This is a genomic window from Novosphingobium sp. NFX11 (assembly GCF_057376415.1).
The window spans coordinates 963786-1192938 of the sequence record NZ_CP080384.1; the positions used below are offsets into that span (position 1 = coordinate 963786).

General features: G+C 65.4%; 184 protein-coding genes, 5 tRNA genes and 30 pseudogenes (2 of these 219 only partly in view). 119 read left to right on the forward strand and 100 right to left on the reverse strand.

The features are described from left to right. The 3 genes and pseudogenes from KZO24_RS04955 to trxA form a co-directional block, all read left to right on the forward strand. Positions 1–736, forward strand: a pseudogene (locus tag KZO24_RS04955) (PD-(D/E)XK nuclease family protein) (it extends 2238 nt beyond the left edge of the window). Continuing rightward, entirely contained in the window at positions 733–4239 is a 3507-nt protein-coding gene (gene addA, locus KZO24_RS04960) for a double-strand break repair helicase AddA (RefSeq protein WP_271181055.1), read from the forward strand. The pseudogene KZO24_RS04955 and the gene addA overlap by 4 nt, the downstream one beginning before the upstream one ends. 79 nt (positions 4240–4318) lie before the next feature. Next, positions 4319–4639, forward strand: coding sequence for a thioredoxin (gene trxA, locus KZO24_RS04965; protein ID WP_069707606.1), 321 nt, complete (start codon positions 4319–4321; stop codon positions 4637–4639). 208 nt (positions 4640–4847) lie between these two features. On the opposite strand, the gene KZO24_RS04970 is transcribed toward trxA, so the two are convergent. The 5 genes and pseudogenes from KZO24_RS04970 to KZO24_RS04990 all read right to left on the reverse strand — a co-directional run bounded on the left by KZO24_RS04970 (position 4848) and on the right by KZO24_RS04990 (position 9400). Next, entirely contained in the window at positions 4848–5657 is an 810-nt protein-coding gene (locus KZO24_RS04970) for an inositol monophosphatase family protein (protein WP_271181054.1), read from the reverse strand. Continuing rightward, positions 5654–6292, reverse strand: a complete 639-nt coding sequence (locus tag KZO24_RS04975; protein WP_271181053.1) for a glutathione S-transferase family protein — start codon at positions 6290–6292, stop codon at positions 5654–5656. Before KZO24_RS04975 ends, KZO24_RS04970 begins: the two co-directional genes overlap by 4 nt. Before the next feature lie 2 nt (positions 6293–6294). Beyond that, positions 6295–7522, reverse strand: a pseudogene (gene argJ, locus KZO24_RS04980) (bifunctional glutamate N-acetyltransferase/amino-acid acetyltransferase ArgJ). Between the two features lie 246 nt (positions 7523–7768). Further along, on the reverse strand, positions 7769–8293 hold the full coding sequence (locus KZO24_RS04985) for a hypothetical protein (RefSeq protein WP_271181051.1): 525 nt from the start codon (positions 8291–8293) through the stop codon (positions 7769–7771). A gap of 135 nt (positions 8294–8428) precedes the next feature. Then, positions 8429–9400, reverse strand: a complete 972-nt coding sequence (locus tag KZO24_RS04990; RefSeq protein WP_271181050.1) for a phosphatase PAP2 family protein — start codon at positions 9398–9400, stop codon at positions 8429–8431. 188 nt (positions 9401–9588) lie between these two features. Here KZO24_RS04990 and KZO24_RS04995 point away from each other — a divergent pair, with 188 nt between their 5' ends. The 5 genes from KZO24_RS04995 (at position 9589) to KZO24_RS05015 (ending at position 17814) form a co-directional block, all read left to right on the forward strand. Next, positions 9589–9864: a hypothetical protein gene (locus KZO24_RS04995; RefSeq protein ID WP_486486934.1), complete on the forward strand. Its 276-nt coding sequence runs from the start codon at positions 9589–9591 to the stop codon at positions 9862–9864. 129 nt (positions 9865–9993) lie between these two features. Further along, positions 9994–12744 carry a preprotein translocase subunit SecA gene (gene secA / locus KZO24_RS05000; protein ID WP_271181048.1) on the forward strand — a complete coding sequence of 917 codons (2751 nt, stop codon included), beginning with the start codon at positions 9994–9996 and terminating at the stop codon, positions 12742–12744. Between the two features lie 233 nt (positions 12745–12977). Further along, positions 12978–15710: an autotransporter family protein gene (locus KZO24_RS05005; RefSeq protein ID WP_271181047.1), complete on the forward strand. Its 2733-nt coding sequence runs from the start codon at positions 12978–12980 to the stop codon at positions 15708–15710. A 587-nt stretch (positions 15711–16297) separates the two neighbouring features. After that, the gene (locus KZO24_RS05010) at positions 16298–16474 is read left to right on the forward strand and encodes a hypothetical protein (protein WP_486486935.1); all 177 of its coding nucleotides are present in this window, start codon (positions 16298–16300) and stop codon (positions 16472–16474) included. Next, positions 16471–17814 (forward strand): PepSY-associated TM helix domain-containing protein, encoded by a 1344-nt coding sequence (locus KZO24_RS05015; protein ID WP_271181045.1) that lies wholly within the window; start codon positions 16471–16473, stop codon positions 17812–17814. The genes KZO24_RS05010 and KZO24_RS05015 overlap by 4 nt, the downstream gene beginning before the upstream one ends. A 4-nt stretch (positions 17815–17818) precedes the next feature. Here KZO24_RS05015 and KZO24_RS05020 read toward each other — a convergent pair whose 3' ends face one another. After that, the gene (locus KZO24_RS05020) at positions 17819–18937 is read right to left on the reverse strand and encodes a GGDEF domain-containing protein (protein ID WP_271181044.1); all 1119 of its coding nucleotides are present in this window, start codon (positions 18935–18937) and stop codon (positions 17819–17821) included. A 90-nt stretch (positions 18938–19027) separates the two neighbouring features. Beyond that, positions 19028–20346 (reverse strand): annotated as a pseudogene (locus tag KZO24_RS05025) (M20/M25/M40 family metallo-hydrolase). 101 nt (positions 20347–20447) lie between these two features. Here KZO24_RS05025 and KZO24_RS05030 point away from each other — a divergent pair. After that, positions 20448–21459: pseudogene (locus KZO24_RS05030) on the forward strand (2-hydroxyacid dehydrogenase). Positions 21460–21544: 85 nt separating this feature from the next. Here KZO24_RS05030 and KZO24_RS05035 read toward each other — a convergent pair. Both KZO24_RS05035 and KZO24_RS05040 read right to left on the reverse strand, forming a co-directional pair. After that, positions 21545–21619 (reverse strand) — tRNA-Asn (locus KZO24_RS05035). Positions 21620–21729: 110 nt separating this feature from the next. Next, positions 21730–22535, reverse strand: a pseudogene (locus KZO24_RS05040) (NAD kinase). An 89-nt stretch (positions 22536–22624) separates the two neighbouring features. Here KZO24_RS05040 and KZO24_RS05045 point away from each other — a divergent pair. Then, complete coding sequence (locus tag KZO24_RS05045) at positions 22625–23053, forward strand: diguanylate cyclase domain-containing protein (RefSeq protein WP_486486936.1); 429 nt, start codon at positions 22625–22627, stop codon at positions 23051–23053. 32 nt (positions 23054–23085) lie between these two features. Further along, on the forward strand, positions 23086–23964 hold the full coding sequence (locus KZO24_RS05050) for an EAL domain-containing protein (RefSeq protein WP_486486937.1): 879 nt from the start codon (positions 23086–23088) through the stop codon (positions 23962–23964). A 353-nt stretch (positions 23965–24317) separates the two neighbouring features. Here the strand turns inward: KZO24_RS05050 and KZO24_RS05055 are convergent, their stop codons facing one another. The 3 genes and pseudogenes from KZO24_RS05055 to mfd form a co-directional block, all read right to left on the reverse strand. Then, entirely contained in the window at positions 24318–24692 is a 375-nt protein-coding gene (locus KZO24_RS05055) for a type II toxin-antitoxin system HicB family antitoxin (RefSeq protein ID WP_271181039.1), read from the reverse strand. A gap of 13 nt (positions 24693–24705) precedes the next feature. Continuing rightward, entirely contained in the window at positions 24706–24888 is a 183-nt protein-coding gene (locus tag KZO24_RS05060; RefSeq protein WP_271181038.1) for a type II toxin-antitoxin system HicA family toxin, read from the reverse strand. Positions 24889–24928: 40 nt separating this feature from the next. Then, positions 24929–28421, reverse strand: a pseudogene (mfd, locus tag KZO24_RS05065) (transcription-repair coupling factor). Between the two features lie 198 nt (positions 28422–28619). Between mfd and KZO24_RS05070 the strand changes: the two are divergent. Continuing rightward, positions 28620–29354 (forward strand): SDR family oxidoreductase, encoded by a 735-nt coding sequence (locus tag KZO24_RS05070; protein ID WP_271181036.1) that lies wholly within the window; start codon positions 28620–28622, stop codon positions 29352–29354. A 58-nt stretch (positions 29355–29412) separates the two neighbouring features. Here KZO24_RS05070 and KZO24_RS05075 read toward each other — a convergent pair whose 3' ends face one another. Continuing rightward, complete coding sequence (locus KZO24_RS05075; protein WP_271181035.1) at positions 29413–29685, reverse strand: FAD assembly factor SdhE; 273 nt, start codon at positions 29683–29685, stop codon at positions 29413–29415. A gap of 45 nt (positions 29686–29730) precedes the next feature. Continuing rightward, positions 29731–30153, reverse strand: a complete 423-nt coding sequence (locus tag KZO24_RS05080; RefSeq protein WP_008832325.1) for a baeRF12 domain-containing protein — start codon at positions 30151–30153, stop codon at positions 29731–29733. A gap of 103 nt (positions 30154–30256) precedes the next feature. Between KZO24_RS05080 and recG the strand changes: the two are divergent. Both recG and KZO24_RS05090 read left to right on the forward strand, forming a co-directional pair. Then, positions 30257–32316: pseudogene (gene recG, locus KZO24_RS05085) on the forward strand (ATP-dependent DNA helicase RecG). 120 nt (positions 32317–32436) lie between these two features. Next, the gene (locus tag KZO24_RS05090) at positions 32437–33192 is read left to right on the forward strand and encodes a FadR/GntR family transcriptional regulator (protein WP_486486938.1); all 756 of its coding nucleotides are present in this window, start codon (positions 32437–32439) and stop codon (positions 33190–33192) included. Positions 33193–33259: 67 nt separating this feature from the next. Here KZO24_RS05090 and KZO24_RS05095 read toward each other — a convergent pair. Beyond that, a tRNA-Pro gene (locus KZO24_RS05095) sits at positions 33260–33336 on the reverse strand. Between the two features lie 179 nt (positions 33337–33515). On the opposite strand from KZO24_RS05095, the pseudogene thyA reads away from it, so the two are divergent. The 5 genes and pseudogenes from thyA (at position 33516) to KZO24_RS05120 (ending at position 38885) form a co-directional block, all read left to right on the forward strand. Further along, positions 33516–34471: pseudogene (gene thyA / locus KZO24_RS05100) on the forward strand (thymidylate synthase). Positions 34472–34575: 104 nt separating this feature from the next. Continuing rightward, the gene (locus tag KZO24_RS05105) at positions 34576–35886 is read left to right on the forward strand and encodes a 3-methyl-2-oxobutanoate dehydrogenase (2-methylpropanoyl-transferring) subunit alpha (RefSeq protein WP_008832329.1); all 1311 of its coding nucleotides are present in this window, start codon (positions 34576–34578) and stop codon (positions 35884–35886) included. Then, the gene (locus tag KZO24_RS05110; protein WP_271181031.1) at positions 35883–36935 is read left to right on the forward strand and encodes an alpha-ketoacid dehydrogenase subunit beta; all 1053 of its coding nucleotides are present in this window, start codon (positions 35883–35885) and stop codon (positions 36933–36935) included. The genes KZO24_RS05105 and KZO24_RS05110 overlap by 4 nt, the downstream gene beginning before the upstream one ends. 5 nt (positions 36936–36940) lie before the next feature. Next, a complete protein-coding gene (locus KZO24_RS05115) occupies positions 36941–38296 on the forward strand; it encodes a dihydrolipoamide acetyltransferase family protein (protein ID WP_271181030.1) in 1356 nt (451 codons plus the stop codon). 10 nt (positions 38297–38306) lie between these two features. Beyond that, the gene (locus KZO24_RS05120; RefSeq protein WP_271181029.1) at positions 38307–38885 is read left to right on the forward strand and encodes a YdeI/OmpD-associated family protein; all 579 of its coding nucleotides are present in this window, start codon (positions 38307–38309) and stop codon (positions 38883–38885) included. 128 nt (positions 38886–39013) lie between these two features. On the opposite strand, the gene KZO24_RS05125 is transcribed toward KZO24_RS05120, so the two are convergent. Then, on the reverse strand, positions 39014–39475 hold the full coding sequence (locus KZO24_RS05125) for a hypothetical protein (protein WP_069707639.1): 462 nt from the start codon (positions 39473–39475) through the stop codon (positions 39014–39016). Positions 39476–39652: 177 nt separating this feature from the next. Between KZO24_RS05125 and KZO24_RS05130 the strand changes: the two genes are divergently transcribed. Both KZO24_RS05130 and KZO24_RS05135 read left to right on the forward strand, forming a co-directional pair. Next, a tRNA-Asp gene (locus tag KZO24_RS05130) sits at positions 39653–39729 on the forward strand. Between the two features lie 64 nt (positions 39730–39793). Beyond that, positions 39794–39870 (forward strand) — tRNA-Asp (locus KZO24_RS05135). 183 nt (positions 39871–40053) lie between these two features. Here the strand turns inward: KZO24_RS05135 and KZO24_RS05140 are convergent. The 5 genes and pseudogenes from KZO24_RS05140 to KZO24_RS05160 form a co-directional block, all read right to left on the reverse strand. Continuing rightward, positions 40054–40293 carry a DUF2842 domain-containing protein gene (locus tag KZO24_RS05140; protein WP_271181028.1) on the reverse strand — a complete coding sequence of 80 codons (240 nt, stop codon included), beginning with the start codon at positions 40291–40293 and terminating at the stop codon, positions 40054–40056. A gap of 12 nt (positions 40294–40305) precedes the next feature. Further along, positions 40306–40752: a 5-formyltetrahydrofolate cyclo-ligase gene (locus tag KZO24_RS05145; RefSeq protein ID WP_486486939.1), complete on the reverse strand. Its 447-nt coding sequence runs from the start codon at positions 40750–40752 to the stop codon at positions 40306–40308. A gap of 305 nt (positions 40753–41057) precedes the next feature. Beyond that, positions 41058–41246 carry a hypothetical protein gene (locus KZO24_RS05150; RefSeq protein WP_486486940.1) on the reverse strand — a complete coding sequence of 63 codons (189 nt, stop codon included), beginning with the start codon at positions 41244–41246 and terminating at the stop codon, positions 41058–41060. A gap of 82 nt (positions 41247–41328) precedes the next feature. After that, positions 41329–41391: pseudogene (locus tag KZO24_RS05155) on the reverse strand (cell division protein ZapA); the annotation flags it as partial. Further along, a complete protein-coding gene (locus KZO24_RS05160; protein WP_486486941.1) occupies positions 41391–41855 on the reverse strand; it encodes a hypothetical protein in 465 nt (154 codons plus the stop codon). The pseudogene KZO24_RS05155 and the gene KZO24_RS05160, both read right to left, overlap by 1 nt. A 25-nt stretch (positions 41856–41880) precedes the next feature. Between KZO24_RS05160 and tkt the strand changes: the two genes are divergently transcribed. From tkt to KZO24_RS05190, 6 genes and pseudogenes are all read left to right on the forward strand, one after another. Next, entirely contained in the window at positions 41881–43869 is a 1989-nt protein-coding gene (gene tkt / locus KZO24_RS05165) for a transketolase (RefSeq protein ID WP_271181024.1), read from the forward strand. 28 nt (positions 43870–43897) lie between these two features. Continuing rightward, positions 43898–44905 carry a type I glyceraldehyde-3-phosphate dehydrogenase gene (gene gap / locus KZO24_RS05170; protein WP_008829032.1) on the forward strand — a complete coding sequence of 336 codons (1008 nt, stop codon included), beginning with the start codon at positions 43898–43900 and terminating at the stop codon, positions 44903–44905. Between the two features lie 61 nt (positions 44906–44966). Next, entirely contained in the window at positions 44967–45398 is a 432-nt protein-coding gene (locus KZO24_RS05175) for an MOSC domain-containing protein (protein ID WP_271181023.1), read from the forward strand. After that, a complete protein-coding gene (locus KZO24_RS05180; RefSeq protein WP_486486942.1) occupies positions 45395–46594 on the forward strand; it encodes a phosphoglycerate kinase in 1200 nt (399 codons plus the stop codon). The genes KZO24_RS05175 and KZO24_RS05180 overlap by 4 nt, the downstream gene beginning before the upstream one ends. A 142-nt stretch (positions 46595–46736) precedes the next feature. Further along, a complete protein-coding gene (locus tag KZO24_RS05185; RefSeq protein ID WP_271181021.1) occupies positions 46737–47819 on the forward strand; it encodes an acyltransferase family protein in 1083 nt (360 codons plus the stop codon). An 89-nt stretch (positions 47820–47908) separates the two neighbouring features. After that, positions 47909–48819: pseudogene (locus tag KZO24_RS05190) on the forward strand (fructose bisphosphate aldolase). Positions 48820–48878: 59 nt separating this feature from the next. Here the strand turns inward: KZO24_RS05190 and KZO24_RS05195 are convergent. Continuing rightward, positions 48879–49448 carry a hypothetical protein gene (locus KZO24_RS05195; RefSeq protein ID WP_036522773.1) on the reverse strand — a complete coding sequence of 190 codons (570 nt, stop codon included), beginning with the start codon at positions 49446–49448 and terminating at the stop codon, positions 48879–48881. 95 nt (positions 49449–49543) lie between these two features. Between KZO24_RS05195 and thiE the strand changes: the two genes are divergently transcribed. Continuing rightward, a complete protein-coding gene (gene thiE / locus KZO24_RS05200; RefSeq protein ID WP_486486943.1) occupies positions 49544–50191 on the forward strand; it encodes a thiamine phosphate synthase in 648 nt (215 codons plus the stop codon). A 105-nt stretch (positions 50192–50296) separates the two neighbouring features. Here the strand turns inward: thiE and KZO24_RS05205 are convergent, their stop codons facing one another. The 4 genes from KZO24_RS05205 to npdG all read right to left on the reverse strand — a co-directional run bounded on the left by KZO24_RS05205 (position 50297) and on the right by npdG (position 53458). Continuing rightward, a complete protein-coding gene (locus KZO24_RS05205; protein ID WP_271181018.1) occupies positions 50297–51217 on the reverse strand; it encodes a TIGR03619 family F420-dependent LLM class oxidoreductase in 921 nt (306 codons plus the stop codon). 119 nt (positions 51218–51336) lie between these two features. After that, a complete protein-coding gene (locus tag KZO24_RS05210; RefSeq protein WP_069707648.1) occupies positions 51337–52194 on the reverse strand; it encodes an SDR family NAD(P)-dependent oxidoreductase in 858 nt (285 codons plus the stop codon). Positions 52195–52232: 38 nt separating this feature from the next. Then, positions 52233–52811: a 2-phospho-L-lactate guanylyltransferase gene (cofC, locus tag KZO24_RS05215; RefSeq protein WP_271181017.1), complete on the reverse strand. Its 579-nt coding sequence runs from the start codon at positions 52809–52811 to the stop codon at positions 52233–52235. Continuing rightward, positions 52808–53458 (reverse strand): NADPH-dependent F420 reductase, encoded by a 651-nt coding sequence (npdG, locus tag KZO24_RS05220; RefSeq protein WP_271181016.1) that lies wholly within the window; start codon positions 53456–53458, stop codon positions 52808–52810. Before npdG ends, cofC begins: the two co-directional genes overlap by 4 nt. A gap of 130 nt (positions 53459–53588) precedes the next feature. Between npdG and cofE the strand changes: the two genes are divergently transcribed. The 4 genes from cofE to cofH are packed head-to-tail and all read left to right on the forward strand — an operon-like array spanning position 53589 to position 57604. Next, positions 53589–54323 (forward strand): coenzyme F420-0:L-glutamate ligase, encoded by a 735-nt coding sequence (cofE, locus tag KZO24_RS05225; protein WP_379525525.1) that lies wholly within the window; start codon positions 53589–53591, stop codon positions 54321–54323. Further along, on the forward strand, positions 54320–55258 hold the full coding sequence (cofD, locus tag KZO24_RS05230; protein ID WP_486486944.1) for a 2-phospho-L-lactate transferase: 939 nt from the start codon (positions 54320–54322) through the stop codon (positions 55256–55258). Before cofE ends, cofD begins: the two co-directional genes overlap by 4 nt. A 28-nt stretch (positions 55259–55286) precedes the next feature. Further along, the gene (gene cofG / locus KZO24_RS05235) at positions 55287–56216 is read left to right on the forward strand and encodes a 7,8-didemethyl-8-hydroxy-5-deazariboflavin synthase CofG (protein ID WP_486486945.1); all 930 of its coding nucleotides are present in this window, start codon (positions 55287–55289) and stop codon (positions 56214–56216) included. Further along, positions 56213–57604, forward strand: coding sequence for a 5-amino-6-(D-ribitylamino)uracil--L-tyrosine 4-hydroxyphenyl transferase CofH (cofH, locus tag KZO24_RS05240; protein WP_486486946.1), 1392 nt, complete (start codon positions 56213–56215; stop codon positions 57602–57604). Before cofG ends, cofH begins: the two co-directional genes overlap by 4 nt. Before the next feature lie 99 nt (positions 57605–57703). Here the strand turns inward: cofH and KZO24_RS05245 are convergent, their stop codons facing one another. Together KZO24_RS05245 and KZO24_RS05250 are read right to left on the reverse strand one after the other, a co-directional pair. Continuing rightward, positions 57704–58180 carry a VOC family protein gene (locus KZO24_RS05245; protein WP_271181012.1) on the reverse strand — a complete coding sequence of 159 codons (477 nt, stop codon included), beginning with the start codon at positions 58178–58180 and terminating at the stop codon, positions 57704–57706. 1 nt (position 58181) lies between these two features. Further along, entirely contained in the window at positions 58182–58979 is a 798-nt protein-coding gene (locus KZO24_RS05250; protein ID WP_486486947.1) for a sulfotransferase family protein, read from the reverse strand. 184 nt (positions 58980–59163) lie between these two features. Here KZO24_RS05250 and KZO24_RS05255 point away from each other — a divergent pair, with 184 nt between their 5' ends. Further along, on the forward strand, positions 59164–59514 hold the full coding sequence (locus KZO24_RS05255; protein ID WP_486486948.1) for a hypothetical protein: 351 nt from the start codon (positions 59164–59166) through the stop codon (positions 59512–59514). On the opposite strand, the gene KZO24_RS05260 is transcribed toward KZO24_RS05255, so the two are convergent. Beyond that, positions 59492–60145: a helix-turn-helix transcriptional regulator gene (locus KZO24_RS05260; RefSeq protein WP_486486949.1), complete on the reverse strand. Its 654-nt coding sequence runs from the start codon at positions 60143–60145 to the stop codon at positions 59492–59494. The genes KZO24_RS05255 and KZO24_RS05260 overlap by 23 nt on opposite strands. Then, positions 60085–60384 carry a hypothetical protein gene (locus KZO24_RS05265; protein WP_486486950.1) on the reverse strand — a complete coding sequence of 100 codons (300 nt, stop codon included), beginning with the start codon at positions 60382–60384 and terminating at the stop codon, positions 60085–60087. The genes KZO24_RS05260 and KZO24_RS05265 overlap by 61 nt, the downstream gene beginning before the upstream one ends. A gap of 160 nt (positions 60385–60544) precedes the next feature. Here KZO24_RS05265 and KZO24_RS05270 point away from each other — a divergent pair, with 160 nt between their 5' ends. From KZO24_RS05270 to KZO24_RS05280, 3 genes are read left to right on the forward strand one after another with little or no spacing between them, the layout of a single operon-like run. Continuing rightward, positions 60545–61336: an SDR family NAD(P)-dependent oxidoreductase gene (locus tag KZO24_RS05270; protein ID WP_486486951.1), complete on the forward strand. Its 792-nt coding sequence runs from the start codon at positions 60545–60547 to the stop codon at positions 61334–61336. 29 nt (positions 61337–61365) lie between these two features. After that, positions 61366–62376 (forward strand): zinc-dependent alcohol dehydrogenase, encoded by a 1011-nt coding sequence (locus KZO24_RS05275; RefSeq protein ID WP_271181009.1) that lies wholly within the window; start codon positions 61366–61368, stop codon positions 62374–62376. Position 62377: 1 nt separating this feature from the next. Continuing rightward, positions 62378–63619 (forward strand): MBL fold metallo-hydrolase, encoded by a 1242-nt coding sequence (locus KZO24_RS05280; RefSeq protein ID WP_271181008.1) that lies wholly within the window; start codon positions 62378–62380, stop codon positions 63617–63619. Positions 63620–63748: 129 nt separating this feature from the next. Here KZO24_RS05280 and KZO24_RS05285 read toward each other — a convergent pair whose 3' ends face one another. Beyond that, positions 63749–64534 carry an SDR family NAD(P)-dependent oxidoreductase gene (locus tag KZO24_RS05285; RefSeq protein WP_271181007.1) on the reverse strand — a complete coding sequence of 262 codons (786 nt, stop codon included), beginning with the start codon at positions 64532–64534 and terminating at the stop codon, positions 63749–63751. Positions 64535–64755: 221 nt separating this feature from the next. On the opposite strand from KZO24_RS05285, the gene KZO24_RS05290 reads away from it, so the two are divergent. Next, the gene (locus KZO24_RS05290) at positions 64756–65559 is read left to right on the forward strand and encodes an SDR family NAD(P)-dependent oxidoreductase (protein WP_271181006.1); all 804 of its coding nucleotides are present in this window, start codon (positions 64756–64758) and stop codon (positions 65557–65559) included. 39 nt (positions 65560–65598) lie between these two features. On the opposite strand, the gene glmS is transcribed toward KZO24_RS05290, so the two are convergent. From glmS to KZO24_RS05310, 4 genes and pseudogenes are all read right to left on the reverse strand, one after another. Continuing rightward, positions 65599–67422 (reverse strand): glutamine--fructose-6-phosphate transaminase (isomerizing), encoded by a 1824-nt coding sequence (glmS, locus tag KZO24_RS05295; RefSeq protein WP_036522793.1) that lies wholly within the window; start codon positions 67420–67422, stop codon positions 65599–65601. An 18-nt stretch (positions 67423–67440) separates the two neighbouring features. Next, positions 67441–67809, reverse strand: a complete 369-nt coding sequence (locus KZO24_RS05300; RefSeq protein ID WP_069707660.1) for a type II toxin-antitoxin system VapC family toxin — start codon at positions 67807–67809, stop codon at positions 67441–67443. Next, positions 67806–68165, reverse strand: a complete 360-nt coding sequence (locus KZO24_RS05305; RefSeq protein WP_271181005.1) for a ribbon-helix-helix domain-containing protein — start codon at positions 68163–68165, stop codon at positions 67806–67808. The genes KZO24_RS05300 and KZO24_RS05305 overlap by 4 nt, the downstream gene beginning before the upstream one ends. A gap of 116 nt (positions 68166–68281) precedes the next feature. Then, a pseudogene (locus tag KZO24_RS05310) lies at positions 68282–69111 on the reverse strand (TIGR00266 family protein). 197 nt (positions 69112–69308) lie between these two features. Between KZO24_RS05310 and KZO24_RS05315 the strand changes: the two are divergent. Beyond that, the gene (locus KZO24_RS05315) at positions 69309–70022 is read left to right on the forward strand and encodes a tetratricopeptide repeat protein (protein WP_370424822.1); all 714 of its coding nucleotides are present in this window, start codon (positions 69309–69311) and stop codon (positions 70020–70022) included. A gap of 133 nt (positions 70023–70155) precedes the next feature. Here KZO24_RS05315 and glmU read toward each other — a convergent pair. Further along, positions 70156–71524, reverse strand: a pseudogene (gene glmU / locus KZO24_RS05320) (bifunctional UDP-N-acetylglucosamine diphosphorylase/glucosamine-1-phosphate N-acetyltransferase GlmU). A gap of 61 nt (positions 71525–71585) precedes the next feature. On the opposite strand from glmU, the gene KZO24_RS05325 reads away from it, so the two are divergent. Further along, the gene (locus tag KZO24_RS05325; RefSeq protein ID WP_271181001.1) at positions 71586–72284 is read left to right on the forward strand and encodes an HAD-IA family hydrolase; all 699 of its coding nucleotides are present in this window, start codon (positions 71586–71588) and stop codon (positions 72282–72284) included. Positions 72285–72344: 60 nt separating this feature from the next. Beyond that, positions 72345–73223 carry an isocitrate lyase/PEP mutase family protein gene (locus tag KZO24_RS05330; protein ID WP_271181000.1) on the forward strand — a complete coding sequence of 293 codons (879 nt, stop codon included), beginning with the start codon at positions 72345–72347 and terminating at the stop codon, positions 73221–73223. 101 nt (positions 73224–73324) lie between these two features. On the opposite strand, the gene KZO24_RS05335 is transcribed toward KZO24_RS05330, so the two are convergent. Continuing rightward, on the reverse strand, positions 73325–75883 hold the full coding sequence (locus KZO24_RS05335) for a M16 family metallopeptidase (RefSeq protein ID WP_486486952.1): 2559 nt from the start codon (positions 75881–75883) through the stop codon (positions 73325–73327). 512 nt (positions 75884–76395) lie between these two features. After that, positions 76396–77178 (reverse strand): phosphoribosylaminoimidazolesuccinocarboxamide synthase, encoded by a 783-nt coding sequence (gene purC / locus KZO24_RS05340; protein WP_008832179.1) that lies wholly within the window; start codon positions 77176–77178, stop codon positions 76396–76398. A gap of 154 nt (positions 77179–77332) precedes the next feature. On the opposite strand from purC, the pseudogene KZO24_RS05345 reads away from it, so the two are divergent. Beyond that, positions 77333–77922 (forward strand): annotated as a pseudogene (locus KZO24_RS05345) (GNAT family N-acetyltransferase). A gap of 119 nt (positions 77923–78041) precedes the next feature. Here the strand turns inward: KZO24_RS05345 and KZO24_RS05350 are convergent. The 4 genes and pseudogenes from KZO24_RS05350 to KZO24_RS05365 all read right to left on the reverse strand — a co-directional run bounded on the left by KZO24_RS05350 (position 78042) and on the right by KZO24_RS05365 (position 84337). Further along, positions 78042–78513, reverse strand: a pseudogene (locus KZO24_RS05350) (low molecular weight protein-tyrosine-phosphatase). 32 nt (positions 78514–78545) lie between these two features. Continuing rightward, positions 78546–80375 (reverse strand): response regulator, encoded by a 1830-nt coding sequence (locus KZO24_RS05355; RefSeq protein ID WP_271180996.1) that lies wholly within the window; start codon positions 80373–80375, stop codon positions 78546–78548. Further along, complete coding sequence (locus tag KZO24_RS05360; RefSeq protein WP_008832175.1) at positions 80365–81231, reverse strand: CheR family methyltransferase; 867 nt, start codon at positions 81229–81231, stop codon at positions 80365–80367. The genes KZO24_RS05355 and KZO24_RS05360 overlap by 11 nt, the downstream gene beginning before the upstream one ends. Positions 81232–81244: 13 nt before the next feature. After that, on the reverse strand, positions 81245–84337 hold the full coding sequence (locus KZO24_RS05365; RefSeq protein WP_271180995.1) for a response regulator: 3093 nt from the start codon (positions 84335–84337) through the stop codon (positions 81245–81247). Positions 84338–84571: 234 nt separating this feature from the next. Between KZO24_RS05365 and KZO24_RS05370 the strand changes: the two genes are divergently transcribed. The 4 genes from KZO24_RS05370 to KZO24_RS05385 are packed head-to-tail and all read left to right on the forward strand — an operon-like array spanning position 84572 to position 87588. Continuing rightward, positions 84572–85981: a pilus assembly protein TadG-related protein gene (locus tag KZO24_RS05370; RefSeq protein WP_486486953.1), complete on the forward strand. Its 1410-nt coding sequence runs from the start codon at positions 84572–84574 to the stop codon at positions 85979–85981. Continuing rightward, a complete protein-coding gene (locus KZO24_RS05375; RefSeq protein ID WP_486486954.1) occupies positions 85941–86336 on the forward strand; it encodes a hypothetical protein in 396 nt (131 codons plus the stop codon). The genes KZO24_RS05370 and KZO24_RS05375 overlap by 41 nt, the downstream gene beginning before the upstream one ends. Continuing rightward, positions 86333–86926, forward strand: coding sequence for a TadE/TadG family type IV pilus assembly protein (locus tag KZO24_RS05380; protein WP_271180993.1), 594 nt, complete (start codon positions 86333–86335; stop codon positions 86924–86926). Before KZO24_RS05375 ends, KZO24_RS05380 begins: the two co-directional genes overlap by 4 nt. Further along, the gene (locus KZO24_RS05385) at positions 86917–87588 is read left to right on the forward strand and encodes a TadE/TadG family type IV pilus assembly protein (RefSeq protein ID WP_285021336.1); all 672 of its coding nucleotides are present in this window, start codon (positions 86917–86919) and stop codon (positions 87586–87588) included. The genes KZO24_RS05380 and KZO24_RS05385 overlap by 10 nt, the downstream gene beginning before the upstream one ends. A 190-nt stretch (positions 87589–87778) precedes the next feature. Here the strand turns inward: KZO24_RS05385 and KZO24_RS05390 are convergent, their stop codons facing one another. From KZO24_RS05390 to KZO24_RS05405, 4 genes are all read right to left on the reverse strand, one after another. Next, positions 87779–89830, reverse strand: coding sequence for a glycoside hydrolase family 97 protein (locus KZO24_RS05390; protein WP_271180991.1), 2052 nt, complete (start codon positions 89828–89830; stop codon positions 87779–87781). Continuing rightward, a complete protein-coding gene (locus tag KZO24_RS05395; RefSeq protein ID WP_486486955.1) occupies positions 89827–91446 on the reverse strand; it encodes an alpha-amylase family glycosyl hydrolase in 1620 nt (539 codons plus the stop codon). The genes KZO24_RS05390 and KZO24_RS05395 overlap by 4 nt, the downstream gene beginning before the upstream one ends. A 49-nt stretch (positions 91447–91495) precedes the next feature. Then, positions 91496–93319: an alpha-amylase family glycosyl hydrolase gene (locus tag KZO24_RS05400; RefSeq protein ID WP_271180989.1), complete on the reverse strand. Its 1824-nt coding sequence runs from the start codon at positions 93317–93319 to the stop codon at positions 91496–91498. Positions 93320–93483: 164 nt separating this feature from the next. Next, positions 93484–96273, reverse strand: a complete 2790-nt coding sequence (locus KZO24_RS05405; protein ID WP_486486956.1) for a TonB-dependent receptor — start codon at positions 96271–96273, stop codon at positions 93484–93486. A gap of 275 nt (positions 96274–96548) precedes the next feature. Between KZO24_RS05405 and KZO24_RS05410 the strand changes: the two are divergent. The 3 genes and pseudogenes from KZO24_RS05410 (at position 96549) to KZO24_RS05420 (ending at position 100646) form a co-directional block, all read left to right on the forward strand. Then, a pseudogene (locus tag KZO24_RS05410) lies at positions 96549–97582 on the forward strand (LacI family DNA-binding transcriptional regulator). Between the two features lie 301 nt (positions 97583–97883). Continuing rightward, the gene (locus KZO24_RS05415) at positions 97884–99395 is read left to right on the forward strand and encodes an MFS transporter (protein ID WP_486486957.1); all 1512 of its coding nucleotides are present in this window, start codon (positions 97884–97886) and stop codon (positions 99393–99395) included. Between the two features lie 93 nt (positions 99396–99488). Continuing rightward, positions 99489–100646 carry an isovaleryl-CoA dehydrogenase gene (locus KZO24_RS05420; protein WP_271180986.1) on the forward strand — a complete coding sequence of 386 codons (1158 nt, stop codon included), beginning with the start codon at positions 99489–99491 and terminating at the stop codon, positions 100644–100646. A gap of 95 nt (positions 100647–100741) precedes the next feature. Here KZO24_RS05420 and KZO24_RS05425 read toward each other — a convergent pair whose 3' ends face one another. The 4 genes and pseudogenes from KZO24_RS05425 to KZO24_RS05440 form a co-directional block, all read right to left on the reverse strand. Next, positions 100742–101365 (reverse strand): ATP-binding cassette domain-containing protein, encoded by a 624-nt coding sequence (locus KZO24_RS05425; RefSeq protein WP_271180985.1) that lies wholly within the window; start codon positions 101363–101365, stop codon positions 100742–100744. Then, a complete protein-coding gene (modB, locus tag KZO24_RS05430; protein WP_486487142.1) occupies positions 101355–101990 on the reverse strand; it encodes a molybdate ABC transporter permease subunit in 636 nt (211 codons plus the stop codon). The genes KZO24_RS05425 and modB overlap by 11 nt, the downstream gene beginning before the upstream one ends. 74 nt (positions 101991–102064) lie before the next feature. Beyond that, a pseudogene (modA, locus tag KZO24_RS05435) lies at positions 102065–102776 on the reverse strand (molybdate ABC transporter substrate-binding protein). A 150-nt stretch (positions 102777–102926) separates the two neighbouring features. Next, positions 102927–103307, reverse strand: coding sequence for a winged helix-turn-helix domain-containing protein (locus tag KZO24_RS05440; RefSeq protein WP_271180982.1), 381 nt, complete (start codon positions 103305–103307; stop codon positions 102927–102929). 548 nt (positions 103308–103855) lie between these two features. Between KZO24_RS05440 and KZO24_RS05445 the strand changes: the two genes are divergently transcribed. Together KZO24_RS05445 and KZO24_RS05450 are read left to right on the forward strand one after the other, a co-directional pair. After that, positions 103856–104059 (forward strand): hypothetical protein, encoded by a 204-nt coding sequence (locus KZO24_RS05445; RefSeq protein WP_271183187.1) that lies wholly within the window; start codon positions 103856–103858, stop codon positions 104057–104059. A gap of 163 nt (positions 104060–104222) precedes the next feature. Next, positions 104223–104918, forward strand: a pseudogene (locus KZO24_RS05450) (tyrosine-protein phosphatase); the annotation flags it as partial. Between the two features lie 87 nt (positions 104919–105005). Here the strand turns inward: KZO24_RS05450 and KZO24_RS05455 are convergent. Next, a complete protein-coding gene (locus tag KZO24_RS05455) occupies positions 105006–105881 on the reverse strand; it encodes an alpha/beta fold hydrolase (RefSeq protein WP_271183189.1) in 876 nt (291 codons plus the stop codon). A gap of 146 nt (positions 105882–106027) precedes the next feature. Between KZO24_RS05455 and trxB the strand changes: the two are divergent. Beyond that, positions 106028–107003, forward strand: a pseudogene (trxB, locus tag KZO24_RS05460) (thioredoxin-disulfide reductase). Positions 107004–107132: 129 nt separating this feature from the next. Here trxB and KZO24_RS05465 read toward each other — a convergent pair. Then, positions 107133–107678 carry a SixA phosphatase family protein gene (locus tag KZO24_RS05465; protein ID WP_271183190.1) on the reverse strand — a complete coding sequence of 182 codons (546 nt, stop codon included), beginning with the start codon at positions 107676–107678 and terminating at the stop codon, positions 107133–107135. A 23-nt stretch (positions 107679–107701) separates the two neighbouring features. Then, positions 107702–110431 (reverse strand): ATP-dependent DNA helicase, encoded by a 2730-nt coding sequence (locus KZO24_RS05470; RefSeq protein ID WP_271183191.1) that lies wholly within the window; start codon positions 110429–110431, stop codon positions 107702–107704. A 221-nt stretch (positions 110432–110652) separates the two neighbouring features. Between KZO24_RS05470 and KZO24_RS05475 the strand changes: the two genes are divergently transcribed. The 4 genes from KZO24_RS05475 to KZO24_RS05490 all read left to right on the forward strand — a co-directional run bounded on the left by KZO24_RS05475 (position 110653) and on the right by KZO24_RS05490 (position 113966). Beyond that, positions 110653–111318 (forward strand): PadR family transcriptional regulator, encoded by a 666-nt coding sequence (locus KZO24_RS05475; protein WP_008832214.1) that lies wholly within the window; start codon positions 110653–110655, stop codon positions 111316–111318. Beyond that, positions 111315–111605: a DUF2218 domain-containing protein gene (locus tag KZO24_RS05480; RefSeq protein WP_008832215.1), complete on the forward strand. Its 291-nt coding sequence runs from the start codon at positions 111315–111317 to the stop codon at positions 111603–111605. Before KZO24_RS05475 ends, KZO24_RS05480 begins: the two co-directional genes overlap by 4 nt. A gap of 231 nt (positions 111606–111836) precedes the next feature. Then, positions 111837–113432 carry a lysine--tRNA ligase gene (locus KZO24_RS05485; protein WP_271183193.1) on the forward strand — a complete coding sequence of 532 codons (1596 nt, stop codon included), beginning with the start codon at positions 111837–111839 and terminating at the stop codon, positions 113430–113432. Positions 113433–113447: 15 nt separating this feature from the next. Then, the gene (locus tag KZO24_RS05490) at positions 113448–113966 is read left to right on the forward strand and encodes a DUF1003 domain-containing protein (RefSeq protein WP_271183194.1); all 519 of its coding nucleotides are present in this window, start codon (positions 113448–113450) and stop codon (positions 113964–113966) included. Positions 113967–114559: 593 nt separating this feature from the next. On the opposite strand, the gene KZO24_RS05495 is transcribed toward KZO24_RS05490, so the two are convergent. From KZO24_RS05495 to KZO24_RS05510, 4 genes are all read right to left on the reverse strand, one after another. Beyond that, positions 114560–115225, reverse strand: a complete 666-nt coding sequence (locus KZO24_RS05495) for a 2OG-Fe(II) oxygenase (RefSeq protein WP_271183195.1) — start codon at positions 115223–115225, stop codon at positions 114560–114562. A gap of 134 nt (positions 115226–115359) precedes the next feature. Further along, a complete protein-coding gene (locus tag KZO24_RS05500) occupies positions 115360–116313 on the reverse strand; it encodes an RcnB family protein (RefSeq protein WP_271183196.1) in 954 nt (317 codons plus the stop codon). 185 nt (positions 116314–116498) lie between these two features. Then, positions 116499–118178 carry an energy-dependent translational throttle protein EttA gene (ettA, locus tag KZO24_RS05505; protein WP_008830987.1) on the reverse strand — a complete coding sequence of 560 codons (1680 nt, stop codon included), beginning with the start codon at positions 118176–118178 and terminating at the stop codon, positions 116499–116501. 178 nt (positions 118179–118356) lie between these two features. Further along, positions 118357–119427, reverse strand: coding sequence for a hypothetical protein (locus KZO24_RS05510; protein ID WP_486486958.1), 1071 nt, complete (start codon positions 119425–119427; stop codon positions 118357–118359). A 245-nt stretch (positions 119428–119672) separates the two neighbouring features. Between KZO24_RS05510 and KZO24_RS05515 the strand changes: the two genes are divergently transcribed. Then, a complete protein-coding gene (locus KZO24_RS05515) occupies positions 119673–121052 on the forward strand; it encodes a M28 family peptidase (protein WP_271183198.1) in 1380 nt (459 codons plus the stop codon). Positions 121053–121212: 160 nt separating this feature from the next. Here the strand turns inward: KZO24_RS05515 and KZO24_RS05520 are convergent, their stop codons facing one another. The 3 genes from KZO24_RS05520 to KZO24_RS05530 all read right to left on the reverse strand — a co-directional run bounded on the left by KZO24_RS05520 (position 121213) and on the right by KZO24_RS05530 (position 123955). Further along, on the reverse strand, positions 121213–122085 hold the full coding sequence (locus KZO24_RS05520) for an HpcH/HpaI aldolase/citrate lyase family protein (RefSeq protein ID WP_271183199.1): 873 nt from the start codon (positions 122083–122085) through the stop codon (positions 121213–121215). 306 nt (positions 122086–122391) lie between these two features. Then, positions 122392–123255 (reverse strand): SDR family NAD(P)-dependent oxidoreductase, encoded by an 864-nt coding sequence (locus tag KZO24_RS05525; protein WP_271183200.1) that lies wholly within the window; start codon positions 123253–123255, stop codon positions 122392–122394. Further along, on the reverse strand, positions 123245–123955 hold the full coding sequence (locus tag KZO24_RS05530) for a TetR/AcrR family transcriptional regulator (RefSeq protein WP_486486959.1): 711 nt from the start codon (positions 123953–123955) through the stop codon (positions 123245–123247). The genes KZO24_RS05525 and KZO24_RS05530 overlap by 11 nt, the downstream gene beginning before the upstream one ends. A gap of 132 nt (positions 123956–124087) precedes the next feature. Here KZO24_RS05530 and KZO24_RS05535 point away from each other — a divergent pair, with 132 nt between their 5' ends. From KZO24_RS05535 to KZO24_RS05545, 3 genes are read left to right on the forward strand one after another with little or no spacing between them, the layout of a single operon-like run. After that, positions 124088–125107, forward strand: coding sequence for a hypothetical protein (locus KZO24_RS05535; RefSeq protein ID WP_486486960.1), 1020 nt, complete (start codon positions 124088–124090; stop codon positions 125105–125107). Further along, the gene (locus KZO24_RS05540; protein ID WP_486486961.1) at positions 125044–125436 is read left to right on the forward strand and encodes a hypothetical protein; all 393 of its coding nucleotides are present in this window, start codon (positions 125044–125046) and stop codon (positions 125434–125436) included. Before KZO24_RS05535 ends, KZO24_RS05540 begins: the two co-directional genes overlap by 64 nt. Then, entirely contained in the window at positions 125433–126854 is a 1422-nt protein-coding gene (locus KZO24_RS05545; protein ID WP_486486962.1) for an acyl-CoA reductase, read from the forward strand. The genes KZO24_RS05540 and KZO24_RS05545 overlap by 4 nt, the downstream gene beginning before the upstream one ends. Before the next feature lie 8 nt (positions 126855–126862). Here KZO24_RS05545 and KZO24_RS05550 read toward each other — a convergent pair whose 3' ends face one another. Both KZO24_RS05550 and KZO24_RS05555 read right to left on the reverse strand, forming a co-directional pair. Beyond that, positions 126863–127153, reverse strand: coding sequence for a type II toxin-antitoxin system RelE/ParE family toxin (locus KZO24_RS05550; RefSeq protein WP_271183204.1), 291 nt, complete (start codon positions 127151–127153; stop codon positions 126863–126865). Next, entirely contained in the window at positions 127146–127391 is a 246-nt protein-coding gene (locus KZO24_RS05555) for a type II toxin-antitoxin system ParD family antitoxin (protein WP_271183205.1), read from the reverse strand. The genes KZO24_RS05550 and KZO24_RS05555 overlap by 8 nt, the downstream gene beginning before the upstream one ends. Before the next feature lie 221 nt (positions 127392–127612). On the opposite strand from KZO24_RS05555, the pseudogene KZO24_RS05560 reads away from it, so the two are divergent. The 5 genes and pseudogenes from KZO24_RS05560 to KZO24_RS05580 form a co-directional block, all read left to right on the forward strand. After that, a pseudogene (locus KZO24_RS05560) lies at positions 127613–127666 on the forward strand (dihydrolipoamide acyltransferase); the annotation flags it as partial. 178 nt (positions 127667–127844) lie between these two features. Further along, positions 127845–128396, forward strand: a complete 552-nt coding sequence (locus KZO24_RS05565; RefSeq protein WP_008830978.1) for a peroxiredoxin — start codon at positions 127845–127847, stop codon at positions 128394–128396. Positions 128397–128515: 119 nt separating this feature from the next. Continuing rightward, complete coding sequence (gene prfB, locus KZO24_RS05570; RefSeq protein ID WP_036522883.1) at positions 128516–129643, forward strand: peptide chain release factor 2; 1128 nt, start codon at positions 128516–128518, stop codon at positions 129641–129643. Between the two features lie 110 nt (positions 129644–129753). Continuing rightward, complete coding sequence (locus KZO24_RS05575) at positions 129754–130485, forward strand: class I SAM-dependent methyltransferase (RefSeq protein ID WP_486486963.1); 732 nt, start codon at positions 129754–129756, stop codon at positions 130483–130485. Between the two features lie 63 nt (positions 130486–130548). After that, positions 130549–131955 (forward strand): NAD(P)H-dependent flavin oxidoreductase, encoded by a 1407-nt coding sequence (locus KZO24_RS05580; protein ID WP_008830975.1) that lies wholly within the window; start codon positions 130549–130551, stop codon positions 131953–131955. A 21-nt stretch (positions 131956–131976) separates the two neighbouring features. On the opposite strand, the gene KZO24_RS05585 is transcribed toward KZO24_RS05580, so the two are convergent. The 3 genes and pseudogenes from KZO24_RS05585 to KZO24_RS05595 all read right to left on the reverse strand — a co-directional run bounded on the left by KZO24_RS05585 (position 131977) and on the right by KZO24_RS05595 (position 134964). Then, complete coding sequence (locus KZO24_RS05585; RefSeq protein WP_271183207.1) at positions 131977–132453, reverse strand: DUF805 domain-containing protein; 477 nt, start codon at positions 132451–132453, stop codon at positions 131977–131979. Between the two features lie 31 nt (positions 132454–132484). Next, positions 132485–133830, reverse strand: a pseudogene (locus KZO24_RS05590) (ammonium transporter). 135 nt (positions 133831–133965) lie between these two features. Next, complete coding sequence (locus KZO24_RS05595; RefSeq protein ID WP_271183209.1) at positions 133966–134964, reverse strand: 2-hydroxyacid dehydrogenase; 999 nt, start codon at positions 134962–134964, stop codon at positions 133966–133968. Between the two features lie 129 nt (positions 134965–135093). Here KZO24_RS05595 and KZO24_RS05600 point away from each other — a divergent pair, with 129 nt between their 5' ends. After that, positions 135094–135537 carry an SH3 domain-containing protein gene (locus tag KZO24_RS05600; RefSeq protein ID WP_486486964.1) on the forward strand — a complete coding sequence of 148 codons (444 nt, stop codon included), beginning with the start codon at positions 135094–135096 and terminating at the stop codon, positions 135535–135537. Positions 135538–135541: 4 nt separating this feature from the next. Here KZO24_RS05600 and KZO24_RS05605 read toward each other — a convergent pair whose 3' ends face one another. Together KZO24_RS05605 and KZO24_RS05610 are read right to left on the reverse strand one after the other, a co-directional pair. Beyond that, positions 135542–138337 (reverse strand): bifunctional diguanylate cyclase/phosphodiesterase, encoded by a 2796-nt coding sequence (locus KZO24_RS05605; RefSeq protein ID WP_486486965.1) that lies wholly within the window; start codon positions 138335–138337, stop codon positions 135542–135544. A 277-nt stretch (positions 138338–138614) separates the two neighbouring features. After that, the gene (locus tag KZO24_RS05610) at positions 138615–139808 is read right to left on the reverse strand and encodes an acetyl-CoA C-acyltransferase (protein ID WP_486486966.1); all 1194 of its coding nucleotides are present in this window, start codon (positions 139806–139808) and stop codon (positions 138615–138617) included. Between the two features lie 419 nt (positions 139809–140227). On the opposite strand from KZO24_RS05610, the gene KZO24_RS05615 reads away from it, so the two are divergent. The 20 genes and pseudogenes from KZO24_RS05615 (at position 140228) to trhO (ending at position 159755) form a co-directional block, all read left to right on the forward strand. After that, positions 140228–140602, forward strand: a complete 375-nt coding sequence (locus tag KZO24_RS05615) for an NADH-quinone oxidoreductase subunit A (protein WP_008833064.1) — start codon at positions 140228–140230, stop codon at positions 140600–140602. Positions 140603–140640: 38 nt separating this feature from the next. Continuing rightward, on the forward strand, positions 140641–141168 hold the full coding sequence (locus KZO24_RS05620; RefSeq protein WP_197524448.1) for a NuoB/complex I 20 kDa subunit family protein: 528 nt from the start codon (positions 140641–140643) through the stop codon (positions 141166–141168). A gap of 6 nt (positions 141169–141174) precedes the next feature. After that, on the forward strand, positions 141175–141984 hold the full coding sequence (locus tag KZO24_RS05625) for an NADH-quinone oxidoreductase subunit C (protein WP_271183213.1): 810 nt from the start codon (positions 141175–141177) through the stop codon (positions 141982–141984). A 2-nt stretch (positions 141985–141986) separates the two neighbouring features. Further along, complete coding sequence (locus KZO24_RS05630; protein WP_486487143.1) at positions 141987–143192, forward strand: NADH-quinone oxidoreductase subunit D; 1206 nt, start codon at positions 141987–141989, stop codon at positions 143190–143192. Then, on the forward strand, positions 143189–143539 hold the full coding sequence (locus tag KZO24_RS05635) for a nuclear transport factor 2 family protein (RefSeq protein WP_271183214.1): 351 nt from the start codon (positions 143189–143191) through the stop codon (positions 143537–143539). The genes KZO24_RS05630 and KZO24_RS05635 overlap by 4 nt, the downstream gene beginning before the upstream one ends. A 217-nt stretch (positions 143540–143756) precedes the next feature. After that, positions 143757–144425 (forward strand): complex I 24 kDa subunit family protein, encoded by a 669-nt coding sequence (locus tag KZO24_RS05640; protein ID WP_271183215.1) that lies wholly within the window; start codon positions 143757–143759, stop codon positions 144423–144425. Further along, positions 144425–145735, forward strand: a complete 1311-nt coding sequence (nuoF, locus tag KZO24_RS05645; protein ID WP_036522913.1) for an NADH-quinone oxidoreductase subunit NuoF — start codon at positions 144425–144427, stop codon at positions 145733–145735. Before KZO24_RS05640 ends, nuoF begins: the two co-directional genes overlap by 1 nt. Beyond that, positions 145735–147753, forward strand: a complete 2019-nt coding sequence (gene nuoG / locus KZO24_RS05650; protein ID WP_271183216.1) for an NADH-quinone oxidoreductase subunit NuoG — start codon at positions 145735–145737, stop codon at positions 147751–147753. Before nuoF ends, nuoG begins: the two co-directional genes overlap by 1 nt. Then, a complete protein-coding gene (gene nuoH, locus KZO24_RS05655) occupies positions 147750–148796 on the forward strand; it encodes an NADH-quinone oxidoreductase subunit NuoH (RefSeq protein WP_036522919.1) in 1047 nt (348 codons plus the stop codon). The genes nuoG and nuoH overlap by 4 nt, the downstream gene beginning before the upstream one ends. Further along, on the forward strand, positions 148793–149278 hold the full coding sequence (nuoI, locus tag KZO24_RS05660; RefSeq protein WP_008833054.1) for an NADH-quinone oxidoreductase subunit NuoI: 486 nt from the start codon (positions 148793–148795) through the stop codon (positions 149276–149278). Before nuoH ends, nuoI begins: the two co-directional genes overlap by 4 nt. Positions 149279–149306: 28 nt before the next feature. After that, a pseudogene (locus tag KZO24_RS05665) lies at positions 149307–149912 on the forward strand (NADH-quinone oxidoreductase subunit J); the annotation flags it as partial. 7 nt (positions 149913–149919) lie between these two features. Then, complete coding sequence (gene nuoK, locus KZO24_RS05670; protein ID WP_008833052.1) at positions 149920–150225, forward strand: NADH-quinone oxidoreductase subunit NuoK; 306 nt, start codon at positions 149920–149922, stop codon at positions 150223–150225. Positions 150226–150229: 4 nt separating this feature from the next. Then, on the forward strand, positions 150230–152347 hold the full coding sequence (gene nuoL, locus KZO24_RS05675) for an NADH-quinone oxidoreductase subunit L (RefSeq protein ID WP_271183217.1): 2118 nt from the start codon (positions 150230–150232) through the stop codon (positions 152345–152347). A gap of 4 nt (positions 152348–152351) precedes the next feature. Continuing rightward, positions 152352–153977, forward strand: coding sequence for an NADH-quinone oxidoreductase subunit M (locus KZO24_RS05680; protein ID WP_486487144.1), 1626 nt, complete (start codon positions 152352–152354; stop codon positions 153975–153977). After that, on the forward strand, positions 153883–155346 hold the full coding sequence (nuoN, locus tag KZO24_RS05685; protein WP_271183218.1) for an NADH-quinone oxidoreductase subunit NuoN: 1464 nt from the start codon (positions 153883–153885) through the stop codon (positions 155344–155346). The genes KZO24_RS05680 and nuoN overlap by 95 nt, the downstream gene beginning before the upstream one ends. Then, positions 155343–156041, forward strand: coding sequence for a biotin--[acetyl-CoA-carboxylase] ligase (locus KZO24_RS05690; RefSeq protein WP_271183219.1), 699 nt, complete (start codon positions 155343–155345; stop codon positions 156039–156041). Before nuoN ends, KZO24_RS05690 begins: the two co-directional genes overlap by 4 nt. 14 nt (positions 156042–156055) lie before the next feature. Next, the gene (locus KZO24_RS05695; protein WP_271183220.1) at positions 156056–156835 is read left to right on the forward strand and encodes a type III pantothenate kinase; all 780 of its coding nucleotides are present in this window, start codon (positions 156056–156058) and stop codon (positions 156833–156835) included. Then, positions 156832–158456 (forward strand): annotated as a pseudogene (locus tag KZO24_RS05700) (ribonuclease J). Before KZO24_RS05695 ends, KZO24_RS05700 begins: the two are co-directional and overlap by 4 nt. A gap of 10 nt (positions 158457–158466) precedes the next feature. Next, positions 158467–158757, forward strand: coding sequence for a DUF1467 family protein (locus KZO24_RS05705; RefSeq protein ID WP_271183222.1), 291 nt, complete (start codon positions 158467–158469; stop codon positions 158755–158757). 38 nt (positions 158758–158795) lie between these two features. After that, positions 158796–159755 carry an oxygen-dependent tRNA uridine(34) hydroxylase TrhO gene (gene trhO, locus KZO24_RS05710; protein ID WP_271183223.1) on the forward strand — a complete coding sequence of 320 codons (960 nt, stop codon included), beginning with the start codon at positions 158796–158798 and terminating at the stop codon, positions 159753–159755. A gap of 57 nt (positions 159756–159812) precedes the next feature. Here the strand turns inward: trhO and KZO24_RS05715 are convergent, their stop codons facing one another. Continuing rightward, entirely contained in the window at positions 159813–162455 is a 2643-nt protein-coding gene (locus KZO24_RS05715; protein ID WP_271183224.1) for a coiled-coil domain-containing protein, read from the reverse strand. A gap of 69 nt (positions 162456–162524) precedes the next feature. On the opposite strand from KZO24_RS05715, the gene KZO24_RS05720 reads away from it, so the two are divergent. The 4 genes from KZO24_RS05720 to KZO24_RS05735 all read left to right on the forward strand — a co-directional run bounded on the left by KZO24_RS05720 (position 162525) and on the right by KZO24_RS05735 (position 166439). Next, the gene (locus KZO24_RS05720) at positions 162525–162827 is read left to right on the forward strand and encodes an Hpt domain-containing protein (protein WP_271183225.1); all 303 of its coding nucleotides are present in this window, start codon (positions 162525–162527) and stop codon (positions 162825–162827) included. 89 nt (positions 162828–162916) lie between these two features. Beyond that, entirely contained in the window at positions 162917–164098 is a 1182-nt protein-coding gene (locus KZO24_RS05725) for a hypothetical protein (protein WP_486486967.1), read from the forward strand. 101 nt (positions 164099–164199) lie between these two features. After that, a complete protein-coding gene (locus tag KZO24_RS05730) occupies positions 164200–165069 on the forward strand; it encodes a hypothetical protein (protein ID WP_486486968.1) in 870 nt (289 codons plus the stop codon). Beyond that, positions 165024–166439 carry a sensor histidine kinase gene (locus tag KZO24_RS05735; RefSeq protein WP_271183228.1) on the forward strand — a complete coding sequence of 472 codons (1416 nt, stop codon included), beginning with the start codon at positions 165024–165026 and terminating at the stop codon, positions 166437–166439. Before KZO24_RS05730 ends, KZO24_RS05735 begins: the two co-directional genes overlap by 46 nt. 368 nt (positions 166440–166807) lie before the next feature. Here KZO24_RS05735 and KZO24_RS05740 read toward each other — a convergent pair whose 3' ends face one another. Continuing rightward, a complete protein-coding gene (locus KZO24_RS05740; protein WP_486486969.1) occupies positions 166808–168091 on the reverse strand; it encodes a citrate synthase in 1284 nt (427 codons plus the stop codon). A gap of 11 nt (positions 168092–168102) precedes the next feature. Beyond that, positions 168103–169553: pseudogene (gene gltX / locus KZO24_RS05745) on the reverse strand (glutamate--tRNA ligase). A gap of 135 nt (positions 169554–169688) precedes the next feature. On the opposite strand from gltX, the gene KZO24_RS05750 reads away from it, so the two are divergent. Next, the gene (locus KZO24_RS05750; protein ID WP_486486970.1) at positions 169689–170042 is read left to right on the forward strand and encodes a hypothetical protein; all 354 of its coding nucleotides are present in this window, start codon (positions 169689–169691) and stop codon (positions 170040–170042) included. A 132-nt stretch (positions 170043–170174) separates the two neighbouring features. After that, a complete protein-coding gene (locus KZO24_RS05755) occupies positions 170175–171803 on the forward strand; it encodes a ComEC/Rec2 family competence protein (RefSeq protein WP_486486971.1) in 1629 nt (542 codons plus the stop codon). Between the two features lie 194 nt (positions 171804–171997). Here the strand turns inward: KZO24_RS05755 and lexA are convergent, their stop codons facing one another. The 10 genes and pseudogenes from lexA to KZO24_RS05805 form a co-directional block, all read right to left on the reverse strand. Continuing rightward, positions 171998–172690 carry a transcriptional repressor LexA gene (gene lexA, locus KZO24_RS05760; RefSeq protein WP_271183231.1) on the reverse strand — a complete coding sequence of 231 codons (693 nt, stop codon included), beginning with the start codon at positions 172688–172690 and terminating at the stop codon, positions 171998–172000. 119 nt (positions 172691–172809) lie between these two features. Further along, positions 172810–174012 (reverse strand): molybdopterin molybdotransferase MoeA, encoded by a 1203-nt coding sequence (locus KZO24_RS05765; protein ID WP_271183232.1) that lies wholly within the window; start codon positions 174010–174012, stop codon positions 172810–172812. Further along, positions 174009–174494 (reverse strand): cyclic pyranopterin monophosphate synthase MoaC, encoded by a 486-nt coding sequence (gene moaC, locus KZO24_RS05770; RefSeq protein ID WP_271183233.1) that lies wholly within the window; start codon positions 174492–174494, stop codon positions 174009–174011. The genes KZO24_RS05765 and moaC overlap by 4 nt, the downstream gene beginning before the upstream one ends. Positions 174495–174510: 16 nt before the next feature. Beyond that, the gene (gene trpC, locus KZO24_RS05775) at positions 174511–175302 is read right to left on the reverse strand and encodes an indole-3-glycerol phosphate synthase TrpC (protein ID WP_486486972.1); all 792 of its coding nucleotides are present in this window, start codon (positions 175300–175302) and stop codon (positions 174511–174513) included. A gap of 10 nt (positions 175303–175312) precedes the next feature. Next, a pseudogene (gene trpD / locus KZO24_RS05780) lies at positions 175313–176304 on the reverse strand (anthranilate phosphoribosyltransferase). After that, a complete protein-coding gene (locus tag KZO24_RS05785; RefSeq protein ID WP_008833029.1) occupies positions 176301–176897 on the reverse strand; it encodes an anthranilate synthase component II in 597 nt (198 codons plus the stop codon). The pseudogene trpD and the gene KZO24_RS05785 overlap by 4 nt, the downstream one beginning before the upstream one ends. Beyond that, positions 176894–177685 (reverse strand): phosphodiester glycosidase family protein, encoded by a 792-nt coding sequence (locus tag KZO24_RS05790; protein ID WP_271183236.1) that lies wholly within the window; start codon positions 177683–177685, stop codon positions 176894–176896. The genes KZO24_RS05785 and KZO24_RS05790 overlap by 4 nt, the downstream gene beginning before the upstream one ends. Then, positions 177679–178233 carry a YcxB family protein gene (locus tag KZO24_RS05795; protein WP_271183237.1) on the reverse strand — a complete coding sequence of 185 codons (555 nt, stop codon included), beginning with the start codon at positions 178231–178233 and terminating at the stop codon, positions 177679–177681. Before KZO24_RS05795 ends, KZO24_RS05790 begins: the two co-directional genes overlap by 7 nt. After that, positions 178230–179742 (reverse strand): annotated as a pseudogene (locus KZO24_RS05800) (anthranilate synthase component I family protein). The gene KZO24_RS05795 and the pseudogene KZO24_RS05800 overlap by 4 nt, the downstream one beginning before the upstream one ends. A 22-nt stretch (positions 179743–179764) precedes the next feature. Next, positions 179765–181714: a peptidylprolyl isomerase gene (locus tag KZO24_RS05805; RefSeq protein WP_486486973.1), complete on the reverse strand. Its 1950-nt coding sequence runs from the start codon at positions 181712–181714 to the stop codon at positions 179765–179767. 328 nt (positions 181715–182042) lie between these two features. Between KZO24_RS05805 and tpiA the strand changes: the two genes are divergently transcribed. From tpiA to pyrG, 3 genes are all read left to right on the forward strand, one after another. Next, complete coding sequence (gene tpiA / locus KZO24_RS05810; RefSeq protein ID WP_486486974.1) at positions 182043–182798, forward strand: triose-phosphate isomerase; 756 nt, start codon at positions 182043–182045, stop codon at positions 182796–182798. A 128-nt stretch (positions 182799–182926) separates the two neighbouring features. Next, positions 182927–183334 carry a preprotein translocase subunit SecG gene (gene secG / locus KZO24_RS05815; protein WP_271183241.1) on the forward strand — a complete coding sequence of 136 codons (408 nt, stop codon included), beginning with the start codon at positions 182927–182929 and terminating at the stop codon, positions 183332–183334. Positions 183335–183476: 142 nt separating this feature from the next. After that, positions 183477–185111, forward strand: a complete 1635-nt coding sequence (gene pyrG, locus KZO24_RS05820) for a CTP synthase (RefSeq protein WP_486486975.1) — start codon at positions 183477–183479, stop codon at positions 185109–185111. 147 nt (positions 185112–185258) lie between these two features. Here pyrG and KZO24_RS05825 read toward each other — a convergent pair whose 3' ends face one another. Beyond that, on the reverse strand, positions 185259–186194 hold the full coding sequence (locus tag KZO24_RS05825; protein WP_271183243.1) for an AEC family transporter: 936 nt from the start codon (positions 186192–186194) through the stop codon (positions 185259–185261). A 196-nt stretch (positions 186195–186390) separates the two neighbouring features. Next, entirely contained in the window at positions 186391–186858 is a 468-nt protein-coding gene (locus KZO24_RS05830) for an Hsp20 family protein (RefSeq protein WP_271183244.1), read from the reverse strand. A 150-nt stretch (positions 186859–187008) separates the two neighbouring features. Between KZO24_RS05830 and grxC the strand changes: the two genes are divergently transcribed. From grxC to KZO24_RS05850, 4 genes are all read left to right on the forward strand, one after another. Continuing rightward, a complete protein-coding gene (grxC, locus tag KZO24_RS05835) occupies positions 187009–187272 on the forward strand; it encodes a glutaredoxin 3 (protein ID WP_271183245.1) in 264 nt (87 codons plus the stop codon). Positions 187273–187276: 4 nt separating this feature from the next. Continuing rightward, a complete protein-coding gene (locus KZO24_RS05840) occupies positions 187277–188116 on the forward strand; it encodes a carbon-nitrogen hydrolase family protein (RefSeq protein ID WP_271183246.1) in 840 nt (279 codons plus the stop codon). Then, positions 188113–188610 carry a DUF1178 family protein gene (locus KZO24_RS05845; RefSeq protein ID WP_271183247.1) on the forward strand — a complete coding sequence of 166 codons (498 nt, stop codon included), beginning with the start codon at positions 188113–188115 and terminating at the stop codon, positions 188608–188610. The genes KZO24_RS05840 and KZO24_RS05845 overlap by 4 nt, the downstream gene beginning before the upstream one ends. Before the next feature lie 39 nt (positions 188611–188649). Then, positions 188650–188726 (forward strand) — tRNA-Arg (locus tag KZO24_RS05850). Positions 188727–188911: 185 nt separating this feature from the next. Here the strand turns inward: KZO24_RS05850 and KZO24_RS05855 are convergent. Continuing rightward, positions 188912–189967, reverse strand: a complete 1056-nt coding sequence (locus KZO24_RS05855; RefSeq protein WP_271183248.1) for an NAD(P)-dependent alcohol dehydrogenase — start codon at positions 189965–189967, stop codon at positions 188912–188914. 349 nt (positions 189968–190316) lie between these two features. Here KZO24_RS05855 and KZO24_RS05860 point away from each other — a divergent pair. The 3 genes and pseudogenes from KZO24_RS05860 to KZO24_RS05870 form a co-directional block, all read left to right on the forward strand. Further along, a pseudogene (locus KZO24_RS05860) lies at positions 190317–191360 on the forward strand (M20/M25/M40 family metallo-hydrolase); the annotation flags it as partial. A gap of 396 nt (positions 191361–191756) precedes the next feature. Continuing rightward, positions 191757–193001 (forward strand): Xaa-Pro dipeptidase, encoded by a 1245-nt coding sequence (locus KZO24_RS05865; RefSeq protein ID WP_486487145.1) that lies wholly within the window; start codon positions 191757–191759, stop codon positions 192999–193001. Positions 193002–193077: 76 nt separating this feature from the next. Further along, positions 193078–194001, forward strand: a complete 924-nt coding sequence (locus tag KZO24_RS05870) for a calcium-binding protein (RefSeq protein WP_271183250.1) — start codon at positions 193078–193080, stop codon at positions 193999–194001. Between the two features lie 3 nt (positions 194002–194004). Here KZO24_RS05870 and KZO24_RS05875 read toward each other — a convergent pair whose 3' ends face one another. Beyond that, complete coding sequence (locus tag KZO24_RS05875; protein WP_271183251.1) at positions 194005–195630, reverse strand: phytoene desaturase family protein; 1626 nt, start codon at positions 195628–195630, stop codon at positions 194005–194007. Then, positions 195627–196796: an aromatic ring-hydroxylating oxygenase subunit alpha gene (locus tag KZO24_RS05880; RefSeq protein WP_271183252.1), complete on the reverse strand. Its 1170-nt coding sequence runs from the start codon at positions 196794–196796 to the stop codon at positions 195627–195629. The genes KZO24_RS05875 and KZO24_RS05880 overlap by 4 nt, the downstream gene beginning before the upstream one ends. A 36-nt stretch (positions 196797–196832) precedes the next feature. Here KZO24_RS05880 and KZO24_RS05885 point away from each other — a divergent pair, with 36 nt between their 5' ends. Next, positions 196833–197426: a TetR family transcriptional regulator C-terminal domain-containing protein gene (locus tag KZO24_RS05885; RefSeq protein ID WP_271183253.1), complete on the forward strand. Its 594-nt coding sequence runs from the start codon at positions 196833–196835 to the stop codon at positions 197424–197426. Here the strand turns inward: KZO24_RS05885 and KZO24_RS05890 are convergent. From KZO24_RS05890 to KZO24_RS05905, 4 genes are all read right to left on the reverse strand, one after another. Then, positions 197423–198649, reverse strand: a complete 1227-nt coding sequence (locus tag KZO24_RS05890; protein WP_486486976.1) for an APC family permease — start codon at positions 198647–198649, stop codon at positions 197423–197425. The genes KZO24_RS05885 and KZO24_RS05890 overlap by 4 nt on opposite strands. A gap of 100 nt (positions 198650–198749) precedes the next feature. Continuing rightward, positions 198750–198986: a hypothetical protein gene (locus tag KZO24_RS05895; protein ID WP_486487219.1), complete on the reverse strand. Its 237-nt coding sequence runs from the start codon at positions 198984–198986 to the stop codon at positions 198750–198752. Continuing rightward, positions 198940–200970 (reverse strand): TonB-dependent receptor, encoded by a 2031-nt coding sequence (locus tag KZO24_RS05900; protein ID WP_486486977.1) that lies wholly within the window; start codon positions 200968–200970, stop codon positions 198940–198942. The genes KZO24_RS05895 and KZO24_RS05900 overlap by 47 nt, the downstream gene beginning before the upstream one ends. A gap of 295 nt (positions 200971–201265) precedes the next feature. After that, positions 201266–203017 carry a sulfotransferase family protein gene (locus KZO24_RS05905; RefSeq protein ID WP_486487146.1) on the reverse strand — a complete coding sequence of 584 codons (1752 nt, stop codon included), beginning with the start codon at positions 203015–203017 and terminating at the stop codon, positions 201266–201268. A 211-nt stretch (positions 203018–203228) separates the two neighbouring features. On the opposite strand from KZO24_RS05905, the gene KZO24_RS05910 reads away from it, so the two are divergent. Both KZO24_RS05910 and KZO24_RS05915 read left to right on the forward strand, forming a co-directional pair. Continuing rightward, complete coding sequence (locus KZO24_RS05910) at positions 203229–203444, forward strand: hypothetical protein (RefSeq protein WP_486486978.1); 216 nt, start codon at positions 203229–203231, stop codon at positions 203442–203444. A gap of 163 nt (positions 203445–203607) precedes the next feature. After that, a complete protein-coding gene (locus KZO24_RS05915) occupies positions 203608–205413 on the forward strand; it encodes a DEAD/DEAH box helicase (RefSeq protein WP_486486979.1) in 1806 nt (601 codons plus the stop codon). Between the two features lie 224 nt (positions 205414–205637). Here KZO24_RS05915 and purL read toward each other — a convergent pair whose 3' ends face one another. After that, a complete protein-coding gene (purL, locus tag KZO24_RS05920) occupies positions 205638–207797 on the reverse strand; it encodes a phosphoribosylformylglycinamidine synthase subunit PurL (RefSeq protein WP_486486980.1) in 2160 nt (719 codons plus the stop codon). Between the two features lie 170 nt (positions 207798–207967). On the opposite strand from purL, the gene KZO24_RS05925 reads away from it, so the two are divergent. From KZO24_RS05925 to KZO24_RS05975, 11 genes are all read left to right on the forward strand, one after another. Further along, positions 207968–208213, forward strand: coding sequence for an exodeoxyribonuclease VII small subunit (locus KZO24_RS05925; RefSeq protein ID WP_008830306.1), 246 nt, complete (start codon positions 207968–207970; stop codon positions 208211–208213). After that, on the forward strand, positions 208210–209118 hold the full coding sequence (locus tag KZO24_RS05930; RefSeq protein WP_051586684.1) for a polyprenyl synthetase family protein: 909 nt from the start codon (positions 208210–208212) through the stop codon (positions 209116–209118). The genes KZO24_RS05925 and KZO24_RS05930 overlap by 4 nt, the downstream gene beginning before the upstream one ends. Continuing rightward, positions 209118–209636, forward strand: a complete 519-nt coding sequence (gene coaD / locus KZO24_RS05935; RefSeq protein ID WP_008830308.1) for a pantetheine-phosphate adenylyltransferase — start codon at positions 209118–209120, stop codon at positions 209634–209636. The genes KZO24_RS05930 and coaD overlap by 1 nt, the downstream gene beginning before the upstream one ends. 112 nt (positions 209637–209748) lie before the next feature. Continuing rightward, on the forward strand, positions 209749–210450 hold the full coding sequence (locus KZO24_RS05940) for a peptidylprolyl isomerase (protein ID WP_008830309.1): 702 nt from the start codon (positions 209749–209751) through the stop codon (positions 210448–210450). 214 nt (positions 210451–210664) lie between these two features. After that, complete coding sequence (gene queA / locus KZO24_RS05945; RefSeq protein ID WP_271183259.1) at positions 210665–211693, forward strand: tRNA preQ1(34) S-adenosylmethionine ribosyltransferase-isomerase QueA; 1029 nt, start codon at positions 210665–210667, stop codon at positions 211691–211693. A 109-nt stretch (positions 211694–211802) separates the two neighbouring features. Then, positions 211803–212468: a thermonuclease family protein gene (locus tag KZO24_RS05950; protein WP_430098336.1), complete on the forward strand. Its 666-nt coding sequence runs from the start codon at positions 211803–211805 to the stop codon at positions 212466–212468. A 78-nt stretch (positions 212469–212546) separates the two neighbouring features. Next, positions 212547–213521, forward strand: a complete 975-nt coding sequence (locus KZO24_RS05955; protein WP_271183261.1) for an ABC transporter ATP-binding protein — start codon at positions 212547–212549, stop codon at positions 213519–213521. Beyond that, positions 213518–214291: an ABC transporter permease gene (locus KZO24_RS05960; protein WP_008830313.1), complete on the forward strand. Its 774-nt coding sequence runs from the start codon at positions 213518–213520 to the stop codon at positions 214289–214291. The genes KZO24_RS05955 and KZO24_RS05960 overlap by 4 nt, the downstream gene beginning before the upstream one ends. 18 nt (positions 214292–214309) lie before the next feature. Continuing rightward, positions 214310–215344, forward strand: coding sequence for a DUF481 domain-containing protein (locus KZO24_RS05965; protein ID WP_430098333.1), 1035 nt, complete (start codon positions 214310–214312; stop codon positions 215342–215344). Positions 215345–215512: 168 nt separating this feature from the next. Next, positions 215513–216643, forward strand: a complete 1131-nt coding sequence (tgt, locus tag KZO24_RS05970; protein ID WP_271183263.1) for a tRNA guanosine(34) transglycosylase Tgt — start codon at positions 215513–215515, stop codon at positions 216641–216643. Positions 216644–216659: 16 nt separating this feature from the next. Continuing rightward, positions 216660–217343 (forward strand): pentapeptide repeat-containing protein, encoded by a 684-nt coding sequence (locus tag KZO24_RS05975; RefSeq protein ID WP_486486981.1) that lies wholly within the window; start codon positions 216660–216662, stop codon positions 217341–217343. Between the two features lie 12 nt (positions 217344–217355). Here the strand turns inward: KZO24_RS05975 and KZO24_RS05980 are convergent, their stop codons facing one another. The 7 genes and pseudogenes from KZO24_RS05980 to rpiB form a co-directional block, all read right to left on the reverse strand. Then, a complete protein-coding gene (locus KZO24_RS05980) occupies positions 217356–217550 on the reverse strand; it encodes a hypothetical protein (RefSeq protein ID WP_271183265.1) in 195 nt (64 codons plus the stop codon). 152 nt (positions 217551–217702) lie between these two features. Then, positions 217703–218317 (reverse strand): 30S ribosomal protein S4, encoded by a 615-nt coding sequence (rpsD, locus tag KZO24_RS05985; RefSeq protein ID WP_271183266.1) that lies wholly within the window; start codon positions 218315–218317, stop codon positions 217703–217705. Positions 218318–218534: 217 nt separating this feature from the next. Further along, positions 218535–219295, reverse strand: a pseudogene (locus tag KZO24_RS05990) (RNA methyltransferase). Further along, positions 219279–219755, reverse strand: coding sequence for a transcriptional regulator NrdR (gene nrdR / locus KZO24_RS05995; protein ID WP_271183268.1), 477 nt, complete (start codon positions 219753–219755; stop codon positions 219279–219281). Before nrdR ends, KZO24_RS05990 begins: the two are co-directional and overlap by 17 nt. A gap of 14 nt (positions 219756–219769) precedes the next feature. Beyond that, complete coding sequence (locus KZO24_RS06000; protein WP_008831227.1) at positions 219770–219997, reverse strand: hypothetical protein; 228 nt, start codon at positions 219995–219997, stop codon at positions 219770–219772. A 4-nt stretch (positions 219998–220001) separates the two neighbouring features. After that, positions 220002–221299: pseudogene (gene glyA / locus KZO24_RS06005) on the reverse strand (serine hydroxymethyltransferase). Positions 221300–221313: 14 nt separating this feature from the next. Next, positions 221314–221751 (reverse strand): ribose 5-phosphate isomerase B, encoded by a 438-nt coding sequence (rpiB, locus tag KZO24_RS06010; RefSeq protein WP_271183270.1) that lies wholly within the window; start codon positions 221749–221751, stop codon positions 221314–221316. Between the two features lie 246 nt (positions 221752–221997). Here rpiB and KZO24_RS06015 point away from each other — a divergent pair, with 246 nt between their 5' ends. Next, positions 221998–222240, forward strand: coding sequence for a hypothetical protein (locus tag KZO24_RS06015; RefSeq protein ID WP_271183271.1), 243 nt, complete (start codon positions 221998–222000; stop codon positions 222238–222240). 159 nt (positions 222241–222399) lie between these two features. Here KZO24_RS06015 and rpoD read toward each other — a convergent pair whose 3' ends face one another. The 3 genes and pseudogenes from rpoD to KZO24_RS06030 all read right to left on the reverse strand — a co-directional run bounded on the left by rpoD (position 222400) and on the right by KZO24_RS06030 (position 226864). After that, complete coding sequence (gene rpoD / locus KZO24_RS06020; protein ID WP_211149989.1) at positions 222400–224430, reverse strand: RNA polymerase sigma factor RpoD; 2031 nt, start codon at positions 224428–224430, stop codon at positions 222400–222402. Positions 224431–224501: 71 nt separating this feature from the next. Beyond that, a pseudogene (gene dnaG, locus KZO24_RS06025) lies at positions 224502–226387 on the reverse strand (DNA primase). Between the two features lie 23 nt (positions 226388–226410). Next, positions 226411–226864 (reverse strand): annotated as a pseudogene (locus KZO24_RS06030) (GatB/YqeY domain-containing protein). Positions 226865–227047: 183 nt separating this feature from the next. On the opposite strand from KZO24_RS06030, the gene carA reads away from it, so the two are divergent. The 3 genes from carA to carB form a co-directional block, all read left to right on the forward strand. Beyond that, the gene (gene carA / locus KZO24_RS06035; protein WP_271183274.1) at positions 227048–228214 is read left to right on the forward strand and encodes a glutamine-hydrolyzing carbamoyl-phosphate synthase small subunit; all 1167 of its coding nucleotides are present in this window, start codon (positions 227048–227050) and stop codon (positions 228212–228214) included. 146 nt (positions 228215–228360) lie between these two features. After that, complete coding sequence (locus tag KZO24_RS06040; RefSeq protein WP_271183275.1) at positions 228361–228747, forward strand: hypothetical protein; 387 nt, start codon at positions 228361–228363, stop codon at positions 228745–228747. A 46-nt stretch (positions 228748–228793) separates the two neighbouring features. Beyond that, positions 228794–229153, forward strand: partial view of a carbamoyl-phosphate synthase large subunit gene (gene carB / locus KZO24_RS06045; RefSeq protein ID WP_271183276.1) — the 5' end (the start) only. The gene runs 2964 nt beyond the window's last position; only the first 360 of its 3324 coding nucleotides appear in the window; its start codon is at positions 228794–228796; its stop codon lies beyond the right edge, outside the window.

Here is a 229153-nt window from a genome sequence, read left to right on the forward strand (position 1 = left end):
CGACGCCGAGCCGAGCGCGGCATGGAAGGGTGAAGTCGCACACCTCATCATGCAGCGCTGGCACGAGGCCGGCGAGCCCGAGGGTGGCCTCCACGCCATCGCGCAGGGCGTGCTTACCGAGCAGAACGCGCACCCGCTGATGCGCGTGTTGTGGTGGCCGCGTCTTTCCGCCGCGCTGGAAACGTTCGAGAGCATGATCCTTGAGGCAAAGGCAGGTGGTCGCAAAGTCGTCGCGGTTGAGAAGTGGGGCGACATGCGCCGCCGCGACGTGCGGATCCACGGCCGCGCCGACCGCATCGACCGGCGCGAGGACGGGAGCCTCGCCGTGGTCGACTACAAGACGGGCCAGCCGCCGACCGGCAGCCGCGTGCAGGAGGGCTTCGCGCTCCAGCTCGGCCTCATCGCGCTGATTGCGAAAGACGGCGGTTTCGATGGTGTCGAGGGCGTGGCCGATTCGTTCGAATACTGGTCGATGGCCAAGGCCAAGGACGGGACCATGGGCTACATGTTCGAGCCGGTTCTGGAAGGCCGCAAGAAGTCCGGCATCCCGCGCGAGGACTTCCTGCCCGAGACGCTGCGCTACCTCGACGACGCGCTCGACCGCTGGATTCTGGGCGATCAACCCTTCACCGCGCGCCTTAACCCGGAACTGGGCAGCTACGCCGATTACGACCAGTTGATGCGGCTGGACGAATGGATCACGTCGCTTGGCAACAGATCGGAGGGTGCAGCATGAGCGGTCCTGCTGCCGTCCATCCGCTTCACGGGAACCAGATGCGTGCGGTCGATCCGCAGGAGACGGTGTGGCTTTCCGCGTCGGCCGGGACCGGCAAGACGCAAGTGCTGTCCTCGCGCGTGCTGCGGCTTTTGCTGCAGCCGAACGTGGACCCCTCGCAGATCCTGTGCCTGACTTTTACGAAGGCCGGCGCCACCGAAATGGCGGCGCGCATCAACGGTACGCTGGCCGAATGGGTACGCCTTGGCGAGTTCGACCTGCGGGCGCGCCTTGCCGCGATCGGCGCGCAGGCGAGCGACGAGAACCTCGCTCGGGCGCGTACGCTGTTCGCCTCGGTGCTAGACAGTCCGGGCGGTGGGCTGCGGATCGACACGATCCATGCCTTTTCGCAGTGGCTGCTGGCGACTTTCCCGCTGGAAGCCGATCTTATTCCCGGCAGCCGGCCGATGGAGGATCGTGAGCGCGACCTCCTGGCACGGCAAGTGCTGGCCGACCTGCTTGTGGATGCCGAGAACGGTCCCTTCGGCGATCCTGCCCTGCTGCAGGCTGTGGAGCAATTGTCGCTGCGGCATGGCCCTGATGCGGTGATGGCCTTCCTGCTGCGCTGCGCCTCGGCGCGCGAGGCGTGGTTCGGTCCCGGCAGCTGGCAGGCGGGGGACATGCGGCTCAACGTGCTGCGCCTGCTCGGCCTGCCGTCTGACGCGGATCGCGAATGGCTCTGCGCGCGATGCGAGGATGCGGCGTTCGACGTGCGCTCGCTCCGGCACTGCATGGCGGTAAACAATGAGTGGGGCACCAAGACCGGGCTCGGCGCCGTCGATGTTATCAGCGAGTGGCTGCTGGGCAACGGGGCGCAGCGCCTGGACAGCCTCGACGCGCTGGCCAAGGAGTTCCTGACTCAGAAGGGTGAGCCCAAGGCCAGCAAGTCGCAGGATAAGCTTGACCCCGGCTACGCGGATTCCGCCGCGCGAGTGGTCGATTGCATCCTTGAGATCAGAGCGATGCGGTCACTGCTGGCGCTGGCGGATCGGCTGGTTCCGGCGCTGCGGCTGGGGCGGGTTTTCGCGATGGCCTGGGATGCCGCCAAGCAGCGCGAGGGGCTGATCGACTTCGACGACCAGATCCGCCGTGCCGCCGATCTCCTTGCCAATCAGGCGCAGGCGGATTGGATTCGCTACAAGCTCGACCGCCGTTTCGACCACATTCTCGTCGACGAGGCGCAGGATACCAACGCCGCGCAGTGGGACATCATCTTCGCGATGGCCGGCGAGTTCTGGGCCGGCTTGGGTCAGCACGAGGACCTGATGCGTACCCTGTTCGTGGTCGGCGACTACAAGCAGGCGATCTTCCGGTTCCAGGGCACCAGCCCGGAGAACTTCCGCCGCGCCGCCGATCGCGTGCGGCGCGAGATGGGCGAGGCGGCGCAGAATGCGGCGATGCTGCGCGACCGGTTCGATCCGCCGGAGTTTCGCGAGTATGGGCTCGACCGCTCGTTCCGCACCGCACAGACGGTCTTGGACTTCGTGGACCGGGCCATCGCCGGGATCGGGCACGAGAATTTCGGCCTCGACCGCCCCGCCGAACGGCATCAGGGGCAGGAGCGTCCGGGCTACGTCGCGCTGTGGCGACCGGTGAGCGATCTTGCCGACGACGAGGATGACGACTCTTCGGGCGACGAGGAGGGCACTGCGCCGGACTGGCTCTCGCGCCCCGACCGCCAGATGGCCGAGCGCATCGCACTGCAGGTGCGCGACTGGCTGGACGATCAAGGGCCGGGCTTCACGCTCGTCAAGGGCGCGCCGCGCCGGGCGCGGGCGGGCGACATCATGGTGCTGGTTCGCCAGCGCAAGGAACTGGCCGGGCTCATCGTCGCGCGGCTTCATGCAGCCGGTGTGCCGGTGGCGGGGGTCGATCGCCTGCGCCTGGGTGCGCCGCTGGCGGTCAAGGATCTCGTCGCCGCGCTGCGCTTCGCGGTGCAGCCGCTGGATGACCTCAACCTTGCCGCGCTGCTGGTCTCGCCGCTGGTCGGGTGGAGCCAGGAACAGCTTCTCGCGCATGGCTATCGGGAAAAGCACACGCGGCTGTGGGATCACTTGCGTCGCTCGCGCGAGCCCGAGGTGGCGGCGGTGATGGAGCAACTGGGCGAGGCGCTGCGGCTGGCGGATTACGAACCGCCGCAGGACTTGCTGCAGTGGCTGCTGGTAGGCCCCTGGCAAGGGCGGCGGCGACTGGTGGCGCGGCTGGGCTCGGAGGCGAACGATCCGATCGACGAGCTGATCAATGCCGCCAAGGCCTATGCCGTCACCGACACGCCGAGTCTTGCGGGCTTCCTCGCATGGTTCGATGCGGGCGATGGCGAACTGAAGCGCGAGGCAGACAATGCGGCAGGCCTCGTCCGGGTGATGACGGTGCATGGCTCCAAGGGCCTGCAGGCGCCGATCGTTATCCTCGCCGATGCGACCAGCAATCCCGACAACGCGCGCGAGCGGGGCATCGACTTGCCCGATCCCGCCAACGAAGCGCGCACGATCCCGCTGCCGCCGCTCTCGAAGGACGAGAAGCAGGGCCGCATCGCCGACCGTCTGGAGGAGGGCAAGCGCGGCGACGAACAGGAGCATTGGCGCCTGCTGTACGTCGCCATGACCCGGGCGGAGGAAGCCTTGTTCGTCGGCGGGGCGCTGAGCAATCGAGACAAGGGCGAGCCTAGTCCCAAGAGCTGGTATGCCCGGCTGCGCGCCCTTTTCCCGGTCGAGGCGGAACTGGGCGATCCCATTTGGGGTGCGCGCTGCGAACATGGCGAGCCGGCCGCTCCGGTGCCGGTTCGCGCGGCGAAGGGCGCGGGCGGGCCGATGCTCGACTTGCGCGAGCCGCTGCCGCGCTGGCTCGAGCGTGCGTCGCCAGCCGAGCCGCGTCCGCCGCGTCCGCTGGCGCCGTCATCGCTGGGTGAGGAAGACGCTCCCGATCCCCCGTTCCCGCCGGGCGCGGGGCGCGATGCGGCGCGGCGTGGTACGCTGGTCCACAAGCTGCTGGAGCGATTGCCGGATGTGGCGGCAGCCGCACGCGAGGGTGCCGGACGGGGCTGGCTGGAGCGCCACGCCGCCGACCTTCCGGCGCAGGATCGCGATGCACTGCTGGGGAGCGCGCTGGCGGTGCTCGGCAATCCCGACTGGGCAGACCTCTTCGGCCCCGACAGTCTCGCCGAAGTGCCCGTCGCGGCAGTTGTCGGCGGTCAGGTCGTGGCGGGCACGATCGACCGGTTGGTGATAGAACCGGGCCGCGTGCGTCTGGTCGACTACAAGAGCGCGCGGCGTCCTCCCGACCGGATCGACGCGGTGCCGCGTGGTGTGCTGCGCCAGATGGGCGCCTATGCCGCCGCTCTGGAAGCGACTTTCCCGGGGCGCGCGGTGGAAGTGGCGCTGCTCTATACCGCCGTACCGCGCCTGATCGCCGTTCCCGTCGAGGTTCTCGCAGCCCACAAGCCGGACTTGGCGCCGCGCGAGTAAAGCTTTCACCGTTCCGGCGTTGCGTCGCCGGGTTTCATCCCTAAGTTGTCGCCCAATTCTAAAGTTCAGGAGTCAATCGATGTCCACCATTGCCGTCACCGATGCCAGCTTCGAGGCCGACGTCCTCAAGTCCGACAAGCCCGTCCTCGTCGATTTCTGGGCGGATTGGTGCGGCCCGTGCAAGATGATCGCCCCCGCCCTCGAGGAAATCGCCGAGGAACTGGGCGAACAGGTCACCATCGCCAAGATGGACATCATGGCCAACACCGAGACGCCCTCGGCCATCGGTGTGCAGTCGATCCCGCTGCTGGTGCTGTTCAAGGATGGCCAGCCGGTGGCCAAGAAGCTCGGCGCCGCTCCCAAGAGCGCGCTGAAGGGCTGGATCGAAAGCGAACTCTGATCGCTTGAGATTTGAGGTTGTAGAGGCCCCTGCCGTGGGAACGGCGGGGTTTTCTTTTGCGTCGCGCGCGCTGGGGCTTCGACAAGCTCAGCCTGAGCGGTTTGAGAGCAGGTCCTTAACCCCGCTCAGGCTGAGCTTGTCGAAGCCCCCGCCGAAAGCACCACCTAAAGACAGCCACCGGTCCCGGAGCAAGTCCGGGGACGACGATTTACGCCAGCCTTGCCACCACTTCCGCAAACGCATCCCAGAGCGCCGGGCTGGAGGCGCCGATCAGGTCGCGGCGCTCGTATTCGTCCACTCGGTAGGCGCTGCCGTCCGGCCTTGCCGCCTTGCCGCCCGCCTCGTTGAGGAACAGGACGCCCGCCGCGTGGTCCCACGGCAGGGTGCGGTTGAACACCGAGATGTCATTCGTGCCGTCCACGAGGCGGGGATACTGCTCGGCCGCGCAGCGCGGAATGTCGACGAGGGTGTAGTGCGGCGCGATGTGCGTCAGTACCTTCTCGCGCGCGCCGTCATCGAGGAAGATCGTCGAGATCGCGGCGACCGGCGGCTCGGCCCCGGTGGTGCGCGCGGTGATCCGTTCCCCGTCGATCCAGGCGCCGCCGCCGAGGTCGGTGCGGCAGAAGCGGCCGGTCAGGCAGTCGAGGATCCAGCCGCCGATCGTCTCGCCCTTGTCCGCCAGAGCGACGAGGACGCCGAAGGGCGGCTTGCCGGCGGCGAAGTTGTTAGTGCCGTCGAGCGGATCGACGATCCAGCACAGGCGGTCCTTGAGGCGCTCCATCACCGAGGCATCGGCGAAGACCGCTTCCTCGCCCACCACGTCGGCTTCCGGCAGCAGCATGGAGAGCCGCTCGGTCAGCAGCGCTTCGGCCTGCTTGTCGGCCACGGTGACGACGTCGTCCGGGGCCTTGGCGTCGATCTGGCTGGCGGCGAGCTTCTGGTAGTGCGGGAGGATCGCGTGCTCGCTCGCCTCGCGCATGATCGTCTCGACGGCGGCGTGGAGGGCGGGCGTCATCATGTCAGGGGGATCATCACCTGCTCGGCGAAGCCGGGGCGCTTGACGATGCGCGCGTACCAGTCGGCAATGGCAGGGAACTCCGGCTGCTCGATCCCGAAGGCGTCGAACTTCAGGTTGAACCAGGTGTAGGCGTAGACCCCCATGGGAATGTCGCCGATGCCGAACTGCGCGCCCGAGAGCCAGGGCTTGCCGGTGAGGTACGTGTCCATGATCGCCAACTGCTTCGCGCAGTCGGCGATGCCCTTGGCGATGGCGGCATGGTTCCATTGATCCGGCGACTGGCGCGCCGTGGCGAGGAATGGCGCGCGCTGCGCGTCGGCATAGGTGAACTGCCAGTCCATCCAGCGGTCGGCGAGGGCGCGGTCGATGGGATCGGCGGCGAACCACGCAGCCCCGCCGTATTCGGCCGCCATGTAGCGCAGGATCGCGTTCGATTCCCACAGCACCACCTTGCCGTCCTCGATCGTGGGGATCAGGCGGTTGGGGTTCTTGGCGAGGTATTCATCGGTGAAGCCGAACTTTCCGCCGATGTCATGGCGCTGGTACTTGAGGCCGAGTTCCTCGGCGAACCAGGCCACCTTCTTGACGTTGTGCGAGTTCAGGCGGCCCCAGATCGTGAAGAACGGCGTGCTCATGCTCAGCTCCGGTAGTCCGCGTTGATCGAGATGTAGCCGTGCGTCAGGTCGCAGGTCCACACCGTCGCGGTGCCTTCGCCGAGGCCGAGGTCGACCTCGATCGAGATGTCCTGACCCTTGAGATGCGCGGAGACGGGCGCCTCGTCGTAGTCCGCCAGCGGCAGGCCCTGCTGCGCGGCCCAGGTGCCACCGAAGCCGATCGAGAGCTTGTCGCGGTCGGCGGGCTCGCCCGCCTTGCCCACGGCCATGACGACGCGGCCCCAGTTGGCGTCCTCGCCGGCGATGGCGGTCTTGACCAGCGGGGAGTTGGCGATCGCCATGCCGACCTTGCGGGCGCTCTCGTCCGACACCGCACCGCTGACCGAGACGGCGATGAACTTCTGCGCGCCTTCACCGTCACGCACGACGAGGTGGGCGAGCTGGCGGCAGACGTCATGGATCGCGGCGGCGAAGGCGTGGGCGCCGGGGCTGTCGAAGCCGGTGATCGGTGCATTGCCCGCCTTGCCGGTGGCGAAGGCGAGGACGGTGTCGCTGGTCGAGGTGTCCGAGATCGACGGTGATGCACGAGAATGTGCGCAAGTTCGCGGCCGAGAGGCAGGCCTGCAGGAAGCCCGGCTCCACGGCGGCGTCGGTGAACAGGTAGCCCAGCATCGTCGCCATGTCGGGCGCGATCATGCCAGAGCCCTTGATGATGGCGCTGATCGTCACCCTGGTGTCGCCGACCATGGCGGTGGCGGTGGCGCCCTTCGCGAAAGTGTCGGTGGTGGCGATGGTGTTCGCCGCGTCTTCCCAATTGCAGGGCTCGGCGGTGAGCGCCTTGTCGACGCCCTCGCGCGCCTTGTCCTTGGGCAGCGGCACGCCGATCACGCCGGTGGAGGAGACGAAGACCTGCTCCTTCGGGCAGCCGATGTGCGCGGCGACCTGCTCCATGATCTGCTCCACCGCCTCGCGGCCGCGATAGCCGGTGAAGGCGTTGGAATTGCCCGCATTCACCACCAGCGCGCGGGCACGGCCGAGCTTCACGTTCTCGCGGCCGAGATCGACCTCGGACGAGCAGCACACGTTCTTGGTGAAAACGCCCGCGACAGCGGTGCCTTCTTCCAGCGTGACGTACGTGAGGTCGCACCGCCCCCAGTCCTTGTAGCCGGCGCGCACGACATGCGGGGTGACGCCCGCGATCTCGGGCAGGGCGGGGAAGGGCGAGGCGAGCGGGGAAACGGGGTAGGCCATGGCGGGTTGCCTAGCGCGTGGGTGTTGCAGGTCAAGGGCGGTTCGGCGGCCGCGCAAGGTGACGCAGGTTTACACGGTTGACACGGTCCAGAGGGAAAAGGCGTCACCTTAGGCCCGGAAGTGTCACCTTGGCCGCATAAGGTGACACATTTTGCACGCGATGTGTCACCTTGCGAGGGGAGGTGTCACCTTGTGACGTAACCTTGTGCGGCCCGGGGCGATCGAAAATGGCATGGCTGCAATCACCTAGCGGCGGCGCAGGCGAATGATCAGACCGCCGTCACCCTTGACGATCCGCTCCTGACCTCGCTCGAGGAAAAGGTTTTCCGTGATCCCCGCCGTTCGGGCATTCGCCCCCTGGCAGGTGTCGCCTTCTCCCGGACGCTCCCACGTAACGCGCATCTGCACGCCGCCTTCATCCCGCCCGGCGCGATACCTGTTCAGGTTTATCGAGAGTGATGACCGTTCTCCCTGCCCATACGAGGTCTGCCCGCGGGCGCATGATGATGTGGAAGCATTCGACTGCTGCCGGGTAAAACTCGCACCCTGACGCCCGGAAACACGCATTTCACCGGCCCACAACAATTCGTTTCCGCTTCTCGCATCGACGTCGAAGATCGCGGTTTCCTGGCTGTTGTCGAAACTGTCGGGATTTTCAGTGATGCTAACAGGCGGTGCGGCGGCCGCTCTCGGTACGGTCTGTATGACGGGTGGTTGAGCCGGAGCAGCCGATACGGTCTGTGCGGCAGCAAGCATGATCATCGACAGCATTGGAGCGCCCCCAGCGGTATTATGACCTTCGAATACCCGCCATTTCATGGGGCACCAAGAGTATTCAAAATTTTAACGAGGGGTCGCCGCATGGCTGGCATCCTATCGGACTGCGCAAAGTGTAGGAAAGCGGCGCTATGCAGGCAGGGCTTCTCCCACGCCTGCCAGAATGCGCGCATCGGTGAGCGAGGCCCTATCGCGGCGACAGGTCAGTTCCGCCAGAGCCATCGCCATGGCCCAGATCACCGTGCCGCCTAGGACATCGGTGACGTAGTGCGAGCCCATCGGGATCGTCGCCACGATCGTCGCCACGCCGAAGATCGCGCCTGCCAGATGGAAGCGGGTGCCGCGCAGCCCGGTGGCGATCACCAGTCCCATGATCGTGTGGAACGAGGGAAAGACGCCGACGCCGGAGATATGCCTGTTGCCCGCAATCTGCGCCGTGCCGTGATAGTAATAGTGAAAGGCGTCGAGGTGATAGGTGCCCGCGCCGTAAGGCAGGCCGTGACCCTGAAGGTCGAAGAGTTGCGAGTACGCGATGTTGCCCATGGCAGGCGTGACGACGGAAATGATCGCGGCCGCCAGCAGTCCTCCGGAATAAGCTACGAACGGCCGCCAGTCCGGGTCCGGCAACAGGCACCGGCCCAGCACGACCGCGATGGCGGCCCAGTTCGATTGCGTATAAGCGATGCCTAGCCATTCCGTGATGCGCGGGTTTTGGGCAAAGGCGCGTACCAGCAGGGCGGGATCGAAGCCGAGCAGGTGATCGAAGGCGACCAGTCCTTCGTCGATCAGCGGCATGTGCAGGCGAAGGCCGACATTCATCGACAGGGTGTTGCAGACCGTCGCGCCCGACATCACCGCGACGACCAGCAGGAGATTGGCGACGCGCGGCGTCCCTCCGGCCAGTTTCATGGCTATCCCGGCGACCAGCGCCGCGACGCTGAAGGCGATGCAGATACCCAGCCCGGACCAGTCCAGCGTCATGCCTGAGGTCAGGATGATCGTCGCCAGCAGGGCGAAGCTGGCCAGCAGGAGAAAGGCGGAGATCGCGCACGGCGCGTCCAGTCGGCGCAAGCGCCGTTGCAGTCGATCAGTCGCAGTCATGTCGTCCTTCCGCCAAAGGCCGATCACTTCATGCCCTGAAATGGTTAACGACCCGCTGTGTGATTTGGCGGGAAGGCCGGGAAATCGAAGATCGCCAGACAGGGCAGGGTACGTTTCCGGGGCGCAATACCCTTTCGCCGCAAACGCATGTGGACACATCCCGTCATCGACCCTATCTGACGTTTCCTATGGCCCATCGCCTGATCCTGACCCTGCTTGCCCTGCTTACGGGGCTCGCCGCACAAGTCGGCCCGGCCGAGGCCTGTGTGTCGCAGGTGTCGGCGGTGCAGGTTCTGGCCGCCCATGAGGTCGCCGCCAAGGCGCCGCGTGCGCCGGTCGCCCTTGCACGGCTGCCCGAACCGGGCCTGCGCAATACGCGGCTTCATGCGCCGCAGCAGCCGGTCGCCTTCGCGCCGGTCGCCGTGCCGGCCGTGCTCACCGGAATAGACCGCGCGCGTCAATAAGCGCGCCGCCCGGCAACTTTCGCATCCTCGCGAGCTTATTCACGCGCCCGGCCGTTCGGCCGCCTCCTTGTGAGCTTGGGCCGCGTACACCGACCATATGTAATTCACGAAAAACAGGGGTTCACCGCCATGCTCGGCGCACTCGTCAAGTCCATCTTCGGCTCGTCCAACGAGCGTTACGTCAAGTCGCTCGACAAGATCGTCGCCCAGATCAACGCCTTCGAGCCTGCCATGGAGGCCATGAGCGACGAGGAACTCGCCGCCCAGACCCCCAAGTTTCGCGAGATGCTGGCCAGCGGCTCCACGCTCGACGACATTCTCCCCGAAGCCTACGCCACGGTGCGCGAAGCCTCCAAGCGCGTGTACGGCATGCGCCACTTCGACGTGCAGATGATCGGCGGCATGGTGCTCCACCGCGGCGAGATCGCGGAAATGCGCACGGGTGAGGGCAAGACCCTCGTGGCGACCGCGCCGACCTACCTGAACGCGCTGGAAGGCAAGGGCGTCCACGTCGTCACCGTCAACGACTACCTCGCCCGCCGCGACGCCGAGCAGATGGAGAAGCTGCACGGCTTCCTCGGCCTGACCGTCGGCGTGATCGTGCCTAACCTCAACGAGTGGGAACGCCGCGAGGCCTACGGCGCCGACATCACGTACGGCACCAACAACGAATTCGGCTTCGACTACTTGCGCGACAACATGAAGCACGAGCGCAGCCAGATGGTGCAGCGCCCCTTCAACTTTGCGATCGTCGACGAAGTCGACTCGATCCTGATCGACGAGGCGCGCACGCCGCTGATCATCTCCGGCCCGACCGACGACAAGAGCGAGCTTTACGTCCAGGTCGACGCGATCGTGAAGCAGCTGCTTGCCGAAGACTACGAGGCGGACGAGAAGACCAAGAACATCAGCCTCACCGAGGACGGCGTCGAGAAGGCCGAGCGCATGCTCGAGGCCGCCGGACTGCTCGAAGGCTCGAACCTCTACGATGTCGAGAACACGCAGGTCGTCCACCATCTCGACCAGGCCCTCAAGGCCGTGATGATGTTCAAGCGCGACACCGACTACATCGTCAAGGACGAGAAGGTCGTCATCATCGACGAGTTCACCGGCCGCATGATGGACGGCCGCCGCTGGTCGAATGGTCTGCACCAGGCGGTCGAGGCCAAGGAAGGCGTCAAGATCGAGCCGGAGAACCAGACGCTCGCCTCGATCACCTTCCAGAACTACTTCCGCATGTATCCCAAGCTCTCGGGCATGACCGGCACCGCCGCGACCGAAGCGCCGGAATTCTACGACATCTACAAGATGAACGTCGTCACCATCCCGACCAACGTGCCGGTGCAGCGCGTGGACGAGGAGGACGAGTTCTACAAGAACACGCTCGACAAGTTCGCCGCCATCGCCAAGCTGATCCGCGAGAAGTACGAGACCGGTCAGCCGGTCCTCGTCGGCACCGTGTCGATCGAGAAGTCGGAGCTGCTCTCGGACTTCCTCAACAAGGAAGGCGTCAAGCACTCGGTCCTGAACGCGCGTTTCCACGAGATGGAAGCGCACATCGTCGCGCAGGCGGGTTCGCTGGGCGCGGTCACCATCGCCACCAACATGGCGGGCCGCGGCACCGACATCCAGCTCGGCGGCAACGTCGAGTTCCGCGTCGAGGACGAACTGCGCGACATGCCCGAGGGGCCTGAGCGCGACGCCGCGATCGCGAAGATCAAGGCCGAAGTGGGCGAGCAGAAGCGCCTCGTCCTCGAAGCCGGCGGCCTGTGCGTCATCGGCACCGAGCGCCACGAAAGCCGCCGCATCGACAACCAGCTGCGCGGCCGTTCGGGCCGTCAGGGCGATCCGGGCCTGTCGAAGTTCTACCTCTGCCTCGAAGACGACCTGCTGCGCATCTTCGGCCCCGACACGCTGTTCTCCAAGATGATGAACAGCAATCTGGCCGACGGCGAGGCGATCGGTTCCAAGTGGCTGTCGAAGGCGATCGAGACCGCGCAGAAGAAGGTCGAGGCGCGCAACTACGAAGTGCGCAAGCAGGTCGTCGAATACGACGACGTGATGAACGACCAGCGCAAGGTGATATACGAGCAGCGCTCCGACATCATGGATGCCGAGGCGGTGGACGATGTCGTGGTGGACATGCGCCATGACACCATCAACTCGCTCGTCGCCGATGCCTGCCCGGCAGGTTCCTACCCCGAGCACTGGAACATCGCGGTCCTCAAGGAGAAGGTGCAGGACATCCTCGCCATCGACGCCCCGATCGAGGCGTGGATCGAGGAGGACGGCCTCGAGCCCGAGGACATCGAACAGCGCATCACCGAGCTGGCCGATGCCCACATGGCCGCGAAGATGGCGCAGGACGACCCGGCAATCTGGCGCCAGGTCGAGAAGTCGATCCTGCTCGACCGGCTCGATCATTACTGGAAGGAACACCTCGCCACGCTCGACGCGCTGCGCCAGGTGGTGTTCCTGCGCGCCTATGCCCAGAAGCAGCCGATCAACGAGTACAAGCAGGAAGCCTTCGGTCTGTTCGAGCGCATGCTCGACGGCATCCGCGAAGACGTGACGCGGATCATCTCGGTCAGCGAACTGCGCATGCCCGAGCAGACGCAGCTGCCTGAACTGCCCGACTTCCTGACCGGCCACATCGATCCGTTCACCGGTCTCGACAATTCGGCGGACGGCGATGGTTCGGCGCAGATGGCGCAACTGTTCGGCAACCTCGCGGGCAGCCCCGAGGGTGTCGTGCAAGGTGCTCCGGCAGGTGCTGGCGGCGAGGGCAACCCCTGGGCCGATCTCCAGATCAGCCGTAACGCGCCGTGCCCTTGCGGTTCGGGCAACAAGTACAAGCATTGCCACGGCGTACTGGCCTGAGGCGTCCGCAGGGTTTGAAAAGGGCGTCGCCGGTCTCCGGCGGCGCCCTTTTCATATGTATTTTAGAGGCTTATTATATTGAGTGTGCAGAAGTAATCATAAGTAAATATCGACTTGTTAATAATATAACTAGCCTTGTAATGTTCCTGACAGGGTTGATTACTGTTCGCCCGTATTTGGGTGGGTTAGTCCCTGTGCAGAGGCATCTTTCGCCTCTTCATGAGGGGGATATCATGTTTGGTAGTGCGACACCCAACACGCTTGCCGTGAACCCGAAGCGTGCCCGTATGGCGGTGAGCGCCATGGCACTGACCGCATCTCTGGCGCTGGCGGCGCCGGTCTGGGGGCAGGCCGTGGTCAATCCGGGCTTCGAGACCGGCGACACTTCCGGCTGGGTGCTGACCGGGGGCAGCTGGACCAGCACGGCGCAATGGCCGCCTGCGGACTCCACTTGGTCCGGAGCGCCCAATTCCTACACCATCACCAATGCCGGGGAACTCGATCCCACTACTGGTACGCCGACCGTCTTCGCGGGCAACCACGCCGTTCGGCTGAACGACATGAATCCCAACTACGGCGTCACCGCGCTTTCGCAGTCGGTCGCCAACTATACCGGCAACAAGCTCTACTACGCCTGGAACGCGGTGCTGGAGCCGTCGCACGGGGCGACGGACAGTCCTTCGTTCATCATCAAGGTGGTGGACAAGACGACCGGCAAGATCATCAACAACATCGCCTACAGCGCCTATACCGCACAGAATACAACGATCTTCCGTCAGGCCGGTTACTATGTGACCAGCGACTGGAAGGTCGAGGACATCGACATGGTCTCGGGCCATGATTACGATCTGTTGTTCGTGGCGCTTGACTGTCCTTACGGCGCGCATGTCGGCTACGTCTATGTCGATGGCTTCGGCAATGCCGTCCCCGCTGCCAACGCCAACGTGGACTTCGACCCGACTACGGACATCACGCGAGGCTCGGACGTGCTGATCCCGATCGGCGGCGATATTCCCGACATCGATCTCGCAAAAGCTTTCTACACGACGCAGGAGGTCAACGACGGGGACGTCAATCCGAACTTCGTCGGCGGTACGCTGCAGTTCGCCTCGGGCGGTGATGTGGCCACGGCTTTCACCGTCCAGAGCCAGGGCGGCACGATCGACAGCAATGGCTTCGACGTCGGGTTGACCGGCGGGCTCACCGGCGTCGGCGGCATGACCAAGACCGGCGCGGCCACGCTGACGCTTTCGAGCGCGATCAGCACTCTCAACGAAGGTTTCACCGTCGATGGCGGAGCGCTGCTGGTCAACTCGGCACTCTCGGCCGCGAGCGTCACCGTCAACGACGGAGCGCGGCTGGGCGGCAGCGGCACCATCGTGGCGGACGTCACGGTCAATTCAGGCGGCACGCTGGCCCCGGGCAACAGCCCCGGAACGCTGGTGGTCGCGGCAGGCGAGGTGACGCTGGCCGACGATGCCACTTTCGAAGTCGAGATCGACGGCCGCACCTACAACCCGGCAGGCGGCGCGGGCACTTACGATCGCCTTGCGCTGACTACCGGGGCGACGTTCCAGCCCAACGGTATTCTCGCGCCGACACTGCGCGGGATCGCCGGCGGCAACAACACCTTCACGCCGGTGGTGGGTGATACGTTCGTCATCGTCGATGGCGGCGCGGTCGGTTCGGGAGCCTTCGATTCGGTGACGCAGCCGACCTCGGGCCTCGCCGCCAACACCCGCTTCGACGTGATCTATCGCCCGACGCAGGTTCTTGCGGCCGTAACCCCCGTCAGCTTCGCGACTTTCGGGGCGGCCAATGGATGGAAGCGCAACGCCGTATGGGCGGCGGCGGGGCTCGATCCGCTTCGTCCGGCTGCCGGAGTGCGCAGCGGTACCTATTACGCGCTGTTCAATGGCCTCTATGGCTACGATGGCGATGAACTGGGCTACGCTTTCTCGCAGGTCAGCGGCGAGATCCACGCCGACACCATGCAGATGGCGCTGAACTCGGCACGTGACATCAGCCAGACGGCGCTGAGCGCGGCGCAAGAGCCTTGGGGCTGCCCTCCGGCCGTGCAATCGCCCGGCCAGTTCACCGACCCGCCGCCCCAGGGTGCCGAAGACGGGTGCGGCGTGGAATCGACCCGGAAGGGCGCTACCGCCTGGGGCCGCTACATCGGCCAGTCCACCGAAGTGGGCGAGGACGGCATCGCCTATGGCTATGACCGCAAGTCCCACGGCGTGATCGCGGGCGTGAACGCCGTCAATATCGACGGCACCCGGATCGGCGTCGGCGGCAGCTATACCGATGGCGACATGTTCAACGACGTCGGCAGTTCGGCGGACATCGAGACCTGGTCTGCCTTCGTCTATGGCGCGCATCGCTTCGGCGCTCTCTCGCTTGGCCTCGTGGCAGGCTACAACGAGGCGAGCGTGGATACGGTCCGCAATGTCGGCCTGACTACTGGCAACCTGCAGGCGACTGACAGCTACAAGATCAAGACGTTGACGGCGGCCCTGGAGGCCAAGTTGGATGTGAAGTTCGGTGATCGCTCGGTGATCCGGCCTGTGGCGGGGATCGAGATCGCGCGCAGCAAGGCCGGCTCGGTGTCCGAATCCGGCTCAACCGTTGTCGGTCTCACCATGCCGAGCGAGAAGTGGACGAGCGCGCGCACCAAACTCGGCGCGGAACTGGCGATCGGGGTCGGCAATCCGGTCGAGGTCGGCGTGTTCGGCAGTTGGCGCCACGAGTTGAAGGACGCGACCGCTGTGCGCACCGCCGAACTGGGCGCCGCAGACTGGCTGGTATCGAGCGTCGATGCCAACAAGGACTCGTTCGAGGCCGGCGGGCAATTGGGCATCAAGCTGACGAACGGCATCAAGATGCGCATCGAATACGCGATCGCGCGCCAAGGCGATTACCATACCGATCGCATGGCAGCGGGCGTCTCGATCAAGTTCTGATTGGCGGAGGAGAAGGGCGGGGCGAAAGTCGCGCCCTTCTTCGGCGTATGCTCGTTGTAATGGCCTTTGCCGCAGCGGATCGCGGCGCTTGCTTGATATTGAAAATTGCTCGCATTAGTTGCTCGGTGAGCAATTAGAGGGCCAGATGCGCGCGTTTCGATTCTTACGCCAGAGCGGCCGGCCATGACAGGTCACGATGTGCTGCTTGCCTTCGCCTCCGCGGCGGGCGTAACCGGGGTTGTAACCTTGCGGCTCGCATGGGCGCAGGCCCGGCGATCGATGCCGTTGAATGCGGCCGGCTGGGCGCTCTTGCTTATAGCGATCGTAGTCGGCTGGCTGGCCGATGGCGCCTGGGGCACATCCGTCGCAGTGCTCTGGACGATGGGCGCCGCTTTCGTGTTGTTGGCCTGGGCCGGCCTGAGGTCTGAACCCGGCAGGGCTGGCGCTTCCAACCGCCGTGCCGGGATGCTGCCGGAAAGCGGTGAGCCGCTTCGCCTTGGCGGACGCCTGCTGACGTTCACATTGGTCGGCATAGTCCCGGTACTGCCTTCAGCAGGCGGGGGCTGGCTCTTGCTGCGCTGGGGCGGATGCTGGGCTGGAGCGAGGCCAATGCATTGGCGCTGGCCTTTTTCGCGATGCCGATCCTATGGATGCTCATCGCCTACGCCGTTCTGATGCAGCCCGTACGACGCGGACAGGTCAAGGTGCTGGCCATCGCCAGCCTGCCGACATGGCCGACGCTGGCGGCAGGATTGCTCTCATGACGACCGCTCCCGATGCTTCGACCGTCAAACGCGCGCTATGGGCGCACGCTGCGATGGGGCTTGTCGCCGGCGCCTTGCTTTACATCGTCAGCCTGACAGGGACGATCGCGGTCTTCTACGCCGAACTCCAGCGCGTCGAGCAGGACAAAGCGCCTGAGATGACCGCCATTGCGCCCGGCGCGGTCCAGCGCGCGGTAGAGGCGGCGCTGAACGCCGAGCGCGGCGGCTCGACCACCACGCACCTCTACGTGCACATGCCCGTGGAAGAATTGCCGCGCACAACGGTCACCACTGATACCCGCGCCACTCATGTCGAGTCCGACGGGCGCCTGGCCAATGCCGAGGAGATCGGCTGGTCCGATTTCCTGGTGGAGCTTCATTACACGCTGAACCTGCCCGCGCTGGTGGGCATTTCCGTGGTCGGCGTTCTTGGGGTGATGATGCTGGCCCTTTCACTCACCGGCGTCATCGCCCATCCGCGCATCTTCCGCGATGCCTTCCTGCTGCGGGCGCGCAACCAGACCGGACCCGGGCTTGCGGACTGGCACAACCGGATGAGCGTGTGGTCGCTGCCTTTCACCGTGGCGGTGGCACTGACCGGCGCGGTGATCGGGCTTGGCTCGATCACGGCCTATGCCATCGCGTCGCTGGACTATGGCGGCGATATCGAGGCGGTCTACCAGCCCCTGTTCGGAGAGGAGGGCAAGCCCGACAAGCGGCATGCTCCGGCGCCGAACGTGGCGGCAGCGCTTGAATACATGGCGCGCCGCTACCCGAAGGTGACGATTACTTACGTGACGCTCCACGATCCGCTGACGCGCGGACAGGAAATCCAGGTTTCCGCCTTACACGCAAGGCGCCTGATTTTCGGCGAGACCTATAGGTTCGATGCGGAAGGGCGCTTCCTTGGCGTTGCCGGGCTGGCAGACGGTGAACTGGGGCAGCAGGCGGCGGCATCCAATTACCAACTCCACTTCGGTAGTTTCGGCGGATTGCCGGTGAAGCTGGCCTATGTCCTGTTCGGCATGGCACTGACTGCGATCTGCGCGACAGGTACGTATATCTGGCTCGGCAAACGACGGCGGCGCGGGCACGATGAACCGCGGCTGCTCAAGGCCTGGGACGCGGTCGTCTGGGGAAGTCCCATGGCGCTCGCGCTGACGCTGGTGGCGCGTTTTGTCATAGGTAACGGAGCGCCCTTCGCGGCTGTTTTCTGGATCGGAACCTTGCTGGTCCTCACCATCGCCTTTGCGCCGATCGCACCTTCGCGCTTTCGCCGCGTTCTGCAATTCGCGCTGGTCGTATCCTGTGTCGGCGCCGGAGGATTGGCGCTGGCTTGAGATTTCAGAGGACAGGCAGGAGAGGGCGCCGGGCTGCCTTGGCCTGATAGAGCGCCGCGTCGGCCCGTTTCACCGCATCGTCCAGAGTGGTGTCCTCGGCCGCGACTTGCGCCATGCCGATGCTCACGCCCCATCCCGATCCGGCGCCGTGATCGGCAAGGAAGGCTTTCAACGCCTGCGCAAAGACTTCGGCATCCTGTGCGGGCGGCAGGAGGACGAGAAACTCGTCTCCGCCATGGCGGACGACCTGGCCCGCCGATTTCTCGGCCAGTTGCCGGGCTTCCCGTCCGATCGTCGCAAGTACTTCGTCTCCGGCGGCATGGCCGAAGCGGTCGTTGATCGACTTGAAATGATCCACGTCGAGCGCGACGATCCCTGCGCCCGCGACCAGGAATTGCGGCGAGACATGTTCCAGCCCGGCACGGTTCCATGCGCCCGTCAGCATGTCACGCAAGGCAGCGTCGCGCAGGCGGCTTTGCACCAGTTCCACCGGGATCGCCAGCAGGCCGAGGTTGAGCACGCCGAGCAGGATCTGGTCGGACAGCATGGCCAGCAGCGCCACCCACTCGTCTCCGGGCATCGCCCAAACCGTCGCGACGATCGACAGCATGTAGCCCGGCAGGTAGGCCAGCATCGACAGCCCCGCCATGCGCCGCCCGGACGATTGCGCCGCGTTGCCGGTGAAGGCCAGGATGTACCCGGAAAGCCCCATCGAGATCGACAGGCCCAGCGCATCGCCTATCGTCTGCCAGATGCCGTAGGGCTGAACGAGCCCCGCGGCGCCCAACACAAGCGGCAGGCCATGGCCCATGGCCGCGCTGGCGATGGGAATGATCATCCAGCGTACGAAGGCGCTGCGTCCCTCCAGCAGGCGAGCCCCGGCCACCGGCAGCACGTTGGTCATTCCCAGCACTGCATAGAGCAGGGTGACGATGACAGGGGTGCGCAGCGGCGCGAACGAAAAGGCGAGGATCGCGCCGCTGTAGAGCAGCGAGGACATGCCCCAGCACAGGAAGTGCCGCTCGCTGCGGGCGCGCAGGAACAGCACCGTGAAGACGATGCCGAACGCCATCGAGGCGAGGATGCTGCACAGGCGCAGCGTATCGACGTCCGGAAAGCTCATTTGCGGCCCCTTATGGCCGGGGCCGTCTGGCAGCAAATGGTTAATTTACGATGGCGCGGATCAGGGCATGCATCATGACGGAAAACGCTGTCAGCGCCCGGCAGGCTCACGGCTCAGGCGCGTCATGAGCAGGGCGGCGCGCTTGATCTGGCGTGGGAAGCTGGAAAGGTCGACGCGCTCCTCGGGTGTATGATCGCCGCTGCTCGACGGGCCGAGCCCTGCCAGTCCATCGACGTACTGTGCGACGAAGCTGATGTCGCCCGCACCGCGCTTCAGCGGGTCGAGCGCGGGCATGGCCTTCAAACCGAGGTCGGCGTTGATCGTGTTGAGCCGGTCGAGCAGCGCCTGGTTGCCGGGTGTCGGTGCCATCGGCGGATAGCTGTCCTTGAAACGGATGGCCGCGTCGGTACGCGGCAGGTGACGGGCGACGATGGCCTGCATCCTGGCCTTGACCCGCTCGACCTGCTCGGGCGTCAGAGCGCGGTAGTCGCCCTTGGCGATCGCGACGGGCGGGATGATGTTGGTCTTGCCGGTGGCGGTGACTTGCGCCTCGTCCCCGCTGAGCGCTGCCGTGGCGCCGCCGCCGACGAGGCCGATGTTGAAGGTCAGGTTGGGCTCGGGTAATTCCTCGCGGAAGGCGGTGATGATGCGTGCGAGTTCGAAGACGGCGCCGTCGCCTACCTCCGGCGAGAAGATGCCGCTCGAATGCGCGGTGATCCCGCTGGCGGTGATCGTGTAATCCCCGCCGAGCGCCGCGCGACCGAGCCGTAGTCCTGTCCGTCGACGATCACCAGCCCCTCGAAATCGAGCGCGACGTCGGCCCGCTTGCCCGCAGCGATCAGGTCGGCGCGGGCCAGGCTGACGGGCTCGCCCGCTGCCTCTTCGTCGCCGGTGAGGACGACCTCGATGTTGGCGCCCGCCAGCGTGCCCGCCGCCTTCATCGCCTTGAGTGCGGCGAGCATCACCACGACGCCGCCCTTGTCGTCCGCCGCGCCGGGGCCGTGCAGCATGGTGCCTTCGCGCCGGGCGGTCTGGAAAGGGGAGCCTGGCTCGAACACGGTATCGAGATGGCCGATCAGCAGCATCCGGGTCGTCCCGCGCTTGCCCTTGTGCGTGGCGATGAGGTGCCCGGCGCGGCCCACCGCATCCATCGGCACCCAGCGCGTCTCGAAGCCCAGCGCCGCGAATTCGGGCGCGACCATGGCGTTCACCTTGCGCACGCCGTCAAGATTACGGGTGCCGCTGTTCTGCGCGACGAGCTTTTCGAGCAGGGCGATATCGCTTTCCGTGCCCGCATCGGCGGTGGTCACGATCTGGCGTTCGGCAGGCGACAGGGCTGCGAGGGCCGGCGCCGCGCCGAAGATCATGGGAAGCAGGGCGGAGAGGGTGGCGATGCGGATGTGAGACATGGCCTTACGATAGCCCCGATGCGGTCCGGCGCAAGGCCGCGGTGGACAGGACCTGCCGGGGCGGGCATCGTCGCGCCGGTCCATTCGAACGAGGTCGAACGATGCGCATCGCCGTCTATGGCACCCGTAGCTACGACCGCACGTTTCTGTCAGCTGCCAATGCGGATCATGGTTTCGACCTGCAGTTCCTCGATGCTCCCCTGACGCTCTCGACCGCCCGGCTCGCCGAAGGGCACGAGGCGGTCTGCGTCTTCGTCAACGACAAGGCCGACCGGGCCGTGCTCGAAGCGCTCGCGAGTGCAGGCGTGCGGCTGCTGGCGCTGCGGTGCGCGGGGTACAACAACGTGGATCTTGCCGCCGCCGACCGGCTCGGAATCGCGGTGGTGCGGGTGCCCGCCTATTCGCCCCATGCCGTAGCGGAATTCACCGTCGGGCTGCTGCTCTCGCTCGACCGCAAGATCCACCGCGCGTGGTCGCGGGTGCGGGAGAACAACTTCGCGCTGGACGGGCTTGTCGGCCGCAATCTCCGTGGCCGGGTGGCGGGCGTCGTCGGCACCGGCCAGATCGGCGCTCTCGTCGCCCGCACGCTGCGCGCCGGGTTCGGCTGCGACGTGCTGGCGAGCGATCCGGTGGTCGATGAGGGGCTGGTCGAAATCGGCGTGCGCTACGTCGAGCGCGAGGCTTTGCTGCGCGAGATCGGAGATCGTCACGCTGCACTGTCCCCTGACGCCGGATACGTATCACCTGATCGATGCCGCCGTGCTTGCAGCGGCGCGGCCGGGTCTTGTCGTGGTCAACACCAGTCGCGGCGCCCTGATCGACACCGCCGCGCTGATTGAGGCGCTCAAGCAGCGCCGCGTCGGCGGCGTCGCCCTCGATGTCTACGAGCAGGAGGCGGGGGTCTTCTTCGACGACCTGTCCAGCGAGATCATCGACGACGACCTGCTGCAGCGGCTTCTGACGTTCCCCAACGTGCTGATGACCGGCCACCAGGCATTCCTCACCGAAGAAGCACTGGACGCGATCGCGCGGACCACACTGCAGAGCGTAAGCGACTTCGCAGCCGGCCGCGGGCTGCCGAACCGGATTCGATCGGAGACGGTAAGAAGCTGATCTTTGGAAGTATTATCCGCTGTCGCGCGCCCGTTTGGGGGCGAGCGGTCATCATCCTGGGATCATGATCTGGAGCGGAAGAAGTTGGCTCCCCGAGTAGGATTCGAACCTACGGCCATTCGATTAACAGTCGAATGCTCTACCGCTGAGCTATCGGGGAGCAGCCTGTCAGTGTTACCACCGCCGGGCAGGGGTGCGCCAATAACAGCTTCATCGGCCTTGGCAACCCCGTGATGCAGAAAATCTGATCTATTTTCGAAATTTCTTCCTTCAGACCTGGAACTGCTCGGCGAAGATCCGCTCCTCCAGCGTGAAGCCGGGGTCGAACAGCAGGGTCAGCTCCTTTTCCGCCGTCGCGCTGATCCGCACGATGGCGACATCGCGCACTTCCTTGTGGTCGGCGACGGCGGCGACGGGGCGCTTGCCGGGCTCGAGGATGCGCAGCTCCACGCTCGCGCTTTCCGGCAGGATCGCGCCCTTCCAGCGGCGGGGGCGGAACGGGTTGAGCGGCGTCATCGCCACCATGCGCGAACCCAGCGGCAGAATCGGGCCATGGGCCGAGAGGTTGTATGCGGTGGAGCCCACCGGCGTTGCCAGCAGGATGCCGTCGCCCGCCAGTTCCTCCATGCGTACCCGGCCGTTGATGCGGACTTCGATCTTCGCGGTCTGGCGCGTCTCGCGCAGCAGGGAGACTTCGTTGAAGGCATAGTAGCTGAAGCGTTCGCCGCTCTGCGTCACCGCGTTCATGCACAGCGGGCGCACGGGGACCGGGTGCGCTTCGGCCACGCGCCGGGCAATGGTCTCGCCATCCTCGAGCGGGCCGTTCATCAGGAATCCCAGCGTGCCCAGGTTCATGCCGTAGACCGGCTTGATCGAGATCATGGTCCAGCAATTCGTGCAACACGTGCAGCAGGAAGCCGTCTCCGCCCAGCACGACCAGCACGTCGGCCTCCTGCGAGGACACCCATGGATGCGAGATCGCGCAGGAGCATGGCCCCGGCCTGGGCCTTGGCGCTGTCGGAGACGATGAGCGCCAGCTTCACGTCTTTCCCCATCATGTTTTCCGAAGGTCCCATTCCGGGACCGGGGCTCGCGAATTTTGAAGGGTTTTGCAAGGGGTTTGGGTTATGGCGGCGTGATGGGCGTTAAACTGAACGATGCAGGCATGAAAGATCGGGTCCGCAATCCTGCGAAGCGGATCGAGGATCGTCTGTCAGGCATTCCCGGGCTCGACGCAGTCCACGATCGCATCGCCGCGTGGCGCGAAGACCCGGCGCTGATGCCGCACCTGGCGCATGTCCACGCCATGCTGCTCAGCCTGCGCCGCCTCGATGCGATCAACATGGCTTATGGCGAGGCCGCGGGCGACGGCGCGCTGGAGGAAGTCGCCGCGCGCATCGGCCACTTCGCGGAACAGGAACTCGACGGCCCCTGGCTGCTGGCGCGCGCAGGCGGCGGCAGCTTCCTTCTCGTCGCCAACGAGGCCTGCAGCCGCGAGCGCTGGCAGCTTGTGGCGGACCAGCTGGCCGACATGATCGCACGGCCGATCCCGGTCAGCACCGGCATGCTGCGCCTTTCCCCCGTGTCGCGCTGATCCGCGCGCTGACCGGCGAGAGCGTCGGATCGATGCTCGACCGTCTCGGTCACGCGCTGGGCGAGGCCTACGAGCAGGCCGGAACCCGCCTCGCCTGGGCCGATGGCGAGGTGACCCCGCCCGGCCGCTCGGCGCAGCAGCTGGAGGCCGACCTCCTCGTCGCCATCGACCGCGACGAGATCGAGGTGCTGTTCCAGCCCCAGTTCAACCTTGCCGACGACCGGCTGACCGGCGCCGAGGCGCTCGCCCGCTGGAACCACCCGGAACTCGGCCGTATCGGCGCCGGTGCGCTGTTCGCCATCGCCGAGCGCGCCGACCACATCGGGCCGCTTTCCCGCCATATCGCCCGCAAGGCGATGTTCGCCGCGCGGGCATGGCCGGGCCAGCTGCGGCTCTCGATCAACGTGACGCCCGCCGACCTCGCCTTCGCCAGCTACACCCGGCAGATGTTCGAGCTGATCCGCGAGACCGGCTTCCCGCTGCGGCAGCTGACGCTGGAGATCACCGAGCAGGCGCTGATCGCCGATATCGAGATGGTCGCGCAGACAATGGCGGAATTCTCGGCGCAAGGCATCCGCATCGCGCTCGATGACTTCGGGGCTGGGTTCTGCAACTTCCGCTACCTGAAGGTGCTGCCGATCCACTACCTGAAGCTTGACCGCTCGATGATCGACGGCGTGACCACCGACCGCCGCGACGTTGCGGTACTGCGCGCGATCGTGGCGATGGCGAAGGCGCTGGACCTCGAAGTGATCGCCGAAGGGATCGAGGAAGAAGGCCAGCGTGAGGTCGCCGCGCGCGAGGGTTGCGCGTATTTCCAGGGGTTCCTGCGGGCGCAGCCCATGAGTGCGGCGATGTTTGCTAAGTTGGCCCGGGCTGAAGGGAAGAAAGAGGAAAGCAGGGGAGCATAGCCCCCTGCACCCCCGATATCTGTCGGCGTGGCGCGTGCAGCGGGGTGCGCATTGCGGGCTGATTTGTGGCCTGCGGCGCTTTTTTCGCTGTTTCCCTCGTCACCCTGAACTTGTTTCAGGGTCCATCGCGCCGTGTAACTCTGCCGTAGCGCAAGCAAACCGAGGGGGCAGCTCTGCGGCACTACCTTCCGGCTAAGTCTGCCTAATGGACCCTGAAACAAGTTCAGGGTGACAGGGCCTCAAAAGCGCCGCTGCCTATCTGTTCTAAACATCACAGTGAGAGCACGACGCTCCTTCGCGCGCAACCTCTGACATTTCACGGGAAGCAGGGGTGCTAAACCCCTGCATGCACCTCAATGCGCGCCCTGTATCTCGTTACGCGCGGCCTGCGCGATGAAAGCGCTGCGCGTCAGGCTGCGTTCGGCCGCGGCTTTGTCGATCGCGTCGAGTATACCGCGTTCGATCGACAGGTTTACCCGCGCCACGCGATGATCGTTGACGATCCAGGGGACCGCGATCAGCGTGCCTCCATCTTCGCTTTCGATCCCGTCGAGCGGTGTAGGTTCGCGCCAGGGCTGGTCCTCGAACCACAGTTCGAGGGCTTCGCAGGCTTTCGGCAGAATGTCCTCGGCGCGATCGGCGGCGGCGAAGCAGCCGGGCAGGTCGGGGAAGGTCAGGCCGTAGGCACTGTCCTCGTCCTTGTGCATGATGGCGTAGAAGTATTTCACGGCAATCGTCCTGTCATAGCCAACCTGCCATTTTCGCGATCGAACGCGCGGTGCCGATCGGCAAATCCTTCTTCGGATGCGGTACGATCAGTGTGCGGTCGTCCTTGCGGTACTTGGCATGTGAGCCTCGGGTCGAGACATGCTGCCATCCTTCGGCCTCAAGCCGTTTGATGATGGCTTTGCTGTCACGATGCATGTGTAAATAAATACACACTGATTGCGGTCAGGACAAGGGGTCACCCCTTGCGCGCCACTGCACTCAGCCCCTTGGTCAGCTGCAGCAAACCGTTGAGCCTGCTTTTTGGATCGCCCCATGCGCGCTGCAGCACCAGCTTGTTGTCCGGCCGCAGCTTTACCGCGCCGTTCAGCCGCTCGGCATAGGCGATCAACCCAACCGGGTTCGGGAAGCTGTCGTTGTGGAAGCTCACCAAAGTCCCGCGCGGGCCCACGTCGATCTTGGCGATGTGCGCCTCGATCGCCTGCCGCTTGATCTGGATAAGCTGGACGAGGTTCGCGGTCGGCTGGGGCAGGGGGCCGAAGCGGTCGATCATCTCGGCGGAGAGCGATTCGATCTCGGCGCGCAGATCCGCATCGTTCAGGCGGCGGTAGAGCGCCATGCGGACGGCGAGGTCTGGTACGTACTCTTCCGGGATCATGATCGGCGCTTCGACGGTGATCTGCGGGGACAGGCCCGAGGTGTCCTTCTCCAGCCCGACACCGCCCGCGCGCGCGGCGAGGATCGCGTCCTCCAACATCGACTGGTAGAGTTCGAAGCCGACTTCGCGGATGTGGCCGGACTGCTCGTCACCAAGGAGATTGCCCGCGCCGCGAATATCGAGGTCGTGGCTGGCGAGCTGGAAGCCCGCGCCCAGCAGATCGAGATCGCCCAGCACCTTGAGGCGCTTTTCGGCCACTTCGGACAGCGCGCGGTCGGGCGGCGTTGTCAGGTAGGCATAGGCGCGCAGCTTGGAGCGGCCCACGCGGCCGCGCAGCTGGTAGAGCTGGGCGAGGCCGAAGCGGTCGGCGCGGTGGATGATGATCGTGTTGGCGCGCGGGATGTCGATGCCGCTTTCCACGATCGTGGTGGAGAGCAGCACCTCGTACTTGCCCTCGTAGAAGGCGCTCATGCGCTCTTCCACGTCGCCCGCGCTCATCTGGCCGTGGGCGGAGATGTACTTCACCTCGGGCACGTTCTTGTGCAGCCAGTCCTCGATCTCGGGCATGTCGGAGATGCGGGGGACGACGATGAAGCTCTGGCCGCCGCGGTGGTGTTCGCGCAGCAGGGCCTCGCGCATCACCATCTCGTCCCATTCCATCACGTACGTGCGCACCGCAAGGCGGTCGACCGGCGGAGTCTGGATGGTGGAGAGTTCGCGCAGGCCCGACATGGCCATCTGCAAGGTGCGCGGGATCGGCGTGGCGGTGAGCGTCAGCACGTGCACGTCGGCGCGAAGCTGCTTGAGCTTCTCCTTGTGGTTCACGCCGAAACGCTGTTCCTCGTCGACGATGACGAGGCCAAGGCGCTTGAAGCTGACCGTCTTGGAGAGGATCGCGTGGGTGCCGCAGACCACATCCATCGTGCCGTCGGCCAGACCGTCGCGGGTGGCCTTGGCCTCCTTCTCGGGCACGAGGCGCGAGAGGCGGCCGACGTTGAGCGGGAAGCCCGCGAACCGGTCCGCGAAGCCGGAGAAGTGCTGGCGCGCCAGCAACGTGGTCGGCGCGACGACAGCGACCTGCTGGCCCGCCATCGCCGCGACGAAGGCGGCGCGCAGGGCCACTTCGGTCTTGCCGAAGCCAACGTCGCCGCAGACGAGGCGGTCCATCGGGCGGCCGCTGGAGAGGTCTTCCAGCGTATCGGCGATGGCGGCTTCCTGGTCCTCGGTTTCTTGCCAGGGAAGCGGTCGACGAACTGGTTGAAGCTCGATTCCTCGGCGACGAGCGCGGGCGCCTCGCGCAGCGCGCGTTCGGCGGCGGTCTTCATCAGTTCGCCCGCGATCTCGCGGATGCGCTCCTTCAGGCGGGCGCGGCGCTTCTGCCAAGCCTCGCCGCCCAGCTTGTCGAGCGCGACGCCTTCCGCCTCGCTGCCGTAGCGGGAGAGGACGTCGAGGTTCTCGACCGGGATATAGAGCTTGTCGCCGCCGGAGTAGGTCAGCATCACGCAGTCGTGCGGGCTCTTGCCGACCGGGATCGACTGCAGGCCTTCGTACCGGCCGATGCCGTGGTCCATGTGGACGACGAGATCGCCCGGCGTCAGCGCCGCCAGTTCGGCGAGGAAGGCGTCAGGATCCTTCTTCTTTTTCTTCCGGCGGACAAGGCGGTCGCCCAGAATGTCCTGCTCGGTGATGACTTCGACGGGATCGTTGGAGAAGCCGGTCTCCAGCGGCAGCACCAGCGCGGCGGAGCGGCCCTGCACGGCAAGGCCCAGCGCTTCCTGCCAGGTCTCCGAGACGCGCGGCTCTGGGCCTTTCGCTTCGCCGAGTATCGAGACGAGGCGGGCGCGGCTGCCGGGCGAGTAGGCGGCGAGGATCGCCTTGCGGCCCGACTTGGCGATGGCGTGGAGGTGCTTGGCGGCCGCCTCGTAGGCATTGTCTCCGCGGGCGCGCTCGGGGGCGAAATCGCGCGCGTTGCCGAAGCCGAAGTCGATCACCTTGCCGCTTTCCGGCTGGGCGAAGGGATCGGCGCGGTGGACCGGGTGGGCGGCGATCAGTTCGTCCAGCTCGTCCTTGCCGAGATAGAGCAGATCGGTTGCCAGCGGGCGGTAGGAGCCGGCCTTCTGGCCCGAGGTTTCGAGGCGGGCCTTGTGATAGTCCGCGATATCGGTGACGCGCTCGTCCACGGCGCCGATCGCGGCGGTGTCCATCACGATCAGGTCATCGGGGCCGAGGTGGTCGAACAGGGTGACCAGCCGGTCCTCGAACAGCGGCAGCCAGTGCTCCATGCCCGCAAGGCGGCGGCCGTCGCTGACCGCCTGATAGAGCGGATCGGCCGTGGCGTTGGTGCCGAACATCTCGCGGTAGCGGGTGCGGAAGCGCTTGACGGTATCCTCGTCCATCAGAGCTTCGCTGGCGGGCAGCAGTAGGTGGTCGGGCACGGTGCCGCTGGAGCGCTGGGTGCCGGTGTCGAACAGGCGCAGCGTTTCCAGCTCGTCCCCGAAGAAGTCGAGGCGCAGGCCGCCCCCGATCCTTCTCCGGCATTTAGGCCCGAGGGCACGATGTCGAAGATCGAGCCGCGCACCGCGAACTCGCCCGCGTCGATCGCGGTGTCGGTGCGCTGGTAACCCTGGCGGCGCAGCAGGCCGATCAGGCTTTCGTGGCCGATCTCCATGCCGGGCTTGAGCAGGCGCACCGATTCGCGGATTCGGAACGGGGTGAGCACGCGCTGGAGCAGGGCATTGGTGGTGGTGACGAGAAGCTGCGGCCCCTGTCGCTTCAACTGCAACGCATGGAGCGCGGCGAGGCGGCGGGCGCTGACCGACAGCGCGGGGCTGGCGCGGTCGTAGGGCAGGCAGTCCCACGCGGGGAACTCGATGACCTCCAGTTCGGGCGCGAAGAACTGCGCGGCGCTGGCGACGGCGCTCATCGCCTGGTCGTTGTCCGCGACGAAGACGGCGCGGCCTTTCGGAGCAATGGCGCGGGCAAGGTCGGCCATGACCAGCGGCTGCGAACCGCGAGTGACCGAAGCGAGGGTCAACGGCGCCGAGGCCGTGATGATGCGGGAGAAATCAGTCATGACAGGGGTGATTGGCGGGATATGCGGGGCGAAGGGGAAATACAATCATCTTCCCGCGCAAGGTGTCATGTCTGCGGATCGCTCCCACTCTCGTCATTGCGAGCGTAGCGCAGCAATCCAGGGCAGTGTTACGCTGGCCCTGGATTGCTGCGCTACGCTCGCAATGACGAACGGTAGCTGCGAGAAATGGAGAGCATCATGACCACCCTCGAAGGCAAGCGCGTACTGATAACCGGCGCATCCAGCGGCCTCGGCCGCCATTTTGCGCAGGTGCTGAGCGTCGCCGGTGCCCATGTCGTGCTCGCGGCCCGGCGCATGGATGCGCTGGAGGAACTGGCCGCCGAGATCGGCGATGCCACCTGCGTATCCCTCGACGTCACCGATCCTGCCAGCATCCGCGAGGCCGCCGGGCAGGCAGGCGCCATCGACGTGCTGGTCAACAACGCGGGCGTATCCAGCGCCCAGCCGGTGCTCGATGCGACGGTGGAGGACTACGACCACATCATGAACGCCAACCTGCGCGGCGCCTTTCTCGTCGCTACCGAAGTCGCGAGGGGCATGCGCGATCGCGGTGAGGGCGGGGCGATCGTCAACATCGCGTCGATCTTAGGGCTCGCGCAAGGCGGGCAACTAGCGGTCTATGCTATGAGCAAGGCGGGCGTGGTGCAGATGACCAAACAGATGGCGCTGGAACTGGCGCGCTACGGTATCCGCGTGAATGCGCTGGCGCCGGGTTATTTCGCCACGGACATGAACCGCGATTTCCTCTCCAGTACGCTGGGCGATGCGATGGCGAAGCGCATTCCGCAGCGGCGCTTCGGTAATTTCGAGGATCTCGACGGGCCGCTCATGCTGCTGTGCTCGGATGCCTCGCGCTACATGACCGGGGTGGTGATCCCGGTCGATGGCGGGCACCTGCTGGGCGGGCTGTAAAGTCCGACGGCCTCACTTCAGTCGTCATTGCGAGCGCAGCGAAGCCGGATCGTTCCGATCAGTCCCTCGGAATCTCGACGTAATCGAGCTTCATCATCCTATCGATCATCGGCCCGCGATATTCCTCGGGCACCGACATAGTGCCGAGCGCCCAGCCCATGATATCGACGTCTTCCTCTTCGATGATGGTCTCGAACAGGGTGATGTCCGCATCCGACCATTCGGCGTGGAAGCGGTCGAAGAAGCAGCCGATCATGTAGTCGGCCTCGCGGGTGCCGCGATGCCAGGCGCGGAACTTGAGGCGGGCGAGGCGGGGTGAAAGTTCGCTCATGCCCGCGCCGTTACAATGCGGCGCGGGCATGGGCAAGTTCGCGCATTAGCCATGCAGGATGCGGGTGATCTCCTGTGCGGGACGACCGGCGAGGTTCTTGGGCACTTCGGCCACCAGCACGTCCTTGAGCTGCTTATGGTAATGCCTGCGCATTTCGCCCAGCGAGCGCGGGTCCGCGACGACCACCAGCTGGTCGATCTCGCGCGAGAGCACCTGGCTGTTCAGCCATCCCGTCACCGCCGCGACGTGGGCGCTTTCATCGAGCGCATCGTTGCTGCCGTCGCCGGTGCGGGCCTGATGGCGGGTGGGGCCGTCGAGGCGGCGGGCGCCGGCGCTGAAGTTGGTCGCCTCCAGTTCGGGTACGTCCATCGCCGCCAGTCGGGGTTCGGCTTCCGCCCCCGTGTTGCGATAGAGTTCGAAGTTCTCTCCGTCGACGATCGCGAACACGGTTCCGTTCGGCAAGAGCATGGGCTTCTCCTTCATTGTTACAGGGGAGCCAACCGCACGATGACGGACAAGGTTCCGCCTGCTCTGGCGAAACGGTCCCCACTCGCGCTAAGAGGCGCTCGTCATGCGGCCTGAAGCTCTCAATTCCCTGTTCGTCGAAGTCGAGGCGCTCGAAGGCGTCGGTCCCAAGCTGCGCAAGCCGCTGGAAAAGCTGGGGCTTACCCGGATCAGGGATCTTGCGTATCACTTGCCCGACCGCTTCGTGGAACGGCGCGCGATCACCAACCTCGACGAGGCGGGCGTGGGCGAGAACGTCATCGTCGCGCTCACCGTGCGTGAACACCGCTCGCCCAGCGGGCGCGGCCCGTTCCGCGTGATCGCCGAGGACGCGGTGGGGAACATCTGCACCGTCACGTACTTCGGCCGCGCCTCCTATACGGGCAAGAAGCAGTTGCCCGTCGGCGAGACGCGCTGGGTGGCGGGGCGGATCGACCAGTACGGCCAGATGCTCCAGATCGTGCATCCCGAACATGTGTCGGAGGATCTCGTCCGCGCCGATCGGGCAGTTGTGCGAGGCGGTCTATCCTCTGTCCGAAGGGCTGACGCAGGGCCGCGCAGCGTCGCTGGTGGCGCAGGCGCTGAAGGCGCTACCCGAGCTTCCCGAATGGATCGAGCCCAGCCTCACCGCCAAGACCGGCTGGCCGCTCTGGCGCGAGGCGCTGACCGAGGCGCATCGCGGCGTCAACGACCCCGCGCGCGACCGGCTGGCCTACGACGAACTCTTCGCCAATGCGCTGGCGCTGATGCTGGTGCGCGAAAGCAACCGCTCGCAGCGCGGCACGCCGCTGGTCGGAGATGGCTCGCTGCGGGCTAAGCTGAAGTTGCCGTTCGCGCTGACCGGCGCGCAGGCCCGCTCGATCGGCGAGATCGAGGGCGATCTGGCGCAGCCTTCGCCGATGCTGCGGCTGCTGCAGGGCGACGTGGGTTCGGGCAAGACGGTGGTGGCGCTGTCTTCGATGCTGATCGCGGTGGAGGCAGGCGCGCAGGCCGCGCTGCTGGCTCCGACAGAAATCCTCGCCCGCCAGCACTACGAGACGCTCTCGCGCATGCTGCAGGGCACCGGCGTCGAGATCGCGCTGCTGACCGGGCGCGACAAGGGCAAGGCGCGCGAGGCGATCCTGATGGGGCTGCTGGGTGGCTCGATCCAGATCGTCGTGGGCACGCATGCGATCTTCCAGGACAGCGTCGCGTACAAAAACCTCGCGCTGGTGGTGATCGACGAGCAGCACCGCTTCGGCGTCGGCCAGCGACTGATGCTGGCGCGTAAGGGACGCCGCGCGCCGCATACCCTGGCGATGACCGCGACCCCCATCCCGCGCACGCTGACTCTGGCGCAGTACGGCGAGATGGAAGTCTCCAAACTCGACGAACTGCCGCCGGGCCGTCAGGCGATCGATACCCGCGTCGTCGCGGTGGAGCGCATGGACGACGTCGTCGGCGCGCTGACGCGCCATATCGAGATCGGGGCAGCAGGCCTACTGGGTCTGCCCGATGGTTAACGAGAGCGAGACCGACGACCTTGCCGCCGCCGAGGCCCGCTATGCGGCGCTCAAGGAGCGCTTCGGCGATACCGTGGCACTGGTCCACGGCCAGCTCCGGCCCGAGGTCAAGGACGCGGCGATGGAACGCTTCGCCCGGGGCGAGGCCAAGCTGCTGGTTGCGACCACGGTGATTGAGGTCGGCGTCGACGTGCCCAATTCCACGTTGATGGTGATCGAACAGGCCGAGCGCTTCGGCCTTGCCCAGCTGCACCAACTGCGCGGGCGCGTGGGGCGCGGTTCGGGAAAGTCCACCTGCCTGCTGCTGCGCGGCAACCAGTTGTCCGAAACCGGCCGCCAGCGCCTCGCCCTGATGCGCGAGACGCAGGACGGCTTCCGGCTTGCCGAGGAAGACCTGCAACTGCGCGGCGGCGGCGAACTGCTCGGCACGCGCCAGTCGGGCGACACGCCGTTCCGCATCGCCAGCCTCGAACAGATCACCAAGCTGCTGCCGCTCGCCCACGACGATGCGCGCCTGCTGATCGAGCGCGACGGCGGCCTTGCCGGTCCGCGCGGCGAGGCGGCCCGGCTGCTGCTCTATCTGTTCGAGCGCGACTGGGGCGTGCAACTGCTGCGCTCGGGCTGAGCCTGCGTCGGCAACCTCTCTTGCCTGTGGCGGAGCACCGCTTGTCCCGGCTTACGGGCGACTGGTAAGACAGATTTCGCGAAACCGGAATAACCGGTCGGACCGCAGGGAGGGATAGCGTTGGACCGTGCACAGGACAGATCGCCGTCGCCGCGCCTCTATCGCAAGGTCGCGGCGCGACTGATGGACGAGATTCGCGCCGGGCGCCATCCGGTCGGCGCGCGCATGCCGGCCGAGCGGGACTTGTCGCTCACCATGGGCGTCAGCCGCCCCGTCGTGCGCGAGGCGCTGCTGGCACTGGAGGTCATGGGCGTGGTGGAGGTCCGCATCGGGTCGGGCGCCTATGTCCTGCGGCTGCCGGAGGACGAGCCTCGCTCCCCGGCCGAAGTGACGCCGATGGAACTGGTGCAGGCGAGGCTGATCTTCGAGGGCGAAGCCGCCTCGCTCGCCGCCGCCAACATCACCGACGAGGAACTGGCGCGACTGGACAGCGCCGTCGCCGCGATGCGTCGGGAGGACGGCTCGTTCGAGGACTGGCAGGCTGGGCTGACCGATTTCCACATGACTATGGCGCATGCCACCCGCAACCTCGCGGTGGAGCGCAGCGTGCGCGACTTGTGGGACATGCGCTCGCGCTCGACGGAATGTCGCCGGATGCTGGAGGAAGCCCGTAGCCGCAATTACCGCTACAGTCTGCAGCAGCACGTGGAGATTCTTGCCGCGCTGAAGGCGCGCGACCCGGGACGGGCGCGAGCGGCGGTGCGGATGCATCTGGAGGGCTCGATCGAACACGTCCTGATGGCGATCGAGGAACGCGCCGTCGCGGATGCGCGGGCGCGGGTGGCGGAAATGCGCTCGCGCTATTTTTCGCGCTGAGACGTGTAAAAGTCGGGGCCTGAAACGACGAACGGCGCGTCTTGCGACGCGCCGTTCTCGTATAAAGTGGTCGGGGAAAGAGGATTCGAACCTCCGGCCCCTGCCTCCCGAAGACAGTGCTCTACCAGGCTGAGCTATTCCCCGACCGGAGGGGCAATCCGAAGACCGCCCCGGGCAGGAGGGCGCCTATATAGGGCACTTCCGGGGGTGGCAAGGGGCTTTTCGGCAAAAACTTCAACCTTGTGAAAATGGTGGCTGATTGCGCTGGGGAGCATCGCGCGCGGGTGCTTTCGCCGGCGCGCGCGGGCGGATAGTCTGATGCCATGACCACGACCGCGCTTCGCACCGCCTCCACCGCAACCCCGCATTGGGAATGGCAATACCTCGACCTCATGCGCCGCATCTGGGAGCAGGGCGACGAGCGGCAGGACCGCACCGGGGTCGGCACGCGCTCGGTCTTCGGCGCGACGATCCGGTTCGACCTTTCGGGCGGTGCGATGCCGCTGCTCACCACCAAGCGCGTCTACTGGAAGACCGCCACGCGCGAGATGCTGTGGTTCCTGACGGGCAACACCAATATCCGTCCGCTCTGCGCGCAGGGGTGGAAATCTGGACCGACTGGCCGCTCGACCGCTACCGCCGCGAAACGGGCGAGGAGATCAGCCGCAAGGACTTCTCCGCGCAGATCGTGGCGGACGAGGTGTTCGCCGAGGCCTGGGGCGATCTCGGTCCGGTCTACGGCAAGCAGTGGGTGGACTGGGACACGTACGAGCCGGTCGGCGAGGGTCTGTTCCGGCGCGGTCCCGGCATCAACCAGGTGGCGCAGGTGGTCGAGAGCCTGCGCAAAAATCCAGGTAGCCGCCGCCATATCATCGAGGGATGGAACGTCGCCGAACTCGATTCGATGGCGCTACCGCCTTGTCACAAGACCTATCAGTTCCATGTCGCGGACGGGCGGCTCTCATGCCTGCTCTATCAGCGCAGCTGCGACCTCGGCCTCGGCTTCGCCTTCAACATGTGGTCGCTGGCCCTGCTGACGCGGATGATGGCGCAGCAATGCAACCTCGAGCCGGGTGAGGCCGTTTGGACCGGTGGTGATGTCCACTTGTACCTCAACCATGCGGCGCTGGTCGAAGAACAGCTCTCGCGCGAGCCGGAAGGCGAGGCGACTATGGCGATCGTCCGGCGTCCCGATCTGATCTTCGACTACCGGATCGAGGACTTCGAAGTCGCCGGATATGCCCCCCAGGCGCATATCGCCGCGCCGGTTGCGGTGTAATTGACATTACCAAGGTTTGAAATAATATGACTTAACCGTGGAATTTTGCTTCGCCTGTTGCGGGGCGGGTTCCGACGGCCCGACCTTGGCGGGAGAGCATTGAAATGGCCGAAAAAACGGCACCAGATACGGGAAGGGCGCGCGGGAATCTCCCGCCGCTGGAACTCTACGTACCCGAGCCACGCTACCGGCCCGGCGACGTCGTCGATTATTCGCACCTCCCGGTGCCGCCTGCAGGACAACTGGGGCGCCCGGACGAGAATTGCCCGGCCAGCGAAACCTGGCCGATGACCACCGACATGATTCGCGTCCTCGATGAAGAGGATCGCGCGGTCGGCCCCTGGAACCCGGGCCTCGATGCCGAGACGCTGCGGCGGATGCTGCGCACGATGGCTCTGACCCGCGCGTTCGACGACCGGATGTACCGTGGGCAGCGGCAGGGCAAGACCAGCTTCTACATGAAGTGCACCGGCGAGGAGGCGATCTCGGTCGCCCATGCCCATGCGCTCGCGCATGACGACATGGTGTTCCCGACCTATCGCCAGCAGGGCATCCTGATCTCGCGCGGGTATCCGCTGGTGGAGATGGTCAACCAGATCTACTCCAACCGCGCGGACAAGTTGAAGGGCCGCCAGTTGCCGGTCATGTACTCGGCCAAGGATTACGGGTTCTTCTCCATCTCGGGCAACCTCGCCACGCAGTACCCGCAGGCGGTGGGCTGGGCGATGGCCAGCGCGATCAAGGGCGATACCCGCATCGCCACCGCCTTCGTCGGCGAGGGATCGAGCGCCGAGGGCGACTTCCACGCGGCGATGACGTTCGCTGCGGTCTACAACGCGCCGGTGGTGCTGAACGTCGTCAACAACCAGTGGGCGATCTCCAGCTTCTCGGGCTTTGCCGGGGCGGAGCGCACGACCTTCGCGGCACGCGCGGCCGGCTACGGCATTGCCGGGCTGCGGGTGGACGGCAACGATGCGCTGGCGGTCTATGCCGCCTCGCGCTGGGCCGCTGACCGTGCCCGCGCCAATCAGGGGCCGACCCTGATCGAGCACTTCACGTACCGCGCCGAGGGGCACTCCACCTCCGACGATCCCAGCGCCTATCGCTCCGCGCAGGAGCGCGAGGAATGGCCGCTCGGCGATCCGATCATGCGCCTCAAGAAGCACCTCATCGCACTTGGCGAGTGGTCGGAGGCGCAGCAGGAGGCGATGGACCGCGAACTGGTCGAGCAGGTGAAGGTGGCGACCAAGGAGGCCGAGAAGAACGGTGTCCTCGGCCACGGGTTGCACCATCCGTTCCACACCATGTTCGAGGACGTCTTCGAGGAACTGCCCTGGCACCTCGAGGAGCAGGCCGCGCAGGCCATCCGCGAGCGTGAGATCAAATGGCCCGAATGGAAGGGAGAAGGCGCATGACCGAAGAGAATGCGTTGAGCCTCCAGGACGCGCCGACCCGTTCGATGAACATGATCGAGGCGATCAACGACGCGCTCGACATCATGATGGCCCGCGATCCCGACATCGTCATTCTGGGCGAGGACGTCGGCTATTTCGGCGGCGTGTTCCGCGCTACCGCCGGTCTGCAGAAGAAGTACGGCCGCAACCGCGTGTTCGATTCGCCGATCAACGAATGCGGGATCGTCGGCGCGGCGGTCGGCATGGCAGCTTACGGCCTGCGCCCGGTGCCGGAGATCCAGTTCGCGGACTACATCTATCCCGGCCTCGACCAGCTCGTCTCCGAGGCGGCGCGCATGCGCTATCGTTCGGCGGGCGAGTTCACCTCGCCGATCACCATCCGCTCGCCCTTCGGCGGTGGTATTTTCGGTGGCCAGACGCACAGCCAGAGCCCGGAGGCGATGTTCACGCACGTCGCGGGCCTCAAGACGGTGATCCCGGCGACCCCGCACGATGCCAAGGGCCTGCTGATCGCGGCGATCGAGGACAACGACCCGGTCATCTTCTTCGAGCCCAAGCGCATCTACAACGGCCCGTTCGACGGCTATTACGACAAGCCCTCGCGGACGTGGAAGGGCCATCCCGGCAGCCTGGTGCCGGAGGGCTACTACAAGATCCCGCTCGGCAAGGCGCGCATCGTGCGCGAAGGTGCGGCGCTGACGGTGTTGTCCTACGGCACCATGGTTCACGTCGCCGAGGCGGTGCTGGCCGAGAAGGGCATCGATGCCGAGATCATCGACCTGCGCACGCTCGTCCCGCTCGACATGGCGACTGTGGAAAAGTCGGTGGAGAAGACGGGGAAATGCCTGGTGATACACGAGGCGACCCGCACCTCCGGCTTCGGCGCCGAACTGGTGACGCTGGTGCAGGAGCGCTGCTTCTATCACCTCGAAGCCCCCGTGGAGCGCGTGACCGGCTTCGACACGCCGTATCCGCACAGCCTCGAGTGGGCCTATTTCCCCGGTCCCGTCCGCATCGGCGAGGCGGTCGATCGGCTCATGAAGGAATAACTGGGATGGGACGCTATATTTTCCGCCTGCCCGACATCGGGGAAGGCATCGCCGAGGCCGAGATCGTCGCCTGGCACGTCAAGGTCGGCGATACCGTCGAGGAAGACGGCCGCCTTGCCGACATGATGACCGACAAGGCCACCGTCGAGATGGAAAGCCCGGTTTCGGGCAAGGTCGTCGAAGTGGCGGGCGAGGCGGGCGACGTGATCGCCATCGGCTCGCCGCTGGTGGTGATCGAGATCGAAGGCGCGGGGAACGAGGAGGCCGATCGAAAACAGAGCGCGCCTGCTCCGAAGGCCGAGGTGGTCGAGGAGCGGATCGAAGTCGAGACGCCGGATGCGGGCGATGTTGAGAAGGTGGTGGCTGGTGCTTCGACAAGCTCAGCACGAGCGGAGGTGGTTGTAGAGCCTCTTCCGACTCCCACACCCGCTCAGGCTGAGCCTGCCGAAGCCCGCGCGCCCACGCCCGCGACAAAGCCCGCCCCTCACGCCAAGGTTCTCGCCAGCCCCGCCGTGCGCCAGCGTGCCCGTGATCTCGGCATCGACCTTGGCGAAGTGCGCCCCGCCGAGGATGGCCGCGTGCGCCATGCCGACCTCGACGCCTTCCTCTCCTACAACGCCAGCGGCGGCTTCCAGCCCGCAGGTATGAAAGGCAAGGACGAGCAGGTCCGTGTCATCGGCCTGCGCCGCCGCATCGCCGAGAACATGGCCGCCTCCAAGCGCAACATCCCGCACTTCGCCTATGTCGAGGAGTACGATGTCACCGCGCTGGAGGAGACGCGCGCGCAGCTCAATGCCGGGCGCGGGGACAGGCCGAAGCTGACGATGCTGCCGTTCCTGATCACGGCGATCTGCAAGCTGCTGCCGAAGTACCCGATGCTCAATGCCCATTACGACGACGAGGCAGGCGTGGTGACGCGCTACGGCTCGGTGCATCTGGGCATGGCGGCGCAGACCCCGGGCGGCCTGATGGTCCCGGTGATCCGCGATGCGCAGGACCGCAATCTGTGGCAGCTGGCGGCGGAGATCACCCGTCTCGCCAACGCCGCGCGCGATGGCTCGGCGAAGTCGTCGGAGCTTTCGGGCTCGACGATCACCCTGACGTCGCTTGGTCCGATGGGCGGGGTGGCGACCACGCCTGTCATCAACCGCCCCGAAGTCGCCATCATCGGCCCCAACCGCATCGTCGAGCGGCCGATGTTCGTGAAGGGCGCCGACGGCATCGAGCGCATCGAGAAGCGCAAGCTCATGAATATCTCGATGAGCTGCGATCACCGTGTGGTAGATGGCTGGGATGCGGCGAGCTTCGCGCAGGACCTCAGGAAACTGATCGAGGCCCCGGCGCTGATCCTCGCGGGGTAGGAGAGGGCAGATGGGCAGCGATCCGCGCGTAGACGAGTATATCGCCAAAGCCGCGGATTTCGCCCGCCCGATCCTCGAACATCTGCGTGAACTGGCTCACCGCGCGCTCCCCGATGCCGAAGAGGCGATCAAGTGGGGGATGCCGCACTTCCTCGTGAACGCAAAGAACGTCGCCGGGATGGCGGCGTTCAAGGCGCACTGTACTTTCGTCATTCACGGAGACGGGCGCCAGGGTGATGCGATGGGCCAGTTCGGGCGCATCACCGCGATTGCCGACTTGCCGGACGAAGCCGAGCTTGTACGGAAGCTGCAGGCTGCGCGTGGGCGGGTGCAAGCCAAAGGCACGGCGGTAAAACAGGCCCGCAAGCCCAAGCCCGAAATCGCCATGCCGGATGACTTCGCGGCGGCGCTGGACGGGGTTCCCGCTGCAAGGACGCATTACGAGGCGTTTACGTCTTCGGCACGGCGCGACTATCTCGAATGGATCACCGAGGCGAAGATCGCCGCGACGCGCGAGAAGCGCATGGCTCAGGCGGTTGAGTGGATCGCCGAGGGCAGAAAGCGCAATTGGAAATACGAAAAGTGCTAACGTCGTCCCGGACTTGATCCGGGACCGCTGGCGGCCTTTAGGCGAGAGCCCGGATGAGCGCAGCAAGGTGGATTGCTCACGGCCAGCGGTCCCGGATCAAGTCCGGGACGACGGTTCGATCGTCGCCTTTACCGCACCACGCCCGCATAGGCGATACGTCCCTGACCGAGCGCCGCGTAGCTCGCGGGGATGCGCCAGCGCACATGCGTGACGTCCTCGGGCGTCGCCTGGCGTCCGTCGACGCGCATCGCCTCCAGACGGCCCCACGAGCGACCGCCATCGACCGACACTTCCTGCATGTCGCTGGCGCTGCGCTGGTAGGCGAGACGGGCGGGCAGGGGGTTGGTCAGGACGAAGCCGCCGGTGCCGCGCATGCGCCGCCACGTCACTACGGTCACGACCCGGTCCCCGCGTGTGAGCATGCTGGCAGGTTCCAGCCTGCGCCCGTTGAGCGCATCGACACGTTCCACGAAGACGGCGCTGTCGGTGGCGACTGCGCTGGTGCTGCGGGCCTCGGCGGAAAGAGTGCTGCCGGTGAAGGCGGCGGCCGTCAGGGATAGCGTGCAGAGGATGCGCTTGGCTGTAATCACGGGCGATTCTCCCCGGCCGCCCAGCGCGGCCCCGGTGCAAGACTGCGTCGCCACTCGCGAAAATAAGGTTAATTTCCACTGTCGCCGAAAAAATGAAAAAGCCTTCCGCAAAGCCGTTGACAGCCCTGCGAGGCTGGCCTAGTGGCGGCGCTCCCAAGCGGACGCAACCGCAAGAACGCGGGTGTAGCTCAGTTGGTTAGAGTGCCGGCCTGTCACGCCGGAGGTCGCGGGTTCGAGCCCCGTCACTCGCGCCACTTGGGAAAAATGCTGGTAATCCAGTGACTTGAGGTAGTCCAAAAACCTCACATATATTGCTGCGCGGGTGTAGCTCAGTTGGTTAGAGTGCCGGCCTGTCACGCCGGAGGTCGCGGGTTCGAGCCCCGTCACTCGCGCCACTTCTCATGGAAGTGGTTCCAGCAGCGATCGAATGAAGAGGCCGGGCTCACGCTCGGCCTTTTTCGTTTCTGGATATATTCCGGCCGTTCCCACCCTTCGTCATTGCGAGCGTAGCGAAGCAATCCAGGGCGGTTTGCGCGGCTCTGGATTGCTTCGCTACGCTCGCAATGACGGCGGCGGGATCAGTTGGCTTTGGTCGTAACCGGAGCGCTCCAGCGTCCGGTTTCCATCCAGATCAGGAAACGCTTGAGCGGCAGCAGCCACACCACGCCCAGCACGATGTACACCGGCGTCTGGGCAAGGGCATTCCACTCACCGATCAGCGCGGCCACGTAGCTGGCGATGAGCATGGCATAGAGCCCCAGCGCGACGACCAGCAGGAGCACCCCGAAGGGGATTCGCCAGGTCGGTGTTTCGCGCATGTCAGGTCCTCTTTATATGCCATATATCCGCGTCGGCGTGACCACGGCGGCGAGCGGCCGGTCGTGGGCTTCGACGGGCAGTTCCTCGGCCAACTGGCAGTCCCATGCAAGCCCGATCGCAGTGGCCTGCGGATGGGCCGCCAGCCAGCGGTCGTAATGCCCGCCGCCTTGGCCGAGGCGATGGCCCTCGGCGGTGAACGCCACCAGTGGCACGATCACGACATCCGGCACCACGCTCTCGCTCTTGCCCGTAGGCTGAAGTGCCCGCCACGGCCCCGGTTCGAGGGCTTCGTCGTCCCAAGGATTGTCCCAGAAGCGGAACTCCATGGCCGCTGCGCGCGCGGGGAAGAAGGGCAGGGCGATACGGCGGCCGTTCTCCGACAGCCAGCGCGCCCAGCCCAGCGACGGCGCTTCGGAAGTCGCCGGATGATAGAGGCCGACGGTCGCGCCTTCGGGCACCAGTGCAACGGCCGGTGCGGGGGGCGGTTGAGAATCAGCGCGCGCAGGCCCTGCGGCAGGGCTTCGACATGCTCGGCCCGCGCTTGCCGAAAGTGCTTGCGCAGGGCAGCTTTCTCATCGGTGATCTGGATGGGGGGTGACGGGTCCACCATGGGTCGTTTCCTAGAAATCCTCTGACGCCTCGACGTCAGGTGGGGACCATGTGTTCCGGACCAGGATCCGGGCAGGGACAGCCCCCCATGGATTGCTTATAGCCTCAGGGATGTTCGAACGGCACGTGCCGGGCAGATCCCGTCAGGCCCTATCTAGGCGTTTGCTGCTTCAGTCTCAAGAAGGTCGGCAAGATTTTCGACACGCGAGGCGATGCGCGCCAGTCTTTCCGCGAATTGTGCCGGAATCGCCGGAACCTCGATCGGCAGGACCGCCTGCGGTTCGGGGCGAGAGCGCAGTTCGTGCAATTCGTCCGCCATCATCAGCGCGGCGAAGAGCAGCATCCGCGTCTCGGTCTGCCCGACCGCGCCCGAGGCGGTGGCCTTCGAGATCGATCAGCCGGGCGAGGCGCAGGATATGCGCTTCCTCTCCGTCCGCGCAGGCGAGCATGAATTCGCGCCCGCCGATCCCGAGTGTCACGTTGCCCATCAGGCGTCCTCCGCCTGGGTGCGCTGGGCGAGGAGATCGTCGAGGCCCGACAGCGACTGGCTGATGCTGGCCTTCAGATCCTCATGGCGGCGGCGCAAGTCCGCGCCCTTGGCAATGCAGGTGGGGGCCGCGTTCTCTATCCGCGTTAATGCGGCCTCGATGCGGTCGAGCGCAAGCAGGGAGATGGAGCGCGTGGATGCGCTTTCCTCGGTGGCCGCGCCGATCGCCCGGCCCTTGAGCGGGTTTTCCATGGCCAAGCGCTGCGCCGGTTGTGGCGGCCGGGCAAGCAGTTGGCGCGGGTTGTTCACAATCTTGTCACTTGCCTGCGCTTGAATAGTGCGGAAGATACGACGGACTGCAGGACAATATCCGATCTGCGCGTGAAGAGGGTGAAATCGGGCGGTGAACTTGACGGGAGGCGACCTCTGCCTAAAGGGGGTCGCGAAATTCAGATCGTCCCGCATTTTTGCGCGTACCCGGAGTAATCCCATGACCCTCGCTTCCGACCGTCTTGCGCCGATGGCCAACGCCATCCGGGCGCTTTCGATGGACGCGGTTCAGGCGGCGAACAGCGGCCACCCCGGCATGCCGATGGGCATGGCCGACGTCGCCACGGTGCTCTTCGCCAAGTTCCTCAAGTTCGATCCCTCGGCGCCCAAGTGGGCCGACCGCGACCGCTTCGTGCTGTCGGCAGGCCATGGCTCGATGCTGATCTACTCGCTGCTGCACCTGACCGGCTACGCCAGCCCGACGCTGGACGACATCAAGAACTTCCGCCAGCTCGGTTCGGTCTGCGCCGGTCACCCCGAGAACTTCCTGATCGAAGGCATCGAATGCACCACCGGGCCGCTGGGCCAGGGCGTGGCGATGGCCGTGGGCATGGCAATGGCCGAGCGTCACCTGGCCGCAACCTTCGGCGACGACCTCGTCGATCACAACACGTGGGTCATCGCCGGTGACGGCTGCCTCATGGAAGGCGTCAACCACGAGGCGATCGGCCTGGCCGGCACGCTGAAGCTGGGCCGCCTCAAGGTGCTGTGGGACGACAACAAGATCACCATCGACGGCGACGCCTCGCTGTCGACTTCGGAAGACATTCCGGCACGCTACCGCGCTTCGGGCTGGGACGTGTTCGAGTGCGACGGCCACGACTTCGCCGACATCGAGCGCGCGCTGGGCCAGGCTGCCGCTTCGGACAAGCCCACGCTGGTCGCCTGCCGCACGCTGATTGGCAAGGGTTCGCCCAACAAGCAGGGCGGCCACGACGTCCACGGCTCGCCGCTGGGCGATGCCGAGATCGCCGCGACCCGCGAGAACATCGGCTGGGCCCACGCTCCCTTCGAGATCCCGGCCGAGATCCTCGCCGACTGGCGCTCGCTGGGCGAAAAGGGCGCGAAGCTGCGCGCCGAGTGGGACGCCCGCCTTGCCGCTTCGGACAAGGGCGCGGAACTGACCCGCCGCATGAACGGCGAACTGCCTTCGGGCGACGAAGCCGCGAAGACTTTCGCAGGCTGGCTGGAGAGCGAAACCACCGTCGCGACCCGCAAGGCGTCGGAGAACGTGCTCAACGTCCTCGCGCCGCTGGTGCCCGAGATGGTCGGGGGCTCCGCCGACCTCACCGGTTCGAACAACACCAAGGCCAAGTGCCAGTCGGCGTTCTCGGCCAAGGACTACGCCGGCCGCTACGTCTACTACGGCATCCGTGAATTCGGCATGTCGGCGGCGATGAACGGCATGGCGCTGCATGGCGGCGTGATCCCCTACGGCGGCACCTTCCTGATCTTCTCGGACTATGCCCGCAACGCGATCCGCATGTCGGCGCTGCAGCAGACCCGCGTGATCTACGTGCTGACCCACGATTCGATCGGCCTCGGCGAAGATGGCCCGACTCACCAGCCGGTAGAGACGGTCATGTCGCTGCGCCTGATCCCGAACCTCTACGTGTTCCGCCCGGCCGACGTCATCGAGACCGCCGAGTGCTGGCAGATCGCGCTGGAAAGCGCCGAGACGCCTTCGGTCCTCGCGCTGACCCGCCAGAACCTGCCGCAGCTTCGCACCTCGGGCGAAATGCTCTCTGCCCGCGGCGCCTACACGCTGCGCCGCGCCGAGGGTGACCGCAAGGTGATCCTGATCGCCACCGGTTCGGAAGTCGAACTGGCCGTGAAGGTGCAGGGCGCACTGCAGGCCCAGGGCATCGGCGCCGACGTCGTCTCGATGCCGTGCATGGAGCTGTTCGAGGCGCAGGACGCGGCGTACAAGCACGAAGTCCTGCCGAACGACCCGTCGATCCTGCGTGTCTCGATCGAGGCGGGCGTTACGCACGGCTGGGAGCGCTTCACCGCATTCAGCCGCAATGGCGGCCTCAACATCGGCCTCGACCGCTTCGGCGCCTCGGCCCCGGCCAAGGTTCTGTTCGAGCGCTTCGGCTTCACCGTCGATGCGATCGTGCCGCAGGTCCTGGAAAAGCTCAGCAGCTAAGAATACCACCTAAGAGGAGATTAGGATTATGGCGACCAAGGTTGCGATCAACGGTTTCGGACGTATCGGGCGCAATGTCGCCCGCGCCATTCTCGAGCGTACCGACCATGACCTCGAGCTGGTGTCGATCAACGACCTCGCCAGCGCCAAGGCCAATGCCCTCCTCTTCAAGCGCGACAGCGTCCACGGTGCGTTTGCGGGCACCGTGGAAGTCGACGGCGATGACCTCATCATCAACGGCAAGCGCATCAAGGTGACCGCCGAGCGCGATCCCGCGAACCTGCCGCACGCCGCCAACGGCGTCGACATCGCGCTGGAATGCACCGGCTTCTTCACCGACAAGGCCTCGGCCTCGAAGCACATCGAAGCCGGCGCCAAGCGCGTGCTGATCTCGGCGCCTGCCAAGAACGTCGACCTCACCGTCGTCTACGGCGTCAACCATGACGCGCTCACCGCCGAGCACACCGTCGTGTCGAACGCTTCGTGCACCACCAACTGCCTGGCGCCCTTCGCCAAGGTCCTGCACGAGAAGATCGGTATCGAGCGCGGTCTGATGACCACGATCCACTCGTACACCAACGACCAGAAGATCCTCGACCAGATCCACTCCGACCCGCGCCGCGCCCGCGCTGCCGCGATGAACATGATCCCGACCAGCACCGGCGCCGCCGTTGCCGTCGGCCTCGTTCTGCCGGACCTCAAGGGCAAGCTCGACGGTTCGTCGATCCGCGTGCCGACCCCGAACGTCTCGGTCGTCGACCTGACCTTCGTGCCGAGCCGCGACACCACCACCGAGGAAGTCAACGCGCTGCTCAAGGCCGCTGCGGAAGGCGAACTCAAGGGCGTGCTCGGCTACACCGAGGAGCCGCTGGTCTCGATCGACTTCAACCACGATTCGCACTCGTCCACCATCGACAGCCTCGAAACCTCGGTTCTCGAAGGCAAGCTGGTGCGCGTTCTTTCGTGGTACGACAACGAGTGGGGCTTCTCCAACCGCATGGTCGACACGGCCGGCGTGATGGGCGGCCTGCTCTGAGACCTTGATGGGGACGGGCCGCCTTATCGGTATCGCGCGAAGGCAACGCCCTCGCGCGCCGATGGAGGAACTGCGGTCCGTCGCCGTAACTGCCGCCGCGGGAGTCCATGGGGACTTTCGCGGCGCGGTGCGTCCGGGCAAGCGGCCGCGCCGGCAGGTCTCCCTGATGGAGATCGAAAGCTGGCGGGCGGCGCTGGGCGAACTTGAAATCTGCGGCGGCCTGTTCGGTTTCGAAGAGCCGCCATGGCATGCGCGGCGGGCGAACCTGCTGGTCGAAGGACTGCGTTTCCCGAGGGAAACCGGCTATGTCCTGGCGATCGGCAATACCCTGCGCATAGCAGTCACGATGGAATGCGATCCGTGCAGCCGCATGGAGGAAGTGGCACAGGGCCTCAAGGGCGCGCTCCTGCCGGATTGGCGGGGCGGTGTGCTGGGCACGGTGCTTGACGACGGCGATATCGCCCTGGGCGACGAGATAAGGATCGAGAGATGACGGCATTCAAGACCCTTGATGACCTTGGTGATGTGACCGGCAAGGTCGCGCTGGTGCGCGTGGACCTCAACCTGCCGATGCAGGACGGCGCCGTCACCGACGACACCCGCATCCGCGCCGCGGCGCCCACCGTGCTGGAACTCGCCGAGAAGGGCGCCAAGGTCCTCCTCCTCGCCCACTTCGGTCGCCCCAAGGGCGAGCGCGTGCCGAGCCAGTCGCTCTCGATGGTGGTCGGCGCGGTCGAGAAGACGCTGGGCAAGGAAGTGATGTTCGTGCCCGAGATCGCGGGCGACATCGTGAAGCAGGCCGTCGGCATCCTGCGTGCCGGCGACATCGCCATCCTCGAGAACACCCGTTTCTGGAAGGGCGAGGAAAAGAACGACCCCGAACTCGCCGCTGCGATCGCGGCGAATGCGGACTTCTACGTGAACGACGCCTTCTCCGCCGCGCACCGCGCCCATGCCACCACCGAAGGTCTCGCCAAGGTGCTGCCCGCTTACGCCGGTCGCTCGATGCAGGCGGAACTGGAAGCGCTCGAAAAGGCACTCGGCACGCCCGAGAAGTCGGTCGCGGCGGTCGTCGGCGGGGCCAAGGTTTCGTCCAAGCTCGAAGTGCTCAAGCACCTCGTCCGCCAAGTCGATCACCTCATCATCGGTGGCGGCATGGCGAACACCTTCCTTGCCGCCAAGGGCGTGGACGTGGGCAAGTCGCTTTGCGAGCATGACCTGACCGATACCGCGAACGAAATCCTTGCCACGGCGGATGCCTCGGGCTGCACCGTCCACCTGCCGTACGACGTGGTCGTGTCGAAGGAATTCGCGGCCAACCCGCCGTCGCTGCGCATCTGCAACGTCCATGAAGTCGCGGCCGACGAGATGATCCTCGATGCCGGTCCGAACGCGGCGGAAACGCTGGGCGACGTGCTCAAGAACTGCCGCACGCTGGTGTGGAACGGCCCGCTCGGCGCGTTCGAGATGGAGCCGTTCGACGCCGCCACCGTGGCGCTGGCGAAGACCGCCGCCGCGCTGACGGCGGACGGCTCGCTGGTCTCGGTGGCGGGCGGCGGCGATACCGTAGCGGCGCTCAACCATGCGGGCGTGGCGCAGGACTTCTCGTACATCTCGACGGCGGGCGGTGCCTTCCTCGAGTGGATGGAAGGCAAGGTGCTGCCCGGCGTCGCGGCGCTGGAAGCCTGACGCAAAACAACCCCGTCATCCCCGCGAAGGCGGGAACCCATCTCCTGACCTGACCTATTGCACGGGCATCAGATGGGTCCCCGCCTTCGCGGGGATGACGGACATATTGATCGTAAGGGATGACTTTGGGGCTCGCAGGGGAATGACGGATCGAAACCTTGCTCCCGCACCGCCCTGGCAGGGCCGGTACGTCACGCTCGACGGCATGCGCGGCATCGCGGCGCTCGCCGTGGCGCTGTTCCATTACAACATCTCGCAGGCCCCGCACGGCTATGTCGCGGTGGACTTCTTCTTCGCGCTCTCCGGCTTCGTGCTGTGCCGTACTTACCTGCCGCGCTGGCAGAACGGGCTGACCACCTGGGCCTTCATGAAGCAGCGCGTGGTGCGGCTCTATCCGCTGTTCCTCGCAGGGATCGTCATCACGACGCTCTCCGCGATCTCGAACCACTGGACCGGCAAGGGCGACGTCTACAGCTACGCCAAGATCGCCAAGTCGCTGCCGCCCAATCTGCTGATGCTGCCGTCGCCCTTCACCAACACGCTGTTCCCGATGAACGTGCCGGCGTGGTCGCTGTTCTTCGAACTCGTCGCCAGCCTCGGCCTCGCGCTGGTGCTGTTCCGTCTGCCGCGCATCGGGCAGCTTGCCGTGGCGATCGCCGCCGCCTGCTTCTTCGTGCCCGCCGTGCTGGCGCGCGAGGGCGGCAATCTTGGTCCGTTGTGGAGCCAGATGGGCACGACGATGCTGCGCACGACGATGTCGTTCACCGCAGGCGTGCTGATCGCCGGGTTACCCGTGAAAGAGGTCCGCCATCCCGGCTGGCTCGGCGTTTTCTGCCTCATCGCGATCCTCGCGATGCTGGTCGCCGATCCGGCGTTCATTCCCAAGGGCTGGTACGACGTCACTTGCGCCGTGCTTGTCTCGCCGCTGCTGGTCTGGCTGGGCTCGCGCGGCGAACCTTCGCGTGTACTGATGCCGGTGGCGTGGTTCCTCGGCGAAGTGTCCTACGCGGTCTATGCCGTGCACTGGGCGCTGATGGAGCCGCTGCGCTACTTCAAAGACGATCTCGGCTGGAACGAAGTGCTGATGGGCGCGGTCTACCTTGCCGCCTGCGTCGGGCTCGGCTGGCTTTGCGTGCGCTTCGTGGACATTCCGCTGCGCCGGCGCCTGAACGTCATGCTGCATGCGAGGGCGCGACACGTGCCGCCGCGCGCTATACCGAATTGACCCCCTAATGACAGATGCCGCAGTTGCGAACAGAGGGAGCGCAGCGTAGGCTTTATTTCAAGTTGCCGAACAACTCAGGAGGAGAAACCATGCAGTATTCGGAAATGACGGCCAAGATGGCCGACGGTGACGGCTTTATCGCCGCACTCGACCAGAGCGGCGGTTCGACGCCCAAGGCGCTCAAGGGCTACGGTATCGAGGAGGATGCCTGGTCGACCGAGGAGGAGATGTTCGGTCTCATCCACGAGATGCGCGCGCGCATCATTTCGTCGTCGGTGTTCTCGGGGAGAAGGTCATCGGCGCGATCCTGTTCGAGCGCACCATGGACGGCACCGTCGAGGGCGTGCCGACCCCGCAGGCGCTGATCGCCAAGGGCGTGGTCCCCTTCATCAAGATCGACAAGGGCCTGGAGGATGAGGCCAACGGCGTTCAGATGATGAAGCCGATGCCGACGCTGGACGAGCTGCTTGCGCGCTCGAAGGCGCTGGGCGTCTACGGCACCAAGGAGCGCTCGGTCATCAACTCGGCCAATGCCGAGGGCATCGCAGCCGTCGTCAAGCAGCAGTTCGAGATCGGCGCACAGGTGCTCTCGCACGGCATGATGCCGATTATCGAGCCCGAAGTGAACATCAAGAGCGAGACCCGCGCCGAATGTGACAAGCTGCTCCTCGACGCGATCCTCGAGAACCTCGACGCGCTGCCCGAGGGCCAGCAGGTCATGCTCAAGCTCTCGCTGCCGATCGTGCCGGGCACGTTCGATCCGCTGATCGATCACCCCAAGGTGCTGCGCGTGGTAGCCCTGTCGGGCGGTTACTCGCGCGCCGACGCCTGCGTCGAACTGGCGAAGAACAAGGGCATCATCGCCAGCTTCAGCCGCGCGCTGCTTTCGGACCTGCGTTCGCAGATGAGCGACGCGGAATTCGACGCGGCGCTGGGCGAGGCGATCGACGCGATCTACCTCGGTTCGACGCAGAAGGCCGAGGCTGCCGCGGCAGCCTGATCCTTCGGGACCGGACAGGAAGAGGCGGCGCTCGAAAGGGCGCCGCCTTTTTCGTGGGCTCAGTAGCCGCCCATGAAGCGGAAGCCGAAGCGATAGGCCGACTGCGCGACGGTGCCGTGGTTGTCACCGCCCGCGACCTTGTCCGGCTGGACCTCGACGAGTTCGAGCGTGCCGTCGGCGACCGTCACCGGCTTGCCCGAGGTCACTTCCACCTCGCCGCCGCGCCCGCTGTCGATGCGTACGCGCAGACGGACCTGCCCGCCCCAGACGCAGCGCGCATTCATCGGGCACCGGCTGTCCTCCAGCACCGCCAGCGGGGTGATGCGCGGGCCGCCTACGGTTACCGTCTGGCCGAGCGCGGCGTAAGTCAGCGAGGGCTCGGGAGTCGCGACCGGCAGTTCCGACGGCGGGGGATAGCTCTGGGCGGGAGTATAGGGCGGCGTAACTGCCGGGCCGGGATAGCTCGCGGCCGGAGGGGCTGACGGCGGCGGCGCTGCGGGAGGCGGAGGAGCGCTCGCCTGCGGATAGGCGGGTGGATATGGTTGCATCCGGGCCGGATCGGCCGGGGGTATGACGGTGCAGCCGGCAAGGGCGGCTCCGGTCAGGGCGAGCGCTATCGGTATCCTCATGGCGCGCGATGCAACACCCGGGCGCCTGAACGGTTCCCGAACGCCGCGTGTTCGGAACGCTTGGCGTTGAGGCGCGGCGCGGCTAGAGCACCCGCATGAAAGACGAAGCCGACATTCCGCGCGCACCCACGCAGCTCTATCTGATCTCGTCGCTCGACGCCGGCGGGGCCTTCCCCGACCGTCTGGCCCGCGCGCTCGACGCAGGCGAAGTCGCGGCCTTCCAGTTCCGCGTCAAGGACGTGGACCAGCATGAGGCTGCGCGTCTGGCCGAGCCGCTGCAGAAGATCTGCGCGGACCGCGAGGTCGCGTTCATCGTCAACGACTCGATCGGCCTTGCCAAGCGCCTCGGCGCGGACGGCGTGCATCTCGGGCAGGAGGACGGCAGCGTCGAGGAGGCACGTCAGGCGCTCGGCCGCGATGCGCAGATTGGCGTGACCTGTAATGCCAGCCGTCACCTCGCCATGGAAGCGGGCGAGAACGGCGCCGACTACGTGGCGTTCGGTGCGTTCTTCCCCACCACGACGAAGGTGACCAAGCATATCGCTGGTCTCGACCTGTTGGAATGGTGGCAGTCGATCTTCGAGATTCCGTGCGTCGCCATCGGTGGGATTACTCCGGAAAACTGCGGTGACCTCGTGCGGGCGGGCGCGGACTTCCTTGCGGTTTCGGGCGCAGTCTGGAACGGCGACGAGGAAGCGGCGGTCCGCGCGTTTCACGAAGCACTGGCGGCGGTGCAGGGCTGAGCGCCTGAACCCACCCCAACCCCTCCCGCAAGCGGGAGGAGCGAGACTTGCTGAGCCTTAGGCGAAGCTAGTCGCAGCGGGGTGGGCCTTGGCGCGGCCAGAGCGTCAGAAATCGATCTTCGCGATCACCTCTTCCCCGAACTTCTGGGCCTGTTCCAGATACTCGGCTCGCGTCTCGGTGTAGATCGTCGCGCCGGAACCATCGACGCCGAGCGACTTGAGGTTGGCGAAATGGTCCAGCGCTTCCTGCGCGTTCCAGCCCCCTTTCACCGAATAAGTCGAGGATGCGATGACCTTGGGCGGAGTCTCGCGGCCGACTTTCTCGCAATGCGTGGCCATGTAGGCGATGGCTTCCAGGATGTCCTCGTCGCCTTCGAGATTGGCGGTGCGGGCGGTATCGGTCACCGCCTTGGGCACGAAGAACGGGTGCCAGGCATCGCCCAGTTCCACCGCCCGGCGCAGCGCGCGCTTGGAATTGCCGCCCACCAGCAGCGGCGGATGCGGGGTTTGCGCCGGGGTCGGCAGCACACGGTTGCCGAGCGCGGTGAAGCCATTGCCCTCGAAGGTGAAGTCCTCGCCGGTCCAGGCGAGCTTCATGGCCTTCATGTATTCGTCCATGATATCGTTGCGACTGTCGAAATCGACGCCCAGCGCCTTGTACTCCGCCTTCATGTACCCCGCGCCAAGGCCGAGGATCACGCGCCCGCCGGTAAAGTGGTCGAGGCTCGATACGGCGCGCGCGGTGATGAACGGGTTGCGATAGGGCAGGACCAGGATGTTGGTCTGCAGCCGCAGCGTGGTCGTGGCGGCGCCCAGCATCGAAAGCATGACGAAGGGGTCCTGCGCATAATGCCCGCCATTGTCGAGCCAGCGCGAAGAGGGCACCGGATGGTCAGTGACGGTGCCCGCGTAAAAGCCCGCAGCCTCGACCGCCTTCGCGATCTGGTGCAGCGCTTCCATGGTGCCCCATTCCTGCGGCTTGTCGATGTGGTCGAAGGGCAGGCTGGTGCTGAGGGTGAAGGTCATCGCTCTCTCGTTTCATGAACCGGGTTCGTCATTGCGAGCGGAGCGAAGCAACCCAGGGCGGTTTGCGCATCGCTGGATTGCTTCGCTGCGCTCGCAATGACGATGAAAGTGGGCATGGTTTACTCGGTGACTTCAGGCGGCAGAATCCAGACCTCGTTACGGTCGCGCGCCCATCCGCCCGAGGCCCACGAGCCTCCGTCTACCGGGATCACGGTGCCGGTCACGTAGCTGGCCATCGGGGAGGCGAGGAACACCGCCACGCGGCCGCATTCCTCGTCGATCCCGGGGCGGCCCGCAGGAATGCGCTTGCGGGCGCTTTCGACTTGCGCGGGGCTGGGCTGGAACCACGCCGCCTCGTCCACCGGGCCGGTGAACTGGCCGCGCGTGCCGGGCGTCACCGTGTAGTCGGGCGCGATGGTGTTCACGCGGATGCCGTGCTCGGCGAATTCGAGCGCGAGAGTGCGGGTGAGGTTGTTGATCCCTGCCTTGCACGCGGCATAGACGGCATAGCCCGGCGCAGCCCGGCTCGCCTCGATACTGGTGACGTTGACGATCGCGCCGCCGCGCCCGCCTGCGATCATCACCGGCACCGCCGCCTGTGTCGCGGCGAGATTGCTGACAAGGTTGAGGTCGATGTGCCGACGCCAGTTCTTCTCAGTGAGGTCGAGGAATCCGCGTCGGGTCACGCCGCCCGCGTTGTTCACCAGCACGTCGAGCCGTCCGAAAGTGTCCGCCGTGCGCGCGATCGCGCCTTGCAGGGCCTCGACGTCCATGACGTTGCCGGGGATGCACAGCGCCTTGCGGCCACGCGCCTCGATCATCGCGGTGACTTGCGCGCAGCGTTCCGGGATCGCCTCTATGATCGCCACGTCGGCGCCCATGTCGGCCATGCACAGCGCGATCGAGCGGCCGATGCCGCCGCCGCCGCCAGTCACGAAGGCCACTTGCCCGGTCAGGTCGATGTCGCTTGCCTGCACTCGCCTCTCCGCTTTACGGGGCCGTGTGCGGCCTCTGGTCAGTTCGTCAAAGCGAACAGGTGTGCAGCATCGGCCAGGTCGGCGGGCTCGTCTATATCATTTGCGAGACCCGGCGTGGTGATCGTCACGGCGTTCAGACCGAGCGTTTCCGCAGCCGCGCGGTGAAGTTCGGCACTGCCGGTGCCGTACTGGAAGCGAAAGTCTGCCGCTTTGGGCAAGGGTAGCGAGAGCGCATTGGTGCCGGTGCCGTGGCGATCGGTGGCGATGCCGAGGGTGCAGGCGGGCAGGGCGGCAAGCTGGCGCAGGTCCTGTGCATCAAGGCGCGGCAGGTCTCCCGCGACGACGATCAGTCGATCGGGCGGAGCACCTCGCGACAGGATTGCCAGCGCGTTTTCCAGCGCCGCGTTGAGTCCGTCACCATCGTCGAAGATGAAGGGCAACGCGCCGCGTGGTGGTCCCAGCAGGATCGTACGGTCCACCGCGCCCGCTGCCGCCTCGATCACGCGCGACAGCATCGCTTCGACCAGCCTGTCACGCTCATGAGGGGGCAGCGCGGGGGCGAGGCGGGTCTTGCCGCGTCCTCGTGCCTTGACCGGGATGAGCGCCCAGACGGTCATGGGATCGCGGGCGCTTCGGCCAGATTGGTGAAGCGGATACCCGCGCCGTCGGCCTTGTAGGTCTTGTTCATGTAGATGAGGATCGAGGTCAGCGCTTCCGCCGCCGCCGAGTTGGCGAGCGCTCCGCCCGAAAGGCCGCGCAGGCCCATGCCGGGGCACAAGTCCACCACCGTCTGGCGCGCGGCGACGTCGTCGGAAAAGACCAGCACGTCGCAGTCGATCGCATGGTCGGAATCGAGGTGATGCGCCGAGACGTTGTGGAACGCCGTCACCAGCCGTGCCTCGGGGCCAAGATGCGCCCGGGCCTGCGCGGCGGCGCTGCCCTCGACGGGAAGCTGCACGCGCATGACCTTGGGCGGAACGAGCGGAACGGTCGTATCCACGACCACCGCATCTCCTATCCGGTCGCGGATCTGCGCAAGGGTATCGCCCTGTGAGCCGTGCGGCACCGTCACGATCACCACGTCTTTGCCTTCCGCCGCATCGGCGTTGGCGGCATGGCCCGCCGCGCCCAGCTCCTCGGCGGTTGCTTGCGCTTTTTCGGCGGAGCGGGAGCCGATCGTCACCGCGTGACCGGCCGCGACGAGCCTGCGCGCAATACCTTTGCCGAGGGCTCCCGTGCCGCCGATGACTGCGATGCTTGCCATGCTTGTATCTCTCCCGCGAAGTTTCGCGCCCTTGGATTGTCGTTGTCGGGGGCGGACCTAAGGTGTCGTTCGGGAGAACAGGATGAACGCTCTTCGAGAACTTACAGTACGACCGCTTGCCGGATTGCCCATGTTCGCCGCGGGGCAGTCTATTGCGCAAGCGATTTGCACCGCGCTCGTGGCCCAGGGTGACGGCTTACGCGATGGCGATATCTGCGTGGTTGCGCAGAAGATCGTCTCCAAGATCGAAGGGCGTTCAATCGACCTTGCGGCGCTGACGCCGGGAGAGGAGGCGCGGGCTCTAGCGGAGCGGACCGGGCGCGATCCTGCCATGGCGCAGGCGATCCTGGACGAGAGCGCCGAGATCATGCGTCCGCATCCGGCCGCGATCATCGCCCGGCATCGCACCGGCCATGTGCTTGCCAATGCCGGGATCGACGCCAGCAATGTCTCCGGTGGAGATGCGGGCACGGTGCTGCTCTGGCCGTGCGAGCCAGATGCGTCTGCGCGGCGCCTGCGCGCGGAACTGGCCGAGGCCAGCGGCGTGCGGGTGGCGGTGGTGATCGCCGACTCCATGGGCCGCGCATGGCGCATTGGCACGGTGGGCACCGCGATCGGCTGCGCGGGGCTTGCCGTGCTGGAGGACCGCCGAGGGCGCGGCGTCGATCTCTACGGCCGTACGCTGCAGGCAACGGTGATTGCCGTGGCGGACTCGATCGCAGCTATGGCGACGTTGGTCATGGGCGAGGGGGACGAAGGCACGCCGGTCGCCATCGTGCGGGGCGCAGGCCGCTGGACCTGCGAGGATGACGGACCGGGTGCGGTGAGCGGCCTGCGTCCAGTGGAACAGGACATGTTTCGATGACGGGCAAGCACGTACTCGCTCTCAGCGGCGGTGTCGGCGGGGCTAAGCTGGCGGCGGGGCTGGCGGCAGTGCTCGCGCCGAAAGACCTCACCATCGTGGTCAATACGGGGGACGACTTCGAGCACCTTGGCCTGACGATCTGCCCGGACATCGATTCGGTAACTTACGCACTCGCGGGGCTCAACGACACGGTGCGCGGCTGGGGCGTGAAGGACGAGACATGGCAGGCCATGGCCATGCTGCGCGCGCTGGGCGAGGCGGACTGGTTCAACCTCGGCGATCGCGACATGGGGATGCACATCGCCCGGTCCTGGCGGCTGCGCGCCGGCGATACCTTGTCGCATGTGACCACGCGGCTGACGCGCGAACTCGGTATCGCGCACGCGATAGTTCCCATGAGCGATGCCCCCGTGCGCACCCAAGTCGGCACTGCGCAGGGGTGGCTGGACTTCCAGCGCTATTTCGTCGCCGAGCAGTGCCGGCCGGTGGCCACCGGCGTGCGGTTCGACGGCGTTCCCGGTGCTGCGCCATCGCCCGCATTCGCCGAGGCACTGGCCCGCGACGACCTTGCCGCCATCGTCATTTGCCCCTCGAATCCGTACCTCAGCGTCGATCCGATCCTCAGTCTCGAAGGTGTGCGCGAGGCACTAGTGCGGCGGCGAGTTCCTGTGGTGGCGGTATCGCCGCTGGTCGGCGGCGCGTCGATCAAGGGACCGCTCGGCAAGTTGTTGGGAGAACTGGGCAGGCCCGTTTCCAACGTCTCGATCGCCGATCACTACTCCAATCACCGGGGCGATCTTCTCGACCATCTGGTGATCGACGAGGCCGATGCCGCCGATGCGGGGGCTTGCGGGAGAGGGGCCTTTCGGTCACCGTTTGCCCAACAGTCATGTGCCACGCCGGTGACCGGGAGAGGCTTGCGCGCGAAGCACTGATCGCAGCCGGTATCGAAACAGGATGACCATGGCACGCGACGACGAAGCACTGATAACCCGTCTCCTCACCGCGCCACTGGACGATGTTCTCGCCGAGGCACGGATGCGGCGCGACACCCGCTTCGGAGCGCTGACACCGGCACGGATGACCTATTCGCGCAAGGTCTTCATCCCGCTGACCCGGCTCTGCGCCGACGTATGCCACTACTGCACCTTCGCGACGACGCCCTCCCGGCTGCATGCCCCTTATCTGACCGAGGAAGAGGTGCTGGACATCGCGCGGGCCGGGCTCGCGGCGGGCTGCAAGGAAGCGCTGTTCACGCTCGGCGACGCGCCTGAGCGGCGTTATTCAGCCGCGCGCGAGTGGCTGGAGGAGCGCGGCTTCACGCGCACCATCGACTACGTGCGCCACTGTGCGCAGCGGGTTCTGGAAGAGACGGGCCTGCTTCCGCATATCAATGCCGGGGTTCTGGAGGAGGCCGACTGGCGGATGCTGCGCCCGGTCGCGGCATCGGTCGGGCTGATGCTGGAGAGTACGTCCGAGCGCCTGCTCGACAAGGGCATGTGCCATCATGGATCGCCGGACAAGGTCCCCGCGGTTCGTCTCGCGTCGCTGGCGGCGGCAGGGCGGGCGCGGGTGCCGACCACGAGCGGCGTCCTCATCGGCATCGGCGAGACCCCGCGCGAGCGGATCGAGGCGCTGATCGCCCTGCGCGATCTGTACGAAGAGCATGGGCACCTGCAGGAAGTCATCGTCCAGAATTTCTGCCCGAAGCCCGGCACGAAGATGTCCGGCGCTATCGAGGCGAGCGAAGCGGACTTCCTGCGCACCATCGCCGCCGCGCGGATCGTGCTGCCGGACAAAGTGTCGGTGCAGGCACCGCCGAACCTCAATGATGAGCGCCTCGTCGAACTGATCGACGCAGGCATCGACGACTGGGGGGCATCTCCCCGGTGACGCTCGATCACGTGAACCCCGAGGCGCCCTGGCCCGAAATCGCGCGGCTTGAGGCGGTCTGCGCCCGGGCCGGGCTGCCGCTGGTAGAGCGGCTGACGATCTATCCGCGCTTCGTTGAGGCGGAAGGCTGGCTCGATCCGGCGATCCGATCTGCAGTCCTGCGACTTGCCGATGCCGATGGACTGGGGCGCGACAGCCGCTGGAGTCCCGGCATCACGGACCGCGCGCCGGGGACAGTGCACGCGCCGCTTGGCATGCGGCACGACGGCCCGGTGGCGGCGCGGCTGCACCGGATACTCGATCGCGCGGCAAGCGGCTTTGCGCTCGGCGAGGAAGAGATCGCCGCGCTGTTCGCGGCTCGGGGCAGTGCTGCGCAGGCGGTGGTGGAGGCGGCGGACGCCTTGCGGGCCGAGGTGCGCGGCGACGTCGTCACGTACGTCGTCAACCGCAACATCAACTACACTAACATCTGCACGCATGCCTGTTCGTTCTGCGCCTTTTCGAAGACCAGCAGCAAGGCGGGCTATCGTGACAAGCCCTACGACCTCGACCTCGAGGAGATCGCCGGCCGCGCCCGTGAGGCGGTGGCGCGCGGGGCGACCGAAGTTTGCCTGCAGGGCGGCATCCACCCGCGCTACACTGGCGAGACCTACCTCTCGATCCTGCGCGCGGTGAAAGATGCGTGCCCGGACCTGCACGTCCATGCCTTCTCGCCGCTGGAGGTCAGCCAGGGTGCCCGCACGCTGGGGATGCCGGTCTCGGATTATCTGTCCATGCTGCGCGATGCGGGGCTGGGTTCGCTCCCCGGTACGGCGGCGGAAATCCTGTGCGACGATATTCGCGAGAAGATCTGCCCGGACAAGCTGACGACCGCCGAATGGCTCGATGTGGTCGGTTCGGCGCATCGGGTGGGGCTGCCGACCACATCGACGATCATGTTCGGACACCTCGAAAGCCCGCTGCACTGGGCGCGGCATTTGCTGGCTTTGCGCAATCTGCAACTCGACACCGGCGGTATCACCGAGTTCGTGCCGCTGCCGCTCGTCCACATGGAGGCGCCGTTCTACCGCAAGGGCCAGTGTCGCAAGGGGCCGACCTGGCGTGAGGCAGTGATGATGCATGCGGTCGCCCGGTTGGCGCTGCACGGGGCGATCGATCTGATACAGGTCTCATGGGTCAAGCTGGGCATGGACGGGGCGGCGGCGGTGCTGGCGGCAGGCGCCAACGACCTTGGCGGAGTGCTGATGGACGAGAGCATCAGCCGCGCGGCCGGAGCCTCGCACGGGCAACTGGCTGAGGTTTCCGACATGCGCGCGGCGGCGGAGAGCGTCGGACGCAAGCTGCGGCAGAGGACGACGCTTTATGGAGATGTGGGAGTGATGGCCTGACCCTTCGACAAGCTCAGGGTGAGCGGGTTTAGTGTAAACCTCCAATCCCGCTCAGGCTGAGCTTGTCGAAGCCCCGGCGTTAAAACGCCAGCCCGGTTCTCACATCGCCCGGATATGCTGCCACATCGGCTCGGGCATCCAGGTATATTCGATGTAGTGCCCGAAGACCTTGCGCGCATCGAGGTACAGGAATTTCAGTCCGCCCTCCGGCTCGCCCGACAAGTCGCGCTCCATCGCGATCGGGAATTCCTGCGCGTTCACCCGCGAGCGGAAGTCGGCCCAGTCGGGCACCCGGAAGCAGATGTGATGGAAGCGCAAGGGGCCGCCATTCGACAGGCAGTTGGCAAAGATGCCGACCTCGTCGATCTCGCTCTCGATCAGTTCATATTGCAGGTCGTCGATCCAGATGAAGCAGATGCGGCTTTTCTGGCGCTTCGGCCCCGATGGCGTCAGCACGGTCTGGTCGACCGGGATGATCGTCGGTTCCTTTTCCAGCCCGCGCCCTCGGAACAGGTCGATCCCTGCTTCAATGTCGTCACAGACATAGGCGTTCTGGTAGTGCAGCCCTTCGAGCATCTCAGCCCTCCCGCGCGACGTCGTAGCGTGACAGGTAGCGCTCGAACAGCGGCTCCAGCGCCTCCTTGCTCAGCCCGTATTGCGCCAGCTTGTATTCGTGGCGGCCGAACTTGTCCTGCGGGTTGTCGTCCACCCACTTCTGGACTCCGGCCTCGGCCTCGGCGGTCCATTCGTCGCCCAGCGCCGCGTAGACCTTCTTCGTTGCGGCGACCGGGTCCTCGACGATGTCGGCGTAGTGGACGTCGATGATCTTGTCCTCGCCGTACTTGTCGCGGAAATCCATGATGCGGTTGGCGTGCTCGGCCGCCTGCCAGGGGTAGTCCTCGGCCAGCCACTCCGCATCGATCCGGCCCATGTGCGCCTGATGGCTGAGCGAGATCACCGAGCACAGCGACCCCGTCGCGGTGAAGGGATCGCGGTGGGTCCAGATCACGCGGGCGTCGGGATAGACCTTGAAGATCGTCTCCAGCCACAGCGAGTGGCTGGGCTTCTTGACGTTCCAGACGCCGGTGGTGTGCTGCTGCAGAACCTGCAGGAACTTCTTGTGGTACTCGTAGGCGCTGGTCATGTCGCACGAGAAGATGAAGTCCTTGTAGAGCGGCAGCTTGCCCTTGGACTCGATCATCAGCGTCTTGAAATCGTGCGCCATGAAGAACACGCATTCGTTGGGGTAGACCGCCGAGCCGCGATAATACTTGCCCATGGCGGGGTTGGCTTCGAGCGCGGCCTTCTCCTGCGCGAGCCGGGTGGTCGCGCGCGGGTCGGTCGTCAGCAGGGCGTTCGAGGTGACCGGGGGCACCGGATCGTCGATCTCCCAGGTCAGCGGCGAACGACGCGAGGGATCTGCGGCAAGGAGATCTCGACATCAGCGTGGTGCCGGTGCGCGGCACGCCCATGACGAAGACCGGGCGCTCTACAGGGCGCTGCAGCAGTTCCGGATTCTCGCGCAGGTATTGCGAGACCTTGAGGCGGCCGCGTAGGTAATGCAGCGTGTCGTTCCGGGCGCGGGCGATGCCGCCTTCGCTCATCCAGCCCTTGGCGATGCCTTCGTTGAACGACTGGGTGAAGACGTCGAAGCCCTCGCGCCAGCTGTCGTTGTCGAAGCTGTCGATCCCGGTTTCCTTCATCGCCTGCTCGACGAGGGCATAGCCCAGATGGTGCTCAGTGGTGGTGGCGGTGGTGGCCATGGTGTGGTTGTCCCCTTCCCGGCGGCCGATCGTTCGGCCTTTCATGGGCATGAGATAACCTGTCGATGCCCCGCCGTGGCAACGCGGATGACCCGTCAAAACCAGACCTTCTGTCGAATTCGGGTCAAGACCCGACAGGCTCGGTGAGGACGCGCCCCTGCCTCTGGCGGAAGGTGCTGGGGCTGGCTCCCACGGCGCGGCGGAAGGCGAAGGTGAAGCTGGAGGGAGAGGAGAACCCCATGGTGAAAGCGATGGTCTTCACGCTCTCGCCCTCCATCAACAGGCGCTTGGCGGCCTCCATGCGGCGCTGCTCGATGTAGTCGCCGATCGAGCAGGCGCGGCTGACACGAAACCCTCGCGTGAGTTGGCGCACCGACAGCGCACACAGCTTCGCCAGTTCCTCCAGCGACGGCGCGGCAAGGTCGTCGGCAAGGCGCTCGTCGATCAGCCGCAGCCGCCAGCCTGACAGGCCGCCGGTCATCGGACGCTCGGCCACTTCAAGGCAGTGACGGCCCAGTTCGATCGCCAGTTCGCCGCCGAGAAAGTCCAGCATCCTCTGCGCGGCGAGCCCGGGGTGGCGCACTTCGGCGGTGATGCGGAACAGCAGCGCGCGGATCTGCGCACTGCCGATGTCGAGCGCGGCGGCAAGGTGCGGATCGTCCCAGGTCAGGCGATGGCCGACGAGGTCGTGGACCAGTCCCGCGTCGATGGTGCAGGTCAGCGATGCCTGCCGCCCCGTGCCGCCTTTGATGTGGAGTTCCTCGCCCGGCGGCAGCACGAAGATGTCGCCCAGCCGTTCCAGTCGGTGCGGTCCCCATCGCTTGCGATAGCCGCCGCGCGATTGCAGCGGACGGGGGTGAGGCACATGTTGACGTGGTAGTCCCGGCCGACCGCATGGACGGTGTTTGTCGGGTCGGGAATGTCGAAGCGCACGATCTGCGCGATCACGCCGCGCGTTTCCAGTTGCGCGTCGATGCTCATCTTCGAACGATGCGCCTCGGGCATCCTCATCTCCATCAGCGTCATCTTCGGCAGGTCGGCCGCAATGTGTCCCGGACGCCACGTTAGGGCCCGAATTCTATGCCTGCCGCGCTTGCCGGGCAATCCTCTCGCGAGGAACATCGCGCCGGTGAACACGCCGCGATGATGGCACGGTTTGGGACAGAGGAAGACAAGGATGGCGAAAAGCCTGTTCGACTGCGCGGGCAAGGTGACGGTGGTGACCGGCGGTAACGGCGGCATCGGCTTCGGCTTCGCGATGGGCGTGGCGAAGATGGGCGGCGACCTCGCGATCTGGGCGCGCAACGCCGAGAAGAGCGCGAAGGCCAAGGCCGAACTCGAAGCGGCCGGTGCGGGGAAAGTCGTCGCCTATCAGGTCGATGTTTCGGAAGAGGTGAACATCGCCCAGGGTTATGAGGCGGTCATGGCCGACTTCGGGCGGGTGGACTGCGTCTTCGCGAATTCCGGGGCTTCGCCGCGCTACAACTCGGTCTTCGAGATGCCGACCGATCACTGGTACGACTTCCAGAAGACCGCGCTGCACGGCGCCTTCTTCACCTTGCGCGAAGGTGCGAGGCTGATGAAGGCGCGCGTCGAGGCGGGGGACAGATCGGGCGGAAGCCTTGTCGCCTGCGGCTCGCTCTCGCTGTTCCAGGGCCTTGCGGGGAAGATGGAATATGCCTCGTCCAAGGCGGCGGTGGCGGCGGCGATCCGCTGCCTTGCCATTGAACTGGCCCCGCTCGGCATTCGCGCCAACGTGGTGGCGCCGGGCCTCGTCATCACGCCGATGATGGGAGAGGGCGCACGCGCCGATGCCGTTGCGCAGCACTTCGCCCCGACGATACCGATGAAGCGCACCGGCTTTCCCGCCGACTTCGAGGGCATCGGCGCCTACCTGTGCTCGGACGCCAGCAGCTTCATGACCGGTGAGACGATCACCATCGACGGCGGATACATGGTCCGGCCGTAAACGCGGCGGACCGGCAAGGAGAGAGGCGTATGGAACTGCTCAGGATCCACGGCTCGGGCGATGTCAGGCTCGACCCTTATGAACGTCCCGCGACGGGGCCGCTCGACGTGGTGGTGAAGATGAAGTCGGTGGGCATCTGCGGCTCCGACCTTTCGTATATCAAGATCGGCGGCATTCCGACGCCCGGTACGCTGACGGCGCTGGGCCACGAAGGCGCGGGCGAGGTGATCGAGGTCGGCGCGGGGGTCGAGGGCATCGCGGTCGGTGATCCGGTGGTCGTCAACCCGATGATGACGCCGGGCAACATCGGCTCCGGCGGCCCGGAAGGGGCCTTCACGCAGGAATTGCTGGTGCGCGAGGCGCGGCTGGGCGAATCGATCCTGCCGATCCCCGACGGCATCGACTACGATGTCGCCGCCATGTGCGAGCCGCTTGCCGTCGCCATGCACGGGGTCAATCGGGCCGAGGTGAAGCCCGGCGACAAGGTCGTGGTGTTCGGCTGCGGGCCGATAGGGCTCGGCATGCTGCTGTGGCTGATCGATCGCGGGGTGACCGACGTGGTGGCGCTCGACCTTTCCGAGGAGCGCCTGGAACGCGCCCGCGCGCTCGGCGTGCGGGCCGCGCTCAACCCGGCCGAGGTGGACTTGCGCGCGGAACTGGCGCGCCTTCATGGCGAAGTACCGAGCTATGGGCGCGTGGGCGTCGGCACCGATGCGTACATAGACGCGGCAGGGGCGCCGAACATCCTGACGCAAGTGATCATGATGGCGAAGTTCCACGCGCGCCTCGTCATCACCGCCGCCTATATGAAGCCGCTGGAGTTCCCGGCCGGCCGCATGCTGACCAGCGAGATGACCATCACCACCGCCGTCGGCTACCCCACCGAAATGCCCGAGGTGATCGCGGCCATGCCGCGCCTCAAGGACAAGATCGCCGCGATGATCAGCCACAAGCTGCCGTTCCGCGACGTCATGAAGGGCCTTGAGATCGCGGCGAGCCCGCAGTCCGCCAAGGTCATGATCAGCTTCGAGGAGGTCTGAAATGAGCGACGTAAAGGATGCAGGACCCAAGCTGGCCGGACTGGTGCGCGCAGGCGACGAGCAGGCCGAGGCGATCCGGGTGACCGACTTCATCTTCCAGGCGAACGACATCTCCAACGCCTACCTCGTCACCACCGCCGAGGGTGACGTGATGGTCAACACCGGCTTCATGGACAATGCCGAGCGCACCAAGCGCCTGCTGACGCCGCACCGGACCGGGCCGCTCGCCTTCGTGATCCTCACGCAGAGCCATGCCGACCACTACGGCGGCTTGCCGGAATTCCTCGAAGACGGCACGCAAGTGATCGGCGGCCCCGGCTTCAACGAGGCTTTGGCCGACATGAACGGCCTGCAGGCCTTCTTCGGGCCGAGAAGCCGCAAGCTCTGGGGCTCGACGCTCAAGCGCGGTTCCACGCCCAAGCCGCCGCCGCACGTCGTGCCGGACATTCTCGTCGATCGCCGCCTGACGCTGGAACTCGGCGGGCGCACCTTCGAGCTGATCTCCACGCCTGAGGGCGAGACGGTGGACAGCCTCACCGTCTGGCTGCCGAAGGAGAAGATCGCCTTCACCGGCAATGTCTTCGGTCCGGTGTGGCTGTCGATGCCGTTTCTCAACACCCTGCGCGGCGACAAGCCGCGGCTGGTGCGCAATTACCTCAAGTCGCTGGAGACCATTCGCGATCTCGGCGCCGAGATCGTGATCACCGGCCACGGCGAGGCGATCGTCGGCAAGGATCGCATCCGCGCCGACCTCGACAAGCTGCACGCTGCGGTGTCTCACGTGCGCGACTATACGCTGGAGGGCATGAAGGCGGGCAAGGACGTCCACACTCTGATGCGTGAATTCGCTTGGCCCGAGGGGCTGGAGATCGGCGAATTTCACGGCAAGGCGAGCTGGGCGGTCAAGTCGATCTGGCGCGAGTATTCGGGCTGGCTGCACTATGAGGACGGCACCACCGCGCTCTACGGCGTGCCGCGCAGCAGCATCGATGCGGATCTTGTCGAACTGGCGGGCGGGGCGGCAAACCTTGCCCGGCGGGCGCAGGAGAAGCTGGACGGCGGCGCAGCGCTGGAAGCCGTGCACCTTACCGACATAGCCCTCGGCGCGGAACCGACCAACGCCGAGGCCATCGCCGTCCGCAAGGCCGCGCATGAAGTCTTGCTGGCCGAGAGCGGCGGACGCAATCTGTCGGAAACGATGTGGCTGCGCGCTGAAATCGCGGAGATGGAAGCGAAACTCTGAGGGCGTCCGGCGGGGGCTTCGACAAGCTCAGCCTGAGCGGATTTGAGAGGTTTACACCACCTCCGCTCACCCTCAGCTTGTCGAAGGGGCAGGCACAGCCTGTCGACGCCCCCGCCGCACACCCCATCCTCAATCGTCGATCCTGACCATTCCGCCCAGAACCGGTCCGCCCGCGACGGCGATGGCTTCGCCGGTGATGTAGCTTGCCGCATCGCTGACGAGGAAGCCGACGAGCTGCGCCACGTCCTCGGGCTGGCCGTAGCGGCGCAAGGGGAAGACATGCGCGGCGTTGTCCGCGTCGAAGCCGGTTTTCTCCCACCCGGCGCGGGCCTTCTCGGTCGCGGTCATCCCGGGGGCGACGGCGTTGACGCGCACACCTGTTGGCCCCCACTCGGCAGCCGCGACGCGCGTGAACATCTGGACGCCCGCCTTGGCCGCCGAATAGGCCGCCACGCCCTGCGTTCCGTGCATCCCGGCGACCGAGGACACGTTGACGATGCAGCCTTTCACCTTGCGCAAATGCGGAAAGGCCGCCTGCGAGGCATACATCGCCGAGTTCAGGTTGAGTGCGATGTCGCGGTCCCACTTGGCCGGGTCCATCTTCGCGATGCCGACGTGGCCATGCGCGCCGCCCGCGTTGTTCACGAGGATGTCGAGCCGCCCGAAATGCACTGCTGCCGTCTCGACCATGGCCTGTACGGGCGCCAGTTCGCGCACGTCGGCCTCCACCGCCAGACCCTTGCGGCCGAGCGCTTCGATCTCCGCCACCACCGCGTCGAGCGGCGCGCGCTTGCGACCCGCCACTGCAATGTCCGCGCCGCGCCGGGCCAGCAGCAGTACGATGGCCCGGCCGATGCCGGTGCCGCCGCCGGTCACCAGCGCCACGCGGCCGGTCAGGTCGAATTCCTCGAACATCCTTTTCTCCTCTCCCTCGGGCGGTATCGCCAGCGTCGCCGCGATATTCGGGACGCTTCGGCCTTCCGGCTCTAGGCAAGCACCGCCGCACCTTATTCACTCGGGTCGGATGGCATGCGGGCATCGCCGGGATGATCGGCGGATACGGGCAGTGCCAAGGGACTCGCAGATAAAGATAGTAAATACTATCTAATGCGCATGCAACATGGGAGCGGGATGAAATGAGCGAACACGATCTACTCGACCTTGGTGGACAAGTGGCGATGGTCACCGGCGCCGGGCAGAACGCGGGACGCGGGATCGCGCTGGAACTGGCGCGCCACAATGCGGGTGGCATCGCAGTGAACGATTTCGTGCCCGAGCGCGCCGAAGCCGTAGCCGAGGAAATCCGCGCGATGGGCGTGCCGGCGCTGGCGGTGCCCTTCGACGTGGGCGATCTCGACGCGATCCGCGCTGCTGATGCCGCGATCAGGGACAAGCTCGGCGCCGCGACGATCCTGGTCAACAATGCCGGGATGGCCGGGCCGGGAGGCTCGCTGCGTCCGACCCTCAACTTCTGGGAGGAGGAGCCCTCGGCCTGGGACCGCTATCTGCGCACCAACCTCTACGGCGTCTACAATGCCTGCTTTGCGTTCATTCCGAACATGGTGGCGGCGAAGAAGGGCCGCATCGTCACCATAGTTTCGGATTCAGGCCGCGTGGGTGAGCCCAAGCTCGCGGTCTATGCCTCGGCCAAGGCGGGGGCGCAGGGTTTCGTGCGCTCGATCGCCAAGGAACTCGGGCGCTACAACGTGACCAGCAACGCCGTCTCGCTGTCCTCGCTGATGCCGGACATGCCTGCGGAGAAGCTCGCCGAAGTCATGCAGGGCGATCACGCCAGGGCGCAGATGGCCCGCTACACGATCCGCCGCTACGGCAAGTCCGACGACGTCGCCGCGCTCGTGACGTTCCTGTGCTCCGACGCGGCGGAGTGGATCACGGGACAGACCTATCCGCTCAACGGCGGTTACGCGCCTTCGATGTGAGGCAAGAGCGCGCGGTTCGCCAACCGCGCGCCTTCGCGTTCACTCGACCGTGACACTCTTGGCGAGGTTGCGCGGCTGGTCGACGTCGGTGCCCTTCACACAGGCGACGTGATAGGCGAGGAGTTGGACCGGCACCGCGTAGACCAGTGGGGCGATCAACGGGTGGACACGCGGCATCTCGATGGTCGCGATGCAGCCTTCGCCCGCCTCGGCGATGCCTTCCGCGTCGGAGATCAGCACGACCTTGCCGCCGCGTGCGCGCACCTCCTGCATGTTGCTGACGGTCTTCTCGAACAGCGGGCCGGAAGGGGCGAGGACGATCACCGGCACCGCTTCGTCGATGAGCGCGATGGGGCCGTGCTTCATTTCACCCGAAGCATAACCTTCGGCGTGGATATAGCTGATTTCCTTGAGTTTCAGTGCACCTTCGAGGGCCAGCGGGTAGTCCGGGCCGCGTCCGAGGTAGAGCACGTCGCGTGCGGGCGCGATGAGGTGCGCCATGGCGGCGATTTCCTCGTCGTGGTCGAGCGCGGCGTTGAGGCTGGCGGGTGTGGCGAGCAGGTGCTGGACGACTTCCGCTTCCTCAGCGCGGTCCATGCGCCCGCGCTTGACCGCCAGATGCGCGGCGAGGGCGGCGAGAACAGCAAGCTGGCAGGTGAAGGCCTTGGTCGAGGCGACGCCGATCTCCGGACCGGCGTGGGTCGGCAGCAGGAGGTCCGCCTCGCGCGCCATCGTGCTGGTGGGCACGTTGACGACGACGGCAATGGTCTGCCCGGCCGCCTTGCAATGCTTGAGCGCGGCGAGGGTGTCGGCCGTCTCGCCCGATTGCGAAATGAACAGGGCGAGGCCGCCGTCTTCCAGAACCGGGTCGCGGTAACGGAACTCGCTGGCCACGTCGATATCGACGGGCACTCTGGCGAAAGTCTCGATCCAGTACTTCGCGACCATGCCTGCGTAGAAGCTGGTGCCGCAGGCAACGATGGTGATGCGCTTGACCGAACCGAGGTCGAAATCGATCTGCGGCAGCGCTACCGACTGGTCGACCTGGCGCAGATAGCTGCGCAGCGTCTGGGCGACCACGGTGGGCTGCTCGAAGATCTCCTTCTGCATGAAGTGGCGGAAATTGCCCTTCTCGATCGCCACGGCCGAGGCGCCCGAGGTGACCACCTCGCGCGTCACCGGATTGTTGTCGGCGTCGTAGATCGTCGCGCCCTCACGGGTGATGACGACCCAGTCGCCTTCTTCGAGGTATGTGATCTTCTGAGTCAGCGGGGCGAGGGCCAGAGCGTCCGAACCGAGGTACGTCTCGCCGTCCCCGTAGCCGACGACCAGCGGCGAACCGAGGCGGGCACCGATCAGCATGTCCGGGAAGCGGCGGAAGGCGATTGCGAGCGCGAAGGCGCCGCGCAACTGCGGCAGGACCGCCTTGACGGCGTCTTCCGGCGATACGCCCGCTTCGACCTGCTCGGACACCAGATGCGCGACGACTTCGGTGTCGGTCTGGCTCTCGAAGGTGCGCCCGCGCGATTCGAGGGCTTCGCGTAAAGGTTTGAAGTTCTCGATGATGCCGTTGTGGACGAGCGCCAGTTCGGCGGTCGCGTGCGGGTGGGCATTGGCGGCGGTCGGCGCGCCGTGGGTGGCCCAGCGGGTATGGGCGATGCCGGTCAGGCCCGGCGCCGGATCACGCGCCAGTTCCTTGACGAGGTTCATCAACTTGCCCTCGGCGCGGCGGCGCACGAGCTGGCCGTCAAACAACGTACAGACGCCAGCGCTGTCGTAGCCGCGATATTCCATCCGGCGCAGGCCGTCGACCAGCCGGTCCGCCACGTCTTCCTTGCCGACGATGCCGATGATGCCACACATGAGATTAAGTGCCTTGGTCTAGAGAGAGTAGGGGACGCGGATGCCCGGCATGCTTGCCGGAAAATCCTTGGTATTTCGTGTAACCAGAATGCGCTGGCGCACTTGCGCAGAGGCCAGGATGATCGCGTCGGGCAATTTCAGTTTCGGTCGCTCCCGTCGCAGCGCTGCGGCATGGCGAGCGATCTCCGCATCCACTTCCTCGATCAGGAAGCCGGACAGGAATATCTCTATGTTCCTGAGAGTTGCGCCGCCTTCCTTGGAAAGAACCTCAGTCCAGACCAGCCTGCTTATGCAGGGCCGATCAACACGTGCGATCTCGGCGTGGGCGGGCGGAAAACCGTTCAGCGCATCGATCAGGATATTGCTGTCGAACGAATAACCGCTCATTTTGCAGACGGCTTCCCGCCGGATTGGGCGAGATAATGCGCGCGTTCGCGGTCATCCTGCTCGTCGAAAAGGTCCGGAAATTCGGCCTTCACCTCTTCGTAGTCGTCATCCCACGGCCGGGTCCACGAAGCGCGCTCGCGGCGTTGCCAATCTATTGGATCGCCGATGTCCTGGCGGTTCTTCCAGATGCCGAAAGCCTGATCCAGCCAGTCCTTGCCGCTCGCCGGCTGCGCCTGGGCCTTGTAGGTCGATACCGCCTCGCGCAGGACCGAGGCGCGCGACTGGCCGAGTTCGGCGGCGCGGGCGTCGAGCCAGCGGATGTCCTCGTCGGGCAAGTCTGCGAGAATGCGCGTCATGATATCGCGATATCATATCGTGATATCATCGGCAAGGCGGATGTATCGTGAGCCATGGCAGGACAATGCCGGATCGCCGATGACCGGGCGCTGTCCTGCACATTACATTCGCGTCATCAATCTCCGTCGATGAGGTTGCCCAGCGAGCCCAGCAGCGATCCCTCGCCGCGGTTCTGACCGCCGGTCGAGCCTGCCGCCGCCAGCATCCGCCCGGCGAGCCGCGAGAACGGCAGCGACTGGATCCAGACTTTCCCGGGGCCGCGCAGGCGGGCAAAAAGACGCCTTCTCCACCGAAAATCATGGACTTGACGGAGCCTGCTCGCACCACGTCGAACTCCACGCTGGGCTGGAAGGCGGCGACGCAGCCGGTATCGACGTGCAGTTCTTCTCCGGGGCGAAGCTCGCGCTCGATCACGGTGCCGCCCATCTGGACGAAGACCCAGCCGTCGCCTTCCAGCTTCTGCATGATGAAGCCTTCGCCGCCGAACAGGCCGGTCAAGATGCGCTGCTGGAAGTGGATGCCGATGGACACGCCTCGCGCGGCGCACAAGAAGGCGTCCTTCTGGCAGATCAGCCGTCCGCCGACTTCGTCCAGCTTAATCGGCAGGATCGAGCCAGGGATGGGCGCCGCGAAGGATACGCGCGCCTTGCCTGAGCCGCGATGCGTGAAGACGGTCGTGAACAGGCTCTCGCCGGTGACGAGGCGCTTGCCCGCGCCCAGCAGCTTGCCCATGAAGCCGCCGCCCTGATCTGCCGAGCCTTCGCCGAACACGGTGGTCATGTCGATGGAGGCGTCCTTCCAGACCATCGCCCCGGCTTCGGCCACCGCGCTTTCGCCGGGGTCGAGTTCGATCTCGACGAACTGGAGTTCCTGGCCCTTGATCTCGAAATCGACGTCGTCGGAAAGCGATGAACTGCGCGTATGGCTCCAGGGGCTGTTTGCCATCGAAAATCTCCGTCGTCGGCCCACCAGCGGGCCATGTGCGATGAGACGAGGGTTTGGTTTCGGCAAGATGACTTGTCAAACCGCGCCGGTCGGATATTCTTCGCAGTTCAACGAACACTGTCTGACGATTGGCCCACGTAGAAGGGCTCGGCACAGACCGGCGCGGTATCGGTGTTTTGGGGAGAGGAAAAACACCGATGAACGCTCGAATTGCGTCTTCCGTTCTTGTTTCGCTTTTCATCGCGGGAGCGGCTCATGCCGAACCCGTGCAGCAACAGCCGCATCTTGTGGCGGCCAATTTCGCACCCGCCGCGCGGGTGACGGATACCCGCTTCGATGCGGCCGCGCATGTCCAGCAGGGCTACGATCTGATCCGTCAGGGCAAGCAGGCGCAGGCGGTCAAGCTGTTCGACAAGGTCATCGCCGATGCCGACCAGCGGCTTTCCGGCGATTTGCGCCCGCGCCTCTGCCGTGATGGCGGGGCTGGCACCGCGGGCAGCGTCGATGTCGATCCCGCACTGTGCGAGGCGCATTTCGGCAAGGGCTTCGCGCTCATCGATCTCGGTCGAGGCGATCTTGCCGAGGCTGAATTGCGGCAGGCCTCGCAGATGGCGCCGGGCAATGCCCACTTCGCCAACGAATATGCCGAACTCTTCAAGTCGCGCCGTGACTGGCAGGGAAGCTATGATCTGTTCGCCAAGGCCTGGGCCGTGGTCGACAAGTCCACGACCGGCAAGGACGCACGGATAGCAGCGCGCGCCCTGCGGGGGATGGGTTTCACCAAGGCGGCGATGGGGCAGTATGACGAGGCGGAGAAGTTCTACGACCAGTCGCTACAGTACGATCCCAAGAGCGAGATCGCGCGGGTGGAACTGAGCAATATTTCACGCCGTAAGCTCATCGGTTCCTGAGCTTTCAGTTCCCAACACCAGATCGTCATTGCGAGCGAAGCGAAGCAATCCAGGGCCGCGTAAACCGCCCTGGATTGCTTCGCTTCGCTCGCAATGACGAACGTGTTTCAGGTCGGCGGCATACCCGGCTGGATCAGCCCTTCAACTCGGCCTTCTTCTTCTTCATCGCATCATGGAAACGGTCGGCCCAGCCGGGCTTGACCAGTTGTTCCCCGCGCACGAGGCGCAGTTCGCCGTCCGCCACGTCGCGGGTGACCGCGCTGCCCGCCGCCACGATCGCGTCGGCGCCGATCTTCACAGGCGCCACCAGCGCGCTGTTGGAGCCGATGAAGGCGCGCTCGCCGATCACGGTCTTGTGCTTGAAGTAGCCGTCGTAGTTGCAGGTGATCGTGCCCGCGCCGATGTTGGCGCCCGCGCCGACCACCGCGTCGCCGAGGTAGGTGAGGTGGTTGGCCTTGGCGCCTTCGCCCAGCACGGCGTTCTTCATCTCGACGAAGTTGCCGATCTTGGACCCGGCCTTGAGCACCGCGCCGGGCCGCAGGCGAGCGTAGGGTCCGATGGCGACGCCGCTTTCGAGCGTCGCGCCCTCGAGGTGCGAGAAGGCGTGAATGACGACGTTATCGGCGACACTCACACCGGGGCCGAACACCACGTTGGGTTCGACGGTGACGTCGCGGCCGAGCTTCGTGTCCCAGGCGAAGAATACGGTTTCCGGCGCGATCAGCGTCACGCCATCGGCCATGGCCTGAACTCGGCGCGTCTTCTGCCAGCGGCCCTCGGCTTCGGCGAGTTCGCCGCGGCTGTTGATGCCGCCGACTTCGTCCGGGTCGTCAGTTACGATCACCGCGCAGGCGCGTCCTTCGAGCGTGGCGATATTGACGATATCGACGAGGTAATACTCGCCCTGGGCGTTCTCGTTGCCGACTTTGGCGAGCAGGTCGAACAGATCGGCCGACTTCACCGCCATCAGGCCCGAGTTGCACAAGCGGCAGGCGCGCTGTTCCTCGGTGGCGTCCTTGTACTCGATCATCATCGCGATGCGCCCGTCGTCATGGGCGAGCACACGGCCGTACTGCAGCGGGTCCTCGGGCTGGAAGCCGAGCACGACCACCGCCGGGGCATCCTCGGCATGGAGGCGGGCGATCATCGCGCGCATCGTCTCTTCGCGCACGAAGGGCACGTCGCCGTAGAGGATCAGCACGTCGCCGTCGAAGCCTGCCAGCGCGCCCTCGGCCTGCTGGACGGCGTGGCCGGTGCCGAGCTGCGGCTCCTGCACCGCGATCGTCCGCGCGGCTGCCCAGCGCCTTTTCCAACTGCTCGCGGCCATGCCCGGCGACGACGACCTGCCGCTCGGGAGCCAACTGCGCGGCGTTCGCCAGCAGATGTTCCAGCATCGGACGGCCGGCTACGGGATGGAGCACCTTGTGCAGGTCGCTCTTCATGCGGGTGCCCTTGCCGGCGGCGAGGACGACGATTGCGAGGGGGTTACTGGCCAAAGTCATGGGTGCTCTCCTGCCAGCAAATTGTTGCGGTTTCCATCCCGAGCCTGCACTGCTTGGCGCAATGACCAGCTTTCCTTTTCAGATCGTCGGTTTCGACCTCGACGGAACCCTTCTCGACAGTCTCGGCGACCTTGGCCACGCGGTCAATCACGCCCTTTCTCTGGAAGGCCGCCGACCGGTCCCGCGCGAGGAAGTGCGCGGGTTCGTGGGCGGCGGCGCGCGCAAGATGCTCGCCAATGCGCTCGTCGCGACGGGCGGCGCGGTGGACGATGTGCGCTTCGAGGAACTGCACGATGCGCTGCTCGCCTTCTATGAGGCGAACATCGCGGTCGAGACCTGCCTGTTCCCCGGCGGCACGGCGATGCTGGACGAACTGGCGGCGTGCGGCGTGAAGATCGCCGTCGTCACCAACAAGCTGGAGCGGTTCGCCACGAAGATCTTCGGCGAACTCGGCCTGTCGGAGCGGTTCTACACGGTGATTGGCGGCGACACCCTCGGCCCCGGCCGGGCCAAGCCGCGTCCCGACCTGCTGCAGCTCATGCTGGAACGGGGCGGGGAAGGGCGTGCGGCTTATGTCGGCGACACCACGTACGACACGCGCGCGGCGGCGGCGGCGGGGCTGCCGTGCATCGCGGTCAGCTTCGGTTTCAACGACCTGCCGCCCGGCGAACTCGGCGCGTCGGCGGTGATCGACCATTTCGACCAACTCGTCCCCGCGCTCGAGCGGATCGGCAACAACGCGGGGCCGATACCCGCCTGACCCGCTTGCCCGCCCGGCGGCTTCGTGCGAGCCCTCCGTTCGAAAGAGGGAGAACCGACGATGCCGACACCGGGTGAGAAGCTGCGCGTGCTGATCGAGAACGGCGAGCATTTTGTCGCCGCCGAGGCCTACAGCGCGCTCACCGGGCGGATCGTCCAGCAGGTCGGGTTCAAGGCGGCCTATCTTGGCGGCCATGCCTGCTCGGCGTTTCACTATGCGGTGCCCGACAACGGCATCTTCAGCCAGATCGAGCAGATCGATCAGGCAGGTCGCATCGCGCAGGCCATGGATATTCCGCTGATCGCCGACGCCGATACGCTGGGCGAGACGGTGGCCGATGCATACCGCTTCACGAAGATGTACGTCGCGGCTGGGATCGCCGGGTATCACGTCGAGGACGAGGTGAACCCCAAGCATTCCAAGCACGTCAACGGCTTGTGCTCGATCGAGGAAATGCAGTGCCGGATCGAGGCCGGGGTGAAGGCGCGGGGCGATTCGGGCCTGGTGATCATCGCGCGCTGCGATGAACTCTACACCAGCGCCAACGGCGGCGGCGGTTCGGGCTCGGTGGAAGAGGCGATCCGGCGCGGGCACGCTTATGCCGAGGCGGGGGCGGACGCGATCGTCTTCGCCAGCGCGCCGCCCGAGCAGCAGGGCGGGGTCATCCCGCATATGCCGATCCCGGTCTGCACTTTGGGGTTCAACTTGCCGGATACGGGGTTCACGCTTTCGACCGGGTGGGGCTGGGTCTCGGCGGCGGTGAACCACCTCAAGATGGCGCGCGAGCTGATGGAGACCGGCTCGGTCGCCAGCGCGATGGACGCTTTCCGTAACTTCCCGGAGAAGTACGACCTGATCGATCAGAAGCTGTATGATGATCTTATCGTCGATTGGGCGGAGCGGACCGGCAAGCCGACGCGGCCCAATCACGCGCGATAGCCCCTCCGTCCGTCATTGCGAGCGTAGCGAAGCAATCCAGGGCAGTCTTGAGCCGCCCTGGATTGCTTCGCTACGCTCGCAATGACGAGGTATGCGGGGGCTTACTTCGGTTCCGCCACATCCTTCGGCAGCGCCAGCACCTCCAGCCCGGCCTCGGGCGTGAGGTAGCGCTGGGCCATCGCCTGCACGTCCGCCGGGGTAAGCGCCAGCAGCTGTTCGCGCGCATTTTGGAAACGCTCGATCCGATCGGGCTGGGACTGCGCGTGGTCGACGAGTGCCATCCAGCCCGCATTGCTCTTGAGCGCGTTGGCGAGGCTTTCGATCATCGGCTGCCGCGCACGCAGCAGGATGTCGGCGCTGACCGGGGCCTTGCGCAGATCGTCCAGCACCTGCCGGATCGCCGCGCGTGTCGCGGGCACTTCGGCGACGTCCACCGAGGCGTTGACCGAGAAGGTGCCATAGCCTTTCCACTCATGCGAAAGCTGGCTCGATGCCGAGGGCGAGTAGGCCTTGCCCAGCGCCTCGCGCAGCTGGTCGGTCAGTTCGACGCGCATGACCCGTTCCAGCAGTTCGAGTTCGAGCGCCTCGACCGGATCGGTGTCGTCGCGCGTGGGCCAGGTGATTCGTATCAAGGCCTGATCCGCAGGGCCGGTGTGACGGACGATCCGCGCCGACCGATCGCTGGCGAAGAGGCGAGGGGGCTGGCCGGTCTCACCATGGAAGGCCGTCTCGCGGGCGGGCAGGGCGCCAAACGTGCGGGCAACCAGCGCGATCGCGGCGTCTTCGTCGATGTCGCCGACGAGGCCGATCTCGATCGCGCCCCGGGCCAGCCGGTCGCTGACGTCGGTCTTCAGCTTGGCATAGGACAAGTGGCGATAATCCTCGACGTTGCCGAGGCTGAAACGCGGGTCGTCGTTGCTGAGGATGCCGCCGATGCGGGCCGCGAGCGCCGAGGCCGGGGTCGCATCGAGCTGTGCGAAGTAGTTGTTGATCGCCTGCCGATAGCGCACTTCGCCTTCGGGCCGGTAACCGGGGTCGGTGACCAGCGCGGCTAGCAGCTGCAGCTGGATTTCGAGGTCGCGCGGGGTCGTCGTCACCCGCAGATCGAAGCTCGCCGCCGCGCTCGACAACCCGAGCCCGACGCTGCGCCCGGCGAGAATCGTGTCGAGCGAATCGCGGCTGTGCTTGGCGAGGCCGCCATCGTCGAGATTGGGCACCAACTGCGTCGCATGCGGGTTCTCGCGCGTGTTCAGCCGGTCGCCGCCGTCGATGGCGAGGCTCACGCGCACGCGGTCCTTCTCCAGATCGGTCTTGCGCAAGTTCAGCATGACCCCGTTGGCGAACCGCACCTCGCGGATGCCGAGGTCTTCGCGCCGGGTGTCCGACACGACCTGCCCTGCCGGGCCGAAATCGGTGTAGGCGAACTGCGCGGTATCGGCACCGGTTTCCTTGTCGATTTTCGCGCGCATGACCTCGCGCCAGGCATCGCGCAGCGCGGTTTCACCGCCTTCGGGCGCCTTGCGGCCCTGGAAGCGGATCAGCGGCGCGTCGAGTGTCAGCGCCTCGCGTTTGAGAGCGGCGAGCACGGCGTCAGGGGTGATCTGCGGGGCGAAGCGCTCGAAGCGTTCCAGCCCCGACTGCGGGGTGGAGGGCACCATCTCGTCATCGACCAGCGAGAGCGCCAGCGCCGTCAGCATCGCATTGCTGCGCGTCGAGGCCGAGGCTGCGGCATTGACGATGCCGGTGCGCACTTGCGCCACCTGTTCGGCGACTTCGGCCGCCGAGAAGCCGTAGGCGAGGGCGCGGCGGTATTCGATTCCGGCTGCCTCCAGCCCGGCGCGCCACTTGCCGTCCACGGTGTCGATGATGATGCGGGTCGAGCGTGCCGCCTTGAACACGTCGCCGGTGCCGAAGCCTGCGCCCCGGAACGGCGGCTCGGCGCTGCGGGCGAGGCGCTGGAGGCGGCGGTTGACGATGTCGTAGCCGATCGAGCGCAGCAGCGTCTCACGGCGTTCGGCGATCGTATCGGGCTCGTCCTGATAGGCCCCGTTGCGCTGGACGGTGACGCGCTCGGACAAGGCCGGGTCGAGGTAGACGCCGGTGCGCGCCTTGTCCTTGGCCTTGACCGGGCCGGGGAAGGGTTGGGGCTCGGCGGGCTTGGCGCTCCAGTTGTTGAAGTGGCGCACGATGCCCGCTTCCACCGCATCGACGTCGAAATCGCCGACCACTACCAGAGTGACGTGGGCCGGGACATATTCGCGCTCGTAAAAGGCGCGCAGGGATGCGGCATCGGCGGCGTTCAGCGTCTCGACGGTGCCGATGGGAAAGCGCTGGGCGTAGAGCGATTTGGGGTAGAAGAACCGCGTCGTGTCGATCGCGTTGCGCAAGGCCCAGGAATTGCGATCGCGCATTTCCGCCAGCACGACGCCGCGCTCGCGGTTCACCGCCTCCTGCGAGATGGTGAGGTTGCTCGCCGTCTCGCGCATCAGCATCAGTGCGGTGTCGATCAGCGCGGGATCGTTGCGCGGCAGGTCGAGCTTGTAGAGCGTGCGGTCGAAGCTGGTCGAGGCATTGGTGTCGGCGCCGAAGGCCAGCCCCTCGCGCTCCAGCAGCGGCACCATCTGGCCCTCGGGCACGCGCTGCGAGCCGTTGAAGGCCATGTGTTCGAGGAAATGCGCGAAGCCCTGTTCGGCAGGGGATCTCGTCGAGCGATCCGGCCTCGACGTCCATGCGCACGATCGCGGTTCCGGCGGGCGTCGCGTTGTGGCGGACGATGTAGCGCATGCCGTTGGGCAGGCGGCCGAAGCGAAAATCGGGATCGACCGGGATGTCGCTGCGGTCGAAGGCCCAGACAGCCTCTTGGGCGGGTTTGTCCTTTGCAGCCAGTGGCATGGGAGCCAGTGCGACAAGGAGCGCGATCAGGGAAACTCTCATCGCTTTGAGGAGTGCCAAGGCCGGAAGGCGAAGGCAAGGCGCATGTGACAAGAAGCGAAGGCCCACTCCCAACCCCTCCCGCAAGCGGGAGGGGAGCAGGACGCATCGCCTTCCCGCTTGCGGGAGGGCCGGGAGGCTTGGCAGCTTGCTGCCTAGCCGGACGGGGTGGGCGTGGCCCATAGAAAAAGGCGGCGCTCCCACCGGAACGCCGCCCTTTCAATTCAACGCCTTGCGAGGCTTACTTGCCGCGCAGCTTGCGGTGCTTGGTCAGGTCCAGCACTTCGCTCGGGCCGTTGTCGTCCTGCAGCAGGCCGAGGCGGCGGGCGACTTCCTGGTAGGCCTCTTCCTCGCCGCCGAGGTCGCGGCGGAAGCGGTCCTTGTCGAGTTTCTCGCCGGTGGTCATGTCCCACAGGCGGCAGCCGTCGGGGCTGATCTCGTCGGCGAGGATCACGCGGCTGAAGTCGCCGTCCCAGATGCGCCCGAATTCCAGCTTGAAGTCGACGAGGCGGATGTTGATCGCCGCGAACATGCCCGCCATGAAGTCGTTCACGCGGATCGCCATGGCGGCGATGTCCTGCATCTCGTCATGGTTGGCCCAGCCGAAGCAGGCGATGTGTTCCTCGGCGATCAGCGGGTCGCCCAGCGCGTCGTCCTTGTAGTAATACTCGATCAGCGTGTGCGGCAGCATCTCGCCCTCGGGGATGCCGAGGCGCTTGGAGATGGAACCGGCGGCCACGTTGCGCACCACGACCTCGATCGGGATGATCTCGACCTGGCGGACCAGCTGCTCGCGCATGTTGAGGCGGCGGATGAAGTGGTTGGGCACGCCGATGTGGTTCAGGCGCGTGAACACATACTCGCTGATGCGATTGTTGATGACGCCCTTGCCCTGGATAGTGCCCTTCTTCTGGGCATTGAACGCGGTCGCATCGTCCTTGAAGTACTGGATCAGCGTGCCGGGCTCGGGGCCTTCGTAAAGGATCTTGGCCTTGCCTTCGTAGATCTGGCGGCGACGGGACATGCGCTTGGGTCCTTGCAAAACGTGCGAAAGAGCAAGCCCCGGCGCTTCGGGAAGGCCGGGGCATTCGAGCGGGCATATAATGGAAGCCGGTGTAAAAGCAAACTGCCCGCGCGGCAGGGGCCTCCGGGGCGAAGATGAGCGAGGAATTGTGCGGATGGGCGTGACTATCGAGGTGCTGACGGGGGCGCAGATGCTGGCGGCCGTGGGCGATCTTGCGCAGCTGCGGATCGCGGTCTTCGCCGAATGGCCCTACCTCTACGACGGCGCGGAGGCTTACGAGGAAAGCTACCTGCGCGAATTTGCCGAGGCGGCCAATGCCGTGCTGGTGGCGGCGCGCGATGGAGCCCGGGTCGTGGGTATGGCGACGGCCTCTCCCATGGCGGCGCAGAAGGCGGAGTTTCGCGCGCCTTTCGAGTCGCGCGGGCTGGACGTGGCGGGGTTTTCTACTTCGGCGAATCCGTGCTGCTGCCGGAATATCGCGGGCAGGGCATCGGCCATGCCTTCTTCGACCATCGCGAGGCCCAGGCGCGGCGGTGCGGTGCGAAGGCGACGACGTTCGCGGCGGTTGTGCGGCCTCTCGATCATCCGGACCTTCCGGAGGGGTACGTGCCGCTCGACGGGTTCTGGCGCAGGCGCGGGTATGTGCCGGTCGAGGGACTGGTCACCGAACTGGCGTGGAAGGACCACCGGGATGAGGGCGATCGTCCGAAGCCGATGCAGTACTGGATGCGGGAGCAGGGGTAGTGGCTTGCCGTCAGGCCCACCCCGTCCGGCTAGGTCCTTCGGACCAAGCCTCCCGGCCCTCCCGCAAGCGGGAGGGCCGGGAGGCTTAGGCCGCAGGCCTTAGTCGCAGCGGGGTGGGCCTATCGCGCCTTCAACTCTGCCACCAGCGCCCGTGCCGCCGCGCTGACCTGCTCCCACGTCGACTCGAACCCTTCCGGCCCGCCGTAGTACGGATCGGCCACGTCCTGCCCCTCCAGCCCCGGCACGTGGTCGAGCAGCAGCGACAGGCGCGCCTCGCCATCGGAGGGCGCGATGCGGCGCAAGTCGGCGAGGTTGGAGGCGTCGAGCGCGACGATGCGGTCGAAACGGCGGAAGTCCTGCGCCTTTACCTGCCGCGCGCGGTAGGAGTGGATGTCGATGCCGTGGCGCGCGGCCTCGGCGCAGGAGCGCGGGTCCGGTCCCTTGCCGACATGCCATGACCCGGTGCCGGCCGAGATCGACGAGCACCTCCAGCCGGGCGCGCTCGGCCTCGTGGCGCAGCGCGGCTTCGGCGAGGGGAGAGCGGCAGATGTTGCCGAGGCAGACGAACAGGACGGAGGGAACATGCGACATGTCCCTCGCGATAGCGTGACCGGCCCGCTCCGTCACTCCGCGAGTTTCTGGGGTATGGGAGCCTTCGCGCTTTCGGCCAGCTGCAGCAGCATCGCCCGTACGTCGGCGACGACGAAGGGCTTGTTGAGCATCGGCCGGTCGGCGTGACTCTGCGGCAGATGCTCGCGGTCATAGCCGCTGACGAAGGCGAAGGGCGTGTCACGCGCGGCGAGGGCGTCGGCGACGGGGTCGATCTTCTCGCCGTTGAGATTGCCGTCGAGCAGCGCGAGGTCCGGTCCTGCCTCGCGGATCATGGCGAGGGCCTGTTCGCACGAGGTCGCCGGACCGATGGCGACGCAGCCGCCATCCTCGATCTCCATGATCAGTTCCATCGCGACCAGCGGCTCGTCCTCGACCACGAGTATGCGCATCGGCGGCATCGACGCAGGCGCATCGGCCACCGGCGGAGGGGCGACCGGTTGCGGTTCGGGTTCGACCACACGGGCTCCGGGCACCAGGGGCAGCACCATCGACCAACGCACGCCTTCGGGCGCGAACTCGGAGACGATGCGGGCGCCGTCGGAAACCATGCTGTGCTCGATCAGGGTCGAGCCGAAGCCGCGCCGCTCAGGGGGAGAGACCGGCGGGCCGCCGTGTTCGCTCCATTCCATCGCCAGCACGTGGCTGGTGACGGTCCAGGCGAGGCGCACCGTGCCGACCGCATTGGAGAACGCCCCGTACTTGTGCGCATTGGTGGCGAGTTCGTGGAACACCAGCGAGAAGCGCAGCGCCAGTTCGGGCGGCAGGTCGGCGTCGGGGCCGTCGAGCAGCAGCCGGTCCTCGCTGAGCGCACCGATGGCGACGTGGTCGGCGATGAGGCGGCGCAGGCTCGCGCTCTCCCACGTGGTCGCGCTGAGCATCGAGTGCGCGCGCGCCAGTGCCTGCAGGCGGCCGGTGAAGGCATCCTGGAACTCCCGGTGCGAGCGGGCATGGCGGAACCCCTGCGAGGCGATCGCCTGCACCGTTGCCAGCGTGTTCTTCACCCGGTGGTTGAGTTCGCCGATGAGCAGGCGCTGGGTGTCCTCGGCGCGGCGGCGTTCGGTGATGTCGAGCATCTCGATCATCACGCTGCCCGGGCGCAGGCCAGTGCCCGCGAGCGAGGAACAGTACCATTCACCTTCACGCAAGGACCCGTCGGCACGGCGATAGCGGTGCTCCTGCATGGCGCGGCGGTCGCCGCCTTCGAGCAGTTCGCCCATGCCCTTCAGGAACGCCTCGCGCCCGCCGTTCGGCGGCAGGAACGGCGCTTCGGAAAGCGGCACGCCGAGCATATCGGCTGCCGTGTAGCCCATCGTGCGTTCGGCACCCTTGTACCAGCCAACGATACGCAGGCTGGAGTCGATCTCCAGCACCGCCATTGGCGAATTGTCGCCATGCGCGCGCAGACGGCCCAGCGCGGCGCCGAGTTCATCGCGCTGGAATGCGATCTCGCGGCGCTGGCGGGCCAGCTCGACGAACACCGTGACCTTCGAATTGAGCACGGTGATGTCGATAGGCTTGAGCAGGTAATCGACCGCGCCGGTCTCGAAGCCGCGGAACTTGCGCCGCTCGTCCGTGGCGACGGCGGTGAGGAAGATGATCGGCACGCCGCGCGTCCGCTCGGTGCCGCGCATGAGTTCGGCCAGTTCGAAGCCGTCCATCTCGGGCATCTGCACGTCGAGCAGGGCCAGCGCGAAGTCCTGCCTGAGCAGCAGTTCCAGCGCCTCGAACCCGGAGGATGCGGTGACGAGTTCGACGCCGGGCTGATCCAGCGCGGCTTCCAGCGCGATCAGGTTCTCGCGGACGTCGTCCACCGCAAGGATGCGCAAGGGTTCATTCGGCAAAGGCGGCCTCCTGCACATCGTGCGTGGTGCGCCGCCAGATTTTCTCGGCCGGGGCGAAGTCTGAAAAGCACTCGGTCTCCGCCGAGAACGCGACGGTCTCCTTGGAGCCGAGGCCGAGGAAGCCGCCGGGCGGCAGCGACTGGGCGAAGAGGCCGAGCGCGCGGTCCTGCAGGGCGCGGTCGAAATAGATCAGCACGTTGCGGCTCGACACCAGCTGGACCTCGGAGAACACCGCATCGCTGGCGAGGTTGTGGTCGGCGAAGACCGCGCGGCGGCGCAGCGCCGGATCGAAGCGGGCGACGTTGCTGTTGGCGGTGTAGTAGTCCGAAAGCGAACCCTTGCCGCCCGCCTCGCGGTAATTGCGCGAGAAGCCGGCAATGCGCTCGATATCGAAGATGCCTGCCTCGGCCTTGGCCAGCGCGGGGCGGCTGATGTCGGTGCAGTAGAACATCGTGCGATCCTCCAGCCCCGCCTCGCGGAACAGGATGGCGAGGGAGTAGAACTCCTCGCCGTTGGCGCAGCCCGCGATCCACACCTTGATCGTCGGCCATGTGGCGAGGTGGGGGATCACCGTCTCGCGGATCATTCGGAAATATTCGGGGTCGCGGAACATGTCGCTGACCTGGATGGTCAGGAAGCCGATCAGCACCGGCAGGCTGGCGGAATCGTGGAGGATCACGTCGAGCAGGCCGGAGAGGTGCGCCACGCCGAAATGGGCCTGCGCGCGTTCGAGGCGGCGCAGCAGCGAGGCGCGCGAATAATCGCGGAAATCGTACTGGTAGCGCCGCCAGATGGCCTCGACGATGAGGTCCAGTTCGATGTCGTTCAGGCTGTCGCCGGAGCGGATGACCATCATCTCTCTCGCCCGATCATCGCGGCATCCACACGCGCACGAGGCTGAGCAGCTTGTCGATGTCGAGCGGCTTCGAAAGATAGTCGTTGGCGCCCGCGTCGATACATTCGCGGTGGTCGCGCTCCATGGCTTTGGCGGTGAGCGCGATGATCGGCAGGCGCGACCACTGCGGGTCCTTGCGGATCTCTTTCATGCAGGTCAGCCCGTCCATCTCGGGCATCATCACGTCCATCAGCACGAGATCGACCGGCGCCCCGTCGCTGTCGGCGCTGCGGGCGAGTTCGTTCAGCGCCTCGATCCCGTTGCGGGCGATGCGTACCCCGACGCCGTGCGGTTCCAGCACCGAGGTCAGCGCGTAGACGTTGCGGATGTCGTCCTCGACCACCAGAATCTGGCGGCCTTCCAGCGCCTGATCGCGGCCCAGCGAGCGGGCGAGCAGCTGCTGCTTTTCCTGCGGCAGTTCGGAGACGACCTGGTGGAGGAACAGCGTGACCTCGTCGAGCAGGCGTTCGGGGCTCTTGGCGCCCTTGACGATGATCGACTTGGAATAGCGCCGCAGCCGCATCTCCTCTTCGGGGGAGAGGTCGCGGCCGGTGTAGACGATCACCGGCGGGAAGCCGACGCTCTCGTCGTGCGAAAGGCGTTCGAGCAGGTCCAGCCCCGACATGTCGGGCAGGTTGAGGTCGAGCACCATGCAGTCGAACGTCTCGGTGCCGAGGCTGCCCAGGCATTCGGCGGCGGAGTGGACCTCCACCGTCTCGACATCGCGCGAGGCGAGCAGGTGGTGGATCGCCTCGGCCTGCTGGGCGTCGTCCTCGACCACCAGCACGCGGCGCAGGCGCTGCGACATGCGCGCCTCCAGCCCTTCGAGCATGTCGACCAGAGTGTCGCGGCTGACCGGCTTGAACAGGTAGCCGACCGCGCCGCTGGCAAGCGCCGCATGATCGTCATGGTCGGCCGAGACGATATGGACCGGGATATGGCGGGTGCGGGCGTCGCGCTTGATGCGGTCGAGCACCGAGAGCCCGGTGTGATCGGGCAGGTGCATGTCGAGGATCACCGCCTGCGGCAGGTACTGACGCGCGAGCAGGGCGCCTTCGTCGGCGGTCCCGGCGATCAGGCACGAGAAGCCGACTTCGTGCGCGAGTTCGGCAAGGATGCCGGCGAAGGCCGGATCGTCCTCGACGATGAGGATCACGCGCGAATCGCCGCTGAGCGTCTCGCGGTCGTCGGCAATGGCTGCGAGGCGGCGCGGGGCCGTCGGCGCGGGCGTCGGCGACGTGGCAAGCGGTGTGGGCGAGGGGCGGCGGACCTGTTCGGGCGCGGCTTCGGCGTCGAAGTGCTCGGGCAGGGTGATGGTGAAGGCGCTGCCCTTGCCGGGCTCGCTCTCCAGCGAGATCGTGCCGCCGAGCAACTGCGACAACTCGCGCGAGATCGAGAGGCCGAGGCCGGTGCCGCCGTACTTGCGGGCGATGCCGCCGTCGGCTTGACGGAACGCCTCGAAGATCGCGCCCTGCTTGTCGGCGGGGATGCCGGTGCCGGTGTCGCGCACGGTGAAGGCGACGTTCCCGGCGGCACGGCCGACCTCGATGGCGACGTGGCCGCGCTCGGTGAACTTGATCGCGTTCGACAGGAAGTTCTTGAGCACTTGCTCCAGCCGCAGCGGGTCGGTCTCGATTTCGCCCGCCACGTCGGCGATGCGCAGTTCCAGGCCGCGCTTGGCGGCGGCGGGGGCGAACGTATCGCGCAGCTTGGCGAGGATCGCGGCGACCGGGACGGTGCGCGGTTCCAGCTCCAGCTTGCCTGCTTCGATCTTGGAAATGTCGAGCACGTCGTTGATCAGCGCCAGCAGGTCGTTGCCCGAAGTCTCGATCGTCTCGGCAAAGCGGACCTGCTCGGACGAGAGGTTGCCGCCGCGATTGTCGGCCAGCAGGCGCGCCATGATCAGCAGCGAGTTGAGCGGCGTGCGCAGCTCATGGCTCATGTTGGCGAGGAATTCGCTCTTGTAGCGGCTCGCCTGTTCCAGATCCTCGGTCTGGCCGCGCAGCATCGTCTGGGCGCGGGTCAGTTCGTCGCGCTGGGCTTCGAGCGAAGTCGCCTGTTCCTCCAGCTGGGCGTTCGAGCGCTCCAGCTCGGCCTGCTGGGCTTCGAGTTCGGTCTGGGAATTCTGCAGGGCCTTGGCCTGCGCTTCCAGTTCGTCGTTGGTGGCGCGCAGTTCCTCGCTCTGGTTGGCGAGTTCCTCGGCCTGCTGTTGGGTTTCGGAGAGCAGGTGCTCCAGCCGCGCGCGGTATTTGGCGGAGCGCAGCGAGAGGCCGACCGCGCCGGAAATCGTGTCGAGGAAGCGGGGCGCGTCTTCGGGGCGGGCCTCGGGCGTGTCAAGGAAGCCGAGTTCGATGACGGCATTGACCTTGCCGTCGATCGCGGCCGCGCCGAGTACCAGACGGTCCAGCGGCGACTGCCCGAGCGCGGTCCCGAACGAGAGATAGCCGGCAGGGGCCTTCGCGATCGTACGGGTGCGCCCGTCGCGGATTACTTCGGCAAGCAGGCCGTCGTCGGGCGCGAGCTGGTCGGGAACCCCGGCACCTTTGGGCACGCCGTAGCTGGCGACGCGGCGAAAGGCGCCTTCGTCATTGACATAGACGATCCCCGCCGCCGCGCCGAAACGGTCGGCAAGGAAACTGATCACGCGGTGCGAGAGGTCGTCGAGGGAGAGGTTTCCGGTCGTCTCCCGCGCCAGCTTCGCTTCGCCTTCACGCAGGGCCTGCAAGGCCCGCGCGGAATTGCGGTAGCTGATGAACGCGGCACCGATGCCGGCCAGCGTCAGGTTGGTGATCGTGCCCAGGGTGCGGTTGATGAGCGCGATTTCCTTGGCCACGCCTTCGGGCGCGAGCTGGTAGCCGATCACGATCAGCACGGTCGTCGCGGCGGCCACGGCAAGGGGCGCAAGCCGATGCGGTGCGAGATAGGACAGCACCGTCGGCAACAGGTAGATGACCCAGATCGAGGTGCCCAGCGGGAAACGGGTGTCGGCGATGAAGGTCAGGCCGATGACGATGGGTAGCAGGATGTAGAGAAATTTGGTGGAATCCAGTCCGCGGGCGGTTGCCATTCACTCGTCTCGCGGGGGTACAGAACCGCTTCAGCCGGACCGCTCCCCCATCACGCGCGGTCCCCGGATCAGCTCGAATAACGTTAATGGCGTTCCCCGGTTCCCGGCGAGCCGAAATATTTTCGCCGCGGGCTGCCGCAGGACGCGAAGCGGCGCGCGCAAAAACTTCCTTAAGACATTGCTGGTATCGGCAAGGGATTATCGGGGCAATTCCAAGAGCGAGCCTGGTTTACGATGCGTCAAGCATGTCACTATCCCGCCAAGGTCGTTCGCAGCGTTCTGCGCGATTCCGCTGGCAACATCCTACCGATCGCTGCGATCGGCATGCTCGTGGCGGCCGTGGTGGTGGGCTCGGCGGTGGACCTGAGCCGCGATTATCTCGTGCGTGAACAGATCCAGTCGGCTTGCGACGCGGCGGTGCTGGCGGGGCGGCGTACGGTGACGACGGCGGGTTTCGACGCCGCATCGAAGAAAGTCGCGACCGACTATTTCAACACGAACTTCAGCGACGCGCAGCAGGGCACGAGGTCCACGGCGTTCGACGCGACTTCGACGGATAACGGGCAGACCATCACCGGCACCGCGACGACGGTGCTCGACACCCTGCTGATGCGCATCTTCGGCAAGGACGCCTTCAATATCAGCGTGACCTGCGGCAGTTCGATGGGCGTGGGCAACTCCGACATCATGATGGTGCTCGATACGACCGGTTCGATGGACTACACGCTGTCGGGCTCGCAGACGCGCATCCAGGCGCTGCGCGCGGCGATGAAGAACTTCTACACGACGATCTACAACGCCACCGCCAACAGCAACGCGCGCGTGCGCTATGGCTTCGTACCGTTCAGCTCGACCGTGAACGTCGGCAAGTTGCTGACCGCGATCAGCAGCAACTACATCGTCGACAGCTATTCCTACCAGTCTCGCGCTTACGAACCGACCGGCAGCGTCACTTACGGCAGCTGGAGCAAATACTCGAGCAAGAGCTACAGTTCCAGTTCCTGCGGGGGCGATGTTCCTGCGGCGACGGTGGATGGCGATGTCACGTCAAAAAGCCAGAAGTACCAGCGCAGTACGCAGTATAAATGCGATGTCTCGGGCGGGAGCTACTATATCTATTCGCGCACGGCCGACGCTGCCTATGAATTGAACTATCGCCAGATCGCCTACGATACGAGCAAGTTCAAGACCTTCGCGACGGTCAACACACCCACCGGCAGCACCGGCGGCAACGTGTCCTCCAGCTGGGACGGCTGCATCCAGGAGCGCGACACCGTCGCCCAGTCCACCTTCAAGTATTCCGCGACCGCCGGCATCACGCCCAAGGCGGCGCTGGACCTCGACCTCGATACCGCACCGACCTCCGACGACAAGACGAAGTGGCGCCCGCTCTGGCCGGAGGTTTCCTACCGCCGCTGGAACGACTACAGCTACTACACCACGGCATCGACCCACAACGGCGGCAGCGCAGGGGACTATTGCCCCGTCGAGTCCCGGCTGCTGGCGAGGATGTCGCAGAGCGAGTTCAACACGGTCGCGGATCTCGCTTCAGGCCGTCGGCGGCACGTATCTCGACATCGGCATGATCTGGGGCGGCCGCCTGATGTCGCAGCAGGGCATGTGGTCCACGCTGAACAGCGATGAGCCCAGCAACGGCGGCAAGGTCTCGCGCCACCTGATCTTCATGACCGACGGCGAGATGGAGCCGAACTACACCATCGCACAGGCCTGGGGCATGGAATACTGGGACCGCCGCGTCACCAGCGACGGCTCCACCGACGACGAGAAGCGCCATACCCAGCGTTTCCTCGCGACATGCGAGGCGATCAAGGCCAAGGGCATCCGCGTATGGGTGGTGGCGTTCACGTCCACGCTCAGCACCGACCTCACGACTTGTGCGTCCGACGACAGTTCGTTCACCGCGAACAGTGCAGCCGATCTCAACACCGCGTTCCAGGAGATCGCCAAGCAGGTCGGCGAACTGAGGGTCGTGCAATGACGGCGGCGGCGCTGCTCCGTCGCCTCCGGGCGGGCGAGCGCGGCTCGGCGGTGATCGAGTTCGCCGTCGCCGCGCCGGTGCTCCTGTTGCTGCTGATCGGCATCTACGACATGGCGCACAGGGCCTATCTCACCGCGATCCTCCACGGCGCGGTCGAGGAGGCCTCGCGCCAGGACGGGCTGGAAATCGCCGACACCACCAAGGCCGACAACTATGTCACCGCCATGGTCCAGCGCGTGGCGCCGGGCGCGACGGTCACTTTCAAGCGTTCCAGCTATTACGATTTCGCCGACCTCAAGCGCGCCGAGACGTGGAACGACAAGAACGCCAACGGCAAGTGCGACAATGGCGAAACCTACACCGACGAGAACCGGAACGGAAAGTGGGATGCGGACGTCGGCACCAGCGACAACGGCGGCGGCAACGACGTCGTGCTCTACACGGCGACGGTGACCTATACCCCGGTGTTCATCGTGCCGTTCGTTCCCAACTCGACCTCGCAGCGTACCCTGACCGCAAGCACGGTGCGCAAGAACCAGCCGTACGAGCTTCAGGAAAAGTACGGCTCGGACGCGGGGACATGCTCGTGATCGGGCATCTTGCACGGCGCCTTGGCGGCCGCCTCCGCCGGGACGAGCGCGGCGTGTCCTTCATGGAGTTCGCACTGATCCTGCCGATCATCGTTACCATGGGGTTCTACGGGACCGAACTGGCATGGATGGCGATGATCAACATGCAGATCGCGCAGATCGCCAGCTCGGTGGCCGACAACGCCTCTCGCCTCGGCCAGACCGACAACAGCGCGGTGACGCCGACCGTCACCGAGACGATGATCGATTCCGTCATGTCGGGCGCTTTGGTGCAGGGCTCGTACTTTAATTTCGAGGCGAACGGACGGATCATCCTGTCGAGCCTCGAGCGCGATACTGCGACCGGGCGGCAGTTCATCCACTGGCAGCGCTGCCGGGGCAATCTCAAGGTCAGCTCGCAATATGGAGCCGCAGGCAAGGGCCTGACCGGATCGACGATCGCGGGCATGGGCAATCCGACCATCGCTGCCGTCGCTGGTTCCGCAGTTATGTACGTCGAGGTGAACTACACCTACCAGCCATTGTTCGGCACCTGGTTCGTCGGCCAGCCGAACTTCCGCCGCGAGGCCGCCTACATCATCCGCGACGATCGTAGCCTCGGCACCAGCACCGGCACTGGCGTAACGCCTGGGACGAGCACCGCGAAGTCGCTTTGTAGCTGAGTAAAACGCGGGGGCTTCGACAAGGTCAGCCTGAAAGCAAGCTATAGAGCACGATGACAATCCCTTCGTCATTGCGAGCGCAGCGAAGCAATCCAGGGCGGCGTAATGCTGCCCTGGATTGCTTCGCTGCGCTCGCAATGACGGAGATATGGCCGGAGGTCCCGAACCGAGGTTCGGGACCGCAAGTGGCTTACTTCGGCTCCAGCCGGATCGCGGTGCCGCCGCCGGGCGCCAGCCACACGTCCATCGTATCGCCCTTCTTCACCGTCCGCGTGTCGTAGGCGATGTTGTGGCGCGCCTCGGTCTCGTACGTCGCGCCTTCGCCGTCTTTCCAGACGCTGGCCTTGTAGCTCTTGCCCGCATCGAGGAAGTCGAACTTCAGCGTCACCGTGCGGGCCGTCGCATCGTTCACGCCGCCGACGAACCAGCGCGGCGAAGCGCGGTCCTTCCTTGCGAAGATCGCATAGTCGCCCACTTCGCCCGCGATCAGGTGGCTCTCCGACCAGTCGGTCGGCACGCTCTCGATGAAGTTCATCTCGCGCGGGTACTTGTCGAGCTGCTCGATGAAGTCCGCCGCCATCTGGATCGGCGAGTAAATCGCGAGGTACAGCCCCAGCTGCTTCGCCAGCGTCGAGGCGAGGGGGCCGTTCGCGCCTTCGAGGCTCAGCACGCCGGGCGTGAAGTCCATCGGGCCGGACAGCATGCGGGTATAGACCAGCGTGGGCTCATGGTCCGGGCCGTTGGCGAACTTGCCCCAGGCGTTGTACTCCATGCCGCGCGCCCCTTCGCGCGAGACCCAGTTGGGGTATGTGCGGCGCAGGCCGGTGTCCTTGACCGGTTCATGCGCGTCGATGGCGATGTGGTGCTTGGCAGCATCCTCGACGACGGCGAGGTGGTGCTCCACCTGCCGCTGGCCGTCGTGCCACTCCATGCGGATCGGGCCGACCGGGCCGCCGGGATAGTCGGTATTGGCGATCACGCCGCCGTGGTCGGCGACGTAGCCGGTCTTCACCGTATCCACGCCCAGCTTCTGGTAGAGTGCGAAACCGGCGTCCATGTTCGCTTCGTAATTGGCGATGTTGCCGCCGGTCTCGTGGTGACCGATCAGCTTGACGCCCTTCTTCGCGGCGTACTTCGTCACCGCTTCGATGTCGAAATCGGGCGTCGCCTCGGTGAAGCTGAATTCGTCGCCGTGGCCGAACCAGTCGCCGTTCCAGCCCTTGTTCCAGCCCTCGACCAGCACGCCGCGGAACTTGTGCTTCGCGGCATAGTCGATGTACTGCTTGGTCCGCTCGGTGGTGGCGCCGTGCTTCGGGCCTTCCGCCCAGGTCCAGTCGTTGCGGATCATGCCCCACCAGATGCCGATGTAGCGGCCCGGCTTCACCCAGCTGACATCGCCCAGCTTGTTGGGCTCGTTGAGGTTCAGCTCCAGATCGTTGTCGACCAGACCTTCGGCGTCATCCGCGATGCGCACCGTGCGCCACGGCGTCGCGAAGGGCAGGTCGCGCACGACGCGAGGGCCTCGCGAGGAGGGCGAGAGCGTCGTGCGGAAGGTCTGCCCGGTCGCGCGCTTGAACCAGTAACCGGCATAATCGACCAACGCCGCTTCGTGGAACGACAGGTGGGTGCCGTCCTCCAGCTTCATGGTGATCGGCGTGTGTGCGGTGGAGACGGCATCGATCGGGGTCTTTTGGTAGACCTGCTCATAGCGGTTCCACTCGCCGCCGGGGATCCACCATGCGGTGCCCTTGGGGACGATGTCGAATTCGGTCGTCTCGTCGGCGATCTTCATCGTCTTGAGGCCGGGCTGTTCGGGGATCTCGTAGCGGAAGCCCACGCCGTTGTCGAAGAGGCGGAAGGTGACGTTCATCATCCGCGTCCCGTAGGTCTTGCCCTGCTTGAAGCGGACGGTGACCTGATTGTACGTGTCCTTGACGAAGCGGCGCTCACCCCAGGGCTGTTCCCAGGTGTCGTCGCCCTTGGCGGTATCGCTGCTCTCGATGGCGAAGCCGCGCGTCATGTTGAGGCCATCGGTGAGGATGAAGCCCAGCTTGCTCGGCGCGATCAGCAGCTTGCCCTTGCGGGTGAGCGACCACATCGGGCGGCTGTCGTTGTCGGTCGTGACCGTCAGCACGATCGAGCCGTCGGGTGATTGCGCGGTGACAGCGGGCTTGGTTTCCTGTGCGAACGCAGGCGCGGCGATGACGATGCCGGCGGTAGCCAGCAGGGCGAGCGGCTTCATGCCGTTTCTCCTTCGATGATCCACAAGGCGCCCCAAGCAGGGAGCGTGCCGGGTTCGGCATTATTGACGGCGGCGAGAACCTTGCCGCCGGTCGGAATTGCTGCGGGCCATGCTGCAGGCGCATCGCTCATGTTGACGACCACCAGGACGCGGTGGCCGTCCAGTTCTCGGCGCAGCACGAGGCGCGTTTCGTCGGCGAGCAGCACTTCGCCGGAGCCCCGGCGCAGCGCCGGATCGGCGGCGCGAAGCTGCAGCAGATGCCGTGTCAGGTTGAGCAGCGAAGCCGGGTCCGCCTCCTGCCGATCGACCGCGCGCGACAGGTTCTGTTCGCTCAGCGGCAGCCACGGTGCGGAGGACGTGAAGCCGCCATGTTCGCTTTGCGCCATCCACGGCAGCGGCGTGCGCACGCCGTCGCGTGAGAGGGTGAGCGGCCAGTTGGCGATCGCCTCCGGGTCCTGCAGCATTTCGAACGGGATCTCGTCCTGCAGCAGGCCGAGTTCCTCGCCCTGGAACAGGATCGGATTGCCCCGGATCGAGAGCAGCGTCAGCATCTTCATCCGCGCGAAGGCGTCGATCTGGTCGGGCGCGCACCAGCGGGAGAGGGCGCGCGGGGCGTCGTGGTTCTCGAAGGCCCAGCTCGGCCATCCGGCGCCGGGTTCGTCGGGCCAGAACTTCAGCACCTCGGCGATGTGCGCGGGACGCAGCGCATCGGCATAGAGCAGGTCGAAGCCGTAGGCGCTGTCGAGCCGCGCGGGCCCTTCGGTGAAAGTACGCTTCTCCTCCATCGCCCGCGATCCGCCGACTTCGGCCAGCGAATAGGTATCGGGATAGCTGGAGATCAGCGCCTGCAGCCGCTCGATGAACTTCAGGATGTCGGGATGCGACTGGTTGTAGACCTGCAGCTGGAAATCGTAGGGCCGCGTCCGCACTTTTCCATCATCAGGCGCGGGCGGATTGTTGCGCAGCATCGGGTCGTGCATCGAGTGGTTGAGCGCATCGATGCGGAAGCCCGCGACGCCCCGGTCCAGCCAGAACTTCGCCACCGCCAGCAGCGCGTCCTGCACCTCCGGGTTATGGCAATTGAGCTGCGGCTGCTCGGCCAGGAAGTTGTGCATGTAATACTGCCCGCGCCGCGCATCCCAGCGCCACGCCGGGCCGCCGAACACCGACTGCCAGTTGTTGGGCGGCGAACCGTCCACCTTGGGATCGGCCCAGACGTACCAGTCCGACCGCGCGTTGCTGCGGCTGGACCGGCTCTCGGCAAACCACGGGTGCTGGTCGGAGGTATGGGCATAGACCTGATCGACGATGACCTTGAGGCCAAGCGCCTTCGCCTTTGCGATCAGCGCGTCGAAATCCTCCAGCGTGCCGAACATCGGATCGACCGCGCAGTAGTCGGAAATGTCGTAGCCGAAGTCCGCCATCGGCGACTGGTAGAACGGCGAGATCCAGATCGCCTCGACGCCGAGCCGCGCCACGTGGTCGAGACGGGCGGTGATGCCGGGCAGGTCGCCAATGCCGTCGCCGTTGGAATCGGCGAAGCTGCGCGGATAGATCTGGTAGATCGCCGCGCCGCGCCACCATGGCGCCTTGGAAGAGGTTTCTGGGTTCGTCATGGCGCTCTCTGGTACGTCTGAGTGTCGTTGTGTGCCGCCCGTGTGCCGCTCAGGGGCGGGCCGCGCAGACAGCGAAACCGAGCGGTGGCAGGGCGATCGAAACCGTTCCCGGCGCGGTCGCCTTCACGGGGCATGCGGAGCCCGCAAGCATCTGGAATTGCGCCGATTTCGGCTCCACCGCGAGGTTACCTTGGACCGCCTCGGTGGAGGTGTTGAAGGCCAGCACGACCTCGCTTCCGGTAGCCGGATCGAAGCGGGAGACCGCGAACAGCCCCGGCTTGTCGGATGCGGCGCGAACCCGGGTCATCCCGCCCGTCAGCGCCGGAGTCTGGCGGCGCAAGGTCGCCAGCTGCGAGATCAGCTTGTAGAGTGGGTGCGCCGGGTCGAAATGTTCGGCATTCGGGGCGCGGTCGGTGCCCAGCAGCGGTTCATCCGTCAGGCGCAAGTCCTTGGAAGCAAACATATCCTGCCGCGACCACTGATCCCCGCCATGACCGACGAAGCCCTGTTCGTCGCCGTAATAGATCGTCGGAACCCCGCGCAGCGTCAGCAGCATGGCATGGGCCAGCATCGAGCGCTTGAGCAGTTCGTCATTGCTCGCAAGCGGTTGACCCAGCTTGAGAAACATCGGCAGGCGCCCGGCATCGTGGTTGCCGAGGAACGTCGGCAGCTGCAGCGCCCCCGCCTTGCCGCCCGCATAGAGCGCATCGTCGTCGAACAGCCGCGCCAGCGTCTCGGTGCCGCCGTTCTTCGCGCCGCCGGCAGCATCGTCGACCGCCCGCATGAACGCGAAGTCGAGCACGCCCGGCAGGCCCGCATTGCGCGTCCACGAGGCGAGCAGGGCAGGGTCGTAATCGCCCGTCGCGACTTCGCCGAAGATGTGGAAGTTGTTGATTCCCTTTGCCTTCGCGCGCTCCAGCATGGCGGGCACGAACTTCTGCCACAGCTCCGCGTTGACGTGGCGGGCGGTGTCGATGCGGAAGCCGTCGATGCCGAAACGGTCGATCCAGCTGCCGTAAATCTCGATCATCCCATCGACCACGCGCGGGTTCTCGGTGGCCAGGTCGTCGAGGCCGACGAAGTCGCCGTACTGCGCGCTCTCGCCCTTCCAGTCGGTGTTGCCGCGGTTGTGGTAGTAGATCGGATCGTTGAGCCAGGCGGGGACTTTCACGTCCTTCTCCGCCTTGGGCACGACGGGGGTGTAGGCGAACGAGGGATCGGTCAGTTTCGCCCAGTTCTCAGGCGTTTGCACCGTTTCCCCGAGGAAACCGGGGTTGATCGCCGGACCCTTCACGCCGCCCCGGGTGGAGAAGGGATAGTCCGCCTTGGAACGATAGGGATACCCCTGCGAGACCCCTTCCTTGTACTGGATCACGTCCGCCGTGTGGTTGACGATGATGTCCATGTAGACCTTCATGCCGCGGGCATGTGCGGCCTCGACGAGCGCCTTGAAGTCCTCGTTGGTGCCGAAGTGCGGATCGACAGCCGTGAAATCGGTGATCCAGTAGCCGTGGTATCCCGCGCTCTCGTTGCCCTTGGGGCCTTGCACCGGCTTGTTCTTGAAGATCGGCCCCACCCACAACGCACTGGCGCCGAGGCCCTGGATGTAATCCAGCCGCGCGGTCAGGCCCTTGAGGTCGCCGCCGTGGTAGAACGCCTTGTCGGTGGGGTCGAAGCCGGTCTGCAGCTTGCCGCCGCTGAGGCCGCCGGTATCGTTTGAGGTGTCACCGTTCTCGAAACGGTCGGGCAGGACGAAATAGATCACTTCCTGCTCGGGCGTGCGGGCGCGCATGTCCTCGACCGTCCCGGCGAACGCGGCACCATGGGAGAGGGCCAGCGCGAGGGCCGAGAGCGAAGGTATCAGGCGGTTCATCACAGGCGATCTCCGGATGGCCGTCGGGGAAGGGTAGGCGGAACCGTCGAAGGGAGGGATAACTTCGACGGTTCCGCCGGTGTGGCGCCGTTCAGGAGGAGGGTTCCATCCCGACGCCGGGGGGTAAGTGTCAGATCAGAACTTAGCCCGAGCCTCACAGAGGCTCAGAACTTGTACGTGAAACCGGCCAAGAAACGGCGGCCGTACGTCTGGTAGTCGATTACCTCGCGGCTATCGCCCGGGTTGGTCGTGATGAACGGCGCGTTGGTCAGGTTCTGACCCTGCACGTAGAGCGACAGGCCCTCCAGCGCGCTACCCGCCTGGAAGTCGTAGCCGATCTGCGCGTCCACGATCGTTTCCGCAGCCGCGCGGCGACGAACGCGGTTGGCCGCGAAGCCCGAGACTTCACCCAGGAATGTCGAACGGTAACGGACCGAACCGCGCGCGTTGAAGCCCCACTTCTCGAAGTAGGCGGTGCCGTTGGCGACCCACTTCGAATAGCCCGGGAGGTCACCCGAGGGCGAGTCCGGCGTCGCCTGGATCTTGCTCTTGGTATAGGCGACCGAGCCGGTGATCCCGAAGCCATCCAGCGCGGGGAGGAAGGTTTCGAAGGGCAGGGTGGTGGCGATCTCGACGCCGTAGAGCGTGCCGCCCTTGCCGTTGATCGGAACGTTGAGCTGCGCGGTATCCGACACCGGAATGCCCTGGCCCGGGTCCTGCAGCGCAAGGCCGTCGGTGGGCACGGTGAGGTCGGTGTTGTAGATGTAGCTCTTCAGGTCCTTCCAGAAGAACTGCGCCGCGATCACGCCCTTGCCGCCGAAGTACTGCTCGATCGTGAAGTCGAGCGCATTGGCGCGCCACGGACGCAGGTTCGGATTGCCCGAGGAACCGGTGGCCTGCGCCACGCCGTCCGCGATCGTGTAGCTCCAGCTGAGCGAGGCGCGCATGTCGTCGAGACGCGGGCGGATGATCTCGCGCGCGGCGGCGAAGCGGATGACCGTGTCGCTCGGGAAGCGCAGCGAGAGGTTGAGGCTGGGCAGCACGTCGAGATAGTCGGTGCTGGCACGGCGCTCCTGTCCGCCGATGATCGGCGAACCATTGGGCGCAGTACCCAGGTTCACGGCCGTGGCGCCGAGCGAGTTCTGGTCTGTCCACTGCGCCTGCACGCCGAAGTTGCCGGTCAGGTGCGCCGAGCCGACCTCGCTGTCGATGTTGCCCTGGAAGTAGGCGGTCATCAGCCTTTCGCGGATCGCGTAGCTCTTGACCACGACGTCGCCGTAAGGGTTCGCGACGCGGTTGTAGATGCCGTCACGCACCAGCGCGGCGGGATCGTAGCTGATCACCGAGCCGAGGACGTACATGCTCAGATCGGTGGCGCCGAGCCGATATTCCTGAGGCACGGCGACGCTGGTGAGGCCGTCGGTATTGGCGGCCAGACCCAGGAAGTATTCCTCCGGCACCAGCGACTTGGAGCGGTTGGTGTAGTTCAGGCCGACCTGGAACGAGTGCAGCGGGCCGCTTTCGAACTCGTGCTCGACCTCGGTGCGGAACTGCCAGAGTTCGTCCTTGATGTGGCGGTTGTTGTAGTAACCGTCCTGGCCGTTGCGGATCGCGGTGCCATCCGGCGCGATCTGGGTGCCGCCCCAGCCCTGGGGGCTGGTGAGGAGGATCGTGTCGTAGTCGCCGTAATCGATCACGTTCGAGAAGGTCGAGCCCTTGGTGCCGGTATTGAAACCGATGGTGTCCTTGGCGCCTACGAGATTGCGGCCGGTGCCGGCGGTGGTCTCGATGGTCAGTTCGCTGCGGTCGGTCTTCGAATAGCTGGCGTCGAAGAAGGCGTTCCAGCCATCGTCGCCCTCCCACTTGGTGTTCCAGCCGAACGAGTAGAGCTTGGCATGGCGCTGGAACAGGTCGTTGCGGGCCAGGGGCTTGGCATTTGCGAACTGACCCGAGGTGACGAGGCCGTTCTCGACCGTGGTGGCGGTGAGGACCGGCGACATGGCGGGATTGTCGGCGCTGACGCCCATCTGCAGCGGCATCTCGACGCCGCGCTTGATCTGGTCGTCCTTGAAGTTCGAGTAGAACGCGTCGAGCGTGGTCGTCAGGTTCGGCGCAGGCTTCCATTGCAGGGTGCCGTTGAGGCCCATGCGCTTCAGCTTGGTCGAGGTGACCATGGCCTTGGCGCCGCCGATCACGCGGTCGCCGTTGGCGAGGTCGCTATAGCCCCAGGCGTTGTACTCTTTGATCTGGTAGGGCTCGTTGTTGTAGCTGGCGCCAAGGGCAATGCCGATGGTGTCGTCGGCGAACTGGTCGACGTACATCGCGTTGGCGCGGTAGCCCATGTCGTCCGACTTGGCGTTCAGCTTGCCGAGATCCGCATAGGAGCCGCGCGCGCCGACCGAGAAGATGCGCTTGCCGGTGTCGAGCGGACGGATCGTGCGCATGTCCACGGTGCCAGAAAGGCCCTGGCCGACGAGGCTGGCCATCGGCGTCTTGTAGACGTTGACGGCGCTGACGACTTCGGACGGATACTGGTCGTACTCGACGGCGCGGTTGTCGCCGGTCGAGGTCTGCTCGCGGCCGTTCAGCAGCGTGGTCGAGAAGTCCGGCGCGAAGCCGCGGATGGCGATCGAGTTCGAGCGGCCGTTGACGCGCTGCGAGGTCAGGCCCGGCAGGCGGGCGATCGATTCCGCGATCGAGGCGTCGGGCAGCTTGCCGATGTCCTCGGCCGAGACGCTCTCGACGATCTGCTCGGCGTTGCGCTTCTGGTTGATCGCGTTGAGCAGCGATGCGCGGTAGCCGGTGACGACGATGGTGTCGGCGCTGGCGTTGTCCTCCGCCGGGGCGGCGTCCTGCGCCCACGCTGCGGCAGGAAGGGCAGCCGCGATCATGGCGGCGGCGATGGCCATGCGGGACGAAGTGCCCGCGGCCGAAAACTCGTTACGAAGCGACATGAAGTGTCCTCCCTGTTCTGGCCGGGACAGCACACCTGGCGCCCGGCATCTCCTCCTGATGAGCCCGTGCATTTCTGCCGCGACTCCATTCGACCCCCTCTGCTTAAGGCGGTCCTACGTTGCGCATAATATGGCATACGTATACGTAGATGCCGGAGGGAAACGCGGCGTGTCTTCCATGCAACGCTGCAAATCCCGCATAACTACGTGATTACGTGAAGTTAGCTATCCGGTGTCGTGGCATTGTTGCGGCGCAGCATCGGGTGGAGGAGACCATGGGACGCAAGCCGACCAATCGCCCGACCAGCTTCGACATCGCCTATCGCGCCGGTGTCTCGCAGCCCACCGTCAGCCGCGCGCTGCGGGGAGCAAGTCGGTCAGCGCCGCCACGCGCGAGCGGATCGAGGCGATCGCGCGCGAGTTGAACTACTCGGTGGACAAGAACGCCTCGTCGCTGCGGTCGCAGCGTTCGAACACGATCGCGCTGCTGTTCTTCGAGGAACAGTCGCCCGACGATTCCAAGATCAACCCGTTCTTCCTCGCCATGCTCGGCGCGATCACGCGCGAGTGCGCCAGCCGGGGGCTGGACCTGCTGATCTCGTTCCAGAAGCTGGAGGACGACTGGCACGTGCGCTATCAGGACAGCCACCGCGCCGACGGCCTGATCCTGCTCGGCTACGGGGACTATACGCTTTACGAGAGCCGTCTGCGCCAACTGGTCGGGCAGGGCACGCACTTCGTGCGCTGGGGCAGCGTGGACGAGGTCAATATCGGGGCGACGGTCGGTTCCGACAATCTTGGTGCGGGGCGGCTGGCGGGGGAGCATCTGCTCGGCCTCGGCCGTCGGCGCATCGTCTTTCTCGGGCAGGCCGACGAGCATTATCCCGAGTTCGCCGATCGTTACCGGGGGCTGTGTGAGGCGCTCGGCGAGGCGGGGGTGACGGTGGACCCGCGCCTGCAACGCGACGTGGTGAACCTTGAGGACATGGGCCACGCGGCGATGCGCGAGGTGATTGGCGAAGGGGTGATTTTCGACGCCGTCTTCGCGGCCAGTGACCTCATCGCCATCGGCGCCATGCGCGCGCTGGGTGAGGCGGGCCTGTCGATCCCCGGCGACGTGGCGGTGATGGGCTTCGACGACCTTCCCGCCGCCAGCATGACCAACCCGCCCCTGACCACGATGATGCAGGACCTCAGGCGCGCCGGAGAAATTCTGGTCGAGACGCTGGCCGACCAGATCGCGGACCGCGCGGCGCCCTCGCGCACGCTGCCGGCGCGTCTGGTGGTGCGGCGAAGCACGGCGGGGTAGCGTTCGCGGCCGTATTTCGGTTGCTGGCACAGTACTCCTTGGGCGCTCTACCCACCGTCCGTCGTTGCGAGCGTAGCGAAGCAATCCAGGGCGGCACAAGACTGCCCTGGATTGCTTCGCTACGCTCGCAATGACGGAATAGGGGTGATGGCTGGAGGTGCGCGCGGGTAAGGCGCGGAAAACGAGACAGAAGGTTATGGTGACCGGCTAGGCATTCGTATGCATGTTGTCGCATCCGGCGCATCGTGCAAGGCGGGCGGACTGCGCGGCGTCAAGTCCGCGAGCTTAGGGAAGGGACGCGATGACGGACATGGCTTCGGAGAAACCCCGGCAGGGCTGGGCGGGGCTGTGGAACATCAGCTTCGGGTTCTTCGGCATCCAGATCGGCTTCGCACTGCAGAACGCCAACATGAGCCGCGTCTTCCAGTCGCTGGGTTCGGGGATCGACGATCTTCCCGCGCTCTGGGTCGCGGCGCCGCTGACGGGCCTGCTGGTCCAGCCCATCGTCGGCCACATGTCCGACCGGACATGGCTGGGCCGCCTCGGTCGCCGTCGTCCCTATTTCCTCGCCGGTGCCGTTCTGGCGACGATCGCGCTGCTGGCGATGCCCGAGAGCGCCGGGTCATCTTCGGGACTGCTGATGGCGGCGCTGCTGCTGCGGATGCTCGACGCCAGCCTCAACGTCTCGATGGAGCCCTTCCGCGCTTTCGTCGGCGATATGCTGCGCAAGGATCAGCACACGGCGGGCTATGCCGTGCAGACCGCCTTTATCGGCGCGGGCGCGGTGGTGGGGTCGCTGTTTCCTTATGCGCTGGAGCACTTGGGCGTCTCCAACGCGGCGGCGCTCGGGGAAATTCCCGATACGGTGCGCTACAGCTTCTGGGCCGGAGGACTGGCCCTGCTGGGCGCCGTAATCTGGACGGTGCTGACGACGCGGGAATACTCGCCCGAGGAGCAAGCGGCGTTTGGGGATGCGCAGGAGGCGGAGGGCGCCAGTGCTGCTGCACTCGCCGGGCGCCCGATCTGGAACGGGTTGCCGTGGATCGTCGCCGGTGCTGTCGTTGCGGCGCTCGTCAAGGCATGGGCTCTGGAGAAGGAAGTCTATCTCCTCGCCGCGCTCCTCGCAGGCTACGGCATCGCCATCATGGCCGCTATCGGCCTTGCGCGCTCGGGCCGCAGTGCTTCGATGCTGGCAGGGATCGTCGGTGACTTCGCGGGAATGCCGCCGCTGATGAAGCGGCTCGCTTTCGTGCAGTTCTTCAGCTGGTCGGCGCTGTTCATCATGTGGATCAACACCACGCCGGTGGTGGCGCAGTACCACTTCGGATCGGCCGACCCCGCCAGTGCCGCCTATCAGGAGGCGGGCAACTGGGTCGGCGTGTTGTTCTCGGTCTACAACGGCGTGGCGGCCATCGCCGCGCTGGCGCTGCTGCCGGTGCTCTCGGCGCGGCTGGGCAAGGCGCGGACGCATGCGCTGTGCCTCGTGGCGGGAGCGCTGGGCTTTGCCGGGTTCCTGCTGCTCCGCGATCCCAAGGGCCTGATCGCGTGCGAGATCGGCATCGGCATCGCCTGGGCCTCGATCCTCGCGATGCCTTACGCCATTCTTGCGAGCAGCCTGCCGCAGTCCAAGCTGGGCATCTACATGGGCCTGTTCAACGTCTTCGTGGTGCTGCCGCAACTGCTGGTCGCGACGGTGATGGGCTCGATCATGAAGGCCTTCTTCCCCGGCGAGCCGATCTGGACGATGGCCTTCGCGGCGGGCACTCTGCTGCTCGCGGCGATCGCCTCGCTGCGAATTGGTGCGGAGACATAATTGCGCGACCGCTCGTAATATTCCGTCTTCGCGCTGCATCGATATTGCTCTAGGAGCGTTGCCAAAGATCAGGCAGCCAGAGGAGAGGAACCCATGCGCGCCACCCCCGATTTCGATTTCGCCCTTGGCGAAAGCGCGCAGATGATCCGCGAAAGCGTGTCGCGCTTCGCCGACGAGCGGATCGCCCCCATCGCCGCGAAAGTGGACGCCGAAGACTGGTTCCCGCGCGATCTCTGGCCCGAGATGGGCGCGCTCGGCCTCCATGGCCTGACGGTCGAGGAAGAGTGGGGCGGCATCGGCCTGGGCTATCTCGAACACGTCATCGCGGTCGAGGAAGTGAGCCGGGCCTCCGCCTCCGTCGGCCTGTCCTATGGCGCCCACTCGAACCTGTGCGTCAACCAGATCCGCCGCTGGGGAACCGATGAGCAGAAGGCGAAGTACCTGCCGGGGCTGATCTCCGGCGAGCATGTCGGCAGCCTGGCGATGTCCGAGGTGGGCGCCGGGTCCGACGTCGTCGGCATGAAGCTGCGCGCCGATGCGGTGGCAGAAGGCTTCCGCCTCAACGGCACCAAGTTCTGGATCACCAATGGCACGTATGCCGATACCCTGGTCGTCTACGCCAGGACCGGCGAGGGATCGAAAGGCATCACCGCCTTCCTGATCGAGAAGGGCATGCCCGGATTTTCGATCGGCCAGAAGATCGACAAGATGGGCATGCGCGGTTCGCCCACGTGCGAGCTCGTGTTCGACGACTGCCTGGTGCCGGAAGAGAACGTCATGGGGCCGCTGCACGGCGGCGTCGGCGTGCTGATGAGCGGGCTCGACTATGAGCGGGTGGTGCTGGCGGGCCTTCAACTTGGCATCATGCAGGCATGCCTCGACACCGTCATTCCCTACCTTCGCGAGCGAAGGCAGTTCGGCAAGCCGATCGGCGCGTTCCAGCTGATGCAGGCCAAGGTCGCGGACATGTACGTCGCGCTGCAGTCTGCGCGCGCCTATGTCTATGCCGTGGCGCGCGCCTGCGATGCCGGGCAGACCACGCGCTTCGACGCGGCGGGGGCGATCCTGCTGGCCAGTGAAAACGCCTTCCGCGTCTCGGGCGAGGCAGTGCAGGCGCTGGGCGGCGCAGGCTATACCAAGGACTGGCCGGTCGAACGCTACCTGCGCGATGCCAAGTTGCTCGACATCGGCGCTGGCACGAACGAAATCCGCCGCATGCTCATCGGCCGCGAACTGATCGGTGCGGGCTGAGCCCTCAGTCGTCGCGGCTGCGACGCACATGGCCCTCCGATCAGGCAGGCTCCCGCGGGCGAAGTGGCGAGATCCGGTCGCACCGCTGCCTTGCGTCAATCGACGAGAGGCAAGACCGGTACTATCGTCTGTGCCAGCCGTTCGACTTCGGCACGGTCGTGGCTGACGTAGAGGATCGGCAGGTGCAGTTCGTCGCGGATGCGTTCGATGAGTCGCAGGATTTCTTCGCGGCGCACTCCGTCGACCGATGCCAGCGGCTCGTCCATCAAAAGAAACTCGGGCGCGGAAAGCAGTGCGCGGCCGATCGCGACCCGCTGGGCTTCGCCGCCGGACAGGGTCGCAGGCATACGGTCCAGCAAGTCGGCAATTCCCAAGAGGTCGATGGTATGATCCCAATCAAGCGTGGCCCCTTGCCTGCGGCCGAACTCCAGATTGCGGCGGACCGAGCGATGCGGAAACAGGCGCAAGTCCTGAAACACGTAGCCGCAGCGGCGCGTCTCGGGTTTGAGGTCTATGTGCGCGGCACTGTCGAACATGGATCTTTCGGCTACGACGATGTGGCCCTCTGTGGGGCGCAGTAGGCCCGCGACCGCATCGAGCAGGCTCGTCTTGCCGGCGCCCGAAGGGCCAAAGAGTGCGGTAAGTCCCGCTCCGGCGGTAAAGGTGTAACGCAACGGCCGTTCGCCGCGTGACAGGGTAAGGGCAATGTCAAATGACATGGCGACCCTTCTCCTGACCGCTGCGGCGGGCAAGCCATTCTGACAGCACAAGTGCAGCGACCGACAGCATTACGGACAGCCCGGCCAGGCGTGCCACCTGTAGATCGGAGCCAGGCACTTGCAATGCGCTATAGATCGCAAGGGGCAGGGTCTGCGTCTCACCTGGAATATTCGATGCGAAGGTGATTGTGGCGCCGAACTCACCAACCGATCGCGCGAAGCCGAGAACCAGCGCTGCCAGCACACCGTTCAGGCTGAGGGGCAGCGTCACGTTCACGAATGTGCGCCATGACCCGGCACCAAGGGTGCGCGCGGCATTTTCCAGGCGGCGATCGACCCCTTCCAGTGAGAGCCGCATCGCGCGAACCATCAGCGGCAGTGCCATGATAGCAGCCGCAAGTGCCGCACCGGTCCAGCGAAACAGGAACGTCAGCCCGAATGCGCGTTCCAGGAGACCACCAAGGGGCGCGTTCGGGCTGAAGGCAAGAAGGAGCAGCCAGCCGGTCACCACCGGAGGCAGGACCAGCGGCAGATGGACCATCGCGTCGACCAGTACCTTCCCCGGAAAGCGCCAGCGCGCCAAAACCCATGCGAACGCGAAGGCGACCGGGAGTGCTGCCGACATGGCAACAGCGCCAACCTTGAGCGAGAGGACCAGAACCTCCCATTCGGCTGATGAAAGCGGATTCACGCGGCGGCTTACTTGGTCCCGAAGCCGAAGCGGCGGAACACCGCCTTGCCCTCGGTGGAAACCAGATAGCGCCAGAACGCCTCACCCTCCGGATTGCGTGAAGAGGAGAGAGTGGCGACAGGGTAGCTGATCGGATCGTGGCTCGAGGGGGAAGGTGCCGACCACGCGCACGCCCTGGTCGGCGCGGGCGTCGGTCGCGTAGACGATGCCAAGCGGCGCCGCGCCCCGGCTTACCAGCGCGAGTGCAGCCCTTACACTGTCGCCGGGTGCCAGCCGATCCTGCACCGAGGCCCATACGCCGAGCCGGGTGAGCGCCTGCTTGCCGTAGATACCTGCAGGAACCGCGGCCGGATCAGCGATCGCCAGTCGGCCCTTGCCCAGCGCCCGCGCCAAAGGCATGCCGCGCCCGAGCTTCAGGCGGACGTTGCTCGCGCGCGGGGCGACTAGGACGAGTTCGTTGCGCAGAAACGACACGCGCGTGCCCTTGCGCACCAAACCTTTGCCCTGCACGTCGTCCATCCAGGGTTCGTCGGCAGAAACGAATATATCTGCGGGGGCGCCCGAGGCGATCTGCCGGGCGAGTGCGGAGGATGCCGCGAAGGAAATGCGCGGGCGGGGATGCCCCTTGCGGGCCCAGGCGTCGGCAGCAGCATTCATCGATTCCTGCAAGCTCGCTGCGGCGAGCACCAGCGGTGGCTGGGCTCCGGGAGCGGCGCTCAGGGGGCGGCGGCTCCGTACAGAACCGTTAGCGCCGCGAGCAGCAGCGCGACGAGTTTGCGCACTAGAAATCTCCAGGAGAATATATTGTATCCGACAGTATATCGCATGAAGTCGAATGCAAGCTGTGGTCTGCGGAAACCTGCCAGTCCCTTAAGCCTTTTGCGAGGCTCGTGGTTTGGGCAACAGCCGGGCAGCGAGTGCGTCATAATCAGGACCATGAGCGACTTGTGCGATGCCCTCTTGCAAAGCGCGGTAATGGGCCAAGACGGAATTCCCGAATTCAGTGACGCGAGCGCCGCTCGTCGCGGCGCGGCCGGGCGCGGTCTGCACCAGCGGTGCATCCCAACAGCGGTTCATCACGTCAACCAGCAGCCAAGCCCGGCGGTAGCTCATGCCCATCGCACGACCGGCGGCAGAGATGGAACCATGCTCCCGGATGGCATCGAGGAGGTCGGCCTTTCCGGGTCCCATCGCGATCTCCTCGCCGGAGTGGATCTGGATCTTGATCTTCAGGCGGGGTGGTACGGTCATGCCCGTTACCTAGATCCAAGGTGCGTCGCCAGCAAGGTGGCGGTAAGCTGAACGAGTCGGCGCAGACGGTCTTTTCCGAATCATGCTGCCCGCAATCGATAACGGTCGGTCGTAAAATGTGCTTCCGTTCCTTCATCGGTTCGAACGGTTTACGCATCTCTGAATGCGTCGCTGCACTAACTGTCGATTGGTGTTGCCTTGCGGCGAAAACGGCGAACCTACCTTGCGCAACGATTGCAGTTAGTCCCCATTTCCTAGGCTTGGGCGCGTTTTGCACCGCAATAATGCCCACTGCCTTGATGGTGCCGATATTTCACCAATCGGCACGAAAATTACCTTCTGAATGAGTATAATATCGCTGCCGCATTGGGGATTAAAATGATGTGATGCATTCGGGATATTCTGGAACAAAGCGGCGGATTCTGGTAAGAGTTGTCTCAGGAAGCAAATGGGAGTGACGTCAAAAGGCGCACCCTTTCGGGATTGATCTGGGCGAGCAGGACGCGCGGAAGCCGTCTGAGAGCCGCCTCGGCAATTGAGGATGCGTTATGAAGGTCGCTGACGAGAATATCATCCGTTTCGAGCGTATCCATGATGGTGGTCGGGATTTTCCTGCACGACTGTCTGCGGGGATGGTCTATGCCGCACAGCGCATGGACCGCGGTGAAGAGCATGACGGGCGCGGTTTGACGATCGCGATCCTGCTTTGCATGGCCTGCTGGGCGGCACTCGGATACTTCCTGCTCGCCTGATTTCGTAGCGTACCGAGGCATGGTGTGCCTTTCTGTCGCATCACTTCGGCGATCATCCGCTACCCTTGCGTACAGGTCCTCTGTTCCGAATCTCTTCTGCAAGATACGTCTGGAATATGGTATCGGCAGTACGTGAGATAGCGTGAACGTTAGCGACCGTGTCATGCGCTTTGAGGGCGTTCATAATTTCCGCGATGCGGGCGGCTACCCCCTGCAGTCGGGTGGACGGATCAGGTGCAGGACGATCTGGCGCTCTGGCCAGCATTATGGCGCCAGTGATGCGGATCTGGAACGCATCTCGGCTCTGGAACTGGCGAGTGTGTTCGATCTGCGGACCTCGAAGGAGCGCACGGTACACCCATGCCGCCGACCGGCCGGCTTTGCCGCCAGAATCGTAGTCGCGGTCGACCCTGTATTGCGGCATGCCCCGCATCTGGCGGCCGCCCGGACGACCCGTCAGCGGACCGTACAATCGACGCATGACAGCCTGAAGCGCAATTATGAGGGTATCTGCTTCCGACCGGAATTGCAGGTCATGATCCGCCAATGGTTCGACGAACTGGCTCGCGCAAGGGGCCCGAGTCTCGTCAACTGCATGGCAGGCAAGGATCGTACCGGGATCGCGGTCGCCATGCTCCATGCTGCACTTGGCGTGCATCGCGACGATATCATGGCGGACTACTTGCTGACCAACAGCGCTGGCGATGTCGAGGCACGGATCGCTTCCGGAGCGGAGACGATCAGGGCCATCACCGGTCAACTCGACGATGCCGTCCTACGCGTCCTGATGGGTGCGGATGCGGAGTATCTGCACGCGGCCTGGACGGCGATAGAAGACCGTTGCGGCAGCCTCGAAGCCTATCTTGAAGAGGCACTTACCCTTACGCCAACCAAACGCGACCGCCTGCGGGAGGTGCTGGGGAAAATTGAAGCCGACGGCTCCGGTTCAGTCGAGGAATGCCTTCACGTCGCCCATGAACCGGTCGAACTGGTCGTGGTGCAGCCAGTGTCCGGCGTTCTCGTACTCGATCAGCCGCGCGCTGGGGAAATAGTCCATGCGCCCGTCGCCCGCCGGACTGCTGGCGAAGCTGTCCTTGCCCCACAGCATCAGCGTGGGGCAGGTGATCGCCTGCCACAGCGCGGTGACATGATCGGTCGGCAGGTCCGAGGCGGTCCAGACGTTCAGGTAATTGTCGAACTTCCAGCTCCACGTCCCGTCCTCGTTGCGGGTGGCGCCGTGGATGGTGAGGTGGCGGGCCTGTTCGTCCGTCAGGAAGCCGTTCTCCTCCTTCATGCGCTGGTAGGCGTCGCGCAGGGAGGCGTACTTGCGCACCGTGCGGCCCGAGGCCTTGCGCTTGTCCTCGATCCACTTGCGCAGCCGGTCGCCGGCGCCTTCCTCCTCCTGCTGGCGGCGCAGGCCCGGGGGCGGGCCGAGACCCTCGATGTTGACGAACTTCGTCACCTTCTCCGGATAGAGCCCGGTGAAGCGTGTCGCGATGTTGCCGCCCAGCGAGTGCGCCACGATCGTCACCTGCTCGTGCCCCAGCGTGTGGACCAGCTGCGCGAAGTCGTAGACGAAGGCGTCCATGCCGTAGTGCCCCTCCGGGCTCCACTCGCTGTCGCCGTGGCCGCGCAGGTCCGGACAGATGACGTGCCAGTCGCGGCGCAGTTCCTCGGCCACCCAGTCCCAGCTGCGGCAGTGGTCGCGCCCGCCATGCTGCAGGATCAGCGGCGGGGCATCGGAATTGCCCCAATCGACATAGTGCAGGCGCAGGCGCTGCGAGACGAAACGGTTCGAGGTGGGGCCGAGCTGGTTCTTCATCCTCGTTGGATGGGGACGCGCGCCGCGCAGGTCAATCCAAGGGCGAATTTGCGGGGATGAAAGTAATGCTTTTCCGCCGCAGCGCTTGGCGAGCGAGGCGCAAGGCCCTATCTCGCGGGCCAAGGATTTCACGCGAGAGTTACGAAATGGCGACCACGCACAAGACCCGCATGCTCATCATCGGTTCCGGCCCGGCCGGACTTTCCGCCGCCATCTACGGCGCGCGCGCGGGCATGGAGCCAATCGTCGTGCAGGGCCTGCAGCCCGGCGGCCAGCTGACAATCACCACCGACGTCGAGAACTACCCCGGCTTCCGCGAGGTCATCCAGGGCCCCTGGCTGATGCAGGAGATGGAGGCGCAGGCGGTCCACGTCGGCACCCGCATGATGTGGGACACGATCACCAACGTCGATCTGACCGGCGACACTTTCGTCGCCACCGGTGACGGCGGTGACATCTACGAGGGCGACACCCTCGTCATCGCCACCGGCGCGCAGGCCAAGTGGCTGGGCGTCCCCGGCGAGCAGGAGCTGTCGGGCAAGGGCGTCTCGGCCTGCGCGACCTGCGACGGGTTCTTCTACCGCGGCAAGAAGGTGGTCGTGATCGGCGGCGGCAACACCGCGGTCGAGGAAGCGCTCTACCTCACCAATCATGCGACCGAGGTGGTGCTGGTCCACCGCCGCGATCTCGCTGCGTTCGGAGAAGATCCTGCAGGACCGCCTCTTCGCGCATCCCAAGATCACGACGGTCTGGAACAAGAAGGTCGACCGCTTCCTCGCGGGCGAGAACGGCGCCCTGCGCGCCCTCGCGTTGATCGACACCGAGACCGGCGAGCAGAGCGAACTTCTGGCCGACGGCGCCTTCGTCGCGATCGGCCACGCGCCCGCGACCGAGTTGTTCAAGGGCAAGCTGGCGATGGACGACACCGGCTACCTGATCGTCGAGCCGGGCACCCCCAAGACCGCCATCCCCGGCGTCTTCGCGGCGGGCGACGTGTCGGACCATGTCTATCGTCAGGCGATCACCGCTGCGGGCGTGGGCTGCATGGCCGCGCTCGATGCCGAGCGGTATCTGGCGCACAAGCTGCACCTCGCGGGGATTACGGAGACAGTGCAGGGGTGATCTCGAGGGAGCGTTTTCGCTCCCCATTCGTCATTGCGAGCGAAGCGAAGCAACCCAGGGCGGCCTAATGCTGACCTGGGTTGCTTCGCTTCGCTCGCAATGACGAAAGGGTTATGCGATGACGGAGGGTTATTCCGTCAGGCTCGGCCCGAGCGAAGGATCGAGGTCGCGCGGCCGCACCAGATGCGTCAGCCGCCCGCAGCCTTCGCGAAGCTGCGACCAGCGCTCGATGTCGAGTTCCACCACCGCATAGGCTGCGGTCGGGAACTTGTCCTCCACCACGTCACGCAGGGGGCTGGATCCGTCATCCGGCACGAGGTCGAAGATCAGATCCTCAAGTCCCGGATTATGCCCGACCAGCAGGATCGAGCGCGGGTCCGTTTCCTGATCCTTCAGCACGTCGATCAGCGCCGCCGAACTGGCGAGGTAGATGCGCCGGTCCCAGGTGACCGGCGGCGTCTCGCCTGCCGCTTCCCCGGCCAGTTCGATCGTCTGCGTCACGCGCACGGCGGGCGAGGCGAGGATGTAGCGCCAGCCCACGCCGTGTTCGAGGATGTGCTTGCCCATGACACCCGCACCGACGCGGCCGCGCTTGTTGAGCGGACGGTCGAAGTCGCGCAGCCGGGCGTCGGTCCAGTCCGATTTGGCGTGACGGAAGATGCCGAGGATTTTCATGGGGCGAACTCTACAACAGCGGATCAGGATAGCGACTGCGAGTCTTCCGCCCGGTCCGCTGCGGCTCCTTGAGCATGACCGGCCACGCGCTGTAAAGCCTCCTCCAGCGTAACGCGCCGGATCGGCGTCCCCGCCGGGAAGGCGGAGAGCAGGCGCGAGGGGAACGCGGGCGAGAGCACGACGAAGTGCCCCCGGTCCTCGCGGCTGCGGATGAGGCGGCCGAAAGCCTGCGCCAGCTTGGCGCGGATCAGTGTGTCGTCGTAGGCGCTGCCCCCGCCCGCCAGGCGCCGGGCGCGGTGCAGGATCGTCGGGCGCGGCCAGGGCACTTGCTCCATGACCACGAGGCGCAGGGAGTCGCCCTGCACGTCCACCCCGTCGCGCAAGGCATCGGTGCCCAGCAGTGAGGCGGCGGGATCGTCGCGGAAGATATCGACCAGCGTGCCGGTGTCGATCGGATCGACGTGCTGCGCGTAGAGCGGCAAGCCGCCGCGCGCGAGCCGGTCGGCGATGCGGCCATAGACCGCACGCAGTCGCCGGATCGCCGTGAACAGGCCGAGCACGCCGCCGCGCGAGGCTTCGATCATGCGGCCGAACGCGGCGGAGAGGGCGGGAATGTCGCCCTTGGGCACATCGGTGACGATCAGCACTTCGGCCTGTGTCGCGTAGTCGAACGGGCTCTGGTGGATCGACAGGCGCGGCATCACCTCGATGTTCGGCGCGCCGGAGCGGGCGATGGCCTTGGCCCAGTCCTCGCCGTCGCGCAGCGTGGCCGAAGTCATGACGACGCCGTGTGCCGGTTCGAGCACGATTTGCGCGAAGGGCTTCATCGGATCGAGCCAGCGGCGGTGGATGCCGATGTCGAATTCGCGCGCTTCCGATCGATCGACGGCGAGCCAGTCGACGTATTCGGGATCGGCCGGGCCGCCCATGCGGTCGAGCAGCGATTCCCAGGCGCCGAGGGTATCGACGCGCCATGTCAGCGAATGGCGCGCGCCTTCGATGCGGGCGCGTCCCGGTCCGTCGAGCCAGTCGGGCGGCTCCTCCAGCAGCGCTTCGAGACGCATGCCGAGGCGGATCAGCGGTTGGCGCAGTTCCGCCAGCGCCGCGCGGGCGCCTTGCGCGATCTCGACGAACGAGCCTTCGAGGCTGGCCGCTTCGGTTTCGAGGCCATAGCCCGCTTCCTGCCCGCCGCTTTCGTCGCGGGCGTAGACGGTGGCGCGCACCGCCGCGAGCAGTTCCTCCAGCGGGCCGGAGGCGGCGTTCTCGGCGATGCGGCCCATCCAGCCGTCGCCGGGAAGTGCCTCTGCGGCCTCGCGCGCAGCGGCGATGGCCTTGGCGCCAGCCTCGTCGTAGCTAGCGACGTCGGCAAGGCGGGCTGAGAGGCCACGGCGGCGGCCCTTGGAGGCTTTCTCCGGACCTATCACCCAGCGGCGCAGTTCGATCGCCTCGGCGCCGGTGAGCGCTGCGGCGAAGGTGGAATCGGCGGCGTCGAAGACATGATGGCCTTCGTCGAATACCACGCGAGTCGGGCGTGAAGCGGGGTCACGTCCGCGCGCGGCATTGACCATGACGAGGGCGTGATTGCCGATCACGAGATCGGCGCCGACACTGGCGCGGGTCGCACGCTCGATGAAGCACTTCCGGTAATGCGGGCACCCGGCGTAGACGCATTCGCCGCGTCGGTCGGTCAGCGCCGCGATGCCGCGCTGGCGGAACAGGGTGCCGAGCCAGCCGGGCAGGTCGCCGCCGATCATGTCGCCGTCCTGCGAGTACGCCGCCCAGCGCGCCACCAGTTGCGCGAGGATCGCCGCGCGGCCGTTGAAGCCGCCCTGCAGCGCATCTTCGAGGTTGAGGAGGCACAAGTAGTTCTCGCGCCCCTTGCGCACCACGACCGGGCGGGTGCCGTCGGCGCGGCGCTCGGGCCAGGCGCGGCGGCTTTCGGCGCGGAGCTGGCGCTGCAGCGCCTTGGTATAGGTGGAGACCCAGACGGTGCCGCCTGCCTTCTCGGTCCACAGCGAGGTGGGGGCGAGATAGCCCAGTGTCTTGCCGATGCCGGTGCCCGCCTGCGCCAGCAGCACATGCGGACGGCCCGACCGTTCGCGTGGGGCGAAGGCGTGGGCGGTCTCCACCGCATAGGCGCGCTGGCCGGGGCGCTGCTCGGCGGTGCTGCCGGTGAGGCTGGCGAGGCGCTGCAGGACTTCCTCGTCCTCCAGCACGACCTGCCGAGGCTGGGGGACTTCGGGGGTTTCCTCCCATTCGGGCAGGCGGGTGAACAGCCAGCGCTCGGCACGCTCGGGCTTGCGGATGCGCCCCGTCAGCAGCGTGGCCCAGGGCCAGCGCATCCTCACCAGCGATTGCAACGACGTCCACGCGCCCTCGCGTTCCGACCAGGCGCCGTTCTCGCACATGTCGAGCAGGGCGCCGGCCGCTTCCTGCAGCAGGCGCGGCACATCGGAATCGCCCTCCGGCTCGGCGAGGCCGAGGGCATGGGCAAGGCCCTTGGGCGTCGGCACCACGAAGCGCGCCGGATGGACGAAGGCGTAGAGTTCCAGCAGGTCCAGCCCCGAGAGGTCCGGATAGCCCAGCCGCGTGGCCAGCAGGGGCGCGTTGAGGATCAGCAGCGGCGTGTCAGCGGCGGCCATCACCGCCTCGCCCTTGGAAAGAGGGCGGGTGCCGAGGCCGGTCAGATCCTTCTCGCGCAGCCAGCAGCCGCCATGACTGGCGTGGAGGGCAGGGAGGGGCAGGGCGGCCATGGCCTCTCATTAGGCACGGGGGCGGAATTGGAAACGCCGGGCTCTCGCGCTCCACGGAAAAAATTACGGCTCGATACAAATTTCCCTCTTGTTGGATTTCACTCAAGATATATCTTAAGGCCATCATGAAGCATATGGAAAGAATGATGAGCAACTCAGATTGCAACCATGGCCGCGGACGCGGCCGTCACGGTGGAGAACGCCGCTTCGGGCGCGAGGACATGATCTCTGCGATGTCCGAAGGCGCCGAAGACTTGCGCGCGATGCTTGGCCGCCACGGCGGCAGGCACGGCCTGCACGGGCTGGCCCGTGGACCGCTTGGTGGCGGGTTCGGGAAGGGCTTTCCCGGCGGCTTCGGTGGCGGCTTTGAAGGTCGCGGCGGACGCGGTGGTCCTGACGGTCCGCGCGGCGGCGGTCGTCGCAAGCGGTTGTTCGACCAGGCCGAACTGCAGACCCTGCTGCTCGCCCTGATCGTCGAGGCGCCGCGCCACGGCTATGAACTGATCCGCGAGATCGAGGCGCTTTCGGGCGGCGACTATGCGCCGAGCCCGGGCGTGGTCTACCCCGCGCTGATCTACATGGAAGAGACCGGCCTGATCGCCCCCGTCTCCGGCGACAGCGCCCGCAAGGCTTTCGAGGCCACCGCCGAAGGCCGCGCCAAGGCTGGGGCCGATGCGGAGAAGTTCGCCGAACTCAAGGGCCGCCTCGGGGCGCTTGCCGCCCAGCGCGACCGGGTCGATCCGGCGCCGGTGCGCCGGGCCTTTCACGCGCTCAAGACGGCGGTGTTCGACCGGCTCTCGACCGAAGGGGCCGACCGTGACTTCATCCTGCAGATCGCGGATGTCATCGACGAGGCCACCCGCAAGATCGAAAGGATCGAGAAGTGAGCACCATCGCCGCAACCGTGAAGACACCGAATGGCGGCAAGTACGTCCGCCAGCTCTGCAAGCACTGGAGTCACAAGCTGGAAACCGCAGTGGACGGCGATAAGGGAACGGTGACGTTCCCCAATGCCGTCACCGTGATGGACGCCGATGCGGAAGGCATCGCCATCACCATCACCGGCGAGGACCGCGACGCGGTGCAGGGGCTGACCGACGTGGTCGCCCGCCACATCGACCGGTTCGCGTTCCGCGAGGACGCGCTGGTCTACGACTGGGCATGGCGGGACTGAGCGTGCAAGGAGGGGCTGAACGCTCCTCCTCATATGCCGTCATCCCAGCGAAGGCTGGGACCGTTAGCCTGTTATTGCCAACTATCGTCAGGGCGCCCGGCCGAGGGTTGGGCTTTACGCGGCCAGCGGTCCCAGTCTTCGCTGGGATGACGGTGGGTTTTGAGGCTGGGGTACGTGAACTATAGACTCCAGCCTTGCGAAAATCGCGCATTTCGCCTTAGAGCGCGGGCCATGACCGAAAATGCCCTGATCGAAGCCGCACGTGTGTCCAAGGCCTGGCCCTTCCAGGAGGCCCAGAAGCTGCTCAAGCGGTTTCCGCAGGGCAAACCGGACGGCGCACCGGTGCTGTTCGAGACCGGCTATGGTCCCTCGGGCCTGCCGCATATCGGCACGTTCCAGGAAGTGCTGCGCACCACGCTGGTCCGCCGCGCTTACGAGGCGCTGACCGGCGGCGCGCCGACGCGGCTCGTGGCGTTCTCGGACGATATGGACGGGCTGCGCAAGGTGCCCGACAACATTCCCAACGCCGACGTGCTCGCCGCCAACCTCGGCAAGCCGCTCAGCCGCATCCCCGATCCGTTCGGCACGCACGAGAGCTTCGCGCATCACAACAACGCGATGCTGCGCGAATTCCTCGACCGCTTCGGCTTCGATTACGAGTTCGTCTCGGCCAGCGACCGCTACAATTCGGGCGCGTTCGACGCCGCGCTGGCGCGGGTGCTGGAGTGCAACCAGGCGATCCTCGACGTCATGCTGCCCACGCTGCGCGAGGAGCGCCGGCGGACCTATTCGCCGGTGCTGCCGGTCTCGCCCACGACGGGCGTGGTGCTGCAGGTGCCGGTCGAGGTTGTCGACGCGGCGACCGGCATGATCCGCTTCACCGACGAGGACGGCTCGGTCGTCGAGCAGTCGGCGTTTGGCGGTAAGGCCAAGCTGCAGTGGAAGGTCGACTGGGCGATGCGCTGGTTTGCGCTGGGCGTCGATTACGAGATGTGCGGCAAGGATCTGACCGACTCGGTCACCCAGTCGGGCAAGATCGTGCAGGTTCTCGGCGGGCGTAAGCCCGAGGGGCTGATCTACGAACTGTTCCTCGACGAGAACGGCGAGAAGATCTCAAAGTCCAAGGGCAACGGCCTGACCATCGACCAGTGGCTGACCTATGGGACCGAGGAGTCGCTCGGTTTCTACCTGTTCCGCGAGCCCAAGAGCGCCAAGCAGCTCCACGCCGGCGTGATCCCCAAGGCGGTCGACGAATACTGGCAGTTCCGCGGCAACCTCGCGGGCCAAGCGCTCGACAAGCAGCTGGGCAACCCGACCTGGCACCTGCTGCGCGCCAATGGCGACAAGGGCGGCGCGGGCGATGCGGTGCCGGTGACCTTCTCGCTGCTGCTCAACCTCGTCGGCGTGCTCGGCGCGGAAGCGACCGCGGAGCAGGTGTGGTCCTACCTCGGCAACTACGTGGCCGATGCCAGCCCCGAGGCACACCCGGACCTTGCCGAAATGGTTCGCGCCGCGCTCGCCACCAACCGCGACTTCATCGCGCCGACGCTTCAGCGCCGGGCGCCCACGGCCAATGAGGCCGCCGCACTGAAGGACCTCGACTCGCAGCTTGCGGCGCTGGGCGAGGCTTCGGCTGAAGACCTGCAGAACATCGTCTACGAGATCGGCAAGAACGAGGCTTACGGTTTCGAAAACCTGCGCGACTGGTTCAAGGCGCTCTACGAAACGCTGCTCGGTTCGCCGCAGGGGCCGCGCATGGGGAGCTTCATCGCGCTTTACGGCATTCCCGAAACGCGGCTGCTGATCGCCGAGGCTCTTTCGGCCTGACCTGACGGAGACGCGATGCACCGGACCGACCTCACGCCCGAGCAACTCTGCGAGGAACTGCTCGGGCGCAAGCTGACCGACGTGGACGCTGAGGAACGGCGCGTATTGCAGCGCATCGCCTCGGGCCAGGTCATGGGACCGGACGCGCAGGAAGAGGCATCGCTGCATGCCGGCTTCGGCGACCGGCTGGCCGACCGCGTCGCGGCGATCGGCGGTTCTTGGGGCTTCATCATCGCCTTCGGCGTGGTGCTGCTGGGATGGATGCTGGTGAACAGCCGCATCCTCGAGGACTTCGGGCTGCACCCCTTCGATGCCTACCCCTATATCTTCCTGAACCTGATGCTCTCGATGCTGGCGGCGATCCAGGCGCCGGTGATCATGATGAGCCAGAACCGCGCCTCCGACAAGGACCGCATCGCCGCGCGGCACGACTACGAGGTGAACCTGCGCACGCAGCTGGAGATCATCCGCCTGCACAAGCGGATGGATCAGCTGTTCGAGAATCTTGAGCGCCGGGCAGGCGCGGAAACCTGAAATACATAAGAGCCGTCATCCCCGCGAAGGCGGGGACCCAACTGATGCTTGTGCAACACGAGATCACTGGAGATGGGTTCCCGCCTTCGCTGGAATGACGGGTTTTGGTTTGCGCGTACCAGGGTGTGCACCGGACATGCAAAAACACCCGCTGGCGAGTGCGGGCCGTTACGCCGGGGAAATCAACGCATCCGAGAGTGAACATCGGGTCGGCGTCGGGAGCGTCCAAGCTGGGACGCAGGGTTTTGTGTTCCGCAAGCTCGGGCGAACGGCCGGGTAGCAGCGGGCAGCCCGGCTCGACCTGTATTCCATCGGAAAGTCCCATGTGGCCGTCGTTAGGGTTCGCATCGTTATCGGCCGATGGCTATCCGGGATGGTCATCCCAAGTCCTGCCGTGTGTCGCAGGAACGTATGGACGGCTTTTCCGGTAGCTCAGGGACAGTCCGGGTCTTCGAACGGACGCGTGGTTTGCGTAGCTACGGCTTGAAACCGCATCCCGGCCCACGACGCCGACCCGATACACCTCTCCAGCGTGATCATCGCCGGATCGGATGCCGGGCCATATAACCTATTTGGCGATAAATGTCAAGGCGTCACTGCCAGGTCCGCGTGCGGAACCACTTGGTTACGACATACTTCACCCCGCGTACCACCGGGCGCGCCGCATGCATGGTCCAGGGATTCGGCGTGCCATCGGGCAGGGCATTGTTCCATAGCAGCATCGTGCCGGCGCAAGGCGGGATGCTGAGCGCGACCCGGGTGAAGTCGGTCATGCCGCCTTCATCGACGCTGTTGAGATAGATCATGGCGGTCCAGCTGCGCTGCCCTCCGCAGCGTCGCTCGGTTCGCCAGTACCCGGCAGCGGTGTCGAACCAGTCGCAATGTTCGTTGAAGTACTGGCCGCAAAGGTAGCGTTGCCCTTGCGCGGCTTCTGCACATGTGGGCGCAATACCGGTCATGGCGGAAAGGCGCGCATCGAGATTGCGCACGCATTCGTCGGCTTCGTCAAGGTCGCCCGAGTAGCTGGTGCGGTAGCCGGGCCAGAGGCCTTCTTCGACAAGGCTGGAAGGGCAGGCGACGGCATCGATCAGCGTCATCAGGCGCGCACAGGTAGGCGGGGTCAGGAAACCGTCGATGGCGTAGATTTCCGCGCGATCCTCCGGAAAACGGCGCGCCGCGGGTTCTCCGGCCAGTCGTTCGCGTACCACCGCGCCCATGCGGGCGAGAGCCTTGCGGTCGGGATGTGCGGGCTCCGTCATGGCAGCTAGACTATCCGTATCCGCAGATAGTTCAATTGCCCTCGTGAAGTATCGGATTGCCGGATTTCCAGGGGTGATAAGAAAAATCCCGGAGTTTTACCTCCGGGAGTTTTCCGTATCTCTTGTCTGGCAGCTTACCAGAAGAAATCGTAGATCACGTCTACCACTTCGCCGCTATAGATATCGACCAGCATCACGTCGTCGTAGTAACGGACCCAGCGGTAGGGGCCGTAGACCGGTGGCAGGCGGTAAGCCCAAGGATCGTTGATCCAGTAGCGGTTGCCGTAGAACATCGAGCCCAGCGAGAAGCCGATGCTCAGGCGGCGGTAGGAGTAGCCGTTGTACGGCGCGTAATAGCGGCCGATGCGATAGGTGTTGCGATTGCGGTCGCGATAGCGCTGCCAGTCGTAGCGGTTGTCGCGGCGCCAGTCGTTGCGATTCCAGGACTGGTAGCGATCGCCGCGGCCGTTGTCGCGCCAGCCGTTGTTGTTGTTGCGCCAACGATCGTTGTTGTTCCGGCGGTCGTTGTCACGCCAGCGGTCGTTGTCGCCGCGACGGTCGTTGTCCGCGCGCCACGAAGGGTTGCGATCGTTGTCCGGGCGGCGGTCGTTACCTGCCTGCCCATTGCCGGGCCTGCCATCACCGGGTCGGCCATTACCATTCCGCCACGCGTTGTCGCGGTCGCGGTTGTCGTCCCGGCGGACCGCCTGACCGGCGCCGCGATCGTTGTCAGGGCGCTGGTTGTTGCCCTGCCACGACGGGCGGCCCTGCTGCTGGCCGGACGAGGGGCGCGAACCTTGCCAGTTGGGGCGGTCGTCTCCACGCCCCTGCTGCTGGGCGGGGCGTGCCTGAGGCTGGCGCTGCTGCTCGCGCATCTGGCGAAGCTGCGGGCCGATCTCGCTGCGGCCGTTGAGTCGCTGCTGCTGGGGCTGAGGTTGCGGCCGGGACTGCGGACGCTCGGCACGGGCATTGTTGCCGCGCTCACGGCCCTGGTCCTGCGCGAAGCCGGGGCTGGACATCCCCGTGATCGCAATCGCCATGGTGGCGACGGCGATCAGTACACCTGCTTTTCTGTTTTTCGTTGCCATTGTTCCGGTCTCCAAACCGAAGTGCCGGACGGCGAAGCGCGGCTCATCGTTGAACAGGGTGTACCGGATCAGCGCTGTCGCAATGGTGAATGGCGGCGTTGCTCACCGTTAAGTTTCGTAATGTTGCAGCGACAAATAAAGCCGCCGCCCGGTTTCCCGGGCAGCGGCTTTCGAAACAGCGCAAATCAGCGCGTCAGCTTCTTGTACGCCAGCGCGGTCGGACGGTCGGCGGCGTCGCCCAGACGGCGGCGCTTGTCCTCTTCGTAGGCGGCGAAGTTGCCCTCGAACCATTCGACGTGGCTGTTGCCCTCGAACGCGAGGATGTGGGTGGCGAGACGGTCGAGGAAGAAGCGGTCATGGCTGATGACCACGGCGCAGCCCGCGAAGTTCTCGATCGCCTCTTCCAGCGCGCCCAGCGTTTCCACGTCGAGGTCGTTGGTCGGTTCGTCGAGCAGGAGGACGTTGCCACCCTCCTTGAGCATCTTGGCCATGTGGACGCGGTTGCGCTCACCGCCCGACAGCTTGCCGACGTTCTTCTGCTGGTCGGCGCCCTTGAAGTTGAAAGCACCCACATAGGCGCGGGTCGAGGTGTCGTGACCGTTGACCTTCATGTAGTCGAGACCGTCGGAGATTTCCTCCCAAACGTTCTTCTTGGGGTCGAGGTGGTCGCGGCTCTGGTCGACGAAGCCGAGGTGGACGGTCGAGCCCATCTCGATGGTGCCCTCGTCAGGCGTTTCCTTGCCGGTGATGAGCTTGAACAGCGTGGACTTGCCGGCGCCGTTCGGGCCGATGACGCCGACGATGCCGCCCGGCGGCAGGATGAACGAGAGGTTTTCGAACAGCAGCTTGTCGCCGTAGGCCTTCGAGATGTTATTGACCTCGATGACCTTGCCGCCGAGACGCTCGGGCACCTGGATGACGATCTGGGCCTTGCCGGGACGGCGGCCCGACTGCGCTTCCTGCAGCTGCTCGAACTTGCGGATACGCGCCTTGGACTTGGTCTGGCGCGCGGCCGGGGTCTGGCGGATCCACTCGAGTTCTTCCTTGAGCGCCTTGGCGCGGCCGGATTCCTCGCGGTCCTCCTGCTCCATGCGCTTGGACTTCTTCTCGAGGTAGGTCGAGTAGTTGCCCTCATACGGGAAGTACTTCCCGCGATCGAGTTCGAGGATCCAGTTCACCACGTTGTCGAGGAAGTAGCGATCGTGGGTGATCATCAAGACCGCGCCCGCGTATTCCTTGAGGTGGTTTTCCAGCCATTCGACGGATTCGGCGTCGAGGTGGTTGGTCGGTTCGTCGAGCAGCAGGATCGAGGGTTTCTGGATCAGCAGGCGGGTCAGCGCGACGCGGCGCTTTTCACCGCCCGACAGGCTGTTCACCGGCCAGTCGCTCGGCGGGCAGCGCAGGGCCTCCATGGCGATCTCGAGCTGGTTGTCCAGCGTCCAGCCGTCGACCGCGTCGATCTTGCCCTGCAGGTCGCCCATTTCCTCCATGAGTGCGTCGAAATCGACGTCCTCCGGCGGGTCGCCCATGATGTTGGAGATCTCGTTGAAGCGGTCGACCAGATCGGCGGTCTCGCGCGCGCCGTCCTTGACGTTCTCGAGGACGGTCTTGGTCGGATCGAGTTCCGGTTCCTGCTCGAGATAGCCGACGGTGATGTTCTCACCGGGCCAGGCTTCGCCGGTGAAATCGGTGTCGATACCGGCCATGATCTTGATCAGGGTGGATTTACCGGCACCGTTCGGGCCGACGATGCCGATCTTGGCGCCCTGGTAGAACTGCAGCGAGATGTCGCTGAGCACCGGCTTCTGGGCACCGGGGAAGGTCTTGGTCATGCCCTTCATGACATAGGCGTATTGGGCGGCCATGCGGTTCCTCTGGATGGAATTCGAAGTCTGGAAAAGAGTTGGGGCCGCTACTACAGGCCAGAGCACGGATTGCCAAGGGTACGGCAAAGTACCCGCGTCGTCCCGGACTTGATCCGGGACCGGTGGCGGTCTTCAGGCACGAACCATCGCGCAAGGCGCGTGAAGCAACGTGGGCTGGTCAGGGCCAGCGGTCTTGGATCACGTCCGGGATGACGATGCCGCTCTGATCAGAGTCACGCAGTGTCCGCGGCAGGAAGGCCAGTCCGGCCATGACGGTCGGTACGCTCAGGATCGCCCAGTAGAAGTTCACCGGCCTTGCGAAGACCGCCAGCAGCAGTGCGATCGTCGCCAGCCACGGCAGCGCGAAGCGGGCCAGCGGCGGTGGCGCTCCCAGGAACCCGAGCAGGCAGAGTAGCACGGCGAGATAGCTGAACGGAGCCGGGATCAGGTGCAGCAACGTCACGTCGGCGATGTCCTGCAGCACCGCGCGGGGCCCGCGCAGACCGTCCCAGCCTTGTGACAGCGTATCGCCGGGAAGCGAGAGCGGCACGACCGCCTGCCGGTGCAGAAGCAATACCACGGCATAGCCTGCAATCAGCGCAGCCCACGCGGCCAGTTCCCGGTATCGGCCGCTCCGCCAAGCCCAGAATGCCGCGAGCAGCACGAAGGGCAGCGCCAGTTCGCGGATCGCCAGCGCCGATGCGGCGGCGAGGAAGGCGGCGGTCGGGAAGGAGGGGGCGGTCAGGCCCTTGACCCGCAGTGCCATGGCCAGCGCCACGAGCACGCCCGCCCACAATTCATGCGACACCGAAAGCCCGGGGCTGGCGACCATCGCGCCGCCGACCAGAATGAGCAGCATGGCCAGCATCCGCTCGCGTCCACTTACCAGCGGCCGCAGCATCGCGAACCATGCGGCGGCGGTGACGGCAAGCAGCACGCAGAGGAGGACATGCACCGTGCGCCAGCCCAGCGCTGCCTCGATCCACGCCAGCGTCGGCAGGCGCACCGTCACGAAGGGGCTGGTCGGAAAGCCGTGCGCGCGCTGGAGGCGGGTGGCGGCATGGTAGTAGCCCTCGCCCCCGGCCACCGCATTGCCGATGTCGTGATAGAGCTGCACGTCGGAATAGCGCCCGTCGCCGCTGATCGCCTCACCGGACTGCGAGGCGCCGATCTTCAGCGTCGCCAGTGCGAGCACCACGAAGAGGGCGATCACGGCGAGGGCCTGAAGACGGGTGAGGGCGGCGAGCATGGCGCGGTTGTGTTCGCTCGGCTTCTCGGCGGCAAGACGAGCCTCGGATTATCCACACGAGTTGATCTGCAAAATCTTCGTCATTGCGAGCGCAGCGAAGCAATCCAGGGCAGTTTCAAGCCGCTCTGCATTGCTTCGCTGCGCTCGCAATGACGAGACTGCGGGGAGATCATCAGGGGGCCGCCGCAATTGGCAGCCGGGACGACGCTTGGCAGCGACGGATCGCTCGGTTAGCACTTGCGCATATGAGCACCCTCCCAGTCCTTCGCGCGGGGCTTCTTGCCGCCGCGCTGTCCGCTGCCGTCCCGGCTTTCGCAACTCCCCAGCAGGGCTCAGGCGTCGCCTGGGACATCGTCGAGGGCCTGACCACCGAGATCGGCCCGCGCATGGCCGGCTCCGAGGCCGAGGCGCGCGCACGCGACTGGGGTTCGGCCAAGCTCAAGGCGCTCGGTTTCCAGAACGTGCGGGTGGAGGAGTTCAAGACCCTCGCCTGGAAGCGCGGTCCCGAGAGCGCGAAGCTGACCGCGCCTTACGCGCAGCCGCTGGCGATCACCGCGCTTGGTTTCTCGGTGCCGACACCCAAGGGCGGGCTGAAGGCTCCGCTGGTCTACTTCCCGACGCTCGATGCGCTGGAAGCGGCGCCCGACGGATCGCTCAAGGGCAAGGTGGCCTTCATCGACCACGCGATGCGCGCGGCGCAGGACGGTTCGGGCTATGGCCCTTACGGCAACGTGCGCCGTCAGGGGCCGACGATCGCCTCGCGCAAGGGCGCGGCGGGCGTGGTGATCCGTTCGGCGGGCACCGACAGCCACCGCAACCCGCATACCGGCGTCACCATCTTTGCCAAGGATGTGCAGCCGATCCCGGCAGGCGCGGTCTCGAACCCCGATGCCGACCTGATCGCCCGCACCGCCGCGAGGGCTGCGGCGGGCGGCAAGCCGATGGCCATCGACTTGACGCTGGAGGGCAAGCCGTTCCCCGATGCGCCTTCGGGCAACGTCATCGCCGACCTGCCGGGGCGCGATCCCTCGTTGCCGATCATCGTTATCGCCTGTCACCTCGACAGTTGGGACCTCGGCACCGGCGCGATCGACGACGCCTCGGGTTGCGCCATCGTGACGGCGGCGGCACTCGCGGCGCAGCAGGGCGGGCAGGCTTTGCGCACGATCCGCGTGCTGTGGTCCGGCAACGAGGAAATGGGCGTCGGAGGCGGCGGCGGTGCGGCCTATGCGCGCATGCACGGGTCGGAGCCCCACGCCGTCGCGATGGAGAGCGACTTCGGCGCTGACAAGGTGTGGGCGGCGAAGTTCAACACCGCCGCCGACAACAAGCCGATGGTGGACAAGGTGAAGGCCGCGCTCTGGCCGATGGGCGTCGTCCCACATGATGGCGAGACCGAGGGCGGGGCCGACGTCGCCGCGATCATCAAGGCGCAGAATCTGGCGGTGATCGATCTCGGGCAGGACGGGATGCACTACTTCGATCTGCACCACACGCCGGACGATACGCTCGACAAGGTCGATCCTGCGGCGTTGCAGCAGAACGTCGATGCCTGGACGGCGGTTTTGAGGGTGATCGCGAATGAGCCTGGGGTGATCGGGAAAGCCGGGGCCAAGAGCGAGTAGCAGTCGGTCTCCACTCCGGTTCTTTCGACGTGCCAGCCTTAAACATTCTTCGTCATCCCCGCGAAAGCGGGGACCCATCTGATGGAACTGCAACAGGCGCCGTCAGGAGATGGGTTCCCGCCTGCGCGGGAATGACGACCCAATGAGAATGATCGTGGCCTCAAACCGAAGCCGCAATTCGCTCCGCCACCGCGACCAGCCGCCGGGCCTGCTCCAGATGCAGCAGTTCGGTCATCTTGCCATCGACCTTGATCGCGCCCTTGCCCTGGTTCTCTGGCAACGCGAACGCCGCGATCACCGAGGCCGCCCAGCCGAGGTCCGCTTCGCTCGGTGAGAACACCGTATTGCAGGGCTCGATCTGCGCGGGATGGATCAGGCTCTTGCCGTCGAAGCCGAACAGCAGCCCCTGCCGCGCCTCCTCCTCGAACACACCTAAATCGCGGAATTCGTTGCAGACGCCGTCGAGCACGGTGACGCCGTGCGCCCGCGCGGCCGCGACCGCCATCGACAGGAACGGCAGGAACGGCGTGCGCTCGGGCACCGACTGCGCGCGCATCTCCTTGGCGAGATCGTTGAGGCCCATGATCCACAGCGACAGCCGCGTCGAACGGGCCTTCGCCGCGATCGGCTCCAGTGCGAAGACGCTCGCGCAAGTCTCTATCATCGCCCAGAGCTGCAGGGTTTCGGGAGCGCCGCTCAGCGCATCCTGCAGCCGGTCGATGTCCTGCGGGCCGTTGACCTTGGGCACCAGCACCGCGTCGGCCTTCGACCCGGCGACGGCGGCAAGGTCCGCCGCGCCCCATTCGGTATCGAGGCCGTTGACGCGGATCGCGACTTCCCGGTGACCGAAGCCGCCTTCCGCGATCGCGGCGACGGCGGCAGCGCGTGCCTCTTGCTTGGCTTCGGGTGCGACTGCGTCCTCGAGGTCGAGGATCACCACGTCGCAGGGCAGGGTGCGCGCCTTGGCGAGAGCCTTGGCATTCGAGGCGGGCAGGTAGAGCGCGCTGCGGCGGGGGCGGTCGATCGAAGTCATCAGGGCAGGTTCCCGTGTCGAGTATGTCGCCGCCTCCTTGCGGCGCGCGGCGCCACGGGGTCAAGCGCGGGCGCCGTGGTTTTTAGGGTATCGACCAACCGCTACGCAAATTCCTCTAGGCCTAAAGAACAATTTGCAATCGTTTGCCTGCTATATACCCTTTATCAGCCGCAAATGGTCGCCCGCGCATCGCGGCCAGGGGCGCGGAGTCCTCTCCCTTCCTCCGCGCCCTGAGCGGTAGCCCATGCGGGTCGCAGACGTCGCCCCGTGACCTGCTCCATCAAGGATCGGGCACGGGGCACTTCCTCAGAGATCGGCGAGAATGCGCTCGCTCTCCTGCCACAACCGCGCGGCCGCCGCGTCGTCGAGCGCCTGCGGGGCCGCCGGAATCTCGGCAAGGTCATGGAAGTAGCGTCCCCCGTTCGTACCCGCCTCGGGCGCGGTGGCGAGCCAGACGATCGTGCGCGCGGACTGCTCGGGCGAGACGAGATCCTGTCCCTTGCCATAAGCCTGCAGCGAGGCTTCGCCGTGGCTCCAGAAATTCGAGCCGACCTTGCCCGGATGCATGGCCTGCGCGGTGATGCCCTTGTCGGCGAGGCGGCTGGCCAGTTCGCGGGTGAACAGCAGGTTGGCGAGCTTGGCCTGGCAATAGGCGGGACCGGTGGCGAAGTCGTCCAGCATCATCAGGTCGTCCCAGCGCATCGCTTTCGCCTGCTCATGCGCGAGCGATGAGACGGCGATCACCCGCACCGTGCCGGGAGGGCTGTCCTGCCCCGCGCGCTCCAGCAGAGGGAGCAGTTCGCGGGTCAGCAGGAAAGGGGCGAGGTGGTTGGCGGCGAAAGTCGCCTCCAGCCCCTCGGAGGACACGTAGAGCCCGTCGCGGATGCCGCCTGCGTTGTTGACGAGGACCTGGACTTTATCGGTCAGGGCCGCGATCTCGCGCGCGACGCGGCGCACGTCGGCCATTTCGGCGAAGTCGCCGCGCAGGAAATCGACTTTGCCGAAGGCGCGCAGTTCCGCTTCGGCGGCATCGCAGCGGGCTGGATCGCGTCCGGTGGCGATGACGTGCCAGCCCATGCGGGCGAACTCCGTCGCGCTGGCCTTGCCGATGCCGGAACTGGCGCCGGTGATCACGACGACGGGTTGCGGCTTCGCGGAATTATCGGACATTTCGGCATTCTCCCCTGCCGCGCCCGACCTTCGCGGGTCGCGGTGTGTCTGGTCTAGCGCGGCTCCGCCCCTTAAGGAACAGATCGACGGCGAAGCGCACGCGCCGGTCGATGTCTGGTGCGGGCAGCATGTTTCCCGACAGAATGAAGCGCACCGGGCCGCTGACGACCATGCTCATGAACACGTTGGCCGCAAGCATCGCGTCGCCGATGGCGAGACGGCCTACCTCGGTCTCTTCCTCGAGGATCTGCGCGAGGAACCGCACGGTCGGCAGCGCGGCGATGTCGTAATAGGTCTGGAAGATGTCCGGGAAGCGGTAGCTCTCGGTATTGATGAGCCGTTGCAGCTTCGCACCCGCAGGTTCTCCCACCAGTCCGATCCGCAGCATCGCGATGGCAATGAGCGTATCCTCCAGCGTGTTCCTGCGCGTGGCGGCGATCACCTCGGCACCGACCGCGCGGGCCTCGGTGCCGTGGCGGACGGCGGCGCGGAATAGCGCGGCCTTGTCCGGGTACTTCGCATAGACCGTCCGCTTGGTCATGTTCACGTCGGCGGCGATCCCCTCGATCGTGGCGCTTTCGTATCCTTTGTCGAGGAAGTGTTCGAGCGCGGTGTCGAGCAGGGCGACCTGCCGGACCTGGGCCTGTTCGCGCGTGGGGCGTCCAGCCTTGGGGAGCGCAGGGTGCGTGTCTTCGAGCATGATCCCCATGGACCCGATTTGGCTTGCGTCGCCAAGAGGCTCGTGAATAATGAAACGCATAAGGTGTTATTAATCGAGTCGCGATGGACTGTCCAGTCCGTCGCGGCGGCAAGGGAGAGGAGTAAGGGAAGCATGGGCATTGCTGCGGACAAACTCACTGCGCTGGTCGCTGACCCGGAGCGCTTCGCGTTCTCCGCGGGCGACTTGCGCGAAACCCAGGTTGCCGCGCTGGACGAGCGGTTTCAGGAGCGCCGCGATCGGATCAGGCTGCTCGGCCTGCGCGCCCGCGACGCCGGGATCGACAGCATCGCGCGGATCGAGGACGTGGTGCCGGTGCTGTTTCCGCACACCGCCTACAAGTCCTACCCGGAAAGCTACCTGATGGACGAGCGCTGGGATCGGCTGACCAAGTGGCTCGGCACGGTGTCCGCGCATCCGATCGAGGGTATATCGCTGGACGGGATCGACGGCATCGACGACTGGATCGCGCGGCTGGCGGAGCAGGGGCATTTCATCTCCTGCTCCAGCGGCACCACCGGCAAGTCGGCGATGCTGATCGCCTCGCAGAAGGACATGGACTGGTCGCGGATCGATACCGTCAACGTCTTCGCCTGGGGCTCGGGCGTGGTGCCGGCGCAGGACCGGCTGATCATCGGCTGCGCTCCCGTGGCGACGGTGCCCAAGAACGCGGCGATCGCGCAGGCGCAGTACGAGGCTTTCGCCAATCCCGAGTGGCCGCGCTGGGCCTATCCGGTGCCGCCGATCACGGTCGGTTCGCTGACGGCGATGGTGGTCATGCGCAAGAAGATCGCCGAGGGCACCGCCCGTCCGGACGAGATCGCCGCCTTCGAGGAAACATCGGCCGAGCGCGCGCGGCTGGTCGCCGATGCGGTGCCCGCGACGGCGCAGTTCATCATCGAGAACCGTCACCGCAAGCTCCAGCTTTCGGGGCTGTGGAACGGGCTGTGGCAGGTCGCCAAGGCCGTGCGCGACGCGGGCTACGGGCGTGAGGACTTCAACCCGGACAACTCGATCTACGTCGGCGGGGGCTCAAGCGCGCGCAGCTTCCGGCGGACTACCAGGACTATGTGTTCGAGACGTTCAACATCCCGGCGGACCGGCATTTCCAGAACTATTCGATGCAGGAACTGAACTCCGGCATGCCGAAGTGCCGAGAGGGCGGGCGCTATCACGTGCCGCCGTGGATCGTGCCGGTGCTGCTCGACAAGTCGGGTGACGAGGCGCTTCCCCATGCGGGCGGCGAACAGGAAGGGCGCGCGGCGTTCTTCGACCTCTCGCTCGACGGACGCTGGGGTGGCGTCATCACCGGCGACAGGATTTCGCTGGACCATTCCCCTTGCGCCTGCGGGAACCACGGCCCGTCGATCCGCGACGACATCGCCCGTTATGCGGATCTGGAAGGCGACGACAAGATCGGCTGCGCGGGCACGGTCGACGCTTATGTGCGAGGTGTGGCATGAACGAGATCGCACAGCCTGAGGTCAGCGAAGACCTCGTCTCCGCCCCGTTCTTCCTGCGCGGCGAGGTGCTGCACGGGACCGACGTGATCCAGACGTCGCGCGACCTCGGCGTCACGTTCGCCACGCCGCGCATTCCCTTCGATCGCGCGGTGCCGCCGCGCACCGAAGTGCCGCCGCTCCTCAACGTACCGCTGGCCGAGATCATCGACTTCCTCGTCGAGACCGGCCAGCGCCTGCTCGCCAGCGACAACGACCACATGCAGGAATGCATCGAGCGCATGTGCCGCACGCATATCCTGCCCCGCGCCGTCGTCGAGAATACCGCGCGTCATGCGGCGGCCTATCTCGACAAGCGGGTGCTGATGGCCGAAGTCGAGCAGAACTTCCCCGATCCGCGCGCGCTCGACGAATGGGTGCCGAAGCAGGACTTCACCGGCCGCAAGAGCTTCGTGCGCGCCTTCGCACCGCGCCTGATCCATGTGCTGCCGGGCAATTCTCCCGGCGTCGCGGTGAAGTCGGTGGCGCAGGGGGCGATGGTGAAGGGCATCAACCTGTTCAAGATGAGCAGCGCCGATCCTTTCACCATGGTCGCGATCCTGCGCACCATGGCGGACCTTGATCCGGCGCATCCGATCGTGCGCTCGATGTCCGCGGTCTACTGGCGCGGCGGCGACGATGCGACCGAGCGGGTGCTCTACCGTCCGCAGTACTTCGACAAGATCGTCGCCTGGGGCGGCGGGGACGCGATCAACAACGTCATCAAGTACCTCGGCCCCGGCTTCCAACTGGTGTCCTTCGATCCCAAGACCTCGATCTCGATGGTCGGGCGCGAGGCGCTGGCGGACGAGGAGACGATCGACCGGGTGGCGGACTTGTGCTCGGCGGACGTGATGACACTCAACCAGGAGGCCTGCGTCGCCAGCCGCTTCCAGTTCGTCGAGGGGGACGAGGCGGCGGTAGACCGTTTCTGCGCGCGCCTGCACCATCACGTGGCTCGCCGTGCGGCGGAAAGCGGCGACGTTCGCCCGCTCGATAGGGACATGCGCGAGGCGGTCGAATCGATGACGCTGATGGACGACGAGTACGGCGTCTGGGGCCGCACCGACGGGCGGGGCCTGGTGATCCGCTCGGATGAGCCGGTGGACTTCCACCCGATCAACAAGACCGCCAACGTCGTGCGCGTGGGCAGCCTCGACGATGCGGTGAAGTGGATCAACGTGGCGACGCAGACGGTCGGCTTCTACCCGTTCGACCGCATGGCCGCCTACCGCGACCGCCTCGCCGCCGGGGCGCGCAGCGCATCGTGCATCTGGGAGAGGCGGGGCCTTCGACCATCGGCAATCCGCACGACGCGATGTATCCGCTCCACCGCTTCGTGCACTGGATGGCGCACGAGGACGGGCGGGGGTAGGCGCTAGATGTGGCCCTAGATGTGACGGGGCGCATCCATGCGATCGTGCAGGATGCGCATCACCGCGACGCCATAGTCGGTCGGCCGGAAATAGAGGACGTGCCTTCCCAATGCCCGTCGCCGGTACCCTGCACGGATGTGGCTGCAATCGCTCGATTGCAGGGGTGCATTTGCCAGATCGGTGCACGCCTGTTCGATCTGATCCACATAAGCGACGGCTTGGGGAACGCCCCATTCGGCAGCGGTATGGTCGAAGATCGCTTCAAGATCGCGTTGGGCTCTCGGGCTAAGCCGGAACTCAGCCATGCTCGGCGATCTTGCGCCGCTTGAAGGCTGTGAAGTCGAAGGGTTCGGGCTCACCGCTTTGTTCGGCTTCGATCAACGCGCTGCGAATGCCTTCGATTTCGCCGGACCGCTCCTGTTCGCGCCGGATGAGATCGCGGATCGCTTCGCTGTCGTTCGTATACCGCCCCGCGCGGACCTGAGAAGCGATCCAGGCATCCTGCTGATCCGTCAGCGTGATCGTCTTGCGTACCGTAGCCATATGCTTTCCGTCATACTATCGGTGCAGTTTAATGCGGGGAGCGCAGGGCTGCAAGTCTCTCTTCAAACCGCAACATCGCCGAGACGGATATGACCGCCCCTCGCTTGCCTGCTGCGGCGAGTGCGCTACCCATCGAACAAACAGCCCGCCACGCCGGGCACGCGAAGGGGATCATAACCACCATGGCCGTCGAAATCCTGCTCCCGAAGATCGGTTTCTCCATGCAGGAGGGCCAGGTCGCCGAATGGCTCGCCGCCGATGGGGCGCAAGTGACCGAAGGCCAGCCGCTGTTCTCGCTGGAGGCGGACAAGTCCACCAACGAGGTCGAATCCCCGCCACCGGCACGCTCAAGATCGTCACGCAGACGGGCGAGACTTACGAAGTCGGCACCGTTCTCGGCTGGATCGAGTAACTGGCTGGACAGGCGCGGATCGTCGGGTCACTATCCGCGCCATGAACCGCCTTCTTACCGCTGTCGCCGCCTTCGGGCTCCTCGCCGTTTCGGGCACCGCGCATGCCAGTCTCGCGGTCGGCGCGAAGGCGCCGCAGTTCGCGGCCAAGGGCGCCAAGGCGGGCAAGGAAGTCGACTTCGATCTCGCCAAGGCGCTGAAGAAGGGGCCGGTCGTGCTCTACTTCTATCCCAAGGCATTCACGCAGGGCTGCACGCTGGAGGCCCACGCCTTCGCCGAAGCCACGCCCGAGTTCGCGCAGCTTGGCGCAACCGTGGTGGGCATGTCGGCGGACGACCTGCCGACGCTCAAGAAATTCTCGACCGAGGAATGCCGCGACAAGTTCGCGGTCGCCACCGCCAGCCCCAAGGTGACCAAGGATTACGACGTCGCACTCACCCGGCCGGGCGTCCCGGCAGGCATGACCCAGCGCGTCAGCTACGTCATCGACCAGAGCGGCCACGTCGCCTTCGTCCACTCCGACATGGACTACCGCGAACACGTCACGATGACGCTGGCGGCGGTCAAGGCGATGAAGGCCAAGCGCCCCGGTTGAACCCGGCCCCTTGCGCCGAACCGCCTGAGCGCCACTTTACAAACAGCCGTACTGCGCTAAGCGGTGCGGCTCGTTTGTTTCAGGCCGGTCGTGATCCCGGCTCATCGGAGATTTTCGCCATGCGTGCCGAGGGGCAGGCCCACATTGTCCGTATCGAGAAGGCCCTCGCGCTGGTCCGCAAGTTCCTCGACTGGGACCGCGCGCTGCGCCGGTTCGACGAGCTGAACGCGCGCGTCGAGGACCCGACCCTTTGGGAAAAGCCCAAGGAGGCCGAGGCGGTCATGAAGGAACGTCGCCGTCTCGAGGCTGCGATCGGCGCGGTGAACTCGATCAGCGCCGAGATGGCCGATGCCGTCGAGTTCGTCGAACTGGGCGAGATGGAAGGCGATGAGGAAACCATCGCCGAGGGCCTGTCGGCGCTCGCCGCGCTGGCCGAGCGCGCCGATCAGGACAAGGTCACCGCGCTGCTCTCGGGTGAGGCGGACGGCAACGACACTTATCTCGAAGTCCACGCGGGTGCCGGCGGTACCGAAAGCCAGGACTGGGCGGAAATCCTTCAGCGCATGTACACGCGCTGGGCGGAGCGCCACGGCTACAAGGTCGAACTGGTCGACTATCACGCGGGCGAAGCGGCGGGCATCAAGAGCTGCACCTTGCTCATCAAGGGCGAGAACGCCTACGGCTATGCCAAGACCGAAAGCGGCGTTCACCGCCTGGTCCGTATCAGCCCCTATGACAGCGCGGCGCGGCGGCACACCAGCTTCTCGTCGGTGTGGGTCTATCCGGTGATCGACGATACCTTCGAGATCGAGATCAACCCGTCCGACCTGAAGATCGACACCTATCGCGCTTCGGGCGCGGGCGGGCAGCACGTCAACACCACCGATTCGGCCGTGCGCATCACGCACCAGCCCTCGGGGATCATCGTCGCCAGCCAGATCGACCGTTCGCAGCACAAGAACCGCGAAATCGCCATGGGCATGCTGAAAGCGCGCATGTTCGAGGCCGAGATGCGCCGCCGCGAGGAAGCCGCCAGCGCCGAACACGCGAGCAAGAGCGACATCGGCTGGGGGCATCAGATCCGCTCCTACGTGCTGCAGCCGTACCAGCAGGTGAAGGACTTGCGCACGGGTGTGGTCTCGACCGCGCCCGACGACGTGCTCGACGGCGCCCTCGATCCGTTCATGGCCGCGGCCCTGTCGCAGCGCGTGACCGGCGAGAAGGTCGAAGTCGAAGACGCCGACTGAAACGTGGCGGCCGTCTCGTCCCGGGACAGTGGCCGGGGCGAGAGGGCATGAATGCGACGGATCTCTTTCAACCGTTTTGCCAATCGCGCGCACAGGCGCTAAGGGGCCGCATGTTTCGCGCGCATACCCTCTTTCCGGCCATGCTGGTGCCTGCTCTGTTGAGTCTGGCCGCCTGCCAGCAGCCTGCTGTCGATGACGGCCGGGAAAAGGGCGCGCCCAAGTTCCCCAAGCCCGATCGCCCCGTTGCGCAAAGCACCTCCAGCACGTTCTCCACCGAAGCCCAGCGCGACAGCGCGGGCGAGGCCAACACGGTAATGGACCTTGCAGGCGTGGCGCCCGGCATGAGCGTGGCCGATCTCGGCGCGGGCGAGGGGTACTACACCGTCCGCCTCTCGCACCGCGTCGGCAAGAAGGGCCGGGTTCTGGGCGAGGATATCGATCGCGGTGCCAACGAACGCCTCGCCACGCGCGTCATGCGCGAGGAACTGGAGAACGTCTCGATCAAGCTGGGCCGCCCGAGCGATCCCAGCCTGCCCGAGAAGAGTTTCGACCGCATCTTCCTGGTCCATATGTACCACGAGGTCGGCGACCCTTACGGTTTCCTCTGGAGGCTGCGCCCGGCGCTGCGTCCCGGCGGTAAGCTGGTGGTCGTGGATGTCGATCGCCCCGCCGGTGGGCATGGCCTGCCGCCTTCGCTGCTTTTCTGCGAATTTGCGTCGGTGGGCTATCGGTTGACGGAATTTGTTCGCAAGCCCGAATTACAGGGCTATTATGCGCAGTTTGAAGTCGCAGGGGCAAGGCCTGCGCCGGCAGATATAAAGCCGTGCCGAATTTCGGGGTAGCGCCGCCGAAAACCAATGGATCGCAGGGCTGAGCCGCGAAAGCCTGGGGAAAGACGAGAGAAAATGAGTTTCAAGGGTCTCAAGCCGATCATCTATGGTGGCCGTGAAGTCTGGCCGCTGGTCGAAGGCGGCAAGGGCGTCGCCGCGACGAACCACATGAGTTCGGGCGCGTGGGCGGCTGCGGGCGGCATCGGCACGGTCAGCGCGGTGAATGCCGACAGCTACGACGCCGAAGGCAAGATCATCCCGCAGATCTACAACGCACTGACCCGCAAAGAACGCCACCAGGAACTGATCGACTACGCCATCGACGGCGCGGTCGAGCAGGTCCGCCGGGCTTTCGACATTTCGGGCGGCAAGGGCGCGATCAACATCAACGTCCTGTGGGAAATGGGCGGCGCGCAGCAGATTCTCGAAGGCGTTCTGGAAAAGACCCGGGGCATGGTCACGGGCGTCACCTGCGGTGCGGGCATGCCTTACAAGCTGTCCGAGATCGCGGCGCGCTTCAACGTCAACTACCTGCCGATCGTCAGCTCCGCGCGTGCGTTTCGCGCGCTGTGGAAGCGTGCCTATCACAAGGTCGCCGACCTGATGGGCGCGGTGGTCTACGAGGATCCGTGGCTGGCGGGCGGTCACAACGGCCTGTCCAACGCCGAAGACCCGCTCAAGCCCGAGGATCCGTATCCCCGCGTCAAGGCCCTGCGCGACACCATGCGCGCGGAAGGCGTGCCGGACAGCGTGCCGATCGTGATGGCGGGCGGCGTCTGGTTCCTGCGTGACTGGAACGAATGGATCGACAACCCGGAACTCGGCTCGATCGCGTTCCAGTACGGCACCCGTCCGCTGCTGACGCACGAGAGCCCGATCCCGCAGGCGTGGAAGGATCATCTGCGCACGCTGGAGCCCGGCGACGTGCTGCTCCACCGCTTCTCGCCCACCGGCTTCTATTCCTCGGCCGTGCGCAACCCGTTCCTGCGCAATCTGGAAGCACGCTCGGAGCGTCAGATCCCCTATTCGAAGGTTGAGGCGGGCGTGCACACCGTACGTCTCGACGTCGGTGTGAAGGGCAAGAACTTCTGGGTCGCCCCCAAGGATCTGGAGCGCGCGCGCACCTGGTCGGCGCAGGGCTTCACCGATGGCCTGCGTACGCCGGACGACACGATCATCTTCGTGAACCCGGCAGAGCGCGACGAAATCCGCAAGGATCAGGCCGACTGCATGGGCTGCCTGTCGCACTGCGGTTTCTCTTCGTGGAAGGACCACGACGACTACACCACTGGCCGCCTTGCCGACCCGCGCAGCTTCTGCATCCAGAAGACGCTGCAGGACATCGCCCATGGCGGTCCGATCGACGAGAACCTGATGTTCGCGGGTCACGCGGCCTACAAGTTCAAGCAGGACCCGTTCTATTCGAATGGCTTCACGCCGACCGTGAAGGAACTGGTCGATCGTATCCTGACCGGCGACTGATCGGACAGGACAACGCGGCTTTCAAGCGGCCGGTACGGAGCGATCCGTGCCGGCCATTGTCGTTTCGGAGCGGGACGGCCAGGCGACCATTGCAAGGAAGCTGGCGACGGCGGGCAAGGTCAGCAGCCAGTCGACATAGCTGAGCACGGCCTCGATCGCGCTGCGCACGCTCCATCCGGCAAGGATGCCGACGAGTTCCAGCAGCAGCATGCGGGCGACGAGGATCAGCAGAGGGGCGCTCCACCAGCCGCTTCGGCCGAGGTCGTGGAAGCGGCGGATCGACAGGGCGAACAGGGGCAGGGCGACCTTCACCTGTACGCCCAGCATGACGGCGCGCAGGACAGGGCTGGGATCGAGCCAACTCGTCGCCAGGGCCAGCACTGCGACCGGGATCTGCGAAATCAGGATGTAGGTGACGAACTCGCGGCGGTCGGCCTTGCCGCGAAAGTCCAGGGAGCGGGCGACACTGCGGCCAGCCTGCCGGAAATAGGTGATCATCGCCGCATTTCCGGTTTTGCGGGGGTGAGAGTCAATCGAAATTCCATGCCCGTTCGCCGTGGGTGGCGCCGTCCAGCCCTTCGCGCTCGGCATCCTCCGACACGTGCATGGGGAACGCCAGTGAGGCCATGAGCGCGAGGATCACCGTGCCGACGAGCGACCATACCGCGACCACCAGCACGCCTATCCCCTGCGCCGCAAGTTGCGCGACCGGATTCATGTCGTCGCCATATCCCACGCCGCCCAAGCTTTCGGACAGAAACACGGCGAGCAGCAGCGATCCTAAGATGCCGCCTATGCCCTGTATCGCAAAGACGCCGAGCGCATCGTCGATGAGCAGTTTACGTCGGACGAGCAGCGCCGCGAAGTGGCAGATGATGCCCCCAGCGCTCCCAGCAGCAGGGCAGAGCCCGGCGATACGAAGCCGGCTGCCGGAGCGAGTGTCGCCAAACCTGCCATAGCGCCGGTCGCAAAGCCGGTCGCGGTGGACCTGCCGGCAGTCAGCCGCTCGACCAGCAACCATGTCATGGCGGCGGCGGCGGAGCCCACGTGCATCGCGATGATGGCTGCGGCGGCATCGTCGTTGGCGGCGATGGCGGAGCCGCCACTCAGCGCCAGCCAGCCGATCCACAGCAGCGCCATGCCCGCAATGGACAATGCCGGGCTCTGGGGTGCGACAACCCCTTGCGTGACGCCCTTGCGCCGCCCTAGCATCACTGCGACGACCAGCGCCGATACGCCCGCAGTCACGTTGACGACGATGCCGCCCGCCCAGTCGAGCGTCCCCACGCCGACGGCAAGCCAGCCTCCACCCCACAACCAGTGTGCGACGGGGGCATAGACGACGAGGCCCCACAGTGCGGCGAAGGTGACGATCCATCCGAACCGCGCGCGTTCCGCTCCGGCGCCGACGAACAGGGCCGGAGCGAGGGTAGCTAAGACCATCTGATACAGGGCATAGGCGCTTTCCGGAACGTTGGTTCCCGTACGCACGTTGCCCAATGAGATCAGCATCCAGGCATTGCCCTTGCCCAGCCAGCCGCCCGCCACGTCGCCGAACGCGATAGTATAGCCGACGATGATCCAGACCATCGAAGCCGCAGCGAAAATTGCCCCGCACTGGACCAGGATGGAAAGCGCGTTCTTTGCGCGCACTTGTCCCGCGTAGAAGAGTGCAAGGCCCGGCAATGCCAGCAGGGCAAGCACCGAGGCGGCGAGCATCCACGAAGTGTCGCCCCCGTCCGCGACGTCGAGTCGTCCATCCTGCGCGAAGCTGACCGTTGGTGTAAATGCGGTGCCCAAGACCGCGAAGGCCATCGATAGTGGCAAGCTGGCAGCCATTGTCGAACGCCTGATCATCGCGCCGTCATTCCCCATGAGATTCGCCGCAGCGATAGCGGGCGAACCCTTTACGGGGGTTAGATCAGGAAACTAATTCGGTACAAGCGATTGCAATCCCGAAGTGGATTGATGCCCGGGGTTTGAAGCATTGGTACTTCAGGAATCGAGGCTTCAGGCCGGGTCGGGCAGCACCATGTCGGGCGGGCGGTGACCATCGACCCAGGAACGGATGTTGGTTACGATCTTGTGACCTGCCGCGCCGCGTCCCTCGTAAGTGGCGCTGCCGAGGTGGGGCAGGGCGACGAGGTTGGGCATAGCCAGCAGTCGCGGATCGACTTGCGGTTCGCGTTCGAAAACGTCGAGCGCCGCCGCGATGCGCTCCTGGGACAGTACTTTGACGAGCGCATCCTCGTCGACGAGACGTCCCCGGCTCGTGTTCACGAGACATGCGCCCGGCTTCATCAGGCCAAGGCGGCGGGCATCGATGAGGTGTCTGGTTTCGGGTCCGGCAGGGCAATGCAGCGTCAGGATGTCGGCCTCGGCGACGAGCCGGTCGAGATTGGGCTCGTAGCGGGCAGAGACCATGTTCTCGACCGCCGGGGGCAGCCGATGCCGGTTATGGTAACGGATTTCCAGCCCGAACGCCCGTGCACGGTATGCCACGGCCTGCCCGATCCGTCCCATGCCGACTATGCCTAGTGTCTTGCCGCTGAGGGAATGGCCCAGCATCGAAGACGGTGCCCATCCTTCCCACCGCCCTTCGCGAAGCGTCCGCGCGTTCTCGCTGAAGCGGCGGGAGACGAGTATGATCAGCGCGAGCGTCAGGTCGGCGGTGTCGTCGGTGAACACGCCGGGCGTATTGGTCACGAGAATGCGGTGGGCCCGCGCTGCGGCGAGGTCGATATGGTCGGTGCCCGCACCGAAGCTTGCGATCATGGCGATGCGCTCACCGGCACCGGCGATCATTGCAGCGTCTATCATGTCGGTGACGGTCGGCACCAGCACGTCGCAATCGTGCATAGCCGTCTCCAACTGCACCCGCGTCATCGGCCGGTCGTCGAGGTTGGGGACAAGGTCGAAAAGCTCGGCCATGCGCGCTTCGACCTCCGGCAGCAGCCGTCGCGTGACGATCACGCGGGGACGGGGCGGGAGCGGGCGCGCGGTGTCCATTTCGGGTCATGAGCTAGGCCTTCCACAGGGGCGTGGTCAAGCGCCCTTGATGGGCCTCCTCGCCGCGCGGTAAGATCGCCGCGATGAACCGTCCCGCTTTTTTCGTCGCCCTTGCTGCTTGCGACGGCCGTGCTCGGCCTTCTTGCCGCGCAGCCGGCGCGTGCCGCCAATGACGATAAGGTGCCCTACTGGGCCTCGATCGACGCCGAAATTGCGAATTTGCGTGTGGGGCCGGGCGATTCGTATCGCATCGACTGGGTCTATCGACGCCCGCACCTGCCGGTGAAGGTTCTGCGTCGCGAGGGGCCGTGGCGACTGGTGGAGGATCCGGATGGCTCTAAAGGCTGGATGCGCGACCTGCTGCTGTCCCGCCAGAGAGCCGCAATGGTCAAAGACGGCAGCCTGATCGAAATGCGCGCCCAAGGCAACGGTGCGTCCGCCATGCTTTGGCGCGTCGAGCCCGGCGTCGTCGGCCTGCTCGGTGAATGCAAAGAGGGCTGGTGCCCGTTCGACACCGACGGGCACAAGGGTTTCGTGCGCGAGGACCAGCTCTGGGGTACCGGGGCGCCCTGATTGCTCAACTGAGCTGCATGAAGTCGGCTTCTGCGGCAAGTCTGCTTGGCGAAAGGCCCGGCCTGCCGAAGTAGAAGCCCTGCGCCTCGTCGCAGCCCTGTGCCCGAAGCAAGTCCAGTTGCTCGATCGTCTCCACGCCTTCCGCCAGAACCGGCACGTTGAGGCTGTGGCCGAGCGCGAGGACGGCCTTGATGATCGCGCAGGCCTCCACGCTCTGCTGTGAGCGCAGCACGAACGACTTGTCGATCTTGATCTTGTCGAACGGGAACGAGTGCAGCGTGTCGAGCGAGGAATAGCCGGTCCCGAAATCGTCGATCGCGATGCTAACCCCCAGCGTCTTGATCTGGCGCAGGAAATGCAGGGCGCGCAGCTTGTCGGCGATGATCGCGGTCTCGGTGATCTCCAGTTCGAGGCGGCGCGGCGACAGGCCGGTCTCAATCAGGATGTTCTGCACGATCGCCACGAAGTCGTTCTGCAGTAGCTGGATGGGCGAGAGATTCACGGCGACCTTCAGATGCTCCGGCCAGGACCGCGCCTCGCGGCAGGCTTCGCGCATGACCCATTCGCCGACGCGGAAGATCTCGCCGGTCTCCTCGGCGATCGGGATGAATTCGACCGGCGAGACAAGCCCACGCGTCGGGTGGCGCCAGCGCAGCAGGGCCTCGTAGCCGGACAGCCTGCCAGTCGCGAGTTCATGCTGGGGCTGATACAGCACCGTGAGTTCGCCGCGATCGACTGCATGGCGCAGGTCATTGGCGATCTGGCGGCGGGCGCGCGCCGTCTCGTCCATTTCCGGCTCGTAGAAGGCGATGCGTTCGGTGACGCTGCCCTTGGCGCGGTACATGGCAAGGTCGGCGTTGTTGAGCAACTGCTCGCGTCGGGCGCCGTCCTCCGGAAACACCGCGAGGCCGATGCTGCCGCCGAGGTGAAAGGCGTTGTCGTCCGAGCCGAACGGTGTCGCGAAGCACTCTTCGACGCGCCGCAGGAATACATCGAGTTCGTTCCGGTCGCGGAAGCGCTTGGCGGCGGCAAATTCGTCGCCACCAAGGCGTGCGACGATCTCGCCGTCGTCGAGCACATCGACCATGCGCTGGGCGAGATGTTGCAGAGCGGCGTCGCCTGCGGAATGCCCGCGGGTGTCGTTGATTTCCTTGAAGCGGTCGAGGTCGATCATGACTACGGCAAGCTGGTGCCCGAAGTGGCGCGCCTCTTCCAGTTCGGCGTCGATCCAGTGGGCGAAGCTGTTGCGGTTGGGCAGGCCGGTCAGGTTGTCGTGCATCGCCATGTGCGCGATCTTCGCCTCGGAGCGGCGGCGTTCGGTGATGTCGTCGAACGTCACGACGCGCCCACCGCCGGGCATCGCGCGGCTCGTCATCGATACGACGAGGGTTTCGCCGAGGTCGAGGGTGACCGACGCGGCGGCCATGTCGGCGACGGGGCGCGTGAAATGGCGATGCAGGTCATCGCGGCGCCCGCGCGAGGCCGAGCGCCCGGCGGGCGCGGCGAGAACGGCGCCCGCGACGGCTTCGGCCTTCATGCCTGACAGGGAGGTGTCCGGGGCGATTCCCCAGATCGCGTTGAAGCGCGGATTGGCAATGCGCAGGCGGCCGTCCGCGTCGAACAGGCACAGGCCCTGGTGCATGTTGGCCAGCGCCGCGTCGAGGTGGCCCGTCATTTCACGAACGCGGTCCTCGTCCTCCTTGAACCGCGTCATGTCCCGGGTGATCTTGGCGAAGCCGATGTGCTCGCCAAGTTCGTTGGCGACCTTCTCTATGGTGACGTGAGCCCAGAAGCGGGTGCCGTCGCGCCGGACGCGCCAGCCCTCGCCGCTGAACTTGCCTGTCTTGGCGGCATCGGCGACGGCGCGGCGGGGCAGGTCGTCGGCCTGATCTTCGGGCGTGTAGAACGCGGCGAGCGGCATGCCTACGGCTTCATCGGAAGAGTAGCCCTTCAGGCGCTGTGCGCCCGCGTTCCAGTTGACCACCTGACCGTCGCGGTCGAGCATGTAGATCGCGCAGTCGGTGATGCCCTTGACGAGAATGCTCATGTCGCGCTCGGTCGCATGGAGAACCAGACGGGCTCGGCGGGCGATGCTCAGGACCGCGATGCTGATGGCGAGCAGGGCGAGCGATCCGGCGCTGATAGCGGCTGCCATGCTGTCGGGGGAGAGCAGGGTGCCGCCGTGCAGGTCGAGCGGCGCGGGCGTCAACTGCATCGCGGCCATGCCGGTGAAGTGCAGCGACACGATCGAGAGGGCCAGCAGGCCCGCAGCCGCCAGCGCGCTGAGAATCGAACGCCCCTTGACCGAAAGCGCGAGGGCGGGGCAGGCGGGCAGCACCGCGAAGAGCAGCGACACCGCGACGAAGGCGGGACGCCAGTGGATGTCGGCGGGAAACTCGATCGCGGACATGCCGATGTAGTGCATCGCGATGACGCCCGAGCCCGCGAGCAGGCCGGCAAGCGCGAAACCCTTGCGATGCGGCAGGGCGAGGGAGACCGCGAACGACAGCGAGGTCATGACCACCGCGATGAGCAGCGAGATCACGGTGGCGGGAACATGATATCCCACGACCAGTCCCGGGCCGTAGCCGAGCATCGCGACGAAGTGCGTTGCCCAGACGCCGAAGCCGATGGCGCTGCCCGCACCCACGATCCAATGGCACGCAGCCGATCCCGACAAGTGGCGGGCATGACGCAGCAACTGCACCGCGCACAGGGTGGAGACGACGCAGATCGCGGCTGCCAGCAGGACAAACCATCTGTCATGCTGATCGTGAATGCACAGCAGAACGTCGAACATCGGCAACCCTAGTCATCAGAAACCTGATGGCTGTTAGGGTTGATTGGTTAACACGGGCCTAACTCTGTTCCCGCAGTGAGGTCATGTCTGACTGAAACACCGTTCGTCATCCCCGCGAAGGCGGGGACCCAGCTGATGCCGGTGCAACAGGAACTGTCAGGAGAGGGGTTCCCGACTTCGCGGGGATGACGATGACACGGATCGCCCACCACAAGACACGCCGCGCGTTAGGAAATGCCCCCTGCCCGGGTTGCGGGCAGAGGGCATTTCCTTGTCGTCAGGCCAGTTCGACCGCGATCGCCGTGGCTTCGCCGCCACCGATGCAGAGGCTGGCGACGCCCTTCTTGAGGCCCTTTTCCTTGAGCGCGTTGATGAGCGTCACGATGATGCGCGTGCCCGAAGCACCGATCGGATGGCCGAGCGCGGTGGCGCCGCCGTGGATGTTGACCTTGTCATGCGGGATGCCGAGGTCGTGCATCGCGAACATGGCAACGCAGGCGAAGGCTTCGTTGACTTCGAACAGGTCGACGTCGGCGAGGTTCCAGCCCACCTTCTCGACCAACTTGGTGATTGCGCCGACCGGGGCGGTGGTGAACTTGGCCGGCTCCTGCGCGTGAGCCTCGACGCCGACGACGGTAGCCACCGGCGTCAGGCCCTTGGCATCGGCCACGCTCTTGCGCGTCAGCACCACGGCGGCCGCGCCGTCCGAGATCGAGCTGGAGCTGGCGGCGGTGATCGTGCCGTCCTTGGCGAAGGCGGCGCGCAGGGTGCGGATCTTGTCCGGATTGCCCTTGGGCGGCTGCTCGTCGGTGTCGACGATGACTTCGCCCTTGCGCGTCTTCACGGTGACGGGGACGATCTCTGCGGCGAAGGCGCCCGAGGTGATCGCTTCCTGCGCGCGGCGCAGCGACTCGATCGAGTAATCGTCCTGGTTCTCGCGGGTCAGCTGGTATTCGTCGGCGGTGACTTGCGCGAACGAGCCCATCGAGCCGCCTTCGTAGGCGTCTTCCAGACCGTCGAGGAACATGTGGTCGTAGATCGTGTCATGACCGGCGCGTGCGCCCGAACGGTGCTTCTTCGAAAGATACGGGGCGTTGGTCATCGATTCCATGCCGCCCGCGATCACCACGTCGAGCGAACCGGCGGCCAGTGCCTCGGCGCCCATGATCACGGTCTGCATGCCCGAGCCGCAGACCTTGTTGACGGTGGTAGCCTGCACCGACTTGGGCAGGCCGGCCTTCAGCGCGGCCTGGCGGGCAGGGGCCTGGCCGAGACCAGCGGGCAGCACGCAGCCCATGTAGATCTGCTCGATGTCCTCGCCCGCGACGCCAGCGCGCTCGACGGCGGCCTTCACCGCGGTCGCGCCGAGGTCGGTCGCCGATACGTCCGCCAGCACGCCCTGCAGACCGCCCATGGGGGTGCGCGCATAAGAGAGGATGACGATCGGGTCGGAAGCCGAAATCTGGGCCATTGGCATACCTTTCACACTGATGACTGTTCTAGTTGACGAATGGGATAATGTTGCGCTGCGTCAATTGCAATGATGCGACAGTACGAGGCGCCTCTACACCGTCCCGCCGGTTTCCTCCGGAGATGGGAAGCTCCGCCCGATTGCCAAGATATGTCCGCCGCGTTTCGCGAACAATTCGCAATAAACCGGTTGCACGAAGCGACTTGACGATTGCGTCAGGCGCCTCGGGGTGGGCAAGCGCCGGGAAACTGCGGGATTGGACACTTTGTCGTGTTGCAATGCAATGCGAATGGCGGATTATTGTGCCGGGATACCCTTGCGAGGCGCGGTGGGCTGGCCTAAGGACGCGCCAACTTGACGGGCTCACCATGACATATTCGAGTCCGCCAACGTCGCATTCGCGGTAAGAGGCAAGAACATTGACCGATCTGTCGCAATACCTGCCGATCCTCATCTTCCTGGTGATCGCGCTTGGGCTTTCGTCCGTGATCGTGTTCCTTCCGCTGGGCGTTGCCCGGCTGACCGGCACGCACCAGCCCAGCGCAGACAAGAACAGCGAATATGAGTGCGGCTTCCCCGCCTTCGAAGATCCGCGCAGCCAGTTCGACGTGCGATTCTACCTGGTGGCGATCCTCTTCATCATCTTCGACCTCGAAGCTGCCTTCCTGTTCCCCTGGGCCGTGTCGCTCAAGCTGACGGGCTGGGCCGGTTGGACGACGATGATGGTATTCCTGGGCGAACTGGCCATCGGCCTCGCCTATGCCTGGAAAAAGGGAGCTTTGGACTGGGAATGAGCACGCTCGTTAACTCGGCGGGCCAGCCTCTGGCCCCGATGTCGCCGGTCGGCGGCGCGATCACCGCGCCCGACCAGTCGTTTTTCAAGGATCTCAATCAGGAAGTGTCCGACAAGGGCTTCTTGGTCACCTCGACCGAGGAACTGTTCCAGTGGGCCCGTACGGGTTCGCTGTGGTGGATGACTTTCGGCCTCGCGTGCTGCGCGGTCGAGATGATTCACGTCAACATGCCCCGCTACGACATGGAGCGCTTCGGCGCCGCGCCGCGCGCTTCCCCGCGCCAGTCGGACGTGATGATCGTGGCAGGCACGCTCTGCAACAAGATGGCCCCCGCGCTCCGCAAGGTCTACGACCAGATGTCGGAGCCGAAGTACGTCATCTCGATGGGCAGCTGCGCCAACGGCGGCGGCTACTATCACTACAGCTACTCGGTGGTGCGCGGCTGCGACCGCATCGTGCCCGTCGACATCTACGTGCCGGGTTGCCCGCCGACTGCCGAAGCGCTGCTTTATGGCGTGATGCAGTTGCAGCGGAAGATCCGCCGCGTGGGCACCGTCGAGAGGTAAGGCCAGATGCCCGTTCTGCATTCCGCTCCGAAGATCGCCTCGAACGAGGGCGTCCTCGACGCTCTCGTCGCCGCGCTGGGCCCCAAGGTCGTCTCCGCGAAGGAGGAGCATGGCGAAATCGTGCTCACTATCGCGCGAGACGAGATCGAGAACGCGCTGCGCATCCTGCGCGACGATCACGAATACCAGCAGATGATGGAAATGGCCGGCGTCGATTATCCGTCGCGTCCTGAGCGTTTCGAAGTCGTCTACATGCTGCTTTCGGTCACCAAGAACCATCGTATCATGGCGAAGGTGACGGCGGCCGAGCACACCCCGGTCCCGACGATCACCACGCTGTGGCCGAACGCCGGCTGGCTGGAACGCGAAGTGTTCGACATGTACGGCGTGATCTTCGCCGGCAACAAGGACTTGCGCCGCATCCTCACCGACTACGGTTTCGAGGGCCACCCGTTCCGCAAGGACTTCCCGCTCACCGGCTACCAGGAACTGCGCTATTCCGAAGAGGACAAGCGCGTTGTGTACGAGCCGGTCAGCCTCGCGCAGGATCTGCGCCAGTTCGACTTCATGAGCCCGTGGGAAGGCGCCGACTACATCCTTCCGGGTGACGAGAAGGCGCCTGCGCCTGCCGCTCCGGCTGCGGCTCCGACGCCCAAGGCGACCGAGAGCAAGGCCGACACCGGCGCCGGTGAAAAGGCGAACGAAAAGGCTGTCGAAAAGGAATCCGCACCCGCTCCGGCCAAGACCGAAGACGGGAAGGCCCCTGAGGCGCCCAAGGAAACCGAAAGCCGTCCGGACAAGGGAGACGTCAAGTGAGCATGCTGCTTGAACAGTCGCCCACCACCGGCGACGAGGTCATCACCAACTACACGATCAACTTCGGTCCCCAGCATCCGGCGGCCCACGGCGTTCTGCGCATGGTCATGGAACTGGACGGCGAGATCATCGAGCGGATCGATCCGCACGTCGGCCTGCTCCATCGCGGCACCGAAAAGCTGATCGAGCACAAGACGTACCTCCAGGCGCTGCCGTACTTCGACCGCCTGGATTACTGCTCGCCGCTCGGCATGGAGCACTCCTACGTGCTCGCGATCGAGAAGCTGCTGAACCTCGAGGTTCCGCTGCGCGCCCAGTACCTTCGCGTGCTGTTCGCCGAGCTGACCCGCATCTGCAACCACATGATGAACATGGGTTCGCACATCATGGACATCGGCGCGATGACGCCGAACCTGTGGCTGTTCGAAATCCGCGAGGATTGCCTCAACTTCTTCGAGCGCGCCTCGGGCGCCCGCATGCACTCGGCCTGGTTCCGTCCCGGCGGCGTGCATCAGGACGTGCCGCTCAAGCTGCTGACCGACATCGCCGACTGGCTCGACACGCGCCTGCCGGAACTGTTCGAGGACGCGCTGAGCCTCGTCGCCGACAACCGCATCTTCAAGCAGCGCAACGTCGATATCGCCACGGTGTCGAAGGAAGACGCGCTGGCATGGGGCTTCTCCGGCCCGATGATCCGCGGTTCGGGCATCGCCTGGGATATCCGCAAGGCGCAGCCCTACGACGTCTATGACCGCATGGACTTCGAGGTTCCCGTCGGCACCAGCGGCGACTGCTACGACCGCTTCATGTGCCGTGCCGAGGAAGTGCGCCAGTCTGCCCGCATCATGAAGCAGTGCCTGCGCGAAATGCCCGAAGGTCCGGTGGCTTCCACCGACCGCAAGGTCGTTCCGCCCAAGCGCGCCGAGATGAAGTCCTCGATGGAATCGCTGATCCATCACTTCAAGCTCTACACCGAAGGCTTCCACGTTCCGGCGGGCGAAGTCTACGTCGCGACCGAAAGCCCCAAGGGCGAATTCGGCGTCTATCTCGTGTCGGACGGCTCGAACAAGCCGTACCGCTGCAAGATCTGCCCGACCGCGTTCAGCCACCTGCAGGCGATGGACTTCATGTCCAAGGGGCACATGCTGCCGGACGCCACGGCGATCCTGGGCGCCATGGACATCGTGTTCGGGGAGTGCGACCGTTGAGCAATCTCGACACCGCCAAGGCCATGATCGCGGCCTACAACGCGCAGGACGTCGATACGTACGTCTCGTACATGACCGATGAGGCCTGCGAGGCGAACTATCGCGGCGCCGTCGTGCGCGAAGGCAAGGAGGGCACCCGTTCGGGCCTCGCCGCCGCTTTCGCCAAGTGGCCGCAGAACAAGGCCGAGATCGTCGAAGCCTCGCAGATCGGCGCTTACGTGCTGATGCGCGAGCACGTGACGCGCGGCCCTGCGAGCGACGGTTCGGAACTCGTGGACCCGTTCGACGTGATCGCGGTCTACAGCTTCGAAGGCGACAAGTGTTCGCGCGTCGAATTCATTCGTTGATGATCGCAAAGGGGTGGGACCTGTGACGAAGTTCAACACTGTAGAAATGATCCGTATCTGGGCGACCCTCACGGGTCTGTTCCTCGTCGGGCTCTACTTCGTCGTTCTTTGGCTCGGGATCGCTCCTCGCCGATGATCGCCATGCTGGCGACTGCCATCGGCGGCTTCGAGATTTTCTTTTTCGGCCAGGATCAGTGGCTGAAGCGCAGAGGTAAGCATGGCTGACCGCTATATCGAACCCGATACGCCCGAATTGCGGGCCCGTTGGGGTAATTTTGCCTGGACCGAGGCGAACGCCGCCAAGGCCAAGGACATCGTCGCGCGCTATCCCGAAGGGCGCCAGCGCTCGGCGGTGATGCCGCTGCTCGACCTTGCCCAGCGCCAGGTCGGTGCCGAAGAGAACACGCAGGGCTGGCTGCCGATCCCGGTGATGGAATACATCGCCGAGTACCTCGCCATGCCGGTCATCCGCGTGGTCGAGGTCGCCTCGTTCTACACGATGTACAACATCGCGCCGATCGGTCGTTTCCACGTTCAGGTCTGCGGCACCACCCCGTGCATGCTGCGCGGTTCGGACGATCTGCTGGCGACCTGCAAGTCGCGCGGCATGAAGAAGGGCCACATCTCGGCCGACGGCCTCTGGTCGTTCACCGAGGTCGAGTGCATGGGCAACTGCGCCTCGGCCCCGATGGTCCAGATCAACGACGACAATTACGAGGACCTGACCTCGGACCGCCTGAACGCCGTGCTCGACGCACTGGCGCGCGGCGAGACGCCGAAGGCAGGCACGCAGGACCCGGCACGTCACACCGTGGAACCGGTGGGCGAGCCGACCAACCTCGTCGCCATGATGACCGAAAACCATGACTATCGGAGCGAGTGGTAATGGCTCTCCTCGATAAGGATCGCATCTTCACCAACCTCTACGGCTTCCAGCCGTGGAACCTGAAGGAAGCGCAGGCGCGCGGCGCCTGGGACAACACCAAGGACCTGATCGCGCGCGGCCGTGACGCCATCATCGACGAGATGAAGGCTTCGGGTCTGCGCGGGCGCGGCGGTGCGGGCTTCCCCACCGGCATGAAGTGGTCCTTCATGCCCAAGCAGCCGCCGCTCGACCAGAACGGCAACCCCAAGCCCAGTTTCCTCGTGATCAACGCGGACGAATCCGAGCCGGGTTCGTGCAAGGACCGCGAGATCATGCGCCACGATCCGCACCTTCTGTTCGAAGGCGCTCTGGTGGCCGGTTTCGCGATGGGCGCGCGCGCGGCCTACATCTACATCCGCGGCGAATACATCCGCGAGGCCGAAGTGCTCTTCGCCGCGCGTGAGGAAGCCTATGCGGCGGGCCTGCTGGGCAAGAACGCGGCGGGTTCGGGCTACGACTTCGACGTCTTCGTCCATCGCGGCGCAGGCGCTTACATCTGCGGCGAAGAAACCGCGATGATCGAGAGCCTCGAAGGCAAGAAGGGCCAGCCCCGCCTGAAGCCGCCGTTCCCGGCCGGCGCGGGCCTCTACGGCTGCCCGACCACGGTGAACAACGTGGAATCGATCGCGGTTGCGCCCACCATCCTGCGTCGCGGCGCTTCGTGGTTCTCCTCCTTCGGGCGTGAGAACAACAAGGGCACCAAGCTCTTCCAGATCAGCGGGCACGTGAACCGTCCCTGCGTGGTCGAGGAAGAGATGTCGATCCCGTTCAGCGAACTGATCGAGCGTCATTGCGGCGGCATTCGCGGCGGCCGCGACAACCTGCTGGCGGTGATCCCCGGCGGTTCGTCGGTGCCGCTGGTGCCGTCCGCCGACATCTGGGACGCGCCGATGGACTTCGACGGCCTAAAGGCGGTTGGCTCGGGCCTCGGCACTGCCGCCGTCATCGTCATGGACAAGTCCACCGACATCGTCCGCGCTATTTCGCGCCTCTCGTACTTCTACAAGCATGAAAGCTGCGGCCAGTGCACCCCGTGCCGTGAAGGCACGGGCTGGATGTGGCGCGTGATGGAACGCCTGCGCACCGGCGACGCGCATGTCGAGGAAATCGACATGCTCCAGCAGGTCACCAAGCAGGTCGAAGGCCACACCATCTGCGCGCTCGGTGACGCAGCCGCGTGGCCGATCCAGGGCCTCATCAAGCACTTCCGTCCCGAGATCGAGCGCCGCATCGAAGCGCGCCACGGCTCGCTGCAAGAGGCTGCAGAATAATGCCTAAGGTAAAAGTAGACGGCGTCGAGATCGAGGTTCCTGCAGGCGCCACCGTGCTGCAGGCCGCCGAACTCGCCGGCAAGGAAATCCCGCGCTTCTGCTATCACGAGCGCCTGAGCATTGCCGGCAACTGCCGCATGTGCCTGGTTGAAGTGAAGCCCGGACCGCCCAAGCCGCAGGCAAGCTGCGCGCTTCCCGCCACCGAAGGCCAGGAGATCCGCACGGATTCCGAAATGGTCAAGAAGGCGCGGGAAGGGGTGATGGAATTCCTTCTCATCAATCACCCGCTCGATTGCCCGATCTGCGATCAGGGCGGCGAGTGCGACCTGCAGGACCAGTCGGTCGCCTACGGTCGCGGCGGTTCGCGGTATCACGAGCACAAGCGCGCGGTAACCGAGAAGTACATGGGCCCGCTCATCAAGACCACGATGACGCGCTGCATCCACTGCACCCGCTGCGTGCGCTTCTCGGAAGAGATCGCCGGCGTGGACGAGATCGGCGCGCTCTATCGCGGCGAGACGATGCAGATCACGACCTATCTGGAGAAGGCCGCGCATCACGAGATGTCGGCCAACGTGATCGACCTGTGCCCGGTCGGCGCGCTCACCAGCCGTCCTTATGCGTTCGAAGCGCGTCCCTGGGAGCTGAAGAAGACGCTCTCGATCGACGTCTCCGACGCGACCGGCGCCAACATCCGCATCGACGCGCGTGGCCGCGAAGTGCTCCGCGCACTTCCGCGCAACAACGACGACGTGAACGAGGAATGGCTGAGCGACAAGGCGCGCTTCCAGGTCGACGGCCTGACCAAGCGCCGCCTCGACAAGCCGTTCCTGCGCCGTGACGGCAAGCTGGTCCAGGCCACCTGGAACGAGGCCTTCGCCGCTCTGTCGACCCTGAACCCCGGCGCCTCGATTGCGGCTGTCGCGGGCGACATGGTCGATTGCGAGACGATGTTTGCCGCCAAGGCACTCGTCGGTGCGCTCGGCTCGAGCCTGCTCGAAGGCCGCCAGACCGGCATGGACTACGACACGTCGAGCCTGGCCGCCGTCAACTTCAACACCACCTTCAACGACATCGAGACGGCTGACGCCATCCTGATCGTCGGCTCGATGGTTCGCTGGGAAGCGCCGACGGTCAATGTCCGTCTGCGCAAGGCCGTGAAGCGCGGCGCCAAGGTGTTCCTCATCGGTCCGGAGTGGGAAACCACCTTCGGCGGCGAGTTCCTCGGCGAAGACCTCTCGCTGATCGGCAACCTGCCGGGCCACGTCGCGGACACCCTTTCGGGCGCCAAGCGTCCGGCGGTGATCCTGGGCGGCGCGGCTCTTGGCCGTGGCGGTCTGGAAGCCGGCCTTGCCCTGGCAGGCCAGCTCAACCTCGTCCGCACGCTGGAAGACGGCACCGCCTGGAACGGTTTCAACGTCCTGCACATGGCGGCTTCGCGCATGGGCGGCCTGATGCTCGGCTACGCGCAGAAGGGCGGCATCGCCGACCTCGCCGCCGCCAAGCCCAAGGTGCTGATCTCGCTCGGCGCCGACGAAGTGGACTATACGAAGTTCGCGGACTCGATGATCGTCTACATCGGCCACCACGGTGACAAGGCGGCCCACGCTGCCGATGTGATCCTGCCCGCCTCGGCCTACACCGAGAAGGCCGGCACTTACGTCAACACCGAAGGCCGCGTGCAGTTCGCCGACAAGGCCGTCTTCGCGCCCGGCGACGCGCGTGAGGACTGGACGATCCTGCGCGCGCTGGCCGATGCCTTCGGCGTTTCGGTCGGCTTCGACAGCTTCGATCAGCTTCGCGCTGCCATGGTCGCCTCGGTCCCGGCGCTCGGCGTCGAGGGTCTGGCGGACTACGGCGCGGCTCTGCCCGCGGGCGGTGGTTCGGCTTCGGGCGCGATCGCTTATCCGATCAAGGACTTCTACATGACCAACCCGATCGCGCGCGCCAGCGCGACGATGCAGCGTTGCTCGGCCGAGCTGCTGCACGGTGAAGAGTTCGCGGAGGCCGCGGAATGACTTCGTTCTTCCAGTCCCTCGGGATGCCCTTCGAAGGGGCATGGCTCCTCTCCACCATCTGCGGCATCCTGTTGATCGCGCTGCCGCTGATGCTGGCCGTCGCGATGATCATCTACGTCGACCGCAAGATCTGGGCTGCCATGGCGCTGCGCCGTGGTCCCAACGTCGTCGGTCCGTTCGGTCTGCTGCAGTCCTTCGCGGACGGCCTGAAGGTCTTCCTTCAGGAAACCATCATCCCCTCGGCTGCGAACAAGGGCATCTTCCTGATCGCGCCGGTCGTCACCTTTACCGTGGCGCTGATGGCCTGGGCGGTGATCCCGTTCAATTCGAACGCGATCTTGGCCAACATCAACATCGGCCTGCTCTACGTCCTCGCGATCAGCTCGCTGGGCGTCTACGGCACGATCATGGCGGGCTGGGCTTCGAACTCGAAGTACCCGTTCTTCTCGGCGATGCGCGCCTCGGCGCAGATGATTTCCTACGAAGTCTCGATCGGTTTCATCCTGATCTGCGTCGTCCTGTGGGCCGGTACGTTCAACATGAACGGCATCGTCCTGGCGCAGAAGGGCCACGTTTTCGGCATCATCAACGGCTTCGTCGCGAACCCGCTGCTGTTCCCGATGTGGGTGATGTTCCTGGTGTCGAGCCTTGCGGAAACGCAGCGTGCGCCGTTCGATCTTACCGAAGCGGAATCCGAACTCGTCGCCGGTTACCAGACCGAATATTCGTCGATGGCCTTCGCCGCCTACTGGCTGGGTGAATATGCCAACGTGCTCCTGATGTGCGCGCTCAACGCGACGCTGTTCTGGGGTGGCTGGCTGCCGCCGCTCGATATTCCGGTGCTCTACCTGATCCCGGGCTTCGTGTGGTTCCTGCTCAAGATCTTCTTCTTCTTCTTCGTGTTCAGCTGGGTCAAGGCGACGGTGCCCCGTTACCGTTACGACCAGCTGATGCGCCTGGGCTGGAAGGTCTTCCTCCCCGTTTCGCTCGCTTTCGTTGTGATCGTCAGCGGCTACCTCATGGCTACCGGACACTTCGCATGACCGTCGCATACCTCATAAAGAGCTTCACGCTCTGGGAGTTCGTGAAGGCGCACTGGCTGACCTTGAAGTATTTCTTCAAGCCCAAGGCGACGATCAACTACCCGTTCGAGAAGAACCCGCTTTCGCCCCGCTTCCGCGGCGAGCACGCCCTGCGCCGTTATCCCAACGGCGAGGAACGCTGCATCGCCTGCAAGCTGTGCGAAGCGATCTGTCCGGCGCAGGCGATCACCATTGAGGCGGCGCCGCGAGTGGACGGTTCGCGCCGCACCACGCGCTACGACATCGACATGACCAAGTGCATCTACTGCGGCTTCTGCCAGGAAGCTTGCCCGGTCGATGCCATCGTCGAAGGGCCGAACTTCGAATACGCGACCGAAACGCGCGAAGAACTGCTTTACGACAAGGCCAAGCTGCTGGCGAACGGGGACAAGTGGGAGCGTGCTATCGCCGCGAACCTTGAAGCCGACGCGCCGTACCGTTAACCGGCGCGCGCAAGGAAACGGGCTTCCCATGATCCATATTATCGCCTTCTACCTCTTCGCGGTGATGACGGTGGCCTCCGGCGCCATCACCATCCTCTCGCGCAACCCGGTGCATTCGGTGCTCTGGCTGATCCTGGCGTTCTTCAACGCCGCCGGCCTGATGGTGCTGACCGGCGCCGAGTTCATCGCGGCGCTGCTGGTCATCGTCTACGTTGGTGCGGTCGCGGTGCTGTTCCTGTTCGTCGTCATGATGCTCGACATCGACTTCGCCGAACTGCGCGCCGGTTTCGTCCGCTACTTCCCGTTCGGGGCGCTGGTGGCCATCGTGCTGCTGGCCGAGATCGTGCTGGGCATCGGTGCCTACCGCGCCGGTAACCTGGAACTGGGCACGCCGGATGGTACTGCTGCAACGGCTGCGGGTCTCTCGAACATCGAGGCGATCGGCGGACTGCTTTACAGCCGCTACCTGTTCCTGTTCGAGGCCGCGGGCGTCATCCTGCTCGTCGCCATGATCGGTGCCATCGTGCTGACCCACCGCCAGCGTAACGACACGCGCGGCCAGAAAATCAGCAAGCAGAACCAGCGCCGTCCGCAGGACGCGACGGTCAACGTCAAGCCTGAAATCGGCAAGGGGTCTCGCTGTGATCGGCGTCGAACATTACGTGGTCGTGAGCTCGATCCTCTTCGTGCTCGGCGTCCTCGGCATCTTCATCAACCGCAAGAACATCATCGTCATCCTGATGTCGATCGAACTGATCCTGCTTGCGGTGAACATCAACCTCGTCGCGTTCAGCGCCTTCCTGCACGACCTGACTGGCCAGATCTTCGCCATGTTCGTGCTGACGGTGGCAGCCGGCGAGGCCGCAGTGGGGCTTGCTATCCTCGTGATCTACTTCCGTGGCCGCGGCACCATCGCCGTCGACGACGTCAACCGGATGAAGGGGTAAGTCCGTGTCGATCTACCTCATCGTCTTTCTGCCGCTGCTGGCGTCGATCCTTGCCGGGTTCGCGAACAAGTCGCTCGGCTTCGTCGTGCCCAAGGTGCTGACGACCGGCGCGCTGTTCATCGCCTGCGGATTGTCCTGGCCGATCTTCATTGCCTTCCTGACCGGCAGCGCTGAAGCCAGCGTCTTCCCGGTTCTGAAGTGGGTCGCTTCGGGCACGATGACCTTCGACTGGGCTCTGCGCGTGGATACGCTCACCGCCGTCATGCTCGTGGTCATCACTTCGGTCTCGGCGCTCGTGCACCTCTATTCGTGGGGCTACATGAGCGAGGAGCCGGATCAGCCGCGCTTCTTCGCGTACCTTTCGCTGTTCACCTTCGCCATGCTCATGCTGGTGACGGCGGACAACCTGGTGCAGATGTTCTTCGGTTGGGAAGGCGTGGGCCTGGCCTCGTACCTCCTGATCGGCTTCTGGTTCCGCAAGCCTTCGGCCGGCGCCGCCGCGATCAAGGCCTTCGTGGTCAACCGCGTCGGTGACCTCGGCTTCATGCTCGGCATCTTCGGTACCTACCTGGTGTTCGGCACTGTCTCGATCCCCGAGATCCTGCACGCCGCGCCGACGATGGCCGGTTCGACCATCGGCTTCCTCGGCCACCGGTTCGACACCATGACGGTGCTGTGCCTGCTGCTGTTCGTGGGCGCGATGGGCAAGTCGGCGCAGCTTGGCCTGCACACCTGGCTTCCGGACGCGATGGAAGGCCCGACCCCGGTGTCGGCGCTGATCCACGCTGCCACGATGGTCACCGCGGGCGTCTTCATGGTCTGCCGTCTTTCGCCGATGTTCGAGCAGAGCGAGACCGCGATGCACGTCGTCGCCGTGGTCGGTGCCTGCACCTGCTTCTTCGCCGCCACGATCGGCTGCACGCAGTGGGACATCAAGCGCGTCATCGCCTATTCGACCTGTTCGCAGCTGGGCTACATGTTCTTCGCAGCGGGTTCGGGCGCGTTCGGTGCGGCCATGTTCCACCTGTTCACGCACGCCTTCTTCAAGGCCCTGCTGTTCCTCTGCGCCGGTTCGGTCATCCATGCGATGCACCACGAGCAGGACATGCGCTTCTACGGCGGTCTACGTAAGAAGATCCCGATCACCTTCTGGACGATGACGGCGGGTACGCTGGCCATCACCGGTGTCGGCATCGCCGGTGTGATCGGCTTCGCGGGCTTCTACTCGAAGGACGCGATCCTCGAAGCGGCCTTCGGTTCGGGCAGCCAGGTGGGCACTTTCGCCTTCTGGATGGGCATCTTCGCCGCTCTGATGACGAGCTTCTATTCGTGGCGCCTGGTCTTCCTGACCTTCTTCGGCAAGCCGCGCTGGAACCAGTCGGAGCACGTCCAGCACGCCGTTCATGACGCCCATGGTCACGGCCATGACGATCATGCCCACGACGCGCACGGTCATGATGACGCGCATGCTCATGACGACCACGCGCACGATGACCATGCCCACGCACCTGCCGATCTCGGCATGCGCGGTCCGGACTACGGCGACCATGGCGACGGCACGGGTGGTTACCACCCGCACGAAAGCCCGCTGGTGATGCTGCTGCCGCTGCTGATCCTGTCGGTCGGCGCCGTCGCTGCCGGTTTCGTCTTCAACCATACCTTCGTCTCCGAAGGCGAGGGCGAGTTCTGGAAGGGCGCGCTGGTGTTCCACGAGCACCTGATCCACGCCATGCACGGTGTTCCGATGTGGGTGAAGTGGGCGCCGTTCACGGTCATGGCCATCGGCTTCGTCACCGCCTGGTACGGCTACATCAAGAACACCGCGTTCCCGAAGGCGGTCGCCGACCAGCTCGGCCCGGTCCACACCTTCGTCTACCGCAAGTGGATGTTCGACGAGCTCTACAACACCATCTTCGTCAAGCCTGCCTTCTGGCTGGGCGGCGTGTTCTGGAAGGTGCTCGATATCGGCATCATCGACCGCTTCGGTCCCGACGGTGCGGCGGCTGTCGTCGCCAAGGGTTCGACTTACGCGCAGAAAGTCCAATCGGGCTATCTCTACAGCTACGCTCTTGTCATGCTGCTGGGCCTTGTCGGCGCCATCAGCTGGGTGATCGCGGGATAAGATGATGACTGGTTTTCCGATCCTCAGCCTGATGCTGCTGGTGCCGCTCCTCGGCGCACTGGCATGCCTCTTCCTCGAAGCGAAAGCGGCGCGCACCGTCGCGCTGCTCGCAACCCTCGTCGATCTCGTCCTCGGCATCGCCCTGTGGATGAACTTCGACGTGGGCGGCGCCCAGTGGCAGTTCACCGAGCGCCTGAACATCTTCTCGGGCTTCACTTACGCCCTCGGCATCGACGGCATCGCCCTGCTGCTCATCATGCTCTCGGTTTTCCTCATGCCGATCTGCATCGGCGCGAGCCGTTCGATCGAGAAGCGCGTGGGCGAATACATGGCCGCCTTCCTGCTCGTCGAAGTGTTCATGCTCGGCGTGTTCATGGCGCAGGACATGTACCTGTTCTACATGTTCTTCGAAGCCGGCCTGATCCCGATGTATCTCATCATCGGCATCTGGGGCGGTGCGGACCGCATCTACGCTTCGTACAAGTTCTTCCTCTACACGCTGCTCGGCTCGGTGCTGATGCTCGTCGCGATGCTGTGGATGGTCCACACCGCCGGGACCAGCGACATCCCGACGCTGATGGCCTACGACTTCGACCCGCATGTCCAGACCTGGCTGTGGCTCGCCTTCTTCGCCAGCTTCGCGGTGAAGATGCCGATGTGGCCGGTCCACACCTGGCTTCCGGCGGCGCACGTTCAGGCGCCGACGGGCGGCTCGGTCATCCTGGCGGGCGTGCTGCTGAAGATGGGCGGCTACGGCTTCATCCGCTTCTCGCTGCCGATGTTCCCCGAAGCCTCGGTCTATTTCGGACCGCTGGTGTGGGGCCTGTCGATGGCCGCCGTCGTCATCACCTCGCTGATCGCGCTGGTGCAGAGCGACATGAAGAAGCTGATCGCCTATTCGTCGGTCGCGCACATGGCGATCGTCACCATCGGCCTGTTCGCCTTCAACGTGCAGGGCCTCGAAGGCTCGATGCTGGTGATGCTCAGCCACGGTCTGGTCGCAGGCGCGCTGTTCCTGTGCGTCGGCGTCATCTACGACCGCCTGCACACCCGCGAGATCAGCCGTTACGGCGGGCTCGCGATCAACATGCCGCGCTACGCCGTGTTCTTCCTGCTGTTCACGATGGCCTCGATCGGCCTGCCGGGCACCAGCGGGTTCGTCGGTGAATTCCTGAGCCTCGGCGGCATCTATCAGGTCTCGACCTGGACGGCGCTGATCTGCACCACCGGCATCATCCTGGGCGCGGCGTACATGCTGTACCTCTACCGCCGGGTCGTGTTCGGCGAGCAGAAGAACGCCGATGCCGCCGCGATGCCCGACCTCGACGCCCGCGAACTGGCGATGGTCATCCCGCTTGCGCTCGCCGCGCTATGGATGGGCGTCTACCCCGAGAGCTTCATCGCTCCGATGCGTGCCGACATCGCCGCGCTCGACGCGCGCCTCGCCCGTGCCAAGCCGGCCGGTGACAGCGCGCCTACACCTGGAAAAGCTAAGCCTGCGCACGAAGAAGCCGCTGCGCATGGGGGTCACACTGATGGACTGGTCGCACTCCCTGCGCTTAATCGCGCCGGAAGAAACGCTGAGCATTGCAGGTCTGATCCTGCTTCTGATCGCCGCCTGGGGTGGTGACAAGGCAAGCCGCCTGATCTCGATCCTCGCCGTCACGGCGCTGGTCGGCGCCGCGTTCCTCGTCGCCCCCGCGCTGTGCGGCGGCCACATGGGCCCGGACTACTCCGCCTTCTTCGGCCAGGTTCACGCCGATGCCTTCTCGGCCTTCGGCAAGATCCTGATCTACCTTTCGGCCGCCGCCACGCTCGTCGTCGCGCCTGCCTTCTTCGAGCGCCTCGGCGCGATGCGGGCCGAGTTCCCGATCCTCGTGATCTTCGCGGCGGTCGGCAGCGGCATGATGGTGTCGGCGGGCGATCTGCTGGCGCTCTACATCGGCCTCGAAATGAACTCGCTGGCCGCTTACGTGCTGGCCGCCTTCGTGCGGACCGACGGACGCTCGGCGGAAGCGGGCCTCAAGTACTTCGTGCTGGGCGCGCTGGCCTCGGGCATCCTGCTGTTCGGCATGAGCCTGACTTACGGCTTCACCGGCACCACCTCGTTCGCGGGCATCAATGCGGCGCTTAGCGGTGGTCTGTCCAACGGCGCACTGTTCGGCATCGTCTTCATGCTGGCGGGCCTCGCCTTCAAGATCAGCGCCGTGCCGTTCCACATGTGGACGCCGGACGTCTACGAAGGCGCGCCGACCCCGGTGACGAAGTTCTTCGCCACTTCGGGCAAGGTCGCGGCCATCGGCCTGACCATGCGCGTGATGCTGGATGCGTTCGGCGACCAGTCGGACGCATGGCGCCAGATCATCGTCTTCGTGGCGCTTGCCTCGATCGTGGTTGGTGCGCTGGGTGCGATCGGCCAGAAGAACATCAAGCGCCTGATGGCCTATTCGTCGATCAACAACGTCGGCTTCATCCTCGTGGGCCTCGCTGCGGCGAACCCGCAGGGTGCTTCGGCGATGCTGTTCTACCTCGTGATCTACGTCGCGATGACCGTCGCGGGCTTCGTCACCGTGCTGATGCTGCGGGACGAAAATGGCGAGAACGTCGAGGAAATCGGCCAGTACGCGGGTCTCTCGCGCACCCGTCCGGGCCTTGCCGCCGCGCTGGCATTCGTGATGTTCAGCCTTGCCGGTATCCCGCCGATGTTCGGCTTCTGGGGCAAGTTCCTGGTCTTCAAGGCTGCCGTCGATGCTAACATGATGCCGCTTGCGGCGATCGGTTTCGCGGCCTCGGTGATCGGCGCGTTCTACTACCTGAAGGTCGTCAAGGTCATCTACTTCGATGAGCCGGTCGATGCCATCAAGTGGAAGAGCGACGTGTGGCACAAGGCGATCCTCGGCGTGACCTGCCTGTTCATCTCGCCGCTGGGCTATCTGCTGAGCGGATGGCTGCAGGGCCTGACGGACACCGCCGCGACTGCGCTGTTCCACACGCTTTGATCGAAACCGTAGCAGAAACGGGGTCCACCAACGCGGACCTCGCGCAGCGGCTCTCCGGCGGTGAATACCTGCCAGAGGGCCGCTGGCTCGTTGCGGACCGGCAGAATGCGGGCAGGGGGCGCCTCGGGCGCGTCTGGGATGACGGTGCGGGCAATTTCATGGGCTCGACCGTGGTGCGCATCGCGCCCGGCGATCCATCACCTGCCACGCTGGCGCTGCTGACGGGCCTTGCGGTTCATGAGGCGCTCTCGCGCTTCGTCAGTGCCGGCCTGATGCTCAAGTGGCCGAACGACCTGCTACTTCACGAAGCCAAGGTCGCGGGCATCCTGCTGGAAATGGTATCAGGCGTGGTCATCGTCGGCATCGGCGTGAACCTCGTCCATGCGCCCGAAGTCCCGGGCCGGCGGACCGCTGCGCTGGGCGATCTGGCCCCGAGCCGCGATATCTTCGCCGAGGCGCTGGCTGCCAGCTTCGACACCGAACTGCAGCGTTGGCGCTCGGTCGGCCTTGCCCCGCTGCTGCGTCGCTGGCAGAGTGCGGCGCACCCGCAGGGAACCCCGCTTCGGGTGCTTCCGCCCGGTGAAGACGCGGTCGAAGGTGCGTTCGCGGGACTGGCGGAGGACGGAAACCTCCGCCTCGCCCTGCTTGACGGATCGATCCGGACGATCCACGCGGGTGACGTCCTGCTCGTATGAGGAACTGAAAGAGCATGCTGCTCGCTATCGACGCCGGCAATACCAATGTCGTCTTCGCGCTGCTGGAAGGTCGCACGATCAAGGGCCGCTGGCGCATCGCCACCGATCCGCGCCGCACGGGCGACGAATATGCCGTCTGGCTGATGCAACTGCTCGCCATTCGCGGCGTGAAGGCGCAGGAAGTCACGCAGATCGTGATTTCTACCGTTGTCCCCCGCGCGCTGCACAACCTCGAGATACTGGCCCGCCATTACTTCGAGATCGAACCGCTGATCGCCGGGCAGGGCAAGGCCGAGTACGGCATCGACATCGACGTGGAACAGCCCAGTTCGCTCGGCGCCGACCGGGCGGTGAACGCCATCGCCGCGCACGACAAGCATGCGGGCGACCTCATCGTCGTCGATTTCGGCACCGCGACCACCTTCGACGTGATAGACTTCAACGGCGCCTACAAGGGCGGCATCATCGCGCCGGGCATCAACCTCTCGCTCGATGCGCTGGTGGGCAATACGGCCAAGCTGCCGCGCATCGCCATCGCCGCGCCCAAGAGCACCAGCGTCGTCGGCCGCAACACCGAGGACCAGATGCTGATCGGCGTCTTCTGGGGCTACGTCGCGATGATGGAGGGCCTGATCGCCCGCATCCGCGCCGAGATCGGCCGCCCAGCCAAGGTCATCGCCACGGGCGGCCTCGCCGTCCTGTTCGACGAGGCCACCAATATCTTCGACGCGGTCGATGCCGATCTCACGATAGACGGCCTCGCCATCATTGCCGAAAGGGCAGCTTTTAAGTGATTCCCGGTAAGGAACTTTTGTTTTGTGCGCTCGGCGGTTCGGGCGAAATCGGCATGAACGTCAATCTCTACGGCTGTCAGGGCAAGTGGCTGATGGTCGATCTGGGGATGACGTTCTCCGGCAACGAATATCCCGGCGTCGATCTGGTCTTCGCCGACCTCGACTTCATCGAGAACGAGCGTGAGAACCTTCTCGGCATCGTCCTGACCCATGCCCATGAGGACCATATCGGCGCGGTCCCGTACTTCGCCGAGGAACTGGGCGTGCCGCTTTATGCGACGCCGTTCACCGCCAAACTGGTTGCCGCCAAGCTGGAAGAGGCGGGCATCCTCGACCGGGTCGAACTCAACGTGGTCGATGATCTGGAGAACTTCCAGATCGGCCCGTTCGGCATCCGCTACGTGCCGCTGGCGCACTCGATCGCCGAAGGCAACGCGCTGCTGATCGAGACGCCTTATGGCCGCATCTTCCACACCGGCGACTGGAAGCTGGACGACGAGCCGCAAGTCGGCACCCCGGCGACGCAGGCCGAACTGACCGCCATTGGCGACGAGGGCGTTCTGGCTCTCGTCTGCGATTCCACCAACGTGTTCAATCCTGAGGCTTCCGGTTCGGAAGGCGACGTCTACCGGGGCCTGCTGGCCGAAGTGAAGAAGCACAAGGGCCGCCGCGTGCTGGTGACGACTTTCGCCTCCAACGTCGCGCGCCTGCAGACGCTGGGCGATGTCGCGAAGAAGACCGGCCGCCAGCTGTGCGTCGCGGGCCGCTCGCTCGACCGCATCATCCAGACCGGCCAGTCCTGCGGCTATCTCAAGGACTTGCCCGACCTCGTCGATCCCGACACCGCGATGGACCTGCCGCGCGGCGACGTGCTTATCGTTGCCACCGGGGGCAGGGGGAACCGCGCGCGGCACTCGCCCGCGTGGCCGAGGGCAACCATCCGATCAAGCTCGACAAGGGCGACGTGGTGCTGTTCTCCAGCCGCCAGATCCCCGGCAACGAAATCCAGATCGGCCGCATCCAGAACCGTCTGGCGGAGCAGGGCGTCATCGTCGTCACCGACCGCCAGAGCGAAATACACGTCTCCGGCCATCCGGGCCGGCCGGAACTGGAAGCGCTCTATTCGTGGATCAGACCGCAGATCCTGCTGCCGGTGCATGGCGAAATCCGCCACATGAAGGAACAAGCTCGCCTCGGCGTTGCCAGCGGCATTCCCAAGGCGATCTTCCAGAAGAACGGCGATCTCGTGCGTCTTGCGCCCAATCATCCGGGCAAGTTCGGCGAAGTGCGCGCGGGCCGTTTGGTGCTCGACGGCGACATCATCGCGCCCGCTGACGGCGAGGCGATCATCATGCGCCGTCGTATCGCCTTCAACGGCGTCGTCTCGGTGGCGGCCGATCGCAAGGGCCATGTCGAGATTTCCGCGCTGGGCCTGCCGCTCGACGAGGACTACGCCGGGTTCGTCGAGGAAGCCAGGCGCGATGTTGCCGAGGCGCTGAAGCGCGCGGGCAAGGCGGATCGCGATACGCGCTCCGAAGCCGCGCGCCTTGCCGCGCGCCGCGCCGCGACCCGCTGGTCGGGCAAGAAGCCGCAAGTGCAGGTGCTGCTGCTGGAGGATTGATGCGATGGCGATGAACTGGACCTCCATGATCGCGATCTATGCGCTGTTCTGGGTGCTGAGTGCGTTCGTTGTCCTCCCTGTCGGGCTGCGCACGCCGGACGAGGTGGAGGGCCATGTCATCGAGAAGGGCCACGCCACGAGCGCGCCGGTGAACTTCCGCCCGAAGCTGGTCGCCCGGCGGGCGACCATCGTGGCGGTGGTGCTTTTCGGGCTCTACTACGCCAATTATGCGAACGGGTGGATCACCGTGGACGACGTGAACCTGTTCGGGACGCCGCCGGTCAAGGATCTCGGCTACTGAGCTTTGGCTTTGGCGTCGTTCCGCGCTAGAGGCACGCCATGGAACCACTGGATACCAACGCGCGGCGTCTGTGCGTGGCGGCGCTTTACTGCTTCACCCGTTTCGACGACCCCGCCGAGCTGAAGATGCCGCTCGAGGCACTGTGTCACACGCACGGCATTCGCGGCACGCTGCTGCTGGCGGGTGAGGGGATCAACGGGACTATCGCCGGGACCGAGGCGGGCGTCGCCGCGATCGTTGCGCATGTGCGCGGACTACCGGGCTGCGCTGGGGTGGACGTCAAGTTCTCCGACGCGCCGCACATGCCGTTCCATCGTATGAAAGTGCGGATCAAGCGCGAGATCGTAACGATGGGGCAGCCGGATATCGATCCGTTGGCGACCGTGGGCACGTACGTCGAGCCGCAGGACTGGAATGCACTGATCTCCGATCCGGATACGATCGTGATCGATACTCGAAACGACTACGAAGTGGCGGTAGGTACTTTCGCCGGAGCGATCGACCCTCAAACCGAGACATTTCGGGAGTTTCCCGAATGGTTCCGCGCCGAGCGCGAGAGGTTGCTGGGGCAGGGGAAGCCGCCGAAGGTGGCGATGTTCTGTACCGGCGGCATCCGCTGCGAGAAGTCGACGGCTTTCCTCAAGCAAGAAGGCGTCGAGGAGGTCTATCACCTCAAGGGCGGGATTCTGAAATATCTGGAAACCGTGCCGCAGGAGCAGAGCTTGTGGGAGGGCGAATGCTTCGTCTTCGATCAGCGCGTGACCATCGGGCACGGACTGGTCCAGGGCACCTACGAACTGTGCCACGCCTGTCGCCGCCCGATCAGTGCGGAGGACAGCAAATCCGAACTCTACGAGATCGGTGTGAGTTGTCCCGCTTGCCATGGCGAGCGCACTGACGAACAGCGTGCTGCCTATCGCGAGCGGGAAAGGCAGGAGAAACTTGCCTCAGCCCGGGGCGCGGCGCATGTCGGTGCGGTCTACCGGGATGCGAATTGATCATTCAGCCGTAGGGGCCGGAACGCGATTGAATGCAATCGCGTTCCGGGGCCAAACTTAGCCCCGCAGACGCTCGATGCCTTGCGCAAGTGCCACGTAGAGCTTGCCCATGTCCGAGGACAGGAGCGTCACGCCCAGCGCATTGCCGTCGCGGGTCGAGAGGACCTGCCGCAGGATCGACTCGAAGTCGTGGATGTATCGGCTGACGTTGGCGCGGAAGGCATCGTCGCGCTCGAAGATTTGCTGGATTGCCTTGATTTCTCCTGCATCGAGGAGGCTCACGGCTCGACGGGTGAAAATGCCTCGATCACCGCGCAAGTAGGCGGCCCAGGCGCTGTCGGCGATGTCACTCGACAGCACCGTAGCGATGTCGATCGCGTTCGAATTGAGCGATTCCGTGATGAAGGCGGCGCGGCGGGCGAAGTCGTTGTCGACTTGCTCCTCGGCCTTCTCGCGGGCCTGCGTGACGCGGCCCTCGAGATTGCCGACGAGATCGTCGACCTTGGTGATCTGCTCGCGCAGTTGGGTCGTCGCTTCACGGGTGACGCCCGAGGCATGGGCTACCGCCTGTTCGAGCTGACCCGAGATTTCCGCGACTTTGCCGCGCATGGCCTTTTCAATGGCTGCGGCGCTCTCGTCGGCCAAGGTCTCGGCGATCCGTGTGATGCGTTCGGCGCTGTCTTCCTCGATCGCGGAAACCGTCTCGTCGAGGGTCGTACCCAAGGCGGCGAGTGCACCGATCAGCGCGCCGCCTGCCTTGTCCGCAGCGGTCTGGGTGGCCGTGTCGATCTCGCCGAGCGTGTCCTGAAGCCGTCCGAGCAGCGCGGCATGATCCGCTCCACGCGCCGAGATCTGAGCCTGCGCCTGAGTGAGGCCGCCTATGAGCGCATCGAGATCGCGCCCCGATACCCCGATTTCGGCGGCAACGTCCTCGCCACCCTGCGCGGCTTCACGCAGTTGCGCCAGAACCGCGCCGAGCCCGTCCTGAATTCGGCGGAGGCGATCTTCCGATACGGCGAGCGCCTCGGGAAGCGTGCTGCCGGTCTGGCGGGCGCTCGCCTGGATCAGTTCCAGCAGGCGAACGCTATCCTCGGTAAGTTTTTCCACTTCGGTGTCGGTCGCCGCCAGTGTCGCGCGCGCGGCCGTCAGACGGTCGGTCAGCACCGAGAGGCTGGTCGAAAGGCGATCTTCGACTTCCCCGGTCTGCGCGGTGATGGTTTCGATGCGAGCCTCAAAGCGGCCAAGTTCCCCGGTCACTGCGGCCGCACGTTCGGCAAGGGCGGCGGCCTGAATGCGGTGACGTTCCAGACGTTCGGCAATCGATGCGTCAAGTTCGCCCAGCATATGATCGATGCGGGCGATGGCGTGGCGTTCCTGCTCGACCTGGCGTGACTGCCGCTCCTCGGCCTCCATGGCCAGGCGCTCAGCGCGCAGGCCGATCGACTCATCGATCTGGCACGCATCCGTCGCGATCCCGGCAAGGCGCCCTTCGAGCGCTTCGATCGCGGTCTGCTGGGCCTCGGCAATGGCGATACCGGCGGCCGTCTGCTCCTCGGACAGTTCGGATAGCGAAGCCCGCAAATTCGCCGTTGCGCGCTCTTCGGCCTGTCGCAAGGCGCGCGAGACGACATCGCTTTCGTCACGCAGAGCGCTGAGGCGGGCGCGCAACGAAGTGAGGCTTTCCGCCTCTTGCCTGTCCAGCTGCTGACGCCCCTGGTCGATTTCGTCCGTCAGCGCCTTGGCGCGGGTACGAATCGCCGCGAGCGCATTGATCTCATGCTTGTCGAGGCGGTTGCGGAAATCCTCACCGCGCTCGTCGAGCGCGATGAAGCGTGCGGCTACGACCTGTTCGAGCTGCTCGCTGCGCGCGTTGAAGCCGTCGAGCGTCTCGTTGACCTGATCGCGCAGTACCGAAACCTGACGGGTGCTGGCCGAACCGAACTCGTTCAGTCGGTTGAAGCCGTTGATCATGTCCTCGAGCTGGGCATGAGCAGTGCGGCCGGCATTGGCGATGTTGTTGGTTACATCCTTTGCCGAGCTGGCAATGACCGGCAGTTGGCCGCGCAGCTTCTCCATGTTGTCGAGGGCTGCGGTGCTGACTGAACTGATCGAATCGACGCGCGCGCCATTGTCACGCACGAGTTCCTGCAGGCGCTCGGCATTCTGGGAAAGGCGTTCGGCGGCGAGGCGTCCCAGCGTTTCGAGGTCGCGCGTCTGGGCTGCGATGAACTCTCGGGCCAGGCTCAGTTCGCGGTTCACGGTGGTGAGTCGTCGTTCGAGGAGGGCCGATTCGGTCGAAAGTGCGTGAGCGACGTGGCCGAAGCGTCGACCCTCGCGCGTGCTGTGACGCATCGTGATCAGCCAACCGAGGCCGATCAACAGGACGGGCACGCTCCACTGCATAACGAGCGCCGGAATCTCGGCCAAAGGCAGGCCCGTTCTGAATGCGGGCAGGCTAGCGAAGACGAACAGACCGCTCCATGCGACAATGAGAGCTCCGGCTACGGCGGGCGCGAGCCATTCGTTGCCGGAAGCCGATGCGAGCAGCTCCTCGCCGCCATCGGACGCAACCCAGGCGTCGTCCCAGGTTTCGGACGCTTCCGTCTCGATTGCTGATTCGGCCGCGATTGCCGGCGCATCGGCCTCCGACGTCTCGCCGTTGCCTGCGCCGAATGCGATGATCCTGTTTTCCCCAACCATCCGGCGAGAATACCACGTGCACCGGGCCGATAAACCCCGGTTTAAGACTTCCGAGATTAAGCTGGGGAAATGGCGTATGAAGCTGGAGCCCTCGAAGCCACTCTTGCCGCTGCGGCGGGTGGCGACCCCGTGCTGATCGCGGAGTTGCGCGCGGCCTATATCGAGGGGGTCGGCCGGCAGGTTGATCTGCTGGAGCGGGCCCGCTGCGACGGCAACTGGGTGATCGCCGCCACGCGGTTGAAGGGCCTTGCCGCGAGCTTCCATTCGATGCGATTGCTGGAAATGGCGCAGGATGCGCTGGACGCTGCACCAGGCGAACCGACCGTGGTGCGTCGCCTCAAGTCCTATCTGACGGAGTTTTCCGGAACCTGATCCGCCGCTTTGGCTTGGCACTTGGCGTGGACCTGCCTACATCTTGCCGGGGTGCTGGAGTTTCTAATTTGCGCATAGCATTGTTGGCCATGACGGAGCCTGCGGCGTCGGGGCAGCCGTTCCCGCGCGCATTCCTGCGCGTTGCGGGCGCGAGCGTCGCGCAGCATCAGCTCGGCATGGCGCTTGCGCTCGAATGCCAGCGTGTCATCTGCATGGCGCGCGGCACCTCGCCGGAACTGATCGCGCTTCAGCATGATGCGGAGGACGCCGGACTACAGTTCGCCATCGCGACCGGAGCCGGACAACTTGCCGGGCTGGTTACGGCCGGAGATGAACTGATCGCGGTTTCGGAGGGCCTTTTCGCCGATCCTACCGCTGCGGCCAGCTTGCTGGAGGGGCGGGCTCCCGTCGTGCTGGTCCAGCCGGTCGAGGGCGCTCTTGCGGCAGGTTTTGAGCGCATCGACATCAACCGCGCCACGGCGGGACTGATGCGTGTACCGGGTACACTGGTCGAGCGGCTGCACGAATTACCGCTCGACGTGGACGCTATTTCGGCGCTGACACGCATTGCGCTTCAGTCCGGTATCGCCATGCACGAGGTGCCGGCGGCAGCCTGCGCCGGTTCCGGCTGGCGCATGGTACGCAGCGAGGCGGAAGCCTATGCACTGGAAGACGAGTGGATGCGCACGCGTTTCGTGCAGGACGGTCCGCGCACTCCCGGGCGCGCTATCGCGCGTTTCGCGGTTCTGAGCTTTGGCTCTTCGCTGCTGCATGCAGGCAATGCCAGCAATGTCGTATCCGCAGCTGTGCTGGTCGCGCTCGTCATCGCGGTGGGGGCGGGCTGGTTTGGATTGTTGTGGTGCGCCTTCGCGTTCCTGGCGGTGGCATGGCTGCTGGTGGAGGCCAGTCGCCTGCTGCGCGCAGCGGAGCGACATGCGTTGGGACAGGCTTGTCCTGCGATCCCGCGCGCGGATGCCTTGGTCTGGCTGGTCGACGTGGCCTTCGCCGCGCTGATCCTGTTGGACACGCCCCGCTTTCCAGGAGAACCCGTGCTGGCGTGGCTGAGCACTCCGGCAATTCTGATGATGCTTCTGGTGCTGCTGCCACGCATCGCCATCGGGCGCTTCGCCGGTTTCTTTGCGGACCGGGCATTGCTCGGCGTGGTCCTCGCATTCGCTTCGGGCTTCGGACAGGTTCTTCTTGTCGTCAGGCTTCTTTCGGCCGGTCTCGCGGCTGCGGCACTCGTGTTGCCGCGGCGGCGCGACGGATAACCTCGAATTAACCAGATGCCGGTTAGAAGGGTCATATGATCGATCAGGCCGTTCATCCGGCGAATACGCAAGCCGCAGAGGCAGCGCTGCGACGCGACCTCGTGCGCGGCGACGCGGCGGCGGCTTCCGCGCTGCCGATGCTACGCTATCTCGTTGCGGCTGATCAGAGCGCTGCGCTGAGCGAGGAAATCCTGGCGAGGGTCAGGGGCATTTTGTCGGACATCGCCGGTCAATTGCTCGATGCCCTGATAGGCACCGCGGACCGGCGTGCCCATGCGCCTGATGAAATCGCGGTGCTGACCCGCGCCTTCCTCGACGACGCAGCCCTGCTTGCGCATGTCCATGCTGTTGCGCTGGAATGGCAGTTGACGGAGCGACTGCAGGAGCGGCTCGCCCTCGATCCTGTCGCGTCTCCGTTCGTGCGGGACAGGATCGCATCCGGCGACGCTTCGGCGCATGGGTTCCTATCCGCGCAAGCGCGGTGGAGCCAAGGACAACGCCGCATGGCACTTTCTGTGGCGGAATTGCCCGAGGCCGTGCTCGAAGCGGTGCTCGCCATCCTGCGCGCGCTGGTCGGTGCCGAGCCGGCGCTCTCCGAACGCGCCTCCGCTGTGGAACGGGAGGTGCGAAGCAGCCATGCTGCGGTTTCCAACCGGCTCATATGGGCCGAGCGCATGGTCGCCGATCTTGACCCGGCGGTGGCATTATCGATCTCGCAATGCGGCGTCACATTGTTCCTGTCTGCGCTTGCATTGGCCTCTGGACAGGTGCGCGATGCGACAGTCATGGCGACATTGCCTGACCAGCAGGCGCGACTGGCTTTGACGCTGCTTGCTGCGGGGGCGCCCGCCGATGTTACCGAAGAACAAATCCGGATGATTCACGGAGGGACGAAACTTCCGGTGGGCCTCGCGGGGATCGAGGAATGGCGCGCGGCATCGATCCTGACGAATGGCGCGACTGCGCAATGACCCTTGGTGACGGCACCATACTCGCCCGCGCCGCATGCGACGCGCATGATCGCCTGCTCAGCGCTGACGAACCCCTGTTCGGACTTCAGCGCCGGTGCGGCGGCGAAGTGCCCGGCATTGTCGCGATTCCCGAACTGCTCGACCTCGTGCGCGGTGCGCGCCAGACGCGCTGTCCCGTCGCGCAAGTCATCAGGGCGCAGGACGACAGCGATGCGATATCGTTCTGGGTCGAGGTGGAGCCGGAGGAGGAGGGGTGCTCGATCCGCGTGCGCAGTTGGCAGACTGCCGCTCTGGTTTCTGAGGAAGGCGCCTCAGGCGAGAGCCGGCGGAGAGTAACTGACCGGCATGTCACCGAACTTTGCGCGTGGCTTGATGCCGGCCAGCGCCTGATTGCGGTAGCCAGTGATTCTCCGGAACTCGCGCAAGTCGTCACGGCCATGGAGGGTGGCATCGGGCATTGCTGGACCGATTTCCTGCAGCCAGAGAATGTGACACATCAGCAGCCACTGCACTGGCGTCTGCTCGATGGAGCGCCGGTGATCGTCCCCGGTTCATCGCGGTCCTGGCGTGTCTCGCTCGTGCCCCAGATCAAGCCTGGCTTCGAGCCGTCGGGCTTCGAATTGCTGCTGTTGTCGGACGAGGCTGCTTCGGGCTGGGTGCCTGCCGTGCCCGATCCCATTCCGGTCCAGCGTCGCGGGTTGGTCGGGCAGGATCTGGCGCCGGTTCTCAGACAGCCGATTGCGCGGATCGTCGCGAATGCCGAGACAATTCGCACACGGCTGGCAGGACCACTGCCCGATGCCTACGCGGAATATGCTGGCGAGATCGCAAGCGCAGGCAAGCTGTTGCTGGACCTGCTGGAGGACATGGCTGACCTTGAAGTCGTCGAAGACGACAGCTTTTCCACCAATCCCGATTTTATAGATCTTGCCGAGGTGGCCCGACAGGCCGCCGGTATCCTGGGCGTCCGGGCACGGGAAAAGGGCATCGTGATCGTGTCGCCGCCATCGGATGATCATGCTCCGGCGCTCGCGGAGTTCCGGCGCGTGCTGCAGGTTCTCCTCAATCTCATCGGCAATGCCATCCGCTATTCACCGAATGGATCGCGTGTGGATGTTCATGTCGAGGTAGAAGGTGTCCATGCCCGTGCGATCGTGGCAGATCAGGGGCCGGGCCTCAACGTCAGCGACCAGGCTCGCGTGTTCGAGAAATTCGAGCGTTTGGGACGTAGTGGTGACGGGGGTTCCGGTCTGGGCCTCTATATCTCGCGGCGACTGGCGCGCGCGATGGGCGGTGATTTGCTGATCGAGAGTGTCCCGGGCGAAGGGGCCCGGTTCATCCTTGAAGTCCCGCGCGACACCGAAGCCTGATCTGCGTCTAGCATCTGCGGCCCAACCACACCACGATACCGCCGACCATCGCGAAAACCGCGCCGCGCACGGCCCAGGCACGATCGGCAATCATGACGCTGTCGGCGGGCCACTTCAGTACGCCGGTTCCTTGCAGGACAACGAAAATCCCTGCTGCCATTGCCAGGAGGCCAAGGATAGTAGCCAGGATTCTCACAATTGGCATTAACGTGCGCCCCCATTTGAACATGCAGGTTGCGCTTCGGATGCGGCGGGATTGTGGCGGGCAGGCTCAAATGGGGCAAACTTCAGGCTCGGCGCAACGAAAAAGGCCCCCGCATTCGCGAGGGCCTTCGTTCGGGTAACCCGCGACTGCGCGCGGATGAACCTCAGCGCTTGTCGAGCGGCACGTAGTCGCGCTGCGTCGGGCCGGTGTAGAGCTGGCGCGGGCGACCGATCTTCTGGCCGGGATCGGAGATCATTTCGTTCCACTGCGCGACCCAGCCCACGGTACGGGCGAGGGCGAAGAGCACGGTGAACATGGTGGTCGGGAAGCCGATCGCCGAAAGGATGATGCCCGAGTAGAAGTCCACGTTCGGGAACAGCTTCTTCTCCGCGAAGTAGGGATCGCTGAGCGCGATCTCTTCGAGGCGCAGCGCGGTCTCGAACAGCGGATCGGTGACGTTGAGGGCTTCGAACACTTCGCGCAGAGTCGACTGCATGACCGTCGCGCGCGGGTCGTAGTTCTTGTAGACGCGGTGACCGAAGCCCATCAGGCGGAACGGATCGCTCTTGTCCTTGGCGCGGTCGATGTAGTGCTGGATGCGATCGGGGGTGCCGATCTCCTTGAGCATGTTGAGCGCGGCTTCGTTCGCGCCGCCATGCGCAGGGCCCCACAGGCAGGCGATGCCCGCTGCGATGCACGCGAAGGGGTTCGCGCCCGACGAACCGGCAAGACGCACGGTCGAGGTCGAGGCGTTCTGCTCGTGATCGGCGTGGAGGATGAAGATGCGGTCCATCGCCTTTTCGACCGCCGGAACCACCTCGTACTCTTCCGCGGGCACGCCGAAGGTCATGCGCAGGAAGTTGCCGGTGTAGCTCAGCTTGTTGTCCGGATAGAGGAACGGCTGGCCGACCGAGTACTTGTAGGCCATCGCCGCGATCGTCGGCATCTTGGCGATCAGGCGGTGCGAGCTGATCTTGCGATGCTCGGGGTCGGCGATGTCGGTCAGATCGTGGTAAAACGCGGAAAGCGCGCCGACCACGCCGCACATGATCGCCATCGGGTGCGCGTCGCGGCGGAAACCGCGATAGAACGTCGCCAGCTGCTCGTGCAGCATGGTGTGGCGCGTGATGGTGTTCTCGAACGTGGCAAGCTCGTCCTTGCTGGGCAGTTCACCATTCAGCAGCAGGTAGCTCGTTTCCATGAACGAGGAGTTCTCTGCCAGCTGGCCGATCGGATAGCCGCGGTGCAGCAGAACGCCTTCGTCGCCGTCGATGTAGGTCAGCGCCGACTCGCAGCTCGCGGTCGAGGTAAAGCCCGGATCGAACGTGAATGCGCCCGTCTGGCCGTAGAGCTTGCGGATGTCGATGACGTCCGGACCCACGCTTCCCTTGAGAACGGGATAGTCGTGTTCCGCGCCGCCGACGCTCAGTTTAGCCTGATCACCCACCAATTATCTCCTTATGACTGCGACCCGGCGGGAACCTGAGCCTGTTCGCCGATGCGCGCGAGGCTCTCTTCCCGTCCGAGCAATACCAGTACGTCGAATATCCCCGGCGAGGTCGTCTGACCCGTCAGGGCTGCCCGCAAGGGTTGCGCGAGCTTGCCGAGACCCAGTCCCAGGTCTTCGGCCATTGCCTTCAGGTTGGCTTCCAATGCCTCGAGAGTCCAGTCGGCCTGGCCGGACAGGCGCTCATGGATCGCGGCGAGGCGCTCGCGCCCTCGTCGGTCAGGAGCGCCAGCGCCTTCTCGCTCATGGCGAGCGGACGCTGGGCGAAGAGGAAGGCAGAGCCTTCTGCAAGTTCGTTGAGGTCCTTGGCACGGACCTTGAGTACGGGCATCGCGCGGACCAGCAGGTCGGCAGGGCCATCGCCGTCGACGCCTTCAAGGCGCGCTTCGACGAGGCCCGCAAGCCGCACATCGTCGGCCTCGCGCAGATAATGCCCGTTGAGATTCTGGAGCTTGGCAAGGTCGAAGCGCGAGGGGCTCTTGCCCACATCGACCATGTCGAACCATTCGATCGCCTGCTCGCGGCTGATGATCTCCTCATCGCCGTGGCCCCAGCCGAGGCGCAGCAGGTAGTTGAACACGGCCTCGGGCAGCAGGCCCATCTCGTCGCGATAGGCATCGACGCCCAGCGCGCCGTGGCGCTTGGACAGCTTGGCGCCGTCCGAGCCGTGGATCAGCGGCACGTGGCCGTAGACCGGCACGTCCCAGCCCATGCCGTTGATGACGACGAGCTGGCGGAAGGCGTTGTTCAGGTGATCGTCGCCGCGCAGGACGTGGGTGACGCCCATGTCGTTGTCGTCCACCACCACGGCCAGCATGTAAGTCGGGGTGCCGTCGCCGCGCAGGATGACGAAGTCGTCGATTTCCTCGTTCTGCACGGTGACCGTGCCCTGCACGAGATCCTCGATCGTCGTCGAACCCTCACGCGGGGCCTTGACGCGCACCACCCAGGAACGGTCGGCCGGCCAGGTCGCGGGATCGGCATCGCGCCATTCGCTGTCGATGCGGAACGGGCGGCGTTCTTCCTGCGCCTTCTGGCGGCGCTCGGCGAGTTCTTCCTGTGTCAGGTAGCAGCGATAGGCGTGGCCGTTTTCCATCAGCTGCGCGGCGACTTCGGCATGACGGTCCGAGCGGGCGAACTGGAACACCGGCGCCTCGTCACCGTCGAGGCCCAGCCAGGACAAGCCGTCGAAGATCGCGTCGATCGCGGGTTCGGTCGAACGGGCGCGATCGGTATCCTCGATACGCAGCAGATACTTGCCGCCATGACGGCGCGCGAACAGCCAGTTGAACAGTGCCGTACGAGCGCCACCGATATGAAGGTAACCGGTCGGCGAAGGAGCAAAGCGCGTTACGACGGCCTTTTTGCCAGTCGCTTCGCCCGATGCACTGCCGCTTGCCATCTACCCGACCTTCCTGTCCTATTGGCGACCATGGGAACCCCGGTCGCAATCTGTGAAATTCCGTCTCCGGGAGGCCCCGGGACCGCTGCATTGCAGCATGGGCCATGGACCGCCGAGGGCCTCTTGTCGAGGGTTTTGGCAGTCGTCGAGCGATTTCTTTCCAATGCCGGATTCGAACGGACTCCATGGCTCACCGTAGCCTTTGCAAGCGGCATAATTGCGTGGTTTTGGCTATCTTCCGTGCTGTCGTGGATCGGCTTCTGCTGCGGCTTGATTGCAGTTTCTGCAACTTGTTATGCGTCCTTTCCTTTGCGGAGCAGTTATCCGCATTTCAGCCGGGCAATCATGGTATTGCCCTTGCTGGCGGTCGCGGGCTGCCTTGCGGTTTGGGTGCGGTCGGAAATCGTCGGCCAGCCGGCAATCGAAAGGCCTGTAGCGGGCAGTTTCATCGCGCGGGTCCTTGCTATCGAGATCGCAGCCTGCGCTTGATCGCGATCGCCTGCTGCTGGCCATGCGCGATCCGATAAGAGGTGTGCCCATTAAGGTCAGGCTCAACGTTCCCGGCAAGCGTTCCGCGGCGGGGATCGGTAGGGGGATCTCGTAGCATTCAGGGCGCGGCTGATGCCGCCGGCGCCGCCCATGCTTCCGGGCGCATACAACTTTGCGCGAACAGCCTGGTTTGCCGGCATTGCCGCTACCGGATCGGTCGTGGGAGACGTGAAGGTCGTCCGGGAATTCAGCGCAGGCGCATGGGCACTATCGGATATACGTCAGACGCTAACGGATCATATTCGCGTTCGCATCGGGGAAGAGCGCGCAGGTATTGCCGCGGCATTCGTCACCGGTGATCGCGGAAATATTTCGGAGGCCGATGATCAGGCCATGCGCGATTCGGGGCTGGCGCATCTGTTGTCGATAAGTGGGCTTCATGTCAGCGCGATGGTGGGGGCAGTGTACCTCGTGGCCATCCGATTACTGGCGCTTTCCTCATGGATGGCGCTCCGGGTGAGGTTGCCGGTAATCGCGGCCGGCGCAGGAGCCCTCGCCGGTGTAGCTTACACCCTTTTGTCCGGTTCTGAAGTCCCTACAGTCAGATCATGCATCGGGGCATTGCTGGTGCTGTTCGCGCTCGCCCTTGGGCGTGAGCCCTTGTCCTTGCGCATGCTGGCGGTTGCAGCGTTCTGCGTTCTTCTGCTGTGGCCCGAGGCAGTAATGGGGCCCAGTTTTCAGTTGAGCTTCGGAGCGGTTCTGGCGCTTATCGCAGTCAGCACATCGGAACCGGTGCGCCATTTCCTTGGGCCGCGTGACGAAGGGATGATCGCAAGAGCAATGCGCCATATCGCTCTATTGCTTTTGACCGGCGCGGTAATCGATCTGGCACTCATGCCTATCGGCCTGTACCATTTCCACCGCGCCGGCGTATATGGAGCGCTGGCCAATGTGGTCGCGATCCCGTGGTCGACCTTCATCGTCATGCCGTTGCTGGCTAGCGCATTGATCCTCGACATCGCCGGGCTGGGAGGGCCTTTCTGGTGGCTGGCGGGCGTTTCGGTGGATGTGCTTGTCGGACTGGCACATTGGTTCGCTTCAAGACCGGGGGCGGTCAACCTGCTGCCGGGTACCGACGCCTGGGCATTCATGCTTTTTGTGTCGGGCGGGCTTTGGCTCGGTCTATGGACCGGCCGCATCCGCTGGGCGGGGTTTCCCATTGCCGCGATCGGTGTGCTTTTGCTCGCGATGGCCCCGCCTGCAGATATATTGGTATCGGGCGACGGTCGCCATGTCGGCCTTGTCGAAAACGGCGGAAATCAGTTGTTCTTACTCAGGGACAGCAAAGGAGGCTATGCCCGGGACAATCTGATGGAGTTCGCGGGGATAGAAGCGGAACCCGCCACGCTTGATAAGTGGCCAGGCGCAAGGTGCAACCCGGACTTCTGTAAGGTGCCGATTGAGCGATCGGGGAAAGTCTGGCACCTGCTGATGTCGCGTGGACGCGATTCCGTCGCGGAACGTTCGCTTGTTGCAGCATGTGAGCACAGCGACATTGTCATCTCAGATCGCTGGTTACCACGTAGCTGCCGCCCGCGCTGGTACAAGGCCGATCGTGGATCTTTGGCTAATACGGGAGGATTGGCCGTTTATCTGGGCAAGGGGCGCATCGATACTGTGGCTCAGACGCAGGGCGCACACGGCTGGTGGCATTCCTCACCATTTCATGTCCGTGAGAATGGACCTTCAACCACCAACTAGCGAACTAAGCGTGGTTCTTCCGGCGCGTGAGGACTTTCATAGTCCAATCCGAAGCCGGATTTTGCCTAATATACCGGATTTGACCTAATATGATTGCCGCAATGCGTATCGCAAGAAACTCCGGCACGGATCAAAACCGTCCGGAGTAAGTCGCGCTACTTGCCACAACGATGGTGAATCGGACTGGAAAAGTTTTAATTATACCGACGAAGCAGGCCAGCGAGCTTGCCCTGGACTTCCACTTCATCCGGGCCATATATCTGCGGTTCGTAAGCGGCGTTTGCAGGATCTAGGCGAACCATTCCAGCTTCACGTCGCAGGTATTTCAACGTGGCTTCTTCGCCACGGATGAGAGCCACCACGATCTCGCCATCCCGGGCAGCATTCGTGCGCTTAACTAGCGCGAAATCGCCATCCAGAATGCCGGCTTCGATCATGGAATCACCGGAGACCTCCAGCGCATAGTGTTCGCCCGAACCGAGCAGCGCAGCCGGGACAGGCAGGGTCGATTGCCCTTCCAGTGCCTCGATCGGAACGCCTGCCGCGATACGACCGTGCAGTGGAATCTCGATCACGTCATTCGCCGCTTCTACGGCGGGACGAGGTGCCTGAAGAGGGGGCACCCCATGATTGCTATTGGCAGCGGATGGACGTGGCGCCTTGCTGCCCGTATCATCCGGTTGACGCAAGACTTCCAAAGCGCGCGCACGGTTGGGAAGGCGGCGAATGAAGCCTCGCTCCTCCAGCGCCGAAATCAGTCGGTGAACACCGGACTTCGACTTGAGATCAAGGGCTTCCTTCATCTCCTCAAAGCTGGGAGAGATGCCGCTTTCTTCAAGCCGTGCCTGGATGAACCGGAGCAATTCGTGCTGCTTGCGAGTCAACATGGTCGCTGCCTTTTCGTGACCTTCGAACCAGGCAAGTCCTGATCCCGCTTGTTCTCGTAGTGAACAATGGGGGAACAATCAAGCAACCAATTGAACTCAATTCAAGCAATGCCGTCATTCTAGAGCAGGAAAATCCGAACTTCGTCTCCTGCAGCCGCCGGCGCGGCCATTGCCGCGCGATCTACCAGCACATTGCTTGCGGCCAGAGAGGACAGGGCGCCGCTGTCCTGCAGTGCATTGACGGTCACGCTTTCGCCATCCCACCAACCGCGAAGAAACTCACGGCGGCGACCGTTGGCGCGCAGCGGCATACTTAGCCTAGCGGCCAGCCGCATTGGCAATGGCCTCGCGGCACCCTGCATCGCTCGCAGGAGAGGAAGCAGAAAATGGTAGGCCGTAACGTAGCTGGAGACCGGATTTCCGGGTAGTCCCAGTATGATCTGTCGCCGTCCCGTCAGTTCGCGCGTGGCGACGAGGATGGGTTTGCCGGGCTTGATCGCCACGCGCCAGAAATCGATGCTCGCGCCCCAGCGTTCGAGTGCCGGGCGGATGAGGTCGTGATCGCCGACAGAAGCGCCGCCGCTTGTCACGATGAGATCGACGTCGTCGGATGCCTCGAAAGCGCGCGTGATCGTGTCGATATCATCCGGTACAGGTCCGACCCGCTTCGCATCGACACCCAGCGCTGAAGCCATAGCCGCCAGCATGACGCCGTTGCTTGCGGGAATCTGATGGGTTGCGCAGCATTCCGGGTTTTCAGCGAGTTCATCGCCGCTGTCGATCACGGCCAGCCGCGGTGTGCGATGGACAGGCAGGTGCGTATGGCCCGAAGCGATTGCCAACGCCATTTGCGCCGGAGTGATGCGCGCGCCCGGCAGCATGATTTCCGTCCCCGTGACGAAATCCATTCCGCGATGTCTGATATGCTTGTGCGCGGGATCGGGTGCTTCACCCGACAACGTCAGGATTTCGGCATCTCTAGCAAGGTCTTCCTGGAGAATGACTGCCGCCGCATCGACCGGCAATATTGCGCCCGTTGAAATGCGTACGGCTTCGCCGGTGGAGAGGGCGCCGACATGGGGATGTCCGGCGGCGCTCTCTCCGATCACTCGCCAGGGGCCCTGCAAGTCTCCGGCCGTCACTGCATAGCCATCCATCGCAGACAGGTTGGCCGGTGGCTGCGTGCGTCGGGCATATAGCGGTTCTGCGAGATACCGGTTGTATGCGCCCTCGATATCGACTCGCTCTATCGGAAGGGGTGTGGCCAACGCCAGCAATCGAGCCTGTGCGTCCTCGAGCGAGAGCGGCGCCGATTTGTTCATTCGGCCCACCCGTCCAGTTTCCAGTGGCCCGACTTGCCGCCGATCTTTTCTACAAGGCGGATGTCACTGATGACCATGCTCTTGTCGAGCGCCTTGGCCATGTCGTAAATTGTCACAAGTGCGATGGAAGTCGCTGTTATTGCTTCGATTTCAACGCCGGTTTTTCCCGTCAAGGATGCTCGGGCAATTACCTTTATCGCGTTGTCTTCGAACGAGAACTCCAGATTTACGGCATCCAGCGCGAGAGGGTGACACATCGGAATGAGTTCTGCCGTGCGCTTCGCCGCCATTATGCCAGCGATCCGCGCAGTACCTAGAACGTCACCCTTGGGCGCATTTCCAGCGCGAACGGCGGCGAGGGCGTCCTCGCTCATCGAAATCCGACCGGAAGCTATGGCAGTGCGCTGTGTTTCGGCCTTGGCACCAACGTCGACCATGCGGGCGTTGCCGTTGGCGTCGATATGCGTGAGGGACTTGTTCATCGCAACCCCATGGGCATTACGTTCCGGTGAGAAGGGCGCGCGTCGCCGCTTCTATATCATTTTTGCGCATCAGGCTTTCGCCCACCAGGAAGGTGCGGGCACCGCAAGATGACAGGCGCTCCAGGTCGGCGTGGACGTTTATCCCGCTTTCGCTGACCAGCAAGGTGCCTTCGGGCGCCTGCGGGGCCAGTCGCTCAGTGGTCGCGATGTCGGTAGCGAAGCGCCGCAGATCACGATTGTTCACACCGATAAGACGTGATTTCAAAAGGCTTGCACGTTCCATCTCATGTTCATTGTGAACTTCGACCAGGCAGTCGAGACCGCGCTCGATAGCCGCGGATCTGATTTCCGCCATCAACACGTCGTCCAGCGCAGCGACGATGATGAGGATGGCATCCGCACCGATCGCGCGCGCTTCCGCCACCTGCCATGGATCGACCATGAAGTCCTTGCGGATGATCGGAAGGTTACAGGCGGCACGGGCCTCGACGAGGAAATCCTCATGTCCCTGAAAATAGGGAGCGTCGGTCAGCACGGACAAGCATGCGGCACCGCCTCTCTCGTAGGCGACAGCATGTTCTGCGGGGCGAAAATCGCTTCTGATCAGTCCCTTGGAGGGTGAAGCTTTTTTGATTTCCGCGATGAGCGCATAGCCCGTTTCCGCCTTGGCGCGTAACGCAGCTTCAAAACCGCGAGGATGCGTCTGCGCGGCGGCGCGCGCATCGAGGTCCGCTATGGTAGCGAGAGCCTTGCGGGCGGCGACTTCCTTGCGCTTGGTGTCGCAGATTTCAATGAGCTTGTCGGACATCAGTTCCTCGTCACGCGCGGGTTGCCGCGATCCAGCAGTCGAGCAGAGCCTTGGCCAAGCCCTTGTCGATCGTTTCTGCCGCTTCTTCGACGCCCTCGGTCCAGCTATCGACTTCGCCTGCCACGAGAAGGGCACCTGCGGCGTTGAGTAGAACGGCGTCGCGGTAGGCGCCGGGCGCGCCCATCAGCAGATCGTTGAGCGCGCGGGCATTGTAGGCTGGGTCACCGCCGCGAATGGCGTCGACCGAAGCCAGCGGGAGGCCGGCATCCTGGGGGCGACGCGCCGCATGGACAGTTCATGGCCGCAGATCTCGGCGACTTCGTTGCCGCCTGCGAGGCTCAACTCGTCGAGGCCCTCGTCGCCGGAAATGACCATCGAGTGCTCGGTGCCAAGCCGCAGCAGGGCATCGGCGTAGATCGGCACGTAGGCCGGGCGTGCGATGCCGACTAGCTGGCGCGAGACTTGCGCCGGGTTCGCCAGCGGCCCCATCAGGTTGAAGATCGTGCGGCGGCCTAGCGACTTGCGCAGCGGCATCAGCCGACCCATCGTCGGGTGGTGGCGCGCGGCGAACAGGAAGCCGATGCCGATTTCGGCGAGCGTGGATTCTGCAGTCTCGACGGCGCGGTCGAGGTTCAGCCCCATCGCTTCGAGGGTATCGGCGGCGCCCGCTTTGGAACTGGCAGCGCGGTTACCATGCTTGGCGACGGGGACGCCCGCAGCCGCGACCACCAGAGAAACGGCGGTCGAGACGTTGAGGGTGTGGAAGCCGTCGCCGCCGGTGCCGCAGACGTCGATGGCGCCTGCGGGCGCCTTCACCGGGATCATCCGCTCACGCATGGCGCGAGCCGCGCCCGCGATTTCGCTGGCGGTCTCGCCGCGATCCGACAAGGCGACGAGGAACTCGGCGATTTCGGATCTGGGCATTTCGCCGTCGAGGATTGCGGCGAAGGCTGCTTGGGCCTCGTCCTCGGCGATCGGGTGGAGAGGGTCGGGAAGGGTCATGCGCTCAGCCGTTCCGGCAGTTTGGCCTCGATACCGCAAGTGCGCAGGAAGTTCGCGAGCATGGCATGGCCGTGCTGGGTGGCGATGCTTTCCGGATGGAACTGGACGCCGTGGATCGGCAGGCTCGCATGGCGGAAGCCCATGACATGGCCGTCGTCCGAGCGGGCGTTCACCACCAGCGTCTCGGGAATGTCCTCGACGATCAGCGAGTGATAGCGCGTCGCGGTGAAGGGCGAGGGCAGCCCGGCGAAGACTCCGGTGCCGTCATGCGTGACCGGCGAGGTCTTGCCGTGCATCAGGCCACCGCGCACGACCTTGCCGCCGAAATACTGGCCGATCGACTGATGGCCGAGGCACACGCCGAGGAGCGGCATCCCCGCATCCGCCGCCGCGCCGACGAGGTCGAGGCTGATGCCAGCCTCGTTGGGGGTGCAGGGGCCGGGCGATATCAGGAAGCCTTTCGCGCCGCTGGAAATGGCCTGGCCTGCGCTGAGCGCGTCGTTGCGCACGACCTCCACTTCGGCGCCCAGTTCCATCACGTAATGGACCAGGTTCCAGGTGAAGCTGTCGTAATTGTCGATGACGAGGATCATGACTTCGCCTTTGCGCTTTTCTCGACGACGATCAAGGGGCCGAGCGGAGGGCCGCCGTCGACGCGGCCATGCTCGGGGTCCCAGAGCGAGGATACGCTGCCGTCGAGGAACAGCGCATTGTCGCATTTCAGGGCGTCGCGGAAATAGCGCGCGAGCTTGCCGAAGGATACCGGCTCGTCGGAAATGACGAAGTGGGCGCGGCCCTTGTCATCGATGCCGACGCCGTTGCGCAGTTTCAGCGACTTGCCGTCCTCGTCGATCTTGGGATGCAGCTTGCCGGAGATGACCAGCATCGGCCCGGACTGGGTGCCGAAGTCGGGACGGTCGGTGACGGACTTTGCGAAGTCGTCGCTGGCGCGGACATGCCAGTTACCCGCTGCGTCTCCGTAGAAGACGCCGTTGGGGCTGAGGTGGAAGTTGCCCCAGCCTTCGTTGGTGTTTAGCGCGTGCTGCTTCTCGCCGTTCTCGACGTAGTAGCCGATCGGCTTGCCATCGGCGTCGAACATGCCGCCGTTCATCGCGAAGGCAACTTCGTGGCTGCGCGCCGGGCGGTCCACCGCGAGTTGCGAGAGGCTGCGATACGGCGCGCCGCCCTTGGGGCCGAGGACGGTGTGGATGGTGTGACGACCCGGCACGGCGGTGCAGTGCGTGAAGCTGGCACCCTCGAAGCTCGCGCCCTGGCATGGCGGCGGGGGCGGGGCCGAGGGCTTGGCGGCGGGTTCTTCGGAGGAGCAGGCGGCGAGGAAGATCAAGGCAGGCGCCGTCACGCAGTGGCGCAGGCTCACCATCGTGATTTCACGCCGTTCGCGGTAAGGCTCTGCCGCAGGGCCTCCAGCGTGCCGGTTGCGATCTGGTACTTGGGAAAGGCGTAGTACATCTGGCTGGTACGCAGCAGAAGGAGCATGTGTTCGTCCTCCCACCATCTGACGAGATCCGACCATTCGTGGGTACTGGTGCCGAACCGGTTGGAAATTTCAAGCCTGTCTGGGCCGAAATCGACCGTGGTGCGGACGCCATCGATCTTGAGTTCGCGGTAGGCCTTGCGTGCGCTACGGGGAAGGCGCCAGAAGATGAGGATTAGTAATATCAACCCGACCAAAGCCGCTGCCGAGAGGAGGCCAAGGGCTATGTTCCGGATCAATACGATCGGATCGATAATTCCTGCATCCACAATATCGGGAATGGCGAAGAGTAGGGCATAGAAAAGGGCGATGGCACCTCCGACCCGCAGTGCTCCCCTCCACAACCAGTTGCGGCGCAGGAACAGCCGATTGGATGCGAGATAGTCTTCGAACGACAGGGTAAATGCGAAGCTGTCGTTCGTCGCTGAAGTCACTGCCCGAACCCGGGTTCCCCGGCGACGCGGATCGCTTCGCGTGCGGCGGCGAAGAGGGCGCCGCTCTTGGCTTCGCATTCGCGCTGTTCGTAGGCCGGGTCGCTGTCCGCCACGATGCCCGCCCCCGCCTGCACGTGCAGGACACCGTCTTTGAGCAACCCGGTGCGCAGGACGATGCAGCTGTCCACCGAGCCGTCCGGCGCGAAGTAGCCGACGCCGCCCGCGTAAGGGCCGCGCGTCTCGGGCTCCAGTTCGGCGATGACCTCGCAGGCACGGACCTTGGGCGCGCCCGAGACGGTGCCTGCTGGGAACCCCGCGAAGACCGCGTCGATGGCATCGTGCTTCGCGGTGTCGAGCTGGCCGACCACGTTCGAGACGATGTGCATGACGTGGCTGTAGCGCTCGATTGTGTAGCTGTCGGTGACCTCGACGGTGCCTGCAGCGGCGACGCGGCCGACGTCGTTGCGGCCGAGGTCGAGCAGCATCAGGTGCTCGGCGCGTTCCTTGGGATCGGCGAGGAGGCCGGCTTCGTTGGCCTTGTCCTCGGCCGGGCTGGCGCCGCGCGGACGGGTGCCCGCGATCGGGCGGATGGTGACTTCGCCGTCACGCACGCGCACCAGGATTTCCGGGCTGGAGCCGACCAGCGCGAAGCCGGGCAGGTCGAGGAAATAGAGGAACGGCGAGGGGTTCACGCGCCGCAGGCTGCGGTAGAGCGCCAGCGGCGGGAGCGGGAATTCGCAAGTGAAGCGCTGGGCCAGCACGACCTGGAAAATGTCGCCCGCCTCGATGTAGTCCTTCGCGCGCAGGGCCATCGCCTTGTAGTCTTCCGGCGCGACGACGGGCGTGCGCACCGGCTCGGCGAGATCGGTGGCGACGGGCACGACGGGTGCAGGGGCGGCGAGGCGGCGCAGGGCTTCGTCGATGCGCTCGGCGGCGCGGTCGACGGCCAGAGCGGCGTCACCCGTTTCCGGCCACACCGGCGCAACGCAGAACAGTTCGTCCGATAGCCGGTCGAAGATCAGGATCAGCGACGGGCGCACGAACAGCATGTCGGGCACTTCGAGAGGGCTTTGCGGCGCGCGCGGCAGCTTCTCGACAAGGCCGATCGTCTCGTAGCCGAAGTAGCCGACGAGGCAGGCGAGAGCCTTGGGCAGCGCGACCGGAACCTCGCAGCGGCAGGTCTCGACCAGCGCGCGCAGTTCGGCGAGGGTGCCGCCGCCGAGCGGTGCGAACGCCTCGCGGTCGGCCTGCCATGCGCGGTTGATCTCGCAGGCCTCGCCGCTCGCGCGGAACACGAGGTCCGGGTCGAGGCCGAGCAGGCTGTAGCGCCCGCGCGTCTCGCCGCCTTCGACCGATCTCGAGCAGGAAGTCGCCGCGCCCGTCCTCGATCAGCTTGAGGGCGGCGCCAACCGGCGTCTCTGTGTCGGCGACGAGCTTGCGCCAGACCAGCGCGGGTTTGCCCTGCGCCAGCTGCTCAAGCGTCGCCTTGCGATCGAATTCGCGCTCCATTGCTGCCACCCCTCGCTTCGGCTCAGTTGGCGGCGGCGGTGCCGGCGAGCTGGTCGCGCACGGCGGTGATGGCATCGTCGTGACGCTTCACGCCGACGTCCTTGCGCATCGCGGCACCGAGCGCGGAGGCGTAGCTCTGGCCGAGCTGCTGGCCGAGTTCGGTCTGGGCACGGCGGATCATGTCGGGCAGATCGATCGTGGCGGGCACGATGTCCTTGAGCTGGACGACGAACCAGCCGCGCTCACCTTCGGCCGACTGCACCTTCACGGTGTTCTTGGCCATGTGGAACATCAGCGAGACCGGCGGCGGCACCTGACGGCCCGACTGCAGCGCGGCGGCCAGGGTCGGGCGCGACATCGAGACCTGCTGCGGCGCGGGCAGCTTTTTGCCCGAGGCAGCCATGACCTGCTCGATCGACTGGCCCTTGCGGATCGCGGCCTGCATCTTGAGCGCGGCGGCCTTGGCGGCCTTCGAACCGGCGTCGATGGCCCAGGCGAGCTTCACGTCGTTCTGGATCTGCGCCAGCGGAGCCGGGGCGGACGCCTGGATGTCGGTGACGTCGTAGATCGCGAAGGACTTGCCCTTTTCGATCTCGGCGACCTGCGGCTGTTCCTGGCCCATTTCGAACGCGGTCTTGAGGAGCGGCTGCAATTCGGCGGGCATCGTTTCGCCGGGCTTCATGTAGACTTGCCCATCAGCGGTCAGTGACGGGGTCTGCTTGACCTCGGCGCCGAGCGACTTGGCGACTTCGGCGAGGTTGGAGCCGCCCGAAAGCTGCGCGTCGATCTTCGAGAAGGCGTCGCTGTAGGACTTGCGGGTCTTTTCCTCGGCGATCTGCTTGGTGAGGTCACCCTTCACTTCGGCAAGGGTCTTGGCCGGGGTCTTGATCTCCTCGTCGACGCGGATGACGTGCCAGCCGAGCACGCTCTTCTGCGGTGCGGCCAGCTTGCCGACCGGCGCGGCGAAGACGGCCTGCGCGACGGCGGCCGAGAACTGGCGCGAGAGATCCACGCGGCTGAACGATTCGAGCTTCGCGGCGGACAGGCCCTTTTCCGAAGCGGCGGCTTCGAGCGATTTGCCCTTCTCGACTTCGGCGACGATGGCCTTGGCGGCCGGCTCGGTCGGCACGACCAGCTGCGTGATGCGGCGATCGTCCTTGGCGGCATAGGTGGCCTTGTTCGCCTCGAAGCGCGCGGCGATCTCGGCGTCGGTCGGTGCGGCCGGGGCCGGGATCTTGTCGGCGCTGACGAGCGCATAGCGGATCGTGCGACGCTCGGGGCGGACGAACTGGCCGGTGTGCGCCTTGTAGAAGGTGGTGAGTTCGGCCTGGGTCGGCTGCTTGTCGGGCGCGAAGAGCAGCGAGGGCAGGGCGACCACGGTGCCGCTGCGGGTCTCGCTGAGCAGCGAGGCGTAACGCTTCGCGGCATATTCGGACATGACCGAGCCGATCTGCGCGGGCACGACCAGTTCCTGCGCGATCATGTTCTTGCGAATGTCCTCGCGCAGGGCCTGTTCGGAGAGGCCCTGCTGGGCGAGGGCTTGGCGGAACACGTTCTGGTCGAACTTGCCGTCGACGCCCTGGAACGCGGGGATCTGCGTCAGTTCGCTGTCGACGAGGCGGTCGCTGAGGACAACGCCGTGCTTCTCGCCGTAGACGGCGAAAGCGACGCCGTCGATCAGGCTGTCCAGCACCTGCTGGAGGCCGCCCTCGGCGATCAGCTGCTTCATCGTCGCGGTCGGGCTCTGCTGCTTGACCCGCTCGAGGCCGCGCTTGGCGCCGAGGCTGAGTTCGTCGGTGGTCACCTTTTCGCCGCCGACAGTGGCGACGGCAACTCCGGGAGCCGCGCTGCCGGACCCGCCGAGGCCCGCGATATCGCCACTGGCGAACGCGAGGGCGATGAGGCCGAGAACGACGAGGCCGACGATCGCGCCGACCTTGGACTTCAGAAACGAGCGGAAGAAATGGAGCATGAACCGTGCCGATCAGCAGAATATTGGCGCGAAACGGTGAGGCTTCGCATGTAAACGGCGCAGGCTTTAGGGGGCCTTCGCGCATCCTGCAATGCCGCTTGCGCAAGCCTTGGGCAAAAGCCGCGAGGTGGCATTACTACGACACCGGTGGAGAATCCCGGCGCTTAACCATCCATGAATTTTGACAAGCGATGCTCTGGTGCCCTAGCTGCCCGGCGACAGCGACGACCTGATTCCCGGTTCCGCGGCAACGGCATTACCGGAAATCTGCGAGGGGGACCCGCGGGGGAGTTCCCGAAGGTTCGCCGAGATCGATCAAAGGATTGAAATGGCTGGATTGCCTTACATCGTCGGAAATTGGAAAATGAACGGCACGCGCGCCATGCTGAACGAGGCGCGCGCAATCGATCGTTCCGCCCAGCGTTTCCCCAAGGTGCAGGTCGGACTGGCGCCGCCCTCGACCCTGATCTTCCGCATGCGGGACGCGGTCGAATTGATCGGCGTCGGCGGGCAGGACTGCCATGCGAAGGAAAACGGCGCTTATACGGGTGACGTTTCCGCACCGATGCTCAAGGATGCAGGCGCCGATTTCACGATCGTCGGCCATTCGGAGCGCCGTGAATACCACGGCGAAAGCGACGCGGACGTCAACGCCAAGGCGCAGGCCGCGCTTTCGGCCGGTCTGGCGGTGATCCTGTGCGTCGGCGAAACCGAGGCCCAGCGCGATGCGGGCGATGCCGAGGGCGTGGTCACCGCGCAGCTCGAAGGTTCCTGCCCCATCGTGGACGGCGCGCCGGAAAAGCTCTCGGTCGCCTATGAGCCGGTATGGGCCATCGGCACCGGCCGGGTGCCTTCGGTGGCGGACGTGGCAGCCATGCACAAGGCGATCTGCGCCAAGCTGGTCGCCATCTACGGTGATGCTGGTGCGGATGTCCGCATTCTCTACGGCGGTTCGGTTAAGGCCGACAACGCGGCCGAACTCCTTGCGGTGCCGGATGTCGGCGGCGCTCTGGTCGGCGGTGCGAGCCTGACGGCCGAGAGCTTCCTGGCGATCGTCGGCGCGGCGGCTTCGCTCGCGGAGTAAGTCCGATCCATGCGCCGTCCTGCGGGGCGGCGCAGCAATAAAGTTGCCGGGTTGCGCGCTCGCCTGCGAGCGCCTATCTGCCCGGTCAAGAAAGCGGGGTATGTCCCCGCAATAAGGCTGAGACGAAGATGTTCCTTTTCCTGACCGTGGTGCAGGCTCTGGTTGCCGCCATGCTGGTGGGCGTGATCCTGGTGCAGAAGTCCGAAGGCGGCGGCCTCGGCGTCGGCGGCAGCCCCTCGGGCCTGATGTCGGCACGGGGCGCGGCCAACTTCCTGACCCGCGCGACCGGCGTTCTGGCGACGGTCTTCGTGGTGCTGAGCATCGGTCTTGCCGCTCTCGCCGTCAATGAGACGAGCGGCCGCGACATCGACACCTCGCTCCAGCGCAACACCGCTCCTGCGCAGACCGCTCCGGTCCAGCCTGCCGATCCGCTCGGCGGCGCGGCCAACCCGGCAGCTCCGGCTGCACCCCAGCAGGGTGCGCCCGCCGGCGACTCGGTTCCGACCGATCCGCTTGGTGGTGCTGCCAAGCAGTAATCCCTGCAGGCGCTTTCGAGCGCCTCACCGTAATCGGAATGCCGTCTGGCGCAGTCAGACGGCATTTCCATGTGTTTGATCTGTGGAATGAGGCTCCGGGCGCTTGCCTGAGGGCCCCCATGCAATTTAAGGCCCGATTCCCATGGCGCGGCATATTTTCATCACCGGCGGCGTGGTCTCCTCGCTGGGCAAGGGTCTCATGGCGGCGAGCCTCGCGGCTCTGCTGCAGGCGCGTGGCTACAAGGTCCGCATTCGCAAGTTCGACCCCTACCTGAACGTCGATCCGGGCACGATGAGCCCGTACCAGCACGGCGAAGTCTTCGTGACCGACGACGGCGCCGAGACGGACCTCGACCTCGGCCACTACGAGCGCTTCACCGGCGTCTCGGGCCGCAAGGCCGACAATATCACCTCGGGTCGCATCTACCAGGACATCATCGCCAAGGAGCGCCGCGGCGACTACCTCGGCGCGACCGTGCAGGTGATCCCGCACGTCACCGACGCGATCAAGGACTTCGCGCTCACCGAGACCGAGGATCTCGACTTCGTGCTGTGCGAGATCGGCGGCACCGTCGGCGATATCGAGGGCCTGCCCTTCGTCGAGGCGATGCGCCAGCTGCGCAACGAACTCGGCCGTGAGGGCACCTGCTTCGTCCACGTCACGCTGGTCCCCTACATCGCCGCTGCCGGCGAACTGAAAACCAAGCCGACCCAGCACTCGGTGCGCGAACTGACCGGCCTCGGCATCCAGCCCGACATCCTGCTGTGCCGCTGCGACCGCGAGCTGCCCGAGAGCGAGCGCCGCAAGATCGCGCTGTTTTGCAACGTGCGCCCGCAGGCGGTTATCCAGGCGCTCGACGCGCCCAACATCTACGCCGTGCCGCTGCAGTACCACCGCGAGGGCCTCGACGCCGAAGTCCTGCACCACTTCGGCATGCTGGAATCGGCCAAGGCGCCGGTGCTTGAGCGCTGGGACGACATCACCGACCGCTACCAGAACCCCGAGGGCGAAGTGACCATCGGCGTCGTCGGCAAGTACATCGGCCTGCAGGACGCCTACAAGTCGCTGAACGAAGCGCTCGTCCACGGCGGCATGGCCAACCGCGTGAAGGTCAACGTGCGCTGGATCGACGCGGAAATCTTCGAGAAGGAAGATCCTGAGATCGCCGCCGCGCTCGAACCGATGCACGGCATCCTCGTCCCGGGCGGCTTCGGCGAGCGCGGCACCGAGGGTAAGATCGCGTCGGTCCGCTTCGCGCGTGAACGTCAGGTGCCGTTCTTCGGCATCTGCCTCGGCATGCAGATGGCCTGCATCGAGGGCGCGCGCTCGGCGGGCATTGCCAAGGCCAGCTCCACCGAATTCGGCCCGACCGAGGAACCCGTCGTCGGCATCATCACCGAGTGGATGACCGAGGACGGCCTGCAGACCCGCGCCGAGGGCGGCGACCTTGGCGGCACCATGCGCCTTGGCGCCTACACCGCCGCGCTCTCGCCCAACAGCCACGTCGCGGCGATCTACGGCTCGACCGAGATCAGCGAGCGCCACCGCCACCGCTACGAAGTCAACGGTTCGTATCGCGAGGCGCTGGAAGGCAATGGCCTGATCTTCTCCGGCATGTCGCCCGACGGCCTGCTCCCGGAGATCGTCGAGCGCCCGGACCACCCGTTCTTCGTCGGCGTGCAGTTCCACCCGGAACTCAAGTCGCGCCCGTTCGAGCCGCACCCGCTGTTCGCGGGCTTCATTGCCGCAGCGTTGCGGCAGGCCCGTCTGGTCTGAGCTGCCGGGGCTGAGCAGTTCGCGGTTCCGGATTGATTTCGGAACCGCCGCTCGTTCGCGGCAGATGCATGCGGCGCAGAACGCCTGAAGGCTCCAGTCGTAATTGCGAGCACAGCGAAGCAATGACGAAGGATGGGCCGCCTGAAGTCAGCCGATCGTCGTCAGGTAAGCCGACACCGTCATGATCGACAGCACGGTCGAGATCAGGATCACCCGCGCAGTGACGCTCGCTTCACGGCCGTAGAATTCGGCGAGCATGAAAGGCCCGGTCCCGGTCGGCAGCATCGCCAGCAGTACGGCTGCATGAAGCGCGGGGGTGTCGAGCGGAAACAGGGTCACGGCCAGCACCCAGGCCAGCAGCGGATGCACCGCCAGCTTCAGGGCGACGAGGATGGCCGTGAGCGGACCGGCGCCCGCAGCCGCCTCGCGCTTCTCGCCAAGGAACAGGCCGAGGCCGACCAATGCCGCCGGGGATGCCGCGCCGCCCAGCAATTTCAGGAAGACTTCGACGGGTCCAGGCACGGCCATCCCACTCGTCGGGAAGAAGCACGCGACGACGGGGGCGACGATGAGCGGGTTGGTCGCCAGCGACTTGCCGACTTTGGCGGCGACCCGCAACGGATGGCTGCCGACGTGGAGGCGGATCTCGATCAGCACGATCGCGCCTGCAAAGAGCACGCAGGCGACGACGATCGTGGAGATCAGCGTCAGCGTGTTGCTCCATGGCCCGAGCGCGGCGAGCAGCAGCGGGAAGCCGAGGAAGCCGGTGTTGGGATAGCTCGCGGCGAGCCCCAGCACCGGCCCATCGGCCTCGAAGCCCGAATGCCGGGCATGGGCGGCGACCGTCAGCGCGAAGATCGCCATCGTGCTGAGGGTGAACACCGCGACGAAGTGGGGTTGCCACAATTCGTGCCAGCTGGATCTGGCGACGATGTCGAACAGCAGCGCGGGCAGGGCAAGGTAGACGACGAAGCGGTTGAGTTCGCTGGTTGCCTGCGGCCCCATCACGCCGATGCGCCGAACCAGCCAGCCTGCGAAGATCAGCGAGAAGACGGGCAGGACGATCCCGAGGATCGCGGTCATGAGCAATGGTTCCGCAACATGGTCGCCGGGCTAACGACCCGCACGACGCGGCGCGAGGATTAATCGGACGGCTGCCGTGCTTTCTCTGCAATCGCGCATGCAAAAGGGTCGGCCCGGATAAACGGGCCGACCCCAAATGCCGTATCCGGTATGTCGCGCAAAGGGACGGAAAAGCGCAACGTGCGGACGACGACGGTTATGCTGCGGCGGTAGTGTCCTCACCAGTCTCGACGACGGTGAGCTTGTTGCCTCCGATGGCGACCTTCTTCGGCTTCATCGCCTCGGGCACTTCGCGCACGAGGTCGATCACGAGGAGGCCGTCGGCAAGGTCGGCGCTATCGACCCGCACGTAGTCGGCCAGTTCGAAGCGACGCTCGAACCCGCGCTGGGCGATGCCGACGTGCAGCATTTCGCCGTCGGTGGCCTCGTCGGGCTTGTGACCCTTCACGACCAGCAGGTTCGCCTGCGCGGTGATGTCGATGTCGGCCGGCTTGAAGCCCGCGACCGCGAGGGTGATGCGGTAGCCGTCCTGACTGCGCCGTTCGATGTTGAAGGGCGGGTACTTGTCGCCCGCGTTGGCGCGCGCCTGGTTCTCGATCATGTCGAAAAGGCGGTCGAAGCCGACCATGGTGCGGCGATAGGGCGAGAAATCGATACGGTTCATGACAAAAATCCTCCAATGAGCAATCTTCGTGTGATGAGGCCCGCGATGCGGCGCCTCGTTCTGTGAGCCATCCCCTTGGCGGGCCATGACTCGCATTCCTAGATATGCTAGCCGCCCCACCTTTCAAGGGGCGCTGGAATGGAGTTTGGCATGAGCCAGCCTAAGATCGAGATCTACACCAAGTGGGGCTGCCCCTACTGCGTCGCCGCCAAGTCGCTGCTGGACAAGAAGGGCGTTGCCTACGAGGAATACGACCTCACCATGGGCGGCCCCAAGCGGACCGAGATGCTGGAGCGCGTCCCCGGCGCGACGACGGTGCCGCAGATCCTGATCGACGACCGCGCCTATGGCGGTTTCGACGACATCAATGCGCTCGACCGCGAGGGCAAGCTCGATCCGGTGCTGGGGCTCTGAACACATGACCCGCGCGGCGCTCTTCCAGATGACGACCGGCATCGATCCGCAGGCCAATGCGGCCGCGATCGTCGATGCGATCGTGCAGGCGCGGGCAGGCAGCGCGGCGATGCTGTTCACGCCCGAGATGTCCGGCCTGCTCGACCGCAAGCGCGACCGCGCGCGCGCGGCGATCCGGGGCGAGGGGGACGACGTCGTCCTCGCCGCCGTGCGCGAGGCGGCGCGGCGCGAGGGCATCTGGGTCCACATGGGATCGCTGGCCATCGCGCGCGAGGATGGCAAATGGGCCAACCGGGCCTTCGTGATCGACGATGCCGGTGAAATACGCGCGCGCTACGACAAGCTGCACATGTTCGACGTAGACCTCGCCACTGGCGAGAGCTGGCGCGAATCGAACGCCTACACGGCGGGCGAGGAAGTCGTCACCGTCGAGACGCCGCTCGGGCGCCTCGGGCTGGCGATCTGCTACGACGTGCGCTTTCCGGCGCTGTTCGAGGCACTGGGCCGCGCGGGTTGCGACGTGATCGCCATTCCCGCCGCCTTCACCGTGCCTACCGGAAAGGCGCACTGGCACCTGATGCAACGCGCCCGCGCGGTCGAGGCGAGCGCTTATGTCCTGTCGGCCGCGCAAGTCGGCCGGCACGAGGACGGGCGCGAGACTTACGGCCACTCGCTGGGCATCGACCCCTGGGGCGAAGTCCTGCTCGATATGGGCGGGGCGGATGACGGTGGGAGCGCCGGGGTAGGCTTCGTCGATCTCGATCCGGCGCGGACGGCCGAAGTGCGCGCCCAGCTTCCGAGCCTTGCCAACCGCCGCGCCATCGCCGGACAGCCTGCGTCATGATCGTCTACGACCTGGAATGCCGCGAGGGCGCGCATCGTTTCGAAGGCTGGTTCAAGTCCTCGGACGACTACGTGCGCCAGCAGGAGCGCGGACTGGTTACCTGCCCGCATTGCGGCTCGGGCGATGTCGTCAAGGCCGTCCAGGCCCCGCGCCTCGCGCGCAAGGGCAATCAGCTGCCCGAAGCCGCGCCGCCCGCCCGCGCAAAGCCCCCGGCACCCGGCACGCCTGCAGCTCCCGTGGCCAACGCACCGCTGCCGCCTCAGGCCGCCGAACTGATGCAGGCCCTGGCGACGATGCAGGCCGAGGCGCTCAAGTCCTCGCGCTATGTGGGGCAGGATTTCGCCAAGGACGCCCGCGCCATGCACTATGGCGAGCGCGATGCCGAAATCATCCACGGGCAGGCAACCGCAACCGAGGCGAAGGAACTGATCGAAGAGGGGATCGGCCTGATGCCGCTGCTGTTTCCGGTCGTGCCGCCCGAGCAGGCGAACTGATTGCAAAGCCGCCACGCAGCCGCTAGGAGGCCCCGGAGTGCGCCCGTAGCTCAGCCGGATAGAGCACCAGATTCCTAATCTGGGGGCCATGGGTTCGAATCCCGTCGGGCGCACCACTCTCTCCCAGAGCGCAATGACATTGGATTGAACCCGCACGCCGTCATTGCGAGCGTAGCGAAGCAATCCAGGGCACCACTGAGCGCCCTGGATTGCTTCGCTACGCTCGCAATGACGTGCGATGTAAAGTCATCGTGGCTCGGCAAACGGCCGCCTTCTTGTGGAGGCGGCCGTTGCCTTGAAATCAGGCCGCGTCCAGCGAGGCGCTGTCGATCACGAAGCGATAGCGCACGTCGCTGCGCGTCATGCGTTCGTAGGCGTCCTCGATCTGCTGGATGTCGATCATCTCGACGTCCGAGACGATGCCGTGCTCGGCGCAGAAATCGAGCATCTCTTGCGTCTCTGCAATGCCGCCGATCAGCGAGCCCGCGATCGTCTTGCGGCCGAAGATCAGGCCGCCGACACTGGGCGAGGGGTGCGGATGCTCCGGCACGCCCAGCATGACCAGCGCGCCGTCGCGCTTGAGCAGGCCGATGTAAGTGTCGAGGTCGTGGCTCGCCGCAACCGAGTCGATGATCAGGTCGAAAGTGCCGGTGTGCGCGGCCATTTCCTCGGCCTCGCGGCTGACCACCGCGCTGTCGGCGCCGAGGTCGATCGCGTCCTTGCGCTTGGCGGGCGTCGAGGTGAAGGCGACGACTTCGGCCCCCATGGCATGCGCGATCTTGATCGCCATATGGCCGAGACCGCCGATGCCGACGACGCCGACCTTCTTGCCCGGACCGGCGTTCCAGTGACGCAGCGGCGAGTATGTGGTGATGCCCGCGCAGAGCAGCGGTGCGACGGCGGCAAGCTGCTCCGCCGGGTGGCTGATCGAGAGCACGAAGCCCTGATCGACGACGATCGCGCGCGAATAGCCGCCCATGGTGTGGCCGGGCGCGTCCGGCGTCGCACCGTTGTAGGTGCCGACGAAGCCGTTCTCGCAATACTGCTCCAGGTTGTCGTTGCACGAGCCGCAGTGGCCGCAACTGTCGACCATGCAGCCGACGCCGACGATGTCGCCCACCTTGAAGCGGCTGACTTCGCCGCCCACCGCGCTGACGGTGCCGACGATTTCGTGACCGGGAACGCAAGGGTAGAGCGTGCCGCCCCACTCGCTGCGCACGGTGTGCAGGTCCGAGTGGCATACACCGCAATAGCTGATCTCGATCGCGACGTCGCAGGGTCCCGGCTCGCGCCGTTCGATGGTCAGGGCTTCGAGAGGCTTGTCGCCCGCATGGGCGCCATAAGCGTTGACTTGCATGGAATGTCCTTGCTGTCGGAAGAAACTGGAATTGGGATCGGCCGAGATGCCGCATGTGCGAGATAGGCGCTCATCGCGCCAGCGATTAGTGCATGCTTTCTTCACGTAGCGATGAGTGATGCTCACTATGGCGCGACAACTTCACCTCCACCCCGTCATTGCGAGCGCAGCGAAGCAATCCAAGGCGGTGTAACTCTGCCCTGGATTGCTTCGCTGCGCTCGCAATGACGAAGGGTGGCGGGCGGGATTGCGCAGGCCCCGGTCGCTCGACAGGATAGCCCTCTCGCGCTCGCGGCGATTCTTTGTCGGCGCGACCGTGCAAGACACCAAGTTCAGGGGCTTCATCACGATGCGCTTTTCGATCCCGGTCCTGCTTTCTCTCGGCGCCAGCCTGCTCGCATCGAGTACCGCGCAGGCGAAAGGCCATCCCGAGGCGGAAGCGCAAGTGCTCGACCTGTCGAAGCGCGCCATCGCGCTGCGCTCGGTGCAGGGTCCGGGCAACAAGACCGGCGAAGTCGCGGCGCTGTTCCGCGATGCGCTGCTGAAAGCCGGGTGGACCGCCAGCGACATCGAGATCGTGCCGCTCGGCGACACCGCCTACCTGATCGCGACGTGGAAGGGCAGCGACCCCGGCCTCAAGCCCCTCGTCATTTCCGCGCACATGGACGTGGTCGAGGCGAAACCGGAGGACTGGGAGCGCGATCCCTTCACGCCGGTGGTGGAGAACGGCTATCTCTTCGGGCGCGGCGCCAGCGACACCAAGTTCGAGGCGGCGCTGGCGCTGTCCTCGGTGATCGAACTGCGGCGCGAAGGGTTCCGGCCGAAACGCAGCATCGTCATCGCCTATTCGGGCGACGAGGAGACGACCATGGATACCTCCAAGGTCATCGCCGAGCGGCTGAAGGGCGCGGAACTGGTGCTCAACGTCGACGGCTCCTCGGGCACGCTGTCGGAGGCGGGCAAGCCGCTCTACTGGAGCTGGCAGGGGGCCGAGAAGACTTACGTGGACTACAAGGTCGAGGTGACGAACCCCGGCGGTCACAGCTCCGCGCCACGGCCCGATAACGCGATCGTGCAACTGGCGCAGGCGATGGAACGGATCGGCGCCTATCGCTTCAAGCCCGAACTCAACGACGTGACGCGCCAGTACTGGATCGGCGCCGCGAAGATCGAGCCCGACCCCAAGCTCGCGGCGGCAATGAAGGCCTTCGTTGCCAATCCGAACGATCCGGCAGCGCTGCAGGTGCTGCGCGCCAATCCCGCGACGGTCGGGCGCGTGTCGACGACTTGCGTGCCGACGATGATCTCGGGCGGCCATGCCCAGAACGCGCTGCCGCAGAGCGCGACGGCCAACATCAACTGCCGTATCTTCCCCGGCCACACCCGGCCCGAGATCATGGCGGAACTGGAGAATGTGGCGGCGATGCCCGCGGCGAAGTTCACCGACGTGACCGGCGACGATCTCGGTCGAGGCGCCCGCATCGCCGGTGCGGCCGGACTTCGTGGCGGCAGTGGGCAAGGCGGTAAAGGCGGCCTGGGGGCCGGTGCCGATCATCCCCTCGCAGTCCTCGGGTGCTTCGGACTCGATGTGGTATCGCGCGCTCGGCGTGCCGAGCTATGGCGCCAGCGCCTCGATGATCCGGGACTCCGACGAATTCGCCCATGGCCTCAACGAGCGCATCGGCCTGCTGAACATCGCGCCGGGCGTGGTCTACTACACCACCTTGCTGACGGACCTCGCGAGCAAGTGAGGGCGGCGGCGCTCGCTGCGGCTTTGGCTCCGCTGGTTCTGGCGGGGCTAAGCGTTCCGGCGAGCGCAGCATCGGTCTACGTCAGGGCAGGGCGCTTGCTCGACGTGGAGAGCGGCACTGCGAGCACCGGACAATGCGTGCTGGTCGAGGGTGAGCGGGTCGCACGGGTGGAGCCTTGCGCCGCGCCGCCGCCGGGTGCCGAAACGCTCGACTGGTCGGCCTATACCGTGCTGCCGGGCTTGATCGATCTTCATACGCACCTTGCCGATACCGGGCAGAGCGCGGATGTCGCCGCGCCGCTCAAGACCTCGCCGCAACTGACGGCGCTGATCGGCGCGCACAATGCGAAAGTGACGCTGGAGGCGGGCTTCACCACGGTGCGCGATGTCGGCACCTATCGCGGGCTGACTGACGTGGCCTTGCGTGATGCCATTGCGCAGGGGCTGGTGCCGGGGCCGCGCATGTTCGTCGCGGGTGCCTACATCACGTCGCCGGGCGGCGGCGGCGAACTCAACGGCGTCGTGCCGAACGACCAGCTTCCCGCCGACATGCGCCTCGGCGTCGTTCACAATGCCGGTGAAGCGCGCGAGAAGGCGCAGTACCTGTTCGATCACGGCGCCGACTTCATCAAGATGATCGCCACCGGCGCCGTCCTCGCCATTGGCACCGAGCCGGGACAGATCGAACTGAGCGACGACGAGATGCGCGCCGTCGTGGACGTCGCGAAGGCGCATGGCAGCTACGCGACCGCCCATGCCCACGGCACGGCGGGCATCAAGGCGGCGATCCGCTCCGGCGTACACAGCATCGAACACGCCAGCCTGATCGACGATGAGGGCCTCGCCATGGCGAAGAAGGCGGGCGTCTGGCTGGTCATGGACATCTACGACGGCGACTGGATCGACGAGCAGGGTACGCGCGAAGGCTGGCCGCAGGAATACCTGCGCAAGAACCGCGAGACGACGCAGCAGCAACGCGACGGCTTCGCCAAGGCAGTGAAGCTGGGGGTCAGGCTCGGCTTCGGGACCGACGCGGGTGTCTATCCGCATGGGCTGAACGCACGGCAGTTCGCGTACATGGTCCGCTATGGCATGACCCCGGCGCAGGCGATCCGGTCGGCGACGATCGATGCCGCCGCCCTGATCGGGCATGAGAAGGAACTGGGCTCGATCGCACCGGGCAAGTTCGCCGACATGATCGCGGTGACGGGCGATCCGCTGTCCGCTGTGCGCGTGCTGGAACAGGTTGCTTACGTGATGAAGGCCGGTGCCGTAGCGAAGTGAGCGGAATCCGCTGCTTTGCTACCCCTGAGTACCGCTTGAGTGCCGTTGAGTGCCGTTATGTAACCGGGAGGTCAGCTTGGTAGCAGCAGTGTTTTCACGCAGGCAGGTGGCGGCCGGTCTGGCGGTCTTGCCGCTGGTTCCGGCGACCGTGCACGCAGTGCCCTCGCGGCTCGACAGGGTGATGGTGCAGGGCAGGCCGCAGGATACGGGTTCGCTCTACAAGGTGCGCAACATATTGCCGGCGCTGGATAAACTTGGCGGCTTGCGGCGGATGCGATGCCGGGAGCCCTATGCCGGGACGCCCGGGTGGAATACCTACCTTGGGCTTGCCCGGCAGGGGGTGACATTCTGCCTCACCCTCTCCGGTCGGGAAATCGCAAAGACGATCGCCGACCTCAAGGCCTTCGTCATCCAGGCGCCCGGTGCGATATGGGCGGTCGAGTTCCCGAACGAGCCCGACCTCAATCCCGTGAACTACAACGGCGTGCATGATTCCCGGTTGGGATTTCGGACAGGTAATGCTCCGGTATTAATGTCCTATATCAAGGACTTCACGGCATCATTTAAGGCGGAATCCAGTCTGAAAACGATCCCCCTCATCGCGAGCAACGACTTCATGCAAGCGGAGCAGGCCCCTTTCACGACCTACGGCAATGCCCATATCTACCCCAAGCCCGCCACTGTCGTGGCGGACCGCCTGACGAGCTTCGGCGAGAAAATAGCAGTTGGTCGCCACACACACGGCGTGATTACCGAATGGGGCCGCACAACGGGCGGTGGTGCAAAAAACGTGACTTCTCCGCCGGTTTCACTGGAGCAGCAGGCCATCTTGCTCGCCTCGGATCTGGCGGCGGCCCTCGATCGCCCGTTGATCCGCGCGATCAGCATTTACGAGCTGTTTTCCTGGGCCGGGACCAGTGAGATGAACAACTTCGGCCTGTTCAACGCCGACCTGACCCCGCGACCCGCAGTCGCCGCGATCCGTGCCGTCATCGGCTGAAATTCAGCGAAAACGCCGGTACATCCCGCCGAAACCCAGCGCCATTCCGCGACTGTCGGCAATGACCTCATGGGCGCAATTATGCCCCGGAGCCCCGGTCACGCCGCCGCCGGGATGTGTTCCCGCGCCGCACATGTAGAGCCCCTTGATCGGCCCCCGATACGCGCCATGCCCCAGCACCGGCCGCGCCGACCACATCTGGTCGAGCGTCAGATTCCCGTGCATGATGTCTCCGCCGACCAGCCCGAATTTGCGCTCCAGCCCCTTGGGACTGAGCACCTGTCGTCCCAGGATCGAGGCGCGGAAGCCCGGTGCATGCGCCTCCACCGTGTCGATAATGGCATCGGCGGCCTTGTCCTCCTCCATGTCCCAGTCGCGTCCATCGGGTAGTTCGGGCGCGAATTGCTGGCAGAACAGGCTGGCGACATGCTGGCCCGGAGGGGCGAGGCTGTCGTCCACGGTAGAGGGGATCAGCATCTCGACGATAGGCTTGCGCGACCAGCCGAACTGCTTGGCGTCGATGAAGGCGCGGTCCATGTAGTCGAGGGTCGGGGCGATGATGATGCCGGACTGATGATGCTCGCCCGGTTCGGGAAGGCACGTAAATCGAGGCAGTTCGGATAGCGCCACGTTCATCCGGAACGTGCCGCTTCCCGCCTTGAAGCCCTTCATCCGGCGCCGGAAATCGGCGTCTAGGTCGGCAGCTGCGATCATCCGGTCGTAGAGCAGTTTCGGCCCGACATTGGCGATGATGCGCGGCGCCGCGATCTCCTCGCCGCTTTCCAGGCGAACGCCGGCGACCTTGCCGCTATCCACCAGCACTTGCGCGACCGGTGCCTCCAGGCTGATCTCGACGCCGAGATCGCGGCAGACCTTGGCCATGATCTGCGTGATCGCGCCCATGCCACCGACCGAGTGGCCCCAGGCCCCCTTCTTGCCGTTCACCTCGCCGAAGACATGGTGCAGCAGGACGTAGGCACTGCCGGGCGTGTCAGGCGAGGCATAGTTGCCGACCACCGCATCGAACCCGAACGCGGCCTTGACCGCCTCACTCTCGAACCAGCTGTCGAGCAAGCTGCGGGCCGACTTGGTGAACAGGTCGAGCACATCGCGCTGGGCTTCCATCGACAGGCCCGCCAGCTTGCGCCCTTGCACGGCCGCATCGACCAGCGCACGCCAGCCGCCGCCCACCTCGGGCGGGGTCCTGAGGGCAAGGTCGCGCAGCACCTCGGCGACGCCTTCGAGAGCGTCGTAATAGGCCGGGAGTACCTCGGCGTCATGGGCCGAAAAGCGGCGGAATTCCGCTTGCGTGCGCTCCAGTCCGCCGCCGAGCTTGAGGTAGCCGCCATCCTCCTGGGGCAGCAGGTTGCTGATCGGCCGCTCGATTACGCGGTAGCCGTGGTCGGCAAGGCGCATGTCGGCGATCACTTTGGGCTGCAACAGACTGACCGTGTAGCTGGCGACCGAATTGCGGAATCCCGGGTGGAATTCCTCCGTCACGGCAGCCCCGCCGACAACGTCGCGCCGCTCGAGAATGCGCACCTTGAGCCCCGCCCGGGCGAGGTAGAAGGCGCAAGTCAGGCCATTATGGCCACCGCCGATGATGAGTGCGTCGTAGCGGTCGGTCATGCGGTCCTGCTCCAGCCGGGCGCGGGGGAATGTTCGGAACGGGCGGCGGGGATGATCTGCCGCAGCCGCCTGCAGAAATGGCGCAGGCAGACCTCCTTGTCGGAGAGCGGCCCAATCGAGAAACTGCGCGAGGCCATGCCAGCCTGCACACGGGTAATGAGTGCGGTGTCTTCCGCATTTACTTCGCGGTTAATGCGCCAGTTGAGGTAGCGCGCGGCCTTCATCTCGCGCCGGTCATCGTCGAGAACGTAGCTGATCTCGCGGATCACGCTGGCGGTCGGGCTGACCGGAAGCCACTGCATGAAATCGACCTGGTCAGGATAGATGTCGAAGGCGACGTTCGGCCAGAGCTTGAAGTAAAGCCAGTGACGCTGCCGCTCCGGCGGGAGGTGCGGCACAGGCGGAAGCAAGCGCTGGTACATGCGCTCCGACCAGTTGGGAGAGGGGGCATCAATCAGGTCGCCCCACATGCGATCGACGTTCGCCTCCGCTTCGACGCCATAGCTGCGGCCAAACAGACGGGTGAGGCCGGGATGGGCGACCGGAATGTGAAGTCCGTCCGAGTAATTGTCGCCGATGTTCTTCCAGTTAACCTCACGCGGGCGCATGGTCACCCGGCCGAGCGCTTTCAGGTCATGAAAGCTATAAGGCGCGACCATATGTTCGTAAGGTGTCATCATCTGCGCCACCGTCGGGCCGCCGTCATCGACCAGCCGCACGAACACGAAGCCGCGCCATACCTCGATCTGGATGGATGACAGCCCGAGACCGGCCTTGTCGAAAACAGGGTAGCTCGCGCTGTCGGGTACGCCGGCGAGCCGGCCGTCGAGGTCGTAGGTCCATGCATGATAGGGACAGACCAGCTTTCGCGCGCAGCCGCTGGCACCGTCGACGATGCGCGAGCCGCGATGGCGGCAGACGTTGGTGAAGGCGCGCAGCACCCTGTCCGTGCCGCGCACCACCATCACGCTTTCGCCGATGTAGTCCAGGGTGTGCCAGTCGCCAGGGCTTGGAATGTCGCTCTCATGGCAGACGATCTGCCAGCTCGGGGCGAAGACGCGCTCCTTCTCGGCCTCGAAGAATTCGGTGTCGGAATAGGTCCACGCAGGCAGGCTCCAGCCTTCCAGCGGGTCGGTCATGGGGGCGTCGGCGACTTGCGTTGCCATGGCGTGCTCCTTGCTATACGATCGTATAGCAATACTATGGCCGAGCATCAATCCTTTACGCGGGAGCATCCCGACGAGCGTCGCCAGAGCCTGGTAGAAGCCACGGCGAGGTGCCTTGCCCGTCATGGCGTGGCAGGAACTTCGGTGCGGGCAATCTGCGCCGAGGCCGGGGTATCTCCGGGATTGCTGAGGCATTACTTCGCCGGTGTCGGCGATGCGATCGCCCAGGCCTATCGCTGGACCGGAAGTCGCGTGGGCGAGGCGCTGGCAGATGCCGTGGCAGCCGCGGGTGAGAATCCGCGCGCGCGGCTTCTGGCTTATCTGTCGGCGAACTTCCGGTCGCCGATCGCCGATCCGGAACTGCTCGCGACATGGCTCGCGTTCTGGAGCATGACGCCGGTGAACGACGGCATCGGCGCGTTGCACCAGCAAATCTACGGTGAGTTCAGGAACGGCATCGAGGAACTGGTCCTGGCGGTTAAGCCGGATTTGGGTGATGCTCGATTGCCGGCGGTGGCCTTGACTGCTTTGATCGACGGGCTCTGGCTGGAACTGAGCCTCGGGCAGGCGCCCTTCACGCCGGAAGAAGCGGAGGGCCTTGTCGAGAAGTGGCTCGATGCTCTGCTTTAGTCTGTGCTCTGGTCCTCGCGGCGGCTCCAAAGCCGGATCGGCAGACCCGAGACCATGAGAATGAAGCTCATTCCGCTTGCCGCGATGCCCGCACCCCACAACGCCCATAACGCATAGCCCGCGCCCAGTACGGCGAGCGGACGGCAGACCCGCAGCCTCCATGCCGCCAGTGCGCAGGCGAGATAGAGCCAGAGGGTCGCCGAAGTGGACAGCAACAGGAGGTATTCGAACAGGCCGCGCATGGAGCGCAATCCGTTCATGACCACGAAAAGCATAGTGATAGCCGTGGACACGAGAAGCGCGCGTCGCGGCGTTCCTCTTGCGTCGGTGGCCATGAACCAGCGCGGGAGCAGTCTGCGCGCTGCCATGTCCCGTGACAGTTCGGCTTCGAGCAGGGTCCAGCCGTTGAGTGCGCCGACGCAACTGACCACCGCGAAGAGCGTCACCATGGCCGCCGCCGTCCCGTTCCAGTAACGGTTGACGAACGTGGCGAACGGGGCTGGGGAGGCGGCAGCCATGCTCATCGGCAGGAGCATGGCGATGGCGGAACAGACCGCGAGGTACAGCAGGCCGGTCAGGCCCGTTCCCCAGAGGGTGGCACGGGATATGTTCGCTTCCGGATTACGAACCCGCGCCGCGACGATGCTGGCGGATTCGAAACCCAGCAATGCCCACAATGTGAGCGTTGCCGCCGCATTGATCGAGCCGGGCGAAATCGGCACGGCATCGACCGGCAGCACTTCCGCCTCGCCGCCGACAAACAGTCTTGCGGCAATGACGATCACGACAAGCAGCGGCACGATCTTGATGGCGACGGTCGCGATCTGGAAGCCTCCCGCAGTTCGCACGCCTTGCAGATTGACCAGCGTGGTCAGCCAGAGGAGCGCGATCGCTGTGAGTGCGGGCACGAATTCGGCGCTCGCGAGTGAGGGGGCTATGCTCGACATGTAGCTGACGGCGGCAACGGCGATCGTGGCTACCGCGGTCCAGATCGAAACCAGGTATATCCAACTTATGAAGAACCCGGTGGTCTGCCCGAATGCGGCCGAGACGAACCCCGAAGGACTGCCGGCTTCCGGGAATTCCCGGGTCAGGCGGGTGATCACGTAAGCCAGAACAAGAACGCCCGCCGTGGTCACGATCCATCCGACCACGGCGTTCCAGCCGAAAGGGGCCAGGCTGGCAGGCAGCAGGAAGACGCCCGAACCGATCATGTTGCCCATGACCAACGCCATGGCGGCAGAAAGCCCGAGGCGCGCCCTGCCTGCGCCGTCTATCTTTCCGGATAGGCGGGGTTCGTCTTCCACCTCTTTTGGCAAGAGATCAGAAATCCCGACCGACCTTGAGGCCGATTACCCGAGGCCTGATGACATAATCATAAAACACGCCCCCGGTCTCGCTGATGCCCAGTGGATCGCCGCAGGTCGTTTCGAGACATTGGACCGAACTGTTGATGACACCGTTACTGTCGAACAGATTGTTCGCATATATTTCAAAGCGCCATACATCATTCTTAATGCCGAGACTGAAGTCCGCCGTGGTATAGGCGCCGAGATCCACCCTTGATTGCGTTTTCAGCATCGCGCAAGTCGCTGCGGCGCTTTCCGATGTAATTGACGGCGCCCTGGACGTGGCCGGTCCAGCCGCCGATCGGGAACTCGTACCGGGCAAGGGCATTGGCCTTGAAGCGCGCAGTGATCGGCAAGTGCGTTCCCGCTTGCGCCAGCCGGGTATTCTCGCCTTCGGGGATCGAGCAGTCGAAAGTGGCGTTGGCGATAAGGCAGAAGTCCTTTGTGATCTTTGCGTCGTTGTAGCTGCCCGAAGCATTGAGGGTCAGGCCGGCCTTGCGATAGCCCATGTCGAACTCGACGCCGTAGATCCGCGCTTCGCCAGCGTTGCGGATGAGGGTCAGGCCGTTTTCCCCGAGGAAGGACAACTGGATGTTGCTCCAGTCCTCGCGGAACATGGCGTAGTTGAAGTGGAACGCGCCCATCTGGCTCTTCCACCCGAATTCGTAGTTGTCGAGCGTGTCAGGTGCATAAGGCGGCTGGCCGCCGCGACGGTTGATGCCGCCGGGACGGAAGCCGCGCGACCAGGTAGCGTAGACCAGCCAGTTAGGAGTCAGCTTGTAGGTCAGGTTGGCCTTGTAGATCGATCCGGTATCGGAGGTTTTCGCATCAAGATTGGTGCACGGCGAACCGCTGACTTTCGCATCCTCGAAACAGGCGGCGACACCGGTGCGCGACGAGTATCCGTCGCTGTAGCCGAAGAAACCGACGAGCGAGTTCTTGTACTTGTAGACGCGCAGGCCTCCGGTAGCGGTAAGCTGGTCGGTGATGTCGAAGCTCAGTTCACCGAACGCGGCATAGTCACGGTCGATGCGCCTCTGACGGGTCAGCCAGATGTCGCTTTCGGTGCCGGGCACCGTGATCGCATCGGCAATGCCGTCGATGATGTAGTTCTGCGTGATCTGGTGAACCTGCCGCTGCGCGAACAGGCCGGCGATCAGGCGCAGGCGGTTTTCCTGCGGTGAACTGATACGCAGTTCACCGAACTGACGCCGGTATTTGTCACGGCCCTTGATGTACTGGTTCGGGCTGACCAGGTCGCCGGCATTGTCATACAGATATGCGCCAGAACCGTAGAGCGCGTCATAGAAGTACGAGTAGTCCGAATAATCGGATTCCGTGCGGTCCTTGCGGTTGAGGACGCCTCCCGTCGCGACGAGGTCCCAGTTGCCGATCTTGCCTTCAATGGTCAGGGCAGCTTGATACCATTCGTCCTTGCTGCTCTCGGGGTTGTACTGGACGGTCTGCAGTTTCTTGCTGACTGCGCTTGAGCGCTCCTGCGCAAAGCTGCCGTTGACCTTCTGGACCTGCCCCATGAGCGTGGGGGTGATCGTCCAGTCGTCATCCAGTTCGATGCCGAGCGCCATGCGCGCGCCATATGTATCGACGTCGTTGTAGTTTATTTCGACGAGATCGGCGTTGGTCTGGGTGATGCCGGAAACGGGGTATGTCCGGCTGCCCGCGACATTGTCGATGTATCCGCCGTCATGACGATACCAGCCGACGACGCGCAGCGCGGAGCGATCTGAAAGCTTGAAGTTCAGGAACCCTTGCGCGACGCCGCCGACGTCTCCGTGAGCGACGGAGTTCAGTTCCATGTCGACTGCGCCGTAAGTGCCCGAATAGTCCGGCTTGTTGGTCACGATCTTGATCGTACCCGCCATCGAACTCGCGCCATAGAGGGTGCCTTGCGGTCCTGCCAGCGCCTCGATCCGCGCGATGTCGTAGGCATGGATGTCAAGCGCGCCCTGGATGGTCGTGATCGGCATTTCGTCGAGATAGGTGCCCACCGTCGGCAGCGGCCCGGAGTGATTGGCGTTCTCACCCGATGCGACACCCCGGAAGTAGACCTGGCTGAAGCCCGGCTGGGTGGTCTGGATCGTAAGGGAGGGAATGTTCTTGACCGCGTCCTGAAGTTCCTTGACCTGCAACTCGCGCAGTTTTTCGCCTCCCAGAGCCGTGATTGCGATCGGCACATCCTGGAGATTTTCGGTCCGCTTCTGGGCTGTGACAAGGATTATGCCGTCTTCTTCGACGGCAGGAGCGCCTTGCGCCAACGCAGGTTGCGCTGCAGCGATGGCCGATGATCCAAGCAGCGCGACGACGACGCTGCGGCGACAACCCAAACGCGATGAATTCACCCGCATTCCCCTGTAATTGCCTGATTGGGAAGCGGCCACAATTCATGAGCTTTGACAATAGGTCCACCGTGCAACGTCGATTGTGCGCTGCACTGTATGACATTTTCGCCACAATTATTGACGTTGCGGATCAGCGCTTGGCGTAAGTTTCGGGTAGATCGCCTAGAGCATCGCGCAACGGCCCAAGCCAGGCATTGTAGGCAAGCCACTGATCGACGCCGTCGCGATTGATCGGGCGACGGACCTGCTCGCTCGATGCCGTGCGCACCGCACGGTCATTGAGATGGAATTGGAGGCAATTTTCCTCGAAATCGAGCGAGAGATGGGTGAGAAGCGCACGCACTTCAGCTTCCGGGTCATCCAGAAGTCGTTCGTGAATGACCCGGTGTACCCGGCCGGGCATGACGGTGTCGTAATGGGCCATGGCGCGCACGTAATCGGCGTAGTAGCGGCCGATGTGCCCAAGGTCGTAGGAGAACGCTTGTCCTTTTGCGAAATGCTGCCGGAAATTGGAGAAGCAGCAGTCCAGCGGCGCGCGGCGGGCATCGATAATCCGGGCGTTCGGAAGGATCGCGGTGATGAAGCCTGCGTAAGCCCAGTTGTTGGGAAGCTTGTCGATGTAGAAGGGCTTGCCGGTCTTGCGCTGGATGCGCGTGCGCTCGATGAATTCGGCGCCCAGTTCGGCGAGGCGCGCCGGTGGCATCGTGGCCAGCGCCGCTGGCCAGTCCCGGCTGTTGCCAGCGTAGGTTTGTGCCTCGCGCATGGCCATGGCGGGAATGTCCGGGAGTTCCATCGTGCCTTCCACTTGCGAATGGCTCGAGAGAATCTGTTCGATGAGGGTGGAGCCGGCGCGCGGCAGGCCGAGGATGAAGATCGGGTCGGGGCAGGGATGGCCCGTGCCCTCCAGTCGGCCGAGCAGGTCGGGCGTCACCGTCGCGATAACGGCGTCCACCTGTGCGCTCACGACGTTCGGGTCGAAATCGAGCTGATCGCGCCGGAGGCGGTTCCCCGTCGTATAGTGCCGGAAGGCAAGCTCCGCCACATTGCGGTCGTCGAACGCCTTGCCGAGTGCGAAGTGCAGGTGCAGGCGGTCGTCGTCGGACAGGGCTTCGTCCGTCAATGCGGCTTCCATTGCGGCGACGTCGATAGCCTCGAACCGCCAGGTCTTGAGGTTCGCAAGGCTCCACCACACCTCGCCGAGGCTCGGCTCGATGGCGATCGCGTGCCGATAGGCGGAGACGCTCTCGGTCTGTTCGCCGAGCGTTTTCAGGATGTGCCCGTAGCTCATCCATAGTCGGGCATGATCCGGGAAAGTTTCGGTCAGGTCTGCATAGATGTGCCGCGCCTCCGCGTAATCGCCGATCCGGCCAAGCGCTGCTGCGCGCAAGTTGAGATCGCCAGCCTGCGCTCCGCCTTGCGTGATCACCTCGTCAAGCACGCCCACCGCTTCGGCAAAACGGTTCTGCCGATAGAGGGAGATCGCGAGATTTGCCCGTGCGGCCGTGAATCCGGGCGCCAGTTCAAGTGCGCGGCGCAGCAGCTTTTCCGCGTCGCGATAGCGGCCGATACGGCCTGCCAGTTCTGCCATCATGCGGATCGCCGCAACATCCGTGGGCTGTTCGCGCAGTCTATTTCGTAGACCGGCTTCAGCGACCGGCAGGTCACCGGTGAGCAGAGCCCGGGCTATAGCGACGAGATCCGGATCATGTGATGAGGCTCGAATGGCTTCCCCTTCGGCAAGCATCGCTTCTTCATTGCGTCCCAAGGCCCTCAGTGCCCGTCCGAGCAATCGATAGGCCGAAGCATTGTGCGGCTCGTGCAGTACCGCGTTGCGCAAGACCGGCAGGGCACGCCCGGGGTCGGCAGCCACGAGGGCGGCAATGGAAGCGGGGGCGGGGCTGCGTCGGCGGAGCGGTTCATCTGCTGCCGATTATGGGCAAGTCGCGCAATCACCTCAAGCACGCCTGTCGAGGCTTCGAGCCCTTGTGCGTCTTTCAAGATTGTGACAGCCTCACGAGTGACTTGATCGCCGTGAACGGGATCGTTAGCCGGGCGCTCCGCAAGCCGGGCTGACAACTCCAAGGGTGAATTTCATGCGCTTAAGCACTGTACGCAAAGGCATTTTTCGGACCCGGTTGCCGGGGCTCGGAGAGTGCGCCCGCGTCGATATGAGCGCGGGCGACGCCGCGCCGTTTCTGGAGCGGGAGATGTACGTCTTGCTTGGCTTCGAGCCGAGTTTCGATCAGTTGCCAGAGCAATGCGCCGATACGAAGCCGGCGGCCCGTTCGCTCTGGGCCGGGCAGTTCTAGTCCGTCATTCAACACAGAATCGTCGCAGGATTGAAATTCGAGCGCGCAAATCTGCGCGCTTTGGTCTATGGGCCGCGCAACAGGTGCGCCCGAGGGCCGCCACGCAGCCCTCCCTATGCTCTTTGAAAGCCGCCTTGATGCGGCAGGACTCGTTGACCCCATAATGACTTTTCCGCAGATTCCCGCGCCTCTCGCCGAAGCTCTCACCGGCCATGGCTATGAAACCCTGACCCCCGTTCAGGCTGCCGTGACCGAATCGGAGGCGCACGGCCGCGACCTCGTCGTCTCGGCGCAGACCGGTTCGGGTAAGACTGTCGCTTTTGGCCTCGCCATGGCGGACGAACTGCTTGCCGATGACGAACTGGCTTTTGCGGTCAAGCCGCTGGCGCTGGCCATCGCGCCGACGCGCGAACTGGCACAGCAGGTCAGCCGCGAGCTGGAATGGCTCTATGCCAAGACCCATGCCCGTATCGTCACCTGCGTCGGCGGCATGGATCCGGTGAAGGAACGCAAGCAGCTGGAGCGTGGCGCGGCGATCGTCGTCGGCACGCCGGGACGTCTGCGCGATCACCTCGAGCGCGGCAAGCTCGACCTCTCGGCTTTGCGCGCAGTCGTGCTCGACGAAGCTGACGAAATGCTCGACATGGGCTTCCGCGAAGACCTCGAGGAACTGCTCGACGCCACGCCGGAAACCCGCCGCACGCTACTGTTCTCGGCGACCATGCCGCGCCCGATCGAGGCGCTTGCCCAGCGTTACCAGAAGAACGCTCTGCGCATCTCCACGGTCGGCGAGAACCGCGGCCATGGCGACATCGCCTACAAGGCGGTGACCGTCGCCCCTTCGGACATCGAGCATGCGGTGGTGAACCTGCTGCGCTTCTACGATGCCGAGACCGCGATCCTTTTCTGCGCCACGCGCGACAACGTGAAGCACCTGCACGCCACTCTGGTTGAGCGGGGCTTCTCCGCTGTGGCGCTTTCGGGCGAGCATTCCCAGAACGAACGCAACAACGCGCTGCAGGCGCTACGTGACCGCCGCGCCAAGGTCTGTGTCGCCACCGACGTCGCCGCGCGCGGCATCGATCTGCCTTCGCTCAGCCTCGTCGTCCACGTCGAGATTCCGCGCGATGCCGAGACCCTGCAGCACCGTTCGGGCCGTACCGGCCGTGCGGGCAAGAAGGGCACGGCGGTCCTGCTGGTGCCTTATCCGCGCCGCCGCCGCGTCGAGATGATGCTGCGCGGGGCGCGCATCGAGGCAGAGTGGGGCGAGGCTCCGACGCCCGAAGCGATCCGCGCGCAGGACCGTGACCGTCTGCTCGAAAAGCTGCTGGCCCCCGTCGAAGTCGAGGACGACGACCGCGAACTGGCGAAGGTCGTGCTGGAAACGCTGAGCGCCGAGGACGTCGCCGCCGCGCTTGTGCGCGCGCACCGCGCCGCGATGCCGCAGCCCGAGGAACTGCTCGGCAATTCGCCCGAATCCCGCCAGAAGCGCGAGCGTCCGGGCTTCGACGACGTCGTCTGGTTCCGCATGAACGTGGGCCGCGACGAGCGGGCCGAAGCGCGCTGGATCCTGCCGGTGCTGTGCCGCCGCGGCCATGTCACCCGCGATGCGGTCGGCCAGATCTGCATCAACGGTGACCAGACCTACTTCCAGATCCCTGCCGCGCAGGCCGAGCAGTTCGAACGCGCCGTCGCCCGCACCGCGCGTGAAGACGGTGAGTACGAAGCCACCATCCTCATCGAGCGTGCGCCTGATGCGCCACGTGACGCCGCCCGTCACCGCAGCCGCGACCGCGAAGGCCCGCAGGGTCGTGGCCGCCGTCCGCACGGCAATGGTCCGCGTTCCGATGGTCCCGGCGGCGAAGGTTCCGCCCCGTATCGCGCGCGCCCGACCGGTCCGCGTCAGGACCGTCCGGCGGGTGGCGGCGGCGGCAAGCCGTTCCACAAGAAGCCGAAGAAGAGCTGGTAAGGTACTGAAAACACGGGGGCGACCCTTCGGCAAGCTCAGGGTGAGCGGGGTTGGTGTAAACCGCCCCGTTCCTGAGGTGGCGCGAGTTCGAAGGCAAACCTCCCGTCACCGCTCAGGCGGAGCTTGTCGAAGCCCCATCGGCCAGACGCGAAGCAAAAGAAAACCCCGGCCGCTCCTTCGAGCGCCGGGGTTTTCTTTTGTCCCGAAGGGCCGGGGAAGGGCGCTCAGCCCTCCATCCAGTCCTTGAAGAATGCCTCGTTGGCTTCACGCAGCGCGGCGATCTCCACGCCTGCAACGGCAGTGCCGCCGACGGTGCCGATCTTCACCGCTTCCGGCAGGACAGTCCCCGCAGGCGCGGTCACGACATAGCGCGACTGGTCCTCGCCGAACGCCTGCGCGGTGGTGAGGTCCGCGTCCAGCGTGCAGCCGAGGCCGCTTGCCAGCGCCATCTCGGCCAGCGCGACGATCAGGCCACCGTCGCTGACGTCATGGACCGCCGTGACCTTGCCTGCGCCGATCCAGCCGCGGACCATGCCGCCGTTGTGGGCTTCGGCCTTCAGGTCGACCTTCGGTGCATCACCGGCTTCATGGCCTGCGATGTCCTTGAGCCAGAGCGACTGACCAAGGTGCGTTCCTTCGCCGCCGAGCAGGAAGATTTCCTCGCCTTCGGCCTTGAACGCCACGGTGGCCATCTGGTCGTGGTCGGCGAGGATGCCGACGCCGCCGATCGCCGGGGTCGGCAGGATCGCAGAGCCGCCGCCGGTCGCCTTCGATCTGTTGTAGAGCGAGACGTTGCCCGAGACGATCGGGTAGTCCAGCGCGCGGCACGCATCGCCCATGCCGTTCAGGCAGCCGACGATCTGCGCCATGATCTCGGGGCGCTGCGGGTTGGCGAAGTTGAGGCAGTTGGTGATCGCCAGCGGCAACCCGCCGACCGCGCTGATGTTGCGGTAGGTTTCGGCGACCGCCTGCTTCCCGCCCTCGTAAGGGTCGGCGTAGCAGTAGCGGGGCGAGCAATCGGTGCTGATCGCCAGCGCCTTCTTCGTGCCGTGGACGCGCACGACGGCCGCATCGCCGCCGGACTTCTGCATCGTGTCCGCGCCAACCTGGCTGTCGTACTGCTCCCAGATCCACTTGCGCGACGCAAGGTCCGCGCCGCCCATCAGCTTGATGAGGTCGGCGCCGAGATCGGTGCTTTCCGGCACCTCGCCGAGCGCCGGGACGGCTGCCCAGGCCTTGTATTCCTCAGGCGAGACGTAGGGGCGCTCGTACTCCGGCGCATCGTCGGCGAGGGGGCCGAGCGGAATGTCGCAGACCACTTCGCCGTCGAATTCCAGCACCATGTGGCCGGTGTCGGTGACTTCGCCGATGACCGCGAAGTCCAGTTCCCACTTCTTGAAGATGGCCTCGGCCATGGCTTCCTTGCCGGGCTGGAGCACCATGAGCATGCGCTCCTGGCTTTCGCTCAGCATCATTTCGTAAGGCGTCATCGCCTCTTCGCGGCAGGGTACCTTGTTCATGTTCAGGCGAATGCCGGCGCCGCCCTTGCTGGCCATCTCGACCGACGAGGAGGTGAGGCCCGCCGCGCCCATGTCCTGGATCGCGACGATCGCGTCGGTCGCCATCAGTTCGAGGCACGCCTCGATCAGCAGCTTCTCGACGAAGGGATCGCCGACCTGCACGGTGGGGCGCTTTTCGTCGATGTCGTCGCCGAAATCGGCCGAGGCCATGGTGGCGCCGTGGATGCCGTCACGGCCGGTCTTGGAGCCGACGTAGACGATCGGGTTACCCAGGCCGGTGGCGGCGCAGTAGAAGATCTTGTTCGTATCGGCGACGCCGACGGTCATCGCGTTGACGAGGATGTTGCCGTCGTAAGCCTTGTGGAAGTTGGTCTCGCCGCCCACCGTGGGCACGCCCACGCAGTTGCCGTAGCCGCCGATGCCCGCGACCACGCCCTTGACCAGATGCTTCATCTTCGGGTGGTCCGGACGGCCGAAGCGCAGGGCGTTCATGTTCGCCACGGGCCGCGCGCCCATCGTGAAGACGTCGCGCAGGATGCCGCCGACGCCGGTCGCAGCCCCTTGATAAGGCTCAATATAGCTGGGGTGGTTGTGGCTTTCCATCTTGAAGATGGCGGCCTGGCCATCGCCGATGTCGATCACGCCGGCGTTCTCGCCAGGGCCGCAGATCACCCAGGGCGCCTCGGTGGGGAGCTTCTTGAGGTGGAAGCGGCTCGACTTGTACGAGCAGTGCTCCGACCACATCACCGAGAAAATGCCGAGTTCCACGAGGTTCGGCTCGCGGCCCAGCGCATTCAGGACGCGCTCGTATTCTTCGGGATTGAGGCCATGCGCCTCGACGACGTCAGGGGTGATTCCGCTCATGGGGGAGCCCTTAGCCGCGTCTTTCCGGCTGCGCCAGAGCGTATGGACATAACGGCACTCAACGGCACCTAAAGGGGGTCTAGCTATACCAGAGTGGCCGATACCCCCTGGTGACGGGTAAATACTGCCGCCACCTTGACCGTTACTGCGCCGAGCGCCATTGCTTGCCCATGGAATCCGAAACTTCGACCATCGACACGCTCAGCTTCGAGGATGCACTGCGCGCGCTGGAAACCATCGTGCGCCAGCTCGAAAGCGGCGACGTGCCGCTGGAAGATTCGATCTCGCTCTATGAAAAGGGCGAGAAGCTGCGCCAGCACTGCCAGAAGCGCCTCGACGCCGCGCAAGCGCGGATCGAGCGTATCGTCGCCGGGCCGGACGGCGCGGCGGCGGGCACCCAGCCTTTCGACCTGTGACCGAAGTGGCCGCGCCCGATTCGCTGCTGGCCGAGGGCCTCGCGCGGATCGCCGAGGAGATCGACGGCGCCTTCGACGCGCTGCTCGCCGTTCCCGACGATGCCCGCGCGAAGCTGGTGGAGGCGATGCGCTATGCCGCGATCGGCGGAGGCAAGCGGCTGCGTCCGCTGCTGCTCGCCAGCGTCGCCGAGATGTACGGCGTCCAGCGCGAAGCCGCGATCCGGGCGGGCATCGCCATCGAATCGATCCACGTCTATTCGCTGATCCACGATGACCTGCCGTGCATGGACGATGACGCCCTGCGCCATGGCAAGCCGACGCTGCATCTGGCGTTCGACGAAGCCACTGCCGTGCTTGCAGGCGATTCGCTGCACGCCTTCGCTTTCGAGGTCCTGTCCGATCCGGCGACCACGCCCGATCCCTTTACCCGCATCGAACTCGTCCGCACGCTCGGCCACGCCAGCGGCGCGCAGGGCATGGCGGGCGGGCAGATGATGGACCTCGTCGCCGAAACCAGCGAGTTCGACCTGCAGACCGTCACCCGCCTGCAACAGCTCAAGACCGGCGCGCTGCTTGGCGCGGCGGTGGAGATGGGCGCGATCCTCGGCCGCATTCCGCCGGAGGGGCGCACGCATCTGCGCGGCTATGCCCGCGACATCGGGCTGGCTTTCCAGATCGCCGATGATCTCATCGACCACGAGGGCGACGCCGCTCTTGCGGGCAAGGCCGTGGGCAAGGACGCGGCGGCGGGCAAGGAAACCTTCGTCTCGCTGCTCGGCCCCGAACGCGCCCGCGAACAGGCGCGCATGCTGGTCGAGCAAGCCGTCGGCCATCTCGCCCAGCATGGGAAGGAAGCCGACCTGCTTCGCGCCGTTGCGCGCTATATCATCGAGAGGGATCACTGATGGCTTCGGCTGAGCGTATCGGCGTCTACCCCGGCACTTTCGACCCGATCACGCTGGGCCATGCCGACATCATCCGGCGCGGCGCCAAGCTGGTCGACAAGCTGATCATCGGCGTCACCACCAACCCGTCGAAGAACCCGCTGTTCACGCCGGACGAGCGCATGGCCATGGTCGAGCGCGAGGTCGCGGCGATGGGGATCGACAACGTCAGCGTCGTCGGCTTCAATGCGCTGCTGATGAAGTTCGCCCAGAAGCAGGGCGCCAGCGTGATCGTGCGCGGCCTGCGCGCGGTGGCGGACTTTGAATACGAATACCAGATGGCCGGGATGAACCAGCAGCTCAATTCCACCATCGAGACGGTGTTTCTGATGGCGGACGTCAGCCTGCAGCCGATCGCGTCCAAGCTGGTCAAGGAAATCGCGATGTTCGGGGGCGACATCGTGAAGTTCGTCAGCCCGGCGGTACGTGAGGACGTCGTCGGGCGGATCGCGCAAAACGGACTATTGGGGGACTACTGAGCTTGCGCGGATGGGCGGGTCCGCGTGGAAATCATTCATTGTGCCGACAGCGGGGGCGCTTTATCGCGTCCGATTACGCGGCTCGGCCGTTCATTGCCCAGGTGACAGATACATGAAGTTTCGCCTTCCCCTGACCGCGCTGATGCTCGGCGCCGCCCTCGTCGCGGCCCCGGCCATCGCGAAGGACAAGGACAAAAAGGACGAGGCAGCGGCCACGCCGACGCCTCCGCCCCTGCCGACCACGATCGACACCGACATCACGCATGAGCCCGAGAACGTGCTCCTGCTCGACTTGTCGGACGGCGGCCGCGTCGCCATTCGCATGATGCCGCAGTGGGCTCCGCACCATGTCGAGCGGGTCAAGACGCTGGCGGCGCAGGGCTTCTACAACGGCCAGATCTTCCACCGCGTGATCGACGGATTCATGGCGCAGACGGGCGATCCGACCGGCACCGGGCAGGGCGGCTCTCAGCTTCCCGACCTTCAGGCCGAATTCAACACGATGCCGCACCTCCGCGGCACCGTTTCGATGGCGCGCACCAACGACCCGAACAGCGCCAACAGCCAGTTCTTCATCGTGTTCTATCCGCGCTTCGCGCTGGACAAGAAGTACACGGTGTTCGGCCGTGTGATCTCGGGCATGCAGTACGTCGATGCGATCCATCGCGGCGAGCCGCCCGAGGACCCGACGAAGATCGTCCAGGCCTCGCTGGCATCGGAGAACAAGCCTGCTCCGGCCGCGCCGGTGGCTCCGGCGGCGCCAACGCTGAAGGCGCCTTCGATTTCGGACCTGAACAACTCCAAGTCCAACTAAGTTCCTCGCGCCCTCCCGCACTCGATGTGTGAGAGCGCGACCATCAAACCAGGTTCGTCATCCCCGCGAAGGCGGGGACCCATCTGACGCCCGTTCGACAGGCACCGGCAGGAGATGGGTTCCCGCCTTCGCGGGAATGACGGTGCGGGGACGCCGCCACCACGCTGAAGGCTCGCGCCTTGCCCGCAGCCCCGCTCTGGTCTAGCGCGCCGCCATGCGCGTAGACCTCTTCGACTTCGACCTTCCGCCCGAGAGCATCGCCCTGCGTCCGGCGCGTCCGCGCGATGCGGCGAAGATGCTGGTGGTGGACGGCAACACTCCCTTCGCCGACCATCACGTCCGCGACCTGCCTGCTCAACTGCGCGCAGGCGATGTCCTCGTCTTCAACGACACCCGCGTCATCCCCGCCCAGCTTGAGGGCACGCGCGGAGAAGCGCGCATCGGCGCCACGCTCCACAAGCGTATCGACCTTCGCCGCTGGCAGGCGTTCGTGCGCAACGCCAAGCGTTTGCGCGAGGGCGATCGCATCGCTTTCCCGGCCGACGTCACCGCGATCTCCGAAAGCCGCTTGCCCGACGGCAGCTGGACCCTCGCCTTCGAGGGCGACGAGCCCGTGGAAGTCCTGCTCGAACGTGCGGGCCGCATGCCGCTGCCGCCCTACATCGCGGGGAAGCGCCCCACCGACGAGGCCGACGCGAGCGACTACCAGACGATGTTCGCGCGCGAGAAGGGCGCCGTCGCCGCACCCACGGCGGCGCTGCACTTCACCCCCGAACTGGTCGAGGCGCTGGACGCGGCGGGCGTGGCGCGCGAGACACTGACGCTCCACGTCGGCGCAGGCACCTTCCTGCCGGTGAAGGCCGACGACACCGTGGACCACCAGATGCACGCCGAGTTCGGCCGCATCGACCAGGCCACCGCCGACCGCCTCAACGCCGCGCGCGCTGCCGGTGGCCGGGTGATCGCGGTGGGCACCACCTCGCTGCGCCTGCTCGAAAGCGCTACCGGCGAAGACGGCGTGATCCGCCCGTTCGAGGGCGATACCGCGATCTTCATCACCCCGGGCTACCGCTTCCGCGCGATCGATGGGCTGATGACCAACTTCCACCTGCCCAAGTCCACCCTGATGATGCTCGTCTCGGCGCTGATGGGGCTGGAGAAGATGCAGGCGGTCTACGCGCATGCGATCGCAAACGGCTATCGCTTCTACAGCTACGGGGATTCCTCGCTGCTGCTTCCGTGACTTGCGTGGTTACGGGAAAGTTACGGATGGCTGTTAAATTGCTGTAAGCCTTTGCGGCGCACTGTCGGCCCCAATGCCCGGGAAGGTCCGGGCGCATGGGGGCGGCCACATGAAATCCTGGATATTGCCGGCATTGCTGGTCGCGGCGGTGTCTCCCGCATCGGCGGAGGACTTCGCGGGCGCAGGCCGGGCGGTGGATGGCGACTCGCTGTTCGTCGGCGGGCGTGAGGTGCGGCTGTTCGGCATCGATGCGCCCGAATATCGGCAGACCTGCCGCGTGAACTGGAGCAACTGGAGTTGCGGCTCCGACGCAGCCGCTGCCTTGCGCGCCATGGTCGATACCCGGCAACTGACCTGCTCCTCCCGCGACCGCGATGTCTATGGCCGGACGGTCGCAAGCTGCCGGGCAGGAGGGGTGGATCTTGCGGCGGCGATGCTGGAAAAGGGGCTGGCGATTGCGCTCGACAACGCGCCTGCCAGCTATGCCGCGCTTGCCGATCACAGCAAGGCGCAGCGCGCGGGCATCTGGGGTTCCGAGTTCGATGCCCCGGCCGTCTATCGCGCCGCCAATCCCCGAAATTCCGGAGCGCGCGTGGTATCCGCAACCGTGCCGCGCCCGGTTGTGGCGCGGTCGATTCCTCCCGGGGCGTTCCGCAGCTGCGCGGAGGCGCGTGCCGCCGGTGCCGCGCCCATGCGGCGCGGGCAGCCGGGTTACAACCCGCAACTCGACGGCGATGACGACGGGATCGCCTGCGAGCCCTATCGGCGGCGCTGATCTCCTCAACGCCGCATTGCAAAAGATACTGCGTCCGGGGGCTTGGAACCGGAACGTTTCGGCCCCATTCATGCGGCTATGCAGCCTATCCTCGAAATCAGCGGCCTGACGAAAACTTACGCAGGCGGTTTCACGGCGCTCAAAGGCGTCGATCTGACCATCAACAAGGGCGAGATTTTCGCCCTCCTCGGGCCGAACGGCGCTGGCAAGACCACGCTGATCGGCGCGGTCTGCGGGATGGTCCGGCCGACCTCGGGCACGATCACCGCGTTCGGCGAGGACATGGGCCGCCACTGGCGCACCTTGCGCAAGCGCGTCGGCCTCGTCCCGCAGGAACTGGCGACCGACATGTTCGAGCCGGTGCTGCGCTCGGTCAACCATTCGCGCGGGCTCTTCGGCCTCGCCCCCAACCCGGCGCTGGTCGAGGACATCCTCAAGGCGCTCAGCCTCTGGGAAAAGCGGGGCGAGCAGATCCGCAATCTCTCCGGCGGCATGAAGCGCCGCGTGCTGATCGCCAAGGCGCTGGCGCACGAACCCGAACTGCTGTTCCTCGACGAGCCCACCGCAGGCGTCGACGTCGAACTGCGCCGCGACATGTGGAAGCAGATCGCCCTCCTGCGCGAGCGCGGCACCACCGTGATTCTCACCACCCACTACATCGAGGAAGCCGAGGAAATGGCCGACCGCGTCGGCATCATCCGCAAGGGCGAAATCCTGATGGTGGACGAAAAGGCGGCGATGATGGAACGCCTGGGCCGCACCGAAGCGCTGATCTCGCTCGCGCAGCCGCTGGCCGAAGTTCCCGCCGGGATCGCGGCATTCCCCGTGACGCTTTCCGAGGACGGCCGCACGGTCGTCTATCGCGGCGGCGGCGGGGAGGGGGCGTCTGCGGGCACCGCCGAAGTCGCCGAACTGACCAAGGCCCTGACCCGCGCCGGGATCGACTACACCGCGATCGACATCCACGAATCGAGCCTGGAGGACATCTTCGTGAACCTGCTCGAAGGCCCTGATGCCCCAAGCTCTGCGCCTGTTCAGGAGACTGCGGCATGAGCCTGTTCAACGCCCGCTCCGCCTGGACCATTTACAGGCAGGAACTGATGCGCGCCTTCCGCACGGCGATGCAGTCGATCCTCGCGCCGGTGCTGACCACCACGCTCTACTTCGTCGTCTTCGGTGCCGCGATCGGCGGCCAGATGAAGAGCGGCGTCGACGGCCTCAACTACGGCGCCTTCATCGTCCCGGGCCTGCTGCTGCTGACGATCCTGGGTGAAAGCGTCTCCAACGCCAGCTTCGGCATCTACATGCCGCGCTTCACCGGCGCGATCTACGAGCTGCTCTCCGCGCCCGTGGGCGTCGCTGAAACCCTCGTCGGCTTCGTCGGCGCGGCGGCGACCAAGTCGCTGATACTCGCCGCGATCATCCTCGCGACGGCCAGCTTCTTCGTCGATTACTCGATCGCGCATCCGGTCTATGCGTTCTTCTTCGTGCTGCTGGTTTCCGCCAGTTTCTCGCTGTTCGGCTTCATCCTCGGTATCTGGGCGGACAGCTTCGAGAAGCTGACGATCGTGCCGCTGCTGATCCTCACCCCGCTGACGTTCCTGGGTGGCACCTTTTACTCGATCGACATGCTGCCCGAGCCCTGGCGGCAGGTGGCGATGGCGAACCCGGTGGTCTACCTCGTGAACGGGCTGCGCTGGACGTTCTACGGCAGTTCCGACGTTCCGATCGCGCTGTCGCTCGGCCTGACGCTGCTGTTCCTCGTCCTCTGCGTCGGATTCATCACATGGATCTTCAAGAGCGGGTGGCGTTTGCGCACGTGACGCGTTAGCGTTTGCAGCATGACGATGCTCCGACCGGTCCTCTCCGGCCTTCCCGTTATGCTGCTTGCCGTTCCCGCCCATGCGCAAGTGCACCAGTTCGACGAGCCGCTCGTTCTGGTCCCGCTCCCGCCGCCGCCGCTGGTGCTCGACCTGCCGGATTATCCCGAGTTCGTGCTTTACGTGAAGGCCGAGCGTCCTCGCCTGCCACTGCCGGTTCGCGCGCTGCTGGAAGCCGCGATGAAGACCGACGACAGCGCCTCGGTCTCGGCGCTGGTCAAGTTTGCGCAGCAGACCCAGCCTTACGACAAGGACGAGATCCGCGACATGCAGCGGGCCTACAACGACCGCCGCGCCAAGGAGATCGCCGCCAAGACCGAGGCGGAACTGGCCCGCATCCGTGCCTCCGGCGTGCTGGAGCTGTGGAAGGGCCAGATCGAGGTCGGCGCCTTCCGCTCCACCGGCAACACCGACAACTTCGGTGTCACCGCCGCGCTCAAGCTCAACCGCAAGGGTATCAAGTGGGAGCACATGATCCAGGCCAATGCCGACTATCAGGAAGATCGCGGCACGATCACGCGCGAGCAGTATTCGGCGAGTTATCAGCCGCGCTATACCCTGAACGACGGGTTCTTCACGTATGGCCGCACCCAGTACGAGCGCGACCGCATCCAGGGCTTCGAGGACCGCTACACGCTCTCGGGCGGTCTCGGTTACCGGGTGCTCAACCGTCCCGGCATGACGCTGGCGCTGGAAGCAGGTCCGGCGTTCCGTGCCACCAATTACGTCGACGACGTCGACCAGACGACGTGGTCGATGCTGACCTCGCTTGATTTCGACTGGACGATCAACCCGACGATCAAGCTGTCGCAGGATATCAGCAGCTACGTCGGTTCGGACAACAACACCTTCACCTCGATGACCGCGATCGAGGCGGGGATGATGAAGGGTCTCAAGGCCAAGCTGTCCTACTCGATCGAGCATGAGACCCGGCCGCCGAGCGGTTCGCTCAAGACCGACACGATCTCGCGCTTCTCGCTGGTCTACGGGTTCTGATCTTCTCCTTCCTCTCGTCATTGCGAGCGTAGCGAAGCAATCCAGGGCGGTTTGCGCGGCCCTGGATTGCTTCGCTGTGCTCGCAATGACGAATGGGGAAATCCGGCGACGAAGTCGGTAGTTATCGGATGTTTCCACGAGGGCTGAAAATGCTCTAAGGGCGGCGCCATGAAGCCTCGTTTCCAGTTTTCCATCCACGCCACAGACGGCAAGGCCCGTACCGGCACCATCCAGATGCGTCGCGGTGAAATCCGCACGCCCGCTTTCATGCCGGTCGGCACCGCCGCCACCGTCAAGGCCATGAAGCCGCAGGACGTGCGCGCCACTGGCGCCGACATCCTGCTCGGCAATACCTATCACTTGATGCTGCGCCCCGGCGCCGAGCGCGTCGCGCGCCTCGGTGGCCTGCACAAGTTCATGAACTGGGACCGCCCGATCCTGACCGACAGCGGCGGCTATCAGGTCATGAGCCTGTCGGATCTGCGCAAGATCACCGAGGAAGGCGTGACTTTCGCCAGCCACATCGACGGCTCGCGCCACATGCTCAGCCCCGAGCGGTCGATGGAGATCCAGCGCCTGCTCGGCTCCGACATCGTCATGTGTTTCGACGAGTGCCCCAAGATCGACCAGCCCCGCGACGTCATCGCCCGCTCTATGGAAATGTCGATGCGCTGGGCGAAGCGTAGCCGCGACGCCTTCGACACCGGCGGCGCGCATGCGGAAAGTTCCGCCCTGTTCGGCATCCAGCAAGGCGCGCTCGACGAAGGCCTGCGCAAGACCAGCGCCGATGCCCTCAGCGAGGTCGGCTTCGACGGCTACGCGATCGGCGGCCTTGCCGTGGGCGAGGGACAGGAGGCGATGTTCGCCACGCTGGAATTCGCCCCCGGCCAGCTTCCCGCCGACCGTCCGCGCTACCTGATGGGCGTGGGCAAGCCCGACGACCTCGTCGGCGCGGTGGAGCGCGGCGTCGATATGTTCGACTGCGTGCTGCCGACCCGCTCGGGCCGCAACGGGCAGGCGTTCACCTGGAACGGCCCGCTCAACATGCGCAACGCCCGTCACGCCGAAGACACCGGCCCGATCGACGAGCGCTGCAAGTGCCCGACCTGCGGTACGTACACCCGCGCCTACATCCACCACCTCATCAAGTCCGGCGAGATGTTGGGCGCGATGCTGCTGACCGAGCACAACCTCTCGTTCTATCAGCAACTGATGCAGGGCATGCGCGATGCGATCGCCGAACAGCGCTTCGCGGCGTTCGCGGCCGATTTCCGGCGGGACTATTTCCGCAAGGAATGATCGGTCGGAGCGGAGCATGGACGACAGTACCGACACCATCGTTCGCGACCGGACACTGACGCGCGCCGACTTCGAGCGGCTGCCCGCTTCCGTGCGCCATCTGGTCGGTTGCGATCTGGATGAGGCGCAACTCAGCGGGCTTGACCTGTGGGGCTGGACGTTCGAGGCCTGCAGCCTGCGCCGGACCGATTTGAGCAGGGCCAAGCTCGACGGCACGACCTGGAAGTCCTGCAGGGCCGCTTTCGTCGACTTTTCCGGGACCGACCTCGACGGCGCCAGTTTTCATGCCAGCGATTTCAACAATGTTTCGTTCCGGCGCGCTTCGCTGGCTTCGGCGAGGATAATTCGGTGCAAGTTGACGGGTGCCGATTTGTCGGATGCTGCGTCTCTCGACACCGTCTTCGAGGAGACCCTGCTGGTCAGCGCGCGCCTGCCTCGCCATTCGTTCCGGGGTGCGACGCTGCAGCAGGTTGATTTTTCGCAGGCTGATCTGAGCCGCTGCGATTTCCGGCAAGCGGCATTGCTGGACTGCAGCCTGCGCGATGCGGATTTGACCGGGGCGCGGTTCGACGGCGCCGATCTGCGTGGGGCTGACCTGGGTGGTCTGCGTCTGGTCGATGCTAGCTTGTTCCGTGGCGCGATCATCTCGCGCATGCAGGCAAGCCAGATTCTCGGCGAACTGGGGATCAGCGTCCGCTAAGCTGAAGCGCGGTCACGCAGCGACGGGTTTGCCCGGTGCGTCTTCGCCGTGCATGGTTTCCAGCACCGTCTCGACATAGGCGACGAAGCGGCCGGTCATTTCGTCGAGAAATCCGGCGCCGATCTCGCAGGCATGGCGCTGCGCTGTCCTGAGATCATTGTACCATTTACCGGTGCGGTGCGGAGTGATGAAACGGTAGCGAGTCATGATGCTAGGCTAATGCCCGATCTCGGCGGCAGTTCCCTTACAAGTGCTGCAAATCGTGTAATTTTTCGTGTCGTTTGAACAGTTCGAAACACATAAGAAAAAGGCGGCCCCGAAGGACCGCCTTTTCTTGTTTCCGTTGCCGGAGAACCGGATCAGCGCGAGTAGAACTCGACGACCAGGTTTGGTTCCATCTTCACCGGGTAGGGCACTTCGTCGAGCGTGGGAACGCGAACGAAGGTCACCTTGTCGGTGCCGTCCTGGGCGACGTAGTCGGGAACTTCGCGCTCGGGCAGGTTCTGCGCTTCGAGAACGAGAGCCATTTCCTTGGCCTTGTTGCCCAGGGTGATGATGTCACCGACCTTCACGCGACGCGAGGCGATGTTGCACTTCACGCCGTTGACGCGGATGTGGCCGTGCGAAACGATCTGGCGGGCCGAGAAGATCGTAGGCGCGAACTTGGCGCGGTACACGATCATGTCGAGGCGCTGTTCCAGCAGGCCGATCAGGTTCTGGCTGGTGTCGCCCTTCATGGCCGACGCTTCCTGGTAGGTGCGCTTGAACTGCTTCTCGGTCACGTCGCCGTAGTAGCCCTTGAGCTTCTGCTTGGCGCGCAGCTGCAGACCGTAGTCCGAAACCTTGCTCTTGCGGCGCTGGCCGTGCTGGCCCGGCCCGTAGCTGCGGCGGTTGACCGAACTCTTGGGACGGCCCCAGATGTTCTCGCCCATGCGGCGGTCGAGTTTGTACTTCGAGCTTTGACGCTTCGACATAATGTCGTCCTTCAATCTGCTTGCCGTGCAGCCGATGTGGTGCACGATCCATGTTTCTCCCGGAGCGCACCATCCGGCCTATTCTGCCGGATGCGGCCGCCGCTTCACCGAGAGTGCGGGGCCGAATGGACGTGCTGCGAAGACGCAGGCGCCACGTGAAGCCGGGCCCTTAGCGGGTTCGGGCGACGTGTCAAGGGAAAGCGCCCGAAATGCCGGTTCAGTCGATGTTACGAGGCCGCCGGTTGCCGCCCAGCGCGCTCAGAACGCCGCGCATGGTGCGCACTTCGAGGCTGTTCCAGCCCGGTTTGGTGAGCATGTTGCGCAAGGTCCGGCGCGTGGCGGCGGAGCGGCTCTCCGGGTAGAAGTACTTGGTCGGCTCCAGCACTTTCTCGAACTGCTGGATCATGCCTTCCAGTTCGTCCTGCGGGGCCGGGGGAGCAGTTCCTCAACCGTCGGCTGCGCCAATGCGGCGCCCTTCGACCATTCGTAGGCGCACAGGATCACCGCCTGCGCCAGGTTGAGCGAGGCGAACTCGGGGTTGATCGGCACCGTCAGGATCGCGCGGGCGAGGGCAACGTCGTCCGTCTCCAGTCCCGAGCGCTCCGGCCCGAACACGTAGGCCGAGCGGGCCGTCGCCGCGTAGACCTCGCGCGCGGCCTCCTCGGGCGTGACGACCGGCTTGGTGACGCCGCGCTTGCGCACGGTGGTGGCGTAGACGTTGGCGCAGTCGTGCACGGCTTCGGCGAGCGTCTCGAAGACCTCGGCCTTTTCCAGCACGTCGTCGGCACCGGCCGCCGCCGGGCCTGCCGAGGGGTTGGGCCAGCCGTCGCGCGGGGAGACGAGGCGCATCTCGGTCAACCCGAAGTTGAGCATCGCGCGCGCGGCCTTGCCGATGTTCTCGCCCAGTTGCGGGCGCACCAGTACGATTACCGGCTGCTTCACTTCACCAGCCCGCTTCACTTCAATTGACGCCGACATCGCGCACGGTCCCTGCAAATTCCTCGAAATCCTTCGCCTCGTTGAAGGCGCGGTAGACGCTGGCGAAGCGGATGTAGGCGACCGAGTCGAGCTGGCGCAGCCCTTCCATCACCAGTTCGCCGATGACGCGCGATGGCACCTCGTTCTCGCCGATCGTCTCGACCTGGCGCTGCACGCCCGAGACGAGCCGCTCGATCTTCTCGCGGTCGATGCCGCGCTTGCGGCAGGCGAGGGTGACAGACTGCTCGATCTTGGCGCGGTCGAACGGCTCGCGGCGTTCGAGCCCGGCCGCATCGTTGCTCTTGACCACCACGATCTCACGCAGCTGCACGCGTTCGAACGTCGTGAAGCGGGCGCCGCAGCTCGAACACTGGCGGCGGCGACGGATCGCGGTGGCATCCTCGGTCGGGCGGCTGTCCTTGACCTGGGAATCGTCGTGGGCGCAAAAAGGACAGCGCATTCAGCGGGTTACTTTCATTCAGGACGGACGCGCTTGTAGAACTTGTACCCCGCGCCCGCCGCCAGCCCGAGGCCGATGGAGACGAAAGGCAGGAACGCGCCAGCAACCGCGCCCGCAGCGCCCCAGATCAGAACCGGCTTGGTCGAGGGATGGGCCATGCCATCCTTGAGCATTCCGGCGAGTTCCTCGCGGGCATCGCTGACGAAATGGCCGGAGTTCTGGGGGCGCTGCGGGTCGGTCATAGACTTAGTCCTCGTAGATGGGGAAACGATCACACAGCGCTTCAACGCGCGTGCGAACGTTCTGCTCCACCTGAGCGTCACCTGCTTCGCCGCACTTGGCAAGACCGTCGAGAACGTCGGCGACCATGTTGCCGATCTCGCGGAATTCCTCGGGGCCGAAACCGCGGGTGGTGCCGGCGGGCGAACCCACGCGGATGCCGCTGGTCTTCATCGGCGGCAGCGGGTCGAACGGGATGCCGTTCTTGTTGCAGGTGATGCCCGCACGCTCCAGCGCCTCGTCGGCGTCCTTGCCGGTGACGCCCAGCGGCGAGAGGTCGATCAGCGCGAGGTGCGTGTCGGTGCCGCCCGAGACGATCGCGGCGCCGCGCTCCTTGAGGGTGGCTGCCAGAACCTGCGCGTTCTCGATCACGCGCGCGGCGTAGTCCTTGAACTCGGGACGCAGCGCTTCACCGAAGGCGACGGCCTTGGCGGCGACGACGTGCATCAGCGGGCCGCCCTGAAGGCCGGGGAACACCGCCGAGTTGATCTTCTTGGCCAGCGCCTCGTCGTTGGTGAGGATCATGCCGCCGCGCGGACCGCGCAGGGTCTTGTGCGTGGTGGTGGTGGCGATGTGCGCATGCGGGAACGGCGAGGGTGCAGACCGGCCGCTACCAGCCCTGCGAAGTGCGCCATGTCGACCTGGAAGATGGCGCCGACGGCATCGGCGATCTCGCGCATGCGCTTGAAGTCGATGATACGCGGATAGGCCGAGCCGCCCGCGATGATCAGCTTGGGGTTGTGCTCGCGGGCCAGCGCCTCGACCTGGTCATAGTCGATCAGGTGGGTGTCCTTGGTCACGCCGTACTGCACGGCGTTGAACCACTTGCCCGACAGTGCGGCCTTGGCGCCGTGGGTGAGGTGGCCACCCGCGTCGAGGCTCATGCCCATGACGGTGTCGCCGGGCTTGACGGTGGCGAGCAGGACCGCACCGTTGGCCTGCGCGCCCGAGTGGGGCTGGACGTTGGCGAAACCGCAGTCGAACAACTGCTTGGCGCGCTCGATGGCGAGGGTTTCGACTTCGTCCGAAGGCTCGCAGCCCTGGTAGTAGCGCTTGCCGGGGTAGCCCTCGGCGTACTTGTTGGTCAGCACCGAGCCTTGCGCCTCGAGCACGGCCTTGGAGACGATGTTCTCCGAGGCGATCAGCTCGATCTGCTTGCGCTCGCGCTTCAGTTCATGGCCGATCGCGGCAGCGACGGCGGGGTCGCTCTGGGCGATCGTGTCGGTGAAGAAGCCGGGTGAACGGATGGCGGTTTCTACAGTCATGGTTCTTGGCTCCTTCAGAAGGACGGATTGGAGAGCTTTTCGACGCGGCCTGCATGGCGGCCGCCGCCGAACTCGGTGGAGAGGAAAGCGTCGAGGCAGGCCTTGGCCATGTCCTCGCCGGTCAGGCGTGCGCCCATGGCGATGACGTTGGCGTCGTTGTGCTCGCGGGCGAGGGCGGCCGAAAGCGGCTCGCCCACCAGCGCGCAGCGGCAGGCGGGATCGCGGTTGACGGCGATCGAGATGCCGATGCCCGAGCCGCAAAGCGCGACGCCGAACTGCACGGTGCCGTCGGCGACGACCGAGGCCAGCTTGTAGCCATAGTCGGGGTAGTCGACGCGGTCGGTGGTTTCGGGGCCGAGGTCGGCGACTTCGTGGCCGGCCTCGATGAGGTATTCGCGCAAAGTCGCCTTGAGGTCGACGGCGGCGTGGTCGGATGCGATCGCGATACGCATGGGAGAGGTGCTTCCTGCCTGCGAGGGATCTCGTTTGCGGCTCCCTTAGTCGCGGCTTTGCCATATTGCGAGTCTTGTGGGCACCGCGTTCAGATCGCCCATGGCGCCATGCGGGCAATTTCGCAGCGCATTTGGATGTTTCAACCGCTTGATGCTTGCAAGGGCAAGTTCGAGGGCGCAAGTTCCGGCTCTCGATACACTGGGCTGAAAAGGCTGGATCGATAAGGCCGGAACAAGGGGATTGCCATGAAGCTGACCGTCATGCGCGCATTGAGCCTCGCAGGGGTGCTGGTTCTCGCAGGGTGTCTGGAAACGATGCCCGGGCCGGATCGGCCGCATCGTCCTCGCCCGGAAAAGCCTGCGATCTGCACGCGCGAATACATGCCCGTCTGCGCGGAAAAGCGGCGGCACCGCCAGACTTTCAGCAATGCCTGCATGGCCAAGGCCGAAGGCTTCCGCGTGATCGCCTCCGGGGAATGCCGGCGGTAAGGTGTTTGCTGCCGGGGACAAACCCTCATCGTCATTGCGAGCGGAGCGAAGCAATCAAGGGCGGATTGCGCGGCTCTGGATTGCTTCGCTTCGCTCGCAATGACGAGGTAATAAAAGTGATGAGGTAATAAAAAAGCCCCGCTGAGGCGGGGCTTTCTCTTACTGGTCCAGGAACGAGCGCATCTTGCGCGACCGGCTCGGGTGCTTGAGCTTGCGCAGCGCCTTGGCCTCGATCTGGCGGATACGTTCGCGCGTCACCGAGAACTGCTGGCCGACTTCCTCCAGCGTGTGATCGGTGTTCATGCCGATACCGAAGCGCATGCGCAGCACGCGCTCCTCACGCGGAGTGAGCGAGGCGAGGACGCGGGTGACCGTTTCCTTGAGGTTCGCCTGGATTGCCGCGTCCACGGGAATGATCGCGTTCTTGTCCTCGATGAAGTCTCCGAGGTGCGAATCCTCCTCGTCGCCGATCGGCGTTTCGAGGCTGATCGGCTCCTTGGCGATCTTCATCACCTTGCGCACCTTCTCGAGCGGCATCGACAGACGCTCGGCCATTTCCTCGGGCGTGGGCTCGCGGCCCTGCTCGTGGAGGAACTGACGGCTGGTGCGCACCAGCTTGTTGATCGTCTCGATCATGTGGACCGGGATACGGATCGTGCGGGCCTGATCCGCGATCGAGCGCGTGATCGCCTGCCTGATCCACCAGGTCGCGTACGTCGAGAACTTGTAGCCGCGGCGGTACTCGAACTTGTCGACCGCCTTCATCAGACCGATGTTGCCTTCCTGGATGAGATCCAGGAACTGCAGACCGCGGTTGGTGTACTTCTTGGCGATCGAGATCACCAGACGCAGGTTCGCCTCGACCATTTCCTTCTTGGCGATGCGTGCTTCACGCTCCGCCTTCTGGACCATGTTGACGATGCGGCGGAACTCGGGGAGCGCCATGCCGGTGGCGGCGGCGATGTCCGAGACTTCCAGACGGATACGCTCGACGGGGTCGGCTTCGTTCTCGGCGAAGGCAGCCCACTTCTTGTCCTTCTTGGCGACGTCCGTGATCCACGTATCGTCCAGCTCGCGGCCGACGTAGGATTCGAGGAAGTCGGTGCGCTTCACCTTGTGACGCTCAGCCAGACGCAGCATTTGCCCGCCCAGCGTCGTCAGGCGACGGTTGAATGCGTAGAGGTTATCGACCAGATATTCGATCTTGGTCGCGTGGAACTTGACCGATTCCACCTGCGCCGTGAGGTCTTCACGAAGCTGCTGGTACTGGTCTTCCTTGGCGGCCGGGAAATCGATGCCCAGCGCCAGCGCTTCCAGACGATCGCGCTGCAGGCGCTCGAAAGTCTGGAACAGTTCGGTGATCAGCAGGAACTTCTCAAGCGCTTCCGGCTTGAGGGCCGCTTCCATCTGCGCGAGCGAGAGGGTGTTGTCTTCTTCCTCTTCCTCGGCCTGACGCTTGGGAATCGGGTTGCCGTCCTCGTCGAGTTCCTCGGAGTTGTCCTCGTCGTCGGAATCGTCGTCCTTGAACGAGGGACCGGCGGTCTTCTCGCTGATTTCGCCGTCGTCCTCGCTCTCGCCGTCCTCGCTCAGGGCTTCGGGCGCGGGCTCCTTCGAAAGCATCGCGTCGAGATCTAGGATCTCACGCAGCTGCATCTCGCCGTTGTTGAGCGCTTCGGACCACTGGATAATGGCGTGGAAAGTGATCGGGCTCTCGCACAGGCCCAGGATCATCATGTCGCGGCCTGCTTCGATGCGCTTGGCGATGGCGATTTCGCCCTCGCGGCTGAGCAGCTCGACCGCGCCCATCTCGCGCAGGTACATGCGCACCGGGTCGTCGGTGCGCTCGACCGTTTCCTTCTTCTTCGCGGGATCGACGTTGACGCGCGGCGAGACTTCATCGCCTTCGCTGTCGTCGTTATCGTCTTCCGAATCGCGGTCGTCGTTTTCCTGGCTTTCGGCATCCTCGTCGTTGTCGACGATGTTGACGCCCATCTCGTTCAGAGCCGAGGTGATGTCCTCGATCTGGTCCGAGGACATGTCCTGAGGCAGCGCCTCGTTCAGTTCGTCATAAGTGATGACACCGCGGCGCTTGGCGCGCGCGATCAGCTTCTTGATCGAACCTTCGTTGAGGTCGATCAGCGGTGCGTCCGTACCCTCGTTGTCCGCGCCGTTGGTGTCGTTCTTGCTCATCAGTTCGCCGTTATCCCGTGCCGTCGTGAGTGCATAAACCTGGGGTCCGTAAACCTTGTATAATTATACAATCACGACGCATGTCTGGTTGCCATTTGCCTGAGACGGCTATCGAATTCCAGCTTTCTCTTCAGCAGTCGCTGCTGTTCGGCGAATGCCGAGTCGGAAAGCTCTGATCTGAACCGCGCCGTTGCTTTTGCCAGTGCCGCTTCGAGTACTGGTCGCTCGACGAGGAGGTCGATCGCCTGGGCCAGTTCGGCTGCCGCCTGTTCCTCGCTCGTTTCGGGAATCAGGAAGCCGAATCTAAGCCCTGCGTACTCGGCGGCCTTGGGTTGCACCAGGCCGTTGTCTCGCAATATGGTGGCGAGAACCTCGGTTTCAAGCGCGTCTGCGGCGCCGCAGCAGTCCACCAGTGTCTCGAAGCGCGGATCGAGACCGGGGGTGCGGGCGAGCGCTTCCGCGTGGCGCGCAAGTTGCGCGGGCCAGCGAATGAGCCCGGCGATGATCGCGGCGGAGAGCGCATCGCGGGTGCCTGCGCCTGCGAATCGGGTGTTCAGGCGCTCGATCGATTCGGGCGAGGAGGGGCAGGGCTCGGCTTGCCGTTCCACTTGCCGCTTCCGCGCTGGTTCTGGCGGGGCTGGAAGTTTCCGCCACCACCTTGCCCTCCACCCTGTTGCCAGCGATTCTCCCGGCGCGGGAAGGCGAATTCGGAATAGCGGTCCTGCAGTTCGCGGCGGTAAAGTCCGGCGATGTCGGGGTGCTGGATCGTCTCGACGTGGGCCATCAAACGGGCCTTGAGACCGGCCTTGTCCTCGGGCGTGTTGAGCGGCACGGCGTCGCGCTCGGCCTCCCACAGCACTTCGACGAGGGACTTCGCCTCGCCGAGAATGTCCTCCATCGCGCGGGAGCCGCGCTGCTTGATGAGGTCGTCGGGGTCCAGCCCCTCGGGCAGGCGGACGATCTGCAGGGAGTGGGCAGGGCGCAGCAGCGGCAGCGCACGGGTGATCGCGCGCATCGCCGCGCGCTGGCCGGCGGCGTCGCCGTCGAAGCACAGGGTCGGCGTCTCGACATGGCGCCAGAGCATCTCGATCTGGTGCTCGGTCAGCGCAGTGCCCAGCGGCGCGACGGCATCGGCGATCCCGGCGGCGGCCAGCGCGATGACGTCCATGTAGCCCTCGACCACCACGATCCGCCCCGACTGGCGCGCGGCGGGCGCGGCGCGGTGCAGGTTGTAGAGCGTGCGGCCCTTGTCGAACAGCGGGGTATCAGGCGAGTTGAGGTACTTGGGCGCATCGGTCTTGCCCTTGGTGAGGATGCGGCCACCGAAGGCGATGACCCGGCCGCGCGCATCCTCGATGGGGAGCATCAGGCGGCCGCGGAACCGGTCGTAGGGATCGCGCTCCTCCACCGCGATGCGCAGGCCTGCCTCGATCAGCATGGCTTCGGGGAAGCGGGAGAGGGCCTCTTTCAGCGCCTGCCGCCCCTCGGGCGCATAGCCGAAGCCAAAGCGCTGCACGGTATGCGCATCGAATCCGCGCGTGGCGAGATAGGCGCGCGCCGCCGCGCCTTCTGCGCCGGACAGGCTGGCCTTGAACCACTCCTGCGCGGCGGCCATCACGTCGTGCAGGCTGTCGCGCTTCTCCGCCGCGCGGGCCATCTGCGGATCGGGTGCGGGGACGTCCATCCCGGCCTCGGCCGCCAGGTCCTTGACCGCGTCCATGAAGGCGAGGCCCTGATGATCGGTCATCCAGCGGATCGCATCGCCATGCGCGCCGCAGCCGAAGCAGTGGTAGAACCCCTTCTCGTCGTTGACGTAGAAGCTGGGCGAGTTCTCGTTATGGAAAGGGCAGCAGGCCCGGTGTTCGCGCCCCGCCTTCTGCAGCCGCACGGAGCGGCCGATCAGCGCGGAAAGCGCGGTGCGGGACCGGAGCTGGTCGAGCCATTGAGGGGTGAGCACGAGACCTGCCGCCTGTCAGCAAATCAGGCCAGCGCCGCCTTCACCCAGCCGCTCGCCTTGGTCATGTCGAGCACGGTGCCGTGGCGGGCCTTCAGTTCGCCCATGACCTTGCCCATGTCCTTCATGCCCGATGCGCCGGTTTCGGCCTTGATCGCCTCGATGGCGGCCATGGTTTCTTCCTCGGACAACTGGGCGGGGAGGAAGGTTTCGATCACTTCCAGCTCGGCCTGTTCCTCGGCGGCCTTTTCGGGGCGGCCGCCCTGCTCGAACAGGGTGATCGATCTCGCGGCGCTGCTTCACCATCTTCTGCAGCACGTCGATCACCAGCGCATCGTCGTCGGGCACGGTGTCGGCGGTGCGCAGTTCGATGTCGCGGTCCTTGATCTTTGCAAGGATGAGGCGGACAGTGGCGAGGCGCTGCTTCTCACCAGCCTTCATGGCGGTGATCTGCGCGGCCTTGATCGAATCACGAAGCATGGGTTTTCCTGCAAATGAACTGAGTGAACGGGGTGGTGCGTGTGGCAAAGCTAGCAACCTGCGCGCCGATTTGCACGTGTGCGCCCAAATTGCACCCCCACACCTTGACGCGGTGCACAACCCTCTCTAGCGGCCGCGTCTTAGCACACAACGTTAGAAACGCCGTCAACGGAGCGACCCACCATGGCCGACGCCGCATCTTCGCTTGCGCCCAAACCCGAAGGGGCAACGGGCGTTCTGGTTCTCAGCGACGGACACGTCGTTTGGGGACGTGGTTTCGGTCATGTCGGAGAGTCCGTGGGTGAAGTCTGCTTCAACACCGCGATGACCGGCTACCAGGAAGTCATGACCGACCCGTCCTATGCGGGCCAGATCGTCACTTTCACTTTCCCGCACATCGGCAATGTCGGCGTGAACGAGGAAGACCTCGAATCGCTGGTCGATGGTGCCGTCGGCTGCGTCGTCCGCGAGGACGTGACGCTGCCTTCGAACTTCCGCTCCGCAGGCGGCTACGGCGAGTGGCTGGCGAGCAAGGGCAAGGTTGGCCTCTCGGGCGTCGATACCCGAGCGCTGACCCGCCGTATCCGCAGCGCAGGCGCGCCCAACGCCGTCATCGCCCATGATCCCGAAGGCAACTTCGACATCCCCGCGCTCATCAAGCGGGCGCAGGGATGGCCGGGCCTCGAAGGCATGGACCTTGCCAAGCTGGTCAGCCGCGAAATCCAGCAGGGCTGGGAAGGCTCGACTTGGACACTCGGTGAGGGCTACGGCACTGCCGACGGCGAGACCCGCCCGCACGTCGTCGCGATCGACTACGGCGCCAAGGACAACATTTTCCGCAATCTCGTGAAGGCTGGCGCGCGCGTCACCGTGGTTCCGGCCGAGGCTTCGCTGGAAACCATCCTGTCGCTCGAACCCGCTGGCGTGTTCCTCTCGAACGGCCCCGGCGACCCGGCGGCGACCGGCGCTTATGCCGTGCCCGTGATCGCGGCGCTGCTGGAGCGTGACATGCCGGTCTTCGGCATCTGCCTCGGTCACCAGATGCTCGGCATCGCAGCGGGCGCGAAGACAGCCAAGATGTTCCAGGGCCATCGCGGCGCCAACCATCCGGTCAAGCGCCATGCCGACGGCGTGGTCGAGATCACCTCGATGAACCACGGCTTTGCGGTGGACAACACCTGCCTGCCGGACAATGTCGAGGAAACCCACGTCTCGCTGTTCGACGGCACCAACTGCGGCATCGCGATCAAGGGCAAGCGCGCTTTCGGCGTCCAGTACCACCCCGAGGCGAGCCCCGGCCCGCAGGACAGCTTCTACCTGTTCGAGAAGTTCGTGGGTATGCTCGGCTGATGGTCGCAGCGGGTCAGGCTCCCTTGGCGGTGTTCGCGCCGTCCCACGCATCGGCGATGATTGCCGGTGCGGCCAAGGGAGCTTTCGACCCGGCCCGGCGGATTGCCTATGCATCCAGGCACCTCATAACAAAGAAGGTGCCTGAAATGACTAGCGCAATGTCCGCTCTGATCGACCACATGATCGCCTACTACGTCGCCGGGCCGGCGTCCGAACTCTCGGTCGCGCCGCGCTTCTATCCTTACGGCGAGCTTCAGCTCATCTTCGAGGACAAGGTCTCCGTCGCCGTCCGCAAGTTCGGCCCGAAAGTGCGCAAGCACTCCAAGGAAGCCGGCAAGGCCTTCATCGATCGCATGATCGAGACGGGCGCCTGGTCGACCAACCAGGGCGAGTACGGCGGCTCGATGCACCAGTTCCAGGCCGACCGCTTTCGCGAAGTCATTCGCGCGGAGCAGGACGCCAACCCCATCATCCAGAACGCGAAAGCCGATCCCGACTATTGGGAAAAGGCTTTCGGCGATCTGGTGGCATAAGCCACCGGGTCGCATTACAAGACACACAGGACACCCAGGAAAGCCCATGCCAAAGCGCACCGACATCTCCTCGATCCTCGTAATCGGCGCGGGGCCCATCATCATTGGTCAGGCCTGCGAGTTCGACTATTCGGGCACTCAGGCGATCAAGGCGCTGAAGGAGGACGGTTACCGGGTGATCCTGGTGAACTCGAACCCCGCCACGATCATGACCGACCCGGACATGGCCGACGCCACTTACGTGGAGCCGATCACCCCCGAGGTCGTCGCGCGCATCATCGAGAAGGAGCGGCCCGATGCGGTGCTCCCGACGATGGGCGGCCAGACCGCGCTCAACTGCGCGCTGGCACTGTTCAACGACGGCACGCTGGAGAAGTTCGGCGTCCAGATGATCGGCGCCGACGCC

Excerpts from the sequence above, each read along its gene's own strand:
- addA (WP_271181055.1), top strand. The coding sequence starts at position 733 with ATGAGCGGTCCTGCTGCCGTCCATCCGCTTCACGGGAACCAGATGCGT.
- trxA (WP_069707606.1), top strand. The coding sequence starts at position 4,319 with ATGTCCACCATTGCCGTCACCGATGCCAGCTTCGAGGCCGACGTCCTC.
- KZO24_RS04970 (WP_271181054.1), bottom strand. The coding sequence starts at position 5,657 with ATGATGACGCCCGCCCTCCACGCCGCCGTCGAGACGATCATGCGCGAG.
- KZO24_RS04975 (WP_271181053.1), bottom strand. The coding sequence starts at position 6,292 with ATGAGCACGCCGTTCTTCACGATCTGGGGCCGCCTGAACTCGCACAAC.
- KZO24_RS04985 (WP_271181051.1), bottom strand. The coding sequence starts at position 8,293 with ATGCTGTCGATGATCATGCTTGCTGCCGCACAGACCGTATCGGCTGCT.
- KZO24_RS04990 (WP_271181050.1), bottom strand. The coding sequence starts at position 9,400 with ATGACTGCGACTGATCGACTGCAACGGCGCTTGCGCCGACTGGACGCG.
- KZO24_RS04995 (WP_486486934.1), top strand. The coding sequence starts at position 9,589 with ATGGCCCATCGCCTGATCCTGACCCTGCTTGCCCTGCTTACGGGGCTC.
- secA (WP_271181048.1), top strand. The coding sequence starts at position 9,994 with ATGCTCGGCGCACTCGTCAAGTCCATCTTCGGCTCGTCCAACGAGCGT.
- KZO24_RS05005 (WP_271181047.1), top strand. The coding sequence starts at position 12,978 with ATGTTTGGTAGTGCGACACCCAACACGCTTGCCGTGAACCCGAAGCGT.
- KZO24_RS05010 (WP_486486935.1), top strand. The coding sequence starts at position 16,298 with ATGCTGGGCTGGAGCGAGGCCAATGCATTGGCGCTGGCCTTTTTCGCG.
- KZO24_RS05015 (WP_271181045.1), top strand. The coding sequence starts at position 16,471 with ATGACGACCGCTCCCGATGCTTCGACCGTCAAACGCGCGCTATGGGCG.
- KZO24_RS05020 (WP_271181044.1), bottom strand. The coding sequence starts at position 18,937 with ATGAGCTTTCCGGACGTCGATACGCTGCGCCTGTGCAGCATCCTCGCC.
- KZO24_RS05045 (WP_486486936.1), top strand. The coding sequence starts at position 22,625 with ATGAAAGATCGGGTCCGCAATCCTGCGAAGCGGATCGAGGATCGTCTG.
- KZO24_RS05050 (WP_486486937.1), top strand. The coding sequence starts at position 23,086 with ATGCTCGACCGTCTCGGTCACGCGCTGGGCGAGGCCTACGAGCAGGCC.
- KZO24_RS05060 (WP_271181038.1), bottom strand. The coding sequence starts at position 24,888 with ATGCATCGTGACAGCAAAGCCATCATCAAACGGCTTGAGGCCGAAGGA.
- KZO24_RS05070 (WP_271181036.1), top strand. The coding sequence starts at position 28,620 with ATGACCACCCTCGAAGGCAAGCGCGTACTGATAACCGGCGCATCCAGC.
- KZO24_RS05075 (WP_271181035.1), bottom strand. The coding sequence starts at position 29,685 with ATGAGCGAACTTTCACCCCGCCTCGCCCGCCTCAAGTTCCGCGCCTGG.
- KZO24_RS05080 (WP_008832325.1), bottom strand. The coding sequence starts at position 30,153 with ATGCTCTTGCCGAACGGAACCGTGTTCGCGATCGTCGACGGAGAGAAC.
- KZO24_RS05105 (WP_008832329.1), top strand. The coding sequence starts at position 34,576 with ATGGCCGAAAAAACGGCACCAGATACGGGAAGGGCGCGCGGGAATCTC.
- KZO24_RS05110 (WP_271181031.1), top strand. The coding sequence starts at position 35,883 with ATGACCGAAGAGAATGCGTTGAGCCTCCAGGACGCGCCGACCCGTTCG.
- KZO24_RS05115 (WP_271181030.1), top strand. The coding sequence starts at position 36,941 with ATGGGACGCTATATTTTCCGCCTGCCCGACATCGGGGAAGGCATCGCC.
- KZO24_RS05120 (WP_271181029.1), top strand. The coding sequence starts at position 38,307 with ATGGGCAGCGATCCGCGCGTAGACGAGTATATCGCCAAAGCCGCGGAT.
- KZO24_RS05140 (WP_271181028.1), bottom strand. The coding sequence starts at position 40,293 with ATGCGCGAAACACCGACCTGGCGAATCCCCTTCGGGGTGCTCCTGCTG.
- KZO24_RS05150 (WP_486486940.1), bottom strand. The coding sequence starts at position 41,246 with ATGCTGCTCTTCGCCGCGCTGATGATGGCGGACGAATTGCACGAACTG.
- KZO24_RS05160 (WP_486486941.1), bottom strand. The coding sequence starts at position 41,855 with ATGCGGGACGATCTGAATTTCGCGACCCCCTTTAGGCAGAGGTCGCCT.
- tkt (WP_271181024.1), top strand. The coding sequence starts at position 41,881 with ATGACCCTCGCTTCCGACCGTCTTGCGCCGATGGCCAACGCCATCCGG.
- gap (WP_008829032.1), top strand. The coding sequence starts at position 43,898 with ATGGCGACCAAGGTTGCGATCAACGGTTTCGGACGTATCGGGCGCAAT.
- KZO24_RS05175 (WP_271181023.1), top strand. The coding sequence starts at position 44,967 with ATGGAGGAACTGCGGTCCGTCGCCGTAACTGCCGCCGCGGGAGTCCAT.
- KZO24_RS05180 (WP_486486942.1), top strand. The coding sequence starts at position 45,395 with ATGACGGCATTCAAGACCCTTGATGACCTTGGTGATGTGACCGGCAAG.
- KZO24_RS05185 (WP_271181021.1), top strand. The coding sequence starts at position 46,737 with ATGACGGATCGAAACCTTGCTCCCGCACCGCCCTGGCAGGGCCGGTAC.
- KZO24_RS05195 (WP_036522773.1), bottom strand. The coding sequence starts at position 49,448 with ATGAGGATACCGATAGCGCTCGCCCTGACCGGAGCCGCCCTTGCCGGC.
- thiE (WP_486486943.1), top strand. The coding sequence starts at position 49,544 with ATGAAAGACGAAGCCGACATTCCGCGCGCACCCACGCAGCTCTATCTG.
- KZO24_RS05205 (WP_271181018.1), bottom strand. The coding sequence starts at position 51,217 with ATGACCTTCACCCTCAGCACCAGCCTGCCCTTCGACCACATCGACAAG.
- cofC (WP_271181017.1), bottom strand. The coding sequence starts at position 52,811 with ATGACCGTCTGGGCGCTCATCCCGGTCAAGGCACGAGGACGCGGCAAG.
- npdG (WP_271181016.1), bottom strand. The coding sequence starts at position 53,458 with ATGGCAAGCATCGCAGTCATCGGCGGCACGGGAGCCCTCGGCAAAGGT.
- cofE (WP_379525525.1), top strand. The coding sequence starts at position 53,589 with ATGTTCGCCGCGGGGCAGTCTATTGCGCAAGCGATTTGCACCGCGCTC.
- cofD (WP_486486944.1), top strand. The coding sequence starts at position 54,320 with ATGACGGGCAAGCACGTACTCGCTCTCAGCGGCGGTGTCGGCGGGGCT.
- cofG (WP_486486945.1), top strand. The coding sequence starts at position 55,287 with ATGGCACGCGACGACGAAGCACTGATAACCCGTCTCCTCACCGCGCCA.
- KZO24_RS05245 (WP_271181012.1), bottom strand. The coding sequence starts at position 58,180 with ATGCTCGAAGGGCTGCACTACCAGAACGCCTATGTCTGTGACGACATT.
- KZO24_RS05255 (WP_486486948.1), top strand. The coding sequence starts at position 59,164 with ATGCAGCGTGTCGTTCCGGGCGCGGGCGATGCCGCCTTCGCTCATCCA.
- KZO24_RS05265 (WP_486486950.1), bottom strand. The coding sequence starts at position 60,384 with ATGGAGATGAGGATGCCCGAGGCGCATCGTTCGAAGATGAGCATCGAC.
- KZO24_RS05270 (WP_486486951.1), top strand. The coding sequence starts at position 60,545 with ATGGCGAAAAGCCTGTTCGACTGCGCGGGCAAGGTGACGGTGGTGACC.
- KZO24_RS05275 (WP_271181009.1), top strand. The coding sequence starts at position 61,366 with ATGGAACTGCTCAGGATCCACGGCTCGGGCGATGTCAGGCTCGACCCT.
- KZO24_RS05280 (WP_271181008.1), top strand. The coding sequence starts at position 62,378 with ATGAGCGACGTAAAGGATGCAGGACCCAAGCTGGCCGGACTGGTGCGC.
- KZO24_RS05285 (WP_271181007.1), bottom strand. The coding sequence starts at position 64,534 with ATGTTCGAGGAATTCGACCTGACCGGCCGCGTGGCGCTGGTGACCGGC.
- KZO24_RS05290 (WP_271181006.1), top strand. The coding sequence starts at position 64,756 with ATGAGCGAACACGATCTACTCGACCTTGGTGGACAAGTGGCGATGGTC.
- glmS (WP_036522793.1), bottom strand. The coding sequence starts at position 67,422 with ATGTGTGGCATCATCGGCATCGTCGGCAAGGAAGACGTGGCGGACCGG.
- KZO24_RS05300 (WP_069707660.1), bottom strand. The coding sequence starts at position 67,809 with ATGAGCGGTTATTCGTTCGACAGCAATATCCTGATCGATGCGCTGAAC.
- KZO24_RS05305 (WP_271181005.1), bottom strand. The coding sequence starts at position 68,165 with ATGACGCGCATTCTCGCAGACTTGCCCGACGAGGACATCCGCTGGCTC.
- KZO24_RS05315 (WP_370424822.1), top strand. The coding sequence starts at position 69,309 with ATGAACGCTCGAATTGCGTCTTCCGTTCTTGTTTCGCTTTTCATCGCG.
- KZO24_RS05325 (WP_271181001.1), top strand. The coding sequence starts at position 71,586 with ATGACCAGCTTTCCTTTTCAGATCGTCGGTTTCGACCTCGACGGAACC.
- KZO24_RS05330 (WP_271181000.1), top strand. The coding sequence starts at position 72,345 with ATGCCGACACCGGGTGAGAAGCTGCGCGTGCTGATCGAGAACGGCGAG.
- KZO24_RS05335 (WP_486486952.1), bottom strand. The coding sequence starts at position 75,883 with ATGGCCTTCAACGGCTCGCAGCGCGTGCCCGAGGGCCAGATGGTGCCG.
- purC (WP_008832179.1), bottom strand. The coding sequence starts at position 77,178 with ATGTCCCGTCGCCGCCAGATCTACGAAGGCAAGGCCAAGATCCTTTAC.
- KZO24_RS05360 (WP_008832175.1), bottom strand. The coding sequence starts at position 81,231 with ATGATGGTCATCCGCTCCGGCGACAGCCTGAACGACATCGAACTGGAC.
- KZO24_RS05365 (WP_271180995.1), bottom strand. The coding sequence starts at position 84,337 with ATGGCAACCGCCCGCGGACTGGATTCCACCAAATTTCTCTACATCCTG.
- KZO24_RS05370 (WP_486486953.1), top strand. The coding sequence starts at position 84,572 with ATGCGTCAAGCATGTCACTATCCCGCCAAGGTCGTTCGCAGCGTTCTG.
- KZO24_RS05375 (WP_486486954.1), top strand. The coding sequence starts at position 85,941 with ATGTCGCAGCAGGGCATGTGGTCCACGCTGAACAGCGATGAGCCCAGC.
- KZO24_RS05380 (WP_271180993.1), top strand. The coding sequence starts at position 86,333 with ATGACGGCGGCGGCGCTGCTCCGTCGCCTCCGGGCGGGCGAGCGCGGC.
- KZO24_RS05385 (WP_285021336.1), top strand. The coding sequence starts at position 86,917 with ATGCTCGTGATCGGGCATCTTGCACGGCGCCTTGGCGGCCGCCTCCGC.
- KZO24_RS05390 (WP_271180991.1), bottom strand. The coding sequence starts at position 89,830 with ATGAAGCCGCTCGCCCTGCTGGCTACCGCCGGCATCGTCATCGCCGCG.
- KZO24_RS05395 (WP_486486955.1), bottom strand. The coding sequence starts at position 91,446 with ATGACGAACCCAGAAACCTCTTCCAAGGCGCCATGGTGGCGCGGCGCG.
- KZO24_RS05400 (WP_271180989.1), bottom strand. The coding sequence starts at position 93,319 with ATGAACCGCCTGATACCTTCGCTCTCGGCCCTCGCGCTGGCCCTCTCC.
- KZO24_RS05405 (WP_486486956.1), bottom strand. The coding sequence starts at position 96,273 with ATGTCGCTTCGTAACGAGTTTTCGGCCGCGGGCACTTCGTCCCGCATG.
- KZO24_RS05415 (WP_486486957.1), top strand. The coding sequence starts at position 97,884 with ATGACGGACATGGCTTCGGAGAAACCCCGGCAGGGCTGGGCGGGGCTG.
- KZO24_RS05420 (WP_271180986.1), top strand. The coding sequence starts at position 99,489 with ATGCGCGCCACCCCCGATTTCGATTTCGCCCTTGGCGAAAGCGCGCAG.
- KZO24_RS05425 (WP_271180985.1), bottom strand. The coding sequence starts at position 101,365 with ATGTCATTTGACATTGCCCTTACCCTGTCACGCGGCGAACGGCCGTTG.
- modB (WP_486487142.1), bottom strand. The coding sequence starts at position 101,990 with ATGTCGGCAGCACTCCCGGTCGCCTTCGCGTTCGCATGGGTTTTGGCG.
- KZO24_RS05440 (WP_271180982.1), bottom strand. The coding sequence starts at position 103,307 with ATGACCGTACCACCCCGCCTGAAGATCAAGATCCAGATCCACTCCGGC.
- KZO24_RS05445 (WP_271183187.1), top strand. The coding sequence starts at position 103,856 with ATGAAGGTCGCTGACGAGAATATCATCCGTTTCGAGCGTATCCATGAT.
- KZO24_RS05455 (WP_271183189.1), bottom strand. The coding sequence starts at position 105,881 with ATGAAGAACCAGCTCGGCCCCACCTCGAACCGTTTCGTCTCGCAGCGC.
- KZO24_RS05465 (WP_271183190.1), bottom strand. The coding sequence starts at position 107,678 with ATGAAAATCCTCGGCATCTTCCGTCACGCCAAATCGGACTGGACCGAC.
- KZO24_RS05470 (WP_271183191.1), bottom strand. The coding sequence starts at position 110,431 with ATGGCCGCCCTGCCCCTCCCTGCCCTCCACGCCAGTCATGGCGGCTGC.
- KZO24_RS05475 (WP_008832214.1), top strand. The coding sequence starts at position 110,653 with ATGATCTCTGCGATGTCCGAAGGCGCCGAAGACTTGCGCGCGATGCTT.
- KZO24_RS05485 (WP_271183193.1), top strand. The coding sequence starts at position 111,837 with ATGACCGAAAATGCCCTGATCGAAGCCGCACGTGTGTCCAAGGCCTGG.
- KZO24_RS05490 (WP_271183194.1), top strand. The coding sequence starts at position 113,448 with ATGCACCGGACCGACCTCACGCCCGAGCAACTCTGCGAGGAACTGCTC.
- KZO24_RS05495 (WP_271183195.1), bottom strand. The coding sequence starts at position 115,225 with ATGACGGAGCCCGCACATCCCGACCGCAAGGCTCTCGCCCGCATGGGC.
- KZO24_RS05500 (WP_271183196.1), bottom strand. The coding sequence starts at position 116,313 with ATGGCAACGAAAAACAGAAAAGCAGGTGTACTGATCGCCGTCGCCACC.
- ettA (WP_008830987.1), bottom strand. The coding sequence starts at position 118,178 with ATGGCCGCCCAATACGCCTATGTCATGAAGGGCATGACCAAGACCTTC.
- KZO24_RS05510 (WP_486486958.1), bottom strand. The coding sequence starts at position 119,427 with ATGCTCGCCGCCCTCACCCGTCTTCAGGCCCTCGCCGTGATCGCCCTC.
- KZO24_RS05515 (WP_271183198.1), top strand. The coding sequence starts at position 119,673 with ATGAGCACCCTCCCAGTCCTTCGCGCGGGGCTTCTTGCCGCCGCGCTG.
- KZO24_RS05520 (WP_271183199.1), bottom strand. The coding sequence starts at position 122,085 with ATGACTTCGATCGACCGCCCCCGCCGCAGCGCGCTCTACCTGCCCGCC.
- KZO24_RS05525 (WP_271183200.1), bottom strand. The coding sequence starts at position 123,255 with ATGTCCGATAATTCCGCGAAGCCGCAACCCGTCGTCGTGATCACCGGC.
- KZO24_RS05530 (WP_486486959.1), bottom strand. The coding sequence starts at position 123,955 with ATGCTCGAAGACACGCACCCTGCGCTCCCCAAGGCTGGACGCCCCACG.
- KZO24_RS05535 (WP_486486960.1), top strand. The coding sequence starts at position 124,088 with ATGGGCATTGCTGCGGACAAACTCACTGCGCTGGTCGCTGACCCGGAG.
- KZO24_RS05545 (WP_486486962.1), top strand. The coding sequence starts at position 125,433 with ATGAACGAGATCGCACAGCCTGAGGTCAGCGAAGACCTCGTCTCCGCC.
- KZO24_RS05550 (WP_271183204.1), bottom strand. The coding sequence starts at position 127,153 with ATGGCTGAGTTCCGGCTTAGCCCGAGAGCCCAACGCGATCTTGAAGCG.
- KZO24_RS05555 (WP_271183205.1), bottom strand. The coding sequence starts at position 127,391 with ATGGCTACGGTACGCAAGACGATCACGCTGACGGATCAGCAGGATGCC.
- KZO24_RS05565 (WP_008830978.1), top strand. The coding sequence starts at position 127,845 with ATGAACCGCCTTCTTACCGCTGTCGCCGCCTTCGGGCTCCTCGCCGTT.
- prfB (WP_036522883.1), top strand. The coding sequence starts at position 128,516 with ATGCGTGCCGAGGGGCAGGCCCACATTGTCCGTATCGAGAAGGCCCTC.
- KZO24_RS05575 (WP_486486963.1), top strand. The coding sequence starts at position 129,754 with ATGTTTCGCGCGCATACCCTCTTTCCGGCCATGCTGGTGCCTGCTCTG.
- KZO24_RS05580 (WP_008830975.1), top strand. The coding sequence starts at position 130,549 with ATGAGTTTCAAGGGTCTCAAGCCGATCATCTATGGTGGCCGTGAAGTC.
- KZO24_RS05585 (WP_271183207.1), bottom strand. The coding sequence starts at position 132,453 with ATGATCACCTATTTCCGGCAGGCTGGCCGCAGTGTCGCCCGCTCCCTG.
- KZO24_RS05595 (WP_271183209.1), bottom strand. The coding sequence starts at position 134,964 with ATGGACACCGCGCGCCCGCTCCCGCCCCGTCCCCGCGTGATCGTCACG.
- KZO24_RS05605 (WP_486486965.1), bottom strand. The coding sequence starts at position 138,337 with ATGTTCGACGTTCTGCTGTGCATTCACGATCAGCATGACAGATGGTTT.
- KZO24_RS05610 (WP_486486966.1), bottom strand. The coding sequence starts at position 139,808 with ATGGCCCAGATTTCGGCTTCCGACCCGATCGTCATCCTCTCTTATGCG.
- KZO24_RS05620 (WP_197524448.1), top strand. The coding sequence starts at position 140,641 with ATGTCGCCGGTCGGCGGCGCGATCACCGCGCCCGACCAGTCGTTTTTC.
- KZO24_RS05625 (WP_271183213.1), top strand. The coding sequence starts at position 141,175 with ATGCCCGTTCTGCATTCCGCTCCGAAGATCGCCTCGAACGAGGGCGTC.
- KZO24_RS05630 (WP_486487143.1), top strand. The coding sequence starts at position 141,987 with ATGCTGCTTGAACAGTCGCCCACCACCGGCGACGAGGTCATCACCAAC.
- KZO24_RS05640 (WP_271183215.1), top strand. The coding sequence starts at position 143,757 with ATGGCTGACCGCTATATCGAACCCGATACGCCCGAATTGCGGGCCCGT.
- nuoF (WP_036522913.1), top strand. The coding sequence starts at position 144,425 with ATGGCTCTCCTCGATAAGGATCGCATCTTCACCAACCTCTACGGCTTC.
- nuoG (WP_271183216.1), top strand. The coding sequence starts at position 145,735 with ATGCCTAAGGTAAAAGTAGACGGCGTCGAGATCGAGGTTCCTGCAGGC.
- nuoH (WP_036522919.1), top strand. The coding sequence starts at position 147,750 with ATGACTTCGTTCTTCCAGTCCCTCGGGATGCCCTTCGAAGGGGCATGG.
- nuoI (WP_008833054.1), top strand. The coding sequence starts at position 148,793 with ATGACCGTCGCATACCTCATAAAGAGCTTCACGCTCTGGGAGTTCGTG.
- KZO24_RS05680 (WP_486487144.1), top strand. The coding sequence starts at position 152,352 with ATGACTGGTTTTCCGATCCTCAGCCTGATGCTGCTGGTGCCGCTCCTC.
- nuoN (WP_271183218.1), top strand. The coding sequence starts at position 153,883 with ATGGACTGGTCGCACTCCCTGCGCTTAATCGCGCCGGAAGAAACGCTG.
- KZO24_RS05695 (WP_271183220.1), top strand. The coding sequence starts at position 156,056 with ATGCTGCTCGCTATCGACGCCGGCAATACCAATGTCGTCTTCGCGCTG.
- KZO24_RS05705 (WP_271183222.1), top strand. The coding sequence starts at position 158,467 with ATGAACTGGACCTCCATGATCGCGATCTATGCGCTGTTCTGGGTGCTG.
- trhO (WP_271183223.1), top strand. The coding sequence starts at position 158,796 with ATGGAACCACTGGATACCAACGCGCGGCGTCTGTGCGTGGCGGCGCTT.
- KZO24_RS05715 (WP_271183224.1), bottom strand. The coding sequence starts at position 162,455 with ATGGTTGGGGAAAACAGGATCATCGCATTCGGCGCAGGCAACGGCGAG.
- KZO24_RS05720 (WP_271183225.1), top strand. The coding sequence starts at position 162,525 with ATGGCGTATGAAGCTGGAGCCCTCGAAGCCACTCTTGCCGCTGCGGCG.
- KZO24_RS05725 (WP_486486967.1), top strand. The coding sequence starts at position 162,917 with ATGACGGAGCCTGCGGCGTCGGGGCAGCCGTTCCCGCGCGCATTCCTG.
- KZO24_RS05735 (WP_271183228.1), top strand. The coding sequence starts at position 165,024 with ATGGCGCGCGGCATCGATCCTGACGAATGGCGCGACTGCGCAATGACC.
- KZO24_RS05755 (WP_486486971.1), top strand. The coding sequence starts at position 170,175 with ATGCCGCCGGCGCCGCCCATGCTTCCGGGCGCATACAACTTTGCGCGA.
- lexA (WP_271183231.1), bottom strand. The coding sequence starts at position 172,690 with ATGTTGACTCGCAAGCAGCACGAATTGCTCCGGTTCATCCAGGCACGG.
- KZO24_RS05765 (WP_271183232.1), bottom strand. The coding sequence starts at position 174,012 with ATGAACAAATCGGCGCCGCTCTCGCTCGAGGACGCACAGGCTCGATTG.
- moaC (WP_271183233.1), bottom strand. The coding sequence starts at position 174,494 with ATGAACAAGTCCCTCACGCATATCGACGCCAACGGCAACGCCCGCATG.
- trpC (WP_486486972.1), bottom strand. The coding sequence starts at position 175,302 with ATGTCCGACAAGCTCATTGAAATCTGCGACACCAAGCGCAAGGAAGTC.
- KZO24_RS05785 (WP_008833029.1), bottom strand. The coding sequence starts at position 176,897 with ATGATCCTCGTCATCGACAATTACGACAGCTTCACCTGGAACCTGGTC.
- KZO24_RS05790 (WP_271183236.1), bottom strand. The coding sequence starts at position 177,685 with ATGGTGAGCCTGCGCCACTGCGTGACGGCGCCTGCCTTGATCTTCCTC.
- KZO24_RS05805 (WP_486486973.1), bottom strand. The coding sequence starts at position 181,714 with ATGCTCCATTTCTTCCGCTCGTTTCTGAAGTCCAAGGTCGGCGCGATC.
- tpiA (WP_486486974.1), top strand. The coding sequence starts at position 182,043 with ATGGCTGGATTGCCTTACATCGTCGGAAATTGGAAAATGAACGGCACG.
- secG (WP_271183241.1), top strand. The coding sequence starts at position 182,927 with ATGTTCCTTTTCCTGACCGTGGTGCAGGCTCTGGTTGCCGCCATGCTG.
- pyrG (WP_486486975.1), top strand. The coding sequence starts at position 183,477 with ATGGCGCGGCATATTTTCATCACCGGCGGCGTGGTCTCCTCGCTGGGC.
- KZO24_RS05825 (WP_271183243.1), bottom strand. The coding sequence starts at position 186,194 with ATGACCGCGATCCTCGGGATCGTCCTGCCCGTCTTCTCGCTGATCTTC.
- KZO24_RS05830 (WP_271183244.1), bottom strand. The coding sequence starts at position 186,858 with ATGAACCGTATCGATTTCTCGCCCTATCGCCGCACCATGGTCGGCTTC.
- grxC (WP_271183245.1), top strand. The coding sequence starts at position 187,009 with ATGAGCCAGCCTAAGATCGAGATCTACACCAAGTGGGGCTGCCCCTAC.
- KZO24_RS05840 (WP_271183246.1), top strand. The coding sequence starts at position 187,277 with ATGACCCGCGCGGCGCTCTTCCAGATGACGACCGGCATCGATCCGCAG.
- KZO24_RS05845 (WP_271183247.1), top strand. The coding sequence starts at position 188,113 with ATGATCGTCTACGACCTGGAATGCCGCGAGGGCGCGCATCGTTTCGAA.
- KZO24_RS05855 (WP_271183248.1), bottom strand. The coding sequence starts at position 189,967 with ATGCAAGTCAACGCTTATGGCGCCCATGCGGGCGACAAGCCTCTCGAA.
- KZO24_RS05875 (WP_271183251.1), bottom strand. The coding sequence starts at position 195,630 with ATGACCGACCGCTACGACGCACTCATCATCGGCGGTGGCCATAATGGC.
- KZO24_RS05880 (WP_271183252.1), bottom strand. The coding sequence starts at position 196,796 with ATGGCAACGCAAGTCGCCGACGCCCCCATGACCGACCCGCTGGAAGGC.
- KZO24_RS05885 (WP_271183253.1), top strand. The coding sequence starts at position 196,833 with ATGGCCGAGCATCAATCCTTTACGCGGGAGCATCCCGACGAGCGTCGC.
- KZO24_RS05890 (WP_486486976.1), bottom strand. The coding sequence starts at position 198,649 with ATGGGCAACATGATCGGTTCGGGCGTCTTCCTGCTGCCTGCCAGCCTG.
- KZO24_RS05910 (WP_486486978.1), top strand. The coding sequence starts at position 203,229 with ATGCGCTTAAGCACTGTACGCAAAGGCATTTTTCGGACCCGGTTGCCG.
- KZO24_RS05915 (WP_486486979.1), top strand. The coding sequence starts at position 203,608 with ATGACTTTTCCGCAGATTCCCGCGCCTCTCGCCGAAGCTCTCACCGGC.
- purL (WP_486486980.1), bottom strand. The coding sequence starts at position 207,797 with ATGAGCGGAATCACCCCTGACGTCGTCGAGGCGCATGGCCTCAATCCC.
- KZO24_RS05925 (WP_008830306.1), top strand. The coding sequence starts at position 207,968 with ATGGAATCCGAAACTTCGACCATCGACACGCTCAGCTTCGAGGATGCA.
- coaD (WP_008830308.1), top strand. The coding sequence starts at position 209,118 with ATGGCTTCGGCTGAGCGTATCGGCGTCTACCCCGGCACTTTCGACCCG.
- KZO24_RS05940 (WP_008830309.1), top strand. The coding sequence starts at position 209,749 with ATGAAGTTTCGCCTTCCCCTGACCGCGCTGATGCTCGGCGCCGCCCTC.
- queA (WP_271183259.1), top strand. The coding sequence starts at position 210,665 with ATGCGCGTAGACCTCTTCGACTTCGACCTTCCGCCCGAGAGCATCGCC.
- KZO24_RS05950 (WP_430098336.1), top strand. The coding sequence starts at position 211,803 with ATGAAATCCTGGATATTGCCGGCATTGCTGGTCGCGGCGGTGTCTCCC.
- KZO24_RS05955 (WP_271183261.1), top strand. The coding sequence starts at position 212,547 with ATGCAGCCTATCCTCGAAATCAGCGGCCTGACGAAAACTTACGCAGGC.
- KZO24_RS05960 (WP_008830313.1), top strand. The coding sequence starts at position 213,518 with ATGAGCCTGTTCAACGCCCGCTCCGCCTGGACCATTTACAGGCAGGAA.
- KZO24_RS05965 (WP_430098333.1), top strand. The coding sequence starts at position 214,310 with ATGACGATGCTCCGACCGGTCCTCTCCGGCCTTCCCGTTATGCTGCTT.
- tgt (WP_271183263.1), top strand. The coding sequence starts at position 215,513 with ATGAAGCCTCGTTTCCAGTTTTCCATCCACGCCACAGACGGCAAGGCC.
- KZO24_RS05975 (WP_486486981.1), top strand. The coding sequence starts at position 216,660 with ATGGACGACAGTACCGACACCATCGTTCGCGACCGGACACTGACGCGC.
- KZO24_RS05980 (WP_271183265.1), bottom strand. The coding sequence starts at position 217,550 with ATGACTCGCTACCGTTTCATCACTCCGCACCGCACCGGTAAATGGTAC.
- rpsD (WP_271183266.1), bottom strand. The coding sequence starts at position 218,317 with ATGTCGAAGCGTCAAAGCTCGAAGTACAAACTCGACCGCCGCATGGGC.
- nrdR (WP_271183268.1), bottom strand. The coding sequence starts at position 219,755 with ATGCGCTGTCCTTTTTGCGCCCACGACGATTCCCAGGTCAAGGACAGC.
- KZO24_RS06000 (WP_008831227.1), bottom strand. The coding sequence starts at position 219,997 with ATGACCGACCCGCAGCGCCCCCAGAACTCCGGCCATTTCGTCAGCGAT.
- rpiB (WP_271183270.1), bottom strand. The coding sequence starts at position 221,751 with ATGCGTATCGCGATCGCATCCGACCACGCCGCCGTCGACCTCAAGGCG.
- KZO24_RS06015 (WP_271183271.1), top strand. The coding sequence starts at position 221,998 with ATGAAGCTGACCGTCATGCGCGCATTGAGCCTCGCAGGGGTGCTGGTT.
- rpoD (WP_211149989.1), bottom strand. The coding sequence starts at position 224,430 with ATGAGCAAGAACGACACCAACGGCGCGGACAACGAGGGTACGGACGCA.
- carA (WP_271183274.1), top strand. The coding sequence starts at position 227,048 with ATGGCCGACGCCGCATCTTCGCTTGCGCCCAAACCCGAAGGGGCAACG.
- KZO24_RS06040 (WP_271183275.1), top strand. The coding sequence starts at position 228,361 with ATGACTAGCGCAATGTCCGCTCTGATCGACCACATGATCGCCTACTAC.